The organism is Vibrio stylophorae (assembly GCF_921293875.1).
GTDB classification, from domain to species: Bacteria; Pseudomonadota; Gammaproteobacteria; order Enterobacterales; family Vibrionaceae; genus Vibrio_A; species Vibrio_A stylophorae.
Genome location: NZ_CAKLDI010000001.1, coordinates 2,650,119 through 2,875,824 on the forward strand (window position 1 = coordinate 2,650,119; position 225,706 = coordinate 2,875,824).

Consider the following 225,706-nt stretch of genomic DNA (forward strand, 5'->3'; position numbering starts at 1 on the left):
CCTGCGCGTCCGCAAGGCGCATCACGCACCTTTGTTGCTGTGACAGCGCTGCTAATTGGCGTCTTTATTTTTGGTCTGATCAACCTATCCGGTGATGATTCAGCCCCGCAACCGCAGCCAAAACCCGAGAAAATCGTGGTCACTCAGCCAGTACAAAAACCCAAACCTGTGGCTGAGAAAAAACCGTTACCCCCTAAGCCTGAAGAGACTTGGAGCTATATTGAAGAGCTTGAAAATAAAGAAGTAACGGTTGAAGCGAAAAAGGTGAACAACAAGCCAAAGCAACCTTATCTGATGCAGTGCGGTGCCTATAAAACCTTGGCGCAAGCTGAAGAGCGTAAAGCGATGATCGCCTTTCAAGGCTTAACCAGTCGCATTCACCATGAAGGCAGCTGGTATAAAGTAGTGTTAGGGCCTTACCCACAAAAACGCCAAGCCGAAAGTGATCGCCATAAACTGCAGCGCAATAAAATCGAACCTTGCGCCATTTGGTTCTGGAATATCGATTAATTTTGCTATATTTCCCATCAACAGCAGGCTCCGCCTGCTGTTTTTTTATGCCATCGATCACGTATCCCTGTTTTTTCTCCTTGAAAATTTCACCATCCACCCCCACCTTTTCAAAAACAGCGCATGCTGAAACCGAACAAAGAGGTCTACTGTGACTACAATCGTCTCTGTCCGCCGCGACAATAAAGTGGTGATCGCTGGTGATGGCCAAGTATCTATGGGTAATACCGTGATGAAAGGCAACGCCAAAAAAGTACGTCGTCTCTACCACGGCAAAGTTCTGGCTGGTTTTGCTGGCGGCACAGCAGATGCTTTTACTCTATTTGAGCGCTTTGAAAGCAAACTAGAAATGCACCAAGGCCATCTCACCAAGGCGGCGGTTGAACTCGCCAAAGATTGGCGCACCGATCGCAACCTACGTCGCTTAGAAGCCCTACTGGCTGTCGCCGATGAAAGTGCATCTTTGATTATTACGGGTAACGGTGACGTGGTTCAGCCGGAGCACGATCTCATTGCCATTGGCTCTGGCGGCAACTATGCACAAGCCGCAGCACTGGCATTGTTGGAAAACACTGAGCTTGATGCCGAAGTCATCGCGAAAAAAGCACTGACCATCGCGGGTGATATCTGTGTATTCACCAACCAATTCCACACCATCGAAACTCTTGAGATTAAGTAGGACATTGCCATGACTGCGATGACACCGCGCGAAATCGCGCACGAACTCAACCGTCACATTATCGGCCAAGATCAAGCTAAGCGTGCAGTAGCTATTGCCCTGCGTAACCGCTGGCGCCGTATGCAGCTCGCCGAAGAGATGCGCGCTGAAGTGACACCAAAGAACATTTTAATGATTGGCCCAACGGGTGTGGGTAAAACTGAAATTGCCCGTCGTCTTGCCAAACTTGCCAACGCGCCATTTATCAAAGTGGAAGCGACCAAATTTACCGAAGTGGGCTATGTCGGTAAGGAAGTGGAAACCATTATTCGCGATCTCACCGATGCTGCGATGAAACTAGTCCGCCAGCAAGAGATGGACAAAGTTCAAATTCGCGCTGCAGAGCTTGCCGAAGAACGTATTTTGGATGCCCTTTTGCCACCAGCACGTGATGCTTGGGGTCAAAATGAGCAAAGCGATAGCCAAAGCAACACCCGGCAGGTGTTCCGCAAAAAACTACGTGAAGGTCAGCTCAACGACAAAGAGATTGAAATTGAACTTGCCGCGCCGCAAATGGGCGTTGAAATCATGGCACCTCCAGGCATGGAAGACATGACCAACCAGCTACAAAGCATGTTCCAAAATCTATCGGGCAACACCAGCAAAAAGCGCAAGATGAAAGTTAAAGATGCGCTTAAACAAGCCACCGAAGAGGAAGCGGCAAAACTGGTCAATCAAGAAGAGCTCAAAACCAAAGTGATCGACTCTGTTGAGAACAACGGCATTGTGTTTATCGATGAGATTGACAAGATCTGTAAGCGCGGTGAAGTGTCTGGTCCTGATGTGTCACGCGAAGGCGTACAGCGCGATCTACTGCCATTGGTGGAAGGTTGTACTGTATCGACCAAACACGGCATGGTGAAAACTGACCATATCCTATTTATCGCCTCTGGTGCATTCCAAGTGGCGAAACCATCGGACCTGATTCCTGAGCTTCAAGGCCGTCTACCGATTCGCGTTGAGCTGCAAGCACTTAGTGCAGATGATTTCAAACGCATTCTAAAAGAGCCAAACGCCTCTTTGACTGAGCAGTACAAAGCACTGATGGCCACTGAAGGGATGAAGATTGAATTCACTGAAGATGGTATTGAGCAGCTTGCCAACGCCGCATGGCAAGTGAATGAGCGCACTGAAAACATTGGCGCGCGCCGTCTACACACAGTGATGGAACGCTTGATGGATGAGGTGTCTTACGATGCTTCTGAGCGTGAGGGTGAAATCTTAGTGATTGACGCTGCTTACGTGAACAAACAATTGGGTGAGCTGGTACAAGACGAAGATCTCAGCCGCTTTATTCTATAAGCACCCCATTGCAGATAACGGCGACTCAGGTCGCCGTTTTTTATGTTAGTGTTTCGCCCGCGAGACAACGAATTTGCCAGCGCGCGGTAAGCAAGGAATAATAGCCACCTCACTGTTGTCTGGAGCTGTTATGACTCAGCCACGCTCTTCGGCCATTTGGCTTGATGCGATTCGTCCGAAAACACTTCCCCTTGCGCTTGCATCCATTATCACCGGAAGTGCCATTGCTGCTTGGCAGCAAACCTTTAGCTGGACCGTCAGTATCCTGACCCTAGTCACCGCCATGTTGTTACAGATTTTGTCCAATCTTGCCAACGACTACGGCGATGCCATTCAAGGGACGGACAACGCGCAACGTCTTGGCCCTATTCGCGGTATTCAGCAAGGACATATCAGCTTAAAAGCAATGCGCAATGCGCTCATTGTCACCGTATTGCTGACTTGCCTCTCTGGCCTCACCCTAATCTTTCATGCCTGCGCTCACCTAAGCGACATCATGAGCTTTATTGGCCTTGGCGCACTCGCCATTTTTGCCGCCATTACCTATACCGTCGGCAACAAACCCTATGGCTATATGGGTCTGGGTGATATTTCCGTGCTTATTTTCTTTGGTTGGCTTGGCGTGGCTGGCACCTATTATTTGCATGTAGGCACGCTATCGAGCCAAATTTTACTGCCCGCCACCGCCTGTGGTTTATTGGCTGTCGCCGTGCTCAATATCAACAACCTGCGCGATATTGATAACGATCGCGCCTGCGGTAAAAACACCCTTGCGGTACGTTTTGGGCCGCGCTGGGGCCGCATCTATCATCTGGTTTTACTCAGCACCGCAATGCTCTGCTTTATCGCCTTTGCGCTGCTTTCCCATGCGCATTGGACGGGTTACCTATTTTTAGCCGCATTGCCGCTCATTGTTCATCACGGCCTTGCTGTTTGGCGCGCACCTAATGGCCAAGCGCTGCGTCCGATGATGGGCACCATCGTCAAATGCGCCCTGTTAACCAACGCCCTATTCGCGCTGGGGCTAATCATCAAGATCTAAATCAAATGCTAGGCAAAAGAAACCCTAAACTGCCTAGTGGATCATTGTAATCAGCGCTTTGTTGTTTATACTTTCTTCAATATTTGTCGGCAGTTATGCCGCGTTTCGACTAAAGAAGTGAGCCTCATGGAATACAATACATCAGAACTGTGCGATCTATTTATCGACCAAGTGGATGTGGTAGAGCCAATGTTCAGCAGCTATGGTGGCCGCAGCAGCTTTGCGGGCCAAATCACCACAGTGAAATGCTTTGAAGATAGCGGCGTTATTACAGAAACCATCGACCAAGAAGGTAGCGGTCGCGTGCTACTGATCGATGCCGGTGGTTCACTTCGCCGCGCTGTCGTTGATGCGGTGATTGCGCAAACCGCAGCAGATAATGGCTGGGAAGGTATTGTGGTCTACGGCTGTGTGCGCGATGTCGATGAGATTGATAGCCTTGATATCGGCATTCAAGCCATCGCTTCTATTCCAGTTGGCGCAGCGCAAGAGAGCATTGGTGAAGTCGATGTACCCGTCAACTTTGGTGGCGTGACCTTCTTCCCTGAAGATTACCTCTATGCCGATAGCACAGGCGTTATTTTGTCATCTGAACCACTAGAGCTTGATGACGAATACGACGAAGATGAAGAAGAAGTCGAATCAGCAGACTTCGACGAGCAGGCTTAATTCTCCTGCCAACAAACAATAAAAAACGGAGCATCAGGCTCCGTTTTTTTATCGCAAGAAAATGGATTACTCCACTTCTTCCATTTTACCAAGTAGCGCACGAACGCGGTTTTGCCATGCATCGTGATCTTGACGCATACGCTCGTTCTCTTCCGCCATCATCGCTTTGTCTTGCTCAAGCTGAGTCGAGTTTTGAGTCAGTGCTTGGTTCTGTTCTTTAAGCTCTTCAATTTCCATCTGCAGAAGCGAAATGGTATCAACCGCCATCTGAACTTTTTGTTCCAGTTTTTCGAGTACATCGATAGACATTGATTTCACCTTAGTTACGGGCGCAGCGCGCAAAAAATTTGTATCTGTCTCTATTCTAACCAGCTCACGCACGAACAACAGCAAAAGATCAGCATTCCAGCAATCAATTGCGCAGGGAATAAGCAGTCTTCACCGAACCCTGACATTTCAGTGGTTAAAATCACCAGTTCCGATTTCATTATTAGCTGCTCAACCTAGTTGCCAGTCAACAAATAAAATAATGCGATGCGCCATGGCAACCGTTTGCTTAACCATGATAAGATTGCGCCGATTTTTTATCCCCACCCGCAGACAACTGCACAACCTGAGCAAATTCTGGAGTAGAAATGAGAGGCGAACTGGCAATTGAGTTTTCCCGTGTGACTGAAGCTGCCGCCCTAGCAGGCTATAAGTGGCTTGGCCGTGGTGACAAAAACGCAGCGGATGATGCTGCGGTGCGTGCGATGCGCATTATGCTCAATCAGACCGAAATCAGCGGTGAAATCGTCATTGGTGAAGGCGAAATCGATGAAGCGCCGATGCTCTACATTGGTGAGCGTGTGGGGAAAGGCGGTGACTGGGTTGATATCGCTGTTGACCCAATCGAAGGTACACGCATGACGGCCATGGGCCAATCCAACGCACTGGCTGTATTAGCTGTGGGTGAAAAAGACACCTTCTTGCGTGCCCCTGATATGTACATGGAAAAGATCTGTGTTGGCCCTGGCGCCAAAGGCAGCATTGACCTCAACCTATCACTTGCAGATAACCTTACTCATGTCGCCAAAGCACTGGGCAAAACCCTTGAAAACCTCACCGTAATCACTTTGGCAAAACCGCGTCATGACCAAGCCATTGCTGAAATGCAAAAACTGGGTGTGCGTGTTTTTGCAATTCCAGACGGTGACGTTGCGGCATCAATCCTGACCTGTATGCCTGATAGTGAAGTCGATGTACTTTACGGCATTGGCGGCGCGCCAGAAGGCGTGGTATCAGCCGCGGTGATCCGTGCGCTTGATGGCGACATGCAAGGCCGCTTGATTCCACGTCATGAAGTAAAAGGCGATACCCCAGAAAACCGCACCATTGGTGAAGAAGAGATTGCACGCTGCCATAAAGAAGGCATCGAAACCAATGCCGTTCTTCGTCTTGAAGAGATGGCTAAAAATGACAACGTGATCTTCTCAGCAACTGGTATCACCAAAGGTGATTTGCTTGAAGGGATCCACCGTCAAGGCAATGTGGCCACGTCTGAAACCTTGCTGATTCGTGGTAAGTCACGCACCATTCGCCGCATTCGCTCAACTCACTATCTTGATCGTAAAGATGAAGCAGTGAAGAAGATTATTCTTTAATCCTCTATCAATTTTTTCAAAAGCCTGCACCATGCAGGCTTTTTTATTGCATTTTTCTCGTGCCATTTATCGCATGCTAGGTTTCATCAGCGGATTTAGTGAAGCAATTGCTTTCTAAATTCACTTCGCCATAATAAAGAAAAGACCAACCGCGGATACGGCATGAAAACACCTGAGAAAATCCTGCACAGCTTAAAACGAGATGGCGACCAAACCGCACAGCAATTAGGCGAGCGATATGCCATGACTGCCATGGGCGCACGGCAACATCTACAAAAGCTGGTTCATCAAGGATTAGTCGAAGGTTACGATGTCAAAGTAGCGGTAGGTCGACCGCAACGCCGTTGGCGGCTCACGGCTAAAAGTCATGAGCAGTTTGATAATCGCCATGGCGACCTGAGCATTCAACTACTCAGCGCAGTGCAAGAGCATTTTGGCTCTGATGGCCTAGAACGGGTGATCCACAGCCGTGAACAGCAAACCCTTGCCCGCTATCGCCAACTTTTAGATTTGTCACAGCCGCTGCATGATCTACTTATCGCGATCGCTAAAATCCGCAGCGATGAAGGGTATATGGCACATGTTGAGTCGCATCCACAGCAAGGTTATTTGCTGATTGAGCGCCACTGCCCACTGCTTGATGCCGCCCAGCATTGTCAGCAGCTCTGCCGCTCAGAACTCTCTTTGCTTGAACAGCTGCTTAGCCCGCTCTATCAGGTTCATCGCGAAAGCCTCATCAGCCAAGGTCAACGCGTCTGCTGTTACCATATCCACACAAACTAAAAACTCAGCATCAACTGACATATCAACGCGCCTATCTCCGCATTTAACTGTCTCAGCATTTAAGCAGCAAGATCCCCCATCTCATCTAGGATTGAATCAAAGCCTAAATGAGTACAATCGATGACTGCATTGCCCCCTTTTGATCAACTGATGCGTCTTGCCGAGCAGCAGCCAAAAGCGCTCGATGCACTTCGCTACCAGCTTAGCCAAGAACTCATCGCGCAAGCCCCAAAAGAGCGTCAGCCACAGCTTCATGCACATTACAGTCATATCAATCGGCTGATTGGTCTGGGTAAAAATCCACATCATGTCAATGTGCTGCTAAGCCGAGAATTGCACAAGCAAGTGCACCGGTTACAACGCGCACTCAAGGGCGAGTTATCAGGGGCAAACAACGCCAATCATCACCCTGCTGAAGTGATCCCACTGGCTCGCCAATACCGCTAATTCATCCTCGCCTTTTTGCACCATGGGCCAGTTGATTTCATCCAAACGCTTCACAATTATTCATGAAAAGAGATCAACCCATTCATTCATGATTTAAGACAGTTCAATGGCGCGCAAAAACTGTTATATTCTTACCAGTTTAATTAATTAACTTACCAAATGCGGAGATAATACTATGCGCCAACCTGTTGTGATGGGTAACTGGAAGCTAAACGGTAGCAAGGAAATGGTAGCAAGCCTAATCAAAGGTCTTGATGCAGAGCTAAATGGCGTTAGCGGTGTAACCGTTGCGATTGCACCTCCACACCTATACCTAGACCTTGCTGAGCAAGTACTAGACAAAGCAGCAAACAAAATCGTGCTAGGCGCACAAAACGTTGATCTTAAAGACAGCGGCGCGTTCACTGGTGACGTATCTCCAGTAATGCTAAAAGATTTTGGTGCAACTCACATCATCATCGGTCACTCAGAGCGTCGTGAATACCACAACGAATCTGACGAGTACGTTGCTGAGAAATTCGCAGTACTAAAAGCACACGGCCTTGTTCCTGTTCTTTGCATCGGCGAAACCGAAGCACAAAACGAAGCTGGCGAAACTGAAGCAGTTTGTGCACGTCAAATCGACGCGGTTATCAAAACTCAAGGCGTTGAAGCGCTAGACGGCGCGATCATCGCTTACGAACCAATTTGGGCGATCGGTACTGGTAAAGCTGCAACTGCAGAAGATGCACAACGCATCCACGCTTCTATCCGCGCACACATCGCGAAAGAAAGCGCAGACGTTGCAGAGAAAGTAATCATCCAGTACGGCGGTAGCGTGAAGCCTGAGAACGCAGCTTCTTACTTCGCACAGCCAGACATCGATGGCGCGCTAGTTGGCGGTGCATCTCTTGACGCAGTAAGCTTTGCAGCAATCGCGAAAGCAGCAGCAGAAGCAAACGCGTAATTGATTCAGCGTTAAGCAAAGAATCGAAAAAGGTCGACCGAGGTCGGCCTTTTTATTTGCCTAAATATCAATGTTCACCTGTTCCTATTTTTTTCGAAAACATCTATGTGTTCGGCGCCATGCTCCCTACTCGATTTCATTCAAACCTCATGCGCGAGCCAATATCAGGGCAATAAAAAAACCGCGCTTTGAAGCGCGGTTTTCAATGTCATTTCAGCTATCGTGAAATTAGAACAACTCGTCAGCAACCTTGAATAGGTCTGCGCGAGATGGGCGTTCCATTTTCTCGATACACTCGATGATATCGTGGTGAACCAATTGCTCGTTCACGATACCCACACAACGACCACCTTCACCCTCAAGAAGTAGGTGAACCGCATAGTTACCCATGCGAGAAGCCAATACACGGTCAAACGCAGTTGGACGACCACCACGTTGAATGTGGCCCAATACAGTGGCGCGAGTTTCACGCCCGGTTGCCGCTTCGATCTCTTTCGCAAGTTGGTTGGCATCCATCATCAGCTCAGTCAGCGCGATGATTGCGTGCTTTTTACCTTTGGCAATACCGTCTTGTAGTTTGGCGATCAACTGATCTTTATCCAAACCAGTTTCAGGGGTGATGATGTACTCACAGCCACCTGCAATTGCTGACATCAGAGTCAGGTCACCACAGTGACGGCCCATCACTTCAACGATAGAGATACGTTGGTGTGAAGATGAAGTGTCACGTAGACGGTCAATCGCATCAATAACGGTGTTCATTGCTGTCAAGTAACCGATGGTGTAATCCGTACCTGCGATATCATTATCGATGGTGCCTGGAAGACCGATACATGGGTAACCCATTTCAGTCAGTTTCTTGGCGCCCATGTAAGAGCCGTCGCCACCAATCACAACCAAAGCTTCAATGCCGTGCTTCTTCAGGTTCTCGATCGCTTTTTCACGAACTTTTTCGTCGCGGAATTCAGGGAAACGCGCAGAACCAAGGAAGGTACCGCCTTTGTTGATCACATCAGACACGCTTGAACGATCAAGCTGCACAATGCGGTCTTCATAAAGGCCAAGATAGCCGTCATAAATACCAAAAACTTCTAGACCTTCAGATAGTGCTGTACGTACAACACCACGAACGGCTGCGTTCATACCAGGTGCGTCGCCGCCACTAGTCAAAACACCAATCTTCTTAATCATGGTCACCCTCTGCTTGGGAAATTTTAAACATCAACTCAAGGCGCACGAGGAGGCTTCCACTCTGGCTCGGCACGCCGTAATTTTGTTACTTATGTTGTCTATTTACAACAACCAGTGAATGCTTTGTTGACCTACGTCAGCTTGTCATCCGCTGAAAAATCAAACTTTTGCTCTCGCTCGTTATGCAGTACCGACAAGGGGTCAAGATGAATCAATACATCAGCGGCAGGGAATTGCTCTAAGATCGCATCCTCTACCTGATCCGCCACTGTATGTGCATCAATCAGTGACAATTCATCGTCCAATTCAATATGCAATTGAATAAAACGAATCTCACCCGCCTGTCGTGTTCTTAGCTGATGTGCGCCGCAAACTTGAGGCACCGCCAATGCTCGCTGGTATATCAGTTTACATTCATCTTCAGGCAATTGACGGTCGAGCAGGGATTGAACTGCCTGCTGCGCCATTTTACCCGCACTGACTAAGATATACACGCCAATTAGCACGGCAAACACAGGGTCAGCCCACCACCAGCCCCACCAACTGAGCGCTAAAGCCACTAAAATTGCGCCATTCATTAGTAGATCGCTTTGATAGTGTAGTGCGTCAGCCGCAATGGCTTGGCTTTGTGTTTGTCGAACCACATAACGCTGAAAAGAGAGCAAGGCTAAGGTGACAAGGATGGCCACAAAGGAGATTCCAACCCCTAACTCAGGCGATTGAATATCCTGCGGACGGAAAAATCGCTCCACCCCATTGAGCACCAAAAAGCATGCAGAACCGCTGATAAACGCCGCCTGAGCCAAAGCGGCCAAAGATTCCGCTTTACCATGACCAAACCGATGCTCTTCATCGGCTGGTTGTAGCGCATATCGCACCACCAGCATATTGGTGAGCGATGCCAGCAAATCCAATGCGGAATCCACGAGTGACGCCAACATACTGACTGATTCGGTATACCACCAAACCACCAGCTTACTGGTCAACAACAAGCTTGCGACTATCGTTGCCGCTAAAGCTGCCCACTGTACTAACTGTTGATAGCGTGAGGACATTGCTCAATCTCCTCTCTTTTATTCAGTGCGCCAGTATAACGGCTTTCCCTGCGAAATTTGAGTAAATCGGTAAAAATTGCTTCACCTTACAGCCTCGATTGAACAAAATTGTGAACAAAGCACGGATCTTGATTCGCGACAAAAAAAAACCGATGCAAATGCATCGGTTTATGACCAAGTTCCATCAGGACTTAACGATGATGACGCTTACCCTGACAGTTATTCATGCGTTCTTGACGTGCTTCTTGCCACTTTGCTTTTTGCTCTGGGGTAAGAATGCTTAGCATCTCATGTTGACGCTTGGCATGAGCCACACGCTTTTCAACTTGCGCATTGACTTGGCTGGTTGCCAATTCACGTACCGCGTTCTCATCAAAACTATCCGCGAGCACAAGTTGCTGCATTTGCTGATGATGCGCTTGACGTTCAGCTTGATGCGCTTGGTGGTGCGCTTGCATATCCGCTTTATTTTGTTCACGCAGTGTTTTCAGCTGCGCTTGCTGATCAGCAGTCAGATCAAGTTGTTTCCAGACTGCGCGATGACCTTCACCACAAGCGCCTTTACCATGGCGACCATGACCTTCAGCGAACACAGTAAAACTTGCAGCACCCACACATAGGGCCAAAACGAGGTGACTTGCTTTCATTTGAGTTTACTCTTGGATTGTTGAACACCCTTTCAGCATAAGCGCCACAAGGTAAAACAGCGCCAAGAGATGTAAAACAACGTAAAGTTTGTCATGCTTAAGCGCAGAAGTAGCGACAATATAAAGCGCACTCAGGGGGATTGTTCCATGCATCACATCTTATTGGTCGACGACGATCAAGAGCTCACTTCGCTCTTGGCCGATTTATTAGCCTTAGAAAATTTTAGCGTCACCATATGTAACGATGGAGAAGCGGGTTTAGCGCACGCGATAAGCACGCCGCCAGACCTTATTTTACTTGATGTGATGATGCCCAAGCTCAATGGCATCGAAATGCTGCGACGCCTGCGCGAACAAAGTGACACGCCAGTGATCATGCTCACCGCTAAAGGCGAAGAGATTGACCGCGTGCTAGGCCTAGAGCTGGGTGCCGATGATTACCTTCCCAAACCCTTTAGTGATCGCGAATTGCTCGCTCGCATGCGTGCGATTTTACGCCGCAGTCAATCTCAAAACGCTGGCGCGCAGCAATCGGCAAATCCAGGTGACATGATTTGTCATGCTGATTTACAACTCTTTCCACGCCAACAAGAGGCACAGTGCCAACAGCAAACCTTAGATCTCACCAGTACGGAGTTTGCACTACTCGGCTATTTGATTGCCCACGCCGGGCAAGTGGTCAGCAAAGAGGCTTTAAGTTTGGATGTACTGGGTAAGCGACTGGCCCCCTTTGATCGCGCAGTGGATATGCACCTTTCCAATCTACGGAAAAAATTGCCACCAAGGTTCGATAGCAAACCACGAGTGAAAACCCTACGTGGCCGCGGCTATTTGTGGGTCGACTAAAATGCGCTGGCTTTTAAATAGTCTCTACGGCCGTATCTTTGCCCTGTTTTGGCTGACCTTGGCTTTGGTGGTGGCGGCAGTGCTTTGGCTGCCCAAATTAGACCCGCGCCAACAGCACGACATTCCTGAAAAATATCTCCAACGTGTGGCGAATCTAAGCCAAGAGCTCTCGACGCTGATTCAAGATAACAGCCTGAGCCAACGCAATCTGCGTCGAAAATTCCGCAACCTCGAAGACCAGCGCCATGCCCGCTTTTACCTGCTCGATGCTCAAGGTAATTTAAAGTTTAATCGTCATCATCGCCAGCCAAGGCCACTGCGAAACTTCGTCAGTATCTCAGATGACCTGCAAGCGCCTAAGCGTAAACTCTATGGTGATTGGCAGCTATCTGGCCCCTTTCTAGTTCAGGATAAAAACCAGAATTATCATCTATATATTGGTCAACCGAGCCGCAAACCGCCGCCATTTTTCTTACAGATTCTCGACCGACCGCTGCAATTTTTATTGCTGACATTAGCCATTAGTACACCATTTTTGTTGTGGCTCTCTTGGGCGCTCAGCCAACCTGCACGCCGTTTACAGCAAGCCGCAACTCGGGTCGCGCACGGACAATTTACGCCTGACCCGTCTTTAGAGCGCGGCAGTCGTGAATTCGCGCAAACCGGACACAGCTTTAACCAAATGGTGCAATCACTGGCGCAAATGCAGCAAAACCAGCAGCGCTTATTGTCCAACATTTCTCATGAATTGCGCTCCCCCCTAACACGCCTACGAATGGCCAATGCCATTGCCGAGCGCAAGCAGGGTGAAAGTAAGGAATCCACCCGAATAGCCCTTGAGGCAGATCGCCTTGAGGCGATGATTGCTGCATTGCTGACCCTTTCTCGCGAGCAGCTCGATGATCTGCACAATCGACAATCCCTCGTCATTGACCAGCTTTGGCTGCCCATTTTGCAAGATGCGCAATTTGAGGCTGAGCAGCGCGGTAAAACCCTGCGCTATGCTGAATTACCGCAGCAATACTTGCTGGGCCATGCGAATCAACTGATGAGCGCACTTGAAAACGTGATTCGCAATGCCATTAAGTACGCCGAGACATCCATTGATATCACCATGGCCTGCGATGAAAAACAGCTGACCATCACCGTCAGTGACGATGGTCCTGGCGTTCCCAACGAGCAGCTTCAAGATATTTTCCGCCCTTTTTATCGCGTTTCCGATGCGCGTGACCGTGATTCAGGTGGCACTGGTTTAGGTCTAGCGATTAGCGCGCAAGCGGTGCATCAGCACAATGGTCAAATTGAGGCGATGGAAAATGCGCAAGGTGGACTCAGCGTACGTATCACCCTGCCATTTGCAGCTTGCTCTCCTGACATCAAGCAGTGACAATAACGCAGCTTTGAAAGGAGAATGCTGTGTTTGAAATTGCCCTTTATGAACCCGAAATTGCGCCCAATACCGGGAATATCATTCGTCTATGTGCTAACTGCGGCGCAAAGCTGCATTTGATTGAACCGCTTGGTTTTGATCTAGAAGAGAAAAAAGTACGCCGCGCCGGCTTGGATTATCATGATCTCGCCTTGGTCACGCGTCATGCCAACTTTGAGGCATTTTTACAAGCCACCCAAGGTCAACGTCTCTTTGCCTGCACCACCAAGACCACGGGTTATCATGTAGAAGCGCAATTTCAAGCTGGTGACATTTTATTGTTCGGCCCTGAAACACGCGGCCTACCTGCCGATTTAATTGCCAGCCTGCCGATGGAGCAGCGCGTTAAAATTCCTATGGTGCCCAATAGCCGCAGTCTCAACCTCTCCAATGCGGTGGCCATCATCGCCTATGAAGCTTGGCGTCAACTGGGCTTTGGCGGCAGCATTCGCTAGCCACGCTATCGCATCGCAACTCATCAAGAACAAAAAAGGCGCTCGAAGCGCCTTTTTGATTGTTTTGCTTGTCTCAAACTAATGACTAAGCGATCGCTTTTTCTTGCAGCTCCGTAATGGCTCGCGCTAGCTTGCCAATGGCTTGCTCAATTTCAGCAGGGGTAATAATCAGTGGCGGCGTAAAACGCAGTACATTTTTGCCCGCAACCAGCATCAGCAACCCTTGCTGCGCAGCGGCGGCCATAATTTCACCGGCGCGCCCTTGCCACTGTTGGTTGAGCTCAGCACCCACTAACAAACCTTGCCCACGCACCGTTTGAAATAGATGGTATTGCTCATTGAGCTGATTGAGCGCTTGTACCAATGCGGCGCCCGATAGCTGCACCTTAGCAAGAAAACTTGGCTCACTGACCACATCGACCACCGCATTTGCCACCGCACAGGCCAATGGATTCCCGCCATAGGTCGAACCATGAGTACCTGGCGTAAAGTGCTTCGCACAGCTTTCTGTGGTGAGCATCGCGGCAATAGGAAAACCGCCGCCCAAGGATTTCGCGCTGGTCAAAATATCAGGGATCACGCCAGTGGCTTGATAGGCATAAAAATGCCCCGTACGCCCAACACCCGTTTGCACTTCATCAACAATTAGCAGTGCGTTGTGGCGATCGCATAGCTCACGTAATCCTTTCAGGAAGTTCAGATCCACAGGGATCACACCGCCTTCCCCTTGAATCAGCTCAACCACCACGGCGCAGGTGCGTGATGACATCGCCGCACTGACTGCCGCTAAATCGTTATAGGGAAGATGACGGATCTCTTGCGGTTTTGGTCCAAAACCATCGGAGTAACAGGCTTGACCGCCTACCGACACAGTAAAAAAGGTACGGCCATGAAAGCCTTGTTTAAACGCGATAATCTCGCTTTTCTCAGGACCATAAAGATTAACCGCAGCGCGACGTGCGAGCTTAAATGCGGCCTCATTGGCCTCAGCGCCTGAGTTACAAAAAAATACGCGATCAGCAAAACTATGGGCTTTGAGTTTGCCAGCCAGTGCCAACGCTGGCTCATTGGTCATAATATTGCTGACATGCCACAAACGTTGACTCTGCTGAGCAATAGCATCCACCAGCACTGGATGACAGTGACCCAAACAGTTCACCGCAATGCCACCGGCCAAATCCAGATATGCGTGACCCGCCTGATCCCATAAGGTACACCCTTCGCCGCGCACAGGCACCATGGCCATTGGCGCATAACAAGGAACCATATCCTGATCAAAGTGCTCACGTGTCACTTGGCTCATACCACACCATCCTTAGTGAATATTTATTCTTAAATAATGAAATTAAATTTATTATGACGAGGCAATCCTTCACCCGTCAAGCGCTGCTTAAATAATTCGCCGATTATTTTTCCAGCATTAGTTATCGCGCTAAAAAGTTCTGCAGCAATTGGTGTCCGCCTTGGGACAAAATACTTTCTGGATGAAACTGCACGCCAATTAATGGCAATTGTCGATGTGCAATACCCATGATTGCCTCAAATTCCCCCTCAGGCGTTTCACTCCATGCGGTCATTTCAAAACAATCTGGCAAACTTTCAGGCGCGACCACCAGTGAGTGATAGCGGGTGACGGTCAGTGGATTCGGTAAATTTTCAAAGCCGCCACAGCCTAGATGACGAATCGCCGAAGTTTTACCATGCATCACCTGTGGTGCTCGCACCACTTGCGCGCCAAAACTTTGCGCCATGGCTTGATGACCTAAACAAACACCCAAAATGGGCAATTGATTGGCAAAGTGATGAATGGCTGCCAGTGATATCCCAGCTTCATTCGGGGTACAAGGGCCAGGGGAGATCACTAAATGACTGGGCTTTTTCGCAGCAATGCCGGCAATATCAATGGCGTCGTTACGCACCACTTCCACTTGGCAGTCCAGTTCGCAAAAGTACTGATAAAGGTTGTAGGTGAAAGAATCGTAGTTATCAATCAGCAAAATCATAGCCAGTGCCTATCGCTCAAAACCGCAGCAGAATATCACAATCACCCATAAAAAAACGGCCCAAGTCAGGCCGTTTTATTCGCTAATATTGAATCCGACTTAGCGAGGGCGAGCCACAAAACCAACCGCTTGATACACTTTTTCAAGTGTCAGCTGCGCTCGTACTGAGGCTTTTTCTGCGCCCTGCTTCATCACTTGATCAAGGTAAGCACGATCTGCGCGAATACGTTGGTATTCTGCTTGAATTGGTTCAAGCATCGACACCAAAGCTTCACCGACATCTTTCTTAAATGGACCGTACATCTCAACGCTTTGGTATTTGGCTTCAATTTCAGCAAAGCTCATACCAGTTGCGGCAGAATAGAGTCCCATCAAGTTAGAAATACCGGCTTTATTTTCCACATCGTGGGCAATACGTGGCGGCGTCTCAGTGTCAGTTTGCGCTTTATTGATCTTTTTAAGGATCGATTTTGGCTCTTCCAACAAGGTGATCACGTTCTTACGGTTATCGTCAGACTTAGACATCTTCTTGGTCGCATCCTGAAGACTCATCACACGTGCATTGACGGTTGGAATATAAGGCTCAGGAATCGTGAAAATTGGATTTTCAGGCGAATAGATATTGTTAAAGCGGGTCGCGATATCGCGCGCCAACTCTAGGTGCTGTTTCTGGTCATTACCTACAGGCACTTGGTGCGCACCATAAATCAAAATATCTGCCGCCATCAGCACAGGATAGCCGAACAGGCCTGCATTGACGTCATTGGCGTAACGAGCAGATTTGTCTTTAAACTGAGTCATACGACTGAGCTCACCCATTTGGGTATAGCAGTTGAGCACCCAACCCAATTGCGCATGCTCAGGCACATGAGACTGAACAAATAGCGTGCTTTTTTGCGGATCGACACCCACTGCAAGACAGATAGACAATGCATCCAGTGTGGCTTCATACAATGCTTTCGGATCTTGACGAACCGTAATGGCATGCAGATCAACGACGCAATATTGGCAGTCATAATCATTCTGCATCTGTTCCCACTGACGAAGAGCACCCAGGTAGTTCCCGATACTCAATTCACCCGAAGGTTGAACACCACTCAATACAATGGGTTTGCTCATGCTCTCTCTATCCTTTTTTCTAGAATACGTACTACTTAACAAGTATGCCGATACTCTACTCTGATTCGGTAACCTTGAAAATATCCAACAGTGCGGAAAAATCGTCAAAAACCCAATTTGGCTGGCTATCTGCGATATTTACCCCATGATTGTAACCATAGGTTAAACCAACACTGGCGCAGCCTGCAGCTTGCGCGGCCAAAATATCATTTTTTGAGTCGCCCACCATCAGCATTTGCTCTGGCTTTAATTGGTAATGATTTAACAGCCAATTTAGCGGTGCAGGATCGGGTTTGCGCTGAGGCAGAAAATCGCCCCCCAGCACTTGCTCAAATAGATGTGAAATTTTTGCCTTGGCAAGCACTTCAGGCACAAAGTGTGACGGTTTATTGGTCACCACTGCCAATTTAAAGCCAAGAGTTTTCAGCAAAGTCAGGGTTTCTACCACGCCGGCAAAACAAGCGGTCAGGCTGTGATTGCTTTTGCCATAGGCAGCATCAAAATCAGCACGTACTTTAGCTTGCAGCGCAGGATCAATATTCGGATCAACCGTCATCGATTGACTCAATCCACGCGCAACCAAAACATCGGCACCATTTCCCACCCAGTGACTGGCTTGCTCATAACTCGCCCCAGGAAGTTGGTTATCCAACAGTGCTTGATTCAGCGCAGCAGCAAGATCAGGCAAACTATCAACCAGGGTGCCATCTAAATCAAAGGCAATCAGACGAATATCTTGCAACATTAGTTCGCCACCTTGGCAAGCTCAGCGCGCATCTCATCAATCACATCTTTATAGTTTGGTTGGCTGAAAATAGCAGAGCCCGCCACAAACATATCCGCGCCGGCTGCGGCGATTTCGGCGATATTATCCACCTTCACACCACCATCAATTTCAAGACGAATATCACGGCCAGAGGCATCGATCATTTTGCGCACCGCACGCAGTTTATCCAGCGTGTTGGCAATAAATGACTGACCACCAAAACCTGGGTTCACCGACATCAGTAAAATCATATCGACTTTGTCCATGATGTATTCCAAGTGACTCAGCGGCGTTGCTGGGTTAAGCACCACACCAGCTTGGCAGCCATGCTCTTTAATTAATTGCAGCGTGCGATCCACATGCTCAGAGGCTTCGATATGGAAGGTAATCATGCTGGCGCCCGCTTTGGCAAAATCGGGAATGATGCGATCGACAGGTTTCACCATGAGATGCACATCAATCGGCGCGGTAATGCCGTAGTCACGCAGCGCTTTACACACAGGCGCACCAAAGGTGAGGTTTGGCACATAGTGATTATCCATGACATCGAAGTGAACCACATCGGCACCAGCGTCGAGCACAGCTTGAACATCTTCGCCCAGACGGGCGAAGTCTGCAGAAAGAATTGAAGGGGCAATTAGAAAAGGTTTCATCGGGCAGTCTCAGCTCACAAAATTGGCGCAATTGTACCCGAATTTATCACTAAAAGGCTAACGAGCTCATTTATGGTTGTGATTTCGCAACAGATTCTTGCGTAAATAGTGCCAACAACTCATCGACCTTATTACGACCAGCACCATTACGACTGATGGTTCGTTTAACCTGCACCACAGACCATGTCGCGCCATGATATAAGCGACGTGTATGCGTGGTATCGTGGTTTGAAATGAGCACCGGAATCGCCCGCTCGCGAGCAATCGCCTCCGCTTCATTGGCTAGCGCAGCTTGATCGTCGAGGGTAAAACCACCACCGCTATAGCTGGTAAAATTCGCTGTTGTCGATAACGGCGCATAAGGTGGATCGCAGTAGATCACTGAATCATCGGGTGCTTTAGCAAAGCTCTCGACATAACCTTGGCAGAAAAATTCCGCTTTTTGTGCCTTTTCAGCAAATAGATAGAGCTCTTTTTCCGGAAAATAAGGCTTCTTATAGGAACCAAAGGGCACGTTAAATCCGCCCTTTTTGTTGTAACGGCACAAACCGTTAAAACCATGGCGGTTCATATAAAGAAACATCACAGCGCGATCGAATTTATTGCTGGTCGCATTAAACTCTTTGCGAATCCCTAGATAGGTTTCTTTATCATTGTATTTTGCGGTAAATAGCTTACGTACCTCAGCGATATAGCGCTCAGGATTGGCTTTTAGCAGCTGATACAAATGAATCAGATCTGGATTGATATCCGATAGCAAATAGCGGTCAAAATCGCTATTGAGAAAAACCGAGCCAGCACCGACAAAAGGCTCAACCAGCGTGCTTGCTTGCGGCAAATGGCGGTGGATATCCTCCACAAGACCATATTTACCGCCGGCCCACTTCAGAAAGGCACGATGTTTCTTCGTCATCTTGTTTTTACCGCTGGCTGTTTAAAAGGGCGGGGATTGTACCGCATTTTTTTCGCTATCTCAGGGTTAATTGCCAGAATTAATTTCCGCATGAATCTGACGATAGGATTTTACCCATGGTTCCAATGATTTAAGATCATCAGGTAAAGCCATCTCCGCACGTCTCGCCGCGCTGACCGATGCAAAATCACCATAAACCAATAAGTACCAAGGTTGGTCACCACGCATCGAGCGATAGCCAATTAAATCCAAATCTGTCAGTTGCGGATGTTTGGCAAGAAATGCATTCATTTCCGCTTCTGTTTTAATCGCGGCAAATTGCAATGCATAGTGTTGCGCTGGACGCGCAAGTAACTTGGATGCATTCAGTAATGGATGGGGCTTCGCCGACTCAGTTGCTGCTACGACAGTTTCAGTTTGGGCATTTGCTTTAGGCTGCGCTTGTGTTTCTGTTTCTACTTTAGCTTCAGTTTGCGGTTTCACTTCAGCCTGCACTGCTGACTTCACAACTGGCTTAGCTGAGGCACCTTCAACCGCCGCTTGTGGCATCTGCTCAGGTGTTGCGTCGGTTGCTTGTGCGATAACTTTGGCAACCTCTGTAACCTCTTCAGATACGGCTTTCGCTGCCGTATCAACAGCAGGTTTCTCCTTGGCCTCATGTTTCTCTGTCTGCTGAGGCTGCGTTTGTGCAACGTCAGACACAGCGGCTTTATCCTGTGTTTTTAATGCAACATCATCACTTTTTAAATCAGAATTAACCTTGGCTGCAACGTTGTTAATTTGTGTCGCAACCTCTTTGATTTCATCTGCGTTTTGAGCGCCAATGACTTGGCCTGCCACAAGATTATCAACCACTTCAGATGGCACCACGACGCGTTGAGAGGGTTCATCTTTACGCCCAACAGTCAGGCCATCTTGACGAATCTCATCCGCTTTAAAATTATCTTCTGCTGGCGGGCTGTTCGGTTGTTTTTCTTGCGCTTTTTCTGGCCGCGCCGGGATTTCAGCGGCGCTTTCAACCACAGTCTTAACATCAACCGGAGCTGGTTTTGCATCATCGCTACTAGGAATAAACCACCAAACAGCGCCTGCGCTCACTAGGGTCAGCAGCAAAATAAGTAAACTCAGCGGTGAAAACGCTCTTTTTTTCTCTTCCACTTCAGCTGGCGTTTTTTGCGCCATTAAAGCCAATAACGCGCCCGGCCAAGGTGCAATTTGTTTGATACTTTGCTGCATCTGTCGACGAGCATTGGCATTCATCGCATAGCGCGCTTTCAGCATGTCGCTAAAGAGCTCTACTTCAGTGTCATTTAAGGGGGAAATATCAATATCCACCGGTGAGACACCTTGACCATGACTGAGCTGGCGCAATGCATTATTCAAAGATTTAGGTTGGCTAAAGAGCAACACATTAATTTGCCAAGCTTCTTGCTGCTGCGCGCGCATCACCACAGCCCAAAGCTCAGCGAGAATTTCAGCTGAAAGAAGATCCGCATCATCGACTAGCAGCACCAATCGACAGGGACGCTCGCCTTGCATACGCTCAAAGCTGTCGATAAGTGGATCATCTTCATTAAAGAGCGGCTCAGAAAAGAGTTGTTTGAGGAGCATCACCCGTTGCTGCGCCGCTGATTGATTGGCATAACAAGCCAACAAGGCTTGATTGGCATCATCACACCACTGTGCTAAAAACTGTTCGGCCAGCCATGTTTTCCCTGCGCCTTGAGGCCCAGTCACATGAATAAAGTTCGAGCCAAAACGAGTCAAAAACTGCAATCTTGAAAGCAGTTGTGTTTGACTATCTAACTCTAAAGCCAATGGGTGTGACATAGTGTTCTACTCTGTTCGGCAGCGCTCAATCACCTGCGCCAAAATCGTTTGATCAACATCTGAGATAACCTCGGCCGCGCCTGTACCTCGCGGTAACACGAAGCGAAGCTTACCTGAGAGCACTTTTTTATCACGCATCATATGGGTAATAAAGTGCTCAAAAGTCATCTCTGCTGGAATTGTTATGGGTAGTTTCGCTAAACGCACCAGTGCAATCGTGCGTGCCACGTCCTGCTCATCAACCATATTCAGCAATTTAGCCGTGCGTGCGGCTAGCACCATACCAGCAGCCACCGCTTCGCCATGTAGCCATACGCCATAGCCCATTTGTGCCTCAATGGCATGACCAAAGGTATGACCTAAATTCAGCAAAGCGCGGCAGCCAGATTCACGTTCATCTTTGGCGACAACATTCGCTTTAATTTGACAGCAACGTTGAATCACCTGACGAACCACAGATTCATCCAATGCACATAGCGCGGGCATATTGACCTCAAGCCAAGCAAAAAATTCAGCATCATCAATAATGCCGTACTTAATGACCTCCGCAATACCCGCTGATAACTCGCGCGCAGGTAAGGTATGCAAGGTTTGGGTATCAATCACCACCAATTTAGGCTGGTAAAAGGCACCGATCATATTTTTGCCAAGCGGATGATTCACCGCAGTCTTACCGCCAACTGAGGAGTCGACCTGTGATAAAAGCGTGGTGGGCACCTGAATAAAATCAACACCGCGGTGATAGCTAGCAGCAGCAAAGCCCACTAAATCACCAATCACCCCGCCACCTAAGGCAACAATTTTCACATCACGGCTATAACTGCGCTCAAGCAAAAAAGTCATGATTCGCTCAAACTGCGCCAGCGATTTATTCTGCTCACCATCAGGGAGCACCAATAACTCGACATGCGGCGTGATCTCTTTGAGGGTATGAGTAAGGGCTTGTTGATAAAGCGGTGCGACCACATCATTACTAATGATCACCACTTTTTGATGGGGTTTAATTTGTTCAGAAAAGAGCGCCGAGTTGCTCAACAACTCGGCGCCAATGCATATGGAGTAACTGCGTTCTGCTAACTCAACCTGAATCCTTTCCACGATTGAACTCCTTGTAAAATAAGCTGAAGATTAACGCTCTTCCAATAGACTAATGATTTGATTCGCGACTACTTTAGCGCTTTGATCATCAGTACGTACAACGTAGTCTGCAATCTCTTCATAAAGTGGGTTACGCTCTTCTGCGAGCTCTTCGAGCACTTCACGTGGGGTATCCGTCTGAAGCAATGGGCGTTTTTTATCTCGCTGAGTGCGAGCCAACTGCTTTTCGATTGTGGTTTCTAGGTAGATCACAATGCCACGTGCCGATAGACGGTTACGGTTTTCTTTACTCTTCACTGAGCCACCGCCAGTGGCCAGTACGATGCCTTGTTCCAAAGTTAGATCATTGATCACTTTTTCTTCACGGACACGAAAACCAGCCTCGCCTTCTACATCAAAGACCCAGCTAATATCAGCACCAGTACGCTCTTCAATAACGGTATCGGAGTCGAAAAACTCCATGTGAAGTTGTTGTGCTAGCTGACGACCAATTGTGCTTTTACCAGCACCCATTGGACCAACTAGAAAGATATTTCGTTTCTCAGCCATCTTCAGCCATATTTACGCAATAACGATAAACCTTGCCATGGGCTGCAAAAATGTCACTTTGCCCTGGCGCCTTTTTCCTCACACTGTCGTGATAAGACGCGAAATTATCTCAGCTGTTGCCATGACATTCAATAGCCAAAAAAAAAGCGCTCTTTCGAGCGCTTTTTTCAAACACTTATTGCGTCACAATCTTCGGTGTAATGAAGATCAACAACTCACTCTTAGTTACCATCTCAGAGGTGTAACGGAATGCCGCACCAATGATTGGAATGTCGCCAAAGAATGGTACTTTCTCTGCTGTATTCTCAGTGGTCATCTTATAAATCCCACCTAGAACAATGGTTTCGCCATTATTCACTAGCACCTGCGTTTTCAAGCGCTGAGTGCGAATTGATGGCGCTGAAACCTCTTTAGTCACCACTTCACCCACTTCATCTTGGGTGATTTCAAGATCAAGTACTAAACGATCATCTTCAGTGATCTGAGGTGTAACACCGAGACTTAACACAGCCTTTTTGAAAGCAATCGTTGCAGCACCACTGGATGAGCTTTCCAAATATGGCACCTCAGTACCCTGCTCAATATAAGCCGTGCTTTTGTTTGTGGTCATCAAACGAGGACTTGCAATAATTTCTGCTCGGTTTTCTGATTGTAGCGCCGATAGCTCTAAATCGAGCAAAATATCATCGCCTAAACCTGCAAATTGAAAGGCGAATTGCGCCGCACGATCTGCTGTAGCCCCCATATTCACATTTAAGGTATCTTTGATATCGATATCGTTCTTCATCCCTAAATTTAGTGGATGATTACTATAATTCATCTCACTTAGGTGCTCGATTGACCCCCCAGTATGCATATCACTACCAACTGTTGTAGATCCCCATCGAACACCAATTTCCATCGCATCGGTTTCATTCATAGTAACGATACGAGCCTCAATCAGAACCTGTTTTACAGGAATATCCAAAAGTTCTACAACTTGACGGATCGAAGCCATATTCGACTTAATTTCTTTGATAATCAGAGAATTTGTTCGCAAATCAACCGATACACTCCCTCGTTCGGTCAAAAAAGCCACCTGCCCCTCCTCTTCGGGAGCTAGCATTCCGGCTACCTCCTCTGCTTTGGCAAAATCAAGACGAATAATTGCTGAATCTAAAGGTGCCAGTTCCTCTTTTTTACGGTCAGCAGCCAAAGCATCTTGATCTTGCGCATCAAATTCAGATTCAGGTGCAATCAACATAATATTGCCTTTAATGCGACGTTCTAGGCCTCGTAACTGCAAAATAACATCCAACGCCTCTTGCCAAGGCACTGAATTTAACTGAAGAGTGACACTACCCTGAACAGAATCAGCAACAACCAAATTAAAATTGTTATAATCGGCAATCAACTGAAGCACACTACGCACTGGAATATTTTGAAAATTTAAAGTGATCGGCTTATTGTTTTTAATACCTGCACGATTATTTTTAGCTAACTGCCGAACCTGCATCGCTTTGCGTTCGACCGTTACTGACAAACGTTCGCCCTCTTGCTTATATGAGTAACTAAATTCACCTTTATTAATTAACTCAATACGAACGCCTTCACTTGAACGAAAGGTCTCAATAGCAGTAACTGGCGTTTGATGCTCACTCACATCCATCACGTAAATCAATTTTTCACTGATTTTACCTCCTGGAATGTTAACAATAATTGTACCTTGTTTACGCGTGAACTTTGCAACCGCCTTATTTGTACTCATATCAATATGCAACACACCAACATCGGGCTTTATCTGTTCAAAATTTAAACCCAGAACAGTAGGCTTTCCATTGATTTCATGTTCAGAGCCACTTAATTCTTCATTTTCGGCTGGTGTTGCCACAGGCGCTTCCGCATTCAATGCTGCTGCAAGCGCTGCTGCTTGCGCTTCCGCATCACCTTGCCCTGCATAAATCGGTGCAGACACCACCATCAGCATCAAGCTGAAGGATAGTGAAAGTTTCTGAATATTTTTAAACACAATACGTCCCATCCCTTACCCTTGTGTAACTTCTGCTTGTGGCAATGCCATTGTAATTTTTCGTGGTTTCCAGCAACCAAAGCCATCAGCCACTTTTTCATTGACTTCAATTTGCAGCTCATCAATAGCGCTCACGCGACCATAATTTGAGCCAATATACTCACCCACACTAACAGATAATACTTGACCATCAGGTGTTGCCACCAAAGCCCAAAGCTCAGAACCCAATGGATCCGTTAGAATACCTTGTAATGACATAGTCTCAATTGCAAAACGCTGCAATGGAGAACTCGAATCTCCAAGCTGTGGTTGCCAGCAATCATTGCCTCGCCCGGCCAACGACGCTCTAAATTCAGGTGACGGGAGCTTGAACGGAGATCGCAACAAACTTCCCTTATAAACTAGGGCTTTATAAGGTGGCACTCGAGGAATCGGTTGCACTTTTTTACGCGCAACTTTGTAAATTTCTTGGAATTTAGGTTCTAATGGTTCAGGACGAGCCAAACATCCTGACAATATAATTGTGCTTACGCCAACTAACACAAGGCGGCTAAACATTCTATTTTTCATGTCCCACCTCATTAAAACGGTAATATGCTGCATTAACCTGGAACCGTAGTTGCTCGTTATCCATATTGATGCGAGTTAGTGTGAAATCATTCAAACTCACGACACGAGACAAATCTGCAATCCCTGCTGAGAATATACCAACCTGATTATATTCACCTTCTAACTGCATATTTAGAGGGTACATGGTATACCAGCGCTCAATGCTTGGTTCAGACCAACTCATATTGTTGATTTTGAGATTACTTTGCACACCGACATTATCAATGCTAGCTAAAATTGCAGATAAATCATCACTACCCGGCAACTGCAACATTAGCTCTTCATAATTTTCCTCAAGCTGTTTCACATTCTCTTTCACGCTGCGGAGCTCAGCAGCTTGTAGAGCCTTAGAGCGTAAGCTACGCAAATTAGCATCTTCTTTATCCATTGCTGCTTGAATTTCAAGATAGGTATCTTTAAGGAAAAAATGATACGCACCTAGCACACTCAACACGGTAACAATCATGACCACAATCAACTGATAGGCAATTGGCCAGTAAGGGATTTCATTAATATCCATATTAACGCGCTGCATCATCCCCCTCCTGCGTCAATAAATGTTGCAACTCTGCAATTGATTTGAGTTGGAAAGCCACTTGGAACTCATTTAAAGGTAAATTATCCACACCTTCTGTTGCTTGAACCGTACTAATCGTCACACCAGTAATATATGGTGATTCTTCCAGTTGCTTCAAAAAAGTTGACAAACGAGCTTTTGAATCTGCAACACCTGTAATCCCTACCGATTGAGCCTGGAACTGAATCGATTTCATATAAACGCCAGCAGGCACCACTTCAGGAAGCAAATTCATCATCACCGTGACGCGATTACGACCATTTTGTAACTCGCTCACAATGCGAATTTTTTGCTGTAATTCTTCTCGCTTCTTGCGTAATTCACTCAATTTAGACAACAAACTATTTTGCTTATCAATTTCGACTTGAACTTTGTCAACTCGTGCATTTTGTTTGCTTAACTCTGAACCAAGGAAAAAGTGAGAACCCGCAACAGTCAAGGCGCTAATCACAAGGCCGATACCCAGCATCGCCATAAAGCGTTTTTTATGCTTTTCGCGCTTGGCTTCACGCCAAGGCATTAAGTTAATATCAAGCATTTGCCTTTGCCCCCCTTAATGCCAACCCAGTTGCAAGTACAAAGCGTGCACCTGTGAGTGATTGGCTCTTGAGCGGAAACTGGCCATGTGAAAGGTCTTTCAATGGATCAAAGGTTTCAACGGGTAGATTGAGCAATTCGGACAATTTTTGCTCAATATCTCGTAACATGGCACCGCCACCATACAGGGCAATCCCCTGCACCGCAGGTACTGCCGATGATGACTGATACAAGGCCAATTCACGGCGAATTTGTTCCACTAGACCATCGAGGTAATCGTTGTACTGCTCTTGGTCAAAGCCCATTTCATAGTCGTCTGACTCAAGCATTGCGCCTGACAGTGAAAAGCCATTAAGACCATAGGTAAGCTGGCGGTTATAGAAAGCACTAATACTACTCAGAATATTAATACTAATACGGCTATTACCGAGATCGACAGTCGCCCAGTCTGGTCGGCGCTCATTATATTTAATAAAGCGCGTCAAACGCTCAATCACATTACTTTGTACATCGATAATAACTGGCTCTAAACCAGCATTTTCACTGGCTTCAATCAAGCTATCGATAATATTTCTGCGCGTCGCAAATACACGATAGGTCATCGTATTTTCTTGATGCGAAGCTTCTTTATAGTCCAGCGCTAATTGCTCATCAGAAAGCGCGGTGGTATTCACCACATTCTGACGTAGAGAGAAATCAACCTCCTGATCATCTAAGTCATCTTCCAAAGAAAACAACTTATTAATCACCACACTGTCCGGCAAGGCGAAAAGCACTTTCGTCGCACCACTAGGGAGGCGTTTTTTCAATTGCGATAATGCGGATGTAAGTTGAGGAACGTTTGCAACATGTTGATCATCAATGATTTTCGCTGAGAGCGTAATCTCTTCACAACCAATTAACTCCAGCTCCTTGCTGTTGGCGTTTGCAACCACAGCTTGAAGTGAGTATGTTCCGATATCGATCCCCACAATGGGAGGGGCACTAAACATGTCCGATCTGCCTTCTGAAATTTTTACGTAAGAATTACAAAGTAATTTGGAGAAATTAAGTTATTATTTGGCAAGGAATATTTATACTATTGCCACCATCGTTTGAAACGAAATAACCGTCGCGAATCAGGAAATCTCAGGTGAAGTTCATAAAGCGCTTTTTACTTTTTGCAGTTTTTTGCATGATTCTTGGACTCGGAACAATTTTTGGCTTTTATTTGTATCTAAAACCAGAACTCCCCGACGTCGCCACAATCAAAGATGTACAATTGCAAACTCCCCTTCAAATTTTGAGTGCCGACGGCAAATTGATCGCCCAATTTGGTGACAAACGCCGTAACCCTCTGACTTTGGATCAAATCCCGCAGCAGATGATCGATGCCTTCATCGCTACTGAAGATAGTCGCTTCTATGACCACCCAGGGATCGACCCCATTGGTATTACCCGTGCCGCGCTTGTTGTGCTCAAATCAGGTCATGCCAAAGAGGGTGCAAGTACCATCACTCAGCAACTTGCGCGTAACTACTTCCTATCCAGCGATAAGAAGCTCATGCGTAAGATCAAAGAGATGTATATCGCGATTCACTTAGAGCAACTCCTGACCAAACAAGAGATCCTTGAGCTTTACCTCAACAAGATCTATCTCGGCCAACGAGCCTATGGTGTGGGTGCAGCCGCGCAAGTGTATTTTAGTAAGCAGATTCAAGATTTGACGTTAAGTGAAATCGCTATTATCGCGGGCCTTCCAAAAGCGCCATCGACTATGAACCCGATCTATTCCATTGATCGTGCGACCACGCGTCGTAATGTGGTATTGGGTCGCATGCTCGCTGAAGGCTATATCACCCAAGCGCAATTTGACGCTGCCGTAGCAGAGCCAATCGTCTCACGCTACCACGGTGCCGATATCGAATTGAACTCACCATATGCAGCAGAGATGGCTCGCCTATGGGCCATCGAGCAATATGGTGAAGATGTTCAATCATCAGGCTACCGTGTATTCACCACCATCAACTCGACTTACCAAGAAGCAGCCAACACAGCAACTGTTGATGCGGTCATTGCCTATGATCTTCGCCATGGCTATCGCGGCGCTGCCGCTGAAGCTTGGACCGAAGAAGAGCCAGCATGGGATCAGGCGAAGATTGCGAAATATGTGGCTAAGCAACCAAGCTACGGCATTCTTAAACCTGCCGTCGTGCTTTCAGTTGATAAAAAATCAGCGACCATTCAAATGGATCACAACGCTATCGTTGAGATTCCATGGGATGGTATGAAGTGGGCCCGCCGCTATGTCAGCGCCTACTCACAACGCAATCCGCCGACCAAGGCCAGCCAAATCCTGACTGCAGGTGAGCTGATTTATGTTCGCAAATATGAAGATATCTGGTTCCTATCTCAGGTTCCTGCGGTACAAACAGCCTTCGTATCAATCAACCCAATGGATGGCGGTATCACCTCATTGGTCGGTGGTTTTAATTTCCATCACAACCAATTTAACCGCGCTACCATGTCGGTTCGCCAAGTGGGCTCTAGCATCAAGCCATTTATCTACGCCGCAGCGCTTGATAATGGCATGACCTTAGCCACCATCGTCAACGATGCGCCAATTAGTGCTTGGGATGAGAGCATGGGTGTCGCTTGGCGTCCAACCAACTCACCAAATGTCTATGATGGCCCAACACGCTTCCGTATCGGTCTTGCGCGTTCAAAGAACGTAATGGCGGTGCGTGTACTGCGTCACACGGGTCTTGATAAAACCGTTGAATACCTCAAAAACTTCGGTTTCAACGATAAGAACCTACCAAAACAAGAAGCCATTGCCCTCGGTGCGGGTAGCTTAACGCCACTTGAGCTCGCTCAAGGCTATGCGGTATTTGCGAACGGCGGTTTCTACGTGAAGCCATACCTCATCGCGCGTGTTGAAGACCCATTTGGTAAAGAGATTTACCAAGCCAACCCAAGTCGCGTTTGTAAGTCAAAATGTGCCAAAACCAATGCTGAAGGCGAAGTAATTAATTACGCACCGCGTGTAATTAGTGAAAAAGTAGCCTTCTTGACCCGTGAAATGCTCATCAGCAATATCTGGGGCGGTAAAGGTTGGAAAGGGACAGGCTGGCGTGCAAAAGTACTCAATCGTAAAGATATCGGCGGTAAAACCGGTACCACCAACGATGTGAAAGATGCTTGGTATGCAGGTTTTGGACCTGGCATTGCTGCTGTCGCTTGGGTGGGCTTTGATGACAACAACAAAGAGCTTGGCTTTGCGCGTGACAACAACAACATTCGCAAAGAGAAGTACTACACCGCAGGTGGTGAAGGTGGCGGTAAAACAGCCATTCCTATCTGGATCGACTTTATGAAGGTCGCCCTTGCTGACGTACCAAAGAAAAATAAGATCGTACCTTATGGTATTACCCGTGTTCGCATTGACCGAGCAACAGGTAAGTTGTCAGATGCACAAGATGGCAGCAGCATCCTTGAGTACTTTATCAGTGGTACCCAACCTACGGTAAGTGTCTCAGAAACAGGCTCTGGCGGTATTTACGGCGGCGATAGCGCAACCGATAGTATCTTCTAAGCCTCTTGCTGATTATCCAAATAAAAACGCGCTCATTGAGCGCGTTTTTTTATTTCAGCAATCTATGCCTATCAGCAAATCACAAGTGAGGTTAAACCAAAGGTTGAATCGTCTCGCTAATCACTTTTGCCAGCGCTTCAAAACGAGCGCGTAGCGGCGAGCCAGGGCGGTATGCCAAGGTCACATGACGACAAGGAGAAACACCTCTGGCTTTGAGATACACCACATGGTCATTACATTTATCTTGAAGTACCGCCAAGCTTGGCAATAAGGTAATGCCACTTTCTGCTGCCACCATATTGCGCAGAGTTTCTAAACTCGTGGCTTTAAATTGCGGATCCTCTTTGGCGCCCGCCGCAAAGCAAAAACCCATAGCTTGATCGCGCAAGCAATGCCCATCGCCCAGCATCAGCAAAGTCTGGCCATTGAGCTGCTCTAGCACATAGTGATCATCCTTAGCCCAAGGATGCGAGAGCGGTACCGCCAAATGCATCGGCTCTTCATAAAGAGAGATCTCTTTAAACGGCTCTGTTTCTTTGACTGACGCCAGAATCAAGCAATCAAGCTGTCCCTCTTCAAGCTTCTCCACCAATTTATGAGTTTGTGCTTCATGCAGATACAAATTGAGCTCAGGAAAACGCTCACGCAACATGGGAACAATCCAAGGCAACAGATAAGGTCCAACCGTAGGAATAAATCCAATATGAATCGGACCTGCCAATGTGTCATGTTGGCCAGAAGCCATTTCTGTCAGGACTTTAATTTCCAGTAGGATTTTTTGCGCCTGCCCCACCAACTCCATGCCGGCATCAGTGAATAAAACCTTGCGGCTAGTTCTCTCGAGCAATACCACACCTAGCTCTGTTTCCAACTTTTTAATTTGGCCGCTGAGTGTCGGTTGACTCACAAAGCAAGCTTCTGCTGCTTTTCGAAAGTGTCGATGTTCGGCTAAAGCTACCAGGTATTCTAAATCGCGAATGTTCATTGCATGGCTCTATCGGTAAAATCTATCACTACTATAGCAAGTAACGATTATGCCTATCAAAGAGAATTCGCAATACTAAGTCCATCAAAACAACAGTGTTTTTCGATGTACAAAACAACTGATTGGAAGACCACGGGTCAAAACCGAATTTACTTTCTCACGGAGATCAGATTATGAGCATCAAAGAAGGCCAAGCAGTACCTCAGGTTACCTTCCCAACTCGCCAAGGCGATCAATGGGTTAACGTGAGCACTGATGAACTATTTAAAAACAAAACAGTGATCGTATTTAGCCTGCCAGGCGCATTCACCCCGACTTGTTCATCAAGCCACCTGCCACGCTATAACGAATTGTTCCCAGTATTTAAAGAACACGGCGTTGACAGCATTCTTTGTGTCTCTGTGAATGACACCTTTGTGATGAATGCTTGGAAAGCCGATCAAGAAGCGGACAACATCACCTTTATTCCTGATGGTAATGGCGAATTTACTGATGGCATGGGTATGTTGGTTGAGAAAAACGACCTTGGTTTTGGTAAGCGTTCATGGCGTTACAGCATGCTAGTGAAAGACGGCATTGTTGAGAAAATCTTTAGCGAGCCAAATGAGCCAGGCGACCCATTCAAGGTTTCTGATGCCGACACCATGCTGAAATACATTGCACCTGAGTATCAAGTGCAAGAGTCAATCACCGTATTTACTAAGCCTGGCTGCCCATTCTGTGCTAAAGCAAAACAAGCATTGATTGATAAAGGCTTGCAATACGAAGAAGTGGTTCTAGGCAAAGATGCCACCACAGTGAGCCTACGCGCTGTTAGCGGTCGCAGCACCGTGCCTCAAGTGTTTATCGGCGGTAAACACATCGGCGGTAGCGAAGAGCTTGAAGCCTACCTCGGCTAATCACTTTTAAGGCGGGGCAACCCGCCTTTTTTGTGTCCAAATTTTGAAAGATTGAAAAGAGAATAAGAACGATGAAACAACGAAACGTCGATGTTGCCGTCATCGGTGGCGGTACTGCAGGTCTTGGCGCTTATCGCGCAGCAAAAGCTTATACAGATAGCGTCGTGATGATCGAAGGCGGCCCTTATGGCACCACCTGCGCGCGTGTTGGCTGTATGCCCTCTAAATTGCTTATTGCTGCGGCTGAAAGCGTCCATCAAATCGAAAAAGCACCAGGCTTTGGGATTCACCCGCAAGGGGAAATCCTAATCAATGGTCGTGAAGTGATGGATCGCGTAAAGCGCGAACGTGACCGTTTCGTTGGTTTTGTACTTGAAGGTGTCGATGAAATTGCCGCTGAAGACAAAATCCAAGGCTATGCCAAATTTATCGATGATCACACCCTACAAGTGGATGATCACACCACCATTCAAGCAAAACGTATCGTTATCGCCACAGGCTCACGTCCTGCCTACCCTGGTGTATGGAACGAACTTGGCGATCGTCTTATCGTCAATGATGATCTCTTTGAATGGGATGATTTACCTCAATCTGTTGCGGTATTTGGCCCAGGTGTGATTGGTCTTGAATTGGGTCAATCACTCCACCGTCTAGGTGTTGATGTGAAAATGTTTGGCTTAGGTGGTCAAGTGGGTCCTCTTACTGATCCACAAGTGATGGCCTATGCACGCGACACTTTTGCCAGCGAATTCTATCTAGATGCTGATGTAAAAGTTGAACGCATGGAGCGCAAAGGTGATGTTGTTGAAATTGACTTCATCAACCATGATGGCGTACTTGAAACCTTTACCGCAGAGTACGTCCTTGCCGCCACAGGTCGTCGACCAAATGTCGATAACATTGGCCTTGAGCACACCTCGCTTGCGCTTGATGCGCGCGGCGTACCAACGGCAGACCAATACACACTGCAAACTTCAGTACCGCATATTTTTATTGCGGGCGATGCTAGCAACCAAATCCCACTGCTACATGAAGCGGCAGACCAAGCCCGTATTGCGGGTGACAACGCAGGTCGTTTCCCTGATATTCGCGCAGGACTTCGTCGCTCAGCAATTTCAGCTGTCTTCTCTGACCCACAAATTGCCATGGTTGGTGAAACCTATCAGCAAATCAGTCAGCGTCTTGGTACTTGTGGCTGCTTTGCAATTGGTGAAGTGTCTTTTGAAAACCAAGGCCGCTCACGTGTCATGCTTCGTAACAAAGGCATGCTGCATGTTTACGCTGAACAAGGCACAGGTCGCTTCCTTGGCGCAGAGATGATGGGACCCAATGCAGAGCATCTTGCACACTTGCTTGCATGGGCGCACCAAAATCAAATGACCATTTCGCAAATGCTAGATATGCCTTTCTATCACCCAGTGATTGAAGAAGGTGTGCGTACCGCGCTACGTGATGTAAACGCTAAACTGAACCTTGGTCCTGAGATGATTAAACACTGTCTCGATTGTGGCCCAGGCTGTTAATCAGCTTTCTATCACCACTAAAAAAGCCGAGGTTTCTACCTCGGCTTTTTAGTGCCTGCGTAAAACTCGCCATGCGACTGAATCACAATAACCCAAACCTAGCTGATAAGCCTGAACTGTCGTTTGCTCATTCGAGCAGTGCACATTGATTCTCTACATATGTCTTGCATAGGAGCAAACCATAAATCGCAGGCAAAAAAATACCAGCCCTTAGGCTGGTATTTTCCAATCATCGAGATCGACGATTATGCTTCAGCAACAACGCTTACTTTCGCAGTTGCGAAAACGTCAGAGTGAAGTTGTAGAGAGATTTCGAACTCACCTACATTACGTAGCGCGCCTTCTGGAAGACGAACTTCGCTTTTCACTACTTTAACGCCAGCTGTAGTGATTGCATCAGCGATATCACGAGTACCGATAGAACCAAATAGTTTACCTTCGTCACCCGCTTTAGAAGCGATTACAACAGCTTCAAGAGCTTCAACTTGCTCTGCACGTGCTTGTGCAGCTACAAGTGCTTCAGCAACTTTAGCTTCTAGCTCTGCACGACGTGCGTCGAACATTGCTACGTTGTCTTTGGTAGCCATAACTGCTTTACCTTGTGGGATCAAGAAGTTACGTGCGTAGCCAGCTTTAACAGTTACTTGGTCGCCTAGGCTGCCAAGGTTTGCGATTTTATCAAGCAGAATAACTTGCATTACCTTATCCTCTTTAACTTTTGTTAAGACTTACCAATTACTGATGTTTGTCAGTGTATGGAAGTAGAGCTAGGTAACGAGCACGCTTAATAGCGCGAGCTAGTTGACGCTGATATTTAGCGCGAGTACCTGTGATACGGCTAGGTACGATTTTACCTGCTTCAGTAATGTAGTTTTTAAGAGTTGCTACATCTTTGTAATCGATCTCGTTCACGCCTTCTGCAGTGAAACGGCAGAATTTGCGACGACGGAAGAAACGTGCCATGGGCTTATCTCCTGAACTATAAACTTTCAATGTGCTCGGCATGCAAGACTAACATGGGCAACCCCTGGTTGGTCTTATGTTGTGAAACGAATCCCACAACACGAATGCTTTTACCGATGACTAAATTTTCTGTGAACGCATGTGACGCAGCACCGCTATACACCACTGGCATTCGACAATAGGCTTGTCGACTCAATCCAGCTTCCTGTTGATTAGAGCGATGCTCTAACCAAAATTTACAGTGCTGAATACCTGCGGGGCTTTGGTGTCGAATGGGGCCTTTGACGAGTGTCCCGTCAAGAACCATTCGATTGGTCACAATAACTTACTCAGCTGCTTCTTGAGCTGCTGATTCAGTTGCGCGATCTTCACGCTTTGCGTAACGCTCTTCTTTAGCCTTCATCATTGGAGATGGCTCAGTGATAGCGCCTTTAGTACGCATGATCATGTTGCGGATAACCGCATCATTGAAGCGGAAGTTAGTTTCCAACTCGTCGATCACTGCTTGCTCAGATTCAACGTTCATAAGAACGTAGTGAGCTTTGTGAAGTTTGTTGATTGGGTAAGTCAATTGACGACGGCCCCAATCTTCTAGACGGTGGATTTGGCCACCTGCATCTTTGATAGCACCGGTGTAACGCTCGATCATGCCAGCAACTTGCTCGCTTTGATCTGGGTGCACCATGAATACGATTTCGTAATGACGCATTTGTTGCTCCTTACGGATTAATCAGCTTCCGACCATGGGCCCTAGTCAGCCACTGGAAGCAAGGAACGGAAAATAGATGACTAGGAATTAAGGACGCGAAATAGTACAGAATTACACCGTTTGACGCAATCCATTTTTACTGCTTTCACAAATAAAAATGCGTCCACCTAAGTGGACGCATTTGCTGTTCTGCCGCGCTTCACCAAGCGTTTTACTATGCGCTACGACGCTGACGAACCACTTCAAATAAACAGATACCCGTAGCCACAGAAACGTTCAAACTTGAAACGCTACCGGCCATAGGAATGCTGATCAATTCATCACAAGTCTCACGAGTGAGGCGACGCATCCCCTCGCCCTCTGCGCCCATGACAATCGCCATAGGACCCGTCAATTTGGCTTGATAGATATCATGGGTGGCTTCACCCGCTGTACCCACAAACCAAATGCCTTTTTCTTGCATCTCACGCATGGTCCGCGCCAAATTGGTCACGCGAACCAAGGGCACGGTTTCCGCTGCGCCGCAAGCCACTTTGCTAGCTGTGGCATTAAGCTGAGCGGAGCGATCTTTTGGCACAATCACCGCAGTCACACCCGCCGCATCAGCATTACGCAAGCAAGCACCGAGGTTATGTGGATCAGTGACGCCATCCAGCACTAAAAACAGTGGTTGCTCAGCTTTGCTCAGCAGCGCATCTAAATCATGCTCATTAAACTGCTTGGCTGGTTTAACACGCGCCAAAATACCCTGGTGTGAGGCACCTTTGGCTTTGTCATCCAGCGTTTTGCGGCCCACTTGCACTATGGTAATACCGTATTGCTGCAGCTGATTTAAAATCGGCAGTAGACGCTCATCTTGACGACCTTTGAGCACCATCACTTCGATGATGCGCGCCGGATCAGTGCCAAGTACTGCGTTGATGGCATGAATGCCATAGATCATTTGATTACTCATGGTTCAACCGTATTTCGTTATTGCTGGCGAGCACGCGCATTGGATTTTTTCTTCTTGGCCTTTTTCTTACGCGCTTTCTCAGCCTTGGTTTTCTGTTTTGCCGGATTGGCTTTCTTCTTTGCCGGCGCTTTGGTGGCTTCAACTTCAGGCTCTGAGCGACGACGTGGCGCTTTCTTCGCGCTCACTTTCATCTCAGCACTTGCCTGACCACGCTTGGTTTTATCCTTGGCTGTTTTGCCTTTGCCGCGCACTTTACGCGTACTGCTGACTAATTCAAAGTCAATTTTACGATCGTTCAAATTCACCGAAAGCACTTTGACTGTCACCGTATCACCCAAGCGATAAACCTGACCACCACTCTCACCGACCAAGCGTTGGCCGACCATATCAAAACGGTAATAGTCATTATCCAAGTTAGAAATATGCACTAAACCATCGATGTGTAATTCATTGAGGCGGACAAAGAAACCAAAGCCTGTAACATTGGCGATCACCCCTTCCAGCTCTTCACCAATGTGATCCTGCATGTACTCACATTTGAGCCAATCAGCCACATCACGGGTTGCATCATCAGCACGGCGCTCAGTCATAGAGCACTGCTCACCCAACACATCCATCTCGTCAAAGCCGTAATGATAACCACCGGTTGGCGTCCAACGATCTTGGTTTTGCCCTTGCTCTTTAGCCAGTAGGTATTTAATCGCTCGGTGCAAGAGCAAATCTGGGTAGCGGCGAATTGGCGAGGTAAAGTGCGCATATTGCTTCAGCGCCAAACCAAAGTGACCGACGTTATCCGCCTGATAAATCGCTTGCTTCATCGAGCGTAGTAGCATGGTTTGAATCAGTTCACGATCATCACGACCCTGAATCAAATGTGCCAACGCAGCATAATCTCGCGGAGATGGCTCTAAGCCGCCAGATAGTGGCAAGCCAAGCTCACCCAAAAAGTCGCGGAAAGCCACGAGGCGCTCTTCACCAGGGGCTTCATGCACACGATAGAGCGCAGGCTCTTTGAGTTTTTCGACAAAACGAGCCGACGCAATATTGGCTGCAATCATGCACTCTTCAATAATCTTATGCGCATCATTACGAACTGCAGGCACAATGCGTTCAATTTTACGCTCAGCGTTAAAGATAAATTGCGTTTCAACGGTTTCAAACTCAATGGCACCGCGCGCTTCACGGGCTTCCTTGAGTACTTGATACATCGCATTGAGCTCTTCAAGATGCGGCACTAGTGGCGCATAACGCTCACGTAATTCTTCATCTCCCTCAAGGATTTTGGCCACCTTGGTATAAGTCAAACGGGCATGTGAATTCATCACCGCTTCATAATGGCGATAGCCCGAAAGCTTGCCGCTATCGGAGATGGTCATTTCACAAACCATACACAGGCGATCCACCTGTGGGTTCAATGAACAAAGGCCATTGGACAGAACTTCAGGTAGCATCGGGATAACTTGCGATGGGAAATACACTGAGTTACCACGCGCAATGGCTTCTTTATCAAGCGCAGTACCAGGGCGCACGTAATAGCTCACATCTGCAATGGCTACCCATAGACGCCAGCCGCCGCCTTTTTTCTTTTCACAGAATACGGCGTCATCGAAATCTCGGGCATCTTCGCCATCAATGGTCACCAAAGGTAGCTCGCGCAAATCGACGCGACCTTTCTTCGCCTCTTCAGGCACTTCTTCGGTTAAATCTTTGACCTGCTTTTCAACCGCTTCTGGCCAAGTATGTGGAATATCATGAGTGCGCAGAGCGATATCAATCTCCATGCCAGGTGCCATATTCTCACCGAGCACTTCCACCACACGACCGACGGCATTGTATTGACGATTACCACGCTGGGTAATTTCTACCACGACCACATGGCCCATACGCGCGCCATTACGCTGATCTTGCGGAATCACAATATCTTGCGAAATACGACTATCATCGGGTACCACATAACCCATACCATCTTCGATAAAGAAGCGACCGACTAACTCGTTTTTACGCTCTTCGAGAATACGCACCACGCGCGCCTCTGTACGGCCACGCTTGCTATTGCTTGGAATCGGCTGTGCGAGTACATAATCACCATGCAGCACTTGGCGCATTTGATGTGCCGGTAACAGAATATCGTCTTCTTTTTTACCTGATTCTGGACGAAGAAAACCATGACCATCGCGGTGACCAATCACATAGCCTTTCACCAGATCCATACGTTCAGGCAAGGCATAACATTGACGGCGGGTAAAGATCAGCTGTCCATCGCGCTCCATGGCACGCAAACGGCGACGTAAGCCTTCATATTGCTCATCGCCCGCCAATTGTAAGTAAGCAAATAATTGGTCGCGGCTGACGGGCGCATTGTGCTCTGCCACCGCTTGAAGTAAGGCATCGCGATCAGGAATCGGGTGCTCATAGCTGTTGTTATCTGTATTTGAATTATTTTCGCCCTGAGACATAGTGTGTTTCCTTGCGGCTACGCGCATTTGCGCTGAAGAATAGTTAAATTGTAGGGACTTGGGATGGCAAAAGATACTACCTGACGCACGCAATTTGGCTTGCTACAAGGCAACAGAAAAGCAATTAAGTGATTTGTGAGACGTAAGCAATGAGCACTGCAAGCACAGCACTCATTGCCTATTGAGAACTTGATATATAGTGCTATTTTTCTTTTGATTCAGTGTGTTGACGGAAATATTGCCAAGCATCCACACGGGTACCGTCAGCCAGATGACAAAATCCAACAACCCCAGTATCGGTATTTTCGGTCTGATATTGTCCGCCTTGGTCCAGACAAAATGTTGCCGCTGGATTGGCTAGATTGGCATTAGAACTGTCTTGCGGTTTGTTTTTTGCGTCACAACCCACGAGCAACATGATAAAACAGAAAGGAAGTAAAACTCGCATTCGGCACCCTCTTTCATCGATATGGTACCACCAGCATAGCTTAATTTAACTATTACCAATAGGTATCACGCTTTTTCGCTCGCGCCACAATATTGGCAGGCATTCGCCGCTCAAGCCCATTACGAAGCATGGCAATTTGTCGATGCGTCTTTCGATCATCGGTCACGGTATGATACAACCAACGATAAGCATCTTCATAATCGAGCGGGCTACCCACGTCATCCAGCAAGAGTTGCGCCAATAAAATACGGGCTTTGACACTCCCTAAAGATGCCGCTTCACGCAGATAAGGAATCGCACGTTCACGGTCCTTTTGCACCAAAGTGCCATGCGCGTAATAACGACCCAACTGCTCTAGTGCATCGGGCAGACCTTGCTGCGCAGCCAATTCAATATAGTAAAGGCCCTGCTCAACATCACGATCTACGCACACACCCCAAGTCAGCATGTCGCCCCAAAGAAATTGATAAGCTGGATAATCCACACGTAAAGCACGCGCCTGAATATCTTGCACCAACTGGCAGTCATCCGCTTTCACCTGCTTTAAATGCGCATTGGTGGCGAATTGTCTGAGCAATTGGTCTTCGCTATAGATTTCAACAGCAGGCCCCACCTCGGTTAAGGCGTGCGCTGTGGTCGAAAACAGCATGGCAAATATTAAGGTTCGAAGCTTCATCAGTTTCTCTCTTACGCTATGTAAAAGGTTATCGTCCGATGACGGCGAATCTTTAATGTTTTCCCATGAATTTTGGCAATAAAAAAGCCAGCGCTTGGCTGGCTTTTCTCAATCATTATTTGGCAAATGGATGCACTTTAATGATGGTCTCGTTACGGTCAGGACCGGTCGAGATAATATCAACTGGAATACCAGTCAACTCTTCAATGCGCTTGATATAATCCAATGCTGCTTGTGGCAATGCATCGATAGTTTTCGCACCGAAAGTCGTCTCACTCCAACCAGGCATGGTTTCGTAGATTGGGGTGATGTGATCATAGGCATCAGCAGCCATTGGTGATACATCAACCACAGTACCGTCAGCAAGCTGGTAACCAGTACAGATCTTCAGCTCTTTCAAACCATCAAGAACGTCAAGCTTGGTCAAGCAGAAACCAGAGATTGAGTTGATTTGAACTGCGCGACGCAGTGCAACTGCATCGAACCAACCACAGCGGCGTTTACGACCAGTGGTTGCACCAAACTCATGACCCACTGTACCTAGGTGATTCCCAACTTCATCTTCAAGTTCAGTTGGGAATGGACCTGCGCCAACGCGAGTACAGTATGCTTTTACGATACCTAGAATATAACCAAGGTGACGTGGACCAAAACCTGAACCTGCAGCAACGCCACCCGCAGTGGTGTTTGAAGAGGTTACATATGGATAGGTACCATGGTCGATATCAAGAAGTGTGCCTTGCGCGCCTTCAAACATGATTTTCTCGTCCGCTTTATGCGCAGCATCAAGCTCGCTAGTCACGTCGATAATCATTGAAGTTAGCAAATCAGCTTGGCTCATCACTTGCTCTAGAACTTCGTCATAGCTAACTGGTTCAGCTTTGTAGAAATGCTCTAGTTGGAAGTTATGAAGTTCCATTACTTCTTTTAGCTTGGCTGCAAATGCTTCACGGTCAAGTAGGTCACCAACACGAAGACCGCGGCGAGCCACTTTATCTTCATAGGCAGGACCGATACCACGACCTGTGGTGCCGATTGCTTTTTTGCCACGTGCTTTTTCACGCGCTGCATCTAGTGCTACGTGATAAGGCAGAATTAGAGGACATGCTTCAGAAAGGAACAAACGCTCACGAACTGGTACACCACGTGCTTCAAGCTCGCTCATCTCTTTGATCAGCGCGTCTGGAGAAAGTACAACACCATTACCAATGATGCATTTTACATTTTCACGAAGAATACCGGATGGAATCAAATGAAGTACGGTTTTTTCACCGTCAATGACTAGCGTATGACCTGCATTGTGACCGCCTTGATAGCGAACCACATATTTTGCATCTTCAGTTAGAAGATCGACGATCTTCCCTTTACCTTCGTCACCCCACTGGGTGCCCAAAACGACTACGTTGTTACCCATCTTCCCAAAGTCAGTTAGTAGTTAAAAATGGATTCTAGCACCGATCGTCTTTAGAAGGCAGCCATTTTTTAATCAACATTATTTTTGGCTGCTATTTCATTTGGTTACAGTGAAGTATTTTCTCTGCACCACTTTTGTTAAACGCTCCCTGCTGGCCCGCACCACATTAAAAGCAGCCAACCAAGCAGCATCAGCAGTAAGGATCCCATTCGAATTTTCGACGCCGGTAGTTGAATGAACTGTAATAGCAGCATCTGCCATTTTCGCGGGGCAAGCGCAGGTAGTAAGGTTTCAATAATCACAACCGTAGCCAACACACAAAGCCAAAACTGCATCCCCTATTCCTTTTGATATAAAAAAAGACAAGGCCAACGCCTTGTCTTTTTCAATGAGTAAAATCGCTTACTTGCCTTGACTGTCTTTCATATAACGGAAGAAGTCCGTTTCACCATCAAGTACCAGTACATCGCTCTTGTTGTTAAAGCTCGCCTCGTAGGCTTGAAGTGAGCGCAAGAATTCGAAGAAATCGGTATCTTGTGTATAAGCATTGGCATAGATTTCAGCTGCTGTCGCATCTGCTTGACCACGAATAGTACGAGCGTCACGGTCAGCTTTGGCCATAATGGTTGCCACTTCAAGGTCGGCTGCAGCCGTGATCTCCTCAGCTAGCTTCTTACCGGTTGCGCGGTGGAAAGCCGCCACACTTTGACGCTCTGCACGCATACGCTTGTAGATCGATTCGTTAATCTGATCAGGCAAGTTAATACGCTTCACACGCAAGTCAACAACGCGAATACCAAGATCGTCTAAGGCACTTTGACGTAAACCTTTAAATGCATCAGGGTTGGCTTTGAGCATGGTTTCTTTCTCTTCAGGTGTGAGACCTGAAGGATCAATCCCGTCCAACACATTTTGCATTACTTGTTCACGTTTTTCAGAAACGATCTCTTTAATCGTTAAACCACCGATCTGAGCACGCAAGCTGTTTGAAAGTTTTACCATCAAAATGCGCTGTGCTTGGGCAAAATTGCCGCCCGTTGCAAGGTAGAACTTACCAAAGTTTTCGATTTTCCACTTCACGTAAGAATCGATGATCACGTCTTTTTTCTCGACGGTCACAAAACGGTCCGCCTGATCATCCATGGTTTGAATACGTGCATCCATGGTGCGAACAGTATCGATAAACGGCAGTTTAAAGTGCAAGCCAGGCTCATAGAGCACATCTTGGTTTTGATCGTTTTTCAAGATCTTACCAAAACGAATCACAAAGCTGCGTTGGCCTTCTTGAACAGTAAACATTGAAGAAAGCAGAACCGCCACCAGCACTACCACCAAAGGTAGAAGTAACTTACGCATATTAATATCTCCTTGGCTGCGTTGACGTGCTTTGCTGCACCTGAGTTACCGGTGCTGGACTCGTGTGATGTACCGATGGCGTCGGTTTAGGCAACACACCATGTTGCGGTTTCACCGCTGTGTGTTGTTCTTGCTTCATCATCTGATCCAGAGGCATATACAGCAGATTACCTGACGCTTTCGCATCAATCAGCACCTTGCTGGTACGCGCATAAATACGTTCCATGGTTTCAAGGTAAAGACGCTCGCGAGTAACTTCTGGCGCTTGACGATATTCAGGCAACAGCTTCACGAAGCGCTGCACATCACCTTGGGCACCATTCACAATGCGTTCTGCATAGGCATCCGCTTCACGACGAACACGCTCTGCCGTACCTTCAGCTTCAGGTACCACCTTGTTACGGTAAGCTTTTGCTAAGTCTTGGACTTGCTGCTCATCTTCACGTGCTTTAATCGCATCATCAAAGGCTTCTTGAACTTCTGCCGGTGGGCGCGCTGCTTCAAAACTCACATCAATGATTTCTAAGCCCATGTTATATGGCTTGATAATGTCATTGATGGTAATCAGCGTATTATCACGAATCTTTTGACGCTCTTTGGTAATGATATCGTCCATGGTGTTATCACCAATCACCGCACGCAACGCTGAATCGGTTGCTTGGCGCAAGCTATCATCAGCATTGGTCACGTTGTACAAGTAATCACGCGGGGTCACTACTTTGTATTGAACGGTCATGCCAATCACCACGACGTTTTCATCTTTAGTCAGCATCAGCTCACTTGGACGTACACGTTGCTGGTTGGCAGGTCCCACATGCAGCGAACGAATCTCACTGATGTTGACCTTAGTCACATCATCAATCCATAACGGACGCCAGTTTAGACCCGGCATCACTGTCTCTTTATAGGCACCAAAACGTGTAACTACACCACGCTCAGCTTCACCAACGGTATAGAAACCGAAGAGGCCCCATACCACCAATGCAACACCGAACAGTGCAGCGATTCCGCCCATTCCAGCACCGCCAGATTGACGACCACCACGTTTGTTGCCACCACCGAACAAACCACCAAATTTACGGCTGAGATTACTGAAAAACTCATCTAAATCTGGTGGACCCTGATCGCGGCCACCACGGTTATTTTTCCACGGATCCTTGCCGGGATCGTTATTATTGTTTCCGGGCTCATTCCACGCCATTAGCTAACTCCATCAATATGATATGACGACTCAAAATAACTCTAGCAGTCTAATGAGACAGGATAAAGCTATTCAGTTCTGCGTCTTCTCGTTTCACCAATCGCTGCCAATCAGCTTCGGCCAAACGGACTTCCAGCAGCAGGCTGCCGTCGGGTTCAAACTCTTCTCGTACAATACAATCGAGCTGACACAGACGACTACGGACACGACCGCACGCCGCCGGTGGAATACGCAACTGATAATGCACCATGTTCTGGCGCAATCGCTGCGATAGCGCATCAAACAGTAGTGAAATGCCATCCCCTGTTAGAGCCGAAACCCAAACAGTGCGCGCAACCCCTTCATCGTCATAGTCGACACGAGGCTCACCCTGCTCTAATGCATCAATTTTATTCATCACCAATAAGGTCGGAATCTCATTGGCTTCAATCTCTTCAAGAACCACATTGACCGCATCAATGTTTTCACGAAAACGCTCATCACTGGCATCAATCACATGCAGTAGTAAGGTTGCTTCTCGCGTTTCTTGAAGCGTTGCTTTAAACGCCGCCACCAAATCATGGGGCAAATGACGAATAAAGCCTACGGTATCAGCCAGCACCGAGGTGCCAACATCGGCCACTTCAATACGACGCAAGGTCGGATCCAGCGTCGCAAAAAGTTGGTCCGCGGCATACACGCCAGCTTCCGTAATTCGGTTAAAGAGGGTGGATTTACCTGCGTTGGTATAACCAACGAGAGAGATGGTTGGAATCTCAGCACGATTTCGCGCACGGCGCCCCTGCTCGCGTTGCTTCGCCACACGATCAAGTCGACGTAAAATCGCTTTGATTCGTTCGCGGAGCAATCGACGGTCCGTTTCCAACTGGGTTTCCCCTGGGCCACGCAGACCAATCCCACCTTTTTGTCGCTCAAGGTGCGTCCAACCGCGAATCAAGCGGGTCGACAGATGACGTAACTGAGCCAGTTCAACCTGCAATTTACCCTCATGGGTACGTGCACGCTGAGCAAAAATATCTAAAATCAATCCAATGCGGTCAACGACTCGGCATTGAAATAGGCGTTCTAAATTGCGTTCTTGTGCGGGCGAAAGCGCATGGTTGAAGATAACAATATCGGCTTCGAAGCGCCTTACTGCATCTGCAATCTCTTGCGCTTTGCCTTCACCAACAAAATACTTGGGATGAGGCGACTGACGGTTACCCGTCACCATGGCTAAATTGCTAACGCCGGCTGAATCCACCAGCATCGCGAACTCATCACGATCGTCGCCATCATCTTGTTGTTGGTTGAAGTTGATATGAACAAGAATCGCTTGTTCACCTGCTTCGTAACGGTCAAACAAGCAATCAACTCCTGTGTATTATTCTTCAGTTTTATCTTGGCTACGATCGCCAGTCGCTGGACGATCACCATTAGTGTGGTGGTTGACCGGACGTGCTGGAACAACAGTAGAAATTGCATGCTTATACACCATTTGGCTCACGGTGTTTTTCAGCAGAATGACGAATTGATCAAAAGACTCTACTTGTCCTTGAAGCTTAATACCGTTTACCAAATAGATTGAAACGGGAATACGCTCACGACGAAGCGCGTTCAAAAATGGGTCTTGTAAAGATTGCCCCTTAGCCATGTTCTTTTTCCTTATTTATTTGTAGTTGTTGTTCACAAGCAAGAATAAAGTCATACGTCCCGCCCAGCAGTATACAAGTTTGATCGGTCACTGACTGAGTGAGTTTGTGATCATTTGTAACGCTTGGGCTTCATCAGCGCTGTCCAACCAAGTCAAATTATCCCAGCTACGAAGCCAAGTAATTTGCCGTTTAGCAAGCTGACGGGTGGCGCAAATACCTTTGTAAATTGCTTCATCACGTGAACACTCCCCCGCAAGGTAGTCCCACATTTGGCGATAACCCACACAACGAATCGATGGAAGATCGGGGTGTAGATCACCGCGCTGAAACAGCGCCCGTACTTCTTGCTCAAAACCCGCTGCCATCATCTGCTGAAAACGAAGTTCAATCCGATGGTGCAGCACAGCCCTATCCTGTGGCGCGATAGCAAATTGCTTCACGTTATAAGGTAGAGGCTCTCCTTGCGTTGCAGTGAGCTCAGTTAAAGTTTTACCTGAAATACGGAAAACTTCCAATGCTCTCGATAATCGTTGCGGATCATTTGGGTGAATCCGTGCAGCAGATACCGGATCGATCACCTTGAGCTCATCATGCAATACCTGCCATCCATGTTCACTGGCTTGGCGTTCGATTTCCGCTCGTACCTCAGCATCCGCTGCGGGTAGGGGCGAAAGTCCCTGCAATAATGCCTTGAAATACAACATTGTACCACCCACCAACAGAGGAATTTTTCCCTCTGCGACAATGGTCGCCATCTGCGCTAAGGCATCACCTCGAAAATCGGCGGCTGAATAACTTTGCGCCGGATCGAGAATATCAATTAATCGATGTGGTGCCGCGGCTTGCTCTGCCGCATCCGGCTTTGCGGTACCAATATCCATACCGCGATAAATCAGTGCCGAATCGACACTAATAATCTCAACAGGAAGGCGTTTTCTCAATTCAATCGCTAGACCTGTTTTACCTGAAGCCGTTGGCCCCATTAAAAAAATCGCGGTGGGTAAATTATGCGTCATGTTCAAAAAATCGAATCAATGCTTGTTCATCAATGCTATGCAAAAAAGCGGCAGATTGCTGACTTAATTGTCGGTGCCAGCGCTGCTCAAGATCGCTCAGTAGCGACACCACTTGCGCCATATTGGCAGGCATTGGCACAGCTAATTGCTGAACAAGATGTTGTAAAATAGTCTGACTTGTCGCCTCATCTAAGACCGATGAATGCGATGCAAGTTCCGTGAGTAATCGGGGTAGCCAGTGCTCAATCGGATGGTGGCGAAGCGGTTGGCATACCGTTTGTACGATCACTTGTTTGCTTTGGCATTCTAAACCGATACCAAATTGTGCCAACCAGGATAAATTGCGCTGCGCGCTTTCAACTTGAGCTTGAGTTAAAGACAAACTCATTGGAATCAGAAGCGGCTGTGGTTTTAACCCCTGCGCAAGACCATGATAAAGCTCAGCCAAAATCGCCCATTGCTGCGCTCTTTGGCTATTCATCAAATGCCAATGACTTTGGCTGCGCAATAAGACGCGCCCCTCAGCTAAAATCGCTACCGGCTCTCCCAATGGGGCATCATGCGCGATATGTGCCTGACCGCTGATAGCGCGCCTTTCTTGATGCGCTGTTGCGCTTGTCTCAACTAATGCTGCGACTTCATGTTCACGCACTGCTGTGTGCGGCGGTGTAGAAAAAAGCTGCTGATACAGCGCGCTCACCACTTGGTTTGAAGTCCCCGCCGGATGCTTTGCACCTTCGAATCCCGCGCTCTTAACCGAGCCTGAAGATGACATCGAACGACTTGCCTGATAGGAAGATGCCGACTCTCGCACCTGAGGCGATTGCGCAGTTTGTGACGTCTTGGTCTCAGATGCCTTGTGCACAAATACCTGGGACGCAGATGCTTTAGGCGCAAAGACGCTTGCCGCTTGATGCGGATAATAAGGCTGTTCTGGTTGATCCTGCTTGGGTAACAAATCCAAAGGTTGCGCTTGGCTTTTCACCTCTCGCAACGCTTCAAAGACGGCTTGGAAAATAAAATCATGCACCAAGCGCGCTTGATGAAAACGCACTTCATGTTTGGCTGGATGCACATTGACGTCGACATCATGCGGCGATAACTCAATAAACAATACATAGCAGGGATACTGCTCGGCATTGAGTAAACCATCATAGGCTTGGCGAATGGCATGATTAATGACTTTGTCACGCATCATTCGACCATTCACATAGCAGTACTGCACATCAGGCTGAGCGCGCGCAATATTAGGCTCACCAACCCAACCATGAATGCTGAGCTCCGCTTGTTGCCAGCTGAGTTGCAACGCTTGCTCAGCAAAGGCTTGGCCGCAAATCGCAGCCAATCGTCGCCGCTGCATCACTTCATTGTTGGCCGCGCGATACTGCCGTACGGATTTGCCATTGTGCGACAGCGTAAATGTCACCTGCTCGCGACTTAAAGCAATGCGCTTGAGCAGCTCATCAATATGCTGAAACTCAGTTTTATCAGTTCGTAGAAATTTGCGGCGCGCTGGCGTATTGAAGAAAAGATCGGCCACTTCCACAGTACTACCCACAGGGTGCGCAGCTGGTAATAAGCGCACCGCCATATCACGCCCTTCAGCAATGGCAGACCAAGCTTCCGATTGATGCGCAGGGCGAGAAGTTAGCGTTAAGCGAGAAACCGAGCTGACCGAGGCCAAAGCCTCACCACGAAAACCGAGGCTGGTGATCGCCTCTAAATCATCAAGATGGTGGATTTTTGAGGTCGCATGGCGACTGAGCGCCAGCTCCAATTCATCTTTTTCAATACCGCAGCCATTGTCACGAATGCGAATCAGCTGGCTACCGCCCTTTTCGATATCGATATCGATACGTGTCGCGCCCGCATCAAGGCTATTTTCAACTAGCTCTTTAACCACAGAGGCGGGTCGCTCGACCACTTCCCCTGCGGCAATTTGGTTAGCCAGTCGCGCTGGCAATATACGAATCGGCATTTTAGTGACTTGGAATAATTAAAACCTGACCCACATACAGGGTATCACGTTTTAATCGATTCGCTTTTTTTAGCGCTTGCATGGAAACGCCATAGTGATCAGCAATACCAGACAAATGCTCACCGCTTTTCACTTTGTGCTTCACTGATTTGCTGGCTGGTACGGCAATTTTCAATTTTTGACCAATCGCCAATTCATCAGATTTCAAGCGATTCAAAGAACGAATACTGGCAACAGAAACGCCATATTTTTCAGCAATTTTACCAAGAAACTCACCGCGCCCTACCACATGAACTACAGTGCGTGTTGCTATGGATGTCGATGCTTTCTGCTGCGTCGATGGCGGCGTAATCAATCGCGCTGATGGAATCTGCAGCACCTGACCAACGCGAAGCTGGCTTGATTTAAGCTTATTGGCAGATTTAATCGACGCCACAGAGGTACCATATTTTTCAGCAATCACTGACAGTGATTCACCAGATTTCACCTTATGCTTTCTCGGCTTACTTGACGCGAAACGCGTACCTTCCGGTGGGTAATCTCGAAAATAGCTCAGCACCCCTTGATAGATGGCATTAGCCAGCTTCTCTTGGTGGCTATTTTGAAACAGAAGCTTCTCTTCACCCGGGTTTGAGATAAAGCCGGTTTCCACCAAAACCGATGGAATATCTGGTGACTTGAGTACCGCCAAACTGGCGTATTCAGGTTTGCGCTTATGCAGCACCGTCACCTTGCTCATATTTTTCAAAATACGCAGCGCGACCTCATTGCCCTCTTTGGTGGAGTTAGCAAATTTCAAATCAAGCAAGGTTCGGTTGAGGTTCAAATCTTCAGTGTTTTGCGCAATGACATCGCCACCACCGAGTAGCTCAGATTGCTTTTCATGATCCTCAATCCAGCGACCAATTTCACTGTTTGCACGACGTGTTGATAGCACCCAAACCGAACCACCTCGTGGCTGTGGCGAACGAAAACCATCAGCATGAATAGAGATCAACATATGGGCTTTTTTCTGACGAGCAATTTCAGTACGACGGTTTAAATCCACGTAGTAATCACCACGGCGCGTCAGTACGGCTTCCATACCCGGCGTTGCATTAATTTTGGCCGCCAAACGTCGCGCAATCGCCAGCGTTGCATGCTTTTCATATTTACGTTTTGGACCAATGGCTCCCGGATCTTCACCGCCATGGCCGGCATCAATCGCCACAATGATATTGGCCATCCCCTGCGGCACTTTCGCGGCTACTGCGGTATTAGCGCTGTCTTTTTGATCACTAGCCGCCACCGCGCCGCCATGGGGTAAATCCACCACTAAGCGATGACCATAGTGACCATCAGGCGTTGGTGCGAGCGGAAAAACATTGGCCAAGGTGCCCTTTTTCAACTCAAACACCAAGCGCAGCGTGCCCTTTTCTGGCGCACCACTGGTGCGAATCTTGGTTAAGATCGGACTATTGGTGACCGTCATCGGCAGCTTCGACTTTAGACTGGTGTCGTGCAAATCCACCACCAATCGATCCGGCTTCACCAATGGGAAATAGCTATAACTGACCTTTTGGTCGAGATCGATGACTACACGCGTTTTATTTGGATCTGGCCAAACACGCGCACCTTTAAATTCAGTAGCTTGCGCTACACCATAAAACAAAGACAAACAGAGCAATAACCAAGATTGCCAACGACCCAACTTAATCAAAGCGACCCCAACTGTGCGAGAATTTGTTGTCCATATTCACTAGCAGCGTCAATGCGAGCTTGGCGCTGCTCACCATCATAATGAAGATGAATAATCAAATCAGGGTTTGGTAATAACCCCTCTCCCTTTTGCGGCCATTCAACCAAACAAAGGGCATCCTCAGAGAAGTAATCACGAATTCCCATAAATTCCAACTCTTCAGGATCAGCAAGTCGATATAGATCAAAGTGATAAACCTGCCAGCGGCCTAAATCATAGGGTTCAACCAAAGTGTAAGTCGGACTTTTCACCGCCCCGGAATGGCCCAATGACTGCACAAAACCACGACTTAAGGTTGTTTTCCCAGCGCCTAAATCCCCGAGCAAATGGATTGTGGTTTGTTGCTGACACAAACTCGCCAATTTTGCGCCAAGTGCTTGTGTTGCCACATCATCAACGAGCTGACATTGGAAGGTTTGGCTGTTCATTCTTTTCTCTTTCTTTTTTGGTCATCGATTTTGCCGCGAATATTAGCAAACTTTTCAGCAAACAGCGCCTATTTAGTAGTCATCCACAGCGAGTTTCCACCTAGCTTGTGATAGACTAATCAAGTCTGTTTACTGTCTTGTGTCATCCCATGCCATCATCCATTCCAAGTATCGATTACACCGCCCTGGCCGAAAAAATTAAAGGCTGGGGAAAGGAACTTGGGCTCGATCAAGTGGGTATCTGCGACGTTGATTTAAGTGCCCATGAACCACAGCTACTGCGTATGATTGAGCAAGGTTATTTTGGTGAAATGGATTGGATGGCACGCCATGGCACCTTACGCGCCCGACCCGATGAGCTTTTACCTGGTGCAGTGCGCGTCATTAGCGCGCGGTTAAACTACTTACCACCACAAGCAGGGTTTGCAGATAACCTCAACAATCCGCATCGCGCCTATATCAGTCGCTACGCATTGGGACGTGACTATCATAAATTAATGCGCAATCTGCTCAAGAAATTGGGCCAACGAATCGAGCAAGAAATTGGTGAATTTACTCATCGTCCTTTCGTCGACTCTGCGCCGATCTTAGAAAGACCGCTGGCACAAAAAGCCGGATTAGGTTGGACCGGTAAACACTCACTGATTCTCAATGAAAATGCGGGCTCTTGGTTTTTTCTTGGCGAGCTACTGATTAGTTTGCCACTCCCCGTGGATACACCTCATCAAGGCAGCTGCGGCAATTGTGTGGCGTGCATGACCAGCTGCCCAACCCAAGCCATAGTGGAACCTTTTACTGTGGATGCCAGACGCTGCATCTCCTATCTCACCATTGAATTTGATGGGGTCATTCCTGAAGCCTTTCGCCGCGCCATGGGCAATCGCATCTATGGCTGTGATGACTGCCAGTTGGTGTGTCCGCACAATCGCCAAGCGCCACTCACCGAACAAAAAGATTTTCATCGCCGCGAAGCCCTGCAAACCGATGAGCTTTTAGCGCTATTCCTCTGGACTGAAGCTGAGTTTATGCGCCACTTTGAAGGCAGCGCCATTCGTCGCATTGGTCATTTACAATGGCTACGCAATCTCAGCATCGCCATGGGCAATGCCCCTTACCACCCTGATTACACGTCAGCCCTTGAAAGTCGACGTGGTCTCAGTGATGTATTAGATACCCACCTCGACTGGGCAATCAACGAGCAGCAAAGTAAACAGCTTGATGCCGACACCCCACTCAATCGACAAACGCAACGATTAATTCGCATAGTCGAAAAAGGCCTGCCACGCGATGCTTGATCTTTGATCCCTATCTCATATTTTCGATGTGAATAACCATCGAACATCGTTCGATTTCGATCAAAAAAAACGCACAAATCAAAGCTATCCACATCATCATGTGAATAATGCGTCGATAACCATAAAATAACGGGAATAGGCTGTGTTTAAGCTGAGTATATTTGGTGTAAAGCCTGTTATTTTGGCTTTTTCACTCAGCCAGCTTTACATTAGGATAATGTGGATAAATTGAACACATTCTGTGCATGAAGTGATTTTGCACATAGTTACCCACAGAAATACGTAAAATGATCCACATCAAGTGGATTGTGTATAACTCTGTGATTATAAAAAAATGTTCTAAATGCTGATAAGTTCATAACTCATCATGATTTGACCGCAAAAACAGACAAACACACCGCCTTATTTACCGGAGTAAATAAAGCGTCAATCACATGATTGTAAAGGGAAGAAATTGGAGCGACACACGAGGTTCGAACTCGTGACCTCAACCTTGGCAAGGTTGCGCTCTACCAACTGAGCTAGTGTCGCATTCTGAATTGTGTCAAAGAGCGGAAGTCGTGTACCCACGAGTTCAAAATTTGGAGCGACACACGAGGTTCGAACTCGTGACCTCAACCTTGGCAAGGTTGCGCTCTACCAACTGAGCTAGTGTCGCATTTGTCTTGAAGCATGTTGACTTAAGACGAAGCCTTTCGGCGCGAATGCAGCAAAACCACATTCAAAAGAAATTGGAGCGACACACGAGGTTCGAACTCGTGACCTCAACCTTGGCAAGGTTGCGCTCTACCAACTGAGCTAGTGTCGCAAGTGTCATAAAGACAGTGCCTTTCGGCAGCCAGCAGCCGAAGCTACTGAAATCAAATTTGGAGCGACACACGAGGTTCGAACTCGTGACCTCAACCTTGGCAAGGTTGCGCTCTACCAACTGAGCTAGTGTCGCAAGCGTCATAAAGACAGTGCCTTTCGGCAGCCAGCAGCCGAAGCTACTGAAATCAAATTTGGAGCGACACACGAGGTTCGAACTCGTGACCTCAACCTTGGCAAGGTTGCGCTCTACCAACTGAGCTAGTGTCGCATCTAGAGCGGTCAAAACAATAAAGCTTTCCTCTCTACGGGCTGCGAATTATACGAGGAAATTATTCCGATGCAAGCCTTTCAATAAAAAAAATTCACGCTTTCGTTTGATCGCTCAAGGAAGCATCAAAGGTTAATAAAATGTTCGCGGTAGTAGGCCAATTCAGCGATGGATTCTCGAATATCATCCAATGCCAAATGACTGCCCTGCTTTTTAAAGCCTGGCAAAATCTCTGGCTTCCAACGACGCGCTAACTCTTTTAGGGTCGACACATCTAAATAACGATAGTGGAAATATTGCTCCAAGAGCGGCATATGGCGATATAAAAAACGGCGATCTTGGCCGATGCTATTACCGCAAATAGGCGATGCACCTTTCGGTACCCACTGCTCCAAAAAAGCAATGGTTTGTGCGACAGCTTGCGCCTCTGTGATGGTGCTTGCTTGCACGCGCGCCACCAAACCACTATTGGTATGCGTGGTGGTACACCAATCATCCATTTTATCTAGTTCTTCTTGCGGCTGATGAATGGCGATCACTGGACCTTCAGCCAAAATATTCAGCTGCGCATCAGTGACGATGGTCGCCATCTCAATAATCTTGTGCTGCTCTGGGTCTAGACCAGTCATTTCCAGATCGATCCAAATGAGGTTTTGTTCGCTTCGCACCATTCTGCTGCCTATTTATCGAAGAAAAGAGGTATCATACTAAGCTAAAGATGATCGCCAACCAAGAGTTGCACCACGTGGCAAAAAAGAAAAAATTGACCAAAGGCCAACTGCGCCGTGTTCGCTCCAATCAAAATCGACGATTAGAAGAGCGCGACGAATCCCAGCAATGGGATGAATCCTTGTTGGGCACAGCCCAAGAGGGACTTGTGATCTCTCGCTTTGGTCAGCATGCCGATATTGAAGATGCCGATGGCGTCATCCACCGCTGTAACCTGCGTCGAAGTATTGAAAGCTTGGTCAGTGGCGACCGTGTGGTTTGGCGTCCAGGCGCCGAAGCCCTCGCAGGCATTACCGGTATCGTAGAAGCCGTGCACCCACGCCAATCTGTACTCACCCGTCCAGATTACTATGATGGCGTAAAACCTGTGGCAGCCAATATCGACAATATCATTATTGTTTCTGCGGTATTGCCAGAGCTGTCTTTTAATATCATCGACCGCTATTTAGTGGCCTGTGAACAGCTGCATATCACACCAATTATTGTGCTCAACAAAATTGACCTACTCAGCGACGAAGAGCGCAGCTTCTTTGATCAGCAATTTGAGCTCTATCGCCAGTTGGGTTACCAAGTCTATTTTGTTAGCCGTAATAGCGGCGAAGGCGTTGAAGCCTTTGAGGCGCTACTGAAAGATAAAATCACCATTTTTGTCGGCCAATCAGGGGTCGGTAAGTCCAGCTTAGTCAATGTACTCTTGCCAGAAGTGAACGCTGAAGAAGGCGCGGTTTCTGAAAACTCAGGGCTGGGCCAGCACACCACTACAGCGGCGCGTCTTTACCATTTAAGCCATGGTGGCTCGCTGATTGACTCTCCCGGAATTCGTGAATTCGGCCTTTGGCATTTAGAGCCAGAGCAAGTGACCGAAAGCTTTATTGAGTTTCGTGATTATCTTGGCGGCTGTAAATTCCGTGACTGCAAACACTTAGATGATCCGGGCTGCGTGATTCGTGAAGCGCTTGAGCGGGGTGATATCGATTCACGTCGATTTGACAGTTACCACCGTATTCTTGATAGCATGCTGGAAAATAAAGCCAATCGTCAGTTCTCAAAGAACAAACAGAATTAATTGGGCATTGCCCGCATCAACAGGTAGGACACCGTGTTAGATAAAATCAAAATCGCTTTTCAATATTGTTTACCAAAACGCTTGGTCACTGAGCTGATGGGCAAATTCGCCAGCGCCAAAGCGGGCGGCATGACCACCGCATTTATTCGTTGGTTTATCAAACAATATCGCATTGATATGAGCGAAGCTGTGATTGAAGAACCAACTCAATTTGAGACCTTCAATGACTTTTTCACCCGTGAGCTCAAACCGGGTCTGCGCACTTTTAGCGATGATGCACAAGAGATTGGCCACCCTGCCGACGCGCGCGTAAGCCAGCTTGGAGCCATTGAGCAAGGTCAACTCATTCAAGCCAAGGGCCATAGCTACAGCGCCCTTACTCTATTGGGTGGTGATTACCGTTTGGCAGATACCTTTGCTGATGGCCAATTTGCCACGCTTTATTTATCACCAAGTGATTATCACCGCGTACATATGCCAATGGCAGGTACCCTACGCCAAATGATCTATGTACCGGGCGATCTATTCTCGGTAAACCCACTGACCGCTGAAAACGTGCCTGACCTATTTGCGCGTAACGAGCGCGTGGTCTGTATTTTTGATACCGCCATTGGTCCTATGGCGCAGGTTTTAGTAGGCGCAACGATTGTCGGTAGCATTGAAACCGTTTGGGCTGGCACCATCACCCCACAACGTCGCCCGACCATCCATAAGTGGGATTACCCTGCCGCCGGTGAAGAGGGTGCGATTACCCTTGAAAAAGGTCAGGAAATGGGCCGCTTTAAACTAGGCTCAACGGTAATCAACCTCTTTCCAAAAGACACCATTAGCTTTGATGAGAGCTTGGCACCTGGCATTAAAACCAGCCTAGGCACCCCTTACGCGCGCATTCAAACAAACTAACGCGCACAATTTGCAGCGCAATGGTCGCTGTGAAGTAATGCACAGACTGACAAACGGCTTCCTTAGAAGCCGTTTTTTAATCACAAATTTAACGCAATTCAAAACATTTCATAACCAACTCTCGTATTCTGGTGGCAATTGATTCACATGAGTGAGCCATCATGCCAACCTTATCTGTGTCGCAACTGCTTCGCTTGGGGGTCGCCTTTGGCCTGCCCCTGTTGGTTCTTTTACTGCCCCGTGAACTGATTCCACTGGATGAGCTCACCACGGTGCAACATCGACTGCTGGCGATTTTCCTACTCGCAGCCCTGCTTTGGGTACTCGAACCCATTCCTGTTTTTGCCACTTCCATTTTGATTATCTGCCTTGAGCTGGTGATGATTTCCGATCAAGGACTGAGCCTTCTCACCCATGACACCAGCGCCGCTGATTTTGGCGTGCTGCTGCATTACAAAGATATTTGTAACGCTTTCTCATCGCCCATCATTATTCTGTTCATGGGGGGTTTTGCGCTGGCCATTTCTGCCTCCAAATATGAATTGGACAACAACCTTGCCCGCGTTTTGCTCAAACCCTTTGGCCGTCAACCGAAATTTATTATGTTGGGGCTGATGCTGATCACCGCGGTGTTCTCAATGTTTATGTCCAACACCGCCACCACAGTGATGATGTTGGCGCTACTCACGCCCATTGTCGCCGCCGCGCCCAAGGGTGATTTAGGCATTAAAGCGCTGGTACTGTGCATTCCCATCGCCGCCAATACCGGTGGCATTGGTACCCCCATTGGCACGCCGCCCAACGCCATCGCACTGCAATATTTAACCGGTGATAACCGCATCGACTTTCTCACATGGATGAGCATGGGCATCCCCTTTGTGGTGATCCAACTAAGCATCGCGTGGCTAGTGCTACAGAAACTCTTTCCATCACAGGAAAAGGAGATGAAGTTAAAACTTGATGGCACCTTTCAAACTGGCTGGCGCGCTATGGTGGTTTACGCCACATTTGCCATCACCATTTTGCTGTGGATGACCACCAAGCTACATGGCATGAACTCCTATGTGGTGTCATTAATTCCACTAACGGTGTTCACCATGACTGGCATCATGGGTAAAAACGAGCTCAAGCTGATTAACTGGGATGTATTGTGGTTGGTTGCTGGCGGGATCGCGATTGGTATTGGTCTTGAAAATACAGGCTTAGCCCTGACCTTGGCCCATGCCATCGATTACAACACCCTTACCCCATTTGCAGTGATTGTATCGCTCTCCATGGTTTGCTGGCTGATGGCTAACTTTATGTCCAATACCGCCACCGCTAACTTATTGATGCCCATCGCAGCAGCGATCGCCACTTCCATGGATAGCTTGGTGGCCTACGGCGGCATGCAAGGCTTACTGGTGGTGGTCGCCTTCTCGGCATCCTTAGGCATGATTTTGCCAGTATCCACGCCACCAAACTCTTTGGCTTACTCGACAGGCCTTGTAGAGAGCAAAGATATGGCCAAAACTGGCGTAATTTTAGGCATCACTGGCTTGGCAATTGTCTATATTGCGCTGCCTTTACTGACCTAAGCCACAAACAAAATATACGCAGTTGATAATGATTTGCATTTATGGGTTGTTTTCGCTTAAAGTAATTGAGCGGTCAGACACCTTAAAAGCCTTAAGACTGATTGTATTTTGATATATCTCCCCGAAAAAAAAGCGCCGTTGTTTGGCGCTTTTTCTCGTTTCACCTTTTTCTCATTCACTTAGGCGCGATGCAGCGGAAAACTCAGCACCTGATCAATATGCTCAGCACCAAGCGCTAGCATCACCAAGCGATCAATCCCCAGCGCCACACCCGCGCAATCCGGCATACCCGCAGCAAGCGCCGCAATCAGCTGATGATCAATCACCTGCGCTGGTAAGCCCATGGCTTCACGCTGCACATTGTCAGCTTCAAAGCGGGCAAGCTGCTCCTTGGCATCAGTCAGCTCATGGAAACCATTGGCCAGCTCAATCCCTTTAAAATAAACCTCAAAGCGATCAGCCACGCGCGGATCATCGGCATTCAGTTTAGCCAGCGCCGCTTGTGAGGCCGGAAAATCATAGACAAACACCGGTACACTTTGGCCAATTTTCGCCTCAATCACGCAAGAAAATAGCAGTTGTAACACCCCATCGCGATCCAGCTGCAATGCCACATCAGCCAAGTCATGCTGCGCCGCGCAAGCTTGCAATTCTTGCAATGAAGCCTCCAGCGGACAAATCCCACACACATTTAAAAACGCCTGTTGGTAGGTTAAACGTGTTGGCGCTTCGCAAGCCAAAATCAGTTGCAACAGTTGCGCCATCTCATCCATCAATTGGTGGTGATCAAATCCCACCCGATACCACTCCAACATGGTGAACTCAGCATTATGGTGACGGCCGCCCTCTTCATTGCGAAACACCTTAGAGAGCTGATAAATACAGCCAGAGCCCGCAGCCAACAAACGCTTCATATGAAATTCAGGACTGGTCATTAAATTAAGCGGCGCACCTTTGGCATAACCCGGCCCATAAAAGGTGGTGGCAAAGGTGTGCAGATGCACATCCGTCACCCCAGCATGACTTAAAGTCGGCGTTTCCACCGCCAGCACATTGCGCTTGGCGAAAAAGTCACGAATGCTTGCCATCACAACGGCGCGCTTACGTAAATTGTCAATGGACGCCGTCGGTTGCCAAGTCATTTGGCTTTGTGAATCAGCCACAAAATCAGTCATTGCTATTCCTCCAGTACGAGAATGCTGCGCTTATTATTTGCCACGCAATTTTGCCGTCAGTGTACTCAGTTTCCCCATGGGTACAAGCGCCGCAAAAGCGGTTACTCAGCACGATATGCGCATAAAAATGCAGTGATCCAGCTCACAAGCCGAGTCGAAATCATGGTCTTAGACACGTTTTCACATTTAAATCCGCGCCAATATCAAGGTTTATTGATCACCATTTCATTACAATTTTGTGCAGGCTTTTAAGGTGTTGATTGCGCTTAGCGCACATCATCAAATACTTCTCTGACCGTGGAGGATACTGTGCAAACGATAACCACAGATATCGCTGTCATCGGCGCCGGTGGTGCAGGCTTACGAGCTGCCATTGCCGCTGCCGAGGCCAATCCTGATTTGAACATCGCACTGATCTCTAAAGTTTACCCAATGCGCTCACATACTGTGGCCGCAGAAGGTGGCTCGGCTGCTGTGATTAAAGAGGAAGACAGCTTAGATAACCACTTTAACGATACTGTTGGCGGCGGCGACTGGCTCTGTGAACAGGACGTGGTGGAATACTTTGTTGAAAATGCAACGCGCGAGATGACCCAACTTGAACAATGGGGTTGTCCATGGAGTCGTAAAGAAAGCGGTGAAGTCAACGTCCGTCGATTTGGCGGCATGAAAGTCGAGCGCACTTGGTTTGCGGCCGACAAGACCGGTTTCCACATGTTGCACACCCTCTTTCAAACCTCGATCAAATATCAGCAAATTCAGCGCTTTGACGAATATTTCGTGGTTGACCTCGTGGTCGTTGATAACGAAGTACAAGGCCTGATCGCCATTCATATGTCGGAAGGCGAGCTGGTTTGCTTCAAGGCCAAATCTGTCATTTTGGCAACGGGCGGCGCTGGTCGTGTCTATCACTGCAATACCAACGGCGGCATTGTTACCGGTGATGGTATGGCCATGGCTTATCGTCACGGTGTGCCACTGCGTGATATGGAATTTGTTCAATATCACCCAACCGGCTTGCCTGGCACAGGTATCTTGATGACCGAAGGTTGTCGTGGTGAAGGCGGTATCATCGTCAACAAAGATGGCTATCGCTACCTACAAGACTATGGCATGGGCCCTGAAACCCCAATCGGTCAGCCTAAAAACAAATATATGGAGCTCGGCCCACGCGACAAAGTATCGCAAGCATTCTGGCATGAGCAACAAAAGGGCAACACCATCAAGCACCCACTGGGTGATGTGGTACACCTTGACCTACGCCATTTAGGCGAAGCCTATCTACATGAGCGCTTGCCGTTTATTTGTGAGCTTGCCAAGGCTTACGTCAACGTCGACCCAGCCAAAGAGCCGATTCCAATTCGCCCAACCGTGCACTACACCATGGGCGGTATTGAGACCAACAACAAAAACGAAACCCGCATCAAGGGTCTGTTCGCGGTTGGTGAATGTTCTTCTGTCGGCCTCCATGGTGCCAACCGTCTTGGCTCAAATTCACTGGCAGAACTTGTGGTCTTTGGCCGCGTTGCGGGTGAAGGCGCAGCAGCGCGCGCAGCAGAGTTCCAAAGCTTTGATACCAAAGCGATTCGCGCACAAGCTAAAGAAGTACAAAAACGCATCGACGAGCTACTTGCACAAGAAGGCGATGAGAACTGGGCGACGATTCGCACCGAAATGGGTCAAACCATGGAAGCGGGCTGCGGCATTTATCGCCAAGAAGATCTAATGCAAGCCACCATCAAGAAGCTCACTGAGCTGAAAAAACGCTATAAACAAATCAGCATCAAGGACAAGGGCAAGGTATTTAATACCGACCTACTCTACGCCATTGAAGTGGGTTATAGCTTGGATATCGCTGAAGCCATGGCGCACTCTGCGATTCAACGTCGCGAGTCTCGCGGTGCGCACCAACGTTTAGACGATGGCTGCACCGAGCGTGATGACAACAACTTCTTGAAGCACACCTTGGCTTACTACAACGCCAAGGGCGCACCAAAGATTGACTATAGCGATGTCACCATCACCAAATCGCAGCCCAAAGCGCGTTTGTATGGTGCCGAAGCGGAAGCTGCAGAAAAAGCAGCCAAGCAAACGGAGGAGCAAGCCTAATGTCTGGTACACGTATTCAGAAAGTATCGATTCTGCGTTACGACCCAGAGCGTGATGCTGAACCCTACATGCAAACCTTTGAAGTCCCTTTTGATGACACCATGTCGGTACTCGACGCATTAGGTTACATCAAGGATAACTTGGATAAAGATCTGGCCTATCGCTGGTCTTGTCGTATGGCCATTTGTGGCTCTTGCGGCATGATGGTGGACAATGTGCCAAAGCTGGCTTGTAAAACCTTCCTGCGTGACTATCCAAAAGGGCTCACCATTGAACCTTTGGCTAACTTTGCCATTGAGAAAGATTTGATTGTGGATATGACGCCATTTATTGAGCGTCTAGAAGCAATCAAGCCTTACATTATCGGTAACGATCGCAAACCAGAGGATGGTCCAAACAACCAAACCCCTGAGCAGATGGCGCGCTACAAGCAGTTCTCTGCTTGTATCAACTGCGGTCTTTGCTATGCGGCATGTCCGCAGTTTGGCCTCAACCCTGATTTCTTAGGCCCTGCCGCCCTCACCCTTGCCCACCGCTATAACCTTGATAGCCGTGACAATGGTAGTGCTGAGCGCATGAAGTTGATCAATGGCGATAACGGCGCTTGGGGTTGTACCTTTGTGGGTTACTGCTCTGAAGTGTGTCCAAAACATGTGGACCCAGCTTCTGCGGTCAACCAAGGCAAGATTGAATCATCGAAAGATTTTCTCATTGCCATGATCAAACCCCAGCCACAGGAGGCCTAAAGATGAGTCATCGTAAGCCTTATGTTCGCACCATGAACCGCACTTGGTGGAAAGGTCATCCTTTCTATCGTTTCTACATGCTGCGTGAAGCCACCGTACTACCACTGATCTTTTTTACCCTGTTCCTGACTTTTGGTTTAGGTTCATTGGTTAAAGGTCCGGTCGCTTGGCAACATTGGTTGGAATTTATGGCCAATCCAGTAGTGGTTGCGATCAACATCGTAGCGCTACTAGGTAGCCTATTTCACGCGCAAACCTTTTTCTCCATGATGCCGCAAGTGATGCCGATTCGAATCAAAGGCAAAACCTTGGATACGCGTATCATTGTACTCGCTCAGTGGGTTGCCGTTGCGGCTATCTCATTGGTCGTACTACTGATTGTTTAAGGAGATAGACATGATTAACCAAAATCCTCGTCGCTCCGACGAACCCATTTGGTGGGGACTCTTTGGCGCTGGCGGCACATGGTTTGCCATGATCACCCCAGTCACCATTTTGGTCTTAGGGATCCTCATTCCTTTCGGTGTGATTGATAAAATCAGCTACAAAGAAGCAGCAACTTTTGCCACCAGCTTTATTGGCGCGCTTTTTGTCATTGGCACATTGGCACTACCGATGTGGCATGCGATGCACCGACTTCACCACGGTATGCATGATCTCAAGATCCATAGCGGTGTGCTGGGTAAAGTGATCTGCTATGGCATTGCAGCGCTTATCTCTGCCTTGGCGATTATTTTTATCTTTATGATCTAATCCGCCATCTATGCATGCAGAAGATGCACGCAAAAGCTGTGTTCAAAAAAGGCTTGGCATTGCTAAGCCTTTTTATTGAATCAATCACTGAGCCGCACGCCTCACCAGAAAGCCACGCACTGCGTGGCTTTTTTTGTTGCTTCTAGCGTGCATTGCAACACCCTGTGATAAATCCAGCAAAACCATCAAGCTATCTCTCTAAGCTTCGGAACTCGCTGTAAGATAAATAAAATTTAAGTCAATCGACTGTTCAATCAGGGAGAAAATGGATGAAATGCCCAGCGTGTAGCCATCAAATGAGTCATGTCGAAGTCGGAGGCGTTGAGGTCGATGTCTGCCGTGGCGGCTGTGGTGGCATCTGGTTTGATACCTATGAATTTAAAAAATTTGATGAGCCTCATGAGGAAGCCGGAACCAGCTTACTGAACATTGAAGTGAATCCTGAAATAAAAGTGGATCACAGCGCTCGTCGTCACTGCCCTAAATGTGAAAATCAGCCACTGCATCGTCATTTCTATAGCATGAAGCGTGAAGTTGAAATTGATGATTGCGTACGTTGTGCAGGTGTTTTCCTTGATACTGGTGAACTCAACATCATCCGCGGTATGTACAACACAGAAGAAGAAAAGCGTGAGGCAAATGTCGAGGCGATCAATGAAATGTTCAACGAAGATGTCATGAACATGAACGCCAAGCATCAAGAGAACCGTGAAAAAGCACAGCGCTTTGCCAACATGGTTCGCTTCCTTTGCCCATCAGCCTATATCGAAGGCAAACAAAAATGGGGCGCTTTCTAAGTTAAGCCCCCATTTCGGCAAATAGCCCACAACTAGAAAGGCGCGACTCTTTCAACGAGTCGCGCCTTTTTCTATCTTGACAGCTTATTTTGCGTCATGTGTTGCTTGATATGCTGCAACACAGCTTTGGAAAATATTGGATGTGCCACAAGCCTGAATCTCTTGTTGAGAATATTCAGAAACCGCTGCTGCTGTTGTTTTTGCAGGTTCAGCTTGTACACCAGTTGCAAACAAACCAAACGCCATCATCATTGCTACGAATACTTTTTTCATCATCATTTCTCCAACTGAAGCAGCATCTCTTTTGAATACTGCAATTCTCGTTTGAGGCGATACTACTGAACTCGTCTCGTTTTGATGGGTTCATCATAGGTTCGCCGCACTGAACAGAAACTGAACAATGTGACTAGAATCACATACAGAAGAAAAACAATGAAACAGAACGGCATTCTTTTATCGATAGCCGCACAAAATAAGTAAGCCCAATATGATTATTGGTTTTCAAATAATTCAAGGGGCTTAAGAGAAAGTAAAAAACAGGACATTTCGTCCTGTTTTTTACTTTGCTAACCACGATAAGATCAGCCGTAATTTATTCGAGGCAGAAGGTTTGATATTGAATCCCTTCCATCTCCACATGGCCAGATTCAATCTGCGTTTCAGCTGAACGCTTCTTCAATAAAAATCCATGTGCATGATAGGTGTCAATCCATTGGCTGACGTCCCCATCTTTGCCATCTAAGCGCTTATGTTGCTCTCGATTTTTATCATCAAAACGAACGGTCAGCGTGCCATAGGGTTCATTGTTTTGATCAAAATAGACCATCTCAAGGACGCGTCCTTTCTCATCTCGTTTGTTCACACGCATATTCATCAAGGATGTATTATTCGACAATAGCTCAATGGACTCGAGGTAACCTTGGTCATTGTGATGGTAGATCTCTTGGCTTGCACCAAACTCTGTTTTTTGGGCTAAAAATCCCCCGAGATGTTGTTGATCGCGAATAAAATCTGCGTCATTGGCGTAATGCAGCCGCATCGACTGCCAATTTTCACATTCACTCGCACAATATTCCATCGTCAACGTATGCGTTTGTGAATCATAATGATGACGGCGCTGATTGTGCGTTTCACTCTCATTGTCCACCCAAACGTATTAACTGGGATAGGTTAAACACTGGCTTGCTTCATCGGTATTTTTACAAGCCGGTAAAAGCGCAAGAAGCGAGATTGCACCCACAAATTTCAGGCGCAATCCTATTTGGTTAGCGTGTATCATCCTTGACCTCACGTTCATTAAAATGGGTTATTTCATACAAAAAATTTGTGTTTGTACTGAACCAGGTTTTAAGCGCTCAGTCAGTCGATTGGCATTGAGATCATAAAATTCAGAAACCAGATTTAACTCGTTTTTCACTGTCAGCCACTTACTTGCTGGCATATTGGGAAGGGTAAACTCGCGAAACTCTTTGTTGCCCTCAAAACGAATCAACATCTGCCAATTATCCACAGGGTTAAATAGTTGCGTCACACGGCCTTGCTGATCATAGGCTTTGACTTCAAGCTTAGTTTCGGTGTCTTCCTGATAGGATTGAATGGCAATGGCTCGTCCTTGCTCATCATGCTGATATTCTTCTAAATAGCCATTTTGCTCGAATTTTTTCGCCAATAGCTTTCCAGGTAGCAATTGATCAGCAATAAAATCCTGATCATTGGCATAGACAAGTTCAGTGCGCTGCCAATCACTATCCTCACCACAATCCTTGGAACAAATTGTGGTGATTAGGGTATGTTTTTTCGAATCGTAGGTAACACGGTGGGTCTTGGTATCAAAAATTTCACCATCTGAATCAAGACGTTCGATGGTATAAACCGATGCATAGGTTAAACAACCCTCTGATGTCTCTTCGCTCTGGCATCCCACCAATAACAGGGATGATAAGCCAAGACAGGTTGCAAGCTTCATATGAGTTCCTTTATTCATCGCGACATCCTTACGGGTTAAGGGCTGAAGCTATCGCATAAATAACTTATAAATCAAATATTAAACACGTTTTTCTGACCCGCTCAGCAATCTTAGCAAATACCCATCAGTGATCGACCAACGTCATCCTTTTCTCTACTGCATGTCACAACCTTTACTCAAAAAGAACTCAGTTAAATTTTGAAACAACGCGTAAATAGCGAACTTACTAATTTATAAATTACACGGCCCGTGTGAATAAATGTGCATGGCTAAAAATAAGAGTTGAAAAAACAACAGTCTGTTTTAAATTTAAAATTTAAGAGGGTTATTATCATGAGAAAAATAATTGGGTTTATCACAATCATTTTATCTTTAATTACATTGCTAATCGTCATCTCAAGCTTTCTTAACACAAGCAGCAATATATATGGAGTAAGCTATAAGGATTACATTAAATATATTTATAGAATTTTTGTGGGCTCAATGGCTACTATTTCATCTCTTGCAATATTTATTACACTTACATTGCTTGCCAAGCCTCAAGCTAGTCACTCAGTAATATCATCGACCTCAAATCAGCCTGAAAAAGAATCGCCACAACCAAATAACCCAGATAAAAATACAGCTGATGACTTTGAATTGTCATTTAACGAAGGAATTAACAAAGAAATATCCAAACAACAATTGAAACGAGACGAAGGATAGCTACATATGTTTATCTTTATTATATGGATCATATTTGCCGTAGTTGTGGGCGCGATTGCAAAAGGGAAAGGGCTATCTGGTATCGGATTTTTTCTACTATCGATTCTATTGTCGCCATTAATTGGGCTGATTGTTGCATTGGTTATTCCAGCCAATAAACAGAGCTGTTCGTAACAAAATGGACATGTAATTAATCATCATATTATATGTAGAGATACGCACAGAATACATGCAAGCCTAACAACATGTGTGTCTCTTTTAATCACAATAGAGAGCTGGCAAAATGAAAAAAGATTACGAAAGCCTCATTATTCGCGGCACAATGCTCACCATTGCTATCGCATTTCTAATATATCTAGGATTAAACCTTTGGGAGATAGCATATCACGATGACACCCTTTCCAATCGTGAATGGGGTTATTCATCTTATGCTGAAAATGGCATTTCACTATGGCAGTGGCTCGAAATGCTCCAGGCAACTCTATTATTCTCAATGCTTTCTGTTTTGGCTATAAAACCAAGCTCAATCCAACATCATCAAGTATTTTTAGCCATTTCAATCGGTCTTATTATAAGTATATCTATCACAACCTATAACACCTACGAATTTCTAATCAACATTACAAAGATGAATCCAAGAGAACAAAGGTGGATAGCAAATGCATTTATTAACAGTACATGCATAGACTTCCTGATATATGCACTTATCATCTATCGTGGTCAACTATTCAAACAGCACCAGCGTTTTTTTGGTAAAAAAGTAGCAACCCCAGTTGATGCCTAAATAAAACGAACAATAGATAGAAAAAGCCACAACTGTGGCTTTCTCTATTTTGCCTCATCACAAATTTCATTCAGGCCCTGCTGCTATCTTTCGTCATCATTGGCTAACATGTGTCATGTAAATCACAGTCCACGGCTTTTAATATATCTGTTTTTGCAGATAAGAGCTTTTGACCTATGGCGTTCCAAAAGCTCAAAATACTGCACACAACCAATAATTTCATATCAATTTTCATTAAAAATAATGTGTTAGCGCAAAGTTATCCGCTTTATCAAAGCATACCGATTGCGCAGAATCGGCCATCCCACTTACTCTGTAAACGGATCAGATGATGGAAGCTGTGAGGGTTCGGTGATGGAAAGTAAAGGGTTCACGCTCATTGAGCTGGTGATCGGGATCCTATTGGTTGCCATTTTAAGTGTAACCGCAATCCCTAAGTTTCTGAGCATGCAGAAAGATGCGCGTATTGCGGTGCTTTATCAGGCAAAAGGTGCCATCGCGACAGCGAATCAACAGCTCTATGCCAAGGCGATTATTCAATCGCAAGATAAAATCGACAGCACTCGCCTGAATATCGACCTTGACCATGATGGTATCAAAGATGTCGCAGGCTACTTTGGTTTGATCAAATACGTGAATCCAGCACGCGAACTTGCTGGCTTAGATCCACGATTAAATATACGCAAGGGCAACATCAATAACCCCGATGCGCCCTATTTTTGGATTGGCTTTACCGATCGCCCTTCAAGCACCCAACATCAGTGCTATGTCGCAATCTATTACCCACCTGCGGCCGGTGGTGAAGTGCGCTACAAAATGTTTAGTGATGATTGCTAATATCGACGGCTAGATAAGTCCTAATATTTAACTCTTACCTTCTGCAAGTTTGTAAAAATCACCACAGAATGTTTTTTGGCTCTCTTTGCTCTCAGCCAAAAACTGTCCACTTAGCGCATTGATATGTATCGCGAACACTTTACTTTCTTGCTCTGGCCAATGCTCAATATCGGCGTAATGCGGCGCAAATTGCTCCCATGAATCACCAATCACCTGCGCTCTTTGTTGATCGCCCATATCCAAATACAGAGACTGACACAAGCTATGGGCACTATACAAAATCGCCAGCTCTTTCATCTTGTCACTTTGTTGCGTGACCTGTGATGCAAATGCCGAAGAAGCCGTCGCCACGCTCAAAATCAATCCTGCAATCCATCCTGTTTTCATTGAACCTCCAAGCTCTATTTATTGATGCTTGTTGGTAAATTTAGGCACCTTCGGGGCAATTCACTGCCTCATCCCTGCAACATCGAGGCAGTTTGCAATTCAATAGATGTTTTGGACCATGCCAAGCCTCACATCGGTGATAACTTGAAATTACAATCACCACAGCTATTGCCGATGGTTAGCCACGACAAAAAAGCCGCTTTCGCGGCTTATAAAAATAGTTCATCACCCTATCCACTACGGGTAATTATGGCGCGGCATTCATTCCCAGCGCCTCGCGCATCACATGGTAGATATAGTGCTGTTCCACCACGCCTTGGAACAACCAAGCTTTAGGGCCACTGGCTAAAATCGCCACATCCTCACCTGAGTGCGTTTCTGATGCTGCCAGTGGGACCAGTGCTTGCTGCAAATAATCCAATTGCTGCACCTGCTGCTCATTGAGCTTGCTTCGTTCACCCGCTTGCGCGCCTGGGCCATTGCCGTAGGCAAGCGTGGTGTAAGGTTTGCCGTCATCACCCAAATTCAGTTTGCCCTGCTTTTTCGACAAGCCCAAAATCGGGTTACCGCGATCAGCGTAGCCATTGGCGATTAGAGTATGCGCATGGTCAGCGGTGACGATAATCAGGGTTTCTTGTGGATTGGTCATGGCAAGCGCCTGCGCTATCGCCGCGTCAAAAGCCAAGGTGTCCTGCAACGCACGGGCAGCATTGCCGGCATGGTGCGCATGGTCAATGCGCCCCGCTTCCACCATCAGCACATAACCTTGCTGATCGCGTGAAAGCATCTCAACCGCAAGTTTTGTCATTTCAGCAAGCGATGGCTCTTTGCTTGAATCGCGATCCGCTTCGTACTGCATATGGCTTGGTTCAAACAACCCCAGAACTCGCTCAGGTAGATTCTTCGAGACCGCATCAAAACCAGCCTTATTCCATACATACTCACCCTGAGGATAACGCTGCTGCCACTGGGCAATCAGATCTTGGCCATCTTTGCGTTTCCCTTTTTTATCCGCATATTCAGGGTCGTTTTGACTATTAAGCATCAACTCTCGACGCCCGCCACCCAAAACCACCTCAAGGCCATTGCCCCAATCAAAATCCACCAGCTGCTGAGCGATATCCACACAGCCCTGTTTTTTGGCAATTGGTGTCATTGCAGCATCATTTTCCCAGCCGCGATCAGCGCTATGTGCATAGGCCGTGGCCGGTGTTGCGTGGGTAATGCGCGCGGTGCTCACAACACCAATGGCGCGTCCTTGCTGGGCGGCACTTTCAAACAAAGTTTCCACTTGGTTACCCTTGAGGGTATTACAAAAACCCCGCTGCACTTTGTCGTTACCGCTAATCACCCCTGCTTTGGTTTTTACCCCTGCGACCATGGCCGTCGCGGTACCCGCTGAATCCGGGGTTTGCATATCGGTATTGTAGGTTTTAGAAAGCGCTACATGGGGTAAGCTTTCCAGCACCAAGCTGTGCTCTTCACCTGTCATGCCCTGCTGCTGACCTTGATAGATACGCGCTGCTGTTAAGGTGCCTACGCTCATCCCATCACCGATAAATAGGATGATATTTTTTGCGGGTTTATCGATGGGACGTTTTGCTTTGGCCGCAGCAAGTGCTTGCTGACCGCTTTGATACCAACTGTCTTTGACCTGCGGTAATGCCGCTTGAGATAAATTGGCATTATTTGGCATAGTTGCCGCTGTTGCACAGACCAGCGCACTGGATGTCATCAGCATAGTTGCTAAACCGATGCGTTTCATTGCTCACTCCTTTGTTATGATTGCGCTCAGCTTGGCCAAAAAAAATGACACCGAAGTGACAGGTACTTCGGTGTCATGAACAATTCATCATGTGACAGTTGCGTGACTATCAATCCCGCTTAAAGAGCACGAGATGATTCGGCTATCGTCAATCTCACGCCATCAATCTCAGGCAACGTGATGGCGGCTGATCAGCATCTCCTGATCCAGCACAATCTCCAAGGCCACTTCATCACAAGCATGTTGACGTGGGCAGCGATCGCAATCTTTCATCACTTTTTCTGGCAGCAATGCTTTTGAGGTAGCGCAGAATCCCTGCTTCATAAAGAATTCAGGCACTCGCGTCAGCACAAACACTCGGCTAATCGCCATTTGACTGGCTTTGCGCAGCATATGCTGCACCAATGCCGCGCCTTGCCCTTGATTTTGCCAGCCGGCTTCCACACCCAAAGAGCGAATTTCGGCTAGGCCAGAGTCATAGACATAAAGTGAGGCACAGCCCGTCACTTCACCATGCTGCTCGGTGACCGCAAATGAGCCCACATCGCGCACCAATTCATTGCGGTTGCGTGGTAGGTTTTCACCTAAGTTCGCCCAGTAAGAAACCATGCCCTCAATGGCATCCAAGTCGGTGAGACGAGCCGCGCGAATTTTCACCTGAGGTGAGTAACGCGCTTCCAAACGTTTCTCCGCTTGCTCGATAGCATAGGCCACTTGATGTGGTGCGACGCCACCTTTTGCCGAGCGTTTTTGCAGGCAAGACTCAATGGTCAAAATTGGATAGACATCATTCTCAATGACGCTTGAGAAGGCTTTGAGTTCAGCCAGAGATAACTCTTCCAAAGCGCAACCTTTGGCAATAGCACCAACCACAGCGACACCAACAATATGGTGCGCTTCACGGAATGGAATACCCTTGGCAACCAAGTAATCCGCCAGCTCTGTGGCATTGGCGTAGCCTTGCATCGCCGCTTCTAAGGCGCGCTCTTTGTTGATTTGAATGCCATCAAAGCACAACGCCGCCATCTCGATACAATCATGCCAAGTATCCAAAGCGTCAAATAGACCCTCTTTGTCTTCCTGCATATCTTTGTTGTAAGCCAATGGCAGAGCTTTCACCGTCATCATCATGCCCGCCAATGAACCATAGACTCGGCCACATTTACCGCGAATCAGCTCTAAGGCATCTGGGTTTTTCTTTTGTGGCATCAAGGATGAGCCAGAGGTGACGGTGTCAGACAACTCAATAAAGTTCGACTCACCGCTGTTGTAGAAGATCATATCTTCTGCAAGACGCGAAAGGTGAATCATGGAAAGCGAGGCAACGGACATCAGCTCCATCACATGGTCGCGATCAGATACGGAATCCAAGCTGTTGCGCGTTGCGCGAGCAAAGCCTAGGCTGTGCGCCAAGGCTTCGCGGTCGATCGGGTAAGCGGTGCCCGCAAGCGCACCTGAACCCAATGGACAGGTATCGAGACGCTCCAGCGCATCTTGCAAACGCGAGTAATCACGCTCAAACATCTCGACATAAGCTAAACACCAGTGCGCAAAGGTTACTGGCTGCGCACGTTGCAAGTGGGTGTAACCCGGAAGAACCGTGGCTTGATGTTCTGAAGCCACACGTACCAATTGAGATTGCAGCGTATCCAAGGTCAGCAGCAATTGCTGACCTTGCTGACGACACCACAATTTGAGATCCGTCGCGACCTGATCATTACGCGAGCGACCGGTATGTAATTTCTTACCCAAATCGCCGACGCGGTTGATCAACTGCTGCTCGACCCAACTATGAATATCTTCGGCATCGGATTGGAGAATCTGTTCAGGATCCTCCATCACCGCCAATTTGATTTCATTGAGGGCAAGTTCAAGCCGCTGCTGCTCATCCTCACTTAGCACATTGACTTGGCATAGGGCCTTGGACCATGCAATTGAACCGACAATATCTTGCTCGGCCAATCGGTAGTCAAACCGAAGCGAATCATTAAACTGCTTAAACCGCGTATCTGCTGCTTGACTAAACCGTCCACCCCATAACGCCATGGTGATTCTCCTTGTTACTCAACTTGCTCAGTGCTGGTGTTATTTATTTGTTTTTTTCGTTTAGTGCGCGAATACGACTTGCCAATGAGTACAGGCGAATGAAGCCTTCCGCGTGGCTGTGATCGTACACCTCATCCTCGCCAAAGGTAGCGAACTCTTCGCTGTACAGGCTATTGGTTGAGCGTTTTTGGACGGCGGTCACTTGGCCCTTGTAAAGTTTCAGCACAACATCACCGGTCACGCCCTGTGCCAATGAATCTGCTGCGGCCAAAATTGACTGGCAAAGTGGTGTAAACCAACGGCCATCGTAAACAAGGTGAGAAGCTTTAAGACCCAACTCTTCGCGGAACATAAAGGACTCTTTGTCCAATACCAACTGCTCAACCGCGCGCAGTGCTTCCATGATGATGGTGCCCCCTGGGGTTTCATAGCAGCCGCGAGACTTCATGCCCACCAAACGGTTCTCAACGATGTCGATACGACCTACGCCATGTTTGGCACCTTTGTCGTTCAAGGTTTTCAGCACTTGGTATGGGCTCATGGCAACGCCATCCACAGAGATCACGCGACCATTTTCAACGCCCAATGTCACCAACTCGCTTTGATCCGGCGCTTGCTCTGGATCTGTGGTCCATACCCAGCAAAGCTCGTTCGGTTGGTTCCAAGTATTTTCAAGCACGCCACCTTCAGTGGAGATGTGCCATGCGTTAGCATCACGTGAATAGATTTTCTCTAGGCTCGCAGTACATGGAATCTGACGCTCAGCCAGATAATCAAGTAGCGCTTCACGGCTACGTAGATTCCACTCACGCCATGGCGCAATCACTTTCAAGTTTGGCGCAATGGCAGCAAAAGCACCTTCAAAGCGCACTTGGTCGTTACCCTTACCAGTACAGCCGTGACATAGCGCATCAGCGCCAAGTTTTAGCGCCAACTCAGCTTGTGCTTTAGCGATAATCGGACGTGCCATTGAAGTACCCAGCAGGTATTTGCCTTCATAAAGGGCACCTGTGGTGAGCGTTGGGTAGATGTAATCTGCCACCATCTCTTCTTTCAAATCTTCGATATAGCAAGCAGATGCGCCTGAGGCGATCGCTTTGGCTTCAATGCCTTCCAGCTCAGCTTCACCTTGGCCGACATCGGCGACAAAGGCGATTACTTCGCAATCATAGTTTTCCTTCAACCATGGAATAATGGCTGAGGTATCCAAACCACCTGAATAAGCTAGAACCACTTTATTAATCTTGCTCATTGTTTTTTCTCCTTGGCGGGCGCCTGATTACTGAGCAGTCGCCGATACTGAAATTTGTTCCATCATGTGTGTTTTTGCTGGTGAAAATTGTGTGCCAATGGCCTCACCTGCAAACAGTGCATTCAGTTTTTGAGCATCGCGCCAACTGGCGATCTCAATGGTCTTTCCTAAGGCGTTGGCCGCTTCAAATGCCGCTTCCACCTTGACGATCATGCCGTCAGTAATGACGCCATCATCGATCATCTGTTGTGCTTTCTCTTCGGTCAGGTGACTTTGCAATACGCCTTGGCCATCCAATACCCCAGGGACATCGGATAAAAACACCAAATCAGCTTGAATCGCTGCGGCAACCGCCACCGCGGCTTGATCACCATTGACATTCATCAGCTGACCTTGGTCATCGAGGCCAATACAACTGATGATGGGCAATACGTTTTGCGCTAAAAGCGCATGCAGCAAGGTGCCATCACCTGCTTTGGCATCACCCACGGCGCCGAGCGCAGGATCCATTTGGCTAATGTGACACAAGCCACCATCAGCCAAACTCATGCCAATGGAAGGAACCGCCGCACGTACCGCTTCGCCTTGCAGCAGCTTATTGGCGGTACCCGCTAGGGCGCCCGCCATATAAGGCACTTGCTCAAAAGGGGTGACGCGCAGACCGTTGCGCTTTTGGGTGGTAAAGCCAAGCTTAGCGCTCAGCTCATCGACCAGATAACCACCGCCATGCACGAGCACTAAAGGGCGATTCCCTTCACTGCGATAGCTGGCAATGGTTTGAAATAACTGACTCAGCAACGCGGTATCTGCAAGCACCGCGCCGCCCAATTTCATCACTAAAGGAGTGCTCATCCTTGCACCTCACTTACAACTGAATTAACCCAAAAGGGCGGTGGTCATGGCAAAGCCAAAACGAATATTCAAGCACTGCATCGCTTGGCTTGAGGCACCTTTGAGCAGGTTATCAATGGCTGATGACAAAATGATATGTTGGCCTTTGACCTGCCAGCCAATATCGCAAAATGGCGTTTGTTGCACATTTTGTAGCTTGGCCATGCCTTCAACCAAACGCACTAAAGGCTGCATTTGATAAGCATCAGCCATTACAGCATTCACTTGCTCAAGGGTCACGTTATGTGCCAACTTGGCAGTAATGGTGGCTAAAATGCCGCGCTTAAAATTGCCCAGATGCGGGGTGAAAATCACTTCGGTCACCAGATGCTCAGCGATCTCTGGTTGGTGACGATGGGTAAAAACACCATAAGGATGTAGGCTGACTTCGCAAAAGCTATTGGTCATGCTGGCTTTACGACCCGCACCAGAAACACCACTCACGGCGTTAATCACAGGCCATTGCGCTAAATCCAGTAAGCCACCTTCAATCAAAGGCTTGAGTGCTAATTGCGAGGCCGTTGGGTAACAACCCGGCACCGCGATCAGCTGCGCTTTGGCGATCGCATCGCTATTCCATTCAGCCAAGCCATAGGCTGCTTGTGCCAACCAGTCTTGATGCTGGTGTTTAAAACCATAAAACTCATCGTAAAAACCACCGCGCTGTACGCGGTAAGCACCTGATAGATCAAACACCACACAATTGGCAGCAAGGAAAATCGGCGCCAAGTCATGGCTTACTTCATGGACGGTGGCCAAAAATACCACATCAGCATCCGCTGCAACTGCGGCTGGATCTGTCAGGGGTAATACCGGCGCATCCACTTGACCAAGCAAGGTACCGTGCAATGCACTCATCGCTTTGCCGGCATCTTGACTGCCCGCAGACACATATAAACCATCTAATGAAAGGTGTGGGTGGCGTTTAACCATTAATGCCAGTTCGGCACCTGTGTAACCGCTCGCACCAATAATCACAGTTGATAAAGTGATTCCGTCCATGAATTTCTCTCGTATTCCGTTATGCTGGGGTGTGAATGTGGATTCAGTCAGGTATGCTGCCTAATCAGGCGTCTGAACAATCCAAGGGCAAGCCATCGGCCAATGCTGATTAGCATCGTCGAAGGGAATGAATAGTTATGATGGCTTGGTGATGCATCGAATGTCCCTATCGCTTTTCCGCTAGCTTTCCGCTAAATACGCAGACAATTCAAATTTTCCTTTTATTGAAAAGCGGTCTGTGTATTATTATTCACTAAAAATGCATTTGTATGTTTACTTATTCACCTTCGTCTGTCAACAGGAATGACAACAAAAAATCAGGGATGGTATAAAAATGAAGTTACCGCAATTTACCCAGCTCTACAGCCAGTTGATTGGCACCGCATCCATCAGCGCCACCGAGTCCAGTTGGGACCAAAGTAATCAGCAAGTGATCGCGCTTTTAGCCAGTTGGCTCAGCGATCAAAACTTTCAGTGCCAAATTGATGAAGTTGCGCCGGGTAAATTTAATCTACTGGCCAAACGTGGCGAAGGCGATGGTGGCCTGATGCTTTCTGGCCACTCAGATACCGTGCCCTTTGATGCTGGCCGTTGGGACACTGACCCTTTTACGCTCACCGATAAAGATCAGCGTTTTTATGGCTTAGGTACCGCCGATATGAAGGGATTTTTTGCCTTTATTGTTGAGGCGCTGAAATCCTTTGAAGGCCAAGCATTTCAAAAACCTCTCTATATACTGGCCACCTGCGATGAAGAAACCTCCATGGCTGGCGCGCGTTACTTTGTTGAACATCAACCCGTCAAACCTGATTTCTGTGTGATTGGCGAGCCCACCGACTTAGTGCCGATTTTTGCCCACAAGGGACACCTCTCCACCGCCATTCGCATCACCGGTAAATCAGGGCACTCCTCCAACCCAGCCTTGGGCGTCAATGCGCTGGAGATTATGAATGAAGTGCTCACCGTGCTGCTGGCGGCTAAGCAAACGCTGCAGCAAAAATTTAATCACCCCGGTTTTACCATTCCACAACCGACCTTGAACCTCGGTCATATTCACGGCGGCGATAGCTCCAATCGCATCTGTGGCTGCTGCGAATTGCACTATGATATTCGTCCACTACCAGGGTTAAGCCTTGCGGCACTCGATGAGATCATTGAGCAAGCCTTAGCACCCGTCAAAGCGCGCTGGCCTGGCCGTATCGAAGCTTTTGCCCTACATGAGCCCATTCCGGGTTACGAGTTTTCTGGCGACCCAAGCTATCTTCAACAACTCGCAGAAATCAGCGGACAAACGCCCACCAGCGTCAACTACTGCACCGAAGCAGCCTTTTTACAAGAAAGTTGTCCCACCTTGGTGCTTGGCCCCGGATCCATCGACCAAGCGCATCAGCCCAATGAGTTTATCGAGCAGCGCTATATCGCACCGACGATTCATCTTATTAGCCAGTTGATTCAGCGTTTTTGTTGCTAAATATGTGCGCCGCCAAACCTTGTTTTGGCGGCAAAATCACCCTAACCCCTTCAAAATGACGGTGAAAGTTACTTTCACTGATATTCAGGATTCCTGATAAAAATCAAATATCGCTCACTTTTTTCTGCATTTTTGCGAACGGAATTGACCTTTTAGCGTGAATTTAGCTACATTGTATTTCCGCCTCAGTGACGAGGTTGTAATTAATTTACGGGATGGAGATGTTATGAACGAAAAATATGCGGCGCTGCGTGGCAATATCAAAATGCTCGGCCGCCTGTTGGGTTCCACCATTAAAGCTGCACATGGAGAGGCTCTCTTCAACAAGATTGAAGATATTCGTCGCCTTTCTAAGTCCGTTCGTGACGGTAATGTAGATGATCGCGCCAAAATGATTGAAGAGCTGGAAAACCTGCCAGACGATCAACTACTCCCAGTCGCTCGCGCTTTCAATCAGTTCCTCAATCTGACCAATATTGCTGAGCAATACCACACCATCTCTCGCCACTGCAACGAAACCAGCTGCAGCCCAGATCCACTTGACGATTTGATGAATAAGCTTGAGCAACATGCCATCGATGATGCGGCATTTGAACAAGCGGTTGCTGAATTGGATATCGACTTGGTACTGACTGCGCATCCAACTGAGATTGCCCGTCGCACCACGATCCACAAGCTGGTTCAGGTCAACAAATGTTTGACCAAACTTGATTCTGGCTCGCTGTCTGAAAAAGAACACGAGCGCACCGAAGCACGTCTTGAGCAGTTGATTGCCCAAGGCTGGCACACTGACGTGATTCGTCAAAACCGCCCAACCCCAATCGATGAAGCCAAATGGGGCTTTGCGGTGGTTGAAAACTCACTTTGGCAAGCGGTGCCTGAGTTCCTGCGCGAACTTGATGTGATGATGCAAAAACGTCTAGGTAAACGCCTACCCATTGATGCTGCGCCAGTGCGCTTTGCATCTTGGATGGGTGGTGACCGTGACGGTAACCCATTTGTCACCCATAAGGTAACCCGCGAAGTGATGCTGCTTTCTCGCTGGAAAGCGGCAGACCTTTACTTAGGTGATATTCAACAATTGGTCAGTGAGCTGTCTGTTGTTGAGTGTAATGACACCCTGCGCAAACTAGTTGGCCCAGAAGCCCACGAACCATACCGCGCAGTACTCAAAGATCTACGTGCCAAACTGAAAAACACCCTGGAATACCTAGGTGCACTACTTAATGGCCAACGCGTAACTGAGCCTGAAGACATCATTACTGATGTTGACCAGCTTTGGACACCGCTTCTCACCTGTTATGAATCACTACACGAGTGTGGCATGGCGATCATCGCCGATGGCCTACTACTCGACGTGCTTCGTCGTATTCGCAGCTTTGGCGTGCACTTGGTGAAATTGGATATTCGCCAAGAAAGTACTCGCCACTCAGATGTATTGTCTGAGCTTACCCGCTACTTGGGTCTTGGTGATTACGATCACTGGAGCGAGCAAGACAAAGTGGCCTTCTTGGTCAAAGAGCTTTCGTCAAAACGCCCACTGCTGCCTGCTGACTGGCAGCCAAGCGCAGAAGTGCAGGAAGTGCTCGATACTTGCCGCACCATCGCGCTGCACCCACGTGAAGCCATTGGCGCCTATGTCATCTCCATGGCGCGCACCGCATCAGACGTGCTTGCCGTGCATTTGATTCTCAAAGAGTGTGGCTACCGCCATCGCATGGATGTGTGCCCACTGTTTGAAACCCTTGAAGATTTGAACAACGCAGAAGCAGTGATCCAACAGCTATTTAGCATCGATTGGTATCGCGGCTTTATCCAAAACTTCCAAATGGTGATGATCGGTTACTCCGACTCAGCCAAAGATGCTGGCGTGATGTCAGCGGGTTGGGCGCAGTACCATGCCATGGAATCTTTGGTCAAAATCTGTGACCAAGCAGGCGTTGAGCTGACACTATTCCACGGTCGTGGCGGCACCATTGGCCGTGGCGGTGCACCCGCCCATGCAGCGCTACTGTCTCAGCCTCCAGGCAGCTTGAAAGGCGGCCTACGTGTGACTGAACAAGGTGAGATGATTCGCTTTAAACTGGGCTTGCCGGATGTGGCAATCAACAGTTTGGCGCTCTACACCAGTGCGATTTTGGAAGCGAACTTGCTCCCACCACCAGAGCCAAAACAAGAGTGGCGCGAAGTGATGGATGTGCTATCTGAGATCTCTTGTGAAGCATATCGCCGCGTGGTGCGTGAAGAGCCAGACTTTGTGCCTTATTTCCGCTCCACAACGCCTGAAATGGAATTGGGTAAATTGCCACTGGGCTCCCGCCCAGCCAAGCGTAATCCAAATGGCGGCGTAGAAAGTTTGCGTGCGATTCCATGGATTTTTGCTTGGAGCCAAAACCGCCTACTGGTGCCAGCATGGCTCGGTGCTGGTGAAGCGCTGCAATATGCCATCGATAAAGGCCACCAAGCGCTACTCGAAGAGATGTGCCGTGAATGGCCATTCTTCTCCACGCGCTTAGGCATGCTTGAGATGGTGTACACCAAGGCTAATAAGCCATTGTCTGCACACTATGATAAAAAGCTAGTTGACCCATCACTGTGGGCGCTGGGTGATCGCCTCCGCGAACAATTGGACAAGGATATCAAAGCGGTACTAACCATTGATAACAATGACCATTTGATGGAGCAAGACCCATGGGGTGCTGAGTCTATTCGCGTGCGTAACACCTATGTGGAGCCACTAAACTTGCTACAAGCGGAGCTACTCTATCGTACCCGCAGTGCAGAAGTGGACAGCGAAGAACATGAGGCCGCCTTGATGGTCACCATCGCTGGGATTGCCACTGGTCTTCGTAATACCGGCTGATTTGCAATCAAGCAAAGCTGCTTTGCAAGCAACAAAACGCCAGCAATCGCTGGCGTTTTTTTATGGCATTTTTTGCTAGTTGAATCGGCGAAAATTAGTAGTAAGAGTGATCACCAGGCGCATGCTCAGTCATATCACGCACGCCACTCAACTCTTCAGGGAACTGATTCAATAGCTCTTTTTCGATGCCTTCTTTCAAAGTGACATCAACCATTGAACAACCATTACAGCCACCGCCGAATTGCAGAATGGCAACGCCATCTTCAGTGATCTCAACGAGACCCACAAAACCGCCATGGCCGGCAAGCTGTGGGTTGATTTGTGATTGAATCACATACTCCACACGCTCAATCAAAGGCGCATCATCCGCAACTTTGCGCATCTTGGCATTCGGTGCTTTCAAGGTGAGCTGAGAGCCCATTTTATCAGTCACATAATCCACTTCTGCATCTTCAAGAAATGGCAGGCTGGTTTGATCAACAAAAGCAGAAAAACCATTGTATTCAAACTCAGTGTCCGCAGGCTCCACACCTTCTGGTGGGCAGTAAGAGACACCGCACTCTGCGTTTTGCGTGCCAGGATTGACCACAAACACACGAATGTTCGTTCCTTCGGGCTGCTTTTCTAGCAGAGTGCGAAAATGCGCTTGCGCGGCTTCAGAAATATTTAGATTCGACACGACAAATACCTGACTGTTTTAGTATGGTTTTAGTTTACGCTGATTTTTTCGCAAAATCATCCATGGCGTTCATTTGCATCATACGTCATTTTAGCGCCCAGTCGAATCACTGGGTGGTGGCGTTCTTGCCACTGCATACACAGAAATTTGCGTGGCCCCATGTCGGCGCAATAATTTGGCAAGCTCACTAACCGTCGTGCCCGTCGTGACAATATCATCCACAATACCAATGTGGGCCTTGGGCACCGCGCCTTTGAGCTGATAGGCCTGCTTTAAATTTCGCCGCCGCGATTGCGCATTGAGCTGGTGCTGAGTGGCGGTGTAGCGGCAACATCGAATCCCTTGCCATAGCGGAATCTGCCAGCGGTCACTGAGCTGCCAAGCTAAATGCGTGCTTTGATTAAAGCCGCGCAACCAACGCTTTTTCCAATGCATGGGCACCGGCATCAACCAATCAGGTCGCTCACTTGGCACTGGAATTGATGCACTGAGCGGCTGCGCCAACCAAAAGCGCCGTTCAAACTTATATTGCGCCAATAGGCTCGCCCAGATCCCATGATACTCCCCAGCCACGGTCATCCGCTGCCAAATCGGCGGCCGCTTTAAACAGCCACCGCACAAATTGAGTCCGCCCTTTATCTGATCCACGGGCAGCGGTAATGCACAGCCCATGCAACGCGAACGCTGAGCCAACAAAGGTTGGCAATGGCCGCATAGCACAGTAGATAGAATGGGCATCGATGATGGCGCTGTCTTGACTGGCACGGATATGGGCAACCGACAAAATAAGCAGCTTTGCCCAGTATGTGCATTTATCCATCGGGTTATTCGCGCTAGACTCATGACCACCTCCATTGTGTTCAAGGAAGAGTATAGATGGCTCAGTCCAACCCTCGCCCCGCCCTCGTTTTAATTCATGGCTGGGGACTTGATAGCCAAGTCTGGCGTCCACTCCTGCCCTTACTTGAATCGCACTTCGATGTGCAATGCCTTGATTTACCGGGCTATGGCCAGCACCAGCAAGTTTCTGCTGATAATTTACTCGATTTGGCATCACACTTGCTTAAATTATCACCGTCTGCCGCATATTGGCTCGGTTGGTCGCTCGGTGGCTTGGTCGCCACCCAAGCGGCTTTACTTGAGCCCACGCGCTGTTTGGGCCTCATTACAGTAGCCCATTCACCGCGTTTTACGGCAAACGATGACTGGCAAGGGGTTGCCCCAAGTATTTTGGCGCAATTTATTGCAGATCTTGAGCACAATCCATCCGCCACCTTGGCGCGCTTTGTGGGTCTACAAGCCCTCGGCAGCCTAACGGCAAGGCAAGATGTAAAGCAACTCAGGGCTGCAATTCAGAATCAGACCATGCCTGATCATCAAGCGCTTACTCTTGGTTTAGAACTGCTTGCCCGCTGCGATCTCCGTAGCCAGCTGGCGCAGCTTCAACCACCATGGCTTCGCCTTTATGGTCAGCATGATACGCTGGTTCCCGCTTGCTCTGTGGTGGCCACAGATCAACTCGCGCCACAATCGCAACGGCAAGTGTTTGCCCATGCCTCCCATGCGCCTTTTATTAGTGAGGCGGAGGCATTCGTCAAACAGCTGAAGCAGTTTGTGAACGAGTAATCATTGCCACCCGTTTGTTGTGAACGATGACTTAAGTTTGCCGATCTTTGGTCGATAGCATATTTAGGTCACCTTCTAAACTTGGAGGCCCAATGACCATTCATGGAGTTGGACAAAATTACGCAATGTATGCAAAACCGTTCTCACCTAGGCAAAAACCTATGGTACAAAGCGACGCGCAAACCAATGCGAATCCTGCGCTCATGGCTAAATCGCCGATAAGCGCAAAGCAACAACCAACGGAACAACAAACAGCAGCCGGTGAGAAACCCAATAATCTCGAGTCATTTACCTATGGCGCGCTTGGGATGGATCACCCAGAAGACGTGAAAAAGAATAACGACGAGTACTACACCGCAGGGCAATTTTTATCTGCCGCGGCAACCGTCGGCGGTATTCTTTTAATGGTGGTATAACCGTCTTTTGTTGTGGCATGGCTCATTGGAGTCATGCCATAGGCTGATGGTGGGAGATCACATCAGCATGCTTTTATCACCTAGCAGTATTAATGTGCCGGTTTTAACCCCGACCATTAATCCGCCAACGGAACAGGCCGCGCGGGACAATCGCACACGCGAGAAAATTGTGCCACCAGCCGAGCTGGCAAAAAGCAAATCGGACAGCGCTGTGACTCTAAAAGAGAAGCAACGTAAGCGCCAAGGATGGGATCCCAGCGAGCATCCTGAATATGAACAGGAGCCAGTCATTGACGAGCGCTCCGGTGTGCCCAATCCCTATGAAAAAGATCATGCCCTTGCTCTGCTGCAAACCCTACTGACCAGCGGCTTTTGCGACTGCCAAGATGGCGGCTACTGCATGACCTACAAATTCCCAATCAAACTGCTTGAAGCCATTGATCGAGGCAACGTCATGGCCCAGCGCCGCGTGGTTATCGATCATCATTACAACTATTCCACCAGCCCAAATGTTGAAAGCAAAATGCTGATGATTCTCTAGATTCACTGACTAATGCTGGTATTCACGCAATAAAAAAGAGCCCATGGGCTCTTTTTTATTGGTTTCCATATGCAATGAATCATTCAATCCAAACTATCGCTTGCGCTGGTTAGCCTTGGCAAACGCATCGGCAAAGGCACCTTGCAGTGGCGATGACGATGGCGCGCGCGATTGATGACTACGCTGCCCTTGCGGATTGGCAACGCGGCGCTCGCGATCACTTCGTCCTGATTCGCTACGTGCTGATGGCGCCGTTTTTTCAGGTGCTTGCCCAGCTTCATCACCCATACGCATCGACAACGCAATGCGGCGGCGTGGCACATCCACTTCCATCACTTTCACTTTGACGATTTGTCCGGTTTTCACCACTTCACGCGGATCTTTGACAAAGGTGTCACTGAGCGCCGAGATATGTACCAAACCATCTTGGTGTACGCCGATATCCACAAAAGCGCCAAAATGGGTCACATTGGTCACCACCCCTTCAAGCACCATATTGAGTTTGAGATCAGTGATTTCATGTACCGCATCATCAAACTGCGCCGTGGTAAAGGCCGGACGTGGATCGCGCCCAGGCTTATCCAGTTCACTGATAATATCCAATACCGTTGGGCGGCCAAAAGCCTCGCTGGTGTAGTCATCGGCATTGAGCGCTTTGAGCACCGAGCTATTACCAATCAAGGCGCCCACATCAAGCTGAGTTTTATCGGCAATCGCAGTCACCACGCTATAGGCTTCTGGGTGCACTGCAGAGGCATCCAGCGGGTTCTTGCCCTGCATCACACGTAAGAATCCAGCACATTGTTCAAAGGCTTTTGGCCCCAAACGTGGCACTTTTTTCAGAGTGCTGCGCGAGTTAAAGGTGCCATTTTCATCGCGATAGGCCACGATATTGCTAGCAATGGTGGCATTCAAACCCGCCACGCGCGTAAGCAATGCAGCCGAAGCACTGTTTACATCGACGCCCACTTTGTTCACGCAGTCTTCAATCACGGCATCCAAACGCTGCGCCAACTGACTTTGGCTGACATCATGCTGATATTGACCAACACCAATGGCTTTAGGCTCGATTTTCACCAGCTCGGCCAATGGGTCTTGCAGGCGGCGAGCAATCGACACCGCCCCTCGCAGCGACACATCCAAGTTTGGAAACTCTTTGGCTGCCAGTTCAGACGCGGAATAAACCGATGCGCCCGCTTCACTGACCATCACTTTTTGCGCTTTATGGCCGCTATTTTTCAGTAACTGCGCAACAAAAGCGTCAGTTTCACGCGACGCCGTGCCATTACCAATGGCAATCAATTCCACCTGATAACGCTCAAGCAAAGCCGCGATAGTTTTTGCTGATTGGGCGAGCTGTTTTTGTGGCTGATGCGGATAGATGGTATCGGTCGCCAATAGCTTGCCAGTGCCGTCAACCACGGCAACTTTCACCCCAGTGCGCAAACCCGGATCAAGACCCATAGTGGTTTTTAGCCCCGCAGGCGCTGCCATCAGCAAATCGCCAAGGTTGTCTGCAAAGACATCAATGGCCCCCGCTTCTGCTTGGTCGCGCAAACGGCTCATCAGCTCAGTTTCTAAATGGGTAAAGAGCTTCACGCGCCATGCAAAAGTCACCACCTGTGCGCGCCAGCGATCGGCTGGTTGTCCAGCTAGGCGCATCTCACAGTGTTCGAGAATCATCTGCTCGCAAGGGTGGCGCTCGCTGTCAAAATCCACCACCAAGTTCAAGGTCAGCACATTTTCATTACGACCACGCAGCATCGCTAAAGCGCGGTGCGATGGCACACTGTGCCAAGCTTCTTGATGCTCAAAGTAATCTTTAAACTTAGCACCGCTTTGCTCCGCACCTTCCACCACACTGGCTTTGAGCTGCGCATTCTGCTCGAGATAACGACGTAATTTGGCAATCAGTGACGCATCTTCTGCCAGCTGCTCCATCACAATGGCGCGCGCGCCATCTAACGCCGCTTTGCTATCAGCAAATCCCAATTCAGCATTGAGATAAGCTTGCGCTTCTTGCTCAGGATCCAACGCAGGGTTTTGCCAAAGCGCATCGGCCAATGGTTGCAACCCTGCCTCAATGGCCATTTGTCCCTTGGTGCGACGTTTCGGTTTATATGGCAAATAAAGGTCTTCAAGCTCAGTCTTACTGCTAGCCATGGCAATGGCTTTGGCCAAAGCATCGGTCATCTTGCCCTGCTCAGTAATGGAAGCGATGATCACTGCACGGCGATCATGAAATTCACGCAGGTAAGTCAGACGGCTCGCCAGCGTTCGTAGCTGAGTATCATCTAAACCGCCCGTGACCTCTTTCCGGTAACGCGCGATAAAAGGCACCGTATTACCTTGATCAAGTAGCGCAATGGTGGCATCAATTTGGCGCGCATGAACCGACAGCTCCTGCGCAATTTGTTGGGAAATAGAAGTTTGCATAGAGCCTATTTTCATCCTGCAATGTAAGTCTTGTGCAATGGCGCGAGTATACGTTGCCTTCATCATGGAGAAAGTCATTCAAAAGTCAATTTTGGCGGGGGTCACAGAACATCGCAGTTGGCGGCGATTCAAGCACAGGAAACTCGACAAAATTCACCACCTCTTGTACCGTGAAAGCAGTCAACATAGCTGCTACTTATTGCATGAAAACCAACCTCATCACTCGCGAAGGCTATAACCAACTAGCGGCGGAACATGACCACTTATGGTTTGAAAAACGCCCAGAAATCACCAAGATTGTCACTTGGGCTGCCAGCCTTGGCGATCGCTCTGAAAACGCTGATTACACCTTTAATAAACGCCTGCTGCGACAAATTGATCGCCGCGTTCGCTACCTGCGTAAACGCCTTCCTGAGCTCACCGTGGTCGATCCCCATCCAGATCAAGAAGGCAAAGTGTTTTTTGGCGCTTGGGTGGAGATTGAAAATGACGCCGGTGATATTCGCCAGTTTCGCATTGTCGGCCCCGATGAAATCTATGGCCGCAATGATTACATCTCCATTGATGCGCCCATGGCGCGTGCGCTAATGAAAAAAGAGATGGATGAGGAATTTGTGGTGCGCACGCCAGAAGGCAACCGCGAATGGTGGGTCAACCACATATCCTACCAAGTGGGTGGCGACAACCCATTTGCTGTAAATCCCAGCGCAGAATAAGCCCATATCAAGGACATAATCGGTAACAAAATTGACCATGCAACGGACTCGGCGCAGGGTATAGTAAAGCCTGATCATGGATTGGAGAGAGACTCATGACGCAAGCACAAGAAAATCATAAAATTTTAGTCGTCGATGACGATATGCGTCTGCGCAGCTTGCTTGAACGCTACCTATCAGAGCAAGGATTCCAAGTTCGCAGCGTCGCCAACGCCGAACAAATGGATCGCCTATTGGGCCGCGAAACCTTTCATTTAATGGTGCTGGATCTGATGCTACCCGGTGAGGATGGCCTATCCATTTGCCGTCGTCTGCGCCATGCAGGCAACATGCTGCCCATTCTTATGCTCACCGCCAAGGGCGATGAGATTGACCGTATTGTGGGTCTTGAAGTGGGCGCTGATGATTACCTGCCCAAGCCCTTTAATCCACGCGAACTACTCGCCCGCATTCGCGCCGTACTACGCCGCCAAGTGGTGGAAGCCCCCGGCGCACCAAGCGCGCAAAGTAAAGTGGTGAGCTTTGGTGAATTTAGCCTTGATCTCGGCACCCGCGAAATGTTCCACCAAGGTGAGCCGATGCCACTCACCTCAGGTGAGTTTGCGGTGCTAAAAGCACTAGTCACCAATGCAAAAGAGCCATTGTCACGCGACAAGCTGATGAATATGGCTCGCGGCCGAGAATACTCCGCCATGGAGCGCTCCATCGACGTGCAAATTTCTCGTCTGCGCCGCATGATTGAAGAAGACCCAAGCCGCCCGCGTTATATTCAAACGGTTTGGGGATTGGGCTATGTCTTTGTCCCTGATGGTGAGAGCGCCTAATGCATCTATCGCCGCGCAGCACCTTTGCGCGCACCTTAATTTTGCTGGCTTTTCTGCTGATCAGTAGTCAGCTTCTTTCCTACTTGGCGATGTTTCGCTTTGCCCTGTTGCCCAGCCTTAAGCAATTTAATCAGATCATCGCCTATGAAGTGCAACTGATGCAGGCTGATGATTTCGGCGTCGACGAGCAGGGGCAAATCATCTCCATTGCACCGCAAACACGCCGCGCACTACTCGAGAAACTCGGCATCACCCTACACAGTGAAAGTGAACATCTGGCCCACCAGCAAGCGGGTGGTGAGGATCACCAGCGCTTTCAAGATGCCACCGCCATTGATTATCTGAGTCATTCCATGGCCGAGCAGCTTGGTGCGCCAACCGAGGTGCGCCTATCCCTGCATAATGGCACCTATGAACTATGGCTAAAAAGTGATGCCCTGCCCGGTTATTGGATGCAGGTACCACTATCGCAAATCACCGAAAACGACTTCTTTCCACTGTTTCGCTATAGCCTGTTTATCGCGCTGATTATTATCGCTGGCGGTTGGGCCTTTATTCGTTGGCAAAACCGTCCTCTTGTCGCTCTAGAAAAAGCCGCGCAGCAAGTGGGTCGCGGTGAACACCCGGATCCACTGCCGCTACGCGGCGCATCAGAAATTCGCGCAGTAACCCTCGCCTTTAACCAAATGGCCAAGGGGATAAAAAAACTCGACCAAGACCGCGCACTGCTGCTGTCTGGGGTCAGCCATGATCTACGCACCCCACTGACCCGTATTCGCCTTGCCACGGAGATGATGGGGCTGGAAGATGATTATCTTGCCGATAGCATCATTAAGGATACCGAGGAGTGCAACGAGATTATCAGCCAGTTTAGTGATTATCTGCGTGCCACCAGCTCCCTTGAGCATACCCATTTTTCACTCAATCAACTGCTCAATGAAATTGCCCATTCAGAAGCCAACTACGGCGCGCAATTTGATTTGCAGCTGGCCGATTTTGAGCAAACTTGTTACGGCAATCAGGTGGCGATTCGACGGGCGATTACCAACTTGGTGACCAATGCCATTCGCTATGGTGGTGGCTGGATTCGCTTAAGCTCGGGTATTTCAGCCGATCGCAAATCCATGTGGTTTACCGTTGAAGATGATGGTCCTGGAATCCCCAATGAGTTGCAAGAGCATTTGATGCAACCTTTTACCCGCGGCGATCAAGCGCGCGGCAGTCAAGGCAGTGGTTTAGGGCTCGCCATCGTGCAGCGCATAGTTGAGCAGCACCGCGGTGACATTCATCTCGCCAATCGCAGTGAAGGTGGTTTATTTGTACAGGTACGCTTACCTGTGAAATTGGAAAAGCCAGAACCGAGCAAAGCAGAAAACACCTCCGTGTTAAAACGTCGTTAAGGCTTTACAGAGCAATAAATGCCATAAAAAAACGCGCCCTTGAGCGCGTTTTTATCATTCAATCAAAAAGCCTAAATACCATCACCCGCCATAAAGGTGTGGTAAGGGTCATTAAAATCTTGGTCCATCTCAAGCGATGGTTTTTCACAGCAAGGGCGACCGATAATTTTCGCTGGTACGCCTGCCACTGTGGTATGTGGTGGTACCGCTTGTAGCACCACGGAACCAGAGCCAATCTTAGCCCCCTTACCCACTTCAATATTACCCAGCACTTTCGCACCTGCCCCAATCATCACCCCTTCACGAATTTTCGGGTGACGATCGCCGCCTTCTTTGCCCGTACCGCCCAAGGTGACGCCTTGCAAAATGGAGACATCATCTTCCACCACCGCCGTTTCACCAATCACCACCCCTGTAGCATGGTCAAACATAATCCCGCGGCCAATGCGCGCCGCTGGGTGGACATCCACCTGACAGCTCACCGAGATTTGGTTTTGCAGATACACCGCCAATGCCGCGCGCCCTTGGTGCCACAAATAGTTGGCAACACGGTAGCCTTGCAGTGCATGAAAACCTTTGAGGTATAAAAGCGGTACCGCATACATCGCCACCGCAGGATCGCGCGTGACCACAGCTGAAATATCTGCCGCGGCATCTTCCACCAAGCTTGGGCGATTACGAAAAGCCTCTTCGACCACCTCGCGCACCGCCATCGCTGGCATAGAAACCGTCGCAAGCTTATTGGCTAGAATGTAGCTCAGCGCCATCGCCAAATTATCATGCTTAATAATGGTGGCATGATAAAAACTCGCAAGCATCGGCTCTTGCTCGGCTTGTTCTCGCGCTTCTTGAGTAATGGCTTGCCACACTTGGGCTTGCAGCGACGCTGACATTCAGGCTTCCTTTGGTGTGAATTTGTTCTTTGCTTCACACTTTAACTTGCTGGTAAAAAAAAACAACGCGATTCAGAGACTGAACCACGTTGTTACATTCGGTGCATACGCTAAATTTAGCTCAGTTCATTTTTCTTTTCACGAGCTAACAAATCTTGCGCAGCTTGACGCGCATCTTTGCCTTGGTAAAGCACCTGGTAGATCTGCTCAACAATCGGCATCTCGACGCCATGACGCTCAGCCAAATGCCAAACCTCTTGGGTGTTACGATAACCTTCAACCACCTGACCAATTTCTGCCTGCGCAGTATCCACATCTTTGCCTTGACCAAGGGCCATGCCAAAGCGGCGGTTACGTGATTGGTTGTCAGTACAAGTCAGGACCAAGTCGCCAAGACCAGCCATCCCCATAAAAGTTTCATGTTTTGCGCCCAATGCCGCGCCAAGGCGAGACATTTCAACCAGACCTCGAGTGATCAACGCAGTGCGCGCATTGGCACCAAAGCCGATGCCATCAGACATCCCAGCGCCAATAGCAATCACGTTTTTCACCGCGCCACCCAATTGCAGGCCAACAAAATCATTGTTGCTGTAGACACGGAAGCTCTTGCTGCAATGCACGAATTCCTGCAGATCCTGCATAAATTGGGCATCGGTTGAAGCCAATGAGATTGCCGTTGGCATCCCCACCGCAAGCTCCATCGCAAAGGTTGGGCCAGACATCACCGCTAGCGGTATTTCATGGCCTAACACATCGTAGGCTACATCCTGTAGCAAGCGTCCAGTATTGGGTTCAAGACCTTTGGTCGCCCAACATACACGTGCATCTGCACGAAGATGGGGCTTGAGTTGATTAAGCACTAAACCAAACACATGGCTTGGTACTACGACCAACACATCACGGCTCGCGGCCATGGCGGTTGCGAGATCAGGCTCAACAATCAATGACTCAGGAAAAGGAACACCAGGTAAAAACTCTTGGTTACAGCGGTCAGCTTGTAGGCGAGCCATATGGTCCGCCTCATGCCCCCAAATCATCACTTTGGCGCCATTACGGGCCAAAGCAATCGCGAGAGAGGTGCCGTAAGAGCCGGCACCCACCACTGTGATGGCAACATTACTGCCACAGGTGCAATTATTCATTAGGCTTGTGCTTCTTCTTGCGCTTGTTTTGCTGCTTGTTGTTGCATGAAGTTCATGAACAAAGCATCAAAGTTCACTGGCGCAAGGTTCAATTGTGGGAAAGAACCTTTGTTCACCAAGCTTGCAACGGTTTCACGTGCATATGGGAACAAAATATTTGGACAGAATGCACCCAAGCAGTGCGCGAGTTGTTGTGGTTCCATTTTCGCAGTGAAGATACCCGCTTGTTGTACTTCACATAGGAATGCAGTGTCGCCGTCGTTTTTCACAGTCACAGTCACACGCAATACCACTTCATAGACATCTTCGCCCAACTCACGGCTTTGGCTATCAAGATCGAGATTCATCTCAGGTTTCCACTCTTTTTGGAAAACCTCAGGAGAGTTTGGCGCCTCAAATGACACGTCTTTTAGATACACGCGTTGAATTTGAAATGGAGTTTGTGGCGCTTCTTGGGTTGCTGCTTCAGCCATGGGTACATTCCTTCATCTGTTAAACTGCCCTTGCGGACATCAAACGCTGACCATCCGTCAGCCAAAATCGATTTGTTTTGAACTTACTTTTTACCCTGAACTAGCGGCATATTGGCTTCACGCCATGAGGCTAGGCCATTTTTCAAAACAAAAACTTGCTCGTAGTTCGCTTTGGTCAAATCTTCAGCGCTTTTCACCGCTGCCATACCGCTGCTGCACACAAGGATAATGGGGGTCTGCTTGTATTTTTCAAGTAAGGTGTTCTTACCTTGCTGGATTTCACTTGGCAAAACTTGGATCGCGTTCGCAATATGGCCTTGACGGAACTCATCACGCGTACGTAGATCGAACACCACTGCATCATGGCGGTTGATCAGCTGCGACAAACCGTTGTGATCAACGAAATGGTATTTCGCCATCTTCATCTTAATGGTGGTGTGAATCAGGGCTACGAAAATACCCAACCACGCCATGCACCAAACCGGATGCGCTTGAAAGAATGAAATATAGTCTTGCATTGTTATTTCTCGCGTAGATAACCATCGCCTAAAAAGGAGTCTGAGTATACCCTGCCATACTGGCAAGTACAGTGTGCATTTGCGATTCCGCTAGCACGCTCACGAGGGCAGTGACCTTGATCACACCCATCTTCGTCCCCACCTATTATACCAATAGCAAATATTCAATTTCATTCATGTTGCAGCAGTGATATGAATAAAGTGAACAACATCAAGGCGAAAGCAGCGCGATTTTGTTTGATCTTTGCCTACAGTTTTACCACCAACCTGTAGTAAAATTACGCTAATTTAACGCTTTCGATTTTAATTTATCTTACGAGAGGACAGGTTATGTCGGCGAAAAAACCACTTGCTTTGGTGATCCTAGATGGTTGGGGTTACCGCCAAGATGCCGCGAACAACGCCGTTGCAAACGCGAAAACACCGGTACTAGACAGCCTAATGGTTGATGGTAAAAACACCCTGATTTCTGCATCAGGCATGGACGTTGGTCTACCAGATGGCCAAATGGGTAACTCAGAAGTCGGTCACACCAACATCGGTGCAGGTCGCGTGGTTTATCAAGACCTGACTCGTATCGACAAAGCGATCCTAGACGGCGAATTCCAAACCAATGAAGTGATTGCAAAAGCAATGGACAGCGCTGTAGCCGCTGGTAAAGCAGTTCACATCATGGGTCTGATGTCTCCTGGTGGCGTACACAGCCATGAAAACCACATCGCAGCCGCTGTTGAAATGGCAGCCGCACGTGGCGCGGAAAAAATCTACCTACACTGCTTCCTTGATGGTCGTGACACCCCACCACGTAGCGCCAAAGCATCACTTGAGCGTTTCGATGCACTCTTTGCAAAATTAGGCAAAGGCCGCACCGCATCTTTGATCGGTCGTTACTATGCAATGGACCGTGACAACAACTGGGATCGCGTACAAAAAGCCTATGAGCTATTAACTGAAGCGAAGGCTGAGTTCACCTTTGATAGCGCTGTTGAAGGCCTAGAAGCTGCATATGCTCGCGACGAGAACGACGAGTTCGTGAAAGCAACTGAACTTCGCACTGCAGATCAAGAAAGTGCAGCAATGCAAGATGGCGACGCAGTTCTATTCATGAACTTCCGTGCTGACCGTGCGCGTCAAATCACTCGCACCTTCTTGCCTGAGTTTGATGGTTTTGCTCGTAACGTATTCCCAGCATTGAACTTCGTGATGCTGACTGAGTACGCCGCTGACATCAACCTACCTGCAGCATTCGTTGCTGAAAATCTAACCAACACCTTGGGTGAGTGGTTGGCGAAACAAGGCAAAACGCAGCTTCGCATCTCTGAAACAGAGAAATATGCGCACGTGACCTTCTTCTTCAACGGTGGCGTTGAAGATGAGTTCAACGGTGAAGAGCGTTCATTGGTTGCATCACCAAAAGTAGCGACCTATGACCTACAACCAGAAATGAGCTCTGGCGAACTAACCGACAAACTGGTTGCTGCGATTGAAAGCTGCAACTACGACATGATCATCTGTAACTATCCAAACGGCGACATGGTTGGCCACACTGGCGTTTACGATGCTGCGGTTCAAGCTTGTGAAGCGGTTGACCACTGTATCGGTCGCGTTGTTGAAGCGATCAACAAAGTACACGGTCAGCTTCTGATCACTGCCGACCACGGTAACGCAGAGATGATGATCAACCCTGAAACTGGCGGCGTGCACACTGCGCACACCAACTTGCCTGTTCCATTGATCTACGTCGGTGACAAAAACTTGGCACTGAAAGAAGGCGGTAAGCTTTCTGATTTGGCGCCAACCATGCTTTCTCTCGCGGATATGGAAATTCCTGCAGAGATGACTGGTAAGGCTCTGTTTGATCTGAAATAATCTTTCCCCATGCGGGTGATGAATTGTTTTAGACAACGAATTAGCGCCAGCGCATTATGCGCTGGCGTTTTGTTATGCCTGCAATTTATCACGCCCCAAGCCAAGGCAAGCCAGCTCGATGGTCTGCAACAAGAGATCAAGCGACAAGAAAGCCTGGTTGGCACACAGAAAAAATCCTTAGCCTCACTGGAAGCCGACCTCAAAAAACATGAAGTCAGTATGAGCCAATCGGCCAAGGCGATTCGTCAGGCAGAGCAAGATATTCGCGTGCTCAACCAATCGATGAATCAACTCGAACAACAGCTTGATGAGCTAGAAGTCTCATTGAGCGACCAAAAACGCCTATTGGCCGAACTCCTCAATGCCCGTTATCGCAATGGCCACGACAGCCAAATTAAGCGTCTTTTAAAACAGCAAGATTTAGCAGAGCTTGATCGCATGTCGGTCTATGCCGAACTATTGGGGCAAGCTCGCCAACAAGTGATCGAGGACTTGGCACAAACCACCCAAAGTCTTGAACACAAACGTGCCGAGCTTGCTGAGAAACGAGCGAGTCACCAAGCAACATTGAATCAGCGACAACACCAACGTCGTAACTTTGATAATGAGCAGCGCAAACGCAAACTCACCTTGGCCAAAATGCGCGAAACCGTCAAAGATAGCGACAGCTATCTTGAGCAGTTACGCTCCAGTGAAAATGCGCTGAAAGCGCAGCTATCGGCCGCTGCAAAACACGCCCAGAAAAACCAAGTACGCATGGATGGCTTGGCGCGCTATCGCAAAAAGCTCAACTGGCCGATCAAAGGTCGATTACTGCATGCCTATGGTGAACAGCAAACCAGCCAACAACGCTGGAAAGGTTTGGTGATTGCCGGTAAAGCAGGCAGTGAAGTCAAAGCGATTCGCGGTGGTAAGGTGGTCTTTGCTGACTGGCTACGCGGCTATGGTTTAGTGCTGGTGCTTGACCACGGTAAAGGCGATATGAGCCTTTATGGCTACAACCAAAGTTTGCTGAAAAATACTGGCGATTTAGTCAAAACTGGCGAAGCTGTGGCACTAGTTGGCGATAGTGGCGGCCAAGAGCGTCCAAGCCTCTATTTTGAAATTCGCCGCCACGGCAACACCGTGGATCCTATCGCTTGGCTCAAACGTCGTTAAACGCCCTCGAACCCAATCTCGATCACGATTTTCCCGCAATACATTGAAATACATCGCCATTACTTATATAAACCCAAAAATATGGGCATTTAATATAAGAATTATCAATAGTGGAATTTTCAATGAAACGCGCACTTTCTTTCTCGCTTGTCGGTGCAATGACGCTCGTTGCAACCAGTTCTCAAGCCGCCATTGGTTATGATAGCCGCAGTATGGCGATGGGTGGTACTGGCGTTGCATCAGCAAGCTATCTTACCGCTGCCTTCTATAACCCAGCACAGCTAACCAATTACGATGACAGCGATGATGTCGGCCTGCTCTTTCCAAGTGTTGGCCTAAGTGCGTCTGATCAAAACGACTTACTCAATAAACTAGATACTTTCCAAGACATCGATAAAGAGTACACGCCGGGTCACAAGGATGAGTGGGATGCGGCGCTAAAAGCACTCGATAATTCCACTGTCGCTGTAAACCTTAATGTGGGTATGGCTATCGCCATTCCAAACCAATATCTAAGTACCGCATTGTTTGTCCAAAACCAAACCAATGTCTTTGCACAAACGCATATTGATAGCCGTGACTTTGGCGCGGGTTTTACGCCTGTGGCAAATCAGATGAACTCAACGGTTCGTGGCCTTGCCGGCGGTACTTTAGATATTGGTCTAGCCATGGGTAAAGCTTTTGACGTGAAAGATCACCACTTCTCTGTGGGTATCACGCCAAAAATGCAGACCCTTTATATGATCAACTACGGTGGGACACCTGCTGATTTTGAAATCGATGATTTTGATTACGACAAAAACGGCAATGACAAGAGCACCTTTAACCTTGATTTAGGTGCAAGCTACCAAGCGACAGATAGCATCACCATCGCGCTTGCGGGCCGTAACTTGATCAAGCAATCCATCGAGAACAACCTAGATGGCGATGCCACCTATGTGGTTGAACCAAAATTCACCTTAGGTGCAAGCTATGACATCAGCTGGCTGCAGTTGAACCTTGATGTGGATCTAAACGAAACCAAGTACTTTGAGCAGATCGATTACAGCACCCAATATGTTCGCCTCGGTGCTGAGCTCAACGCTTGGGATTGGGCGCAGCTTCGCGCAGGTTACGCTGCGAGCCTAACCGATGCAGGCAGCATGCTCACAGCTGGTATTGGCCTGCACCCATTTGGTGCCTTTGGTATTGATTTGGCGGGGCAATATAGTACAGATAACGGCTATGGCGCATCTGCGCAACTCATCTTTACTTTCTAAGTTCTGATTTAGGACAGATTACAAGCCACAAAAAAGCCGCATTTTTATGCGGCTTTTTTATTGTGCAAATCGCGTGATCAATCCCAGTTCAAAATCACTTTGCCTGATTGACCCGAGCGCATCACATCAAAACCCGCTTGGAAATCATCAATCGCATAGTGATGGGTAATAATCGGGCTAATATCTAAACCTGATTGCAGCAAGCTGGCCATTTTGTACCAAGTTTCAAACATCTCACGGCCATAAATTCCTTTGATGATCAGCCCCTTAAAAATGACCTGATTCCAATCAATGCCCATATCAGATGGTGGAATGCCAAGTAGCGCAACCTTACCGCCATGATTCATGTTACTTAGCATGCTATTAAATGCAGAAGGTACACCTGACATCTCAAGACCCACATCAAAGCCTTCAGTCATTCCCAGCTCGGTCATCACATCTTTTAGATCGGTATTGGCCACATTCACCGCGCGGGTCACACCCATTTGGCGCGCTAGATCCAAACGGTACTCATTGACATCGGTGATCACCACATGGCGTGCGCCAACATGACGTGCCACCGCCGCAGCCATAATACCAATGGGGCCTGCACCAGTAATCAGTACATCTTCACCGACTAAATCAAAAGACAGCGCAGTGTGCACTGCATTACCAAATGGGTCGAAAATCGAAGCAAGATCATCACTGATACCTTCAGGAATCTTAAAGGCATTAAAGGCGGGAATAACCAGATACTCGGCAAAAGCACCTTCGCGATTCACACCCACACCCACGGTATTACGGCATAAATGCGTACGACCTGCGCGGCAGTTACGACAATGCCCACAGGTGATATGACCTTCGCCAGAGACGCGATCGCCAATAGCAAAACCGCGCACCTCTTGGCCCATAGCCACCACTTCACCGACATATTCATGACCCACAACCATGGGAACAGGAATGGTACGCTGCGACCACTCATCCCAGTTGTAGATGTGCACATCGGTGCCGCAAATGGCTGTTTTACGAATTTTAATCAGCAGATCGTTGTGACCCAAAGTTGGCTCATCCACTTCGGTCAGCCAAATCCCCGGTTCCGCTTTCAGTTTGGCAAGGGCTTTCATACTCATGCAATCACCCCAAGCTCTTTACCCACAGCAATAAAGGCATCAATCGCAAAGTCGAGTTGCACCATAGTATGCGCAGCAGACATTTGCGTGCGAATACGCGCTTGCTCGCGTGGCACCACTGGGAACGAGAAACCAACAACATAAATACCGCGTTTAAGCATGCGATCAGCAAACTCAGCCGCTAATTTCGCATCACCTAGCATCACCGGAATAATCGCGTGATCGGCACCTGCAAGCTGAAATCCAGCGTCACTCATACGGCGGCGGAAATGCGCTGCATTGCGCCATAGGTTATCGCGCAGCTCACCACTTTCAGCAAGCAGGTCAATCACTCGGGTTGAAGCCGCCACAATGGCTGGCGCCAGTGAGTTGGAGAAAAGATAAGGGCGTGAGCGCTGGCGAAGCCAATCAATGACAGCCTTTTTCCCTGAGGTATAACCGCCAGAAGCGCCGCCCATGGCTTTGCCTAAAGTACCCGTAATAATATCGATGCGATCCATTACATCATGATGCTCGTGAGTACCACGACCATTGGCGCCCATAAAGCCCACGGCGTGAGAGTCATCGACCATCACCAGCGCGTTATATTTATCAGCTAAATCACAAATAGCAGGTAGATTTGCAACCACCCCATCCATAGAGAACACGCCATCAGTAACAATCAATTTGTGGCGCACACCTGCAGCATCAGCCGCTTGCAACTGCACTTCCAAATCAGCCATATCATTATTAGCATAACGATAACGCTGCGCTTTACATAGACGCACACCATCAATAATCGAGGCGTGGTTCAATGCGTCCGAAATAATCGCATCTTCACCATCAAGCAGGGTTTCAAAAAGACCTGTGTTGGCATCGAAACAAGATGAGTAAAGAATGGTGTCTTCCATACCCAAAAAGCTTGAGATTTTTTGCTCAAGATTCAGGTGCGCATCCTGCGTACCACAGATAAAACGAACCGATGCCATACCAAAACCATGGCTGTCCATACCTGCTTTTGCAGCAGCTATCAGCGCCGGATGATTGGCTAAGCCCAAGTAGTTATTGGCACAAAAATTAAGAACTTGCTGCTCACCAACGGCAACTTGTGCTTGTTGAGCAGAGGTAATGGTGCGCTCTGATTTATACAAACCATCGGCTTTGACTTGCGCGAGCTGTTGCTCGAGCTGTTGATAAAATGCGGCAGACATTGCGTACTCCAAAGACGCAGTGATTTAGCATAATTTTTGCACATATTCTCACTGCGTGGCGTGTTATATGGTAGAAAGCCGCATTTTAAGGAGCTTTTGCTTTGGGTGTCGATATGACAACGAAGCCTTATTGATCCTGATCTCGGTATTTTTGTTCTAGCTGAGCAATATAGCGACGTCCCGCATCTGTCGCGATAGGTCGAATGACCCCAAGTTGATGTTTTACACCGGCGGAGATCACCGCTTTATCAATACTGCCACCACATTGCGCGCTGTGATAGCTGATCCAACTTGACGCAACAATCTTCAAAGTCGCAACAAAATCATCTACATCATCATTACGCAGCTCAATCAAACCTTCAGCACGCGCAGACTCGACCAAGGCGGTAATTTGCGTTGAGAGTGTGCGTTGAGTTTGCGCGTAATCTTGCTGCATTTGCTCATTACGACTCAAAATATCAGGCAAGTTGGCGTAGAAAAAACGGTAGCGCCACATCAGCATAAACAACGCATCAAAATAGTCAGACATGTGTGCCACGGTACTGGCCTGGCTGTCCTGCGGCGAAAAGTGGCTAAGAAGATCGTCACTGTATTGGCGTAGAATTGCCGCCAAAATCTGTTCTTTGTTGCGAAAGTGATAATAGAGATTACCAGGGCTCATATTGAGCTCAGCGGCAATGTGGTTAGTGGTAATGGCACGCTCTCCGCGTGCATTCATCAATTGAAGCGCGGCATCCAAAATGCGCTGTTTGGTACTCATGACGATTGGCATCCCGTAAAATTGAATCGTCAGTTTATCATGAAATTTCACCGCCTCCGCCAGTTCTTCTATCCCTATATATGGCACGCAATCATCACTATTCTGATAGCAAAGTTACTGGTCAAAATATGGTTTGCCTGACGCTTCAATGCTATAGTCGCAGCAACGCATTTTCTGGCGAATAGGTAGAAGTATGATTATTGTCACTGGTGGCGCCGGCATGATCGGCAGCAACTTGGTTAAAGCGCTGAACGAGCAAGGCTTCAACGATATTTTAGTGGTCGACAACCTAAAAGATGGCACCAAGTTTGCCAACTTAGTGGACCTCGACATCACCGACTATATGGACAAAGAAGATTTTCTGGTTCAAATCATGTCTGGTGAAGAGTTCGGCCCAATTGAAGCGGTTTTCCACCAAGGTGCTTGCTCTGCAACCACTGAGTGGGATGGCAAATACATGATGCACAACAACTATGAGTACTCAAAAGAGTTGCTGCATTACTGCCTTGAGCGCGAAATTCCATTCCTATACGCATCATCTGCTGCGACCTACGGTGGCCGCGACCATGACTTTATTGAAGAGCGTCCCTATGAAGGTGCACTAAATGTCTATGGTTACTCTAAACAGCAGTTTGATAATTATGTTCGCCGCCTATGGCTTGATGCCGAAGCGCATGGTGAAAAACTATCGCCAATTACAGGTTTTCGTTACTTCAACGTCTATGGCCCACGCGAACAACACAAAGGCAGCATGGCCTCTGTCGCGTTTCACTTGAATGGTCAAATTCTTAAAGGCGAAAATCCAAAACTGTTTGAAGGCAGCGATACCTTTAAGCGTGATTTCGTTTATGTCGGTGACGTATGCAAAATGAACCTTTGGTTCTGGCAACACGGCGTTTCAGGCATCTTTAACTGTGGTACAGGCAATGCCGAACCGTTCCGCGAAGTCGCCAACGCCGTGATCAAATTCCATGGCAAAGGTGAAGTGGAAGAGATTCCATTCCCAGAGCACCTAAAAGGTCGTTACCAAGCCTTCACTCAGGCTGATTTAACGAAAGTGCGCGCCGCAGGTTACAGCGAAAGCTTCAAGTCCGTTGCTGAAGGTGTTGCGGAATATATGGCGATCATCAACAAATAAGATAATGGAGGAGCCATGCTCCTCCCCTTTTCTATGCATTCCAATCCAGACTCAAAACTTTTTAATCCCACCTTTGAATGGCGATTTTTACAGCCCAAATTTTGGGGCGTATGGCTGGCGATTCCACTCGGTGTATTGATATCCCTAACGCCATTGGCTTTTCGCCGCTGGCTCGCTGGGAAAATAGCCAATCGCTTGGTTAATCTCAACAACCTAGCTAAACGTCGCGCCATGGTGAATATTGAACTTTGCTTTCCGGAAAAAACGGAAGCGCAAAGAAAAGAGCTGCTGCGTCAAAGCTATCATGTCGCTTGTGCCATGGCGCTGAGCTTTTGCGCGCTTTGGATTCGCTCACGCAAACATCTTGATCGCATCACCCATATTGAAGGTGAGCAACACTTGATGCCACTTTTAGAGCGAGGTGAGAAGATCATCTTGCTGGTACCACACACTTGGCCCATTGATATTCCTGCGATCTATTTTGCCAGCAAAGGCTACCCGATGTTGGCAATGATTCGTCCGCAGAAAAACCCAATGGCTGATTGGCTGATGCATCGTCAGCGTATGCAGTATGGTGGCCGTATATTTCCACGTGATGCGGGGATTAAGCCGTTTATTCGCTCTATCAAAGAGGGTTACATGGCTTATTACTTACCGGATGAAGATCATGGCCCAGCGCAAAGTGAGTTTGTGCCTTTTTTTGCCACTGAAAAAGCAACTTTAAAAGGCTTTGGTAAACTAGCCCGCCTTTCAGGCGCCACAGTCGTGCCATTGATGCCAGGTTATGATTTGCAAAGCGGTCAATTTACCATGCGCATCGACCCGCCCTTCACAGATTTTCCAACGGGCGACGAGCATAATGATGCACAGCGCATGGCCAAACAAATTGAAACCTTTATTAGCGATGCACCAGAGCAATATATGTGGATTTTGAATATTCTGCGCAGTGCGCCGGATGGTTCCATTCGCTATTAGCATAACGCCGTAATATGCGGCGTTATGTACACTAATCGGAAAAATACTTGTTCATCATAGTTCCGATTTCTTTCGCAGGATTCCCCCCTAAGATCACTTCGGCAGGATAAGAGGAAACCACATGAGCACCTGCAGAAACAACGGAGTTATCGCCAAGAGCAACCCCTTTCATCACTGTCGCTTTTGCACCAACCCACACTCGATTACCAATGTTAATGCTACGATTTTCATTTAATCGAGAGCCATTCTCGTCCATGATTGGGTGAAAATCCGTATCCATAAACAATGTGTTCCATGAAACCAAGCAACCTTGACCAAAGGTAATTTCACGCGCACATACAATAGATGATTCACCACTAAAATTACACCGTTCACCAAAGCTCAACTTGCCAGAAACATACAAGCGGCAACCCGTACCAATCTTAACTCTATTACCAAAACTAACCTGTGCGTTCTTTTTTAAAGACCAGATAAACCGTGAATATCGATTATCAGCAATTTGAACCTGACCAAATCCAAGTCGAATTTTTCCAAATTTAGCATCTGCAGGAATTGATACCCGCCCCCCTAACTTGTCAAATTTTGTACGGTGACAGACTAAAATTGGCATTCTGATTGCCATTAAAAATGGTAAATAATAAAAATTAAAAAATAAAGATTTAGGAACACACCGAAGATAATAATAAAACTTACACACAGTTATTCTCAACAAAATAAACCTGTAACACTAGTTGTAATAATATACTCATACTATTTGTGATATACAAACAAATAGACGTTGACCAAATCGAAAATTAAACCCAATCTATTTGAATTCCCCTCTTCCTAACATTACAATTCGAAGGTTATCTAGAGAAAATTCATACCAGTTTCGGTGCCTCGAATCAAAGACGCATCACGCAAGGAGTCGTTATCCGTGAAAATTTTGGTTATTGGTCCATCATGGGTCGGCGATATGGTGATGTCGCAGAGCCTCTACCGTGAGCTCAAACGCCTTCATCCAAATGCACAAATTGATGTAATGGCTCCAGGCTGGTGTAAACCCATTTTGGCACGCATGCCTGAAGTCAATCAGGCGATTGAGATGCCACTAGGCCATGGCGCTTTTGATCTTAAAACTCGCTACCAACTAGGTAAATCGCTACGCCAACAAGGCTATAGCCAAGCTTATGTGTTACCTAACTCAGCGAAATCTGCATTGATCCCATGGTTTGCCAACATCCCAACTCGTACTGGCTGGAAAGGAGAAATGCGCTACGGTTTGCTCAATGATTTACGACCAAATCGTAAGGTCTTTCAATATATGGTTGAGCGCTATGTCGCCTTGGCGCATTCAAAAGATACCATGCTTGCAACCGTACACCTTGAAACATGCTTAACCCCGCTGCTCACAAGCACGACAGAGCAGCAGCAACAAGCCATGCAAGCACATCAACTAAGTGATGAGCGTCCAACATTAGGACTTTGCCCTGGCGCTGAGTTTGGCCCAGCAAAACGCTGGCCTGAACAGCACTATGCCGCGGTGGCGCGCGATGCAATCGAGCATGGCAAGCAAGTGTGGCTATTTGGCTCAGCCAAAGATCGCCCCGTATGCGATGCGATTCGCAATCAACTCACACCTGAGCAGCAGACCCATTGCGTTAATTTAGCCGGTCAAACCAGCCTTATTGAAGCCGTTGACCTCATTGCGCATTGTGAACAAGTAGTGAGTAATGATTCAGGCTTGATGCATGTTGCCGCTGCTGTGGGCTGTCAGCTTGTTGGCGTTTATGGTTCAAGCTCACCCAAATATACACCGCCACTGGCAAAAGAGTTCGCCATGGTACATACCGATATTGAATGCCGCCCTTGTTTCAAACGCGAATGCCCCTACGGTCATTTAAAGTGTCTGACTGAACTTGAACCGCAGCGCGTGATTGAATCACTGAAAAAATTGGCAGAAAAAGCATGATTCGCTTTTTATATACCCTGCTACTCAGCCTGATTAGCCCAATCTTATTATTTGGGCTGTATCGCAAGCGGCCGAATAAACCCGCCATCGGTCCACGCTGGGTCGAGCATTTTGGCAACGTCAAAGCGTGCACTGAGAATCATCAAAAGCCTATTTGGTTGCATACGGTCTCTGTGGGCGAAGCTATTGCTGCAAAGCCTTTAATGATTGAGCTACTAAAACAATATCCGACGCGCCACCTATTGGTCACCACCACCACCACCACGGGCGCTGCAGAAATCGCAAAAATTCAACAGCAGCTTCAAAAGCAAAGCGAAGACCAAGCACAACGGCTCCATCACCGTTACGCACCTTTGGATTTTCCTTTTGCGGTGAAGCGCTTTTTATCACGCATCAACCCAAGCTCGCTGCTAATCATGGAAACGGAGCTGTGGCCAAATCTTTTGACGCTCACAGCAAAAAAAGAGATCCCAATTACCATTCTCAATGCGCGCTTATCTGAAAAATCTTGTCGCAACTACGGCAAAATCAAGCCGCTTTTTAAACTCATCGCCAAACAGATCAGCCAGATTCTTTGCCAATCACAAGCGGATGCTGATCGCTTTGCGCGTCTTGGCGTAGCAACAGAAAAACTGCATGTCACGGGCTCCATCAAGTTCGATATTCAAATTTCAGATGAGACTAAAGCCGCAGGGAAAGCACTGCGCCAACAATTAGGACTAACGCGTCCAATTTGGATTGCCGCGAGCACACACAAAGGTGAAGATGAACAAGTGCTTGAAGCGCATCGGCAGGTACTTGAAGCGCACCCCAATGCACTGCTCATTTTAGTCCCGCGCCACCCTGAACGTTTTGATGATGTATTCACGCTTTGTCAGCAGCAGAACTTCCACATCATTCGTCGCACAGGCAGTGAAACTGTCAACGAGCAAACTCAAGTTTATCTTGGTGATACCATGGGAGAAATGCTCACTCTAATCGGTGCAGCCGATGTCTGTTTTATGGGCGGCAGCTTGTTAGGTGATAAAGTAGGCGGCCATAATGTACTCGAACCTGCGGCGCTTGGCGTGCCAGTGATCACAGGGCCTAGTTATTTTAATTTTCAGTTCATTATAGATGAAATGAAAAAAAACAATCGTATTACTTTAATAAACAACGACTCCGATTTGTCTGCTGCTATTTCAGAAATAGTCAACAATAAAAAACAGAACATTGTAAAAGCAGATTTCACTCGTTTTACACATACTAAAATAAGCTCTGTATCTATCAGCATAAAGCACTTAGTCAATTATCTATGAAAGTCATAATATTAAACCTGCCTCGCTCTATTGAAAGGCGAGAACGTATGATTAAGTTAATAAATAATCGTATTAACGTCGAGTTTTTCCCTGCAATTGATGCAGCTGAGAGCGATTTTCTATACAAAGAAAGGAGCCAACCGGAAATCACAAAAAAAAGATTTGGGTATGTACTTTTGGACAGTGAAATCGCATGTTTCTCAACTCATATTACAGCATGGGAAAAATGTGCCCAACTAAATAAGCCTATAATCGTCTTGGAAGATAATTGTGAAATTGATGACGTTTTTTTTGATTCATTTAGTCGAATAATTAAACTTGCATCAGAATATGATTATATTAAGCTTGCAGCGACCAGACCCAGAAAATTTAAAATAATAAAAGAAATTTTTGACGGTTATTACATTGGTAAATATAATTCTCGTTGTTGTGGTACAATTGGATACATCATTACACCTAGAGCCGCAAAAAAATTTATTGATGCATCAAAGCATATTGTTGAACCTGTTGATGATTTTATGGAAAAAACATACAAGCATGGCATTCACACCTATTGTATAAAACCAAATTTATTACATCGCGCTGCCGTGCCATCTACAATTGGAACAATGCGGAAGAATAAATCTAGCATTTCCTTTATTGATAAAATCTGTATTGAAATATTCAGACTATACGAACAATATAAAAGCCGAAGGCAGTAATAAATGAGCAAACATATTTTAGCATTGTTACCAATTGGTACTCACAGTCCAAACATAGAACTGACAATTTGCTTTATTAATGAAAAAATACAACAAGGGTATAATTTAACTATCTTGACCTGTTCAGGTGATGGGGACGCTTGTTTATATAACCCTCTCGGCTTACCTTCTACTTGCCGAAGATGTAAAAAAAGAACCCAAGATGCACTTAGCCATATCAAAGGTGATTTCACACTTAAATTCACACAAAAACAAAATGAGTTCGCATTTGATTATCAATCGATAGAAGATCTTAAGTCACTCAAGCATTTAAATTGTCATGTAGGATATTCTGCATTATCTACATACGCCACATTAACTAGAAGTGCAGACATAAACTTCCAGAACGCAAAGACAAGAAAAATAATCAACCTGTATCTTCAAACAGCCTCCCGATTAGCTGAATCTACATTTAACATCATTAACAACTACAACATTGATGAATTTGTTTTATTTAACTCAAGATTAAATACATATCGTTCTTTTTTCGATTTAGCCATCGAAACAGGTAAAGCAACATCTGTTCTTGAGTTTGTTGCATCACAAAAGAAAGCTATAATATTCAAAAACGCGATGCCACATAGCATTGAATACAACTCGCTATTAATTCAAGAGTTATATAAAAACATCGGTCACTTAGAAACCATAACTCGTGGGCATGATTTTTTTGAACGCAGACTTAACTCTCAATTTAGTAATGAAGAATCATACACTAAGCATCAAGATACAAATACACTCCCAATTGAATTCAATGCTAATAATAAAAATATATCTATATTTAATAGCTCGGAAGACGAGTTTATGGCTATTGGCGGCAGCTGGGAAGATAATCGTCTATTTAAAACTCAATATGAAGGTCTCAAATTCATATCTGAATATGCTAAGGATCATTCAACTGTTTTTTTCCTTAGAATCCACCCGAACTTAAATAACACACAGGCATCTTACTTAGAAAAACTATCATCATTGTCTCATGACAAATTTATAGTCATTCCAGCCGATAGCCCCATATCCACGTACACCCTCATGTTGAAGTCTGATGCTGTAATCACATTTGGAAGCAGCATTGGGATAGAGGCAACATATTGGGACAAACCATCAATCCTATTAGGAAACTGCTTTTACCGCCACTTAGGAGTGACCCATACACCAAATAGCATTGAGAAATTAACAAAACTGCTTGATATAACCCCAGCACCGATTAATAACAAATTAGGCTGTTTAAAAATGGCGAGTCACATGATCAATCCAGATGTTAACGTCTGCGGCTACTCCTTTGATGGGAAAAATGCTTTCGTTGATGGTAAATTATTAAAGAGAAAAAAACACCTATTTCAAAAGATAGAATCGAAATATACCAAATGGTACACAAGGGAATTGAGATAGTAATACCCTCTTTAAAGTGCATACGCTTTTAAACACAATCCAAAGCGTATGCATTAGCATGGAGTTTATATTATTTTAGTTGATGAAATTCAGAACCAGATATATTTCAACAAAAAACTAATCCATTTTAACACATGAGATTTCGCTATTATAACACCAATATTAAACACACAATTCAATATACCGAAATCCATATATGAAATTAAATCGTCTATAAGTAATACCTTTCGTATCTCCCCATGAAAAACAAAAACTAGAGTTATTTACCATTGCGATAAGTGTACATATCTAACACTTATACCAAAAATAAATTCACTACTATATTCCATAAAGCAGAAACTATATGATTTCATAAATCACATAAGTTGTTCACTTTATTAGCGGGTAAGTTCTTGATGAAAACATAGAGAAACTTAATAAGTTTACACGAAAAACACCCTCTAAAAAAACACTCAAGGTGTCACCTCCATCAATCTCATATTAAATAAAAAGTATACGAAACTTGCAATTTAGAACATCACATCACCAATCCAATAAACCACTACAACAATTGCTTTTCAAAATAGGGCTTCATTTATCTATAAATGCTTTTCCAAGTTATATAATAATATTAACTGGCACACATGCTGAAACATCAAAAGAACGCTATCGAATAGCATGCCCTATACTAAGCACAATATTTAAATTACTCCCCTATGGTTAATATCAGAGGGTGTTGTAAGAACTCTCCGTTCAACTCTAAGAAAAATGTGAAAATTTCAATGGCGTACCGAACTTTAAATCTTGGGTAGCTTTAGAACCTAAGACAAAATCAAGATATTTAGGTAAAATACCATTACCAGGGCGGATTGAGCGCACATGCTCAGATGTAAACACTTCACCTTGCTTAATATCCTTCACTACGTACAAAGAGCGACGGTGACACTTAGTTTGTAATTCTGCCTCAGTGCTAATAAAGTTTGGCTCACCGAATGCTTCAAATGCCATGTTACAATTCGTAACCAATGCCTTTAGTTCTTCTTTCTCTAACGAGAATGCAGAATCAACACCACCATCAGCACGAGCTAATGTGAAGTGTTTTTCGATAACGCATGCGCCAAGAGCTACAGCAGCAACAGATACGCCAATGTCCATGGTATGATCTGATAAACCAACTTCAACACCAAAGGCTTCTCGCATTACCGCAATGGTCGAAATATTAGCTTGTGAGGCTGGCGTTGGGTAACCGCTCGTACAATGCAGTAATACAATGTCTTCTGCTCCGGCGGCTTTTGCTGCTGCAACCGCTTCTTCAATCTCACCTAAGTTAGCATTACCTGTAGACATAATGATTGGCTTGCCTGTCGCTGCGACTTTGCGAATAAGCGGTAAATCGATCAACTCAAAAGACGCAATTTTATAAGCAGGTGCACCAAGTTCTTCTAGAAAATCCACGGCAGTTGGATCAAATGGAGAACTAAAAATCGTGATTCCTACTTTTTTAGCTTCATCAAACAGAGTCTTGTGCCACTCCCAAGGCGTATGTGCTTGTTCGTACAAGTCATACAGTTTTGCCCCATCCCATAAACCACCACGAATCATGAACTCTTCGCTATCATGATTTATCGTGATGGTATCAGCAGTATATGTTTGTAACTTAACAGCATCAGCGCCAGCTTCTTTTGCCGCTTTAATCAATTCAATTGCGCGATTGATATCACCGTTATGGTTACCTGACATCTCCGCAATAATATATGGCTTATAGCCTTTACCAATTTCTCGAGTTGCAATTTTCATTTTATATCTCTATTTGCTAGTCAGGTATGTGTCTATTTTTTCCAGTGAATCCAAAGCAGGAAGATCTGATGCCGAAACACTCACTTCAAATTCTTTTTCCACTTCCATAATGAAAAGTAGGTGTTTAAATGAATCCCACTCTTCACACTCGGCCATAGAAAGTTGCTCAAAAGGACAATTTGTCTCCGAAACAACATTTTTGTAAATAGACAACAATTTATCTCTTATTGCACTGCTTGGCTTCTGCATAACCATGTTAGAGTCATGAACAATAGAGTTGAAACCTTTAGGATAAGCCTCTAAGAGCTCAAACAAACCATGCACAGGGTGACTTAACATCACGATTTCTCGTCCATCAAAAGCGAAACTCGCCTGAGAAGCTACGATTTCTTTAGCACCGAACTTTTGTATCGCTATCTGTTTTGCCGCGGTAAGATCTTGAACAGCAAAGCAATGGTAAGCATTACCTACCTGACTAAAAATCCCTTTGATTGGTGATGAGTCATCCGCTGAAGATAAAATCTTTATTACACCCATCCCATTCAGATCCACAAATGCGTAGTAGATGCCTTGTGATAGATCGTCTCCCGGCCCTCTTAATAAACGAGCACCTGGAATTGACAAATAGTCTGTTAGTGCAGCGTTTAGGTCTGATGTTATCACCGCAAAGTGATCAACATTGAGCACACCTAAAGCTGAATACATTGCATTCATACTTTCTCTCTATGCATTCCAGTGTATTCTCATAATATTGGACATATCTGGTGAAGTTTGAGTATTTAGATCAAATAACCAGTGATTCCCCTCACCTTGAGAAAAGAGATTATCTTTATACAAGTCCTTTACAGGCAGATTTTTGGCGCTGGCGATATAGCGCCCCACAACCAATCCAACACCTGATTTTTGAGCTTGATATACTAACTGCCCAAGTAATGCTTTTTCAATATCACGCCCCATCACTCGACAAGACATAACAAAGTTGTCAATCACCCACCGGTTTGGTTTGCAAATGATCACTAAAGCAGCGACACCTTCATATTCGTCAGAATATTTATCCTTGGAACGAACGTGCAGAACTCTATATTCTTTCAATGCCATCCAACGCTGCAATTGTTCTTTCGTGTAGCGTGTCGTGGTTGTATTAAATTGATTGGTTTTGTTAAACAACTGAAAAGTACGCTCAAAATTGTCGTTAGACAACGCTTCAATACAAACATCCATATCTAGACTTCGAAGGAAATCGCTGCGATCCGTAAAACTTGTCTGAGCTTTTTGAATATCCACTCGTTTTTTGTATAGCTCGGCACGTCGCTTGTCCGACTCATTAACTTGGCTGACGAAAAGCTCAGGTAAGTGACAAATAAACTGATACCACTCAGCTGGATCATCAGGTAGTTCAGGAACAAACACACCAGGAACATTTCTTCGAACTTCTTCCCTTTCTGCAGGGTTATCATCAATAAAACACAATGATTGCACACCAAGGTTTAGTTCTTGTGCTAACTCTTTAATGTTTTGCGATTTAGGATTCCAGTTAATTCGATGACTAACAAAATCGTCATTTCTTAAACGCATTTCTGGATGAGTAGCAATCGCATCTAACGCTATCTCTTGTGTATTCTTACTGCAAATTGTGAGCAATATGCCTCGTTGTTTTAATGAGTAGAATAGCGCTTGAAGCTCTTTGTATATGTTACCTGGATAATCCCCACCCAATGCAATACCATCTTTACCATCATCGCCAATAATACCTTTCCAAAGTGTATTGTCTAAGTCTAAGACTAAAGCTCTAGCAGACAGCGAATGAGAGGCTAAAATCACACCAATAATGCTCTGACTATACGCTTGCAAGAATTGAGCAGAAAACGGAGCTCGAGCCACATACCAATACTTATTTGAAAAAGATTGGCCTGTACGATGCATTACGGCTGAATACGGTAAAATTTCAATCAGATTTTCAGCTCGTAATTGATAAAGCGTTTCATTCCATTGTTGGATTATCTGATCGATTTTCGAACCTTCCAATTGTTCTTCAATGGAAGAAGGAAAACCTTTTTGAATCGCAAAATCTGCCACATAAACTCGATTTCCACGCATAGCTATCTGTCGAATAAATGACAGATAAGCCGCAATACGAGCTTCGACGTTTAGTAATGACTCTTCCGTGGGTAACGTATAGATATCAGCAAAGAAATCTTCGATACGTTCCAAGAAAATGTAACATGACGAAGGTGTATTTAGTTCAACACGGGCTTTGTCAAGCAAGTCAACTTGATAACGAGCAAAATCAATTTGCTTAATTTGATAGGGAAATTGTGAATATGCCTTAACTTGCTTACGCAGACTCTCAGTCAGAAAATCCGTATTATGTGATGCAAATAAATACAATCCTGCCCGCAAATCCGCTTTATTTTCTGCCCAAACATATTTAATAAAACGCACATTTCGACTACTTTCTACGACGCCTTCCGGAGCTGCACATTCAATAAAGCCAAATTTTTTATGTAGTAGCCAAACAGCTTCGTTTTCCGCAACGACATCACCATACAACTCATATAGACCTAAAACTCGCCCAGCATAGTCAATAACCGCTTTTTCGGCTTCAATCCACACTTGAGTCTTTTGATTTGGGCGTAATGATGCATTATCGAGGTAAAAGCCCCACCAAGCAGTTTTCTTTTCTGCATCAATTCGATTAAAGATGATAACGCCAACTGGAGTATTAGAATCTTGTAAGATCAAAACTCTACGGTCAGAAGATGCAAGCGTTTTATTCCACCAAACTAAATGTTCATCTTCAGATATAACATGACCCGTCAGCATCACTTTACGAACATCAGGATGATTGCGCCAATTACGCACCATCCACTTGTCGTTATCGTCAGCGAGCCGTAAACTAAAATTGGTCATAAATTGAAATCTCTTCTAACTGCCTCACAACTCGCTCACAACCTAATCCATCAACCAGTTGAGAACATTGTTCTGATTGCTTAATCAAAGGCTGAACATTCATGAGCAACTGCCGATATGCATTTTCATAATCATCAGGTGTCAATTGCCCATTTGATCCGAGATAGCTATGACCATTGATTTCATTGAGATCTTCTGCAAGTTGTATTTGATTATGAGCAACCGAACATACTAGGCCAGGAAGCGCTAAAACACATCGTTCCCAAGTCGTTGCACCAACCGCACCGACGTATAAATATGAGGCCGCAAAATAGTCCATCATATTACTAACCTGAATATACAAGGACACTCTGTCGGCATTAATGTCACAAAAGTCTTGCAGTTGCTCTTTATTGGGATTGTTGCTCCCGATAATGACATCAAAATGGTCAGTGCTTTCAACACGCAATAGCCCTTGCAACGCCTTCATGGTTTCATTGGCAATATCAATACCACCAAAAAACAAAACCACCCTACCTTGTTCTAATCTGTGTTGATAAGGAGATAAATGAGATCGAGTCAGACTAAACTCATCTCTGAGTAAAGCGTATTGAGGGCCACATAACCGTGTTGCTGAGCTCAATAAGAGATCGTCATATCGACTTTCCCCTAAACGATAGTAGTTTTGATCCAACAATAGATCGACGCAATGTTCTCTATCAGCCAAATCATCGACTTGCATTGCAAAGCGATAGGTGCCCTTCAATCCGATTTGATATTGTTTTTCGATTGCATAGTGATCGATAATTAGCCAGTCAAACTTCGATTCCGCTCTGTCTGATAAAAATTCGATTAATGCATTTCGGCTTTGATCTATTTCTGACAGATAGTCAACCTCTAGCCAAGAACCATGATTACAATGTGTATTTGAGCACTCTACGTGGTCATCAGGAACTGCTAGCTCAATAACAGGGAAATCTTCACGAACAAAGGCAATAAGATTTCCTTTTAACTTACGACAGACAAATACAACCTCATGCCCTTTTCGCTTTAGCTGTTTTGCTAAGGTCAGCATACGAAAGGTATGACCCGTTCCCACTTTGAGAGACGCATCGACTCGAATCGCAATTAACACTTAAACCTGTCCTGATAGAACTTTAGATAACAACAAAGCGTATTCCCAATCCTCTGGAGTATCTAAATCAACTACTCGTTTTCTTGATATTGGATATGCAATCGCCTTGTTAGAAAACATAGGAATCCCGGCTCGATACGCCTCAGGTTTACCCCAATAAAACTGACCGACATCATGATAGCCAGGCTCTAAATCTTGAGATCGCGTATTAAAATGCTCAGGCTGAAACATTTCCACTCGCCCATTCACAAGCTTTACGCCTCGCTGAATAGGGAACGGAAATTCACATACTGGAAAACAATACTCAGCCGAAGGATTATCGATTAGTGATTGATATGTTGCTTTAATGTCACTCACGTCAATAAAAGGGGCGGTTGCATAGATACAACACAAGTATTCAATTTCCTGCGCTTGCTCTGCAAACCAATCTATCGCATGCAGCAAAACGTCTGCTGTTGTCGCATAATCGTCCGACACATTTTCAGGGCGAAGAAATGGCACCTGAGCACCGTATTGCCTCGCCACCTCTGCGATCTCCTGATCGTCAGTAGAGACAATCACCTGATCAAAACAACCTGATTGTAAGGCCGCCTCAATCGAGTAAGCAATTATCGGTTTACCATTAAAATCTTTGATGTTTTTTCGTGGTATCCGCTTACTACCACCTCGAGCTGGAATAATTGCGATTTTCATTAGCACCCCTGCAAAATTTCAGTAAGCACCTGAACAACTGTATCTTGCTGCTCATCTGTCATTGCATGAAACATCGGCAATGAAATAGCTTCGCGATAATACTGCTCTGACTCAGGAAAATCGCCTACTGTAAAGCCCATTTTTTGGTAATAAGGTTGAGTATGAACCGGAATATAGTGAAGATTTACACCGATTCCTTTCTCTCGAAGACTATCAAATACTTGCTTGTGAGTTAGATCTATCTTGTCTAACTGAAGGCGGATAACATATAGATGAAGCCCTGAATAAGTATTTTTGAGCTGATATGGCAATACGATTGGTAGTAATTTCAGCCGCTGATTATAACGTTCCGCAAGGCGATGGCGAGCCGTAACAAAGCTCTCTAAACGCTTCATCTGAGAAACACCAAGTACAGCTTGAAGCTCGGTCATACGGTAGTTAAAGCCCAAATCAATCTGTTGATAATACCAACCACCGTGGCTTTCACCTTCCATTTGTTCAGAATCTCGAGTGATGCCATGACTACGCAATAAAGCCATTTTATCAGCCAATTCTTTTTGATTCGTCATGACAGCGCCGCCTTCTGCTGTCGTGACAATTTTAACTGGGTGGAAGCTAAATACTGTAATGTCTGAGTATTCGCAATTACCTATCGATAAACCATGATATTTACCGCCAATCGCATGAGATGCATCTTCTACGATTTTAAAACCATACTCTTGCGCTAGCTTGTGAATAGCTTGCATATCACAAGGCTGGCCGCAAAAGTGTACAGGCACCACGACTTTAGGAAGAGTGCCATTCGCTTTAGCTTGAACTAGTTTCTCTTCCAATTTTTTCGGGCACATATTATAAGTCGCAGAATCGATATCAACGAAATCAACCTGCGCACCGCAGTACAAACCGCAGTTAGCTGACGCAACAAAGGTAATTGGTGTCGTCCAGAGCCAATCACCTTTCCCTAACCCCAGCGCAAGACAAGCAATATGTAATGCTGAAGTTGCACTATTCACAGCTAACGCATAACGCGCACCAGTCTGATCTATAAGCGCTTGCTCAAATGCTGGCACTTGAGGCCCTTGAGTCAGAAAATCCGACTTCAAAACATCAACAACACTATCAATATCTTGCTGATTTATATCTTGCTTACCGTAAGGAATCACAACCATTCTCACACTACAAAGTTTGGATCAACGTGCGCTTTAATTAGCTCGCGTAGGCCTTCAACACTTTCCCACTCTGTGTTGGTACCAGAGTTATATTTAAAGCCAAACGGTACTTTCTGTGCTTTATGGTGCTCTAAGTATTCTTGCTCTGTGTATGTGAACGATACCGAAGGCAAAATCGCGTAATACTTACCCAAATCAATTGTATTCAACGAGTCTGTATCAGTGATCATCTCTTCATGAAGTTTTTCACCAGGACGAATGCCAACCACTTTGATTTCACATTCAGGGGCAACGGCTGCTGCAATATCTAAAATCTTATAAGATGGGATTTTCGGTATGAAAATTTCACCACCAAGATGATTTTCTAGTGCGTACATCACCATATTTACACCATCTTGCAGTGAAATATTAAAGCGAGTCATATCCTCATGAGTAATAGGAAGCACGCCTTCCTTACGCTTTGCTAGGAAGAATGGAATCACGGATCCTCGAGAGCCCATCACGTTTCCATAACGCACAACACTAAAACGAATATCTTTTGAACCTTTGATATTGTTTGCTGCTGTAAATAATTTGTCAGATGCTAATTTCGTTGCTCCGTACAGGTTGATTGGCGCACACGCTTTATCCGTAGATAATGCAACAACATTTTGTACCCCACACTGAAGCGCAGCCTGAATGACATTTTCTGCACCCGTAATATTGGTTCGAATACACTCGGTTGGATTGTATTCGGCAGTATCAACCTGCTTAATTGCTGCCGCATGAATAATGACATCCACACCTTCACAAGCTTGAACCATACGATCACGATCTCGAACATCACCGATAAAGAAGCGAAGCTGAGGGAAAGTCCTCTGAGGATATTGCTGCTTTAGCTCAAACTGCTTTAGCTCATCTCGAGAGAATATGATAATTTTTTTAACCTCAGGATAACGAGCCAAAATAGTTTTCACAAATTGCTTACCGAAAGAGCCTGTACCACCGGTAATTAACACCGATTTGTTATTTAACATAGAGTTACAATCCAATATATCAAGCATTACGCAACGCAACGCTAATTTCGTTCAGTATACTCACAATCAAATACAATTGTGAGTCCTTGAGTCTCAGGTACCATTTCACAGCAAAATACAACTCACCACACCTTTCTAGTGAGAACAAACACCTTAATGGTTATACCGACTAATCACTTCCATCGCTTGTTTGAGGTAGTCGTAATTGAGTTGAGTATCATTGGGATGGTTAGTGCTATCTAAATTTTGATAGCCACCCGCGTTATTAACTTCAACAATGCCATCCTCACTGATCACCGCGTAGCCGCTGTAATTTGAGCTCATGATCCAAGGGCGCGCTTTTACTTGAGCTGGGTCAAGCAAATCAAGGCCATTGGTGTAATCACGCATAGGCGATGTTGCACCTAAATAGTGATGCAATAATGTTGCGCTCACATCTTCATGGCTGGTGCGTGCATCAGCGGCATTCCATGGGTTTGCCTGACCGGCTTCTGGTGTAATTCCTGCACCAACAAGCACAAATGGAACATGAACCTGCGCGTCGGTAAAGTTACCGTTGTGCCCCCAGAAGTTCAGACCATTGTCGTTCATCTCTTGGCTGTGATCACCTGTAATAACCACCAGCGTGTGATCGAGCTCGCCAGAGGCCTTCAGTGCATCAATCACCTCTGCTATGAGGCTATCGGTAAAGTGAACACTGGTGCGATAACGGTTTTTCATCAAGGTCGCATCAAAATCATTATCCAACTCAAGGTAATTCACGCTATCGACCATAGGCTCAAAGCGGTGAGCATAGTCACTTGGGAAGGCGTAACCATGTGGTGAATCGTAAAACAAGAAGCTAAAGCTTGGTTGATTCACATTGCGGTGTTTAAACCAATTGAGCCAATCTGCGGTAATTTCACGATCACAAGCGACATTGCCTTTACAATCGCGGCGCGTTTTTAAATTTGGAAGATTGGCAAATACAGTGCGATTAAACTCTGGTTTTTCCAACTGCGCCGCAGCAAAGACACCAATTTGATAATCCAACGCCTGCAGGCGATCCATCAATACCGGTGCAGTTTGGTTACTTAGCGCAGCATGCCAGTAGGTTCCCGGAACGCCATAGAACAAACCAAAAATACCGGTACGAGTCGCATTACCGGTAGAAGTATGGCGGTCAAACACCATCCCTTGTTTAGCAAAAGCAGCCATATTTGGTGCATCCACTTCATTTAAAGTGTCGTAACGCCAAGAGTCCACCACAATAAACACGATATTGGGTGGTGTGACGGCTTTAAACTGCACAGGGTTCAGTGGATAGGCAAAATCGCTTTTAGTCGATACCGTCATAGCGCGCTGTTTGGCTAAAGCCTCTTCATCCATCCAACCGTGTTTTTTCATAAAGCTTGAAGCCGTTGCAGGATAGAAAAGCGGTAAATAACGGGTCACATTGGTAATCGGCTGATAAGCATTGGCCGCCGCCCAAATATGCACTGCATTGGTTGCCAATAAAGCTAGAAAAATCACCAGCACAGATTTACGACCAATACGCTTTTGCATCACTTTCGGTTCACGACCAAGATAGCAATATAACCAAGCTTGTCCTGCGAGGAGCAGTACAACACCGCCGATTACGGTGATCCAAGTAATGAGCGGGAAAGACACAATCTGGCCCGCTAGGATCATCTCCAGCACCATTGCATTGATGTGGAAGCGATATTGCGCGAAAACAAAGGTATCAATGACCAAGGTTGCCAATGCCACACTGCCCACAACAGCCATGATGGGTAAACGCCAACTTAGGCGCGGTAGTAACACCACTGGTAGCGTTAGTAGCCCCACAAGCCCGCAAATTAAGCTCATTTGACCGATGACAGCGGCCACAATATAGGCCAAAGTCGCAGCATCAGGCGTAGCGGGCAAATAGCCAAAATAGCGAACAGAGATCAGCATCGCCAAAATCGAGTTCACTAAAATAAACCAACCATGCTGGTGTAAACGTTGTCGAAGCGTTGTGGTCATGACCACGCAATCCTCTCTAGTTAAGCGAAAAAGTTAAACGCACAGCGTTTGTGAATGTAGTCAGTCAATCACGACTGGTGATAACCCCTAAGCAATGCTTGCCAATCGTCAAGTTGCCAGTGGATTTGTCGTTTTTTTTTGCTCCTTGATAAAGGAGCGCTGCAGCCGAGCAAGGTTATCCGCTTTCCAGCCCTCACCTTGCTTTGAACCGCATTTATCAAAATCAATCAGCCATAATCGCCCCGACTGATCCTGTAAAATATTGTGGATATTTAAATCCGTATGGCAAATCCCAGCATCGTGCAACTGACGCACAAGGCGGCCAATTTGCTGGTAAACCTCAGGAGTAAGCGGCTGCGCCTGCAAAGTTGCTACCAGATCTTGTGCACCTTCAATACGCTCAACCAAGATATCAGCACGATAAAATACACCGCAACGCTGCACCCGCGCTGCAACAGGTCTTGGCACCGGAATATTGAGTGCGCGAAGCTGCGCTAACAGCGCAAACTCCTGATAGCAGCGTGTCTGCTGCCAACCATGGAACAGATATTGATCGCGCACCAATTTACCAAATAATCCACCGCGATAATAATGGCGCAGCGCCATGGGCAACTGCCCCTGAACAAACCAGGTCGTTCCTCGTCCCTTTGCGCTTCCTAAAACCGCTTGTTTTTGTTGCCAATAGGCAATATCAAACAGCCCTTCCAGTGCCGCTTCATCGCTGGATAGGAGAGATGGATCATGCCAAATTACAGTTTGATTGAGACGTGTCTCAACGATATTTGCACTAGTCATGGCTTATTTTGTCCCCCACCCTAAAATTGGTCGGCTTATTTTACAAGCTGTTAGCCAAACTGCATAATTTAGCGCAGATTCAATTTCAAAGGCCAACCTATGCCGGCTCTGTTTCAACACGCACCTCAATCCCTGTGCCTTCTTCGCCTCTCTGCGATCGGCGATGTTTGCCATGCAGTCGCCATGGTTCAAGCCATTCAGCGACAGTGGCCTAGCACGCAAATCACCTGGGTCATTGGAAAAGTGGAAGCGCCACTCATCGCACCTTTGCCGGGTATTCGTTTGGTGGTCTTTGATAAAAAAGCAGGATTAAAAGGGATGCGTTCCGTATGGGCTGCGCTCAAAGGTCAGCACTTTGATGCCCTCATCCATATGCAACTGGCACTGCGCGCAAGCGTTCTATCCATGGGAATTAAAGCAAAGTATCGTCTTGGTTTTAATCGTGAACGCGCTAAAGAAGGACAATGGCTATTCACCAATCGCAAAATTGAAGACACTGAGTCCAAACATGTGGTGGATAGCTTTATGGCCTTTGCCAAAGCGCTGGGTGTAAGCGATACAAACCCGCAATGGCAGATGCCAATTAGTGATGAGGAACAAGCCTTTGCCAAAAGTAAGCTTGGCACGCAACCGACCCTACTGATTGCGCCTGCGGCGAGTAAAGATGAGCGAAACTGGCTACCTGAGCGCTATGCACAAGTTGCCGATTTTGCACATCAACAAGGATTGCAAATCGCCATTTGTGGCGGCCCAAGTGAGCGCGAAAAAGCACTGGCGCAACAAATCATCAGCGCAATGCAATATGATGCCCTCAACCTTGTTGGGCAAACCAGTTTACGCCAACTGCTTGCACTCATTGCGCAAGCACATGTGGTGTTAGCACCCGATTCAGGCCCTGCGCATATGGCGACCACCCAAGGGACACCCGTCATTGGGCTTTATGGCCACAGCAATCCAAAACGTACTGGGCCCTACTCGGCTCAACAATGGCTGGTTAGCGTCTATGCGCAGCATGTTGAAGCGCAGCATCAAAAACCATTGGAAGCTTTACCATGGAGCACGCGCGTCAAGGGTGCACATATCATGCAAGATATTAGCGTTGATGCCGTCACTGAAAAGCTCAGCGATATTTTAAACATTCATCCTATTCATCCTACCCACGCTTAAAGGGCAATTTCATGAATCAAACACCCAGCCTAAGCCAAACACAGAAACAGCGTCCTACTCTTGCTGTTGCGCTGATCGTGAAAAACGAAGCAGCCAATCTAAACGCTTGCCTTGCCTCTGTCGCGGAATGGGTCGATGAAATCGTGATCCTCGATTCTGGCAGCACCGATGACACCGCGCAGATCGCAGCGCAATATCAAGCCAAGTTTTTCGTCAATGCCCAGTGGCCAGGTTTTGGTCCACAGCGCCGTCTTGCACAAGGTTATGTGGAAAGTGATTACGTACTCTGGCTCGATGCCGATGAGCGCATCACACCAGAGCTTAAAGAGAACATTTTATCCGCAGTAAGTGCAGACCAGCCTAACACCCTATATAAAATCAATCGTCTAACTTGGGTCTTTGGTCGTTATATTCGCCACTGTGGATGGTATCCAGATAAAGTGGTTCGCCTCTATCGCACCAAAGAAGCGCAATATGACGATGCGCTGGTTCATGAGAAAGTTGAAATGCCGGCAGGCGCCACTGTGGTCGAGCTACAAGGCGATGCCATCCACTATACCTATAACGATCTGCACCACTATCTCGTGAAATCTGCAGGTTATGCCAAAGCATGGGCAGACCAGCGTCAAGCGCGCGGGAAAACAAGCAGTCTCAGCCAAGGTATCCTTCATGCCATCTCTTGCTTTGTGAAGATGTATATCGTCAAAGCGGGATTTTTAGATGGCCGCCAAGGTCTACTACTGTCTATTTTGTCTGCCCATTCCACTTTTATTAAATATGCAGACCTATGGATTCGCACGAAGGCTGCCAAATGCCCTGAATAATCCAACTTAAAAAGGCAACATGTTTGAAGCAAAAAGCCACGCAATTGCGTGGCTTTTCGTTTTTATTTGCTTACTCATCTTGCGGTATTTTATCCGCAACCTGTGAGCGCAAATAGTAATCCTGCAGTTTGCGATACTCAGCGGCCCAAGTACTGTTTGGATTGTGTCGTGCCTGCGTCTGGTTATAGAAGGTCATGCCCTGCCACGGATAGAGATATTCCGGCAGATTATTGTCATAAACGCCATCCTCAGTCACAGTGCGTGTCGCGTTATAACCAATGTTATCCACACCATTAATCGACAAGAGGTCATCGCCCCCCAAGCTCACGTAATCGGCATCAGATAAGCTCACATTGTAAAGCGTTGGGAAGATATCGCGATGTGAGCCGATACGCTTATTGTCATAGCCATAGGCTCGACTCGCGAGAATCGGTTTGGGCACGTACAAATAAAACGGCACGCCCATGGCGATGGCTTGCTCAGTTGGTGTGCGAATCGCTAAATACCGAACGCGATGGTCACCAGATGCGGCAATCACTGTTCGATTAGCCAATGGCGATGCTTTTATCCGCGCAATAAATTGGCCCAACATATCATTGGCATACTGATAGGTCAGTAGCAAATTCGCCGCATCATCTTTCATTGGCCCGAGCAGCGTTTGGATTCGCGGCGTGACCTCTACAGGCTTAGCTTGATAGTTATCCGGCAAATGATAAGGCGGATGGTTGGTAATGGTCAGAATAAAAATAAAGGTTGGTTTGGTCGCTTCCGCGAGCACCTTTTCTGCCATGCGATAACCATATTCATCAGGCAAACCCCAGGTATCGAGATGCGCCGCAGCCTCAGGGAAGGCTTTAATAATCGCCTTATCATCAATCATGCGATCAAAACCCTGCAGCGGCAGGTAATTATCCAAATTACGCCAATGCGCATCGCCCACAGTAATATACACAGTTTCATAGCCCGCCTTTTTATAAGGCAGCACCGCAGAACTGGCCAAGGGTACATGTTTGGCAACCGAATGACTGAGCGTGGGTACATTGCTGTGAAACAACATCATCGCCATGCTATCAATGGTCGCCGAGGCGCCCGCAACAAAACGTTGGAACACAAAATCCGACTCAAACGCAGGGCGCAGTGCACGCAGCAAATCCGTCTTCTGCGGGTCATCTTCCAACATCATGCTGGTGCCCATGCCTTCCATCAGCGCAAAGACAACATGCGGCTGGTTCTTTTCTAAGTAGGCGTTCGCTGGCGTTTGATATTCTGGTGTTGGTTGACCAAGCACCTTCTCCATTTGTGCGGTGACTTCTGCGTCACTGATCGGCTCAAACTCCCCCTGTTTTTGATAATCAATCGTTGCCCAACCCAAAGCCACCAACGCATTGGGTGTGGTTTTATTGATCACAGGATAATCAGAGACTTTCACCTGATCGCGCTCTTTGGGCTCACTTAAAATCGCAGCCTGCGCAAGACCAATATAGATGGTAATGACCGCCAAACTTAAGATTGAGTGCCACCAACGACCACTACCCGTTGGCTCACCAAGCGGCCTGCGCCCCACCAACCAACGGCTGGCAAATAGGCTGATCAATATGCTCGCACCAATCATGCGAAAGAGAGGAAAATCCTCCATGGCGCTAGACATAATGGCTTCGGTGTCATCATCAAATACACCAAATAAAAACAGATCGTAGTGATTGCCATAGCTGGTGTAATACAAGTAATTACCAATCGATGCTAAGACGATCAAAAAGAAAATGAACTTGGCATAAACCGGTTCAAAACGATAAAAACGAGGAAAGTGTTGAGGTCGCCACAACGCAAAACCCAAACCTATGAGTAGCATGGGCAAAAACATAAAGGCTGCGGTTTTCAGATCAAACAAGACGCCAACTAAGGAACTGCGAAGAAAATCCATGCCTCGCCCCGCCAAAATGTCGGCATCGACAATGGCTGCGAAGAAAAGAATGCGACTAACAAACAAAATCAGGACGGCTGCGATGATTTGTCGCAACAGAGTTTGATTAAGCTGACGAATATAATGCTGAATTAACATAGCAAATCACTTATTGATCGATGACAACCTCAAAATTGAGCAAGAATAGTGTGAGGTAATGACTGCTAATGTTCTGCACTGCGTATCATGTGCCACTAGCAGTGCGATCTATTTGATTTTTATAAAAATGGTACGCAAGCGAATGAAAAATTTTATCACTTCAATGCATCAGCAGCAAATCCATGCGCCAATTGAGTGAGCACCTTATCAATATCAATTAAAGCCATATTGGCTTGGTCGGCCCCTTGAACATCTTGTGGTGGCGTAAATGCCAAATGGCGCTCCGTTGTATTTAAAGGACGCCAACGCAAAGGCGTAGAGGAGCGCTTACTTGGGAAAAACCCCACTGTCGGTACATTTAATGCAGCCGCCATATGCAAAGGTCCAGTGGATCCCGCGACAAACAGTGCCGCGCATGCTAAAGAGCGGCCAAAATCAACCAAACCATCGTTTTTCGCATAGATAACCGCAGAATATTGCATCAGCTCAGCAAGCTCTGTTGCTTGCACTTCCTCGCCTGGACCGGCGGTGATCACCACCTGCGCTTGTGGCTGCTGTTCTAAAAGACCATCTAACAACTGCGCATATTGCTGCATCGATAGGTTATTGGCTGAACCGCCTGTACCTGCATGCACCATAATCCATGGACGCTCGCTGTCTAATGTCAGCATCTGCGCCAATTTTTTCCGCTGCTCTTGCAACTCACTCACGGTGAATTGCCAATAGGGTGCCTGCGGCTCCACAACGGTTCGCCCCTGATCTTGAACAAAGCGACGAATCAGATCGAGGTTATATTCAAATTCAGGTTTTTCCGAGCGAGAACGACGCTGAACAACTCGTTTGTTGTAGGCCAGCTGCGCTAATTTCGTTGCTGGCGCAAGGCGGTATGGAATGCCCGCGCGCCAGATCAATTTGGCGTTATAACCGGTGGAGAAAATGCTAATCACCGCATCGAACTGCGCATCGCGAATGCTTGTTTTGAGTGCATGTATTGCACTTTTTTCCGCGTTTTTAGTCGGATCGAGCAATACGTGATCAATCCATGGGCAAGCTTGTGCCAGTGCTTGCGTATAACCAGGCACAAGAGCGGTGACTTCAAGCTCAGGCATCGATTGTTTCAACATCGCGAAAGCTGGCCATGCCAACATAAAATCGCCAATTTTGTCGTTTCGAATAACCAGAACTTTTTTCATAGGTGGCCGCGCCTTAGCAATCAACTGAATTGAAATTTCTGGCCCTTATGATACCCGATTCAAGGATAAAACTAAGCCTAGAAGAGACAAAATTTGCTATGATGCCGGCAGTTCAATCAGCGAGAGTTTGTTATGACCACGGTGATCTATCCCGGTACATTTGATCCCCTCACTAAGGGCCATGAAGATATTATTGCGCGTGCGGCTCGTCTTTTTGATCGCGTAATTGTGGCCATAGCGGCTAATCCAACCAAGCAGCCTTTTTTTGATTTGCAACAACGCACTGAGCTTGCGCAAAGCGTGCTCGCCCATCATCAAAATGTTGAGGTGTTAGGCTTTTCTGGACTGCTGGTTGATTTGGCCAAGGCGCACGGCGCAACCGTATTAATTCGAGGATTACGCACCGTCACTGATTTTGAATATGAGTTTCAGCTTGCGAGCGTCAATCGCCATCTCTATCCCGAGCTTGAGAGCATCTTTTTAACGCCAGCAGAGCAATACAACTTCCTTTCCTCAACCATCGTCAAAGAAGTGGCCATTCATGGCGGCGATATTCGCGATTTTGTCTCGCCCATCATCGCCACTGAGATGCTAAAAAAAATCGCGGCGCGCATTTAAAATTAATCTGCTAATTTTTCACTGCTCTTTTTGGCCGCTGCACACTCGCACCACGGCCAATGGCGTAATAGTAAAAGCCGCGATGCTGCATGCGCTGCGGCTCATATAGATTACGTCCATCCACCAGCACAGGATGCTTGAGCGCAACAAGCATGCGCTCAAAATCCGGCGCCCAAAACTCTTTCCATTCAGTACAGATCACCAAGGCATCGGCGCCATTCAAGGTCGCATATTTATCATCACAATATTGAATGCCTTGCTGCTGCCCAAAATAGCGCTGGGTATTGTCCATTGCTTTGGGGTCATACACTTGCACCCGCGCCTGCTGCGCACAAAGCCCTTGAATCAGATCAATACTTGGCGCATCACGAATGTCATCGGTATTGGGCTTAAAGGCCAATCCCCACACTGCGATGGTTTTGCCTGACAGCGTCGAAAAATGACGTTGCAGGTGGTGCAGCAGTTTTTGCTTTTGCGCGCAGTTCGTCGCATGAACTGCATTGAGAATATTGGTGGGTACGTGATGCGCCGCGCCGCTATGTGACAGCGCTTGCACATCCTTGGGAAAACAAGATCCGCCATAGCCGCAACCCGGATATATAAACTGATAACCAATGCGTGGATCAGAGCCAATCCCATGGCGAACTGACTCCACATCCGCGCCCAATTGCTCCGCTAAGTTGGCAATTTCATTCATAAAGGAGATTTTAGTTGCCAGCATGCAGTTAGCCGCATACTTACTAAGCTCGGCTGAGCGCCGATCCATCAGCAAAATTTTATCTCGCGTTCGGTTAAATGCAGCGTACAACTCGCGCATCTGCTGCTCTGCATAATGGCTATCTGTACCGATAATAATGCGATCAGGTTTAGCGCAGTCATTAAGCGCCGAGCCCTCTTTTAAAAACTCAGGATTAGAAACCACGGCAATAGTGAGACTTTGCTGACGGGCGGTTAGTTGCTGCTCAATGATCTGCTGAACTTGATCGCCCGTCCCTACAGGAACTGTCGATTTAATCACCACGACGGCATCTGAAGTCAGCTGCTCACCAATATTTTTTGCCGCTGCAAGTACATAGGTAAGATCCGCTTGGCCATCTTCTGCTGTCGGTGTCCCAACTGCGATAAATAGCACCTGAGCAAAGCGAATCCCTGCACCCAAGTCGGTAGAAAAAGTCAGTCGCTTATCCCGTAAATTACGGACTAACAAGGCTTCAAGGCCGGGCTCGTAAATCGTCACTTGCCCTTGCCGCAATCGCTCAATTTTATGCGCATCAATATCAACGCAATGGACATCATGGCCGCTATCAGCCAAGCACACCGCTTGCACCAGCCCGACATAACCAACGCCAAAAACCGTTACACGCATATCAATCTCCCTATTCGCTCAATATCGCAAGCGCACTTCAACAACCGCTCTATAAGCCTAGTTATCTTTTGCTATTTCGTTGCTTTTCTGAGAGTTACAAATAGGAAAATCGCATGATGCCAAAATGACAGCTTAGCGATGATTCAATGAAAAAGATGAATTAATTAAGATGCTTAGAATGAGAACAAGAAAAGCCAATAAGTCAGCTAGCGTTGGCAATGCGCGCAATAGCTGGTCATTCGCCCAGCGATTTTCACCCCTTTCAAGGGTGCGCCGCATTGCACGCAGGGCTTACCCATACGGCCGTAAACTTGCAATGTTTGTGCAAAATAGCCCGGCTTACCATCAGCCTGTAAAAAGTCTTTTAAGGTGGTGCCACCTTGCGCAATCGCGGTGCTGAGAACAGATTTAATTGATGCGACTAAAGCGCTCACTCTTGCAGCGCTAATACGTCCACCAGCGCGCTGAGGATGAATACCCGCCATAAACAGTGCTTCATTGGCGTAGATGTTACCAACGCCAACCACCACAGCGTTATCCATCAGCAGTTGTTTGATAGCTGTCTGCTTGCCTTTAATTTTTTGCTGCAAGTAATCGGCATTGAAATCATCAGTTAAAGGCTCTGGGCCGACTTTGGCAAAGACCGAATGAATTTGCCCAGCGGGCTGCCATAACCAAGCACCAAAACGGCGTGGGTCGTTATAACGCAAGCGCGTACCATTGCACAGCACCAAGTCGATATGATCGTGTTTTTGTGCAGGCGCTGGCTGCTCAAGTATCCGCAAATTACCCGACATTCCAAGATGGATGATAATGCTACCTTGCGCCGTATCGAGCAGCAGATATTTTGCACGTCGGCGAACCCCAGTGATCTCAACATCAGCAAGCGTATAAAGCTCAGCAGCCACCGGCCAACGTAATTTGTCTTGGCGAATCTCGATGGATTGAATGGTTTGCCCTTCAAGATAAGGTGCAATCCCCATGCGGGTCACTTCAACTTCTGGTAACTCAGGCATGATGGCTCCTTACTTATCAGTCGTTCAGCAATCCTTCAATGCGATGCGTCGCCTTAAGAATCGCTGCTGACTTCAGTTGTCGTTTCAACGGGAAAGGGGAAAAGATAATCAGTGGCAACGGAAACTGCGAGCCATTTCCCTTCACAGGTTTGCATCAGCCAGAAGTTACCAAAATCAAAATAGGTTAAGCGAACAGGATCAGCCTGCTCTTTTTTCACCGTCAAGGTGGCAGGCATCGGCGCGCGTTCCATCAACTGCTGTACTTGCTCTGCATTCACCGCAGTTCCGGTAAGACTTAACCAACGGTTTGCCAATGTTGCTGGCGCGACAGTCAATTTCACATCGCTGGCCCAATCGCCCTCTTGAATACTCAAGTGGAACTGATTGGTGGTCAGGCTTTTCACACCGGCGGGATCGCCAATTAAATCCAAATAGGGCGATTTGAGCGGCGCATCTTGTTCTGTCGTTTCAGGCTCTTGCTGAGCGCTCATCAACAAGCGGTCCAAGGGTTGGCGATAGATCAGTTGAATCACCCCAAGAAAAACCACAATCAGAATAATAAACGCGCTGTTCCATTGTCGCCGAGTTAAATGTTTCATCACCGCTCCTTTAGGCAAGCCCTCAGCCTAGCAGATTTTAGGCAATAAAAAACCCAGCATAGAGCTGGGCTTTTATAGAAACCGGAATCAATTACTTGATTTTTGCTTCTTTGTACATAACGTGTTGGCGAACAACAGGATCGTATTTTTTGATCTCCATTTTGCCAGGCATGTTACGCTTGTTTTTATCAGTCGTGTAGAAGTGACCAGTGCCAGCAGATGAAACTAGCTTGATCTTCTCGCGAATACCTTTAGCCATGACTTATCTCCTTACACTCGCTCACCGCGGGCACGAAGTTCGTTAAGAACAACTTCGATACCTTTTTTATCGATGATGCGCATACCTTTAGTAGATACACGTAGTTTAACAAAGCGTTTTTCGCTTTCTACCCAGAAACGATGAGTTTGCAGGTTCGGCAGAAAACGACGCTTGGTGGCATTATTTGCGTGCGAGCGGTTGTTACCCACTGTAGGACGCTTGCCAGTTACTTGGCATACTCGTGACATTACTGTCTTCTCCAAATCGTTTCAGCTCGATATCAACCCTGGCTGCAGACTCTAAAGACACCGACCACGTCGGCAGCACAACCAAGGCTATCAAAGGCCGCGCATTATACTAACTCCGATGCCATTGCTCAAGTCCCGAGCAGATCCTTTCTAAACTTTTTTGATCCTTTCAGGCGTGGCGGGCATCCAGCCTTGCTCTGCGAAGGACAATACCGCGCCTTCTCCCACAATAAAATGGTCTAAAACACGAATTTCTACCCACGCAAGGGCCTCCACTAACAATTTTGTTAGCTGATGATCGGCGCGACTGGGGTCAGTATGACCTGAAGGATGATTATGTGCCAGCATCACCGCAGCCGCATGATGATCCAAAGCGCGCTTGACCACTTCGCGTGGATACACGCTAGCCGCATTTAAAGTGCCTTCAAATAACATCTCACTGGCAATCAGTTGATGTTGTTGATTTAAAAAAAGCACCCAAAAGGCTTCGCGATGGCGGCCGCGCAGCACACTGGCAACATAAGTTTTCGATTGCTCAGCGCAGGTCAGAGCATCGCCCTTCTCTAGCGACTCGTACAAATAGCGTTTGGTCATCTCCATCGCAGCCTGTAACTGCACAAATTTTGCCTGCCCCATCCCCTTGATTTGGCAAAACTCAGACTCACTAGCGGTCAATAGTCCCTGCAAGGAACCAAAGTGAGTGAGTAGATACTCCGATAGCGCCACAGCGTTCATGCCTGGCACCCCAACACGCAAAAAAATCGCCAATAATTCTGCATCAGAAAGCGCTTGTGGCCCGCGTTGCAACAGCTTTTCGCGCGGTCTTGAGTCTTTGGGTAATTGAAGAATTTTAACCATGGCTTTTCATCCTGAAATAGCGCTTAAAAGCGAGGTAAGCAATCACTTGCATTCCACTAAAAGTAGTCAAGACAAAGACCATTTGTGGTAGAGTGTGCCGATATTTATGGCAGTCATTGATGGAACAAAAGAGCAATGAGCTTAGCGAATCGTAAAATTTTGCTGGGGATCAGCGGCGGTATTGCCGCCTATAAGTGCGCCGAACTCACCCGTCGGCTCAAAGAGCGCGGCGCCGAAGTGCGCATTGTGATGACCGCGGCTGCCAAAGAGTTTATCACCCCACTCACCCTACAAGCGGTGAGCGGCCATCCAGTCAGCGATAGCCTATTTGATCCAGCGGCAGAAGCCTCCATGGGTCATATTGAATTGGCCAAATGGGCGGACTTAGTGCTCGTTGCACCAGCCACCGCTGATTTAATCGCGCGTATGAGCGCTGGCATGGGTAACGATCTACTCTCGACACTGTGTCTTGCCACCAGCGCACCTATTGCCGTGGCGCCAGCAATGAACCAGCAGATGTATCAACATATTGCGACACAGGCCAATATTGCGACCCTCGCAGCCCGTGGCGCGATGATCTGGGGTCCAGATAGTGGTGAGCAAGCCTGCGGCGATGTCGGCCCGGGGCGCATGCTAGACCCCATGGGTTTAGTGCATCACTGTGAACAATTCTTTGCAGCCATCCTTACACAGAAGACCCTCTCTCACCTTAAGATTGCGATTACCGCAGGACCTACTCGCGAGGCGCTGGATCCTGTGCGATTTATCAGTAACCACAGCTCCGGCAAGATGGGCTTTGCTATTGCCAAAGCTGCCGCGGCGCTTGGTGCGCAAGTCACTCTGATTAGCGGTCCTGTCAATCTAGCCACACCAACGGGTGTCACACGCATTGATGTGGAAAGTGCCGAGCAAATGGCACAAGCCGCACTGAATACTGCCAGCACCCAGCATATTTTCATTGGCTGTGCTGCGGTCGCGGACTATCGCGCTCAGCAAATTGCCGAGCAGAAAATGAAAAAACAAAGCGGTGAGGAGACACTGACCCTCACCCTAGTGAAAAACCCAGATATTATCGCCACTGTTGCTGCGCTCTCGCAAAATCGCCCCTTTACCGTGGGCTTTGCTGCAGAAACCGAGCAAGTGGCAAAGTACGCACAGGACAAACTGCAGCGTAAAAATCTTGATCTCATTTGCGCCAACGATGTGTCGTCAAAAGAACAAGGTTTTAACAGCGACCAAAATGCACTTCACCTCTATTGGCAAGGCGGCGACAAAGCACTGCCCCTTTGTCATAAAGAACAATTAGCCCAACAACTGATCACCGAAATTGTAGCGAGATACCATGAAAGCCATTGATCTTAAAATCCTTGACCCACGTGTCGGCACCGAATTCCCTCTACCAGCATACGCCACCGAGGGCTCTGCAGGTCTAGACCTTCGTGCTTGTATCGATGCACCGCTGACCGTGGCTCCGGGCGAAACACATCTCATCCCAACAGGAATAGCCATTCATATTGGCGATCCAAGCCTTGCTGCAACCATTTTGCCGCGTTCTGGGTTGGGCCATAAACACGGCATAGTGCTCGGTAACTTGGTGGGTTTGATTGATTCAGATTATCAAGGTCAGTTGATGGTTTCTGTATGGAACCGCGGCGACACCACATTCACCATGGAGCCAGGCGAGCGTATTGCACAATTGGTGATCCTGCCTGTAGTTCAAGCGCAATTTAATATTGTTGATGACTTTGCCCAAAGCGATCGCGGTGAAGGCGGCTTTGGCCACTCTGGCCGCAGCTAAGTCAAATAGAATAATCGCTTTGTGACAGCGGTGTTCAGTTTGGCTGACACCGCTGAATTGACTGTGAGTTCACACTCACTCACAAACAGTATTGAGCATCAAAATTCAATCGCTACAATAGCTTGAGTTTGGCGCAAGAATCTTTCAAACCGCCCTGTGAAATCATGAATAGGAAAGACACGCATGACAGCGACGAAAAAAAATCGACGCGATGAAATTCTGCAAGCCCTAGCGCAAATGCTGGAGTCCCGCGAAGGCAGTCAGCGCATCACCACTGCAAAGCTCGCAGCACAAGTGGGTGTCTCTGAGGCGGCGCTTTATCGCCACTTCCCTAGCAAAGCACGCATGTTTGAAGGTTTAATTGAGTTTATTGAAGATGCGCTGATCACTCGAATCAACCGCATTATCGATGAAGAAAAAGACACCCTGACCCGCCTGCGCCTGATCATTCAGTTGCTGCTCGCCTTTGCTGAGCGCAACCCAGGCTTGTGCCGCATCATGACAGGTCACGCTCTGATGTTTGAACAAGAGCGTTTGCAATCTCGCATCAACCAATTGTTTGAACGCATTGAGATGCAGCTTCGCCAAGTCATTCGCGAGCGTAAACTGCGTGAAGGCAAAGAGTTCCCTGTGGGAGATAACGTGCTAGCAGCGCAGCTTTTAGGGCAAGTTGAAGGTAGTTTGAGCCGTTTTGTTCGCTCTGATTTCAAATATTCGCCTACCGATCACTTTAGTGATTACTGGCAATTGCTCAGTGCTCAGCTGCAATAACCCGCCACATTTTAATATCAGTCGATTATAAAAAAGCGCCTCTCCTTTCTATATAGGTAGGCGCTTTTTTTGTACTCAGTTTTTGGGTACTGAGCCGCTTAGTGCTTCAGTGACTTATGCCACGCCATATTGCGCGCGGTAGGCTTTCACCGCTTCAAGATGCTCAGCTTGGTCGCCTTGCTCTTCAAGGTAGGTGATTAAATCAGTCAAAGAAACAATAGAGATCACTTTGCAATCAAAGTCGCGTTCCACTTCTTGAATCGCCGAGAGCTCACCCTTACCTTTTTCTTGGCGATCAATCGCCACCAAAACACCCGCCAAGTCCGCTTGGTTGGCTGCAATAATTGCCATGGACTCACGAATTGCAGTACCAGCCGTGATCACATCATCCACCAGCATCACACGGCCTTTTAGCTCACTGCCCACCAAGTTACCACCTTCGCCATGATCTTTGGCTTCTTTGCGGTTAAAGCAATATGGCACATCGGTGTCATGATGCTCAGCAAGCGCAACGACCGTGGTGGTGGCAATTGGAATGCCCTTATATGCTGGACCAAAAACCAAATCGTAATCCACACCAGAGTCAGCTAAGGCTGCCGCGTAAAAGCGCCCCAATTTTGCCAAATCACGGCCAGTGTTAAACAAACCCGCATTAAAGAAGTATGGGCTCTGACGACCAGATTTTAAGGTGAACTCACCAAACTTAAGCACCTGCTTCTCCAGGGCAAATTCAATAAACTGGCGCTGATAGCCTTTCATACTCACTCCTTTACAACTTTCAGTATTCAATGGTTTTTTGTTAAAAAAAGAGCGACTCAAAAGCCGCTCAATTCAATCAATTAGTCAATGCCGCTTTCTGCGCGGTCACAATGGCCTCAATGCCACCCTTGGCCAGCGACAATAATGTCAGCAGCTCTTCATGCGTAAATGGCTGACCTTCTGCGGTGCCTTGCACTTCAATCATGCGGCCATCTTCAGTCATCACCACATTCATGTCCGTTTCAGCTGCCGAGTCTTCTACATATTCCAAATCACAGCGCGCTTCACCATCCACAATACCCACAGAAACGGCGGCAATCATCATGGTCATTGGGTTTTCAGCCAGTTTGCCTTCAGCCACCAATTTATTGAGGGCATCTGCCAGTGCCACACAAGCACCTGAAATAGACGCCGTACGCGTACCGCCATCGGCTTGAATCACATCACAGTCAACAGTGATGGTGTAATCGCCCAATTTTGTCAGATCGACCGCAGCGCGAAGACTACGCGCAATCAGACGTTGAATCTCCATGGTACGACCGCCCTGCTTGCCATTGGCCGCTTCACGTCGGTTACGGGTATGGGTTGCACGTGGCAACATGCCATATTCGGCGGTGATCCAGCCTTGACCTTGACCACGAAGAAAACGAGGCACACCCTCTTCAATTGAAGCGGTACAAATCACCTTAGTATTACCAAACTCAACCAACACAGAGCCTTCTGCATAGGCAGTAAAGTCGCGGGTAAAGCGAATCGGGCGAACGTGCTGCGGATCTCTTTCATTAGGACGCATGGTCATGTCTCTTTCACTGGCTCAAATTAACTGGCGATTATAGTCACATCTCGGTGCTAAAGCACGAAAAAGGCGCACGAAAAAAGGTGTGTTTTCATACACCTTCTCATGCAATATTCAGCTTAAAGAACCGCAACTTCAGCGCTGCTATGGCAACGATACGCGCCGCCCATCAGGGTGACTGAACTTAAAAAGCCAAAGGGTTGGTAAAGATAGAGGGTATCGCCCCCCTTTTCGGCAACCTTAATGCGCATTTCATTGACCGCGCCCCACACCATATCGCGGTCTGCATGCAACCAATAATCATAGAAGTGACCTTCAGAGCCGATCACCATCCCTAAGTTTTCACAGCCGGCGATGGCCTGACTATGATCCCAATACACTTTGACTTTTTCTGATTCTGGCGTTGGAAAGGTGACACAACCAGCCAAGGAAAGCGTGGCAAAGATTGCACTGAAAAAACGCAAAACTGATTTCATATCGTTTACTACATAGACAAAAACGGCGCGAATTCTAGCCGTAAAGTGCGTTCAACGCACTCTAAATTATCTACTTTTGCTCAGCCTATCATTTCTGTCATTGCACTCTTATAATCAAGCCGTTACCGCATCAGAAACTGAAGTGATAGATACTGATGCGCCAATCATAATTCAAATAGATAGAGAGCATCTGATGATTTACAGCATGACCGCCTATGCCCGCCAAGAAATTAAAGCGGATTGGGGCACCGCCGTATGGGAAATTCGCAGCGTTAACCAACGCTACCTTGAAACCTACTTCCGCCTACCAGAGCAATTTCGCAGTCTAGAGCCCGTGCTTCGCGAGCGTTTTCGCAAAGGCCTGGCGCGCGGTAAAGTCGAATGCATGTTACGCTTTGAAGCCAACAATGCGGCGAAAGGCGAGCTAAGCATCAACAAAGATCTCGCCGCGCAAGTGATCCATGCCGCCAATGAGGTCATGGAACTCACTGGCGAAACCAGCCGTATTAATCCATTCCAGGTGATGCAATGGCCGGGTGTCATGGAAACGCCAGAGCAAGATTTAGATAGCATTAACCAAACCCTACTGGCTGGCTTTGATGAAGCGCTCAAAGAGTTTATCGCCGCTCGTGGCCGTGAAGGCGACAATATGAAAGCATTGATTGAGCAGCGTCTTGATGCGATTCAAGTGGAAGCAGCTAAAGTCCGCGCGCATATGCCAACCGTCGTGAACTGGCAGCGCGAACGTATTTTGGCTCGCTTTGAAGAAGCCAAAATCGATTTAGACGCCACGCGCGTTGAGCAAGAGCTCATTTTGCTCGCGCAAAAAATGGATGTAGCAGAAGAGCTCGATCGCCTCGACTCACATGTCAAAGAAACCTACGCCACCTTGAAAAAAGGCGGTGCCTGTGGCCGTCGCCTTGATTTTATGATGCAAGAATTCAACCGTGAATCAAACACGCTGGCTTCAAAATCAATCAACACTGAAGTGACAGCCTCTGCAGTGGAACTGAAGGTTCTGATTGAGCAAATGCGCGAGCAAATTCAAAACATCGAGTAAGCCTTTCTCGCCGAATAAATAAAACCGCCACAAGGGCGGTTTTTTGTTACACAGGAAAGTACAAAACCTGATGTAGCTTGCACCCATGAGATAAAATCAATAAAGTGCATTTTAAATACAACTATTATCTGAGCGCTCTTATGACAACCACAACTGACTCCATTCACGGCCATGACTTAATCCATTATGTCGCCGAGCACCAACCCACAGAATCTGCGCTCATCGCGCACTTTATGGCGCAGTACGGTGACACACTACGCTTTCATACCTGCAGCCAACAAAATATCACGATCGAAGAGTTACTGACTTTTCTGAAAAAGCGGAAAAAAATCGTCGAACATGGCGGTGTACTTCAAGTGAATGCTGAGCGTCTTTGCCAGCATTAGCATCATAAAGACAAAAAGCGCTCAATGAGCGCTTTTTGTCCAGCATGGTCAACATTATTTTTTTACTGCGTCACCACGACCACTACCAATAACTGTCATCAAGATATAGTGAAAGTAGTTTTTCAACGTCATGGTTTCAATCATCTGTCTATCAGTATTAGCCAAAAGCTCAGGCGTGGACATATCAATATTTTGTACCTGTGCCAATCCTGTAATACCCGGTAAAACATCATAGATACCTTGCGCTTGACGAGCCTCTATCAATTCTTCTTGGTTGAAAAGGTTGGGTCTTGGCCCCACCAAACTCATCTCACCTTTGAGCACATTAATCAATTGAGGCAACTCATCTAACTTCGTTTTACGCAGAAAAGAGCCCAGTTTAGTAATCGACGTGCTGCTTGATAAATGACTGGCAACAGACTCAGTATCCTTTTGCATGGTTCTAAATTTCACTAAACGAAAGGGCTTTTGGTTTTTGCCGACACGTGTTTGCACAAATACAGGTGACCCCGTATCGAATAAGCCAATGACAACCACAATCAGCATTACTGGCCATAAAAATAAAAGGCCGAATAGTGCGGCGAAAAAATCAATCATGCGAAACATCGGAAACCTCTGGTTGCTCAGATAAAAACGACATCGCCTGTGCCATCGTATACGGCGCTCGCCATCTTAATACATCATATAAATTTGAAGAATCGACTTCTAAATTACCCAATAGCTGCTCAGCCAATGCCGGCTTTCCTATCAATTTTGCTCCGAATTTCATTATGCTGAGTGGTATTGGTATTTGCCATACGCGCTTACCCAAGCCGCGAGCGATCGCATTTGTAAACTCACGAGTTGAAACAGCCTCACCCTCAGATGCCAAAAATATCTGCCCTGCAGCTTTTGGTGCGCACGCGCAAGTCATCAATAAATGGCATAGATTTTGTACTGAGATAAAGTGGCGACGATTACAAACACGACCAAACGGTAAGATCGGTAACTTGCTCACCAATTTTGCTAGCAAACCAAAATTACCTGGTGCACAGGGACCATAGACCAAGGTAGGACGAACGATCACTATTTCAATTCCAGCATGCATACCAAGCTCAACCAATTTTAATTCAGCATCATACTTTGACTGAGCATACTGATTATGTGGGGAGGGTTTTGAATTTATAGAGAATGCCGTTAAGTCTGTGCGTTGACCATTAACACCAATTGAACTCACAAACACAAACCGCTGAACACCTGCTTTCGCAGCTTGCTGTGCTAATGCGAGCGTTCCATCCACATTTACTCTTTGATAGTCTTCTTGGGTATATGTGGATGCATGAGCAAGACCAGCCAAATGAATGACAGTATCAATACCATTAAAGGCACCATCCCAAATTGTCAAACCACTTAAACTATTGATTTGAAAATTATCCAAACATGGACTTTGCTCTCTGGTGCGAACAACGCACCGAGAGACTGGGTACCTTTGTACAAAATGTCGACCAACAAAACCAGTTGCGCCCGTCAATAAAATTTTTTTCTCTGAAGGAAAAATTGAATTACCGTCTGACATTTTAAGATTAGATTTATATGTCCTGATATAATTTGTGATTATAAATTTTAGACTCTATTGCCATATTATAATCATTCACATTGTCTACTTCATAGCTAACTATAGGATATGCAATCAATGGGAATTTTTGAATTTGTTTATAAACGGATTCGCCCTCCATAACGAGGTATGAAGTATCAATGTGACAGATATTTGCCCACTCATAATTAGTTGCACTCTTTCGATTAAAGCCCAATACATTCATATGCAAATCCGTTTTAACATATACTGCATCATCAGTCTTAGCCTTTGTAACACCAATTATTGATCTGTCAGATTTATTACAATTATCAATAAATTCAGCAAATGATTCAGGACAAAAGATAATGTCCGCATCTACATATAAGCACTTACCTTTTATCCCAAAAGAACCCAGATAATAACTTGTTAGAGTGGATGTAGTTCTATACGCAGGATTTCTTACAATAATTGCATCCGACCTAATTGACTTGACAAGAGGTATAACTAAATGCTCTTCAAAACCTACAACGATACGTACGTCTTTGATACTCTCAACCAATTTTAATAAATATGATATTAAGGGTTTACCTCCAATCTCTAACAAACATTTTGGCTTTCCAAGTCCAAGCCTAGAGCCTAAGCCAGCAGCGGCAATCACAACATGTTCAATACTCGACATAGCGCCCTCTCATCATATACAATATAATCTGAAACATTAATCAAACTCGCATGTGGCTCATGTACTAAGCCACATGAAATATTTACATCTGACGATTCAAACATTGGGATATCATTATATCCATCGCCAATGGATATAATCCTAGAGTTAGGATATTTACATCTCAAATCATTAATTGGATCACTTTTATGCATAATATATTCAACACTTGCTAATACATTATCGTTCGCTAAAGCAATTGATGAATAAAGTCCACACCCAATTTTCTCATGTATCAACCTAACCCAGACATCCAAATTCCCTGTGACAATATAACATACATCCGGACGAGATTTAATAAATTCAACCACACCATCAAATAATGGAACGCTTGCAACAATTTTCTGTACTGTAGTGATAGGAATACTACGTAAAATAGCACAGCGTAATCTCATTGAATCCTCGAAAGGGATAACACCATCCATAGTTAGTCTTGTCAAAACATTAAATTCATGCATCAAATCAACTTCAGTTGCAATCAGGGGAAGCAGCTCTGTTGTTGTAATAGTGCCATCCAAATCAAAGCAAAAAATATCATTCATACTCTTTCCAAAATAATATAACGCTGAGATGTATCCTTCCTATTGTTCAGTTCAAGTGGATACAGCCATTCATCCTTGTGAATCTTAAAACCAGAACTAATAAGGGGCGAAAGAAAACCTTTTATTTCATCAACTGTACGATATATTGCGCTATATTTTGCCTGTAGTTCGTCTGACCAATAATCATTCAAGGTTAATCGCTCCAATAAAGCCATTGGCTCTCTTATATAAATCAACGAACCATTTTCATATAAACAATCGTTAACCCTGGAAAGAAACAACTCTAAAGATGAGTCATTTAAATATAAAAACACGCCTGAAATAATTAGGTGTGAGAATTTATCTCGCTCATCAATAGAATCTAATGTTATATGTTCTGCAGCCATGACACTAAATCTTACATTAGAGCGACCTTTGAATTCATCACGAGCAATATTTATCAAAGACTGAGAAAAATCTACGCCGTGATATTCCCCACCATTATCAACTAGGAGCTTGCACCATCGCCCAACACCACAGCCCACATCAAGATATCTTGATGTTTCAGAGAGTTTCAGCAAAGGTAATACTAATTCTTTTTCATATGCATCCCTGATTATTGCAAGCTCAGGTGTTTTATCTTGATACATAGTAATATTTAATAAGTTATCTGATCTATTTTTGGCTCTACACTCAAAAAAATCATGCGTATGCAATAAATCAATATCAAGCTTATGCCCGTAAATCCTAGATTTGCTCATAAATACCCTTATTAGAATTTAGTTTACATCCTTAAGTTAATCTAATTTATAAAACGACTTAATAATTCGAGATATTTCGACACCTGTACCGTTTGTTGGCAAATAGAGCTCTTCATGAATCCGTTTAAATCTAATCTCTAATTTACTATCATTACCATTTAATAAATTTGTGACACACGACTCTAATTCCACACCATCAGACACCACATACAATGAATCCAAAAAATTAACAGAGTCATTTAGTCCAGGTCCTAGCAAATTGTTTAAATATATAATAGGCTTTCCTAATGGGAGATATTCCAAAAGAAAAGACCCCGCATCCGCTAATAATAAATCTGATTCATGGAATAATTCCACATATGAATCATCAGGTTCTGAGAGAGTCACATTATCAAGCTGTTTAATTTTGTTCAAAACAAAATCAAATTTATCCTTGACCTTACCTCCCATCATATTGATACGCGTATAAAATAATGGATGCGGACGGATAACAAGTTTAAAACAAAATTCCTCGGCCAGTTCAATTATTTTCTCATAAAATATATGAAAAGTTGACCACCCTCCATCTTCAATTGAAAAATGCGGAGTCCATAAAACGGTCTTAATATCTCTATTCAGAATGTTTTCACGTGTTACACCCCGACAGTCCAATTGATCAAATTTCGGGTGTCCAGTAACATAAACGTGATCGTTACCTTTACTACAGTATTTGTTATAACATGATTTGTGTAATTCGCTACGCACAAAAATCCATGTAGCTAAATTATGACAGTCTAAATCATATTGCCAACGCAAATTATCGTTGCCACCGCCACTATCTAGTCCGTATGGGATATAGGCAATTCTAGCCCCAGACCTAGCAACTAGAGACGGATAGATATTCTTTGGTAAAGTTGAATCATAAGGTGTCTGGTAAAAAACAACATCTGCAGAATAAATAATATCTAATTCTTTTTCACAAAACTTATTATATGGTATATTATTAGTATCTAAAAAAGATGTTGCTGCAACATTATCTACAATATCTTCATCATGATAAAACGGACTAACTAATAGTTTTACATCAAAGCAATCATCCGCCAACATTACTTCATAGACACTTTTAAAACTATTCCACAACGAAACTTGTTGGAAAACATATATTACGGATATTTTCTTTGAGAAGTATCTAATGTTGTTTCTTCTAAGCTCATCAACAACTCTTAAATTTTCTTTTTGGATCACTGCAATCAAACACTCAAGGTTTTCAATCTTTGCATCCGTCTCATTAAAACGCTGATGTTCAGCTCGAAGAAGTTTTCTTTTCACTTTGCTTAATATTTTTCTTATATGCATGTTTTACTCCCTAAATCCGACTCTTTCGATTAAGTACAATGTAAAAAAACTTCAATAGCCTAAAAAACCATTTACGAGATGAAAAAAATTTGAATCCCACCTTTTTAAATGCAAGTAAACTACTTCTAACGTCACCATTATTCATATGTGATAATAAATCATCATAAAGTGCTGTTGACGCAAATTCATCCGTGAATTTTTTATAACCATATTTTGACGAAACAATTGTCGCAGCTAACACACGCTCATCAGCAAATGTATTCAAATCAGTAATACTTGTTCCATGCTTTCTATATAACACTAAAACTTCAGGTATGTATACGACTCCACCTGACAATACCAATTCAACTGTAAACAGATAATCATTGATATACTTCAATCTATTATCATACTTAATTTTTTCGACTCCAGAACGGCGTATACATAATGTAGGTGTTGGTATTAATGATTCTGAAATAATTTCACCAACTTGCGTTGACGCGCGGAAAAAAAAATTAAAATGATTGATTATTTTTTTTCTGGTCTTACTATCAAACCATTCCATATTGGAATAAGAAACTAATACTTCTGGTTTACTTGATAATGAATCCACTTGTCGCTTAATTTTATTACGACACATGATATCATCACCAGCAAATGGAACAACATATGCAACATCATTATCCTGAAGTGCTTTATCAATAAGCAAGTTGTAATTATCAGCCACTCCTAGATTATTTGCATTGCGATTCAGATATACATTTATGATTTTGTGGTTTAAAACAAAATCAGATAAGACATCAAATGAGTCATCCGTTGAACAATCATCGGACACATACACAACCAAATTAGAGTAATTTTGTTCTAGAATAGATTGTATACATTCTATAATGTAATCCCTATGATTATAACAACCAACAATAACAGCAACCTTAGGTATTTCAGTTATTATTTTATCGAGCATCTTGATAGTTCTACCAACGTCTTAAATTTCTGATTTTCATTAATTAACTCATCAAAACTACCGACACCCGTTATTGTGCCATTATCAAAAACGATTAATTTATCTGCTTTAGCTAGAGTAGATAATCTATGCGCAACCATGACAATAGTGCGTTGACCTTTTAACCCTGCAATAACATTAGTAATGTCAAATTCGGTTTTAGTATCAAGTGCCGAAGTAGCCTCATCAAATAATATTATTTCTCTATTTAAATACAAAGCACGAGCTATTATTATTCTCTGCCGTTGTCCACCAGATACATTTTTTCCATTCTCACCCAGATGATAATTTAACCCACGTTCACAAACAAGATCATAAAGGCCAGCCATTTCTAATACATTAATAACTTCTTTATCATCAATATCTTCACTTGCAGCACCAAATGCTACATTCTCTCGAATACTACCGGTCAAAATGAATGGCGATTGACTTACATAACTCACATTATTTCTAATACCTTTATAATCAGTATAATTGACTTCTATACCGTCAACATAAATTTTACCAGACTCGATAGGTAATAGACCCGCTAGCAAATCTGCAAAAGTCGTTTTACCAGCGCCAGAGGCACCAACAATACCAACAAATTCGCCTTGGTTGATTGTGATATTAACATTGTTAATGCCTACATTTTTTTTTCCTTTGTAAGAAAAACAGACATTTGCCATTTTAATTTCCCTTCCGAATTCCAGTCTGTTTTTCGCACTATCATTTACCCCATTCAACGAATTAAACTCATTAATTATTGTTTCTACTGCATTACTGGATGATTTTATTTGCGAATAACAATAGAGCAATCGATTTAACATTGGTGCTAATCGAATTGCTATTGCAGATAATAGTGTAATGCTAACTATACCATCAGCTGGATTAGGCGATGTTAGTAAAATATAACTTATAAAAATAACTATTCCAAACATCAAAATTGCCTCACTCAAATATACAGGTATATATTGAATAAGCATATTTGTTTTATCAATTTCACTAACTTTGTAATTTGAATTATGATATTTTTTTAAAAAAACTGATTCTTTACCTGTTAGCTTAGTATCTTTTATTCCAGCCAAAGATGAACTAAGGATTGATATGTTTTCTTGACTCGCAATCACATACTTGTCATTAACATCTTTTGCTACACGCCTAATAACCCTCATCTGTGACCACAGCAAAATACCAACCACCCCGCCCGACACTAGAGAAATAACCGAGTACTTGATCATTAAAATAATTAAGAGAGACACACATACAATAGAATTTGATACGAACATTATACACTGTATCAAATAGGAGTTAACAACACGACTAACTACCGCAGTAAGGTTATTGATTATGCTTGCTGAACTCTTGGACAAATGATAAGTCAACGGAGCATTAACATACTCCTCCATTAACCGATTACAAATATCAATCCGCCAGTCTCTTACCATATCAAATTGAAATTTTTGCTGTAACAACATATACATATTTTTTGCTATAAATGACATCCCAACACATATTGCGATCAGCACAACAAAATGACGTGGCTCAGAAAATCCAAAGAAATTATAAACTATAGATACATATTCATTCTGAACCACAAAACTCGGATTCATGGCTACTGCAATTAAAGGATACAGCAATGCTATCCCCACAACCTCTAGTGAGGCAGAAATAACGGCAGAAAATAGCACAAACAGTATTCTCAATTTAAATTGAACCCCATGCCTTTTTACAAAAACAAAAAACAGGTTGAACATCTTATTTTTTTTCCATCATATTTTTTATCATATGATAATCTACATTCACTCCAATTAACATCATCATTTTGTAAATCGAACTCCAAAATCGTCTTGGCACAGCTGACGCCAATAACATAATAGATTGGTTAAAAATAACCGTACCTCTACTCAGGAAATCTTCGCGAGATAATATATTCAGACTACCAGACCCAACATTAATCAAATCAATACCGATGGCGGATTCAATTTCTAAAAAACGATGACTCCAGCGACCTTTATCTTCTATGCATTTTTGCGAACCCACTATAATATCATTACGATATTCAACATCAGCTATTAATTTTTTTGCTAAGTTATATGCCTCAGCTGGTGATTTATACATAGGGATATCAACATACCCTTTCGTGAAATTTACTAATCCAGGATTGTAGCTTGATAACAAGCACCCATTGGATGCCATTATATCCATTATTCGCCAAGGAAATCCGTCAATAGCTTGCGCGTGCGATATACTTAGACAAACTTTACTTTTATTATAAATACCCTGATTATGCGCAAGGCTATAAACATCTTTTCTCTTATACGAAAGAGCCAGGTATGGTGTAAAATCAGACACATCAAGCCAATCTTTACCACCAAATAAAGACAACCCTAAATCCTCCATCAGATTTAGAGTTAAAATTCTATTTTGAGCACTTTTAATCATCCCAAACTCACTTGGCTTTATATATTCAAGAATGCTCTCCAAACCCTGCCCAATTAAATATGATTCACTATCTAAGTAAAAATCATTAGCTATTTTTTTTATTGCCGATCTTACTTTATCAGAATCATCAGAAAGCAATAATGATTTTAGACCTGACGGACCTCTAAAGTTGCTACCAATAAAGCTTATATTATATTCATAATCTAATTTTTTTGCTTGGACCGCTGTTCCAGAGTTAATCATATATATATTTGAATCAGCCACACCTGTTGATATCAACTGTTCTCTTGTATTACTTGACAAACAAAAATAAGAATAACGATTGGGATTGTATTTTATCCCATCTTTATCATTGAAATATGTAAATGAATCAGCTTCCCAAATCACTATCGGACATTCAACAAGAGAATCCAAAAATGATGGCTTAACATTATTAAATGAAATGACAAGATTTGGATTAAATTCAAATATCCTATCTTTCAATTCATTTTTATCAATATATGATGACTCAATGTTTTCAGAATTCCAAGATTTCATAAGAAATTCCGCACCATTATACACCATTACGTCATTACCATTTTCAATCAATTCTTTAATCAGCCCCTCATAATAACAGACCAACCTGAAGTGATTATCGATGAATAAATGCGATGAAAAACACAATAATATTCTAGCCATAAATTCACTTAGTAAATGAGTTCACTGAGGCTATTACATGTTCGATTTCCTTATCAGTCATTACTGGACTAATAGGCAAACTTAAAACTGTTTCATGTAATAATTCAGTCACTGGAAGGTTTTTATCATTAAATACTTCGTATGCTTTTTGTTTGTGTGGTGGGATTGGATAATGAACTAACGTTGAAACCCCACAATAATTTAAATGCTTAATCAATAGATCTCTATAGTCTGTTTTAATTACATATAAATGCCAAACGTGTTCCTTAACATTGTTATTTAATGGCAATTTAATCAAGTTATTATTTATCTCGCACCCATAACGATATGCAATATGCTGACGACGTGATATTTCACGTGGTAAATATTTCAATTTAACAGATAGCATGGCAGCTTGAATCTCATCTAGACGACTATTTATACCTAGATAATCATTTTTATATTTAGCATGTGAACCATAATTACCCAGAGATCTAATTATGTTGGACAAGCCATTATCATTAGTAATTACCATACCTGCATCGCCAAGTGCTCCAAGATTTTTCCCTGGATAGAAGCTAAATGCTGCAGCATCCCCCCAGCAACCTGCTTTGACATTATTAATTTCAGCCCCGTGCGCTTGAGCGCAATCCTCTAAAACTAACAAATTATATTTTTTGGCCACCTCCATAATTGAAGGCATATTAGAAATATGCCCATATAGATGGACAGGTAAAATAACTTTTGTTCGACTTGTGATGTAAGTGGCTATTGTTTCCGCTGATAAATTGAATGTATCTGGATCCGGCTCAACAAAAACTGGAATCAAATTATTTGATGTAATCGCTAATATTGATGCTATATAGGTGTTTGCTTGTACTATAACTTCATCACCACTTGATATTAAACCCATTTCTTTCCATGCGCGAAGGACTAATGTTAAAGCATCTAGACCATTTGCAACACCTATACCATACTTTACACCACAATAATCCGAGAATTCTTTTTCAAATTTTTTTAGCTCCTTACCACAGATATACCAACCAGAGTCAATCACACGACCAACCGCATCTTTCAACTCACTTGAATATATTTCATTAATTTTTTTTAAATTTAAGAAATCAACTATTTTCATTTTACACCAATAATGCGATTATATTTCTTACGAACTATTGACAACTGTTCTTTAGAAATAGAAAAATAATAATTTTCAGAGTCTTCAGCTATTTTTTTTGCGCCAAATTTTTCGTGAAATCGAATTACTTTCTCGTTATCTTTTCTTACATCAAAATGTGATTCTACAAAACCTAAACAATCAAAACCAAACTGATAAACAAGAAGCGCGGCTTCTAAAGCAGCTGTTTTAGTTTTATTTTCATTTAATATCCAACTACCCCAGCAAAACGATTTATCATTAAAATCATATACTCTAACAGTTCCACATGGTTTTAAATCAGGAGTTTCAATTATGAAATAGAACTGTTCGCCACGACCCTCACTCTCTTTATAGCGCTTAATCCACTCCTCTTGCTCAGATACACCGCCATTAACATAAGATAAAAACTTATTGTAACGACTATCACATCTCAAAGTATAAATAAAAGAAGCATCATCTACTTCAACCAACCTTAGTTGAATTGTTTTTGATTTTAATTCCTGCATGCTAAAAACTCCTCGTAATTTCTTATGTAATCATCCTCAGAAAAATACTCGCTTGCAATAACACACAATACGCAATCATTACTAAAATCATGCATCTCTCGCCATATAAATGAATCAATTAGCAATCCTTTAGTTGGGTCATCAAGAATTAATTCCTCTCTAACTGAACCATCATCTAAAACAAAGCGACATGATCCTTTTAATGCAATTACAATTTGCTTTAATTTCTTATGAGCATGCATTCCTCTTGGAAAAAGTCCACTATTTTCGAAGAGATAATATACTCTACGAATTTCAAATGGGATATTTTTCTGTGATTCTAATGAAACTAAACGCCCTCTTTCATCATTAAAAGATTCAAACTCAATAATATTAATTAGTTTCATTTTTTTCCCTTACTAAAGACAGCAAATATTTACCATATCCATTTTTATCCATAGATTTTGCAATACAAACAATCTGTTCATCTTTTAACCAATCATTTCGCCATGCAATCTCTTCTAAACAGGCAATTTTCAAACCTTGAATATTTTGCAATGTTTGCACAAACGATGATGCTTCATGCAAACTTTCGTGCGTTCCAGTATCTAACCATGCAAAACCACGACCCAAAAGCTCTACATTCAATGACCCATCCTTCAAATACATTTCATTCAGGGTTGTTATTTCTAGTTCACCACGTGCTGATGGCTTTATTTTTTTAGCCAAATTTACGACACGATTATCATAAAAATAGAGCCCAGTGACGGCATAGTTTGACTTAGGATGCTCAGGCTTCTCTTCCAATGAAATTGCTCTCATATTTTCATCGAACTCGACAACGCCAAAACGCTCAGGATCTTTTACTTGATAACCAAATACCGTGGCCCCCTCTCGTTGTGAAGCGGCTTTCTTTAAAGTGTCGCTAAATGACTGCCCATAAAAAATGTTATCGCCCAACACCAAGCACACACTGTCGTCACCAATAAAACTTTCACCAATAATAAATGCTTGTGCCAGACCATCTGGACTTGGCTGAACTGCATACTCCAGATGAATCCCAATGTCGTGCCCATCTCCTAGCAAACGCTTAAAACTCTCGCTATCTTCTGGTGTTGTGATAATCAAAATATCCCGAATGCCAGCAAGCATTAGAGTAGACAAGGGATAATAAATCATTGGTTTATCATAAATAGGAAGAAGCTGCTTAGATATACCGCGAGTGATGGGGTAAAGACGGGAGCCAGAGCCTCCAGCTAAAATAATACCTTTCATTTTCAATGCCTCCACAATGTAGATGTACTTACAACCTACAATTAATTTTGACCTAGACGCTCGCGGCTATAGGAGCCATCCAAAACTCGAGACCACCAATCTTTATTATCCAAATACCACTGAACTGTCTTACGAATACCCGATTCAAAAGTTTCTTCGGGCTTCCACCCAAGCTCACACTCAATTTTTGATGCATCAATCGCATAACGGACATCGTGCCCCGGCCTGTCTTTTACGTAGGTAATGAGATCTTGATAGCGCACTATGCCCTTTGGCTTGTTTGGTGCTAGCTCTTCGAGCAGCGCACAAATAGTTTTCACCACTTCAACATTCGCCTTTTCATTGTGACCACCGATGTTATAGGTCTCACCAATTACACCTTCGGTCGCTACTTTGTAAAGAGCACGAGCATGGTCTTCCACAAACAGCCAATCTCTGATTTGCATGCCATCGCCGTATACAGGTAATGCTTTGCCATCCAAAGCATTCAAAATCATCAGCGGAATCAGCTTTTCAGGGAAATGATAAGGACCGTAGTTATTCGAACAGTTAGTCACGACTGTTGGCAAACCGTAGGTACGGTGCCAAGCTCGAACCAGGTGATCACTTGATGCTTTTGATGCAGAATAAGGGCTTGATGGTTCGTACGACGTTTTCTCTGTGAACAAATCAGTCGTATCTTTAAGGTCACCGTACACCTCATCTGTAGAGATATGATGAAAACGAAAATCGGCCTTTTTATCACCTTCCAGCGAATGCCAATATTGTCGCGCTACTTCAAGTAAATTATAAGTACCTACTATATTAGTTTCGATAAACGCAGCAGGACCATCAATCGAACGGTCAACATGTGACTCTGCAGCTAAGTGCATTACTACATTCGGCTGATGTATCTCAAATACACGTTTTAACTCTTCACCATCACAGACATCAACTTGCTCAAATGCATAGCGCGGATTATCAGAAACCGTTAGCAGAGACTCGAGATTTCCGGCATAAGTAAGCTTATCTACATTCACTACAGTATCTGTTGTTCGATGAATAATATGCCTCACGACCGCTGAACCAATAAAGCCAGCCCCACCTGTTACTAAAATTTTCATTTACACTTACATACCTTTTAAACATGCTACCGCCCTTAGGGCGTATGCCCAATGCCGCAGCCTCCGAAATTTAATTTACACAAATACCAAATGACTAGCTCATGAAAACAGCTCTTGATTTTCTATGGAAAATTCAATTTTTCTATCTAAAATCTCCATCAGTATGATAGAGCGACGCTCACCATCTTTTTCTTTATAAATCACATAACAGCCACTGAAAGGGCCTGAACAAATTTGTATTTTTCCCCATATGATGCGACTGGAACAATGTATCCATCGAGCTGTTTTGCACGAAGCTCAGTCATCAGTAAATCAGGCATTTTGACCTTGCCGCACAAAATCAACGACACCGCGAGTAGAGCGTATCGAGGTGTAAGCAATTTTATTCGGATCAAACAATACAAAGAGGTAACACGGGAAAAGAGGTTCTAGTCGTTGAATGCAGCGTCCTTTGCTGATTTTTTCAACCTTAATTTGGGGATAAAAACAACGCCCCCCTTGACGCTCAAGATTTAGAACAGCTCGCTTCTGCTCCCCTTGCTTACAATAATCAAGATGCCAAGATGTCATTACTAACTAATCACCATGCAATATGATTGTTTTTGATTTGTTAAATGATTGTTCATACCCCCTCCATAAGAAAGATCTATAGGATACAAGATTCGGTTCGTGCTATCGATGCGCGAGAGCACAATTTATCTGAGCGATATCACAATGTTCTACCATAGTTCCCATCCCCTCTGTAGAAATACTTTTGATAGATAGAACAATTATCACACGAAAAAAATACAAAACTGAATAATTACTGATAACCTCATTCTCTACTTGCTTGATACTAAAAATACCAATCATAAGGTTATCAATGAACGAATTCGACAAAATGCGGGCGGGACACAGTTACGATCCCAAAGCGCCTGAAGTCTTAGCTGTCAGCCAGCAAGCGCGTGAGCTGATGGCTCAGCTCAATCACAACCCTCATGCAGATGGTGGCATGCTCTGTCGTGCGCTATTTGATCAATTTGGTGAAGCGAGCTACGTCACGCCACCTTTTTACTGTGAATTTGGTAAAACGGTATCCATTGGTCAATCCACCTTTCTCAATATGGGGGTGACCATGCTGGATAATGCAGAAATCCATATCGGCAATAATGTACTCATTGGTCCCAATGCCCAGCTCTACACACCGAGTCATCCGCTGGATTATCGTCAGCGTCGAAATTGGGTCACGATTTGTAAGCCCATCATTATTGAAGATGATGTGTGGATAGGTGGCCAAGCGGTGATCTGCCAAGGCGTCACCATCGGTGCGCGCTCTGTCGTTGCAGCCAACGCCACTGTGACCAAGGATGTGCCACCCGATACCCTAGTGGCCGGCTCTCCCGCAAAAATTATTCGCCACTTAACTGAAAATGAGTCGCGTGAAGACATAAAACGCGATGATTAGAGTAGTAAAAAAGCGCTGAAATCAGCGCTTTTTTAATGATGCAGGGATGTATACAGCTATTTGGTCAGCACATCGGCATGGATACACTGTGAGCTCCAGCGCGCGGCGTCCATATAGCACTGCGCAGCCGCTTCTTTATTGATCCCTAGCTTTTCGTCATACATGGTCACCACGTCCCAATCGCCATGACTATAGGATTCAGCCAAATCTAGCAGCTCACCCAACAAACCTTGATGTTTCAAGATAGCATCCACCACAGATTGCTCTAGTGGCAGCATCTCAATGAGCGCTTCTAGGGGACGATCAAACAAACTATCGAGCATAGAGAACAAACCGACAATAAAGGCTTTGTCCATGGTGTCTTTGTCAGCAATTCGCTGCGCTAACAGTTCACACATACGCGCGCGCTCAAGCGATAACACATAAAGCGCCACAGGCTTATCAAAGGATGCATGGGCCATCACCACCAAAGAAACAAATCGGCGAAGATTGCTTTCACCCAGATAGATCACAGCTTGCTTAAACTTGGTGATTGGCGTTTCAAAGTTGGCCATATTATTCACAAAGCGCAGCAGCTGATAAGAGAGCGGCACATCCTGCATGATGATCTTTTCGATGCGATCAAAATTAATATCTTCGCGGCTCACCTCTTGCAGCAGTTGCACTGCGGTCAACTGAGCTGGCTCGACGCCACGCTTTTTGATCATCTCTGGACGGCGGAAAAAATAACCTTGGAAAAAATGAAATCCAGCGTCCTTGGCCATTTCAAACTGCGCTTGGGTTTCCACCTTCTCCGCTAAAAATTTCACCTTGAGCTGCTGGTTGTCTTTTACATAGGCAATGGCTTCAGGCAATGGCGTTTTCACCAAATCGATTTTCAAAATGTGCACATAGGGAATAAAACGCTGCCATTCCGGTGATGGCTGGAAATCATCTAGCGCCAGCACATAACCCTTTTTGTGCATAAACTTCACCGCTTCAAACAGCTCGTCATCTGGCGTGCAGTGCTCCAGAATCTCCACCACCAATTTCTCTTTTGGCAGTAAGGTCGGCACTAGGTTGACCAAGCTTTCATAAGGGAAGTTCACGAAACTACGCAGACCATCACTGATTTGCGCGTTATCGATATTGAGGAAGTTATCCACCACCAAACGGCTCGTTGCACGATGGGCATCGAGTTGTGGAAAGACATTGTGCGGGCTATCGCGAAACAGTAATTCATAACCCACGGTTTGGCTTTGGCGATTTAAAATCGGTTGCCGAGCAACATAACTATACATGACGACACATTAATAACATTGATAATGACATCAACACGATATGCCTTGAACGCCCTCGCAACAAGCCCTATCGCAAGGTAAAGTGACACTTTACGCACTTTCCCAGCGCATCCCTGCAATTTTTAGGCCGATTCAGTGCGCGCGAATTAGGTCCGCGCCTGTGCGAGCAAAACACCGCAACCCACAAACAAAGAGCCAAATAGACGATTCAATCGCTGCATCACTCGGGCACTCTTTAAGTAGCGACTCAGCTTGGCAGCCAGAGTGATGTAAAACAGCATCACGCAGGCATCCACCAAGACGGTAGTCACGCCAAGAATCAACAACTGCGGGGCCTGAGCGGCTTCTGGTCGCAAAAATTGAGGAAATAACGCAACCAAGAACACCACGGTTTTCGGGTTCGTCAGATTCACCACCAAGGCTTGGCGAAACAGTTGCCCAGCACTCACCTGAGCTCGCAGTGTCAGTTTGCTCGTGTCGCTGCTTTGTCGCCACTGCATCACCCCGAGCCACAATAAATACGCGACACCTAACCACTTAATCACAGTAAATGCTGTTGCTGATTGCGCAACAAGCGTGCCCAGGCCCACACCCGCCAGAATAATGTGCACCGATAACCCCAGCTGAAGCCCAGCGACTGATGCCAAGGAACGACGAAATCCGTAGTTCAAACCATTGGCCATGGAATTCACCGCCCCCGAGCCGGGTGACAAACTAAATAGGATGGCGGTGACTAAATAACCAAACCACAGCTCTAACGTCATGATTCATCAATCCTTATACATCATTCTCTTTTTGCAAAAAGCAGGGATACGTTAACATAGGCAATTCGCACAACCTTTGAGGCTGAGCGATAATCATCATAATAAAGAGACAGCTATGAGTCAGGCAGACGATGCTAGACTGCTGTCCAATATTCAAGAGAGCCCTCATCATGCCCAGTTTTGCTTCTGCTGTCGCAGCCACAGATCAAACCTACGCGAACTTTTTACAGTCGCAAGTTTCACCTTGGTGGCAACAAGTAGCGCAATCGACATTTAGCGGACGCAAAGACAAAAAAATTGCCTATTGCCATGCCAAGGGCGGTCATCGCCGAGTGATTATTGTGGTCAGCGGCCGCATCGAAAGCATGCTCAAATATCAACCACTTCTATTTGAACTATTTCAGCAAGGTTTTGATATTGTGGCCTTAGACCACCGTGGCCAAGGCCTTTCCGAGCGCCTCACTCACGATCCTATCATTGGCCATATCGACCAATTCAATTACTTTATTGATGATCTCAATAGCCTGTATGAGCAAGTCATCGCCCCCATGGGCTATGCGCAACACTATATGCTGGCGCACTCCATGGGCGGCACCATTGCTAGCCGCTTCGTTCAGCGTTATCCCCACAAAGTGGATCGTCTGGCACTCTGTGCGCCTATGCTGGGCGTTCAGCTGCCGCCAGCGCTAAAAATTTTTGCGCCGGTTGTCGCCCGTTGTCTTGATCTCTTTCAGCGTCAGCCACACTACGCCTTTGGTCAGGGGCCTTATTGCAATAAACCTTTTGCAGAAAACAAACTGACCCATGATGAGATTCGCTATCACGCCTTTCGCAATCAATACGAGCTGCACCCACAAATTAAGTTAGGCGGACCGAGTAACCGCTGGGTTTGGCAATCACTGCGCGCCTGCCATCAATGCTTTTGTGGCGCGCGCAAACATCGCACACCTACCCTACTACTACAAGCCGAGCTCGAACAGATTGTCGATAACCATAGCCAAGCGCGTTTTAACCAACTGATCAACCGACGTGGCGGCAATTGCAAGCTACATGTAGTTACTGGCGCGAAACATGAGATTTTATTTGAACAAGATGAGATTAGAAATCAGGCGATTGATCTGATTTTGCAACATTTTAAGGCGCCCAATTGAGCGCCTTAAAATGAGTAAAGAAATGATGTTGCGATGAGCCTAGACGAGATAACCAAAGATCAAATGTGCCATCAAGACAATCACAGGCAAGGTCACCAATGTGCGCAGAATAAAGATCACAAACAGCTCAAACACATTCACTGGAATCTTACTGCCGAGCATCAATGCACCAATCTCTGACATATAGATCAGCTGAGTCACAGAAAGCGCCGCAATCACAAAACGCGTCATATCGCTTTCAATGGTTGATGCCAAAATCGCAGGCACAAACATATCAGCAAAACCAATCATAATGGTCTTTGACGCTGCTTGCGCTTCTGGCAGATGCAAGGCTTCAAGCAGGGGTACAAAAGGCATACCCAACCAATCAAATACTGGTGTGTATTCAGCAATCATCAGAGCGATAGTACCCACAGCCATCACAATCGGCAGCACGCCAAACACCATATCTAAAGCGTTATGTAAGCCGCCCTGTGCAACACGCGTTAAGCTGGTGACTTCTGCCGCTTTATTCAAGCCACGATCAAGACCCACGCGCCACATGGACTCGCCAGCGTTAACATCCTCTTCGTGACCCGTTGGCACGCGGCCATCAATATAGCACTGACGTTTACGGCTCAGCGGAGGCAAGCGCGGTACGACAATCGCCGCGATCACACCGGCAAAACACACGGTGAGGTAGAAGTGCAAAAATAGCTCGCTCAGTTTCACCGTCGATAACACCACAAAACAGAAGGTGATCGAAACCGCTGAGAAGGTGGTACCAATAATCGCAGCTTCACGCTCCGTATATTGGCCCGCTTGATATTGCTTACTGGTCAGCAACACACCCACACTACCATCACCCAACCAAGAGGCGATACAGTTCACTGAGGCACTGCCCGGCAAGCCAAAGACGGGACGCATCAACTTAGTAAATAGCGTGCCAAAAAGCTCCAACAAACCAAAATTCAACAACAGAGGCAACAGCAAACCTGCCAAGGTAAAGACCGCCAACAATAGCGGCAACAGGTCATTGAGCACTAAGCCCCCCGTGCCACCGCTATAAATCATCTCAGTACCCCATTTGCGATAGGTCATCACGATGAAGATGGCACCCAAAATGCGAGTACAAAGCCATACTGGGGTCACCTCAAACAAACTAGCAAAGAAATGACAACGCAGTTTTTGACCCGTTTTCCAGCGATACAGGCTATAAAGCGTACTTAATATCGCACTCGCAACCACAATGACGGTCACGGCCAAAGGAAGATGTAAGGCAAAAGTAGCCTTTAGCCATTTCGCTAATGCAGCAATAGGAATGGTGACACCATCCGCCTGCTGAATTGGCACCATAAAGAGAAAAACCCCCATCAAAGAAGGGAGCAAAAAAAGAAGCCAGTGGCGCAAGCTGTGGCGCGTCGCTGTTTCAGTTTGCTGCATCGTGTATATCCTAAAGGGCAAGCAATGACGGTGTGAATCCAATTGCACGCAGAACAATCAAAAATAGGCCGCACAGGATACTGATCTTATATTCCAAAAGGAATAGATAATCACAAAATATAATGCGCTATTATTCTCAATTTTAAGTTCATTATTTTATATATTTGATTTTATTAGAATTTACACTCTAATAATGCATATTCCATGTATATAAAATAAACAGCAAATGCATAGCTGTGCAAAATCATCTGTGCCATATCTGAAACTTGCAGTAAATGCCTAAAATCTAAGCTCAATCTGGGCAATGAGATTGAAAAATATCCAACTTCAGATACACTCAGCATCAAACTCAGATGACTTTGGAGTATCACATGAGAATGATGTCACTATTGGCTTGTACCTTGCTGCTTGCAGGTTGTGCCAAAAGCATCGACGAACGCGCCGATGAGTATATGGATGTAAGTTTCGAGCTTTGCGGCATGAAAGTTCAAAGCTACTCACACAGCGACGATGGTAAAATTCGCATTCTTTGTGAAAATGACAGCTACTTCCTAGTCAAAGACCAAGATACCCTTCGCTATATGCAAGAGCTCAACGGTGCCTACTGTAAAGGCAAAGGCTTTGCCGCATTCCAAGAGCGCAGCAACTACTTCACCTTTAGTTGTAACGGCGGCGCTAATTTCAACATTCCCAAAAATTAAGCCACAAAGTAGCGAACCACTCTCAAAACGCGCCCTACTTGGCGCGTTTTTATTGGCATTCCAGAACAAAGAAAATAATCTAACCGCATGATTTAAATGGATATAAATTATGCACACTGAAACATTTCTCGGCACAATCTTGCTACTTGTCAATGCCCTTAGCATTGACGCTCAACCCACAGGTATTCCCCAACAAAAATGCGCTATCGAGCGTGAACAACCCGCTGATGGCTCAAACCAAATCATGCGTGGCACCCTGAGCATAAATGTCGACGCTGGCACAGCAACACTCACACTCTGCGCCGCTCAAGATGCCATTGCCCTAGAAATTGACCCAGGCACCATTGCCTTTTTAATGGAACATACCGCTAGCCCTGAGTTTTATATCGAAACCGATGTGGCCTACCATGCACCCGATTATTATTTAAGTGAAATCTCCTACGCCTCAACCGAGATCGACCCTTGTAACCAGCCAACTTGGCGCATCAATGGCACTGAGCCATTCTGGCAACTGACTTATCAAGACGGATGGCAATTTGATTTAATGGGCGAGATCACCCCAATGCAGGTAGAACGTATTGAGCAGAGCACCGGCCACCAGCTTTTTGTCGGTAACAACGGTAATCGCATTCACCTCAATCAGGGTGACTGCAGTGATGGTATGTCAGATTCGATTTTTACTTGGCAAGCAGAAGTGGTGGTTGATGGTCAAACCTATAAAGGCTGCGCCATTTTGCCTGTCGATATGCCGCTGCCTGAGAAGTAATTTTCACAGGTGAGCATTGGCATGAATCAAGCAACGGCATGATGAATGTGATTTGCAGCAAAGGCAGGGAGACACTATCCTGCCTTTTTCTCCGCTTATTTGTTACGATAAAAGTGCCGATGTCGACTTGCCCTCAATGCCATTTTGAAAAGCTCTACTGCTATTGTGCCGCCATACCAAGGCTCAATAGCCAAGGGCAATTTAGTCTGCTCTATCATGATAGTGAATATGGCAAGTTAACCAATACTGGCCGCCTAGTACTGCAAAGCCTAAAGCAGCATAGCCAAGATTATGTCTGGCAACGCAAGGTGCCGAATCCCGCCCTGCTAAAAAAACTAGCCGATACCAGCTTACAAAGTTACCTGCTTTTCCCCGCAGATGAAGCGCAACCAGCACATACGCAGTTCATCAATGCGCTGCCACCACACTTTGTGATTCTGGATGCCACTTGGCAGCAAGCACGCAAAATGGTCAATCGCAGTCCTTATCTACAGCAACTGCCGCGACTTGCGCTCTCGCCTCAGCAGTTATCGCAATATCAATTGCGCCGCAATCAACCTCAAGGCCATTTGTGTACCGTTGAAGTTGTCGCTGCGCTGTGCGAGCAATTAGCTGAGCCCCACAACGCTGCCCAGCTCAAGCAGTTGCTTCGCCATTTTATGCATCATTATCAGGCGATGCGCGATCACCAGCCCCTTTAATCAGCGGCCAGCACTTACGCACAGATAAAAACCCAGGCAATAAAAAAACCGAAGCATTACGCCTCGGTTTTTTTATTGCGATTAAGAGACTGGATCTATGCAACGCGCTTGGTTGGGCACGCCATCCAGTAATACTGATTACCGTTAAAGCCAAAATCACGCACCACATCCAGCTTGAGCTTGCGAGAATGCGCGGCAAATGAGCGCGGGTTTTTATGGTTCACAAAGGTGATCAACACATCAAAGCGTTGGCTCATATGCGCCAATGCAAAATCAAACATCTGCTCCAACACGCCATGGCCGCGCACTGATTTATGCACACAGACAGGGCCATATTGATAAGAGTTGTCACAGTTCACCGCAATCTCACCATAAGGCGTTTCCGGCAGCAGACTGATCATATGTTGGAACATCGGCCAAGCTGACCAAAACTGCCAAGATGCCGCCATCACATAGCCCACCAGCTCGCCATCATGAAACGCAAGAATCAAACCTTGCTCCTGAATCAGAGCAGTCAGTTCTTCGACGCTAAAATTGGTGGTCACAAAACCATCAGCGCGATCTTCCTCGGCAATGGTATCCACTTGATAACAGCGGTGCAGCGCCAAGACTGCATCGATATCTTCAATATCCGCAAGGCGAACATTCACTTTTACTTGAGGCTTTTCCAACTGTGTCATGCCAGCTTCCTTTTGACTGCTTATTCTTTTACTCGAGGCTTTATAGCGCCTCCAATTTGGCAAACTGCGTCACCAACCATTTGATGCCTTCGCCATTAAAGGCCACCTGAACCCGACTTTGCGGACCACTACCTTCAAAGTTGATAATGGTACCTTCACCAAAAATGGGGTGCTTCACTCGCTGCCCAAGATTGAATCCGGTTTCATTAAAACGCGCGACGGTTTCAGTTTGACTAAAACGTCCCGCCTGCTGCGGACGCGTGACTTGCGCGCGAACACGCACCTCTTGCAAACACTCTTCTGGCAGCTCTTTAATAAAACGCGATGGCTTGTGGAACATATCTTTACCGTAAACACGGCGCATTTCCGCGTAGCAAAGATATAATTTCTCCATAGCACGCGTCATGCCAACGTAGCAAAGACGACGCTCTTCCTCAAGACGCCCAGCCTCTTCAGTGGACTGCAAGCTTGGGAACATGCCTTCTTCCACGCCGACCATAAAGACTACGGGGAATTCCAAACCTTTGGCACTATGCAACGTCATCAATTGCACCGCATCACTAAACTCATCGGCCTGTCCTTCGCCCGCTTCCAAGGCAGCATGCGACAAAAATGCTGAGAGCGGAGTCATATTCTCCGCCTCCTCCGGCACCTCAAACTGACGCGTGGCGGTAACCAGCTCTTCCAAGTTATCAATGCGCGCCTGCGCTTTTTCGCCTTTTTCCTGCTCGTACATCAGGCGCAAACCTGAATCACGAATCACGCGGTCGGTTTGTTCAAATAGCGCTAAATCTCGGCCGCTATCTTCTAGGGCATCAATGAGCTCAAGAAAACGCGCCAGTGCATTGGCCGCGCGACCCGCCAAACCTTTTTCAGCCACCAGCTGACGCGATGCTTCCCACATGGTGGTACCGCGATCACGAGCGGTATGACGTACGGTCTCTAGGGTGCGATCACCCAAGCCACGCGCAGGTGTATTGACCACCCGCTCAAAAGCCGCATCGTCATTGCGATTGGCGATCAGGCGTAAGTAAGCCAAGCTATCTTTGATCTCTTGGCGTTCAAAAAAGCGCATGCCACCATAAATTCGATAAGGCAAACTCGCCTGAATCAATGCCTCTTCAAGCAAACGTGATTGAGCATTATTGCGATATAAAATGGCGCAGTCATTAAGTGAGTTGCCCTGCTCAAACCACTGTTTGATTTTGCCCACCACAAAGCGCGCTTCGTCTAAATCGTTAAAGCCCGAATAGAGCGAAATCTTTTCGCCATCACTGCCATCGGTCCACAGCTCTTTACCCATACGCTCCGCATTATTGGCAATCAAGGTATTGGCCGCTTGCAAAATATTACCGGTGGAGCGGTAGTTTTGCTCAAGGCGGATCGTCGTCGCACCTTGGAATTCATTGAGAAAGCGCTGAATGTTTTCAATCCGCGCTCCGCGCCAGCCATAAATTGATTGGTCATCATCGCCAACAATCATCACTGTGGTATTGGGGCCTGCCATCAAGCGCAGCCAAGCATATTGAATGTTGTTGGTGTCTTGAAATTCGTCGACCAAGATATGGCGAAAACGGTTTTGATAATGCTCGCGAATCGCTTTGTGATCGCGTAATAGCTCCTGCGCGCGCAGGAGTAGCTCAGCAAAGTCAACCAAACCCGCGCGATCGCAGGCTTCTTGATAGGCTTGATACACTTTGAGCCAAGTTTTCGCAGTATTGTCGTGGTACACCTCGACATGCTGCGGACGCAAACCTTCATCTTTCTTGGCATTGATAAACCAAGCAGCTTGGCGCGCAGGCCAATGCTTTTCATCTAGGTTTTGCGCTTTAATGATGCGACGTAATAGGCGCTGCTGATCTTCACTATCCAAAATTTGAAAATCTTCGGGTAGCTTGGCATCGAGATGATGCGCTCGCAAAATACGGTGACATAGGCCATGGAAAGTACCATTCCACATTCCCGCCATGGAGCCCCCCATTAAGGACTCAATACGCCCACGCATCTCAGCGGCCGCTTTGTTGGTAAAGGTCACCGACATAATCGCGTGCGGCGAAGCATGCTCAATTTGCATTAACCAGGCAATGCGATGCACCAACACCCGCGTCTTACCACTACCGGCGCCGGCCAGAACTAGATGGTGCCCCAATGGCGCCGCCACCGCCTCACGTTGGCGATCATTTAAGCTGTCGAGAAGATAAGAAACGTCCATTGAAATCGTGCACTGGTTATTTATACATAACCGCCAGTATATCAGCTCTTTTTTCGAGGCGGCACGACGCAATCGCAAAAAAAGAACACTTTTTCTGCAACACCACCTCGGCACCCCGCAATTTTTGGCTAGTCTTTAGCATACGCACCCCATAAAGGCGCGCCCGCTCAGCGCAATCACCTCGGGGGCGAGGCCAAATTGGCCGCATAGCCATAACTTCAAGAGGAACATCAGGATGAAAAAGACCAATCTAGCACTCGCAACTGCCGTGACCGGCCTGCTTGCCCTTGGTGGCACCGCATTGACCGCAAATACCGCGGCCGCTGCTGAAGGAAAAGAAAAGTGCTACGGCGTGGTAAAAGCCGGCAAAAATGACTGTGCGACTAAAACCAGCTCTTGTGCTGGAACCTCAACGGTTGATAGTCAAGGTGACGCCTTTGTCGTAGTCCCCAAGGGCCTGTGTGAGCGCCTTAGCGGTGGCAGCCTAGAGCCGCATCCAGAGAAGAAATAAGCGAGATGCGCCTGACGCCCAAGGATGTGGGCATAGGACTTCGCGCCCCACATCTTCAGCACGTCCTCACCACGCGACCTCCCGTCGCGTGGTTTGAGGTTCATAGCGAAAACTATTTTGGTGGCTATAACGCGCAACGTGAGATGCTGCAACAAATCGCCAAAGACTACCCCATTAGCTGTCACGGCATCGGTCTCTCACTGGGCTCAAGCGATGCGATCAATACCAAGCATCTGGCGCAGCTTCGCCACCTTGTCGATTTGATTAATCCGGTCTTTGTTTCCGATCATCTCAGTTGGAGCAGCATTGATGGCGAATACTTCAATGACCTACTGCCTATTCCCTATACCCTAGAGGCGCTCGCGATCATCAGCGATAACATTGCACAAGTCCAAGATACTCTGGGGCGCCCGCTGCTGATTGAAAACCCATCGAGTTATCTTGCCTTTAGCCATTCACAAATGCCGGAATGGGAATTTCTAATGCAGCTTCAGTCGCGAACACAATGCCGACTCCTACTTGATCTCAATAACGTCCATGTCAGCGCCTTTAACCACCAATTTGATGTTAGCGACTATCTGAGCAATATCGACCCACAGGTGGTTGATGAGATTCATCTCGCTGGATTTTGCAAAAAAGAACTCGAACAAGGCGAAATTTGGATTGATACCCATAGTCGCCCCGTCAGTGATGAGGTGTGGGTGCTCTATCAACAATGGATCAACCAACACGGCCCATGCCCAACGCTGATTGAGTGGGATATGGAGATTCCAGCATTTGCCGTGTTAGAACAGGAAGTGCAGCGCGCAAAATCGCATATCGCGGAGATGTGCCTATGAGCCAACCACCGAGCCTGCGCGAGCTACAACGTCAATTTGCACGTAGCCAACATTATCAAAGCCACCAACTCAATGACTGGATTCAAAGTCAGTCTTTTTCTGCCGATGACAAACTTCAGCTCTATCGCAATAACTACATTATCAGCCTACAAGATGTCCTCGCAGCTACTTATCCCTGCACGCAAGCTTTAATTGGCGAAGCCGGCTTTGCCAGTGTCGGACGACATCATATTTTACATCACCCACTTCAAGTTGGAGATGTCAGTGACTACGGTGAGGGCATGGCTGCGACCATCGCTAGTCTGCCAAATCTCGTTGAACAAGCGCCCTACCTAGTCGATATGGCGACCTTAGAATGGAAGATTGATTGCTGCAATCGCAGCTCCCCCCACGATGCAAGACTACATCAGCGTGCGATGCACCGTTTTGCACAGTGGCAATGGCCAGATATTCAGTTGCATCCCAATCGCTCCATTCAAACCTTAGTGAGTGAATTTGCCGTGGTGGATCTATGGCAAGCCATTCGCGAGCAAACCCCCGTTGAGCAAGTCAACCTAGCGCAAGGGCAGTCTGTCGCACTGCTCCATCGCCAAGATGGCATTCATTTTTTACCCCTATCCAATCCAGCACGGCTACTCATTGAAGCCTGCCAACGCGGTACCTCGCTTGGCAATATTGATGCCGCACTTTGTCTTGATGGTTTAGCTGAGTGTATGAAGCTGGGCTTATTTAGTGATCTCACATTGCAATATAAGGACCATTCCCATGCGAACCCTCCTTCATAGCTATGACCGTTTGGTACAAACCAGCCAAGCCCTATTGCAACCAGTGGTGTTATTGCTGGCCCGATTGTGGGTAGCCTGGGCTTTTTTCCAGTCGGGGCTGCTGAAATACAACAGCTGGGATAGCACCCTCTACCTCTTTGAGTTTGAGTATCAAGTACCGCTGTTTCCTTGGCTTTGGGCTGCTTATCTGGGTACTGCTGTCGAGTTAATTGTGCCAGTATTTCTCGCACTAGGTTTACTCACAAGACCCATGGCTTTGCTTTTATTTGTATTTAATATCATGGCGGTGGTGTCTTACCCAACGCTCTGGGCTGGCGGATTTTATGACCACAAATTCTGGGGAATGATGCTACTCATTAACATTGTTTGGGGCGCGGGTGCGTGCTCGGTGGATCGGATTTTGACCCAGCACCTTACGCTTTTTGCGCGAAGTTAAATGCATTCAATGAAAATATAAAAATAGAAAAGAGCGCATTAGCGCTCTTTTTTACTGCTTGATTCAGATTCTCGAGCACCGCGTTTGCGCGCACGCGGATGCGCCTGATCATACACTTTGGCCAAATGGTCAAAATCCAAATGGGTATAGATTTGTGTGGTGGAAAGATTGGCGTGCCCCAGCAGCTCTTGCACCGCTCGAAGATCGCCACTGGACTCTAGCATGTGCGTGGCATAGGAGTGACGCAATTTATGCGGATTGATATGACTATGAAGGCTCTGTTTTTGCCCCCATTCCGCCATCCGCTTTTGCACATTACGCTGGGAAATGCGCTGACCGCGCGATGATACAAATAAAGCACTTTCATCTGCAGCAGCAAATTGACCGCGAATCTTCAGCCAATTTTTTAACCAAATCACTGCTTCACCACTAATCGGACAAAGGCGCTGCTTGCTGCCCTTACCCAATACCCGCACTTCACCGGCATGAAAACTCACCGATTTCAGATCAAGGCCGGTGAGCTCAGATAAACGCAAACCAGCGCCGTACATCAGCTCCATCATAGCTCTGTCGCGAATCGACAAAGGCTCATCATCCGTCACATTGAGTAGCTGATTGACCTCATCAACATCGAGGTTTTTCGGCAGTGGTTTATCCGCCTTGGGCGCACTCACCCCTTTGGCAGGATTAGCGCTGAGCTGATTTTGTCGAATCAAATAATCTAAAAAACTGCGCAGCGCTGAAAGCTGAGTACGAATGCTGGCAGGTTTTAAACCATGTCGCTTACTCTGCGTCGCCAGTAAGCGCACATGATTAGGTTCAATCTGCTGCCAACTGGTGATGCCTAAAGAGACAAAATAGCGCGCCATATGCTGTAATTGGCGCTGATAATTTTGCACTGTGTGGGCACTTAGGGCGCGTTCACCCACTTGATAATGAGCGAATTGGTCCAGCCATTTTTCAAGCGAGCGAGGAATGGGTGCCAGCTCATTATTGCCAGTGTCAGTACCAGATTCAGTCACGACAGATGCCTAGCTGCTGCATCTGGGTTAATTGACAACTCACTTGCTCACCGAGCTGGGTAATAAACAGCGTATCCATTTGCGGCTGAAAGTGCGCGCCATCGGCACTGGCAAAAGCCAATACACCAAGCTCGCCACGATCGCCCAACTGAATCAAAGCCACAGAGCCAAATTCAGAGAATTGCTCAAACAATTGCTCCGCTTCCACTTTACGAATACGACCCAGATAAATGGGTCCCTGCATAAAGCGCGCTTTCACCACTGGGGCAAAACGTTCACGATCCAGCTGATGCTGTGGTCTTTGCTGATCATAAAGTCGCAAAGTCACAGATAAATTCAGCTGCTGCGCCAAGGTTTTTAAAATCAGATCAATGGCACCCAAATCGCGACACTGATGCAATTGATGTTGGGTTTGATAAAACAGATTGGCCAGCCTTTCATTGCGCTTAGCCATCTCCATCAACAGGGTGATCTCCTCTTCCAGCGCTTCATTACGCTGACGTAGGCGATTGAGCTGTAGCTCCACCAAAGAGACCGAACCCCGCTCTTGATGAGGAATTCGAAGTTCACGCGCCAAAGGCTCATGGCGCATGAAAAAGTCAGGATTATCGCGTAGGTACTGCGCCACCGTTGCATCGCACAGCGCTGGCGCATCACACTCTAAATCATGGCTCATAGGGAGATTTGACCATCATAAACATGCTCTGCTGGCCCCGTCATATACAAGGGTGCAGAACCACCTTGCCAGCGAATTAACAACTCACCGCCTGGCAAAGACACTTTCACTTTATGATCAAGCAATCCCTGTTTGATCCCGACGGCAACTGCTGCACAGGCGCCGCTACCACAAGCTTGTGTTTCGCCAGTGCCACGCTCATACACACGCAGACGAATAGCTTGACGCGATACCACCTGCATAAAACCAGCATTGACGCGTTCAGGAAAACGCTCGTGCGATTCAACCAATGGGCCAAAACCAGCCACATCCGCTTTATCGACGTCATCCACCACAGTCACACAATGGGGATTACCCATGCTCACCGCGCCACAAAACAGGGTGCCAAGCTCGGTGCGTAGCAAATAGGTGTTCTCCTGCTGATTGGCAGAGAATGGAATTTTAACCGGCTCAAAAATCGGCGTACCCATATCGACCATCACCTGCGTATCACTTTCGATATGCAGCATCATCTTACCCGACTTGGTACTGACCGAGATTTCATGTTTGTTGGTCAAACCTTTAATCTTCACAAAGCGAGCAAAGCAACGCGCGCCATTACCGCACTGTGCCACTTCACTGCCATCTGGATTAAAGATGCGATAGTGAAAATCAGTTTCCGGATCGTAGGGTGGCTCCACCAGCAGTAACTGGTCAAAGCCGACCCCAGTATTCCGGTCCGCTAAACGACGAATGCAGTCCGCCGAGAAAAATACATTTTGGGTCACGCCATCGACGACCATAAAGTCATTGCCGAGCCCATGCATTTTAGAAAAGTGAACGTGCATACCTATCCCTATTCGATGATATGTTCGTGCTGCCAGAGTTCAGCCAATTGCTCGCGGCGACGGACCACATGGACCTGTTCACCATCGACCATTAACTCCGCAGGACGGCAACGCGTATTATAGTTAGACGCCATGCTAAAGCCGTAAGCACCAGCTGAGCGCACCGCCAAGCGATCACCTTCAGCAATCACTAATGGGCGATCTTTACCAAGAAAATCACTGGACTCGCACACTGGGCCCACGATGTCATAGAGCATCGGCTCACCTTGACGCGCAACCACTGGGGTGATTTTTTGCCATGCCTGATAAAGCGCAGGACGCATCAAATCATTCATTGCCGCATCAACAATGGCAAAATTCTTATCTGGCGTTGGTTTGAGATACTCAACCGTGGTCACCATAATGCCTGCATTGGCAGCAATCGCACGGCCTGGCTCAAAAATCAGTTCCAGCGCCAACTGCGGATAGTTGGCTAAACGCGCCAACAAAGCGCTGGCATATTCTGATGGTTGCGGCGGGGTTTCATCGGCATAAGTCACACCAAGACCGCCACCCACATCAAGATGGGTCAAGACGATACCTTGCACTTTAAGCTCAGCGATCAAATCCAACAGGCGATCGGCGGCATCAATAAAAGGCGCCATCTCAGTTAACTGAGAGCCGATATGGCAATCCATTCCCGTGACTTTGAGGTGCGGTAGCTCATTGGCGCGGCGATAAACATCCACGGCGCGATCGTAACTAATGCCAAATTTGTTTTCACGCATCCCGGTTGAGATATAGGGATGGGTTTTGGCATCGACATCAGGATTAATACGAAGAGATACAGGCGCGATAAGATTCATACTCGCTGCCACAGCATTTAAACGCTCGAGTTCAGGCTCAGACTCGACGTTAAAACACTTGATCCCTAATTCAAGGGCGCGGCGCATTTCCGCTTCCGTTTTACCCACACCAGAGAACAGCACCTTAGATGGATCGCCACCGGCGGCAATCACACGCTCCAACTCACCCTGTGACACAATATCAAAACCAGAGCCAAGCTTGGCAAGCACACTCAACACACCAAGGTTGGAGTTTGCTTTGACGGCATAACAGATCAAATGAGGATGGTTGGCAACCGCTTGGTCAAAAGCATGCCAATGGCGCTCTAACGTGGCACGAGAATAGATATAAAGGGGGGTTCCATAGGTATCAGCCAATTGCTCGACGGGCACGCTTTCTGCCCATAGCTGACCCTGTTGCTCAGTAAAATAATCCAATGTCGCGTTTCCCTATCGCTTAACTTATCACTCAGGTTGGGTTTGTTGAACGTCATCAGCCGGATGATAAAGCGGACCAGTTTGTCCACATCCCGCAACCGCCAACACAGTCAGCAGCATCGCCGCCTTCAGTACTTTTGCCATCATGATGTCCATGATTTATTCAAGAAAGGCTTTATAATCGCACTAGCAGAATGTGAGCACAATAGGAATGGACCAATGAATGAAAGCAAATTCCACGAGTTAGCCGATGCCGCCATGCTGGCCATTGAGCAAGCCATCGATGATGCGGGTGCCGACATCGATTACGAAACTACGGGCAATGTGATGACCCTTGAATTTGAAAACCGCAGCCAGATTATTATCAACCGCCAAGAGCCAATGCGTGAGATTTGGCTGGCCAGTCAATCCGGTGGTTACCATTTCCAATACCAAGAGAATCGATGGATCTGCAGCCGGAGCGGTGAAGAGCTGATGACGCTCGTGAAACGTGAATGTGAAAAGCACGCCGAAGAAACCATTGATTGGGCATAATCGCTCACTGTTGGCTTAACCAACAAAAACCAAAAATGCGCTCATTGAGCGCATTTTTTATCTCATTGAACCATGGATGCTAGTGCGTCAGCACACGAACCACAGGTACACCTGAGAGCGATGCGGCTTCAGCAGAAGGCAATAACGCCTCATTAGCGGTGCAATGACAACGGCGATAACACTGAACAATCAGCTGACCATTCACGTCTCGAACTAAATCATAAAACTGTGGCAAGTTAAAATTACCCGATGCCTGTGCCAAATCCTGCGATGAGGTATAGAAGTGGTTCACTTGATTGACCATCTCATCTTTATTGGTGTGACACTGGTGATAGACCTCGGCGTCATTAGCTTCATCGAGAATATAGATGTTGTAGCACTGGTCAGCGCCCGATACCGCTTCAAAGAAAAACTGCACCAAACCTTCACTGGCGTTGGCATCTACCACCTCTGGCACCTGATGGTGTTCATCACGCGTCCATTGAATCGAGCCTTTATTCACCTTACTGGTTGAGATATGGCGATAGAAATCCACCGAGTTCTCAAGCTTTTGAATCGTCACACCTCGACGCTCAAAGAACATGCCGTAGGTCTTATTGGCCAAGCGAATCGCCTTAAAGGTGCGGTTTTTCTCAAACTCATCCACCGGCTTCAGGCGCATCTCAATACATTCAGCCAAAAGCTGGTATACACGGTTACGAATTAAGCCGCGTAGCTGCTGGCTATAGCAGAACACATCGACAGAGTGCGGTGGCAAAGCATCTTGGTGCATTTTACCCAGCACGGTTTTCAGCGCATCCAACATCGCATTGGGACCACTGAAATTCAAAGTTCGCACCTCATTCCAAGAGTTGCGATAAATCAGATCCACACTACCAACTAAACAATGTTCGCCGTGTTCGCCATAACTGAAAATATCCACATGACGCTGATCTTCACGACTTGTTTTCAGTTTGAGATGCTTCGTTGGGTCCTGCTCGATATTCACAAACAGCGCCAACTGACGAATTTCACAAGGGCTAGACAGCGCCTGCAAGCTTGGCTTGTCTGTGCGAATAGAGAAGGTATTACGAATATCACTCACCAACTGGTACAGCTTGTCGATATCCACATCCGCTTGGCGAACCACAGTATCTAGATGCGTTGAATCAGTGAGCAAGCCATTAAAAAAGGCCCACGCAATCAACTTGCTCAGATAACGGTTATGTTCAAGCGGCGCCCGGCCAATAATCTCATGCGGCACCAAGGCCTGCTTATAAAGATACCAGCCAGCACTGGTGCTATGACCTTTCGGCACCTGAATCAAGGTCAGATTGGGCTCGTACAGATCCGGTGATAACTGCGGATTGAGCAGCGTCACTTTACCCGGCAACACCTCAAAAGTGGCATACAGCTTGCGCGCCAGAATACTAATATCTTCAGGACTGACGCTTGAGGTAATGTTGTTGCGACGCGCAAAACGAATCAAATTACGGTAGCTGAGCATCAAAGCATCGAGCAGCTCGTTATGCGCGACTTTGACCTGCTCAACTTTCCAATCACGACGGTGGTCTAACTCAAAAATTTGCGTCTCAGTCCAGCCCCACTCTTGGGTGAGGCCTTGCAAGACTTCTCGGCGCCAAGGCATGGAGCCTAACTTGGCATTTTGGCTAAGTTTTTCGTGTGTTTTGAGATAGAAGCAGCGACGCACCAAATCCAAACGACGTTGGTCATTAATCATCGAAAGATAGCGCGTCACCTTATCCAGCATGAGGTAGTAAGCGTCATGTCGGTAGTCGCCAGCGGAGCTGGTCATCCAACGTTGCTTGGCTTCAATACTCAACAACTGGATATTGGGATATTCCCAAGAATAGGCCTCAAGAAGAAGAGCCTTGAGTACCGATTTATAAGGTGAGTCGATACTCTTGTAGAGCTGCCATAGGCTTGAGCCAAAATATTCCGCCGCAGGAATCGTTGGCACACCACCAAAATCAACCCACTCATCGCGGTTGATCACCCCGTCATCGCACAGGCGCTGCACATAGGCATCATATTGATGCTCATGCTCGACGGGAATCACCCGCCATAACAAACGACGCCCCGCCATTTTCACAGCAGAGCGATAGAATTCATCTAAGAGTAAGAAGTGCTGCGTCGAGCCGCAGTTATCCCCAGTGAGACTTTCAAAACGCTGCTGACGAAAACGACTTTCATCAACCACAAAGAAGTTGACCTCTAACCCCTTCTCCATGGCCCAAGCACTAATCAGCCCACTTTTACGCTCAAGTGCTTGGCGAGCTTCCATTGGGAAGCTTGGTGCGACACAAATCCAGATATCAAAATCACTGGTGAGACTTTGCCCCATGGAAGCAGAACTCCCCATGGAATAAAGCGCCAAAATATCAGGCGAGTGTACAGATTGCAGGGCAGGCAATCCCATGGATTGCAAATCTTGAACAAGCTCATCGCTAGCTTGGTATTGATCAATACCAAAGGGGATGGCACCGTCACAGTAACCGGGAAGTGCAGGGTGATGGTAATGCAATAAGGCAGGCACAAGCTCGATCACTTGCTGTTGCTTAGCAGAAAGCAACTCAAGCGCTCGACACATTCGCAATGCGTTATGCGCATCTAGCTGACGAATAAGGGAGGAAAGATAAGTCTGCAAGATACTCTTCCACGATAACAGGCCACAGCGCCTACGTTGTTTTTATCGGTCAATCTCACCGCTGATAAAAACGTGATCAATCTAACACTTTATACCTGACGGGTAAAGAAATCTGACGAAAAAACCACCAACAACGTCTGGCTATTCATCTGTACACCTGCGCAAAAATGCCCACCTACTCTAACCATTATTCTTATAATTTCTAGGGTTTTTACTGTCATTTCAACAAACTGTGAATATCATCACTCACCTAAAGTAGGCCAATTTTGCTTCGCTGTCGCAGTTCAAAAAAAGCCGTAAACGAGCATTTTTAAGCAACCAGTGATAGGATGAAAAGAACCAATCAGCCAATCAAAATAACTATGACTCAAGCCACGCTTCGTATTGCCACACGTCAAAGCCCGCTCGCGCTTTGGCAGGCGAATTTTGTCAAAGACGCACTCGAAAAAACACATCCAAATTTACAAGTAGAGCTCGTCACCTTTGTCACCAAAGGCGATGTACTACTTGATACGCCGCTCGCGAAAATTGGTGGTAAGGGCTTGTTTGTCAAAGAGCTCGAACAAGCACTACTCGATGGCCGCGCCGATCTCGCGGTTCACTCAATGAAAGATGTACCCGTTGAATTTCCGCAAGGCCTTGGCTTAACCACCATTTGTGCGCGCGGTGAACCAACCGATGCTTTCGTTTCTAATCAATATGACAACCTCGATGCCCTGCCTCAAGGCGCTGTGGTTGGTACATCCAGCCTACGTCGCCAATGCCAGTTAATGGCCATGCGCCCCGACCTTGAGATCAAAACCCTGCGCGGTAACGTTGGCACCCGTCTGAGTAAGCTTGATGCTGGTGAATATGATGCCATCATCCTCGCCAGTGCAGGATTGATTCGCTTGGGTCTTGAATCACGCATTCGCGCAATGTTAACCCCCGAAACAATGCTACCTGCTGTGGGCCAAGGGGTGATGGGCATTGAGTGCCGTCTTGATGATCAACAAACCATTGCGCTTCTAGAGCCACTCAACCATGATGAAACAGCGATTCGAGTCAGCGCAGAACGCGCAATGAATGCACGACTCAATGGCGGCTGCCAAGTGCCTATCGGTAGTTATGCCGAGCTCGACGGCGATGAAGTTTGGCTTCGCGCTTTTGTTGGTGAGCCAAATGGCAGCATCATTCACCAAGTCGAAGGCCGCGCATCGCATGCGCAAGCGACACAATTGGGTGAACAATTGGCAGATGAATTGCTTGAAATGGGTGCTGGAGAGATCCTTCGCCGCCTCTACGAGCAAGCATGAGTATTCTGATCACTCGACCTGAACCCAATGCCAGCGCAATTTGCCAAGCGCTGGCACAATTCAATATCGATGCCATCGCCGCACCCCTGCTTCAACTCTCTCCCTGCGAAAATCTGCACCAGCTCAGTCAAGCCATTCAGCACAGCGACATCCTTATTGCAGTCAGCGAACATGCAGTGCACAGCGTTGATCTCAGCCTTCAGCGATTACAGGTGCACTGGCCTTCACAAATTCAATATTTTGCTATCGGTGACAAAAGCCAAAAAACGCTACACAACTGCTGTCAAAGACCTGTGCTTTGTCCTACAGTGGGGGTCACAAGTGAAGCCCTGCTTGAGCGGAAAGAGTTGAAAAATATAGCAGGCAAACAAATACTTATTATCAGAGGCCCCAGCGGTCGCGATCTATTGTATGAGCAGCTCAGTGCACGTGGTGCTACGGTCCAATATTACCAAGCATATCAGCGTCATTATCTGCCCATTTCGTCGCAACAATGGCAACACTGGCAGAGTATCATCTCTCATTTAGTCATCACCAGTGGCGACATGCTGAACTATCTCTATCAACAATGTCCAAAATCAGCGCAAAACTGGCTCACTGACCGTACCCTATGGGTACCCAGTGAACGCATCAGTGAAATAGCAAAAGCGATTGGTTTTAATCGAATTCAAGTCGTGTCGCGCGCAGACAATGCAACATTAATCGCGGCACTAAGACAAGCGAAACAGGATGGGACGCTGTGATGAAACAACCAAACACAGATAAACAAAAAGCGAAGACGCAAAAGAGCGAAAACCCTGAATCAGGCGCTACGGAAAAAAATCCGCAGGCTGCAGCCGAAAAGCCAAGCCAAGACAAACCGGCAACTGAAAAGAAAAGCTCCCCCCATAACTCAGGGGCATCCGCGAGCAGCAAAAAAGCACCGCGTGAGCGTAGCCAACCAGCCAAGCAAAGGCTCGCATGGGTTGCCATTGCGCTCACCCTAGGCTTGGCCGCAACCATCTATTGGCATGGCCACCAACAGGTTCAAACTTGGCAACAACAAAACCAAGCACTGATTGGGCAAATTGATAGCTTAAAAGCGAGCCTCTCTGAACAAGCGAAGCAAAATATCAGCGCACTCAACCAAGCCAAAGAAAATACCGATATTTTGATCGCCCAGCAGCAGCAATCAATTGAAGCGCTGCAGCGTGCCATTCAAGAACAGCAAGGTCGTCGCCCCAATGACTGGCTCATTGCTGAAGCGCACTATTTAGTAAATCTTGCCGGTAAAAAACTATGGCTTGAAGATGATCCTGCAACCGCAGCGCAGCTTCTGTTTGCCGCAGATGCACGAATTGCTGAGCTCAATGACCCAAGCGTTACCCCAATTCGCCAAAAGCTGGCCAACGACATCGCTCAACTCAAAGCCATTCCAAGTATTGACCGCACTGGTATCGTCATGCAGTTAACCAGTTTGCAAAGAGAAGTCGCGAATCTACCTTTGCCAGAACACGTGATGGCCAGTGAAGCAGAAGCGAAGCTCGCGAATCCATCAGCCTCAGTCAAAGATTGGAAGAGTAACCTTGCACTTAGCCTCAAACGCTTTGGCAAAGAGATCATCAGCTATCAACGTATCGATCAAGATCAAGCTCCACTGCTGTCGCCAAAACAACGCTTCTTCTTGCAAGAAAACTTAAAGCAGCAGTTTGCCATTGCGAGCCAAGCAACACTTGAGCAAAACCAAGCGCTTTACGAAGATTCACTGAGTACAGCAAAATCATGGATCTCGGACTTCTTCGCAGCTCAAACGCCACAAGCAAAAGCAATGATTGCGAGCATCGAATCACTGCAACTGCAGAAAATCAGTGCTGATTATCCGCAACAGCTACAAGCGCAAGTAGCCATTGATGATTTGGTGCGCCAACGTTTGGATGCGAGCGTGATGCCAACACAACCGGCCGCAATCACCGCGCCAGCAAAACTCGTTCCAGCGCAAAAATCAACAGAACAGCCCAATACATCCGGTGCACCTGAACAAAACGAAGCACCTTCGACAGCCACTGAGGAGCCATCAGCATGAAGAAAATTCTATTGCTGATCGCCATCGCCATTGGCGGTTTAATTGTTGGTCCTTTCTTACCTGGCAACCAAGGCTTAGTTTTGGTTCGCTTAGGGCCACATCAAATTGCAACCAGCGTTGTCAGTCTGGTGTTGTTGCTACTGCTACTTTATGCGCTCTTACAGTTGGTCGGTTTTATTCTTCGCCCCATCTTTGCTGCGCGTGGCTGGCACAGTAAACATCAGCAAAATAAAGCGCTACAACAAACCCATGATGGTATGTTGCACTACCTATCTGGAGAATGGCGACTGGCGGAAAAACGTCTGCGTCAAAGCGCAAAACGTAGCGTCAATGCTGAACTCAACTATCTTTTAGCCGCTAAAGCATCGCAGAAACTGGGTCACGGCCAACAAGCACAGAACTACCTCAAGCTAGCCAAGGCTTGTCGTTCAGAAAAAGATTTAGCTACCACGCTCGTCGAATTGGATCTGCTAATTGAGCAGCAACAATTTGAGAAAGCACGTGAGGTGATGAAACCACTTCTCGCTGAATATGGTGATAATCCACGCCTTGTTGAACAGCAACGCATCATCTATCAAGCGCTACAAGAATGGTCATCATTGGCAGCCCTGCCTGAACCACAAATGGCTCAGCTACCAGCGCCACAAGCAAAGATTAGCGCTTGTATTGCATCGCTTGAAGAAGCAAAAAATCAGGGACATGACGCATTGCTTCAATGCTGGCATCGTTTTGATAAGACGACGCGCCGCGATCTTGAGCTTACAGTACATTACCTCACTGCATTGATTGAACTGAAATGCCCAGAGGATGCGGTGGCACTCCTCAAACGTCGGCTAAAGTCCAATCAAAATGAGCTGATCCCTTATTGTGCAAACGTGAAATCGGCAACGCACTACGAGGCCATGATCAAATTGATGAAACAAGCACTACGCCATGATGGCCGCAATGCTGATGCACATCTCGCCTTAGGCCGACTCTATGCACAGCAAAAACAATGGCCCGAAGCACAGGCTAGTTTTGAACAAGCGGTATCTTATCGTGGTCAGCCGCAAGACTATCGTTTCCTTGCACTGTGTCTCGAAGCACAAGGCAAGCTTGACGATGCGGGTAAAGTCGCACGCCAAGCACTCCACGCTTAATATTTCCTATCTATTTCAGGCGAGCCAAGTGCTCGCCTTTTTTGTCTCAACCATATGAGCGCATCACAATTTTTCACAAGCTGAGGGATTACTTAGCTAGGCTTTATGCAGGATTGAACGTTTGAAGGTGCGTCATATGTTGGCTCTCATCAATCGGGTAGGTAAAGCGCTTGAACCCTTTATGTTAATGATGGGATTGGTCAGCCCGCTTGCAACCCTACCTCAACTATATAAGCTCTATATCAGCCACAGCGAACATGCCGTAGGCTTATCAATGACAACCTGGATTCTTTACACCGTTATCGCACTTCTTTGGACTATTTACGGCTTATACCATCGCAATCCAACCATCTGGATTGGTAACTGTTTTGGTTTTTTAATGGATAGCGCGATGATTCTGGGGATCTATATTCATACCCCGTAAATTTATATCGCAAAAAGCAAGGTGCGCATGGATTGAAATAGGACATGAACGCGCCCGTATCTATACAAAGGGTGAGATACAAAGAAAGAGAAGACAGTGCAAAAGCAAAGGGAACACAGATAAACGAAAACATTCAGACGTAAAAAAGCCCAAGTCTTTCGACTTGGGCTTAGTATAAGTGGCGGAGCGGACGGGACTCGAACCCGCGACCCCCGGCGTGACAGGCCGGTATTCTAACCAACTGAACTACCGCTCCACTCAAGCAGATGCGGTGCATCAGCTTAAATTTGAAGCCTGGCGGTGACCTACTCTCACATGGGGAAGCCCCACACTACCATCGGCGCAGCTGCGTTTCACTTCTGAGTTCGGCATGGAATCAGGTGGGTCCACAGCGCTATGGCCGCCAAGCAAATTTGTTAAATCTGGAAAGCTTTATTCGACTAGTTCTTGCTTCGTTCTCAACACAATCAAGCTTGTGTACGTAAAACCCTCTTGGGTGTTGTATGGTTAAGCCTCACGGGCGATTAGTACAGGTTAGCTCAACGTCTCACAACGCTTACACACCCTGCCTATCAACGTTCTAGTCTCGAACAACCCTTTAGGAGACTTAAAGTCTCAGGGAAGACTCATCTTGAGGCTCGCTTCCCGCTTAGATGCTTTCAGCGGTTATCGATTCCGAACTTAGCTACCGGGCAATGCCACTGGCGTGACAACCCGAACACCAGAGGTTCGTCCACTCCGGTCCTCTCGTACTAGGAGCAGCCCCTCTCAATCTTCCAACGCCCACGGCAGATAGGGACCGAACTGTCTCACGACGTTCTAAACCCAGCTCGCGTACCACTTTAAATGGCGAACAGCCATACCCTTGGGACCGACTTCAGCCCCAGGATGTGATGAGCCGACATCGAGGTGCCAAACACCGCCGTCGATATGAACTCTTGGGCGGTATCAGCCTGTTATCCCCGGAGTACCTTTTATCCGTTGAGCGATGGCCCTTCCATTCAGAACCACCGGATCACTATGACCTGCTTTCGCACCTGCTCGAACCGTCATTCTCGCAGTCAAGCGGGCTTATGCCATTACACTAACCTCACGATGTCCGACCGTGATTAGCCCACCTTCGTGCTCCTCCGTTACTCTTTGGGAGGAGACCGCCCCAGTCAAACTACCCACCAGGCACTGTCCTCACCCCAGATAATGGGGCCAAGTTAGAACATCAAACATACAAGGGTGGTATTTCAAGGTCGGCTCCACAGAAACTAGCGTCTCTGCTTCAAAGCCTCCCACCTATCCTACACATGTAGGCTCAATGTTCAGTGCCAAGCTGTAGTAAAGGTTCACGGGGTCTTTCCGTCTAGCCGCGGGTACACTGCATCTTCACAGCGATTTCAATTTCACTGAGTCTCGGGTGGAGACAGCGTGGCCATCATTACGCCATTCGTGCAGGTCGGAACTTACCCGACAAGGAATTTCGCTACCTTAGGACCGTTATAGTTACGGCCGCCGTTTACCGGGGCTTCGATCAAGAGCTTCGAGTTACCTCTAACCCCATCAATTAACCTTCCGGCACCGGGCAGGCGTCACACCGTATACGTCTTCTTTCGAATTTGCACAGTGCTGTGTTTTTAATAAACAGTTGCAGCCACCTGGTATCTGCGACTCTCAGCAGCTCCATCCGCAAGGGACTTCACCATCAAGAGCGTACCTTCTCCCGAAGTTACGGTACCATTTTGCCTAGTTCCTTCACCCGAGTTCTCTCAAGCGCCTTGGTATTCTCTACCCGACCACCTGTGTCGGTTTGGGGTACGGTTCCTGATAACCTGAAGCTTAGAGGCTTTTCCTGGAAGCATGGCATCAATGACTTCACCACCGTAGTGGCTTCGACATCAGGTCTCAGTCTTAAGTGTCCGGATTTGCCTAAACACTCAACCTACACCCTTGAACCAGGACAACCGTCGCCTGGCCCACCTAGCCTTCTCCGTCCCCCCATCGCAGTTATCAGCAGTACGGGAATATTAACCCGTTTCCCATCGACTACGCTTTTCAGCCTCGCCTTAGGGGCCGACTCACCCTGCCCCGATTAACGTTGGACAGGAACCCTTGGTCTTCCGGCGAGGGAGTTTTTCACTCCCTTTGTCGTTACTCATGTCAGCATTCGCACTTCTGATACCTCCAGCAAACTTCTCAGTTCACCTTCAACAGCTTACAGAACGCTCCCCTACCCAATATACTAAAGTACATTGCCGCAGCTTCGGTGTATTGCTTAGCCCCGTTACATCTTCCGCGCAGGCCGACTCGACCAGTGAGCTATTACGCTTTCTTTAAATGATGGCTGCTTCTAAGCCAACATCCTGGCTGTCTGAGCCTTCCCACATCGTTTCCCACTTAGCAATACTTTGGGACCTTAGCTGGCGGTCTGGGTTGTTTCCCTCTCCACGACGGACGTTAGCACCCGCCGTGTGTCTCCCGGATAGTACTTACTGGTATTCGGAGTTTGCAAAGGGTTGGTAAGTCGGGATGACCCCCTAGCCTTAACAGTGCTCTACCCCCAGTAGTATTCGTCCGAGGCGCTACCTAAATAGCTTTCGGGGAGAACCAGCTATCTCCGAGTTTGATTGGCCTTTCACCCCTAGCCACAAGTCATCCGCTAATTTTTCAACATTAGTCGGTTCGGTCCTCCAGTTGATGTTACTCAACCTTCAACCTGCCCATGGCTAGATCACTCGGTTTCGGGTCTATATCCAGAGACTAAACGCGCAGTTAACACTCGCTTTCGCTACGGCTCCCCTAATCGGTTAACCTCGCCACTGAATATAAGTCGCTGACCCATTATACAAAAGGTACGCAGTCACACCACGAAGGTGCTCCCACTGCTTGTACGTATACGGTTTCAGGTTCTATTTCACTCCCCTCACAGGGGTTCTTTTCGCCTTTCCCTCACGGTACTGGTTCACTATCGGTCAATCAGGAGTATTTAGCCTTGGAGGATGGTCCCCCCATATTCAGACAGGATACCACGTGTCCCGTCCTACTCGATTTCATCTAAAGTGCACTTTCAGCTACGGGGCTATCACCCTGTATCGCCGTCCTTTCCAGGAACGTTCGCTTAGCACACTAAAAACTTAAGGGCTGGTCCGATTTCGCTCGCCGCTACTTTCGGAATCTCGGTTGATTTCTTTTCCTCGGGGTACTTAGATGTTTCAGTTCTCCCGGTTCGCCTCTTACAGCTATGTATTCACTGTAAGATACTTGCTTATGCAAGTGGGTTTCCCCATTCGGAAATCCATGAGTAGTAATGACTCTTACCGTCTCCTCATGGCTTATCGCAGGTTAGTACGTCCTTCATCGCCTCTGATTGCCAAGGCATCCACCGTATACGCTTAGTCACTTAACCATACAACCCGAAGAGGGCTATATGAACAGTCACCAAGATTTCTAGTTTTCGCCGTACTCAAGACACTTGATTGTGTTTTTGAGAACTCGTTTATTCATATGGGTATATGAATAAACATTTTTAGTTATTCAATTGAACTTACATTCAAATGAATTTACTAGTCAGCTTTCCAAATTTTTAAAGAGCAATGTGTTTTTCTCTTACGAGATAAGCACTTTCTAATATCTCTCGGCGTCGAAAATTCCGACTCAACAATTAAATCGCTGAATCTTCATCACTGAAAACCATTAGAGAGTGGTGGGCGATACCGGGCTCGAACCAGTGACCCCCTCCTTGTAAGGGAGGTGCTCTCCCAACTGAGCTAATCGCCCACTGTAGTCCATCTAGCTAAGAAGAGTAGATGGTGGGTCGTGCAGGATTCGAACCTGCGACCAATTGATTAAAAGTCAACTGCTCTACCAACTGAGCTAACGACCCATAGTGGCGTCCCGTAGGGGAGTCGAACCCCTGTTACCGCCGTGAAAGGGCGGTGTCCTAGGCCTCTAGACGAACGGGACACTTGGGATGTTTTGTTTACACAAAACGTCTCTTTATCTTTATAACCAAATCAATCTGTGTGGACACTTGTCAGTAGTCTTTAGGTAAGGAGGTGATCCAGCCCCAGGTTCCCCTAGGGCTACCTTGTTACGACTTCACCCCAGTCATGAACCACAAAGTGGTGAGCGTCCTCCCGAAGGTTAAACTACCCACTTCTTTTGCAGCCCACTCCCATGGTGTGACGGGCGGTGTGTACAAGGCCCGGGAACGTATTCACCGTGGCATTCTGATCCACGATTACTAGCGATTCCGACTTCATGGAGTCGAGTTGCAGACTCCAATCCGGACTACGACGTACTTTTTGGGATTCGCTTACCATCGCTGGTTCGCCGCCCTCTGTATACGCCATTGTAGCACGTGTGTAGCCCTACTCGTAAGGGCCATGATGACTTGACGTCGTCCCCACCTTCCTCCGGTTTATCACCGGCAGTCTCCCTGGAGTTCCCACCATTACGTGCTGGCAAACAAGGATAAGGGTTGCGCTCGTTGCGGGACTTAACCCAACATTTCACAACACGAGCTGACGACAGCCATGCAGCACCTGTCTCATAGTTCCCGAAGGCACCAAAGCATCTCTGCTAAGTTCTATGGATGTCAAGAGTAGGTAAGGTTCTTCGCGTTGCATCGAATTAAACCACATGCTCCACCGCTTGTGCGGGCCCCCGTCAATTCATTTGAGTTTTAATCTTGCGACCGTACTCCCCAGGCGGTCTACTTAACGCGTTAGCTCCGAAAGCCACTCCTCAAGGGAACAACCTCCAAGTAGACATCGTTTACGGCGTGGACTACCAGGGTATCTAATCCTGTTTGCTACCCACGCTTTCGCATCTGAGCGTCAGTCTTTGTCCAGGGGGCCGCCTTCGCCACCGGTATTCCTTCAGATCTCTACGCATTTCACCGCTACACCTGAAATTCTACCCCCCTCTACAAGACTCTAGATGACCAGTTCCAAATGCTATTCCCAGGTTAAGCCCGGGGCTTTCACATCTGGCTTAATCATCCGCCTGCATGCGCTTTACGCCCAGTAATTCCGATTAACGCTCGCACCCTCCGTATTACCGCGGCTGCTGGCACGGAGTTAGCCGGTGCTTCTTCTGCAGCTAACGTCAAATGATAAGAGTATTAATCTTACCACCTTCCTCACTGCTGAAAGTGCTTTACAACCCGAAGGCCTTCTTCACACACGCGGCATGGCTGCATCAGGCTTGCGCCCATTGTGCAATATTCCCCACTGCTGCCTCCCGTAGGAGTCTGGACCGTGTCTCAGTTCCAGTGTGGCTGATCATCCTCTCAGACCAGCTAGGGATCGTCGCCTTGGTGAGCCTTTACCTCACCAACTAGCTAATCCCACCTAGGCGTATCCAGTAGCACAAGGCCCGAAGGTCCCCTGCTTTGCTCCAAAGAGATTATGCGGTATTAGCCATCGTTTCCAATGGTTATCCCCCTCTACTGGGCAACTTCCTAGGCATTACTCACCCGTCCGCCGCTCGCCGCCCATAAACACACCCGAAGGATTGTTTATGTCGCTGCCGCTCGACTTGCATGTGTTAGGCCTGCCGCCAGCGTTCAATCTGAGCCATGATCAAACTCTTCAATTAAAAGTTTTTTTGGTCTTTCGACCGACTCAATGAATACTGATTACATTACTATCGTAATGTGAATTGACTGTGCCAAATCTTTCGATTTGTTTGGTCACTCAGTTCATTGATTTAAATCTTTCGACTATCAATAACGAGTGCCCACACAGATTGATTGGTTACATTGTTAAAGAGCGTTGACTCAGCAGCTTCGCTGCTTTGTCAGGGAGGCGTATCTTACGCTTTCCTAACTTGAAGTCAAGAAGAAATTTTCAATTTATTTTCGAGTCATTCTCGAAATCAAAAACATCTTGTTGACTTCGCTTTTTAGTGACTCAAGTCACTCTCAAGCGAGGCGGCCATTCTACTGAGAAGAAAGTCAGTGTCAAACACTTTTTTGAATTTTCTTTTCCAGCTTCAAGCCTTACTGGCTCTGGCTTCGTGCTTTGTTTGCGTCCGCCGTGTCAGTGGGGTCGCATTATAGGGCGACGATTTTCTTTGACAACCCTTTTTGTGAAAAAAATCACTTTTTTTCGTTGTTCGGCGATTATTTACTCAAAGGTGGTCATTTTTGAATGTTTAACGGACAACTTCGGGCAAATTCAGCCACTTTTTGCCAATCGGTGTAGACCAAGCTTTTACTTGTATCGGTTTCACCACCAGTAATCTTCATAATCAGCTGAATCATCATGCGATCGAACCAACGATAACTCGGATAATCTAAAGCACCGGCAAAGACCCCCATATAAGCGGGTTGCCATGGCGAACGCTTTAAAAAGGTGCGCACATAGGGACTAGTCTCTGGCGTATTACGATTTGCCTTTCGCGCAGTGAGATTCACGCAAAAGAAAGCGGCATTGGCTTGCGCAAGCGCCGTTTGGTTTTGCGCAACGAATTGATAGAAGGCTTTGCTTAAATGCCCATAACGAATCGACGCGCCAATGATGACTCTTTTATAGCCACTGAAATCCATTGCTCCTCGTTCATGCACATTCATAATCTCGCAAGGCTCTGCCAATGTCTCTTCTATATAGTGCATGATTTTCACGGTGTGGCCATCGGTGCTGGAGTACAGCAGTAGATTACGCTCGCTCACGTTAATTTCTCCAGAAAGTTGGTGTCAGTAATACCAACAAGGTAAATATTTCCAAACGGCCAAAGAGCATGGCAATAATCAGCACCCATTTGGCACCAGCATTGACCTCACCAAAGTGCACGGCCACTTCACCCAAACCTGGTCCAAGGTTATTGAGCGTTGCCGCCACCGCAGAAAAAGCAGTGAGCTCATCAATACCCGTGGCGATCAAGCCTAGCATACAGACCACAAAGACCAAGGCATAAGCCGCAAAAAATCCCCATACCGCATCAACTACTCGTTGTGGCAAGGCGCGATTGGCAATCTTGATGGTATAAACCGCTCTTGGGTGAATCAGACGTTTTAACTCACGCTGCCCTTGCAACATTAAGAGCAAAATACGAATCACCTTCATACCGCCGCCCGTTGATCCCGCGCAACCACCAATAAAAGCAGAGAACATCAAAAGCACTGGCAAAAAGAGCGGCCATTCGGAAAAACCTGTGGTGGTAAAGCCCGCGGTGGTTGAAATCGACACGGTTTGAAACAGCGCTTGATCAAAGGCTTCAGTCCAAGTGTCATAACCTTGGTGATAAGCCAGTAAACCAAAAGTCACCAACAGGAGTAATAGCTGGAACCCCATAAAGGTGCGAAACTCAGGATCACGCCAGTAAAAATGTAGATTTAATCCTCGGGTAGAAAATGCCGCAAAATGCAGTGCGAAGTTACAGGCTGAGATCAACAGGAATACCACGGTAATCATATTGATTGTGGGGCTATTAAAGTGCCCCATGGATGCGTCATAGGTAGAGAAACCACCAATCGCCACTGTGGAAAAGCTATGGCAAATCGCATCAAAGGCCGACATCCCTGCAAACCAAAAGGCCAGTGCACACAGGATCGTCAAGGTTAAATAGATATACCACAACACCTTGGCTGTCTCAGCGATACGCGGCGTCATCTTACTGTCTTTGACTGGGCCTGGAATTTCAGCGCGATAGAGCTGCATGCCACCAATGCCCAAGACAGGCAAAATGGCGACCGCCAGTACAATGATCCCCATCCCGCCATACCATTGCAGCACTTGTCGATAAAACAAAATCGCTTTGGGGAGGCTTTCAAGATCGGTCAACACCGTGGCACCTGTGGTGGTTAAACCGGAGAAGGATTCAAAAAAAGCATCGGTGACTGAGATATCAGGATTCGGTGACAACAAAAAAGGCAGTGAACCTGCGCTGCCCAGCACCGTCCAAAACAACACGACAATCAGAAAGCCCTCACGCGCTTTCAGTTCTCGTTTGTGATAGCGATTGGGAAACCACAGCATGCCACCGAGGATCAGTAGCACAACAAAGGTCGTCACAAAGGGAACGCCCGCACCATCGCGATAGATAAATGCCACCAACGCGGGTACCAGCATAGTCAGGCTAAATAACGCCAATAACAGGCCAACAATACGAATAATGGAGCGTATTTGCATGGTCGTTTCTTTTTTCCTTTTGACGTTAATTAGGGGTTATTTTCTTGAGCTTGATACAGCCATGGCTTTGGTCAAATAAACAGCTAGCAAAGGTATCGAAATCACGCACATCCACCAGCCATTCAAAATGAATCTGTTCACCGTAATCAGCAACTACAGTCTCTGCTTGGTAAGCTTGCGCCCACTTTTCCACTAGGCTCAATTGTGAATATTGGCAATCACAGGCGACTTGAATCAGCGGTTTTTTTAATTCAGTTTGCAGCGCAGCAAGTGCTGCCTGCACGCCACCACCGTAGGCTTTCACCAGGCCACCTGTACCCAAACGAATACCGCCATAATATCGTGTGACCACCGCACTAACCTCGCCGACACCGCTGCCACTCAACTGACCCAGCATGGGTTTCCCTGCGGTGCCCGATGGCTCACCATCGTCACTACAGCCCCATTGCATCGAGTCCGTTGGCTTTCCTGCAACAAAAGCCCAACAATTATGACGAGCATCGTGGTGTTTTGCTTTGATTTCAGCAATAAATGCGCGCGCAGCATCAATCCCGGGCGTATGCGCCAAGTAAGTAATGAAACGACTCTTTTTAATCTCTTCCTCAACCACACAAAGTGCGGTTGGAATGGGATAGGCTTGTTCGGCCATTTCATCCTCATGATTGGTTGATTTAATGCTAATTAGCGGCAAAAGTGCGCTAAGTTTCGAATTCTCCCATCCTTACTGCGCTAGCGCAATTATTCCGCCCTTACATTGCAATAATCACAAATGCGACTCACACTTTCTTAACAAGCTAAGCCAATGTCAGGGAAGGAGAAAGCGATGGGCTACATTTCCGAAACCATTGTTGTCAGGGAGCATGAGGATGCCATTGCTGAGCTTTGCTTTTGCGCACCCAGTCATGTCAATGTCCTCAGTCTAGATACCCTAGGTTATCTAGAGCAGGCAGTTGATTACCTACAAGCCCAGCCTCACCTCAAAGCGCTCATTCTGACCAGCGATAAACCCAGTTTTATCGTCGGCGCGAATATTCATGAGTTTCTTAATCTATTTTCCGGTCCTAGCGAGCATCTCAAGCTGTGGCTTAATCGTGCCAATCACGTGTTTAACAACCTATCCGCCCTGCCCTTTCCCACCATTGTGGCTATCGATGGTCATGCCCTTGGTGGCGGCTGCGAACTAGCGCTTGCCTGTGATTTTCGCATTGCCACACCGCGCGCTAATATTGGTTTACCTGAAACCAAACTGGGGATTATTCCCGGCTTCGGCGGCACGGTACGGCTACCACGGGTGATTGGCCTTGATAGTGCCATGGCACTCATCACCCAGGGTAAAACACTGCGAGCAACACAAGCGCTGGAGCAAGGTTTGATTGATGCCATCGTGGCGCCAGAGCAATTATTTTCCAGCGCCTGCAAACTTGCCCATAGCGCAATGACACTCGATCTCGACTGGCAGCAACGTCGCACAGAAAAAGCAGCACCACTGCCACTAAGCCAAGTGGAACTCACACTTTCAGAGCAATGCGCAAAATCCATTACGCTACAACAATCTGGTGGTCACTATCCTGCGCCTATGGCTGCAATTCAAAGCTTGATTCAAGGCGCTCCTTGCAATGCCGATGAGGCGCTGGCCATTGAAACCCAAATCTTTGCGCATTTGGTCGACAGCGACAGTACTCGCGCTTTGGTTGGTCTATTCCTCGCTGATCAGGTGATCAAACAGCAAGCCAAGCAATATGGTAAAACAGAAGCGCCTGAGCGTGTTGGTGTTCTAGGTGCTGGCATTATGGGCGGTGGCATTAGTTACCAAGCGGCACTAACTGGCAGTCATGTGGTGATGAAAGATATCGCGCAGCCTGCGCTTGACCATGGTATGAATGAAGCCAGCAAACGACTCACCCAACTAAGTCAACGTGGCCGAATTAATGCGCAGCAGCTCAGTGATACCCTCACCCGCATTCAACCCACCCTCAGCGAACAACCACTGGCCGATCGCCAACTGGTGATTGAAGCTGTGGTGGAAAATGCAGAGGTCAAAGCAAAGGTGCTGAGCCAACTTGAACAACAAGTAGATGCGCACACGATTTTAGCCTCCAACACCTCGACCATCGCTATTGACCAACTTGCTCAATCCTTACAACGACCTGAAAATTTCTGCGGCATGCACTTTTTTAACCCTGTCCATCGCATGCCATTAGTGGAGGTGATTCGCGGCCGACAAACCAGTGATAAAGCAATCGCGCAAGTCGTGGCGCTAGCGCAAAAGATGAAGAAAACCGCCATTGTGGTCGGTGACTGTCCCGGATTTTTCGTCAATCGCGTGCTCTTCCCCTACTTCCTTGCCTTTGATCTCCTGCTCGCACAGGGAGAGCCTTTGGAAAAAATTGATCGCATGATGAGCCAAAGCTTCGGCTGGCCCATGGGACCAGGTTTATTACTTGATGTGATTGGTTTAGATACCGCCCACCATGCTATGCAAGTGATGGCTGCGGGATACCCAGAGCGTATGCAAGGACGCGAAAACAACTTCATTAGCCAACTGCATCAGGCTCAGTGCTGGGGCCAGAAGAATGAACAAGGCTTCTATCGCTATCATCTGGATAAGCGCGGGCGCAGGCAACAGCAGATCAATCCGCAATTCCAGCAATGGTTCGGCGCACCTCAAGATCAGCTCTCCACCCAGCAGGTGATGCTGCGCATGATGGCCCCACTACTCAACGAAGTGGTGCGCTGCTTAGCTGAAGGGATCATCGACAGTCCAGAAGCAGCAGATATGGCGCTGGTCTACGGCTTAGGGTTTCCACCATTTCGCGGCGGCCCCTGTCGCTATCTCGACAGCATTGGTATTGCCCATTATCTCGAGCAAATCGCACCGCTTGAAGCGATCTCGCCACTCTATCAAGCACCACAAAAACTGCATGAGATGGCCGCTCAACAAACAGGTTTCTATCCCCTGACACAGGAGGTGGCTTATGCATGAAGTGGTGATTGTTGATTGTCTTCGTACGCCCATGGGCCGCTCAAAAGAAGGCGCTTTTCGACATGTACGTGCAGAATCACTCGCAGCTGATCTCATGCGCGCCATGATGGCTCGCCACCCTGAACTTAGTGATAACGCATTAAGCGATATTTACTGGGGCTGCGTCCAGCAAACGCGTGAGCAAGGTTTCAATATCGCGCGCAATGCGGCGCTACTTGCCGGTATCGCCAATACTGTCCCTGCCGTCACCGTCAACAGGCTTTGTGGCTCGGCGATGCAAGCGGTACATGATGCCAGTCGCGCTATTATGGTGGGTGATGCGCAGTGCTGCCTGGCCGGTGGCGTTGAACATATGGGGCATGTTGCCATGACTGATGGTATCGATTTTCACCCTCAGCTCAGTCGCCACCTGTCACAGGCCTCGCTGCAGATGGGACTTACCGCCGAAATGCTGGCGAGAATTCATGGCATTACACGCCAAGAGCAAGACGCCTTTGCCCTGCGCTCACATCAACTTGCCCATGCTGCGCAGCAGCGCGGCGAGTTTGCCGAAGTGATCGCCCCACGCGAAGGACATGATGCGGACGGCAATCTCTATCAAGTTCATGATGATGAGGTAATTCGTGCCGATGCGACCTTAGAACAGCTCAGCGCCCTTAAACCTGTATTTGATCCTGCCAATGGCACGGTGACCGCTGGTAATGCCTCAGCCCTGTCCGATGGCGCGGCAACCTTAATGCTGGCCAGCCGCCCCTTTGCTGAAAGTATGGGACTGCCCATTCGCGCAGCCGTTCGTGCAATGACAGTCACCGGCTGCGATCCAGCCATTATGGGTTATGGTCCAGTCCCTGCCACTCAGCAGTTACTGAAAAAAATGCATCTCAAAATGCGAGATATTGATGTGATTGAGCTCAATGAAGCCTTTGCCGCGCAAGCCATTCCCTGCGTTCGTGAGCTTGGATTGGCTGACCAGATCGATGATAAGGTGAATCTTCAAGGCGGCGCCATTGCGCTGGGTCATCCACTGGGTTGCTCCGGTGCCCGTATTCTGACCAACCTAGTACAAAACCTTGAGCTTAAAGATGGTGCCATGGGCATTGCCACTATGTGTATTGGTCTGGGTCAGGGCATCGCTACGCTGATTGAGCGTCTCGATTAAACACCCAGATAACAAGCAATAAAAAAGCCAGCATCAATGCTGGCTTTCTTTTCACACCTTAAATCTAAAATAGGCAGGGTTAGATTTCATCACCTACAGCCAGTTTTAGCTTTTTCAATGCGTTTTTCTCAAGCTGACGAATACGCTCTGCTGATACTTGGTAGTGATCCGCCAAATCTTGCAAAGTGGCTTTTGGATCATCCAACCAACGGGCGCGAATAATATGTTGGCTACGCTCATCCAGTGATGACAAGGCACGAGAGAGTTTATCCGTGGCGTGGTTTTCCCAGTTATCCGCTTCAATATTGGCTGCAAGATCGGAGCTTTTATCTTCAAGATAAAGCACGGGCGCGGCGATCATATCACCGCTGTCATCTTCCACTGGCATATCAAAGCCAGCATCTTGCGCCGATAGACGTGCTTCCATCTCACGCACATCTTTCACATCAACACCTAGCTCGCTGGCAACCATATTGACTTCAGCATCGCTAAACCAGCCAAGGCGTTGTTTATTTTTACGTAGATTGAAGAACAATTTACGCTGCGCTTTGGTCGTCGCCACTTTGACGATACGCCAGTTACGCAAAACATATTCATGAATTTCAGCTTTGATCCAGTGCACGGCAAAAGAGACCAAACGCACCCCTACTTCAGGGTTAAAACGTTTCACCGCCTTCATCAGGCCGATGTTGCCCTCTTGTACCAAGTCATTGAGTGGCAGGCCATAGCCTGAATAGCCACGAGCAATATGCACAACAAAACGCAGGTGTGAGAGGATCAGCTGTTTTGCTGCCTCGATGTCACCATGGTAATGGAGACGTTCAGCCAGCTCGCGCTCCTGCTCAGCCGTGAGCATGTCAAACTTGCTCACCTTCTGTAGATAGCTATCAATACTATCTTTTGGAACTAAAGCCATCGAATACATCTCAGTGCTCATTGATTCTCCTCAAAGGACATTCGGTCGATGATCAAAATCTAGCCTGTCATTATGAACGCAAACTGAAGCAAAGTTCAATCTATCGCTGCAATTTTATACCGGCTCAATTTCACGCAGATGACGATTAGATGCCATCTTCGCCGCTAGCCACCCCATAATGGTGGCCACCATTAAGAGTAGTCCGGTCTCATCTAGGTTCAGTCCGATTAGCGAAAAGTTGCCATCATAGAGCGATGCCAAATGCGCCACCGCGCCATCGAGCAAAATAATTGCAATGGCGGTAAAGACCCAAGCAGTAGCGGCTGAAAGCAAACCGAACCATACACCGGTATAAAGATAAGGCCGCAAAATAAAGCTATCTGTGGCCCCCACCAGCTTCATCACTTGAATTTCTTCTTTATGGCTAAGCACTTGCAAACGCAGGGTGTTACCAATCACCAAGAACACCGCAGCAAGCATGATCACCACAAAGACAATCACCAAGCGCTCGGCCAAAGACTTAATCGCGGTAAGTCGCTGTAGCCAATCACTATCGAGGCGTACCTCATCCACCAGCACCTGCTCGCCAAGCTTTGCTGCTAAGGCTTGCGCCTTGCCATTTTGCTGCCACTCTGGTTTTGGCAAAATGATAAATACACCTGGCAGCGGGTTCTCTTGTAGCAAGGTCACCGACTCTTCAAAACCAACGTAATCGCGAAACTGACGTAAGCCCTCATCAGGTGACACGTAATCGATGCTTTCAATCTCCGGCCACATCGATAGCTCTTGCTGCAGATTTTCAATGCGCTCAGGCATGGCGTTTTTCAGCAAATAAGCACTGAGCTGCGTGGGATGTTTCCAGCCAGAAGCCACCGAGGAGATATTCTTAGCCACCAAATAGAAAGTGGTCGGCAAAGTTAGCGCCAGCGCCAACACTAAAATCGTCAGTAGGCTACCCAGCGGACGTTGGCGAATATCATCAAAAGCTTGCTTGGCATGAATTTGATGCTGCGCAAAAAAGCCAACGCGCGCTGGCGCTTTTGCTTTGGCGGTACGCTTAGAACGCGCCATGAGTCACCTCACGTAAGTGGCCTTGTTGCAGATCAAAATGGCGGTGCTGATGTTGCCCGATCAAGGTTTGATCATGGGTGGCAATTAACACAGTCACGCCAGCTGCATTAAACTCTTCAAACAAAGACATAATTTGTCGCGACAACGCCGCATCCAAGTTACCGGTCGGTTCGTCCGCAAGTAATAACATGGGGCGATTGACAATCGCACGGGCAATCCCCACACGCTGCTGCTCACCACCGGAAAGCTGCATCGGCAAGCATTTGGTTTTATCCAATAAACCCACCTTATCCAGCGCGGCCATCACTCGTTTATTGGTTTCATGCTCTGGCATACCCTCAACGCGCAATGGCATCGCCACGTTTTCATAAACCGTGCGATTAAGCAGCAATTTATGATCTTGGAAAATCACGCCGATACGACGACGTAAAAAAGGAATGTGCTTATTGGGAATCCGTGTAATGTCGTGGCCATTAAAGCGAATCGCGCCATCGGACGGGCGTTCAATGGCGCAAATAAGTTTCAACAGGGTACTTTTCCCTGCACCTGAGTGTCCGGTTAAAAAAGCAATGTCCTTCGGCGGCAGATGAAAATCCACCTTTTGCAGCGCTTGGCGACCGCCGCGATAAGCCTTGCTGACCTGTTGAAACTCAATCACTCGCTACTCCTCGCGACTAAATAGTGCCTCGATAAAATCGTTGGCATCAAATGGGCGCAAATCATCAATACCTTCACCAATGCCGATAAAGCGAATTGGAATTGCAAACTGATCTGCGAGCGCAAAAATCACCCCACCTTTGGCAGTACCGTCCAATTTGGTCAAGGTAATGCCAGTCACAGGCGCCACTTCGCTAAATAGCTTGGTTTGGCTAATCGCATTTTGACCCGTGCTAGCATCAATGGTCAGCATAATTTCATGCGGCGCACTGTCATCTAATTTCTTCATTACTCTAACGATTTTGCGCAGCTCTTCCATCAAATTCGATTTGTTTTGCAAGCGGCCTGCGGTATCTGCAATCACCACATCAATGTTGCGTGCTTTTGCAGCTTGAATCGCATCGAAAATCACGGAGGCGCTATCAGCACCAGTATGCTGTGCAACCACAGGAACGTCGTTACGCTCACCCCAAACTTGCAACTGCTCAACCGCCGCTGCGCGGAAGGTATCACCAGCGGCCAACATCACTGATTTACCTTCACTTTGGAATTTCTTCGCCAGCTTACCAATGGTGGTGGTTTTACCCACGCCATTGACGCCAACCATCAAAATGACATAAGGCTTGTGTGCTTCGATTTGCAGTGGCGCATCCACGCGATTGAGCATGCCGGCCATTTCATCTTTCAGCAGGCCATACAGTGCTTCTGCGTTTTTGAGCTGACCACGACTGGCTTTATCCGTCAGGGTATTGATGATTTTTTGTGTGGTATCCATGCCCACATCGGCAATGAGTAGCTGCTCTTCTAGCTCTTCATAGAGATCGTCATCAATCTGCTTGCCTTTAAATAGGCTAAAGAAACCCGAGCCAATATTGCTGCGTGTTTTACTCAAACCACGACGAAGACGAGCAAAGAAACCCGCTTTCTTTTCAGCTGGCGCTTCTTCGACAACAGAAGCAACTTCAACGCTCTCTTCAGCGGCAACAGTTGCGTTTACAGCCTCAGTTTCTACTACAGCAACCTCTTCCTCTGCAGTAACAGCTTCTTCGACTTCCTGCGTCTCTTCGACTACTGCTTCTGTTGTAACGTCAGTACTTGATTCAGCGACCTCCGCGGCCGGTTCAATTTCTTCAAGGATGACTGGCGTGTCTTCAAGCGGCTCAGACTCAAGCGCCTGCGCTTCGCAGCTTTCAACCTCAGCTTGTTCCGCAACATCTTCGCTCGCGACCACTTCAACTGATTCAGTCATCGTCACTTCAGCAATCACTTCAGGCTCAGCAGCTTCAGGCGCTTGTGCTTCAACTTGCGCAGCCGCATGGTCAATGACCGCATCATGAGTCTCTGGTACTACGTCAGCCTCAGCTTTTACGTCGTGTTCAGTTTCTGCTTGGTTTTCGGCTTGCTCTTCAGCTTTACCTTCGATTTCAACTTCCGCAGCAACAGCATCAGACTCAACGACAGCTTGCGCTTCGGGCTGCGCAAGCTCAGCATTCACATCAACATTGTCTTCCGCTTTGAGTTCAGCATGGGTATCAGCCGCGTGGTCTTGCTCTGCAATCACATCTTGCGCAGTCTCAACCTCTTGCGCCGCAGTCACTTCTGGAGAAAGAATTTCAGGAGATAGCGCCTCAGGAGCTTGAGATTCAATACTTGACGTGACGTCATCGGTCACAGATGAGGCATCATTTTCTACCTCATTCACTGCTTGTTCAGTGCTTGCTGTTTCTTCCTGCTCTTTCTTTCCGAAGCCGAACCAAGAAAATAACCCGCGTTTCTTCTTTTCTGCCATTGGCAAACCCTAACCTTTGGTTGATACAATAATGACGCACAATTGGTTTATGGTATCACTTTCTCTACGGGCAAAAAATTCTATGGCGCCACGTCCTCGACATATTTCTCGCAGTGCGCCTCGCGCTGCATCACAAAAACCCACTGGGCAGATTCGAATTATCGCCGGACAGTGGCGTGGCCGTAAGCTACCAGTGCATGATGCACAAGGGTTGCGTCCCACCACAGACCGAGTCAAAGAGACGCTATTTAACTGGTTGATGCAGAAAGTGCGCGGCGCCCGTTGTTTGGATCTCTTTGCCGGTAGCGGTGGTTTGGGATTTGAAGCGCTGTCTCGCTATGCCAGTGAAGTGGACTTTGTTGAGAAGGAGTCGCTCGCGGCTAACCAACTCAAACAAAACCTCGCTAGTTTGAAGTGTGAACAAGGACGCGTGCACCACACTGATGCGCTGCAATTTTTGCAGCAACCCGCAAAACCTTATGATCTGGTGTTTCTTGACCCACCTTTTCACCAAAATCTACTGGCTGATGCCTTGGCTTTGTTGCAACAATCGGGTTGGCTTCATGAGGGGAGCTGGATCTATATCGAAACCGAACGCGATTTAGCCCTCACACTTCCGGCACATTGGCACTGTCATCGCGATAAAACGGCAGGCCAAGTCCATTATCGACTTTATCAATGCGAGCAGAAAAATGACGACGTTCTTTAATTGGCTAGCCAAGCTGGGTATGTTGGCGGTTTGGGGATTGTGGAGTTATAACTGGTTTGTTCCACTTGAGGGGCTAGCCAGTGCCATTCTTACGGGTATGGGCTTTCTCGTACTAGTCTTGCATCTACTTCAAGTGGCGCTAGCAGCCAGCGCAGTGAAAGCGATGAAACAGCAGATGACCGCTTGGGATAAGCTCAATGTACTACTGTTTGGTACTTTTGGTTTAATCGATATTCGCCGCAAGTACCTGCAAATGCCTAATGACAACAGCGTCAAAGCACCTTAAGTCAAAGTGCCTAAATTGCGCGTACATCTCCCCATTCTCTGGGCATAAAAAAATCCGCTATCACAGCGGATTTTTTGTATTCATTCTAATCAAACATGCCAGTGGCACATTAGATCATTCGCTCCGCTGCATAGGCTTGAAGCTCAGCTTGGCTGATTTCACCCATCAATACATCATCGATGTAAAGATGCATCATCTCACCCACACGTACGCCGTGAACTTTTTGCGTCACCCCATCTTCATAGGTGACTTGCATGCTAATGGCGTTATCTTCCACTGATAGCCATTGGGCTGATTTCACCTGTGGTGCATCGATTTTTGCCAATGGTGGGCGGGTTAAATCGCTGTCCACTTTTGAGTTTACTTTGAAAATGGCGCCAACAGGCTGATCCACAACCGCAGGTGATTTACCTGTGATGATGTTTTTACCAGTCCAAAACTCAATGGTGTTAAACAGGAAAAGATCGACTGTCGCAGCAGCACTGTAGACAGGTGACAACAACATAAACAAACCTGCACGTGCATAGCGGTTATCCACCACACTCAAGTTTGCTTTGGTCACTAGCTGGCTTAGACCCATTTGGCCCATACAGCCAGTCAGTAGCGTTGTTGCCAATGCAGCGGCAACCAATGATTTACGCATCGCTTTATACTCCTCGAAAAAAAGCGGCGCGATTATATAGTGGCGAAAAAAAATGCATATCAAAAAATCGTTAAGGTGACGATTTTTATGATTCTCTAAGCAACTGCGGATGCAACAACAGATTCGATACAGTCAACCCTGAAACTGTCGCACTTTTGGCCAAAGCTGCGTAGAATGCGCAGCCGATTCATGGGGAGTAAAACAATGCAACAGCAACAAGTGATCATCATTGGTGCCGGCGCGGCAGGCTTGATGTGCGCAGCAACCGCAGGTTATCGCGGCAAACAAGTCCTAGTGCTGGATAACGCTAAACAAGCCGGACGCAAAGTGCTGATCAGTGGCGGCGGTCGTTGCAACTTCACCAACCATGATGTGAGCGCGCACAACTATCTCTGTGCTAATCCTCATTTCACCAAAAGTGCGCTGGCGCGTTTTTCTAACCGTGATTTTATTGAATTGGTTGAGCGCCATGGCATCGATTACGAAACCCGTGATCATGGCCAACTGTTTTGCTTGGATAGCGCCAAGGATATCGTCAATCTGCTGCTCACCGAGTGTGAGTGGGCTGGCGCGCAAATTCAGCTGCGCACCGAAATTCTCAGCATTACTAAACATCCTGAGCAAGGGTTTGTCGTAACCACCAGCAATGGTGACTATCACTGTGAACAACTGGTGATCGCCACGGGTGGTTTATCCATGCCCAAACTGGGCGCGACGCCTCTGGGTTATCGTATTGCCGAACAATTTGGTATGGCGCTTTGCCCAACACGCGCAGGTCTTGTGCCCTTTACCCTACATGATCATGATAAAGAGCAGCTCGCAGCACTGTCAGGCATTGCGGTGCACAGTCGCATTACACCTGCGCAGGGACCAAGCTTTGAAGAGAACCTGCTATTTACCCATCGCGGCCTATCTGGTCCTGCGATTTTACAAGTTTCCTCTTACTGGCAAGCCGGCCAAGCCATTAGCGTTGACCTCTATCCACAGGGTGATATTGAAACTGCACTCAAAGCAATGGCAGAAAAACATGGCAACCTAAGCGTCAAAAACGCCCTCTCTCGCTGCCTGCCAAAACGTTTAATCGAAGCTCTCGTCTCAGCACACGCATGGCGCGAATTCAGCTTAAAGCAGATGCAGCATGCCGACTGGGATGCACTCAAAGCGCAGATTCATCAATGGCAAGTCAGCCCCAATGGTACAGAGGGCTATCGCACCGCGGAAGTCACTCTGGGCGGCGTGGATACCGATGGTTTGTCTTCTAAAACCATGGAAAGTAAAACCGTACCGGGTCTGTACTTTGTTGGCGAGGTAATGGATGTCACCGGCTGGCTCGGCGGTTATAACTTCCAATGGGCTTGGAGCTCAGGGTATTGCTGCGGCTTAAGCCTTTAGGGTTGTGTTGAGACAATAAAGATTGCCCGTAAGCAATAAAGTTAGCGCCTTTCATCGAAATAAAAAATGAGCGACTCAGTCGCTCATTTTTTTATCACGTCACTTGAATATTTATAGCTGTGAATGTGCGTTGAGCGGTGCCCAATCAAATAGCAAGTAAGCATCATGGACCCCTTGCAAGAACATCTGAGTGCCGATCACAGTCAAAATTAATCCCATTAAACGAGAGATCACCGAGACCAAATCCGGCCCCAGAATCGCCATCAAACGTTTACCTGATAAAAAGCAAAGAAGCGTGATCACGCAAAGCACCGCAAAGGCAATCAAGGTGGTAATGATATGACCCACACCGCCAGCCGCAGAGAAGTTCATCGCTGTGGCAATGGTGCCGGGGCCGGCCAAAATTGGAATCGCTAGAGGTGAAATCGCCAAATGACTGGCGTCGCTCTCTTGCTCGTTGGCTTGATGCAACTGCGAACTACCACCTTGCAACATGTGATAACCGATCAGCGCCACCAGCACACCACCCGCTAAACGCAGCGCAGGTAAGGTAATACCAAAGAGATGAAACAAGCCCTTACCAATCAAGCTAAAGACCGCAATGATAAGAAACGCACTCAAAATGGCCTGAAATGCCACCTTGCGCTGAGTGGCAGCCGCTAGACTACCGGTCAAACCCACGAAAACTGCGGTATTGGCGATGGGATTCATCACCGCAAAGAACCCCATAAATGCGGTCACTGCAGTGGTTATAAGATCGCTCATTCTTCCCCCTAAAAATGCGTCTCAAATTGAGTTAAAGTATAGAAATAGAACAGATTGACGTATGGTCTTATCTATCTGAATCATCTTTTATAAACCATACGCTGTTATCTTACCGCGTTTTGCTCGTCACGCGCGCTTTCACTTCCATTGAATAAGGACAGTCAGAATGCAGTTGGTTGTCGATACCCATACCCACACCTATGCCAGTGGCCATGCTTACAGCACCTTGCTTGAAAATGCACAGGCAGCAACCGAGCAAGGTCTACAACTCTTTTGCACCACAGATCACGCAGGATCCATGCCTGGCGCGCCCTATTATTGGTTCTTCATTAACCAACGGGTGATTCCGCGCAAACTGCATGGGGTTGGGGTGCTTCGCGGGGTTGAGGCCAATCTACTTAATGTGCAAGGCGACATCGATATACCGCTCGAGGTCGATCCGCACTTAGATTGGGTAATCGCCAGCTTTCATGAGCCGGTGTTTCGCCCACAGTCAGCCAAGGAACATACCGAAGCACTACTTCGTGTCATTGAGTCAGGCCGCGTCGATGCACTGGGGCATTTAGGGAACCCCAATTTTGATTTCGATTTTGCGGAAGTGGTGAGCTGCGCCAAAGCGCATCACGTGGCGATTGAGATCAATAACAGTTCATTAAAAGGCATTAGCCGCGTCGGCAGCCAAAGCCGCTGCCGCGCGATCGCGGAAGAAGTGATTCGCCAAGGCGGCCTCCTGACCACAGGCACAGATGCGCATTTTTGTACCGACATTGGTCAATTTGCGCCAACGCAAACGCTATTGTCTGAGCTCAATGTGGAGACTCAGCAAGTGATCACCCACAGCGTGCCGCAATTTCTTCACTTTTTAAATCAGCGCGGTCACCACGCCTGCGCTGATGAATTTGCCGCACGCTTTGATTTGTAATCTTGAGTGAAAGCGAAAGTTCAACACTAAAAACAACAAAGCCCGCAATTGCGGGCTTTGCTTTATTCTGCGGCGTCAGTAACAGCCTTAGTTTAGTGCGCCATGTGCTCGAAGCAGCGCTTCAATCTGGTTGGCAAACTCAGCATAGCCATCCGCATTCAGGTGAATCATGTCCGATTTATATTCACGCTGATAAAGCAGATCCCCTAGCATGCTCGGTGCATAAACCAGATCATATCGCTCAGCGAGTGCATCATAGAGCGGCGCGGTTTTCGACATCAATTTCTTCTCAGGTACCCCAATGAGCACCACTGGCACCAACTGCGCCTGTGCGTATTCAATCATCGCCGCTAGATTTTGCTCGGTCTGCGCCGCAGATTGTTGTCGCAAAATATCATTACCACCCATCAATAAAATCACCAATTGTGGCTGCGCTTGCTCAAAATTTTGCGCAAAACGTGCGAGCCCCTGCGCGGTGGTTTCACCAGAGACGCCGGCCGCCACCACATTGAGCCCAGTATTGCGCGCCAACACAGCGGGATAGCTTTGCTCAGCTGATGCGCCCACACCGGCAGTTAAACTATCGCCAAAAGCCAACACGGTATCACCCGCCAATAAAGGGTTTAAACGCGGCTGCGGTTCACTACAACCAAGCAATCCAGTGAAAACAAAAATCAGGGGAATCCAATAACGCATCAGCATGACTCATCACAATCCAAGATAAGTGTCATCAAAACATGAATTGGTTGATGAATCATGAGCCAAGAAAAGCTTGTGTGAGATGAAAGGAAAAAAGAGATGAAATGAACGTTTGTTAGAATGCAAAAAAGCCCGCTCAAAGAGCGGGCTTTTTCTGAATTTGGTCGGTGAAGAGGGATTCGAACCCCCGACCCTCTGGTCCCAAACCAGATGCGCTACCAAACTGCGCTATTCACCGAAATGGGGTGGCTAACGAGACTCGAACTCGCGACAACTGGAATCACAATCCAGGGCTCTACCAACTGAGCTATAGCCACCATAATTTTTCTACCGGAGTTTTGGCGCGCCCGAAAGGATTCGAACCTTCGACCTTTGGCTCCGGAGGCCAACGCTCTATCCAACTGAGCTACGGGCGCTTTGCCCTGTCGGCGGATGGGGATATTACGGATATCGCCCCCCCGCGTCTAGTCTTTTTTTCGATTTTTTTTGCAAAAACCTTTCGCTTGCTGCGTTTTTCATCACCTCGCAGAAAAAATCAGCGAAATGAGCAAATCCCCGCCGAGTGAATATACTCAAAGAAGGGTTCCAGCAGAGAACACAGTAAGCCTACTGAGGATCACAGGGAAGTACAAGTGACTATGACAAAGAGATACGGAAAGACTCACACATCAAACAGATTTTTGATACAAGCGCTTTTGGCGATCACAGGTTTGTGTATGGTGCCCTCGGCGCAAACACAAACCGCGCAAGATGCCGATCTAATTGAACGAATTCGCCCCATCGGCCAAATTTATGTCGCGGGTGAAGTGGAATTAGTGACCGCCGCACCTGAGGTGATTCCCACCACAGGACTAGAAGTCTATGAACAGTTTTGTGGTGCTTGTCATCAGGCGGGCATTGCGGGCGCCCCTATGATTGGCGATCAAGCCGCCTGGGCCCCTCGACTCGCCAAGGGAAAAGAGACACTCTACCAACATGCCATTGGCGGCTTTAATGCAATGCCAGCCAAGGGCGGCTGCAACAATTGTGATGATGCTTTGATTGTAGAGGCGGTGGACCACCTATTGGCGGCCCTTCCCTAAATTTAAAGCGAATACTTAGTCTTTTTTAAACATGGCGCGCAGGTTGGCAATGTGCGCCTTTCCTTTTTCCATGCGCTCTTCTTGAGTTTGCTGCGGTTTTTTACGCTGCCAGTCGAGATCGTCTTGGGGAAGCTCCTCCAAAAAACGACTCGGTGTGGGCTTAATCAATTCACCATATTGGCGACGCTCACGGCAAAGGGTAAAGGTCAACTCACGCTGCGCACGGGTGATCCCCACATAAGCGAGGCGACGCTCCTCTTCAACATTCTCTTCATCAATGCTGGTTTGGTGCGGCAAAATACCCTCTTCCATCCCGACCAAATAGACAAAGGGGAATTCCAAACCCTTGGATGCATGTAGCGTCATCAGTTGCACCTGATCGCTGTCATCTTCATCCTCACCGCGTTCCATCATATCGCGTAGCGTGAGGCGCTGGACCACTTCCTTCAGCGTTTTCACCTCTTGGTCATAGTTATCACCTTCCAGGTCTGCGGTGATCCAACTATAGAGATCTGAGACGTTTTTCATCCGCATCTCAGCAGCCTTAGGGCTTGATGAGGTTTCGTAAAGCCAATCTTCATAGTTGATATCGCGTACCAACTGACGCACAGCGGCAACACTATCACCGCGCTCAAGCTGATCGGCCAATTCCACCACCCAGCGCGTAAAACGGCGTAAAGACTCTAAACCGCGACCAGATAGGTGCTGCTCTAATCCCAGCTCAAAGCTGGCTTCAAACAAGCTCTTTTGTCGCATGTTGGCGTAGGTGCCGAGTTTTTCTAAGGTCACCGGACCAATTTCACGACGCGGTGTATTCACAATACGCAAAAAGGCATTGTCATCGTCATGGTTGGTCAGCACCCGTAGGTACGCCATGATGTCTTTGATTTCAGCGCGCGAGAAAAACGAAGTACCGCCAGTGATCTTGTAGGGAATACGGTTTTGCGTCAGGGCTTTCTCAAACAGCCGAGACTGGTGATTACCACGATACAAAATGGCGTAGTCTCGATAATTGGTTTTGCGCATAAAACGATGCGCAATCATCTCACCCACCACGCGCTCCGCTTCGTCTTCCTCATCCTTGGTTTGCATCACTTTAAGCATTTCACCATCAGGCAAGGCTGAGAACAGGGTTTTCTCAAACACGTGCGGGTTATTAGCAATCAAAATGTTGGCGCTGCGCAAAATACGCGAGGTAGAACGGTAGTTCTGTTCAAGCTTAATCACTTTCAGCGCAGGGAAATCTTGCTGCAATAACACCAAGTTTTGTGGACGCGCACCACGCCAAGAGTAGATCGACTGGTCATCATCACCAACCACGGTAAATCGAGCACGCTCACCCACCAGTAAACGCACCAATTCATATTGGCTGGTGTTGGTGTCTTGGTACTCATCCACAAGTAAATAGCGAATTCGATTTTGCCAGCGCTCACGCACCTCTTGATTGGTTTTCAGCAAAATCACCGGCATCAAAATAAGATCATCAAAATCCAGAGCGTTATAAGCTTTCATCTGACGCTGATATGCGTCATACAAAAATGCAAAGAGTTGAGCTTGCTCGCCTTGTGCCTGCGCTTTTGCTTGCTGCGGCGTCAACATATCGTTCTTCCAATTGGAGATATGTGAAATCAGTTGGCTCAGTAAGTCTTTATCCCCTTGCAGCTGCTTTTCGGTCAGCTCTTTTAACAATGCAAGCTGGTCTTGATCGTCAAATAGAGAGAAGTTGGCCTTTAATCCCAGCAGTTTATGTTCACGACGAATGATGTTGAGACCTAGGGTATGAAAGGTGGAGACCACCAAGCCGCGGCTCTCTTTACGGCCAAGGGTTTGGCCGACACGCTCTTTCATCTCGCGCGCGGCTTTATTGGTAAAGGTGACCGCTGCAATATGACGCGGCAACATGCCACACTGCTGCACCAAATAAGCGATTTTATTGGTGATTACTCGGGTTTTACCTGAGCCTGCACCAGCCAGCACCAAACAGGGACCACTGACATATTTTACCGCTTCATTTTGGGCTGGATTCAGTTGCATTGACGCGCCTTCTTTCGCTAATGGATGATGATTTAAAACCGCAGCATTGTAACGCGGTGCCCTGATTTGTCCATTTCCCAGCCATCCCATCCATACTCATAGATCTGAGTCAGTCCGCTTAGATGCAAGGAGGTCAAAGGATGATTGAAATCATCTCAGCATAATTCATCTTGGATAAGCTGGAGCCAACTCGCAATATCACCCAGCACGACAGCTAGGAGTATCACGACAAAAGATCGCACTCTTGCTGTTATCAATATTCTCATTCGATTGCGCTTCGCGACGATTATCGCAAAGGCGAATCTACATCAAAGCGAGTCACCCACGACCCTTTTTATTCCGCGATGAATTACCTACAATGCTTAACAAATATAATTCATGGGCCTTGTGCCCCACCATGAGGAATTTGCCCATGTTTGACCCGAAAAAATTGGAACAAATCGCCAAACAGATTCACGAGTCGATGCCACAACCCGTCAAAGAGCTGGGTAAAGATGTGGAGCAAAAGGTGCGCCAGGTCATTCAAAACCAACTTGGCAAACTAGATATGGTCAACCGCGAAGAGTTTGATGTGCAAACTCAGGTGCTCTTACGTACCCGCCAAAAACTCAATGACCTAGAGAAAAAGCTCGCAGAACTTGAAAGTAAATTAGTGGATAAAGCCTAAGCATCTTAACTAGCTGCTAATAGATACAAACTACGAACAACAACAAACCGTTCAATCAGCGTGTAAAAATGAAAAAGCCCCAAACAAAGTTCGGGGCTTTTTGCATTCAAAGCAGCGTGATTAATCACCAACAGCGATGCGTTTCATGTCTGTCATATAACCGCGAAGTTCTTCGCCGATATATTCAACTGGGTGATTACGGATCACTTCGTTCACGTGAATCAAAGTTGCGTTGTCCACTTGGTTTGATGCATTGCCCAAACCTTTACCAATCACATCGGTACCAACTTTTGGCATAAATTGATCGCGAAGCAGCGGTGTTGCAACATTAGCGAATAGGTAGTTACCGTATTCAGCTGTATCAGAGATCACCACGTTCATTTCATAGAGACGCTTACGCGCAATGGTGTTGGCGATCAATGGAAGCTCGTGAAGTGATTCATAGTAAGCTGACTCATCAATGATGCCAGATGCAGTCATCGCTTCAAATGCAAGCTCAACCCCTGCGCGAACCATAGCAACCATCAAAATACCGTTATCAAAGTACTCTTGCTCGCTGATCTTCGCATCAGTCACAGGATAGTTTTCAAAGGCAGTTTCGCCAGTTTCTTTGCGCCAGTTCAGTAGGTTCACATCATCATTGGCCCAGTCAGCCATCATGGTGCTTGAGAACTCACCAACAATGATGTCATCCATATGCTTGTTATAGAGCGGACGCATCAACTCTTTCAACTCTTCAGAAAGTTCAAATGCTTTGACTTTTGCAGGGTTAGAAAGGCGATCCATCATATGAGTGATACCACCAAACTTCAGCGCTTCAGTAATGGTTTCCCAGCCGTATTGCAGCAATTTACCTGCGTAACCAGCATCAATGCCTTCTGCAACCATCTTCTCAAAGCAAACAATTGAACCAGCTTGAAGCATGCCACATAGAATGGTTTGTTCGCCCATCAGGTCAGATTTTACTTCTGCAACAAATGAAGACTCAAGACAACCAGCACGATGACCACCTGTTGCAGCCGCCCATGCTTTGGCGATATCCCAACCTTCACCTTTTGGATCGTTTTCTGGGTGAACTGCAATCAGTGTTGGTACGCCAAAACCACGCTTATACTCTTCGCGCACTTCAGTACCTGGACACTTAGGTGCAACCATCACAACCGTGATGTCTTTACGAATCTGCATGCCTTCTTCAACAATGTTGAAGCCATGGGAATAACCCAAAGCGGCACCTTGCTTCATCAATGGCATAACGGTTTCAACGACATTGGTGTGTTGCTTATCAGGTGTTAGGTTCACAACAAGGTCTGCTTGTGGAATCAAGGTTTCGTAGCTACCTACTTCAAAACCATTGTCTTTGGCGTTTTTAAATGATTGACGCTGCTCATCAATCGCAGCTTGGCGAAGCGCATAGGCCACATCCAAGCCAGAATCACGCATGTTCAAACCTTGGTTCAAACCTTGCGCGCCACAACCAACGATCACCACTTTTTTACCTTTTAGGTAATCAGCTTCTGTCGCAAATTCGCCGCGATCCATAAAACGACAACGACCCAATTGGTCCAACTGCTGACGCAAGTTCAATGTATTGAAATAGTTAGCCATGATTTACTCCATGTAGTTCAGGCGGGCGGTATGCCCATTGCGATCATCCTAATCCAGCGCTAAGATTGCGGAAAGTGAAATATAAACAAGATATAGATGCATTAATCGCAATTATGAATATCAAAACACTGCAACTGTTTCTGCATCTATGTGATAGCCGAAACTTCGGACAAACCGCGCAGCAGATGCACACCAGTCCATCCGCGTTAAGTCGAATTATTCAACGATTGGAAGCGGATATTGGCCAAAGCCTGTTCTTACGTGATAACCGCAAAGTCCTGCTGACAGCTGCAGGTAAGCAGTTACTTCCTCACGCACAACGGATTGTTCAGGAATGGCAACAAGCCAAACTCAATCTGGAACAAAGTAAGGATTTACTGACTGGTGAGCTCTCGCTGTTCTGTTCAGTCACCGCCAGTTATAGTCATTTACCTCAGCTACTAAATAGTTTTCGGCAGCTTCATCCACAGATTGAAATTAAGCTCAGCACAGGCGATCCAGCGCAAGCCATTGAAGTCATACAACATGATCAGGCTGATATTGCGATTGCAGCAAAGCCCGCGCATTTACCAGAACCATTGGCATTTACTCAAATTGGCCAGATTCCGCTATCAGTGATTATTCCTGCAGGTACCTGTGGGTTTAGTGAGCACTTACAGTTGGGACAAATTGACTGGCAGCAAGTGCCGTTTATTGTGCCGGAAAGTGGCACCGCTCGTGAGCGAGCCAATGATTGGTTCCAGCAACAAAATATTCAACCCAATATCTATGCACAGATCGCAGGACATGAAGCGATTGTCAGTATGGTTGCGCTAGGCTTTGGTGTTGGGATTGCGCCCGATGTGGTGATTCAAAACAGCCCTATGAAACAGCACGTACAACGTGTAAGCGGAGAGGAAATCCCGCCCTTTGAACTGGGCCTTTGCTGCAAGAAGAGTCGCTTGAAGAATCCTCGATTAAACGCTTTTTGGCATCTCTTTGCCAGTCAGTCTGAACTATAGAACAGATATAAAAAAGGCCGCATGCGCGGCCTTTTTTATAACTTTTGTTCGTATCAATCGTACTTAATTCAAGAGTGCACGTTAAATCTTAAAAAATTGAAGACGAAAAAAAGCCCTTCACTTTCGTGAAGGGCTTTTTCGAATTTGAAGCCTGGCGGTGACCTACTCTCACATGGGGAAGCCCCACACTACCATCGGCGCAGCTGCGTTTCACTTCTGAGTTCGGCATGGAATCAGGTGGGTCCACAGCGCTATGGCCGCCAAGCAAATTTGTTAAATCTGGAAAGCTTTATTCGACTAGTTCTTGCTTCGTTCTCAACACAATCAAGCTTGTGTACGTAAAACCCTCTTGGGTGTTGTATGGTTAAGCCTCACGGGCGATTAGTACAGGTTAGCTCAACGTCTCACAACGCTTACACACCCTGCCTATCAACGTTCTAGTCTCGAACAACCCTTTAGGAGACTTAAAGTCTCAGGGAAGACTCATCTTGAGGCTCGCTTCCCGCTTAGATGCTTTCAGCGGTTATCGATTCCGAACTTAGCTACCGGGCAATGCCACTGGCGTGACAACCCGAACACCAGAGGTTCGTCCACTCCGGTCCTCTCGTACTAGGAGCAGCCCCTCTCAATCTTCCAACGCCCACGGCAGATAGGGACCGAACTGTCTCACGACGTTCTAAACCCAGCTCGCGTACCACTTTAAATGGCGAACAGCCATACCCTTGGGACCGACTTCAGCCCCAGGATGTGATGAGCCGACATCGAGGTGCCAAACACCGCCGTCGATATGAACTCTTGGGCGGTATCAGCCTGTTATCCCCGGAGTACCTTTTATCCGTTGAGCGATGGCCCTTCCATTCAGAACCACCGGATCACTATGACCTGCTTTCGCACCTGCTCGAACCGTCATTCTCGCAGTCAAGCGGGCTTATGCCATTACACTAACCTCACGATGTCCGACCGTGATTAGCCCACCTTCGTGCTCCTCCGTTACTCTTTGGGAGGAGACCGCCCCAGTCAAACTACCCACCAGGCACTGTCCTCACCCCAGATAATGGGGCCAAGTTAGAACATCAAACATACAAGGGTGGTATTTCAAGGTCGGCTCCACAGAAACTAGCGTCTCTGCTTCAAAGCCTCCCACCTATCCTACACATGTAGGCTCAATGTTCAGTGCCAAGCTGTAGTAAAGGTTCACGGGGTCTTTCCGTCTAGCCGCGGGTACACTGCATCTTCACAGCGATTTCAATTTCACTGAGTCTCGGGTGGAGACAGCGTGGCCATCATTACGCCATTCGTGCAGGTCGGAACTTACCCGACAAGGAATTTCGCTACCTTAGGACCGTTATAGTTACGGCCGCCGTTTACCGGGGCTTCGATCAAGAGCTTCGAGTTACCTCTAACCCCATCAATTAACCTTCCGGCACCGGGCAGGCGTCACACCGTATACGTCTTCTTTCGAATTTGCACAGTGCTGTGTTTTTAATAAACAGTTGCAGCCACCTGGTATCTGCGACTCTCAGCAGCTCCATCCGCAAGGGATTTCACCATCAAGAGCGTACCTTCTCCCGAAGTTACGGTACCATTTTGCCTAGTTCCTTCACCCGAGTTCTCTCAAGCGCCTTGGTATTCTCTACCCGACCACCTGTGTCGGTTTGGGGTACGGTTCCTGATAACCTGAAGCTTAGAGGCTTTTCCTGGAAGCATGGCATCAATGACTTCACCACCGTAGTGGCTTCGACATCAGGTCTCAGTCTTAAGTGTCCGGATTTGCCTAAACACTCAACCTACACCCTTGAACCAGGACAACCGTCGCCTGGCCCACCTAGCCTTCTCCGTCCCCCCATCGCAGTTATCAGCAGTACGGGAATATTAACCCGTTTCCCATCGACTACGCTTTTCAGCCTCGCCTTAGGGGCCGACTCACCCTGCCCCGATTAACGTTGGACAGGAACCCTTGGTCTTCCGGCGAGGGAGTTTTTCACTCCCTTTGTCGTTACTCATGTCAGCATTCGCACTTCTGATACCTCCAGCAAACTTCTCAGTTCACCTTCAACAGCTTACAGAACGCTCCCCTACCCAATATACTAAAGTACATTGCCGCAGCTTCGGTGTATTGCTTAGCCCCGTTACATCTTCCGCGCAGGCCGACTCGACCAGTGAGCTATTACGCTTTCTTTAAATGATGGCTGCTTCTAAGCCAACATCCTGGCTGTCTGAGCCTTCCCACATCGTTTCCCACTTAGCAATACTTTGGGACCTTAGCTGGCGGTCTGGGTTGTTTCCCTCTCCACGACGGACGTTAGCACCCGCCGTGTGTCTCCCGGATAGTACTTACTGGTATTCGGAGTTTGCAAAGGGTTGGTAAGTCGGGATGACCCCCTAGCCTTAACAGTGCTCTACCCCCAGTAGTATTCGTCCGAGGCGCTACCTAAATAGCTTTCGGGGAGAACCAGCTATCTCCGAGTTTGATTGGCCTTTCACCCCTAGCCACAAGTCATCCGCTAATTTTTCAACATTAGTCGGTTCGGTCCTCCAGTTGATGTTACTCAACCTTCAACCTGCCCATGGCTAGATCACTCGGTTTCGGGTCTATATCCAGAGACTAAACGCGCAGTTAACACTCGCTTTCGCTACGGCTCCCCTAATCGGTTAACCTCGCCACTGAATATAAGTCGCTGACCCATTATACAAAAGGTACGCAGTCACACCACGAAGGTGCTCCCACTGCTTGTACGTATACGGTTTCAGGTTCTATTTCACTCCCCTCACAGGGGTTCTTTTCGCCTTTCCCTCACGGTACTGGTTCACTATCGGTCAATCAGGAGTATTTAGCCTTGGAGGATGGTCCCCCCATATTCAGACAGGATACCACGTGTCCCGTCCTACTCGATTTCATCTAAAGTGCACTTTCAGCTACGGGGCTATCACCCTGTATCGCCGTCCTTTCCAGGAACGTTCGCTTAGCACACTAAAAACTTAAGGGCTGGTCCGATTTCGCTCGCCGCTACTTTCGGAATCTCGGTTGATTTCTTTTCCTCGGGGTACTTAGATGTTTCAGTTCTCCCGGTTCGCCTCTTACAGCTATGTATTCACTGTAAGATACTTGCTTATGCAAGTGGGTTTCCCCATTCGGAAATCCATGAGTAGTAATGACTCTTACCGTCTCCTCATGGCTTATCGCAGGTTAGTACGTCCTTCATCGCCTCTGATTGCCAAGGCATCCACCGTATACGCTTAGTCACTTAACCATACAACCCGAAGAGGGCTATATGAACAGTCACCAAGATTTCTAGTTTTCGCCGTACTCAAGACACTTGATTGTGTTTTTGAGAACTCGTTTATTCATATGGGTATATGAATAAACATTTTTAGTTATTCATTGAACTTACATTCAAATGAATTTACTAGTCAGCTTTCCAAATTTTTAAAGAGCATGTGTTTCTTTCGAAACCATTTTTAAAAGCACTTAAGCAAATGCGTTTAAAGATGGTGGAGCTATGCGGGATCGAACCGCAGACCTCTTGAATGCAAATCAAGCGCTCTCCCAGCTGAGCTATAGCCCCTTAAACTTATAACCAAATCAATCTGTGTGGACACTTGTCAGTAGTCTTTAGGTAAGGAGGTGATCCAGCCCCAGGTTCCCCTAGGGCTACCTTGTTACGACTTCACCCCAGTCATGAACCACAAAGTGGTGAGCGTCCTCCCGAAGGTTAAACTACCCACTTCTTTTGCAGCCCACTCCCATGGTGTGACGGGCGGTGTGTACAAGGCCCGGGAACGTATTCACCGTGGCATTCTGATCCACGATTACTAGCGATTCCGACTTCATGGAGTCGAGTTGCAGACTCCAATCCGGACTACGACGTACTTTTTGGGATTCGCTTACCATCGCTGGTTCGCCGCCCTCTGTATACGCCATTGTAGCACGTGTGTAGCCCTACTCGTAAGGGCCATGATGACTTGACGTCGTCCCCACCTTCCTCCGGTTTATCACCGGCAGTCTCCCTGGAGTTCCCACCATTACGTGCTGGCAAACAAGGATAAGGGTTGCGCTCGTTGCGGGACTTAACCCAACATTTCACAACACGAGCTGACGACAGCCATGCAGCACCTGTCTCATAGTTCCCGAAGGCACCAAAGCATCTCTGCTAAGTTCTATGGATGTCAAGAGTAGGTAAGGTTCTTCGCGTTGCATCGAATTAAACCACATGCTCCACCGCTTGTGCGGGCCCCCGTCAATTCATTTGAGTTTTAATCTTGCGACCGTACTCCCCAGGCGGTCTACTTAACGCGTTAGCTCCGAAAGCCACTCCTCAAGGGAACAACCTCCAAGTAGACATCGTTTACGGCGTGGACTACCAGGGTATCTAATCCTGTTTGCTACCCACGCTTTCGCATCTGAGCGTCAGTCTTTGTCCAGGGGGCCGCCTTCGCCACCGGTATTCCTTCAGATCTCTACGCATTTCACCGCTACACCTGAAATTCTACCCCCCTCTACAAGACTCTAGATGACCAGTTCCAAATGCTATTCCCAGGTTAAGCCCGGGGCTTTCACATCTGGCTTAATCATCCGCCTGCATGCGCTTTACGCCCAGTAATTCCGATTAACGCTCGCACCCTCCGTATTACCGCGGCTGCTGGCACGGAGTTAGCCGGTGCTTCTTCTGCAGCTAACGTCAAATGATAAGAGTATTAATCTTACCACCTTCCTCACTGCTGAAAGTGCTTTACAACCCGAAGGCCTTCTTCACACACGCGGCATGGCTGCATCAGGCTTGCGCCCATTGTGCAATATTCCCCACTGCTGCCTCCCGTAGGAGTCTGGACCGTGTCTCAGTTCCAGTGTGGCTGATCATCCTCTCAGACCAGCTAGGGATCGTCGCCTTGGTGAGCCTTTACCTCACCAACTAGCTAATCCCACCTAGGCGTATCCAGTAGCACAAGGCCCGAAGGTCCCCTGCTTTGCTCCAAAGAGATTATGCGGTATTAGCCATCGTTTCCAATGGTTATCCCCCTCTACTGGGCAACTTCCTAGGCATTACTCACCCGTCCGCCGCTCGCCGCCCATAAACGCACCCGAAGGATTGTTTATGTCGCTGCCGCTCGACTTGCATGTGTTAGGCCTGCCGCCAGCGTTCAATCTGAGCCATGATCAAACTCTTCAATTAAAAGTTTTTTTGGTCTTTCGACCGACTCAATGAATACTGATTACATTACTATCGTAATGTGAATTGACTGTGCCAAATCTTTCGATTTGTTTGGTCACTCAGTTCATTGATTTAAATCTTTCGACTATCAATAACGAGTGCCCACACAGATTGATTGGTTACATTGTTAAAGAGCGTTGACTCAGCAGCTTTGCTGCTTGGTCAGGGCTGTGAATCTTACCAGCCATCTTTCGAGAGTCAAGCGAAAGTTTAACTTTCTTTTTCCTCTCAACACCGCGCTGTTGTTGCCGTTGCGCCGTGTCAGTGAGGTCGCATTATAGGGCGCTTTGATCGGCGTGCAACCCTTTTTTTGTGATTTTGATCTGTTTGGTTAAAATACCAACAACCCGTGCTTTTTTAGGCCAATTTCTGCTGATTCCAGCGGCATTCACCCTAATATTGCACCTTGCATCATTACTCTTTGACGCTACCATGAGCGCCAGCAACTTAAATATTTACTGTGATTAAAATGAAAAATGCAGATCATTTCCTGGCAGCAGAGGGATTACGTTGTCCAGAGCCCGTTATGATGGTGAGAAAAACCATTCGTAAGATGAACGATGGCGAGACTTTGTTGATTACCGCGGATGACCCATCAACGACACGCGACATTCCCAGCTTTTGTCGCTTTATGGATCACACCTTGCTTGAGTCGCAAACGGAAAACCTGCCCTTTCACTATTTAATCCAGAAAGGACAAGTAAGCGCATAGCGCAACCATCTTAATCTATCGTCTTTTCTATATTGCTATATAGAGGGAAGAAAAAAGGCAGGGAATACTCCCTGCCTTTTGTTTATTCATTGCCCTGTGGTTTTAGTCGCGAAGGTACTCATCATTTTGGACATTTTCCACTTGCCGCAATTCACTTTGAATTCTCTTGATTTGCTTATGGAGATCGTTGAGGTCTTTTTTCATTGGAATGATGTGCTGAACACGAATCCAAGCTTCCACTGTTAAGCCTGTCATAATGATCGCACCGACCACCATGGGCAACCATAAATCAGTGAGCACCATACCCAGTAGGTTCAACACTAAAGCAAAGGTAAATAGATAGCTTTGTTTGCGAGGGGAGATCCCCATATAACGTGTCAACATAAGCGCGCCCTCCGGTTCCACTTACATCTTAAAAATAGCATGTGCTTTATGACAGTTATGTGTCATCCATCGGGTGATTTGGCCTTTATTGCAAAAGCTTGATCGACTCGATATATCTGAGCTGTTTATCTAACTTGCTTTGCTTCTTGCTTTTGTCCTTTAAGACGAATTAATTCCTTCCCCCTATCCTTACGCATGCAATCCATACTTCCTGGTTAAAAGAGCAACATTAGCGCTACTCGCCTGCGCCACATCAGGGTATACTTGTTCGTTATTTTTTCTTTATTTCAACAGATCGCGCGAAGCAGACTATGCAAAAATTCGATATCAAAACCTTTCAAGGGATGATCCTCGCGCTGCAGGATTATTGGGCCCAACAGGGTTGCACCATTGTTCAACCATTGGATATGGAAGTGGGAGCAGGTACATCACACCCGATGACTTGTCTTCGTGCGCTTGGTCCAGAGCCAATCGCTACCGCTTATGTTCAGCCATCTAGACGCCCAACTGACGGCCGTTATGGTGAGAACCCTAACCGTCTGCAGCACTACTACCAGTTCCAAGTGATCATCAAGCCGTCACCTGACAATATTCAGGAGCTTTATCTTGGCTCTTTGCAAGCGCTTGGTATCGACCCAACTGTGCATGACATTCGCTTTGTTGAAGATAACTGGGAAAACCCAACCTTGGGTGCCTGGGGTCTTGGCTGGGAAGTTTGGCTCAACGGTATGGAAGTCACTCAGTTCACCTACTTCCAACAAGTAGGCGGCCTTGAATGTAAACCAGTTACTGGTGAGATCACTTACGGTATCGAACGTCTTGCAATGTACATTCAAGGTGTCGACTCAGTTTATGACTTGGTATGGACAGATGGCCCACTGGGTAAAGTGACCTATGGTGATATCTTCCATCAAAACGAAGTGGAGCAATCCACCTACAACTTTGAACACGCTGATGTTGACTTCCTATTCACCTTCTTTGATCAGTGTGAAAAAGAGTGTTTGCATCTTCTTGAGCTTGAGAAGCCCCTACCGCTTCCAGCTTATGAGCGCATTCTAAAAGCAGCACATGCATTCAACCTATTGGATGCACGTAAAGCAATCTCCGTGACTGAGCGTCAACGTTTCATCCTTCGTATTCGCAATCTGACCAAGTCAGTTGCTGAAGCGTACTACGCATCTCGTGAAGCACTTGGCTTCCCAATGCTTAAAAAGGGTGAGGAGAAATAGAATGGCGAAAGAATTTCTAATTGAGCTAGGTACTGAAGAGTTACCACCAACGCAACTTCGCACCCTAGCGGAAGCATTTGCTGCGAACTTTGAAACTGAACTAAACGCAGCCGATCTCGCGCATGACGGTATCACCTGGTATGCAGCGCCACGTCGCCTTGCACTCAAAGTCGCAAACCTTGCTGAAAACCAACCGGACAAGATCGTTGAAAAACGCGGTCCTGCTATCGCTTCAGCATTTGATGCCGAAGGTAACCCAACCAAAGCCGCTGAAGGCTGGGCTCGTGGTAATGGTATTACCGTTGCACAAGCAGAGCGCTTGGTCACAGATAAAGGTGAATGGCTGCTATTTAAACAAGAAGTGAAGGGTCAAGAGACCAAAGCACTTGTTGTTGAACTAGCCGCAAAAGCACTGGCGAACCTACCGATTGCCAAGCCAATGCGTTGGGGTGATAAAGAAACCCAATTTATTCGTCCAGTGAAAACCCTCACGCTATTGATGGGTGATGAGCTTATTGCTGGTGAAATCCTTGGCGTCCAATCTGATCGCATCATTCGTGGTCACCGTTTTATGGGCGAAGCATCATTCACGATTGACTCTGCCAGCCAATACCCTGCGATTCTTGAAGAGCGCGGTAAGGTGATGGCCGACTACGAAGCACGTAAAGCGATCATCATTGCGGATGCACAAAAAGCAGCAGCTGCGGTTGGCGGTATTGCAGATCTAGATGATGACCTCGTTGAAGAAGTCACCTCATTGGTTGAATGGCCAGTAGTCCTGACTGCGAAATTTGAAGAGAAGTTCCTTAAGGTGCCAGCTGAAGCTTTGGTCTACACCATGAAAGGTGACCAAAAGTACTTCCCTGTTTATGACGAGAACAAGAAGCTACTCCCGAACTTTATCTTCGTTTCAAACATCGAGTCTAAAGAACCACATCATGTAATTGAAGGTAACGAGAAGGTTGTACGCCCTCGCCTAGCTGATGCTGAGTTCTTCTTTAATACTGACCGCAAACGTCCTTTGATTGATCGTCTTGCTGAGCTCGACAAAGCCGTATTCCAACAACAATTGGGTACCATCAAAGATAAGACTGATCGCATCACAGAACTTGCTGGCTATATCGCTGAGCAAATTGGTGCGAACGTTGAGCAATCAAAACGTGCAGGCCTTTTGGCAAAATGTGACTTGATGACCTCAATGGTCTTTGAGTTCACTGATACCCAAGGCGTGATGGGGATGCACTATGCGCGTCACGATGGCGAAGATGAAGCGGTAGCTGTTGCACTAAACGAGCAATATATGCCTCGTTTCGCTGGTGATTCATTACCAGCTGATGGTGTTTCTGCTGCGGTAGCGATGGCCGATAAACTCGATACTATCGTCGGTATTTTTGGCATTGGCCAAGCACCAAAAGGCTCAGATCCATTTGCCCTACGTCGTGCCTCTTTGGGTGTGCTTCGTATTATTGTGGAATATGGTTACAACCTTGATTTGGTTGATCTCGTTGCGAAAGCAAAATCACTCTTTGGTGATCGCCTGACCAATGCCAATGTTGAGCAAGATGTTATTGAGTTTATGCTTGGTCGTTTCCGCGCTTGGTATCAGGATGAAGGCTTTAGCGTCGACATCATTCAAGCCGTTCTTGCGCGTCATCCAACCAAACCTGCTGATTTTGATCAGCGCGTGAAGGCGGTTTCACACTTCCGTGATTTGGATGCAGCAGAAGCACTTGCTGCAGCGAATAAGCGTGTGGGTAACATCCTTGCGAAGGTTGAAGGCGAACTCAATACCGAGATTCAAGATCAGCTTCTTCAAGAAGCATCTGAGAAGACACTTGCGGCTGAAGTACGTCGCCTACAAGCAGCGCTAGCACCTGCTATTGCTGAAGGTAACTACCAACTCGCATTAAGCGAATTGGCTGCACTACGCGAGCCTGTAGATAGCTTCTTTGATAATGTAATGGTGATGGCTGATGATGAAGCGCTCAAACAGAACCGTTTGGCACTCCTCTTTGCACTTCGCCAATTGTTCCTTGAGATTGCAGATATCTCTTTATTACAAAAGTAATAACAGCAAAAGTTGCAAGCGAACATTTAAATCTAGCCCACCGCTCGGTGGGCTTTTTTATCCCTTTGATTATTTCATCATTTACTTTTGATTTTGCCCTTTTGCTGCCATCAATTTTTCTTCATTTGTGGTAGTTTATTGCGCACTGTCGATCGTTTGGATTTCTGTCATGAAGACTCGCCTCATTCCGCTGTTTGTTATCTGTAGCGGATTAAGCGCTTGCCAATTACTTTCTGAGCACGCGCAACCGACCCACCTCTATTCAGAGCACGACACCATGCCATTGATGGCTGATCCGTCGGGATGGTTTCACGTGAAACCATTGGCGCTTCATCAGAATTTCTACCTTTCAGGTCAAACCCCTTTTTGCCCAAGCGAAAACGCTGAACCACTTCGTGTTGGTCAACCCATTACGCTACAAAGCTGTGATAAGGCAAGCATGATTGCCGTGACTTTTGATTCACAAAATCCACACCGCTTAAAACTTGAATCGAATAATGGTCAGTGGCAATTGCAAATGGAAGATGAACGCAATGTACCGCATAGCGATCAGCTTGAGTTTGCAGAGATGCAAATGGTGACCATTGGAGAATCCGAAGCGGTAACCGATCAAACCGCAGCCATCGTCGAGCAGCCAAGTAACATCAATCAAGGCTGCGCCATTCCATCGAGTGGCCCTGTTACGGTCGATGTCAGTGGTCAGTTTATGGATGGCACACAGGTTCGCGATTACTACAGCGGCAAAATTGAAACGGTACGCAACGGCAAGGTCACCTTTACGCCAGAAACCTATAGCGGTGGTTTATTACTACTTGTTGCTGTCAACGCTAGCCAAGCCGTTGCCAGTGAAACCTTACAAAGTACCTATACGGTTCATCTCGATCGCTTCTACAATGGCGACCAAGAAAATGATTTCTCCTATGGTCGTCAAAATTCAGCGCAAAATCCCAATAGTTTTATGGGCGGCGACTTAGCTGGTTTAACTCAAAAACTGGATTACCTCGCAGAGCTTGGTGTCACCACCATAGCGATTCAAGCGCCCTTTGAACAAGTGCATGGCTGGCTACCGATCAAGCAGCAACCATTCCCCACCTATCCCATCGACGGTAAGCAAGTATTAGATTTCACAACGCTTGATGCCAACTATGGACAAGCACAAGATCTGCGAAATCTAATCGCCTTAGCGCATGGCCTAAATATGAAGGTGGTGTTTGATGTGGATCTAAGCCATGTTGGTCAAGCGACAGCTTTGGATATGGCGCAATATGGCTTTGGCGCACTTGAACATCCAACGCATAACGACCCAAGTCTTTGGACAAAACAAGCATTGGCTGCCTTTGAACTCAACCCAGATTCGGCACAATGGCAACATTGGTGGGGACCTTGGATTGAGCGTATCGATTCACCCGAACTTCGCTTGAAGCAAAACCCAAAAGTAACGCTTCCTGAGTTTTTCGCTCGCAAACCTGACAGTAAAGTCACGGCCATAGAGAACGCAAAGCTAGTGGATTATCTTGCCCAGTGGCTTGCCTACTGGCCAAAAGAGTTTGGTATTGATGGCATGCGTCTACAGGCAAATCTCACAGCTGAGCAAACGCAGCAAATTCAAAAAGCGACATCACAAGCACTGCAAGGCTGGAAGTCACAATATATTTTCCAGAGCGCTAACACCACCCCATTTGAATTAGCAATCAACAGTGCTGCCATCCCAGCCGCTTCAATCGACCCAAGCTGTATTAACCAAATCGATGGCTACTACCAAGCCGGCAATCAAAATAAATCCGCGGTCGAGCATTTCGATAGCAGCCAGCTGAACCTGAGCAATATTCAAGAGCGAGATCAAGCGACTTGGTTGCTACTCACCAACCGTCCGATTTCTATCAGTTATGGCAGTGAGTTAAACCGCCAAGCAGATCAGCGCGCTGATGCTTTTTATCCCGCACTGAGTCCTATGCCGTGGCAAAAAAATAACACTCAACTGCAATTGCACTGGCAAAAATTACTGCAATTTCGTCGCCAGTTCCCAGTACTTGTGACTGGCGATCATCAGCTTGTGCAAGCATCACCCTACTACGCGTTTGTTCGAGAGAATAACAAACAAAAGGTGATGGTCGTATTCGCGCCTCGATAATTTAGTATCTCTATTCTAAAGCGGCTTCGGCCGCTTTTTTGTTTCACGTGAAACTCAAAACACCAATCGACCTAAATCAAAGTGCTGGATTTGTTTCATGTGAAACACTCTGAAAAACACGCTGCTATCTTTACTTTGTTCTATAAAAAGGTATGTTGTTGGGAATAAAATTTGAACAACACAGACCAAGTACAGTGAGTAAAATGGATTTTTCAAACTTTGGTAAACGATTCACGTGTGATTCTGGAATCACACAGTTAATGGATGATTTAAATGATGGCCTGCAAAATCCAGACGCCATTATGCTCGGTGGTGGAAATCCAGCGCAAATCCCACAAGCGCTGACTCAGTTTGAAGCTGAATTAAGCCAACTCTTAAGCAACGGCAAGTTACTTCATAGTCTGACCAATTATGATGGCCCGCAGGGCAAAGATGTTTTTGTCAGCGCATTGGCTCAAATGTTTCATCGAGATTTTGGCTGGCCGATCAGCAAAGAAAATATCGCCCTCACCAATGGTAGCCAATCCTCTTTCTTCTACCTCTTCAACCTGCTTGCAGGTGAATGTCAGAACCAACATAAAAAAGTACTGCTACCTTTAGCACCTGAGTATATTGGCTATGCCGATACCGGGCTAAGCGATGAGATGTTTATCTCAGTCAAACCAAAAATCGACATGCTTAGCGATGGTCAATTTAAATATCATATCGATTTTGACGCATTAGAAATTAGTGATGATATTGGTTTAATTTGTGTTTCTCGCCCCACCAACCCAACTGGTAATGTGCTTACTGATCTAGAAATTGAAAAGCTCGATCAACTCGCGCGCGCCCATCAAATTCCATTACTTATTGATAATGCCTACGGCCTGCCATTTCCAAATATCGTCTTTACCGATGCTAAACCGCACTGGAATGACAACACGATTTTATGCCTGAGCTTATCGAAACTGGGTTTACCCGGCTCACGTTGTGGTATTGTGATTGCCCAGCCTGAAATTATTCGCGCACTCGCCAATCTAAACGGAATCACCAATTTAGCACCAGGTAGCGTGGGACCCGCCATCGCCACACAAATGATTGAGCAAAATCGTCTGCAATCTTTGTGCGATGACGTCATCACCCCCTATTACCAAGCCAAAAGCCAAGCAACGATTGCACTCATTCGTCAGCATCTGGACTCAGAACAAGTGCTGATACATAAATCTGAGGGCGCGATTTTTCTTTGGCTATGGTTCCCTCACCTGCCAATTAGCAGCGTTGAATTTTACCGCCGATTAAAAGCCCGGGGTGTCTTGGTGGTGCCTGGCGAGCATTTCTTTATTGGCCTTCAAGATCAAAACTGGCCCCATGCGAAGCAATGTTTGCGTCTGAACTATGTGCAAGCCGATGACAAAATGGCAAAAGGGATTGCGATTATCGCAGAAGTTTACCAACAGCTATTGAACGAATCAGCTCACTAATCTGTTTCACGTGAAACAAAAAAGCGCTCTATTGAGCGCTTTTTTATTCTTTGGGTTCAGTCGTATTACTTGTTCTCAAGTACTCGGTTCTGACCAATAGCAATATTGCGTGGTTTACTCTCTTCAGGAATCTCACGATCAAGGTCAATGTGTAGTAAACCATTTTCCATATCAGCAGCGGTCACCTTCACGTGATCAGCTAATTGAAACTTACGCTCAAAATCACGCTCTGCAATACCTTGGTAGAGGTACTGTTTCTCTTCATTTTGTGACTTTTTCAACCCTGTAACTTTTAAAATATTCTCAGTTTGGGTGAGTGTTAGTTGCTCTGGTGAAAAACCAGCCACAGCCATAGTGATGCGATAACTGTGCTCACCTGTCTGCTCAATATTATATGGAGGGTAACTGCCGTTGCCTGCACTGCTGGTTTGCTCAAGCTGATTAAAGATGCGATCAAAACCAATGGCTGAACGGTATAGTGGAGAAAAATCGATAGTACGCATATTGCTATCCTCATTTAAAGCGATAGATAAAATAGTGCTCCCTGTCGGCGAGCGTTTGCTAACCCAATCGGCATTAGCTTCACCTTAGATCTATGGCCCAAATTTTACTTTTCAACACCACCAGCAAAAAAATTATCGAAATAAAATTTATCGCATTGAAATTTAAGTAATAAAAAAGCGCTCCTTGGAGCGCTTTGAGGCTTAATCAAAATGATTAGATATCAAGGTTGGCCACTTTTAGGGCGTTCTCTTCGATGAACTGACGACGCGGTTCAACCTGATCACCCATTAATGTGGTAAACAATTCATCAGCGGCAACCGCATCAGAAATGGTGACTTGCATCATACGACGGCTCATTGGATCCATGGTGGTTTCCCAAAGCTGCTCTGGGTTCATCTCACCAAGACCTTTATAGCGCTGCTTCTGCAGGCCACGGTTAGAGTCTTTAATCAGCCATGCCAATGCTTCATCAAAACGACGAACCGGTTGCTGACGTGCGCCACGTTGGACGAAGGCGCCCTCTTCTAGCAAACCATCTAAGGCTTCATAGAGACTCGCTAGCTTGCCGTATTCTTTACCAACAAAGAAATCAGCAGGTAGTGCATAGCGATAATCAACACCATGAGTACGAACCAACAGAACAGGCTGACAAACGCCGTTTTCACGTTCGATTTCGTAATCGTAATGGCTTTCACCAGATTGACGAGACATCAACATCTCAACCACAGCATTCATCCAATCATCCAATGCGGCTTCGTTGCTCAGCATCTCTTGGGTCACACGTGGCGATTCACTCAACACCTGTAGGAAAGAGCGAGGCAAACGACGCGACAGACGATCAATCAACTTCATACATTCGTGATATAGACGAACCAACTCTTCCAAAGCTAAACCAGACATCGCTGGTGCTTCAGGGTTAGCATAAAGTGATGCGTTCTCAAGCGCGATACTGATCTCGTATTGCTGCATGGCTTCATCATCTTTGATGTATTGCTCTTGCTTACCTTTAGCCACGCGGTAAAGCGGTGGCTGCGCAATATACACATAGCCACGCTCGATCAACTCAGGCATTTGACGATAGAAGAAGGTCAACAGCAAAGTACGAATGTGCGAGCCGTCGACGTCAGCATCGGTCATGATGATGATGTTGTGATAACGTAGCTTATCTGGGTTGTATTCATCGCGGCCGATACCACAACCAAGTGCAGTAATCAGCGTGGCCACTTCTTGTGAAGAAAGCATCTTGTCAAAGCGTGCTTTCTCAACGTTTAGAATCTTACCTTTGAGCGGCAAAATCGCTTGGTTCTTACGGTTACGGCCCTGTTTTGCAGAACCACCCGCAGAATCACCCTCCACAATATAGAGTTCAGAAAGCGCAGGATCTTTTTCCTGGCAATCTGCAAGTTTGCCTGGCAAGCCAGCCAAATCAAGCGCACCTTTGCGGCGGGTCATTTCACGTGCTTTACGTGCCGCTTCACGGGCACGAGCAGCATCAATAATCTTGTTACACACGGTGCGTGCGTCATTCGGGTTTTCAAGCAAGAACTCGCTCAGCTTCTCACCCATGACAGATTCAACAGCCGCTTTCACCTCACTTGAAACAAGCTTGTCTTTGGTTTGGCTTGAGAATTTAGGATCTGGCACTTTCACAGAAACCACAGCGGTCAAACCTTCACGCGCATCATCACCAGAGGTCGCCGTGTTGGTTTTCGCCTTCTTCATCACCCCTTCTTTTTCCATGAAGTTGTTCAGCGTACGAGTCAACGCACCACGGAAACCAGCAAGGTGCGTACCACCATCACGCTGTGGGATGTTGTTGGTAAAGCAGTAGATGTTCTCTTGGAAACCGTCGTTCCACTGCATCGCGATTTCGACGCTGATGCCATCTTCACGCTCGTGGTCAAAATGGAACACTTGCTGATGAATCGGGGTTTTGTTGCGGTTCAAGTGCTCAACAAAAGCGCGAATACCACCTTCATATTTGAAGTGATCTTGCTTACCTTCACCGCGCTCATCAGAAAGCTTGATCGACACACCAGAGTTTAGGAATGACAGCTCACGAAGACGCTTAGCTAGAATCTCATATTGAAATTCAATATTGGTAAAGGTCGCAGCACTTGGCCAGAAACGAATCATGGTACCGGTGCGATCGGTATCACCTGTAACTGCCAAAGGCGCCTGAGGCTCACCATGATGATAGGTTTGTTGGTGAATATGGCCACCACGATAAATGGTCAACTCAACCTTCTCAGACAGCGCATTCACAACGGAGACACCTACCCCGTGCAAACCACCGGAAACTTTGTAAGAGTTATCGTCAAACTTACCACCAGCATGTAGCACCGTCATGATTACTTCGGCTGCAGAAACACCCTCTTCTGGGTGCATTTCAGTCGGAATACCACGACCATCATCGCTCACTGACACTGAGTAGTCGTCATGAATAGTGATAACGATGTCATTACAGTGACCGGCGAGCGCCTCATCGATCGAGTTATCCACCACCTCAAACACCATGTGGTGCAAGCCAGTACCATCGTCGGTGTCACCGATATACATACCAGGACGTTTACGAACGGCATCTAGGCCTTTGAGTACTTTAATACTCGATGAATCATAGTTATTTGACATTGAGTTACTCTCACTTGTTATTGCTGACTGATCTCGCCCTGTTTCACATGAAACACGACTGGTTGCTCGATCATCATTTCAGACACCTGATCGGCACTGATACAACTAATGAACACTTGCGCCCTTGTCTCGGCGAGCTGTTGTGCCAATAAACCTCGTTTTTCGGCATCCAACTCAGAAGCAAAATCATCAATCAAATAGATACACTGCTTACCTGTGGTCTGTGTGAGATCCTGTCCCTGCGCTAAGCGCAATGCACACACCAAAAGTTTCAGTTGCCCACGTGATAACACATCTTCCACTGGTGTCCCGTTAATCCTCAGCCTTAAATCGGCTTTATGCGGTCCCACCGTGGTATAACCAAATTGGCTATCACGTTGAAAGTTTTGTTCCAGCACAGTCTGTAAAGGGGTGTCGGCATCCCAGCCTCGACTGTATTTTAGCTGGCACTGATACTCGGGAAGAAAGGCTTGGCAAAGCGTTTCAACGCGAGGTAAAAGCTGTTCAATATAACCCTGTCTTAGCGCGCTAACCTGCTCACTGAGGCGAGATAACTCGGCATCCCACACGGCTAAGGGTTGATATGTTCGCACTGTTTTGAGCAATGCGTTGCGCTGCTTGGTGATACGTTTCACCCGCCGCCACAACTCAAAAAACTGCGGTTCCTGATGGAATACACCCCAATCAATATAAGCACGACGATACTTGGGACCACCGGCGAGCAGGGTAAACCCTTCCGGTGTGATCAATTGAATAGGTAATACATTGGCCAGTTGTGCCAAGGTTTGCTGCTTTTCACCACCCAGTTTCACTTCACTTTGGCCATCACGGCCCTTTGCAAGGCCCAAAGGCAGTTTGCTGTTGTGTTGGTCTAACACTTGACCAAACAACACCAACTTCGCTTGCTGGTGACGAATCACGCGGTTGGTTAGCTGACTGCGAAAAGAGCGACCATGTCCAAGGAAGAAAATTGCTTCCAATAAACTGGTTTTACCGCTGCCATTGTCCCCGACCAAAATATTCATGTGCGAAGAGAAAGACAGGTCGCAATGTTCAATATTGCGAAAGTCAGTCACGACAAGACGATCTAAAGCCATATTGTTCTTGTTCTCGCTCTATTTCTGGCCATGGCATCATCAATTGATATCGTCATTTTCAGGGCTTGGCAGGCGCCTGTTTCAGCTTCAAATTTTACTGCGCCGAAGCTTACCAATTCTACACAAAAGGCGGTTATGAAACCACCTTGGATTGCCCTTTGCAGGCAGGAAATGGGGTCGAAAAAGCCAACTAGGTCACAGCATTTCACCAAGTTGATCGGACATAAAAAAAGCGCTCATATTTGAGCGCTTTTTTGACAAAAATTTAAGCGAAAATCCGCTTACAGGCGAATTGGCATCACCACATAAAGGGCTGCACCATCCTGAACATTTTCCACCAAAGCACTGGCATTGGCATCAGACAAACTCATCTGTACCTGATCGCATTTGAGCGTATTAAGTACATCAAGCAAATAACTGACGTTAAAACCAATCTCAAGCTCACCACCTTGGTAGCTCACATCCAAGTTTTCTTCCGCTTCTTCCTGCTCTGGGTTGTTGGCCGTAATGCGCAACTGATTATCCGCCAAGTTCAAACGAACACCGCGGAACTTCTCATTCGACAAGATAGCCGCACGAGAAAACGCCTGACGCAATTGATCGCAGCTTGCAATCAAGGTTTTGTTGGTACTCTGAGGCAGAACGCGACGATAGTCAGGGAAACGGCCATCAACCAGTTTTGAAGTAAACACATAGTTGTTCACCTCAGCACGTAAATTGGCGTTACCAATTTGAATGGTGACCAAATCATCTGGGCTATCAAGTAGCTTAGCTAGCTCCATTACCCCTTTGCGCGGCACAATCACTTGATGCTCACCGCACTCATCCAACAGTTGCTGCGTGCACACCGCCATCCGGTGACCATCCGTCGCAACCGCTTTCAGGGTTTGACCCGCAATATCAAATAGCATGCCGTTCAAGTAGTAACGCACATCCTGATTGGCCATGGAGAACTGCGTGCTATCAATCAAATGACGCAGTTGAGACTGCGGTAGACTGAACTGCACTTCGGTTTGCCAGCTATCGATATTTGGAAAATCAGCCGCAGGCAAAGTCGCCAATGAATAGCGGCTACGGCCTGATCGCAAAATTAAGCGGTCATGATCGAGCGTCACATCAATAGGCGCACTATCAGGCAGGCCACGGCAAATATCTAAAAATTTACGCGCCGGAACGGTAATTTCACCTTCACTGATTTGACCTTCAAGGGCAATTTTTGCCACCAATTCAACTTCAAGGTCAGTGCCGGTGAGATATAGCCAACCTTCACGAACCTGCATCAGCAAGTTGCCGAGAATCGGTAGTGATGGACGCCCACCCAAGCCACTACAGACTTGTTGCAGCGGTTTAATCAAACGATCACGCGTTAAGCTAAATTGCATCATTATGACGATAGAATCCGAATTAGGTTGGAGTAGTCTTCTTTAATATCGTGGCTCTCTTCGCGCAGTTGCTCAATCTTGCGACAAGCATGCAGCACCGTTGTGTGGTCACGACCACCAAAGGCATCGCCAATTTCTGGCAAGCTATGGTTGGTTAACTCTTTGGCCAAGGCCATCGCCATTTGACGAGGGCGCGCCACCGAGCGAGAGCGACGTTTCGATAGCAAATCTGCCATCTTAATTTTGTAGTATTCCGCCACCGTTTTTTGAATATTATCGATGGTGACTAGTTTTTCTTGCAGTGCGAGCAGGTCACGTAATGCCTCACGCACAAAATCTATGGTAATCGCACGCCCAGTAAAATTGGCATTTGCGATCACACGGTTTAACGCCCCTTCTAACTCGCGCACATTGGAGCGCAGGCGCTTGGCAATAAAGAACGCTACTTCATCCGGTAAGCGGATAGCGTGATCCTCTGCTTTTTTCATCAGGATCGCGACACGGGTTTCCAACTCTGGCGGCTCAATAGCAACGGTTAAACCCCAACCAAATCGTGATTTCAGACGATCTTCAACACCGCTGATCTCCTTTGGATAGCGATCAGACGTCAAAATGATCTGTTGGTTCCCTTCAAGCAAGGCGTTAAAGGTATGGAAGAACTCTTCTTGCGAGCGCTCTTTATTGGCAAAAAATTGAATATCATCGATCAGCAAAGCATCAACACTACGGTAATAACGTTTGAAATCTTCAATGGCGTTATTTTGTAGCGCTTTCACCATATCTTGCACAAACCGTTCAGAATGCATGTAGACCACGCAAGCGTCTGGTTTTCTGGCAATAATCGCATTACCTACCGCATGTAATAGGTGCGTTTTACCCAGGCCAGTACCGCCATATAAAAAGAGCGGGTTATAGGCCGCACCAGGGTTATCTGACACCTGACGGGCTGCGGCAAGAGCAAGCTGGTTCGATTTACCTTCAACAAAATTCGTAAATTTATGTTTCGGGTTAACGTTTGATCGATGATTGATCTCAGGACGCGGCGCTTCACTTTGCGGTGACCACTGCGGGCTCACCGGCTGCTGACGCGAACTCGGATTTGGATTGATACTCACTTTTGGCGGCATGGTTGATTCAACCACTGCCCGCTGTACCGGACGACTGCCCACTTCAAAGCGCAGTACCGGCATATCTGGACCGCAAAATTCTTGAAGTAATGAATTGATTTGGTTGAGATATTTATCTCGAACCCAATCCAATACAAAACGATTTGGGGCAAAAAGCGTAAGCTGACGATCGTTCAACTCTGCCTGCAGCGGCCGCACCCACATACTAAACTCAGTTGCGGGCAGTTGCTCTTGAAGACGCGCTAGGCACTGTAACCAAAGCGAAGAGGACACATCAGGCTCCATGAGATCGATGAAAAAGGGCAGCAATTTTATACTGGTCCTAGGCAGATCGCCAGCGATAAGATCCCAGATCCCGTGGATTAGATCGAAGTTATACACATCATCGCAGTGTTTTTTCGTGGATCATCACATTTTTTACGCTGGTTACTCACAATCTTCACCCAAATTTAAGCACAGTGTGATCAAAAACACAGCGAAGCGGCTAAATTTGTGACAGTGAAAGGAGATCGCGGTGGATCCTTGCACAACGAAAAGAAGCAGGTATAATTCTGCGCCCAGTGTGAGACCTCGCAAGGTTTATTGACTCAGGTCATTAAGCCGATTACAATTCCGCCTCTTTTTTCGAGGTGAAGCGAATTCTCGCGCACTTAGTAAAAAGAATACTGATCAGTATATATAGGTAATTATCATGAAACGTACCTTTCAACCATCAGTTCTAAAGCGCAAGCGTAACCACGGTTTCCGTGCACGCATGGCGACTCAGAACGGTCGTAAGATCCTAGCCGCTCGTCGTGCTAAAGGTCGTAAAAAGCTATCTGCGTAATCATCACTCTGGTGAATACATTAGCTTTCAGTCGGGAGTTACGTTTGTTAACTCCCGAACACTTTCAAAATGTCTTCCAGCGTGCCAAACGTGCTGGTAGCCCTCATTTAACCATTCTTTCCCGCGCTAACGACCTTGGACATCCTCGTTTAGGTCTTGCTGTCCCTAAAAAACAAATCCGTTTTGCTGTCGATCGCAACCGCTTTAAACGCATTGTTCGCGAGAGTTTTCGGCACCACCAGCATCAACTTGGTCATTTTGACTTCGTCGTCATTGCTAAAAAAAGCGCCAGTGAATTGTCTAATGATGAGCTCTATCACGTCCTGGAGAAATTATGGCAACGTCTCTCTCGCCCCTCGCGTGGTTAGCCACTAAACTAATCCGCTTCTATCAGCTGGTGATCAGCCCGCTTATCGGCCCGCGTTGTCGTTTTACTCCAAGTTGTTCCCAATACGCTATAGAAGCCATTAAAATTCACGGTGTAATAAAAGGCGGTTGGTTAACAATCAAACGTCTATTAAAATGCCACCCTTTAAATGATGGTGGTTACGACCCAGTTCCACCTCATCAGCATACAAACAGAGATCAATAAGATGGATTCCCAACGCAATATTCTGTTGATTGCCTTGCTCGCTGTGACCTTTTTGCTCTATCAAAAGTGGGAAGCGTTCACCAATCCAGTAGCACCGGCAGTCGAAGCGGCATCTGTAGCCAAATCAGGCACCAGTGAGTTCCCTGACTCCAGCCTAGCAACAGATGGTGTCAGCACAGCTGACCCGCAACAGGGCCAACTGATTCATGTGAAATCTGATGTGCTTGAATTGACCATCAACACTGATGGCGGTGACATTGTTGAGAGCCAACTGCTCAAATACACCAAATCACTTGATTCTAATCAGCCAATGGAGCTTTTGAACGAAAGCAAAGGCGAAGACTTTGTTGCACAAAGCCGCCTACAAGGTCCTCAAGGCGCAGACTCAGTGACCAAAACCGCAGTTTACTCTGTCGATGGCACTGACTTTGTGATGGCTGAAGGTCAAGACCAGCTTGTTGTACCAATGACTTACAGCAAAAACGGCATCACCTATCAAAAACGCTTCATCTTGGATCGTGATAGCTATGCGGTGAAAGTTGAATATGTCGTAAGCAACAACACAGATAAAGAAGCTGCAGTTCAGCTATTCACCCAACTTCGTCGTACTGCGACGGATACCGGCGGTAGCTTGACCATGCCAACATACCGTGGCGGCGCGTTCTCATCACAAGATGACAACTACAAAAAATACAGCTTTGACGATATGGAAGATCGTAACCTCGACATCCGCACTGACCGCGGCTGGGTTGCGATGATTCAACACTACTTCACCACCGCTTGGATTCCAGGCAAAGATATGACCGGTGAAAAAGTGATCTACTCTCGCTTCCGTGATGACAAAGGCTACCTTGGCATGGAAATGCCAGTAACCACCATCGCACCTGATAGCAAAGCCACGCTTGATGCGACTTTGTGGGTTGGTCCTAAACTACAAAACCAAATGTCAGCGACTGCGAAGTACCTTGATCTCACCGCAGACTACGGTTGGCTTTGGTTCTTGGCAAAACCACTTTACTGGTTGCTGAACCTCATCCAAAGCGTTGTGGGTAACTGGGGTGTTGCGATCATCGTATTGACCATCATTGTGCGTGGTGCGATGTACAAGCTCACCAAAGCGCAGTACACCTCAATGGCGAAAATGCGTATGCTGCAGCCTAAACTGCAAGAGATGCGTGAGCGCTTTGGCGATGACCGTCAACGCATGAGCCAAGCGATGATGGAACTGTACAAGAAAGAGAAAGTAAACCCACTGGGTGGTTGTTTGCCGATTCTTCTACAGATGCCTATTTTCATCGCATTATATTGGACCCTTATGGAGTCTGTTGAACTACGTCATGCTCCATTCTTTGGCTGGATTCATGACCTATCAGCGCAAGACCCATACTATATTCTGCCGATCCTCATGGGTATCTCCATGTTTATCATTCAGAAGATGAGTCCAAGCACCATCACAGATCCAATGCAGCAGAAGATCATGACGTTTATGCCTGTGATTTTCACTGGCTTCTTCCTGTTCTTCCCATCAGGCTTGGTACTGTACTGGTTGATGTCAAACATCATGACCTTGACCCAGCAAACCATTATCTATCGTCAACTTGAGAAGCAAGGGTTACATACCCGCTAAACTCAGTTGATGAGCATTCAATGAAACAAGGCGGCCATGGTGTCGCCTTTTTTTACGCCGCTTTTTTGCGCCATACCGAGTTTGAGTTACACTCCCCACATACTTCACAAAGAACAATCACTATGACTGATACCATCGTCGCCCAAGCCACAGCACCAGGCCGTGGCGGTGTGGCCATAATTCGCGTTTCCGGACCTAAAGCGACCGAAGTGGGCTCGCTCATCACGGGTAAAACGCTTCGTCCACGCTACGCAGAATACAGCACCTTCCATGAGGTGAACGGCAACCCATTGGATGAAGGGATCGCTATCTACTTTAAAGCACCCCATTCCTTCACTGGTGAAGACGTGGTGGAATTTCAAGGTCATGGTGGCCCTGTGGTCTGTGACCTGCTCATTCGAGCCATCAGCGAGCTTCCAGGCGTGCGTCTCGCGCGTCCCGGTGAATTCTCAGAGCGTGCCTTTTTAAATGACAAAATGGATCTGGCACAAGCTGAAGCCATTGCCGATTTGATTGATGCCAGTTCAGAACAAGCGGCGCGCTCCGCGCTAAAATCACTGCAAGGCGCCTTTTCACTGGCCGTCAATGGGCTGGTGGAATCCCTCACCCAACTGCGCATCTATGTCGAAGCTGCGATTGATTTTCCAGAAGAAGAGATCGACTTTCTTTCCGATGGCAAAATTGAACGCGATCTCAATGCCGTCATTGATGAGCTGGGCCGTGTTCAGCAACAAGCCAATCAAGGCGCGATTATGCGTGAAGGGATGAAAGTGGTCATCGCTGGTCGTCCAAACGCCGGTAAATCAAGCTTACTCAACGCCCTTTCAGGCAAAGAAAGCGCCATCGTTACCGATATCGCAGGTACCACTCGCGACGTACTACGTGAACATATTCATATCGATGGCATGCCTTTGCATATCATTGATACCGCCGGTCTGCGTGAAGCTAGTGATGAGGTCGAGCGCATTGGTATTGAGCGCGCTTGGCAAGAAATTACCGAAGCAGACCGAATTTTGCTGATGGTGGATAGCACCACCACAGCATCGACAGATCCTCAGGATATTTGGCCGGAATTTATGGATCGTCTACCTGCTAATGCGGGCGTTACCGTGGTGCGCAATAAAGCCGATCTCACCCATGAAGAATTGGGTATTTGTCACGCTACCGAACCCACATTGATTCGTCTTTCAGCCAGAACTGGCGAAGGTGTGGATGCGCTGCGCCAGCATTTAAAAGCATGCATGGGCTTTTCCGGAACCACCGAAGGTGGCTTTAGCGCCCGTCGTCGTCACATCGATGCATTAAATCAAGCCTCACATCACCTTGAAACAGGCCGTGAGCAGCTTATGGGCTTTATGGCTGGTGAAATCCTTGCTGAAGAGCTTCGACTCGCTCAGCAAGCGCTGACAGAGATTACAGGCGAATTTAGCTCCGACGATCTACTGGGTCGTATATTTACCTCATTCTGTATTGGGAAATAACACAAACGCCAGCATTCAAGCTGGCGTTTTTATATGCGCAAATAAGGAACAAAACATGTCTGAGATTCAAGTGCTCACAGGCAGCACCCTAGGCGGCACCGAATACCTTGGCGAACATATTGCCGATCAGCTTGCCGCTGCAGGCTTTGCACAAACCATTCATTTCCAAGCCGATCTGGATCAATTACCGACTCAAGGTCCTTGGATCCTTGCCTGCTCAACCCATGGTGCGGGTGATTACCCAGAAAGCATTCAATCCTTTGTGGCACAACTTGAAAGCAGCCAACCCGATTTAAGCCAAGTGCATATGGCGCTGGTGGCTGTGGGTGATCGCAGCTATGACACTTTCTGCCAAGCGGGTAAAAACCTTGAAAAACTACTGCAATCATTGGGTGCAAAGCTGATTTATCCCCGCCTTGAAATCGATGTGAGCCACAATCCTGACTTAGAAGAACAAGCCGATGAATGGCTTCCAGGGCTCATTGAACAACTCAAAACGGTCAAATAATAAGCAAACGAACAACTTTTTCTTGTGGATAACTAATAGATCAAACCGTGATCAAACGTTAGTTATCCCTTGAATAAGATCTACACCCCACCTGTACTGTGGATAAACAGCCATTTTGATCCCATGTTTTACGCCCTTAGATCCCAACCCATCCCCATGATCTGATCCTTCCTAAAACCATGATCAATAGGATCATTCGGCACTTACTCACAGCCTCAGTGGATCCTAATAAAAGATCCAATAGAAGATCTCTTTAAATAGATCTTTATATATTTTAAAGGCTTTCAACTCTGATTTGATCTTCGCTTCGCTTGCACGGTTAAACGGGGTAGAATGGCGACCGCGCCAGCAAAGCGCACAAATAAACCTCATGATTTGCCTAAGGCCTTACCATGTTTTACCAAGAAAATTTCGATGTGATCGTCATTGGCGGCGGTCATGCAGGCACTGAAGCCGCACTCGCCTCGGCGCGTATGGGACAGCGGACCGTTTTGCTTACGCATAATATTGATACGCTTGGACAAATGTCCTGTAACCCTGCCATCGGTGGCATTGGTAAAGGGCATTTAGTCAAAGAGGTGGATGCACTTGGTGGTGCAATGGCTCTGGCCATTGATCACGGTGGGATCCAATTTCGAACCCTAAATGCCTCAAAAGGCCCTGCGGTTCGAGCGACTCGAGCACAAGCCGATCGCCAGCTATATCGTGCAGCGATTCGCCACATGCTGGAAAACCAGCCTAATTTAATGTTGTTCCAACAACCCGTGGATGACTTGATCCTTGAAGGGGATCGCGTGGTTGGTGCCATAACCCAAATGGGACTTAAATTCCGTGCGAAAGCTGTGGTTCTGACCGCAGGTACTTTCCTTGGTGGCCGCATTCACATTGGTCTTGAGAACTACTCAGGTGGTCGCGCTGGCGATCAACCAGCGATTACCTTGGCACAACGTTTACGTG

The 225,706-nt window shown here is 47.0% G+C and carries 211 protein-coding genes, 13 tRNA genes, 6 rRNA genes and 1 pseudogene (1 of these 231 running past the window's edge); 89 read left to right on the forward strand and 142 right to left on the reverse strand.

The genetic code is table 11. From position 1 onward, the window contains the following. From L9P36_RS12365 to rraA, 5 genes are all read left to right on the forward strand, one after another. Positions 1–510, forward strand: the 3' portion of a protein-coding gene (locus L9P36_RS12365) for an SPOR domain-containing protein (RefSeq protein WP_237467407.1). The gene continues 63 nt to the left of window position 1, outside the view; the window shows 510 of its 573 coding nt (coding positions 64–573); the start codon falls outside the window, past its left edge; it ends in the stop codon at positions 508–510. A gap of 151 nt (positions 511–661) precedes the next feature. Beyond that, positions 662–1,189 carry an ATP-dependent protease subunit HslV gene (hslV, locus tag L9P36_RS12370; protein ID WP_237467410.1) on the forward strand — a complete coding sequence of 176 codons (528 nt, stop codon included), beginning with the start codon at positions 662–664 and terminating at the stop codon, positions 1,187–1,189. A 9-nt stretch (positions 1,190–1,198) separates the two neighbouring features. Further along, positions 1,199–2,530 (forward strand): ATP-dependent protease ATPase subunit HslU, encoded by a 1,332-nt coding sequence (hslU, locus tag L9P36_RS12375; RefSeq protein ID WP_237467412.1) that lies wholly within the window; start codon positions 1,199–1,201, stop codon positions 2,528–2,530. Between the two features lie 130 nt (positions 2,531–2,660). Continuing rightward, entirely contained in the window at positions 2,661–3,572 is a 912-nt protein-coding gene (locus L9P36_RS12380; protein WP_237467415.1) for a 1,4-dihydroxy-2-naphthoate polyprenyltransferase, read from the forward strand. Between the two features lie 126 nt (positions 3,573–3,698). Next, complete coding sequence (gene rraA, locus L9P36_RS12385; protein ID WP_237467417.1) at positions 3,699–4,241, forward strand: ribonuclease E activity regulator RraA; 543 nt, start codon at positions 3,699–3,701, stop codon at positions 4,239–4,241. 66 nt (positions 4,242–4,307) lie between these two features. Here the strand turns inward: rraA and zapB are convergent, their stop codons facing one another. Next, positions 4,308–4,550, reverse strand: a complete 243-nt coding sequence (gene zapB / locus L9P36_RS12390) for a cell division protein ZapB (RefSeq protein WP_237467419.1) — start codon at positions 4,548–4,550, stop codon at positions 4,308–4,310. 326 nt (positions 4,551–4,876) lie between these two features. On the opposite strand from zapB, the gene glpX reads away from it, so the two are divergent. The 4 genes from glpX (at position 4,877) to tpiA (ending at position 8,060) form a co-directional block, all read left to right on the forward strand. Next, positions 4,877–5,884, forward strand: coding sequence for a class II fructose-bisphosphatase (glpX, locus tag L9P36_RS12395; protein ID WP_237467429.1), 1,008 nt, complete (start codon positions 4,877–4,879; stop codon positions 5,882–5,884). A 162-nt stretch (positions 5,885–6,046) separates the two neighbouring features. Further along, positions 6,047–6,667, forward strand: a complete 621-nt coding sequence (locus tag L9P36_RS12400) for a helix-turn-helix transcriptional regulator (protein WP_237467431.1) — start codon at positions 6,047–6,049, stop codon at positions 6,665–6,667. A gap of 120 nt (positions 6,668–6,787) precedes the next feature. Further along, positions 6,788–7,114 (forward strand): DUF3135 domain-containing protein, encoded by a 327-nt coding sequence (locus L9P36_RS12405; RefSeq protein ID WP_237467434.1) that lies wholly within the window; start codon positions 6,788–6,790, stop codon positions 7,112–7,114. Between the two features lie 175 nt (positions 7,115–7,289). Then, the gene (tpiA, locus tag L9P36_RS12410) at positions 7,290–8,060 is read left to right on the forward strand and encodes a triose-phosphate isomerase (RefSeq protein ID WP_237467435.1); all 771 of its coding nucleotides are present in this window, start codon (positions 7,290–7,292) and stop codon (positions 8,058–8,060) included. A gap of 228 nt (positions 8,061–8,288) precedes the next feature. On the opposite strand, the gene pfkA is transcribed toward tpiA, so the two are convergent. The 3 genes from pfkA to L9P36_RS12425 all read right to left on the reverse strand — a co-directional run bounded on the left by pfkA (position 8,289) and on the right by L9P36_RS12425 (position 10,953). After that, positions 8,289–9,251, reverse strand: a complete 963-nt coding sequence (gene pfkA, locus L9P36_RS12415) for a 6-phosphofructokinase (RefSeq protein WP_237467437.1) — start codon at positions 9,249–9,251, stop codon at positions 8,289–8,291. Between the two features lie 131 nt (positions 9,252–9,382). After that, positions 9,383–10,306: a CDF family cation-efflux transporter FieF gene (gene fieF / locus L9P36_RS12420; RefSeq protein ID WP_237467439.1), complete on the reverse strand. Its 924-nt coding sequence runs from the start codon at positions 10,304–10,306 to the stop codon at positions 9,383–9,385. A gap of 191 nt (positions 10,307–10,497) precedes the next feature. Next, positions 10,498–10,953 carry a CpxP family protein gene (locus L9P36_RS12425; RefSeq protein ID WP_237467441.1) on the reverse strand — a complete coding sequence of 152 codons (456 nt, stop codon included), beginning with the start codon at positions 10,951–10,953 and terminating at the stop codon, positions 10,498–10,500. Between the two features lie 147 nt (positions 10,954–11,100). On the opposite strand from L9P36_RS12425, the gene L9P36_RS12430 reads away from it, so the two are divergent. From L9P36_RS12430 to trmL, 3 genes are read left to right on the forward strand one after another with little or no spacing between them, the layout of a single operon-like run. After that, on the forward strand, positions 11,101–11,799 hold the full coding sequence (locus L9P36_RS12430; protein WP_237467443.1) for a response regulator: 699 nt from the start codon (positions 11,101–11,103) through the stop codon (positions 11,797–11,799). A gap of 1 nt (position 11,800) precedes the next feature. Then, positions 11,801–13,186 (forward strand): envelope stress sensor histidine kinase CpxA, encoded by a 1,386-nt coding sequence (gene cpxA / locus L9P36_RS12435; RefSeq protein ID WP_237467445.1) that lies wholly within the window; start codon positions 11,801–11,803, stop codon positions 13,184–13,186. Positions 13,187–13,215: 29 nt separating this feature from the next. Next, entirely contained in the window at positions 13,216–13,683 is a 468-nt protein-coding gene (gene trmL, locus L9P36_RS12440; protein ID WP_237467447.1) for a tRNA (uridine(34)/cytosine(34)/5-carboxymethylaminomethyluridine(34)-2'-O)-methyltransferase TrmL, read from the forward strand. 85 nt (positions 13,684–13,768) lie between these two features. Here trmL and L9P36_RS12445 read toward each other — a convergent pair whose 3' ends face one another. The 14 genes from L9P36_RS12445 to pilM form a co-directional block, all read right to left on the reverse strand. Then, the gene (locus tag L9P36_RS12445) at positions 13,769–14,986 is read right to left on the reverse strand and encodes an acetylornithine/succinyldiaminopimelate transaminase (RefSeq protein WP_237467450.1); all 1,218 of its coding nucleotides are present in this window, start codon (positions 14,984–14,986) and stop codon (positions 13,769–13,771) included. A gap of 121 nt (positions 14,987–15,107) precedes the next feature. Next, positions 15,108–15,686 carry an anthranilate synthase component II gene (locus L9P36_RS12450; protein WP_237467451.1) on the reverse strand — a complete coding sequence of 193 codons (579 nt, stop codon included), beginning with the start codon at positions 15,684–15,686 and terminating at the stop codon, positions 15,108–15,110. Positions 15,687–15,785: 99 nt separating this feature from the next. Beyond that, on the reverse strand, positions 15,786–16,805 hold the full coding sequence (trpS, locus tag L9P36_RS12455; protein WP_237467453.1) for a tryptophan--tRNA ligase: 1,020 nt from the start codon (positions 16,803–16,805) through the stop codon (positions 15,786–15,788). Positions 16,806–16,860: 55 nt separating this feature from the next. Beyond that, entirely contained in the window at positions 16,861–17,550 is a 690-nt protein-coding gene (locus tag L9P36_RS12460; RefSeq protein WP_237467455.1) for a phosphoglycolate phosphatase, read from the reverse strand. Continuing rightward, entirely contained in the window at positions 17,550–18,224 is a 675-nt protein-coding gene (gene rpe, locus L9P36_RS12465; protein WP_237467457.1) for a ribulose-phosphate 3-epimerase, read from the reverse strand. The genes L9P36_RS12460 and rpe overlap by 1 nt, the downstream gene beginning before the upstream one ends. A gap of 70 nt (positions 18,225–18,294) precedes the next feature. Beyond that, positions 18,295–19,137, reverse strand: a complete 843-nt coding sequence (locus L9P36_RS12470) for a Dam family site-specific DNA-(adenine-N6)-methyltransferase (protein ID WP_237467465.1) — start codon at positions 19,135–19,137, stop codon at positions 18,295–18,297. A 66-nt stretch (positions 19,138–19,203) separates the two neighbouring features. Continuing rightward, positions 19,204–20,967 carry an AAA family ATPase gene (locus L9P36_RS12475; RefSeq protein ID WP_237467466.1) on the reverse strand — a complete coding sequence of 588 codons (1,764 nt, stop codon included), beginning with the start codon at positions 20,965–20,967 and terminating at the stop codon, positions 19,204–19,206. 6 nt (positions 20,968–20,973) lie between these two features. After that, entirely contained in the window at positions 20,974–22,065 is a 1,092-nt protein-coding gene (aroB, locus tag L9P36_RS12480) for a 3-dehydroquinate synthase (protein WP_237467467.1), read from the reverse strand. Between the two features lie 30 nt (positions 22,066–22,095). After that, a complete protein-coding gene (aroK, locus tag L9P36_RS12485) occupies positions 22,096–22,614 on the reverse strand; it encodes a shikimate kinase AroK (protein ID WP_237467468.1) in 519 nt (172 codons plus the stop codon). Between the two features lie 175 nt (positions 22,615–22,789). Beyond that, positions 22,790–24,634: a type IV pilus secretin PilQ gene (locus L9P36_RS12490; protein ID WP_237467476.1), complete on the reverse strand. Its 1,845-nt coding sequence runs from the start codon at positions 24,632–24,634 to the stop codon at positions 22,790–22,792. Positions 24,635–24,637: 3 nt separating this feature from the next. Next, a complete protein-coding gene (locus tag L9P36_RS12495; RefSeq protein ID WP_237467478.1) occupies positions 24,638–25,192 on the reverse strand; it encodes a pilus assembly protein PilP in 555 nt (184 codons plus the stop codon). Next, positions 25,182–25,769 carry a type IV pilus inner membrane component PilO gene (locus L9P36_RS12500; protein WP_237467479.1) on the reverse strand — a complete coding sequence of 196 codons (588 nt, stop codon included), beginning with the start codon at positions 25,767–25,769 and terminating at the stop codon, positions 25,182–25,184. The genes L9P36_RS12495 and L9P36_RS12500 overlap by 11 nt, the downstream gene beginning before the upstream one ends. Next, a complete protein-coding gene (locus L9P36_RS12505; RefSeq protein ID WP_237467487.1) occupies positions 25,753–26,346 on the reverse strand; it encodes a PilN domain-containing protein in 594 nt (197 codons plus the stop codon). Before L9P36_RS12505 ends, L9P36_RS12500 begins: the two co-directional genes overlap by 17 nt. Next, positions 26,339–27,337: a type IV pilus biogenesis protein PilM gene (pilM, locus tag L9P36_RS12510; protein ID WP_237467489.1), complete on the reverse strand. Its 999-nt coding sequence runs from the start codon at positions 27,335–27,337 to the stop codon at positions 26,339–26,341. Before pilM ends, L9P36_RS12505 begins: the two co-directional genes overlap by 8 nt. A 140-nt stretch (positions 27,338–27,477) precedes the next feature. Here pilM and L9P36_RS12515 point away from each other — a divergent pair, with 140 nt between their 5' ends. Then, complete coding sequence (locus L9P36_RS12515) at positions 27,478–29,919, forward strand: penicillin-binding protein 1A (RefSeq protein WP_237467492.1); 2,442 nt, start codon at positions 27,478–27,480, stop codon at positions 29,917–29,919. A gap of 91 nt (positions 29,920–30,010) precedes the next feature. Here L9P36_RS12515 and oxyR read toward each other — a convergent pair whose 3' ends face one another. After that, the gene (oxyR, locus tag L9P36_RS12520) at positions 30,011–30,904 is read right to left on the reverse strand and encodes a DNA-binding transcriptional regulator OxyR (protein ID WP_237467493.1); all 894 of its coding nucleotides are present in this window, start codon (positions 30,902–30,904) and stop codon (positions 30,011–30,013) included. Positions 30,905–31,074: 170 nt separating this feature from the next. Here oxyR and L9P36_RS12525 point away from each other — a divergent pair, with 170 nt between their 5' ends. Next, positions 31,075–31,803, forward strand: a complete 729-nt coding sequence (locus L9P36_RS12525; protein WP_237467928.1) for a redoxin family protein — start codon at positions 31,075–31,077, stop codon at positions 31,801–31,803. 71 nt (positions 31,804–31,874) lie between these two features. Beyond that, the gene (locus L9P36_RS12530; RefSeq protein WP_237467495.1) at positions 31,875–33,326 is read left to right on the forward strand and encodes a dihydrolipoyl dehydrogenase; all 1,452 of its coding nucleotides are present in this window, start codon (positions 31,875–31,877) and stop codon (positions 33,324–33,326) included. Between the two features lie 245 nt (positions 33,327–33,571). On the opposite strand, the gene rplI is transcribed toward L9P36_RS12530, so the two are convergent. From rplI to tsaE, 18 genes are all read right to left on the reverse strand, one after another. Continuing rightward, positions 33,572–34,024 carry a 50S ribosomal protein L9 gene (gene rplI / locus L9P36_RS12535; RefSeq protein ID WP_237467497.1) on the reverse strand — a complete coding sequence of 151 codons (453 nt, stop codon included), beginning with the start codon at positions 34,022–34,024 and terminating at the stop codon, positions 33,572–33,574. 37 nt (positions 34,025–34,061) lie between these two features. Continuing rightward, positions 34,062–34,289, reverse strand: coding sequence for a 30S ribosomal protein S18 (gene rpsR / locus L9P36_RS12540; protein ID WP_237467499.1), 228 nt, complete (start codon positions 34,287–34,289; stop codon positions 34,062–34,064). Between the two features lie 16 nt (positions 34,290–34,305). Beyond that, complete coding sequence (gene priB, locus L9P36_RS12545) at positions 34,306–34,608, reverse strand: primosomal replication protein N (RefSeq protein WP_237467501.1); 303 nt, start codon at positions 34,606–34,608, stop codon at positions 34,306–34,308. A 6-nt stretch (positions 34,609–34,614) separates the two neighbouring features. Next, positions 34,615–34,998 carry a 30S ribosomal protein S6 gene (gene rpsF, locus L9P36_RS12550; RefSeq protein ID WP_237467503.1) on the reverse strand — a complete coding sequence of 128 codons (384 nt, stop codon included), beginning with the start codon at positions 34,996–34,998 and terminating at the stop codon, positions 34,615–34,617. Positions 34,999–35,212: 214 nt separating this feature from the next. After that, positions 35,213–35,953 (reverse strand): 23S rRNA (guanosine(2251)-2'-O)-methyltransferase RlmB, encoded by a 741-nt coding sequence (gene rlmB, locus L9P36_RS12555; RefSeq protein ID WP_237467505.1) that lies wholly within the window; start codon positions 35,951–35,953, stop codon positions 35,213–35,215. 17 nt (positions 35,954–35,970) lie between these two features. After that, a complete protein-coding gene (gene rnr, locus L9P36_RS12560) occupies positions 35,971–38,409 on the reverse strand; it encodes a ribonuclease R (RefSeq protein ID WP_237467507.1) in 2,439 nt (812 codons plus the stop codon). A gap of 202 nt (positions 38,410–38,611) precedes the next feature. Continuing rightward, positions 38,612–38,857, reverse strand: coding sequence for a putative hemolysin (locus tag L9P36_RS12565; RefSeq protein ID WP_237467508.1), 246 nt, complete (start codon positions 38,855–38,857; stop codon positions 38,612–38,614). Positions 38,858–38,909: 52 nt separating this feature from the next. Further along, entirely contained in the window at positions 38,910–39,533 is a 624-nt protein-coding gene (motX, locus tag L9P36_RS12570; RefSeq protein WP_237467510.1) for a flagellar protein MotX, read from the reverse strand. Between the two features lie 115 nt (positions 39,534–39,648). Next, positions 39,649–40,947 (reverse strand): adenylosuccinate synthase, encoded by a 1,299-nt coding sequence (locus L9P36_RS12575; RefSeq protein WP_237467511.1) that lies wholly within the window; start codon positions 40,945–40,947, stop codon positions 39,649–39,651. A gap of 137 nt (positions 40,948–41,084) precedes the next feature. Further along, positions 41,085–41,282 carry a DUF2065 family protein gene (locus tag L9P36_RS12580; RefSeq protein WP_237467513.1) on the reverse strand — a complete coding sequence of 66 codons (198 nt, stop codon included), beginning with the start codon at positions 41,280–41,282 and terminating at the stop codon, positions 41,085–41,087. Positions 41,283–41,349: 67 nt separating this feature from the next. After that, positions 41,350–42,303: a protease modulator HflC gene (gene hflC, locus L9P36_RS12585; protein WP_237467515.1), complete on the reverse strand. Its 954-nt coding sequence runs from the start codon at positions 42,301–42,303 to the stop codon at positions 41,350–41,352. 1 nt (position 42,304) lies between these two features. Beyond that, positions 42,305–43,504, reverse strand: coding sequence for an FtsH protease activity modulator HflK (gene hflK / locus L9P36_RS12590; RefSeq protein ID WP_237467516.1), 1,200 nt, complete (start codon positions 43,502–43,504; stop codon positions 42,305–42,307). 49 nt (positions 43,505–43,553) lie between these two features. Then, a complete protein-coding gene (gene hflX / locus L9P36_RS12595; RefSeq protein ID WP_237467518.1) occupies positions 43,554–44,849 on the reverse strand; it encodes a ribosome rescue GTPase HflX in 1,296 nt (431 codons plus the stop codon). A gap of 18 nt (positions 44,850–44,867) precedes the next feature. Next, positions 44,868–45,137: an RNA chaperone Hfq gene (gene hfq, locus L9P36_RS12600; protein ID WP_237467520.1), complete on the reverse strand. Its 270-nt coding sequence runs from the start codon at positions 45,135–45,137 to the stop codon at positions 44,868–44,870. Positions 45,138–45,224: 87 nt separating this feature from the next. Further along, the gene (gene miaA, locus L9P36_RS12605; protein WP_237467522.1) at positions 45,225–46,154 is read right to left on the reverse strand and encodes a tRNA (adenosine(37)-N6)-dimethylallyltransferase MiaA; all 930 of its coding nucleotides are present in this window, start codon (positions 46,152–46,154) and stop codon (positions 45,225–45,227) included. Continuing rightward, a complete protein-coding gene (gene mutL, locus L9P36_RS12610) occupies positions 46,144–48,132 on the reverse strand; it encodes a DNA mismatch repair endonuclease MutL (RefSeq protein WP_237467524.1) in 1,989 nt (662 codons plus the stop codon). Before mutL ends, miaA begins: the two co-directional genes overlap by 11 nt. A 1-nt stretch (position 48,133) precedes the next feature. Next, positions 48,134–49,822 (reverse strand): LysM peptidoglycan-binding domain-containing protein, encoded by a 1,689-nt coding sequence (locus tag L9P36_RS12615; protein ID WP_237467929.1) that lies wholly within the window; start codon positions 49,820–49,822, stop codon positions 48,134–48,136. A gap of 5 nt (positions 49,823–49,827) precedes the next feature. Then, entirely contained in the window at positions 49,828–50,298 is a 471-nt protein-coding gene (tsaE, locus tag L9P36_RS12620; RefSeq protein WP_237467534.1) for a tRNA (adenosine(37)-N6)-threonylcarbamoyltransferase complex ATPase subunit type 1 TsaE, read from the reverse strand. 170 nt (positions 50,299–50,468) lie between these two features. On the opposite strand from tsaE, the gene queG reads away from it, so the two are divergent. Continuing rightward, positions 50,469–51,593: a tRNA epoxyqueuosine(34) reductase QueG gene (gene queG / locus L9P36_RS12625; RefSeq protein ID WP_237467930.1), complete on the forward strand. Its 1,125-nt coding sequence runs from the start codon at positions 50,469–50,471 to the stop codon at positions 51,591–51,593. A gap of 455 nt (positions 51,594–52,048) precedes the next feature. Here queG and L9P36_RS12630 read toward each other — a convergent pair. From L9P36_RS12630 to orn, 6 genes are all read right to left on the reverse strand, one after another. Continuing rightward, positions 52,049–52,124 (reverse strand) — tRNA-Gly (locus L9P36_RS12630). Positions 52,125–52,175: 51 nt separating this feature from the next. Next, positions 52,176–52,251, reverse strand: a tRNA-Gly gene (locus L9P36_RS12635). Between the two features lie 74 nt (positions 52,252–52,325). Further along, a tRNA-Gly gene (locus tag L9P36_RS12640) sits at positions 52,326–52,401 on the reverse strand. Between the two features lie 59 nt (positions 52,402–52,460). After that, positions 52,461–52,536 (reverse strand) — tRNA-Gly (locus L9P36_RS12645). A 59-nt stretch (positions 52,537–52,595) separates the two neighbouring features. Continuing rightward, positions 52,596–52,671, reverse strand: a tRNA-Gly gene (locus L9P36_RS12650). Between the two features lie 125 nt (positions 52,672–52,796). Further along, positions 52,797–53,342 carry an oligoribonuclease gene (orn, locus tag L9P36_RS12655; protein ID WP_237467543.1) on the reverse strand — a complete coding sequence of 182 codons (546 nt, stop codon included), beginning with the start codon at positions 53,340–53,342 and terminating at the stop codon, positions 52,797–52,799. Positions 53,343–53,416: 74 nt separating this feature from the next. Here orn and rsgA point away from each other — a divergent pair, with 74 nt between their 5' ends. The 3 genes from rsgA to L9P36_RS12670 all read left to right on the forward strand — a co-directional run bounded on the left by rsgA (position 53,417) and on the right by L9P36_RS12670 (position 56,946). Then, positions 53,417–54,466, forward strand: coding sequence for a small ribosomal subunit biogenesis GTPase RsgA (gene rsgA, locus L9P36_RS12660; protein ID WP_237467545.1), 1,050 nt, complete (start codon positions 53,417–53,419; stop codon positions 54,464–54,466). 33 nt (positions 54,467–54,499) lie between these two features. Further along, positions 54,500–55,369, forward strand: a complete 870-nt coding sequence (gene asd, locus L9P36_RS12665; protein WP_494338353.1) for an archaetidylserine decarboxylase — start codon at positions 54,500–54,502, stop codon at positions 55,367–55,369. 161 nt (positions 55,370–55,530) lie between these two features. Beyond that, positions 55,531–56,946, forward strand: a complete 1,416-nt coding sequence (locus L9P36_RS12670; RefSeq protein WP_237467547.1) for an SLC13 family permease — start codon at positions 55,531–55,533, stop codon at positions 56,944–56,946. 179 nt (positions 56,947–57,125) lie between these two features. Here L9P36_RS12670 and epmA read toward each other — a convergent pair whose 3' ends face one another. Then, positions 57,126–58,121: an elongation factor P--(R)-beta-lysine ligase gene (epmA, locus tag L9P36_RS12675; RefSeq protein ID WP_435532747.1), complete on the reverse strand. Its 996-nt coding sequence runs from the start codon at positions 58,119–58,121 to the stop codon at positions 57,126–57,128. A gap of 309 nt (positions 58,122–58,430) precedes the next feature. On the opposite strand from epmA, the gene frdA reads away from it, so the two are divergent. From frdA to L9P36_RS12700, 5 genes are all read left to right on the forward strand, one after another. Then, complete coding sequence (gene frdA, locus L9P36_RS12680) at positions 58,431–60,230, forward strand: fumarate reductase (quinol) flavoprotein subunit (RefSeq protein WP_237467548.1); 1,800 nt, start codon at positions 58,431–58,433, stop codon at positions 60,228–60,230. Then, on the forward strand, positions 60,230–60,976 hold the full coding sequence (locus tag L9P36_RS12685) for a succinate dehydrogenase/fumarate reductase iron-sulfur subunit (protein WP_237467549.1): 747 nt from the start codon (positions 60,230–60,232) through the stop codon (positions 60,974–60,976). Before frdA ends, L9P36_RS12685 begins: the two co-directional genes overlap by 1 nt. A 2-nt stretch (positions 60,977–60,978) precedes the next feature. Continuing rightward, positions 60,979–61,362, forward strand: coding sequence for a fumarate reductase subunit FrdC (gene frdC, locus L9P36_RS12690; protein ID WP_237467550.1), 384 nt, complete (start codon positions 60,979–60,981; stop codon positions 61,360–61,362). Positions 61,363–61,372: 10 nt separating this feature from the next. Continuing rightward, positions 61,373–61,729, forward strand: a complete 357-nt coding sequence (frdD, locus tag L9P36_RS12695; RefSeq protein WP_237467551.1) for a fumarate reductase subunit FrdD — start codon at positions 61,373–61,375, stop codon at positions 61,727–61,729. A gap of 269 nt (positions 61,730–61,998) precedes the next feature. Then, the gene (locus tag L9P36_RS12700) at positions 61,999–62,526 is read left to right on the forward strand and encodes a TFIIB-type zinc ribbon-containing protein (RefSeq protein WP_237467552.1); all 528 of its coding nucleotides are present in this window, start codon (positions 61,999–62,001) and stop codon (positions 62,524–62,526) included. An 84-nt stretch (positions 62,527–62,610) separates the two neighbouring features. On the opposite strand, the gene L9P36_RS12705 is transcribed toward L9P36_RS12700, so the two are convergent. The 3 genes from L9P36_RS12705 to L9P36_RS12715 form a co-directional block, all read right to left on the reverse strand. Continuing rightward, positions 62,611–62,802, reverse strand: coding sequence for a hypothetical protein (locus L9P36_RS12705; protein ID WP_237467554.1), 192 nt, complete (start codon positions 62,800–62,802; stop codon positions 62,611–62,613). Between the two features lie 316 nt (positions 62,803–63,118). Further along, the gene (locus L9P36_RS12710) at positions 63,119–63,565 is read right to left on the reverse strand and encodes a hypothetical protein (protein ID WP_237467562.1); all 447 of its coding nucleotides are present in this window, start codon (positions 63,563–63,565) and stop codon (positions 63,119–63,121) included. A gap of 267 nt (positions 63,566–63,832) precedes the next feature. Then, the gene (locus L9P36_RS12715) at positions 63,833–64,510 is read right to left on the reverse strand and encodes a hypothetical protein (protein ID WP_237467564.1); all 678 of its coding nucleotides are present in this window, start codon (positions 64,508–64,510) and stop codon (positions 63,833–63,835) included. Positions 64,511–64,825: 315 nt separating this feature from the next. On the opposite strand from L9P36_RS12715, the gene L9P36_RS12720 reads away from it, so the two are divergent. The 4 genes from L9P36_RS12720 (at position 64,826) to L9P36_RS12735 (ending at position 66,818) form a co-directional block, all read left to right on the forward strand. Next, positions 64,826–65,197: a hypothetical protein gene (locus L9P36_RS12720; RefSeq protein ID WP_237467565.1), complete on the forward strand. Its 372-nt coding sequence runs from the start codon at positions 64,826–64,828 to the stop codon at positions 65,195–65,197. A 6-nt stretch (positions 65,198–65,203) separates the two neighbouring features. Next, positions 65,204–65,371 carry a hypothetical protein gene (locus L9P36_RS12725; RefSeq protein WP_237467567.1) on the forward strand — a complete coding sequence of 56 codons (168 nt, stop codon included), beginning with the start codon at positions 65,204–65,206 and terminating at the stop codon, positions 65,369–65,371. Positions 65,372–65,480: 109 nt separating this feature from the next. Next, positions 65,481–65,981 (forward strand): hypothetical protein, encoded by a 501-nt coding sequence (locus L9P36_RS12730; RefSeq protein WP_237467569.1) that lies wholly within the window; start codon positions 65,481–65,483, stop codon positions 65,979–65,981. 351 nt (positions 65,982–66,332) lie between these two features. Next, complete coding sequence (locus L9P36_RS12735; RefSeq protein WP_237467571.1) at positions 66,333–66,818, forward strand: type II secretion system protein; 486 nt, start codon at positions 66,333–66,335, stop codon at positions 66,816–66,818. A 27-nt stretch (positions 66,819–66,845) separates the two neighbouring features. Here L9P36_RS12735 and L9P36_RS12740 read toward each other — a convergent pair whose 3' ends face one another. From L9P36_RS12740 to argC, 6 genes are all read right to left on the reverse strand, one after another. Next, positions 66,846–67,205, reverse strand: coding sequence for a hypothetical protein (locus tag L9P36_RS12740; protein ID WP_237467573.1), 360 nt, complete (start codon positions 67,203–67,205; stop codon positions 66,846–66,848). Positions 67,206–67,452: 247 nt separating this feature from the next. After that, positions 67,453–68,970: an alkaline phosphatase family protein gene (locus L9P36_RS12745; RefSeq protein ID WP_237467575.1), complete on the reverse strand. Its 1,518-nt coding sequence runs from the start codon at positions 68,968–68,970 to the stop codon at positions 67,453–67,455. A 168-nt stretch (positions 68,971–69,138) separates the two neighbouring features. After that, positions 69,139–71,016, reverse strand: a complete 1,878-nt coding sequence (gene argH / locus L9P36_RS12750) for an argininosuccinate lyase (RefSeq protein WP_237467577.1) — start codon at positions 71,014–71,016, stop codon at positions 69,139–69,141. A gap of 43 nt (positions 71,017–71,059) precedes the next feature. Further along, positions 71,060–72,268: an argininosuccinate synthase gene (locus tag L9P36_RS12755; RefSeq protein WP_237467586.1), complete on the reverse strand. Its 1,209-nt coding sequence runs from the start codon at positions 72,266–72,268 to the stop codon at positions 71,060–71,062. A gap of 27 nt (positions 72,269–72,295) precedes the next feature. Next, positions 72,296–73,120 carry an acetylglutamate kinase gene (argB, locus tag L9P36_RS12760; protein WP_237467588.1) on the reverse strand — a complete coding sequence of 275 codons (825 nt, stop codon included), beginning with the start codon at positions 73,118–73,120 and terminating at the stop codon, positions 72,296–72,298. 24 nt (positions 73,121–73,144) lie between these two features. After that, entirely contained in the window at positions 73,145–74,161 is a 1,017-nt protein-coding gene (gene argC, locus L9P36_RS12765) for an N-acetyl-gamma-glutamyl-phosphate reductase (protein WP_237467590.1), read from the reverse strand. 334 nt (positions 74,162–74,495) lie between these two features. On the opposite strand from argC, the gene argE reads away from it, so the two are divergent. Together argE and ppc are read left to right on the forward strand one after the other, a co-directional pair. Then, the gene (argE, locus tag L9P36_RS12770; protein ID WP_237467592.1) at positions 74,496–75,632 is read left to right on the forward strand and encodes an acetylornithine deacetylase; all 1,137 of its coding nucleotides are present in this window, start codon (positions 74,496–74,498) and stop codon (positions 75,630–75,632) included. Positions 75,633–75,858: 226 nt separating this feature from the next. Continuing rightward, entirely contained in the window at positions 75,859–78,495 is a 2,637-nt protein-coding gene (ppc, locus tag L9P36_RS12775; protein ID WP_237467602.1) for a phosphoenolpyruvate carboxylase, read from the forward strand. Between the two features lie 94 nt (positions 78,496–78,589). Here the strand turns inward: ppc and nfuA are convergent, their stop codons facing one another. Both nfuA and L9P36_RS12785 read right to left on the reverse strand, forming a co-directional pair. Continuing rightward, on the reverse strand, positions 78,590–79,174 hold the full coding sequence (nfuA, locus tag L9P36_RS12780) for a Fe-S biogenesis protein NfuA (protein WP_237467603.1): 585 nt from the start codon (positions 79,172–79,174) through the stop codon (positions 78,590–78,592). Positions 79,175–79,264: 90 nt separating this feature from the next. Further along, positions 79,265–79,912 carry a ComF family protein gene (locus tag L9P36_RS12785; RefSeq protein ID WP_237467605.1) on the reverse strand — a complete coding sequence of 216 codons (648 nt, stop codon included), beginning with the start codon at positions 79,910–79,912 and terminating at the stop codon, positions 79,265–79,267. Between the two features lie 138 nt (positions 79,913–80,050). On the opposite strand from L9P36_RS12785, the gene bioH reads away from it, so the two are divergent. The 3 genes from bioH to L9P36_RS12800 all read left to right on the forward strand — a co-directional run bounded on the left by bioH (position 80,051) and on the right by L9P36_RS12800 (position 81,757). Next, positions 80,051–80,800, forward strand: a complete 750-nt coding sequence (gene bioH / locus L9P36_RS12790) for a pimeloyl-ACP methyl ester esterase BioH (RefSeq protein ID WP_237467607.1) — start codon at positions 80,051–80,053, stop codon at positions 80,798–80,800. A 92-nt stretch (positions 80,801–80,892) separates the two neighbouring features. Next, complete coding sequence (locus L9P36_RS12795; protein WP_237467940.1) at positions 80,893–81,216, forward strand: hypothetical protein; 324 nt, start codon at positions 80,893–80,895, stop codon at positions 81,214–81,216. 67 nt (positions 81,217–81,283) lie between these two features. After that, positions 81,284–81,757 (forward strand): ATP-dependent Lon protease, encoded by a 474-nt coding sequence (locus L9P36_RS12800; RefSeq protein WP_237467609.1) that lies wholly within the window; start codon positions 81,284–81,286, stop codon positions 81,755–81,757. Between the two features lie 93 nt (positions 81,758–81,850). Here L9P36_RS12800 and L9P36_RS12805 read toward each other — a convergent pair whose 3' ends face one another. Next, entirely contained in the window at positions 81,851–84,193 is a 2,343-nt protein-coding gene (locus L9P36_RS12805) for a Tex family protein (RefSeq protein ID WP_237467613.1), read from the reverse strand. Between the two features lie 203 nt (positions 84,194–84,396). On the opposite strand from L9P36_RS12805, the gene greB reads away from it, so the two are divergent. The 3 genes from greB to envZ all read left to right on the forward strand — a co-directional run bounded on the left by greB (position 84,397) and on the right by envZ (position 87,133). Beyond that, a complete protein-coding gene (gene greB / locus L9P36_RS12810; RefSeq protein ID WP_237467615.1) occupies positions 84,397–84,909 on the forward strand; it encodes a transcription elongation factor GreB in 513 nt (170 codons plus the stop codon). Positions 84,910–85,004: 95 nt separating this feature from the next. Then, positions 85,005–85,733 carry an osmolarity response regulator transcription factor OmpR gene (gene ompR / locus L9P36_RS12815; protein ID WP_237467623.1) on the forward strand — a complete coding sequence of 243 codons (729 nt, stop codon included), beginning with the start codon at positions 85,005–85,007 and terminating at the stop codon, positions 85,731–85,733. Then, a complete protein-coding gene (gene envZ, locus L9P36_RS12820; protein ID WP_237467625.1) occupies positions 85,733–87,133 on the forward strand; it encodes a two-component system sensor histidine kinase EnvZ in 1,401 nt (466 codons plus the stop codon). Before ompR ends, envZ begins: the two co-directional genes overlap by 1 nt. Before the next feature lie 71 nt (positions 87,134–87,204). On the opposite strand, the gene cysE is transcribed toward envZ, so the two are convergent. From cysE to L9P36_RS12840, 4 genes are all read right to left on the reverse strand, one after another. Continuing rightward, positions 87,205–88,026 (reverse strand): serine O-acetyltransferase, encoded by an 822-nt coding sequence (cysE, locus tag L9P36_RS12825; RefSeq protein ID WP_237467626.1) that lies wholly within the window; start codon positions 88,024–88,026, stop codon positions 87,205–87,207. 116 nt (positions 88,027–88,142) lie between these two features. After that, entirely contained in the window at positions 88,143–89,168 is a 1,026-nt protein-coding gene (gene gpsA, locus L9P36_RS12830; RefSeq protein WP_237467628.1) for an NAD(P)H-dependent glycerol-3-phosphate dehydrogenase, read from the reverse strand. Next, positions 89,168–89,641 carry a protein-export chaperone SecB gene (gene secB, locus L9P36_RS12835; protein WP_237467629.1) on the reverse strand — a complete coding sequence of 158 codons (474 nt, stop codon included), beginning with the start codon at positions 89,639–89,641 and terminating at the stop codon, positions 89,168–89,170. The genes gpsA and secB overlap by 1 nt, the downstream gene beginning before the upstream one ends. 83 nt (positions 89,642–89,724) lie before the next feature. Further along, the gene (locus L9P36_RS12840; RefSeq protein ID WP_237467631.1) at positions 89,725–90,159 is read right to left on the reverse strand and encodes a rhodanese-like domain-containing protein; all 435 of its coding nucleotides are present in this window, start codon (positions 90,157–90,159) and stop codon (positions 89,725–89,727) included. 330 nt (positions 90,160–90,489) lie between these two features. Between L9P36_RS12840 and gpmM the strand changes: the two genes are divergently transcribed. The 3 genes from gpmM (at position 90,490) to L9P36_RS12855 (ending at position 94,445) form a co-directional block, all read left to right on the forward strand. After that, positions 90,490–92,028, forward strand: coding sequence for a 2,3-bisphosphoglycerate-independent phosphoglycerate mutase (gene gpmM, locus L9P36_RS12845; protein WP_237467641.1), 1,539 nt, complete (start codon positions 90,490–90,492; stop codon positions 92,026–92,028). A gap of 18 nt (positions 92,029–92,046) precedes the next feature. After that, positions 92,047–93,186 carry a peptidoglycan DD-metalloendopeptidase family protein gene (locus tag L9P36_RS12850; protein ID WP_237467643.1) on the forward strand — a complete coding sequence of 380 codons (1,140 nt, stop codon included), beginning with the start codon at positions 92,047–92,049 and terminating at the stop codon, positions 93,184–93,186. A 122-nt stretch (positions 93,187–93,308) separates the two neighbouring features. Next, positions 93,309–94,445: a conjugal transfer protein TraF gene (locus tag L9P36_RS12855; RefSeq protein WP_237467645.1), complete on the forward strand. Its 1,137-nt coding sequence runs from the start codon at positions 93,309–93,311 to the stop codon at positions 94,443–94,445. A 77-nt stretch (positions 94,446–94,522) separates the two neighbouring features. On the opposite strand, the gene tdh is transcribed toward L9P36_RS12855, so the two are convergent. From tdh to L9P36_RS12870, 3 genes are all read right to left on the reverse strand, one after another. Further along, positions 94,523–95,554, reverse strand: a complete 1,032-nt coding sequence (tdh, locus tag L9P36_RS12860; RefSeq protein ID WP_237467647.1) for an L-threonine 3-dehydrogenase — start codon at positions 95,552–95,554, stop codon at positions 94,523–94,525. Continuing rightward, positions 95,551–96,744 (reverse strand): glycine C-acetyltransferase, encoded by a 1,194-nt coding sequence (locus L9P36_RS12865; RefSeq protein ID WP_237467649.1) that lies wholly within the window; start codon positions 96,742–96,744, stop codon positions 95,551–95,553. The genes tdh and L9P36_RS12865 overlap by 4 nt, the downstream gene beginning before the upstream one ends. A gap of 127 nt (positions 96,745–96,871) precedes the next feature. Next, positions 96,872–97,504, reverse strand: a complete 633-nt coding sequence (locus L9P36_RS12870) for a TetR/AcrR family transcriptional regulator (protein ID WP_237467650.1) — start codon at positions 97,502–97,504, stop codon at positions 96,872–96,874. A 193-nt stretch (positions 97,505–97,697) separates the two neighbouring features. Between L9P36_RS12870 and rfaD the strand changes: the two genes are divergently transcribed. Continuing rightward, a complete protein-coding gene (gene rfaD / locus L9P36_RS12875) occupies positions 97,698–98,642 on the forward strand; it encodes an ADP-glyceromanno-heptose 6-epimerase (RefSeq protein WP_237467652.1) in 945 nt (314 codons plus the stop codon). A gap of 15 nt (positions 98,643–98,657) precedes the next feature. Continuing rightward, positions 98,658–99,617: a lauroyl-Kdo(2)-lipid IV(A) myristoyltransferase gene (gene lpxM / locus L9P36_RS12880; RefSeq protein ID WP_237467654.1), complete on the forward strand. Its 960-nt coding sequence runs from the start codon at positions 98,658–98,660 to the stop codon at positions 99,615–99,617. 31 nt (positions 99,618–99,648) lie between these two features. Here lpxM and L9P36_RS12885 read toward each other — a convergent pair whose 3' ends face one another. Continuing rightward, positions 99,649–100,227, reverse strand: a complete 579-nt coding sequence (locus L9P36_RS12885; protein ID WP_237467656.1) for an acyltransferase — start codon at positions 100,225–100,227, stop codon at positions 99,649–99,651. A gap of 306 nt (positions 100,228–100,533) precedes the next feature. Between L9P36_RS12885 and waaF the strand changes: the two genes are divergently transcribed. The 4 genes from waaF to L9P36_RS12905 are packed head-to-tail and all read left to right on the forward strand — an operon-like array spanning position 100,534 to position 104,992. Continuing rightward, positions 100,534–101,568, forward strand: coding sequence for a lipopolysaccharide heptosyltransferase II (waaF, locus tag L9P36_RS12890; RefSeq protein ID WP_237467665.1), 1,035 nt, complete (start codon positions 100,534–100,536; stop codon positions 101,566–101,568). Beyond that, positions 101,565–102,866: a lipid IV(A) 3-deoxy-D-manno-octulosonic acid transferase gene (gene waaA / locus L9P36_RS12895; protein WP_237467667.1), complete on the forward strand. Its 1,302-nt coding sequence runs from the start codon at positions 101,565–101,567 to the stop codon at positions 102,864–102,866. The genes waaF and waaA overlap by 4 nt, the downstream gene beginning before the upstream one ends. Further along, positions 102,863–103,567 carry a glycosyltransferase family 25 protein gene (locus tag L9P36_RS12900; RefSeq protein ID WP_290368699.1) on the forward strand — a complete coding sequence of 235 codons (705 nt, stop codon included), beginning with the start codon at positions 102,863–102,865 and terminating at the stop codon, positions 103,565–103,567. Before waaA ends, L9P36_RS12900 begins: the two co-directional genes overlap by 4 nt. A gap of 3 nt (positions 103,568–103,570) precedes the next feature. After that, positions 103,571–104,992: a capsular polysaccharide export protein, LipB/KpsS family gene (locus tag L9P36_RS12905; protein WP_237467674.1), complete on the forward strand. Its 1,422-nt coding sequence runs from the start codon at positions 103,571–103,573 to the stop codon at positions 104,990–104,992. A 738-nt stretch (positions 104,993–105,730) separates the two neighbouring features. Here the strand turns inward: L9P36_RS12905 and pseI are convergent. The 9 genes and pseudogenes from pseI to L9P36_RS12950 all read right to left on the reverse strand — a co-directional run bounded on the left by pseI (position 105,731) and on the right by L9P36_RS12950 (position 116,472). After that, positions 105,731–106,768 carry a pseudaminic acid synthase gene (pseI, locus tag L9P36_RS12910; protein ID WP_237467676.1) on the reverse strand — a complete coding sequence of 346 codons (1,038 nt, stop codon included), beginning with the start codon at positions 106,766–106,768 and terminating at the stop codon, positions 105,731–105,733. A gap of 9 nt (positions 106,769–106,777) precedes the next feature. Further along, a complete protein-coding gene (locus tag L9P36_RS12915; protein ID WP_237467678.1) occupies positions 106,778–107,482 on the reverse strand; it encodes a hypothetical protein in 705 nt (234 codons plus the stop codon). 9 nt (positions 107,483–107,491) lie between these two features. Continuing rightward, positions 107,492–109,678 carry a UDP-4-amino-4,6-dideoxy-N-acetyl-beta-L-altrosamine N-acetyltransferase gene (pseH, locus tag L9P36_RS12920; RefSeq protein WP_237467679.1) on the reverse strand — a complete coding sequence of 729 codons (2,187 nt, stop codon included), beginning with the start codon at positions 109,676–109,678 and terminating at the stop codon, positions 107,492–107,494. Beyond that, positions 109,665–110,792, reverse strand: a complete 1,128-nt coding sequence (gene pseG, locus L9P36_RS12925; RefSeq protein WP_237467681.1) for a UDP-2,4-diacetamido-2,4,6-trideoxy-beta-L-altropyranose hydrolase — start codon at positions 110,790–110,792, stop codon at positions 109,665–109,667. Before pseG ends, pseH begins: the two co-directional genes overlap by 14 nt. Then, positions 110,793–111,485: a pseudaminic acid cytidylyltransferase gene (pseF, locus tag L9P36_RS12930; protein WP_237467683.1), complete on the reverse strand. Its 693-nt coding sequence runs from the start codon at positions 111,483–111,485 to the stop codon at positions 110,793–110,795. Next, positions 111,485–112,654, reverse strand: a complete 1,170-nt coding sequence (gene pseC, locus L9P36_RS12935; protein WP_435532748.1) for a UDP-4-amino-4,6-dideoxy-N-acetyl-beta-L-altrosamine transaminase — start codon at positions 112,652–112,654, stop codon at positions 111,485–111,487. The genes pseF and pseC overlap by 1 nt, the downstream gene beginning before the upstream one ends. 2 nt (positions 112,655–112,656) lie before the next feature. After that, positions 112,657–113,670 carry a UDP-N-acetylglucosamine 4,6-dehydratase (inverting) gene (gene pseB / locus L9P36_RS12940; RefSeq protein WP_237467687.1) on the reverse strand — a complete coding sequence of 338 codons (1,014 nt, stop codon included), beginning with the start codon at positions 113,668–113,670 and terminating at the stop codon, positions 112,657–112,659. Positions 113,671–113,823: 153 nt separating this feature from the next. Continuing rightward, positions 113,824–115,677, reverse strand: a complete 1,854-nt coding sequence (locus tag L9P36_RS12945; protein ID WP_237467689.1) for a DUF3413 domain-containing protein — start codon at positions 115,675–115,677, stop codon at positions 113,824–113,826. A gap of 68 nt (positions 115,678–115,745) precedes the next feature. Then, positions 115,746–116,472: pseudogene (locus tag L9P36_RS12950) on the reverse strand (3-deoxy-D-manno-octulosonic acid kinase). A 99-nt stretch (positions 116,473–116,571) separates the two neighbouring features. On the opposite strand from L9P36_RS12950, the gene L9P36_RS12955 reads away from it, so the two are divergent. After that, positions 116,572–117,639, forward strand: coding sequence for a glycosyltransferase family 9 protein (locus L9P36_RS12955; protein ID WP_237467691.1), 1,068 nt, complete (start codon positions 116,572–116,574; stop codon positions 117,637–117,639). A gap of 11 nt (positions 117,640–117,650) precedes the next feature. Then, positions 117,651–118,463 (forward strand): glycosyltransferase family 2 protein, encoded by an 813-nt coding sequence (locus L9P36_RS12960; protein WP_237467692.1) that lies wholly within the window; start codon positions 117,651–117,653, stop codon positions 118,461–118,463. 70 nt (positions 118,464–118,533) lie between these two features. Here the strand turns inward: L9P36_RS12960 and L9P36_RS12965 are convergent, their stop codons facing one another. Both L9P36_RS12965 and L9P36_RS12970 read right to left on the reverse strand, forming a co-directional pair. After that, positions 118,534–120,522, reverse strand: a complete 1,989-nt coding sequence (locus tag L9P36_RS12965) for an LTA synthase family protein (protein ID WP_237467694.1) — start codon at positions 120,520–120,522, stop codon at positions 118,534–118,536. A 155-nt stretch (positions 120,523–120,677) separates the two neighbouring features. Beyond that, the gene (locus L9P36_RS12970) at positions 120,678–121,715 is read right to left on the reverse strand and encodes a glycosyltransferase family 9 protein (protein ID WP_237467696.1); all 1,038 of its coding nucleotides are present in this window, start codon (positions 121,713–121,715) and stop codon (positions 120,678–120,680) included. A 132-nt stretch (positions 121,716–121,847) separates the two neighbouring features. Between L9P36_RS12970 and coaD the strand changes: the two genes are divergently transcribed. After that, positions 121,848–122,333 (forward strand): pantetheine-phosphate adenylyltransferase, encoded by a 486-nt coding sequence (coaD, locus tag L9P36_RS12975; RefSeq protein WP_237467700.1) that lies wholly within the window; start codon positions 121,848–121,850, stop codon positions 122,331–122,333. Positions 122,334–122,343: 10 nt separating this feature from the next. Here the strand turns inward: coaD and L9P36_RS12980 are convergent, their stop codons facing one another. From L9P36_RS12980 to radC, 6 genes are all read right to left on the reverse strand, one after another. Continuing rightward, positions 122,344–123,699 (reverse strand): UDP-glucose dehydrogenase family protein, encoded by a 1,356-nt coding sequence (locus L9P36_RS12980; protein ID WP_237467702.1) that lies wholly within the window; start codon positions 123,697–123,699, stop codon positions 122,344–122,346. Positions 123,700–123,905: 206 nt separating this feature from the next. After that, a complete protein-coding gene (gene mutM, locus L9P36_RS12985; RefSeq protein ID WP_237467704.1) occupies positions 123,906–124,715 on the reverse strand; it encodes a bifunctional DNA-formamidopyrimidine glycosylase/DNA-(apurinic or apyrimidinic site) lyase in 810 nt (269 codons plus the stop codon). Positions 124,716–124,768: 53 nt separating this feature from the next. After that, the gene (locus L9P36_RS12990; RefSeq protein ID WP_237467705.1) at positions 124,769–125,314 is read right to left on the reverse strand and encodes a hypothetical protein; all 546 of its coding nucleotides are present in this window, start codon (positions 125,312–125,314) and stop codon (positions 124,769–124,771) included. 91 nt (positions 125,315–125,405) lie between these two features. Continuing rightward, positions 125,406–125,573 (reverse strand): 50S ribosomal protein L33, encoded by a 168-nt coding sequence (rpmG, locus tag L9P36_RS12995; protein WP_237467707.1) that lies wholly within the window; start codon positions 125,571–125,573, stop codon positions 125,406–125,408. Positions 125,574–125,584: 11 nt separating this feature from the next. After that, positions 125,585–125,821, reverse strand: a complete 237-nt coding sequence (rpmB, locus tag L9P36_RS13000) for a 50S ribosomal protein L28 (protein ID WP_237467709.1) — start codon at positions 125,819–125,821, stop codon at positions 125,585–125,587. 150 nt (positions 125,822–125,971) lie between these two features. Then, the gene (gene radC / locus L9P36_RS13005) at positions 125,972–126,679 is read right to left on the reverse strand and encodes a RadC family protein (RefSeq protein ID WP_237467711.1); all 708 of its coding nucleotides are present in this window, start codon (positions 126,677–126,679) and stop codon (positions 125,972–125,974) included. Positions 126,680–126,814: 135 nt separating this feature from the next. Between radC and coaBC the strand changes: the two genes are divergently transcribed. From coaBC to slmA, 3 genes are all read left to right on the forward strand, one after another. Next, the gene (coaBC, locus tag L9P36_RS13010) at positions 126,815–128,035 is read left to right on the forward strand and encodes a bifunctional phosphopantothenoylcysteine decarboxylase/phosphopantothenate--cysteine ligase CoaBC (RefSeq protein ID WP_237467713.1); all 1,221 of its coding nucleotides are present in this window, start codon (positions 126,815–126,817) and stop codon (positions 128,033–128,035) included. Beyond that, positions 128,022–128,477 carry a dUTP diphosphatase gene (dut, locus tag L9P36_RS13015; RefSeq protein ID WP_237467715.1) on the forward strand — a complete coding sequence of 152 codons (456 nt, stop codon included), beginning with the start codon at positions 128,022–128,024 and terminating at the stop codon, positions 128,475–128,477. The genes coaBC and dut overlap by 14 nt, the downstream gene beginning before the upstream one ends. A 183-nt stretch (positions 128,478–128,660) precedes the next feature. Beyond that, positions 128,661–129,248, forward strand: a complete 588-nt coding sequence (gene slmA / locus L9P36_RS13020; protein WP_237467725.1) for a nucleoid occlusion factor SlmA — start codon at positions 128,661–128,663, stop codon at positions 129,246–129,248. Positions 129,249–129,362: 114 nt separating this feature from the next. On the opposite strand, the gene pyrE is transcribed toward slmA, so the two are convergent. The 3 genes from pyrE to L9P36_RS13035 form a co-directional block, all read right to left on the reverse strand. Next, positions 129,363–130,007 (reverse strand): orotate phosphoribosyltransferase, encoded by a 645-nt coding sequence (gene pyrE / locus L9P36_RS13025; protein WP_237467726.1) that lies wholly within the window; start codon positions 130,005–130,007, stop codon positions 129,363–129,365. 76 nt (positions 130,008–130,083) lie between these two features. After that, positions 130,084–130,800 (reverse strand): ribonuclease PH, encoded by a 717-nt coding sequence (rph, locus tag L9P36_RS13030; RefSeq protein ID WP_237467727.1) that lies wholly within the window; start codon positions 130,798–130,800, stop codon positions 130,084–130,086. 122 nt (positions 130,801–130,922) lie between these two features. Continuing rightward, entirely contained in the window at positions 130,923–131,279 is a 357-nt protein-coding gene (locus L9P36_RS13035) for a DUF4156 domain-containing protein (RefSeq protein ID WP_237467728.1), read from the reverse strand. A 193-nt stretch (positions 131,280–131,472) separates the two neighbouring features. Between L9P36_RS13035 and L9P36_RS13040 the strand changes: the two genes are divergently transcribed. After that, positions 131,473–132,339, forward strand: a complete 867-nt coding sequence (locus L9P36_RS13040) for a YicC/YloC family endoribonuclease (RefSeq protein ID WP_237467729.1) — start codon at positions 131,473–131,475, stop codon at positions 132,337–132,339. Between the two features lie 140 nt (positions 132,340–132,479). After that, the gene (locus tag L9P36_RS13045; RefSeq protein WP_237467730.1) at positions 132,480–132,725 is read left to right on the forward strand and encodes a YecH family metal-binding protein; all 246 of its coding nucleotides are present in this window, start codon (positions 132,480–132,482) and stop codon (positions 132,723–132,725) included. Between the two features lie 54 nt (positions 132,726–132,779). Here L9P36_RS13045 and L9P36_RS13050 read toward each other — a convergent pair whose 3' ends face one another. From L9P36_RS13050 to L9P36_RS13120, 15 genes are all read right to left on the reverse strand, one after another. Further along, positions 132,780–133,331 (reverse strand): sugar transferase, encoded by a 552-nt coding sequence (locus L9P36_RS13050; protein ID WP_237467731.1) that lies wholly within the window; start codon positions 133,329–133,331, stop codon positions 132,780–132,782. Next, positions 133,315–134,280, reverse strand: coding sequence for an NAD-dependent epimerase/dehydratase family protein (locus L9P36_RS13055; protein WP_237467732.1), 966 nt, complete (start codon positions 134,278–134,280; stop codon positions 133,315–133,317). Before L9P36_RS13055 ends, L9P36_RS13050 begins: the two co-directional genes overlap by 17 nt. Before the next feature lie 13 nt (positions 134,281–134,293). After that, on the reverse strand, positions 134,294–134,959 hold the full coding sequence (locus L9P36_RS13060) for an NTP transferase domain-containing protein (protein WP_237467733.1): 666 nt from the start codon (positions 134,957–134,959) through the stop codon (positions 134,294–134,296). Continuing rightward, positions 134,935–135,540 (reverse strand): HAD-IB family phosphatase, encoded by a 606-nt coding sequence (locus tag L9P36_RS13065; RefSeq protein ID WP_237467734.1) that lies wholly within the window; start codon positions 135,538–135,540, stop codon positions 134,935–134,937. The genes L9P36_RS13060 and L9P36_RS13065 overlap by 25 nt, the downstream gene beginning before the upstream one ends. Next, a complete protein-coding gene (locus L9P36_RS13070; protein WP_237467735.1) occupies positions 135,537–136,280 on the reverse strand; it encodes a class I SAM-dependent methyltransferase in 744 nt (247 codons plus the stop codon). Before L9P36_RS13070 ends, L9P36_RS13065 begins: the two co-directional genes overlap by 4 nt. 36 nt (positions 136,281–136,316) lie before the next feature. Further along, a complete protein-coding gene (locus L9P36_RS13075) occupies positions 136,317–137,615 on the reverse strand; it encodes a CDP-glycerol glycerophosphotransferase family protein (RefSeq protein ID WP_237467736.1) in 1,299 nt (432 codons plus the stop codon). 10 nt (positions 137,616–137,625) lie between these two features. Continuing rightward, positions 137,626–138,558, reverse strand: a complete 933-nt coding sequence (locus L9P36_RS13080; protein ID WP_237467737.1) for a glycosyltransferase — start codon at positions 138,556–138,558, stop codon at positions 137,626–137,628. Then, positions 138,543–140,333 carry an ABC transporter ATP-binding protein gene (locus L9P36_RS13085; RefSeq protein WP_237467738.1) on the reverse strand — a complete coding sequence of 597 codons (1,791 nt, stop codon included), beginning with the start codon at positions 140,331–140,333 and terminating at the stop codon, positions 138,543–138,545. Before L9P36_RS13085 ends, L9P36_RS13080 begins: the two co-directional genes overlap by 16 nt. Position 140,334: 1 nt before the next feature. Next, positions 140,335–141,699 (reverse strand): glycosyltransferase family protein, encoded by a 1,365-nt coding sequence (locus L9P36_RS13090; protein WP_237467739.1) that lies wholly within the window; start codon positions 141,697–141,699, stop codon positions 140,335–140,337. Between the two features lie 4 nt (positions 141,700–141,703). Next, on the reverse strand, positions 141,704–142,807 hold the full coding sequence (locus L9P36_RS13095) for a DegT/DnrJ/EryC1/StrS family aminotransferase (protein WP_237467933.1): 1,104 nt from the start codon (positions 142,805–142,807) through the stop codon (positions 141,704–141,706). A gap of 2 nt (positions 142,808–142,809) precedes the next feature. Further along, on the reverse strand, positions 142,810–143,340 hold the full coding sequence (locus tag L9P36_RS13100) for a GNAT family N-acetyltransferase (protein ID WP_237467740.1): 531 nt from the start codon (positions 143,338–143,340) through the stop codon (positions 142,810–142,812). Then, entirely contained in the window at positions 143,328–143,726 is a 399-nt protein-coding gene (locus L9P36_RS13105; RefSeq protein WP_237467741.1) for a sugar 3,4-ketoisomerase, read from the reverse strand. The genes L9P36_RS13100 and L9P36_RS13105 overlap by 13 nt, the downstream gene beginning before the upstream one ends. Beyond that, complete coding sequence (gene rfbA, locus L9P36_RS13110; RefSeq protein ID WP_237467742.1) at positions 143,713–144,594, reverse strand: glucose-1-phosphate thymidylyltransferase RfbA; 882 nt, start codon at positions 144,592–144,594, stop codon at positions 143,713–143,715. The genes L9P36_RS13105 and rfbA overlap by 14 nt, the downstream gene beginning before the upstream one ends. Before the next feature lie 41 nt (positions 144,595–144,635). After that, positions 144,636–145,697 (reverse strand): dTDP-glucose 4,6-dehydratase, encoded by a 1,062-nt coding sequence (gene rfbB / locus L9P36_RS13115; protein ID WP_237467743.1) that lies wholly within the window; start codon positions 145,695–145,697, stop codon positions 144,636–144,638. A gap of 312 nt (positions 145,698–146,009) precedes the next feature. Then, a complete protein-coding gene (locus L9P36_RS13120; RefSeq protein ID WP_237467744.1) occupies positions 146,010–146,267 on the reverse strand; it encodes a transcription termination/antitermination NusG family protein in 258 nt (85 codons plus the stop codon). A 292-nt stretch (positions 146,268–146,559) separates the two neighbouring features. Between L9P36_RS13120 and L9P36_RS13125 the strand changes: the two genes are divergently transcribed. After that, positions 146,560–147,141 carry a sugar O-acetyltransferase gene (locus tag L9P36_RS13125; RefSeq protein WP_237467745.1) on the forward strand — a complete coding sequence of 194 codons (582 nt, stop codon included), beginning with the start codon at positions 146,560–146,562 and terminating at the stop codon, positions 147,139–147,141. A 56-nt stretch (positions 147,142–147,197) separates the two neighbouring features. On the opposite strand, the gene L9P36_RS13130 is transcribed toward L9P36_RS13125, so the two are convergent. Together L9P36_RS13130 and rhtB are read right to left on the reverse strand one after the other, a co-directional pair. After that, positions 147,198–148,421 carry an EAL and HDOD domain-containing protein gene (locus tag L9P36_RS13130; RefSeq protein ID WP_237467746.1) on the reverse strand — a complete coding sequence of 408 codons (1,224 nt, stop codon included), beginning with the start codon at positions 148,419–148,421 and terminating at the stop codon, positions 147,198–147,200. Positions 148,422–148,567: 146 nt separating this feature from the next. After that, positions 148,568–149,185 (reverse strand): homoserine/homoserine lactone efflux protein, encoded by a 618-nt coding sequence (gene rhtB, locus L9P36_RS13135; RefSeq protein WP_237467747.1) that lies wholly within the window; start codon positions 149,183–149,185, stop codon positions 148,568–148,570. 170 nt (positions 149,186–149,355) lie between these two features. Here rhtB and L9P36_RS13140 point away from each other — a divergent pair, with 170 nt between their 5' ends. Beyond that, positions 149,356–150,336: an alpha/beta fold hydrolase gene (locus L9P36_RS13140; protein WP_237467748.1), complete on the forward strand. Its 981-nt coding sequence runs from the start codon at positions 149,356–149,358 to the stop codon at positions 150,334–150,336. 39 nt (positions 150,337–150,375) lie between these two features. On the opposite strand, the gene L9P36_RS13145 is transcribed toward L9P36_RS13140, so the two are convergent. Further along, positions 150,376–151,758 (reverse strand): YjiH family protein, encoded by a 1,383-nt coding sequence (locus L9P36_RS13145; RefSeq protein ID WP_237467749.1) that lies wholly within the window; start codon positions 151,756–151,758, stop codon positions 150,376–150,378. Positions 151,759–152,129: 371 nt separating this feature from the next. On the opposite strand from L9P36_RS13145, the gene L9P36_RS13150 reads away from it, so the two are divergent. From L9P36_RS13150 to L9P36_RS13160, 3 genes are all read left to right on the forward strand, one after another. Continuing rightward, positions 152,130–152,459 (forward strand): hypothetical protein, encoded by a 330-nt coding sequence (locus L9P36_RS13150; protein ID WP_237467750.1) that lies wholly within the window; start codon positions 152,130–152,132, stop codon positions 152,457–152,459. Between the two features lie 109 nt (positions 152,460–152,568). Further along, on the forward strand, positions 152,569–153,225 hold the full coding sequence (locus L9P36_RS13155) for a COG3650 family protein (protein WP_237467751.1): 657 nt from the start codon (positions 152,569–152,571) through the stop codon (positions 153,223–153,225). Between the two features lie 119 nt (positions 153,226–153,344). After that, a complete protein-coding gene (locus L9P36_RS13160) occupies positions 153,345–153,926 on the forward strand; it encodes a tRNA-uridine aminocarboxypropyltransferase (RefSeq protein ID WP_237467752.1) in 582 nt (193 codons plus the stop codon). A gap of 95 nt (positions 153,927–154,021) precedes the next feature. Here the strand turns inward: L9P36_RS13160 and L9P36_RS13165 are convergent, their stop codons facing one another. Beyond that, entirely contained in the window at positions 154,022–154,606 is a 585-nt protein-coding gene (locus tag L9P36_RS13165) for a GNAT family N-acetyltransferase (RefSeq protein WP_237467753.1), read from the reverse strand. 40 nt (positions 154,607–154,646) lie between these two features. Further along, positions 154,647–156,818 carry a DNA helicase II gene (gene uvrD, locus L9P36_RS13170; RefSeq protein WP_237467754.1) on the reverse strand — a complete coding sequence of 724 codons (2,172 nt, stop codon included), beginning with the start codon at positions 156,816–156,818 and terminating at the stop codon, positions 154,647–154,649. A 235-nt stretch (positions 156,819–157,053) separates the two neighbouring features. Here uvrD and L9P36_RS13175 point away from each other — a divergent pair, with 235 nt between their 5' ends. Genes L9P36_RS13175 through L9P36_RS13190 form a run of 4 tightly spaced genes read left to right on the forward strand, consistent with a single transcriptional unit; the run spans position 157,054 to position 159,389 of the window. Further along, positions 157,054–157,329 carry a BufA1 family periplasmic bufferin-type metallophore gene (locus L9P36_RS13175; RefSeq protein WP_237467755.1) on the forward strand — a complete coding sequence of 92 codons (276 nt, stop codon included), beginning with the start codon at positions 157,054–157,056 and terminating at the stop codon, positions 157,327–157,329. A 5-nt stretch (positions 157,330–157,334) separates the two neighbouring features. Beyond that, positions 157,335–158,168 (forward strand): MNIO family bufferin maturase, encoded by an 834-nt coding sequence (gene bufB, locus L9P36_RS13180; RefSeq protein ID WP_237467756.1) that lies wholly within the window; start codon positions 157,335–157,337, stop codon positions 158,166–158,168. Then, positions 158,165–158,953, forward strand: a complete 789-nt coding sequence (locus L9P36_RS13185) for an HvfC/BufC N-terminal domain-containing protein (RefSeq protein WP_237467757.1) — start codon at positions 158,165–158,167, stop codon at positions 158,951–158,953. Before bufB ends, L9P36_RS13185 begins: the two co-directional genes overlap by 4 nt. Next, positions 158,934–159,389, forward strand: a complete 456-nt coding sequence (locus tag L9P36_RS13190; RefSeq protein ID WP_237467758.1) for a DoxX family protein — start codon at positions 158,934–158,936, stop codon at positions 159,387–159,389. Before L9P36_RS13185 ends, L9P36_RS13190 begins: the two co-directional genes overlap by 20 nt. A gap of 38 nt (positions 159,390–159,427) precedes the next feature. On the opposite strand, the gene xerC is transcribed toward L9P36_RS13190, so the two are convergent. The 5 genes from xerC to lptM are packed head-to-tail and all read right to left on the reverse strand — an operon-like array spanning position 159,428 to position 163,320. Beyond that, positions 159,428–160,411, reverse strand: a complete 984-nt coding sequence (gene xerC / locus L9P36_RS13195; RefSeq protein WP_290368700.1) for a tyrosine recombinase XerC — start codon at positions 160,409–160,411, stop codon at positions 159,428–159,430. Beyond that, positions 160,404–161,087: a DUF484 family protein gene (locus tag L9P36_RS13200; protein WP_237467759.1), complete on the reverse strand. Its 684-nt coding sequence runs from the start codon at positions 161,085–161,087 to the stop codon at positions 160,404–160,406. The genes xerC and L9P36_RS13200 overlap by 8 nt, the downstream gene beginning before the upstream one ends. Further along, a complete protein-coding gene (gene dapF, locus L9P36_RS13205) occupies positions 161,084–161,914 on the reverse strand; it encodes a diaminopimelate epimerase (RefSeq protein ID WP_237467760.1) in 831 nt (276 codons plus the stop codon). The genes L9P36_RS13200 and dapF overlap by 4 nt, the downstream gene beginning before the upstream one ends. A gap of 8 nt (positions 161,915–161,922) precedes the next feature. Beyond that, entirely contained in the window at positions 161,923–163,176 is a 1,254-nt protein-coding gene (gene lysA, locus L9P36_RS13210; protein WP_237467761.1) for a diaminopimelate decarboxylase, read from the reverse strand. Positions 163,177–163,203: 27 nt separating this feature from the next. Next, positions 163,204–163,320, reverse strand: a complete 117-nt coding sequence (gene lptM / locus L9P36_RS13215; RefSeq protein WP_237467762.1) for an LPS translocon maturation chaperone LptM — start codon at positions 163,318–163,320, stop codon at positions 163,204–163,206. 75 nt (positions 163,321–163,395) lie between these two features. On the opposite strand from lptM, the gene cyaY reads away from it, so the two are divergent. Then, the gene (gene cyaY, locus L9P36_RS13220; RefSeq protein WP_237467763.1) at positions 163,396–163,710 is read left to right on the forward strand and encodes an iron donor protein CyaY; all 315 of its coding nucleotides are present in this window, start codon (positions 163,396–163,398) and stop codon (positions 163,708–163,710) included. Positions 163,711–163,789: 79 nt separating this feature from the next. Here cyaY and L9P36_RS13225 read toward each other — a convergent pair whose 3' ends face one another. Further along, on the reverse strand, positions 163,790–166,357 hold the full coding sequence (locus L9P36_RS13225; RefSeq protein WP_237467764.1) for a class I adenylate cyclase: 2,568 nt from the start codon (positions 166,355–166,357) through the stop codon (positions 163,790–163,792). Positions 166,358–166,719: 362 nt separating this feature from the next. Between L9P36_RS13225 and hemC the strand changes: the two genes are divergently transcribed. The 5 genes from hemC (at position 166,720) to L9P36_RS13250 (ending at position 171,277) form a co-directional block, all read left to right on the forward strand. After that, positions 166,720–167,652: a hydroxymethylbilane synthase gene (gene hemC / locus L9P36_RS13230; protein ID WP_237467765.1), complete on the forward strand. Its 933-nt coding sequence runs from the start codon at positions 166,720–166,722 to the stop codon at positions 167,650–167,652. Then, complete coding sequence (locus L9P36_RS13235; protein ID WP_237467766.1) at positions 167,649–168,395, forward strand: uroporphyrinogen-III synthase; 747 nt, start codon at positions 167,649–167,651, stop codon at positions 168,393–168,395. The genes hemC and L9P36_RS13235 overlap by 4 nt, the downstream gene beginning before the upstream one ends. Then, the gene (locus L9P36_RS13240; protein ID WP_237467767.1) at positions 168,395–169,714 is read left to right on the forward strand and encodes a uroporphyrinogen-III C-methyltransferase; all 1,320 of its coding nucleotides are present in this window, start codon (positions 168,395–168,397) and stop codon (positions 169,712–169,714) included. Before L9P36_RS13235 ends, L9P36_RS13240 begins: the two co-directional genes overlap by 1 nt. After that, entirely contained in the window at positions 169,711–170,853 is a 1,143-nt protein-coding gene (locus L9P36_RS13245) for a heme biosynthesis protein HemY (protein ID WP_237467768.1), read from the forward strand. Before L9P36_RS13240 ends, L9P36_RS13245 begins: the two co-directional genes overlap by 4 nt. Before the next feature lie 139 nt (positions 170,854–170,992). Continuing rightward, positions 170,993–171,277: a SemiSWEET transporter gene (locus tag L9P36_RS13250; RefSeq protein ID WP_237467935.1), complete on the forward strand. Its 285-nt coding sequence runs from the start codon at positions 170,993–170,995 to the stop codon at positions 171,275–171,277. Positions 171,278–171,456: 179 nt separating this feature from the next. Here the strand turns inward: L9P36_RS13250 and L9P36_RS13255 are convergent. The 10 genes from L9P36_RS13255 to L9P36_RS13300 all read right to left on the reverse strand — a co-directional run bounded on the left by L9P36_RS13255 (position 171,457) and on the right by L9P36_RS13300 (position 180,049). Further along, positions 171,457–171,533, reverse strand: a tRNA-Asp gene (locus tag L9P36_RS13255). Between the two features lie 36 nt (positions 171,534–171,569). Next, positions 171,570–171,685, reverse strand: a 5S ribosomal RNA gene (gene rrf / locus L9P36_RS13260). 95 nt (positions 171,686–171,780) lie between these two features. Continuing rightward, a 23S ribosomal RNA gene (locus tag L9P36_RS13265) occupies positions 171,781–174,671 on the reverse strand. Positions 174,672–174,966: 295 nt separating this feature from the next. After that, positions 174,967–175,042, reverse strand: a tRNA-Val gene (locus tag L9P36_RS13270). Between the two features lie 30 nt (positions 175,043–175,072). Then, positions 175,073–175,148: transfer RNA gene (locus tag L9P36_RS13275), tRNA-Lys, on the reverse strand. Positions 175,149–175,152: 4 nt separating this feature from the next. Next, positions 175,153–175,228, reverse strand: a tRNA-Glu gene (locus L9P36_RS13280). 85 nt (positions 175,229–175,313) lie between these two features. After that, a 16S ribosomal RNA gene (locus L9P36_RS13285) occupies positions 175,314–176,866 on the reverse strand. The 16S, 23S and 5S rRNA genes sit together here with 4 tRNA genes alongside, the layout of an rRNA operon. Before the next feature lie 544 nt (positions 176,867–177,410). Continuing rightward, positions 177,411–177,941 carry a menaquinone-dependent protoporphyrinogen IX dehydrogenase gene (gene hemG, locus L9P36_RS13290; RefSeq protein WP_290368701.1) on the reverse strand — a complete coding sequence of 177 codons (531 nt, stop codon included), beginning with the start codon at positions 177,939–177,941 and terminating at the stop codon, positions 177,411–177,413. A 1-nt stretch (position 177,942) separates the two neighbouring features. Further along, positions 177,943–179,400, reverse strand: a complete 1,458-nt coding sequence (locus L9P36_RS13295; protein ID WP_237467769.1) for a TrkH family potassium uptake protein — start codon at positions 179,398–179,400, stop codon at positions 177,943–177,945. Positions 179,401–179,425: 25 nt separating this feature from the next. Next, positions 179,426–180,049 (reverse strand): YigZ family protein, encoded by a 624-nt coding sequence (locus tag L9P36_RS13300; protein ID WP_237467770.1) that lies wholly within the window; start codon positions 180,047–180,049, stop codon positions 179,426–179,428. A 174-nt stretch (positions 180,050–180,223) separates the two neighbouring features. On the opposite strand from L9P36_RS13300, the gene fadB reads away from it, so the two are divergent. Together fadB and fadA are read left to right on the forward strand one after the other, a co-directional pair. Beyond that, positions 180,224–182,383 carry a fatty acid oxidation complex subunit alpha FadB gene (gene fadB, locus L9P36_RS13305; protein ID WP_237467771.1) on the forward strand — a complete coding sequence of 720 codons (2,160 nt, stop codon included), beginning with the start codon at positions 180,224–180,226 and terminating at the stop codon, positions 182,381–182,383. Further along, the gene (gene fadA, locus L9P36_RS13310; protein WP_237467772.1) at positions 182,376–183,542 is read left to right on the forward strand and encodes an acetyl-CoA C-acyltransferase FadA; all 1,167 of its coding nucleotides are present in this window, start codon (positions 182,376–182,378) and stop codon (positions 183,540–183,542) included. The genes fadB and fadA overlap by 8 nt, the downstream gene beginning before the upstream one ends. A 79-nt stretch (positions 183,543–183,621) precedes the next feature. Here fadA and rpoH read toward each other — a convergent pair whose 3' ends face one another. The 4 genes from rpoH to ftsY all read right to left on the reverse strand — a co-directional run bounded on the left by rpoH (position 183,622) and on the right by ftsY (position 187,435). Continuing rightward, on the reverse strand, positions 183,622–184,479 hold the full coding sequence (gene rpoH / locus L9P36_RS13315) for an RNA polymerase sigma factor RpoH (RefSeq protein ID WP_237467773.1): 858 nt from the start codon (positions 184,477–184,479) through the stop codon (positions 183,622–183,624). Between the two features lie 93 nt (positions 184,480–184,572). After that, positions 184,573–185,529, reverse strand: coding sequence for a permease-like cell division protein FtsX (gene ftsX / locus L9P36_RS13320; RefSeq protein WP_237467774.1), 957 nt, complete (start codon positions 185,527–185,529; stop codon positions 184,573–184,575). Continuing rightward, a complete protein-coding gene (ftsE, locus tag L9P36_RS13325; RefSeq protein ID WP_237467775.1) occupies positions 185,516–186,187 on the reverse strand; it encodes a cell division ATP-binding protein FtsE in 672 nt (223 codons plus the stop codon). The genes ftsX and ftsE overlap by 14 nt, the downstream gene beginning before the upstream one ends. Positions 186,188–186,190: 3 nt before the next feature. Then, positions 186,191–187,435 (reverse strand): signal recognition particle-docking protein FtsY, encoded by a 1,245-nt coding sequence (gene ftsY / locus L9P36_RS13330; RefSeq protein WP_237467937.1) that lies wholly within the window; start codon positions 187,433–187,435, stop codon positions 186,191–186,193. 622 nt (positions 187,436–188,057) lie between these two features. Between ftsY and rsmD the strand changes: the two genes are divergently transcribed. Together rsmD and L9P36_RS13340 are read left to right on the forward strand one after the other, a co-directional pair. Beyond that, positions 188,058–188,684, forward strand: coding sequence for a 16S rRNA (guanine(966)-N(2))-methyltransferase RsmD (gene rsmD / locus L9P36_RS13335; RefSeq protein WP_237467776.1), 627 nt, complete (start codon positions 188,058–188,060; stop codon positions 188,682–188,684). Next, positions 188,668–188,970 (forward strand): DUF1145 domain-containing protein, encoded by a 303-nt coding sequence (locus L9P36_RS13340; protein WP_237467777.1) that lies wholly within the window; start codon positions 188,668–188,670, stop codon positions 188,968–188,970. The genes rsmD and L9P36_RS13340 overlap by 17 nt, the downstream gene beginning before the upstream one ends. Before the next feature lie 109 nt (positions 188,971–189,079). Here the strand turns inward: L9P36_RS13340 and L9P36_RS13345 are convergent, their stop codons facing one another. Continuing rightward, positions 189,080–189,613, reverse strand: a complete 534-nt coding sequence (locus tag L9P36_RS13345) for a DUF3332 family protein (protein WP_237467778.1) — start codon at positions 189,611–189,613, stop codon at positions 189,080–189,082. A 204-nt stretch (positions 189,614–189,817) separates the two neighbouring features. On the opposite strand from L9P36_RS13345, the gene L9P36_RS13350 reads away from it, so the two are divergent. Beyond that, positions 189,818–191,005 carry a BaiN/RdsA family NAD(P)/FAD-dependent oxidoreductase gene (locus L9P36_RS13350; RefSeq protein ID WP_237467779.1) on the forward strand — a complete coding sequence of 396 codons (1,188 nt, stop codon included), beginning with the start codon at positions 189,818–189,820 and terminating at the stop codon, positions 191,003–191,005. A 111-nt stretch (positions 191,006–191,116) separates the two neighbouring features. Here L9P36_RS13350 and L9P36_RS13355 read toward each other — a convergent pair whose 3' ends face one another. Beyond that, positions 191,117–191,770: a MarC family protein gene (locus L9P36_RS13355; RefSeq protein ID WP_237467780.1), complete on the reverse strand. Its 654-nt coding sequence runs from the start codon at positions 191,768–191,770 to the stop codon at positions 191,117–191,119. A gap of 166 nt (positions 191,771–191,936) precedes the next feature. Here L9P36_RS13355 and L9P36_RS13360 point away from each other — a divergent pair, with 166 nt between their 5' ends. After that, entirely contained in the window at positions 191,937–192,692 is a 756-nt protein-coding gene (locus L9P36_RS13360) for a phosphatase (protein ID WP_237467781.1), read from the forward strand. Between the two features lie 87 nt (positions 192,693–192,779). On the opposite strand, the gene L9P36_RS13365 is transcribed toward L9P36_RS13360, so the two are convergent. The 4 genes from L9P36_RS13365 to L9P36_RS13380 form a co-directional block, all read right to left on the reverse strand. Further along, positions 192,780–193,388: a GDSL-type esterase/lipase family protein gene (locus L9P36_RS13365; RefSeq protein ID WP_237467782.1), complete on the reverse strand. Its 609-nt coding sequence runs from the start codon at positions 193,386–193,388 to the stop codon at positions 192,780–192,782. A 164-nt stretch (positions 193,389–193,552) separates the two neighbouring features. Next, positions 193,553–193,629: transfer RNA gene (locus tag L9P36_RS13370), tRNA-Pro, on the reverse strand. Positions 193,630–193,632: 3 nt separating this feature from the next. Further along, positions 193,633–193,708, reverse strand: a tRNA-His gene (locus tag L9P36_RS13375). Between the two features lie 22 nt (positions 193,709–193,730). Next, positions 193,731–193,807: transfer RNA gene (locus tag L9P36_RS13380), tRNA-Arg, on the reverse strand. A 222-nt stretch (positions 193,808–194,029) separates the two neighbouring features. On the opposite strand from L9P36_RS13380, the gene L9P36_RS13385 reads away from it, so the two are divergent. Further along, positions 194,030–194,473 carry a c-type cytochrome gene (locus tag L9P36_RS13385; RefSeq protein ID WP_237467783.1) on the forward strand — a complete coding sequence of 148 codons (444 nt, stop codon included), beginning with the start codon at positions 194,030–194,032 and terminating at the stop codon, positions 194,471–194,473. Positions 194,474–194,488: 15 nt separating this feature from the next. Here L9P36_RS13385 and rep read toward each other — a convergent pair whose 3' ends face one another. Next, positions 194,489–196,507 (reverse strand): DNA helicase Rep, encoded by a 2,019-nt coding sequence (gene rep, locus L9P36_RS13390; RefSeq protein ID WP_237467784.1) that lies wholly within the window; start codon positions 196,505–196,507, stop codon positions 194,489–194,491. A 412-nt stretch (positions 196,508–196,919) separates the two neighbouring features. Between rep and ubiK the strand changes: the two genes are divergently transcribed. After that, a complete protein-coding gene (gene ubiK, locus L9P36_RS13395) occupies positions 196,920–197,174 on the forward strand; it encodes a ubiquinone biosynthesis accessory factor UbiK (protein ID WP_237467785.1) in 255 nt (84 codons plus the stop codon). A gap of 120 nt (positions 197,175–197,294) precedes the next feature. On the opposite strand, the gene ilvC is transcribed toward ubiK, so the two are convergent. Then, entirely contained in the window at positions 197,295–198,779 is a 1,485-nt protein-coding gene (ilvC, locus tag L9P36_RS13400; RefSeq protein ID WP_237467786.1) for a ketol-acid reductoisomerase, read from the reverse strand. Between the two features lie 113 nt (positions 198,780–198,892). Here ilvC and ilvY point away from each other — a divergent pair, with 113 nt between their 5' ends. After that, a complete protein-coding gene (gene ilvY / locus L9P36_RS13405) occupies positions 198,893–199,780 on the forward strand; it encodes an HTH-type transcriptional activator IlvY (protein ID WP_237467938.1) in 888 nt (295 codons plus the stop codon). Between the two features lie 149 nt (positions 199,781–199,929). Here the strand turns inward: ilvY and rrf (L9P36_RS13410) are convergent. The 4 genes from rrf (L9P36_RS13410) to L9P36_RS13425 form a co-directional block, all read right to left on the reverse strand. After that, positions 199,930–200,045 (reverse strand): 5S ribosomal RNA (rrf, locus tag L9P36_RS13410). A 95-nt stretch (positions 200,046–200,140) separates the two neighbouring features. Continuing rightward, positions 200,141–203,031 (reverse strand): 23S ribosomal RNA (locus L9P36_RS13415). 239 nt (positions 203,032–203,270) lie between these two features. Further along, positions 203,271–203,346: transfer RNA gene (locus L9P36_RS13420), tRNA-Ala, on the reverse strand. A 52-nt stretch (positions 203,347–203,398) separates the two neighbouring features. Continuing rightward, positions 203,399–204,951, reverse strand: a 16S ribosomal RNA gene (locus tag L9P36_RS13425). A gap of 508 nt (positions 204,952–205,459) precedes the next feature. Between L9P36_RS13425 and tusA the strand changes: the two genes are divergently transcribed. Beyond that, positions 205,460–205,702, forward strand: a complete 243-nt coding sequence (gene tusA, locus L9P36_RS13430; RefSeq protein WP_237467787.1) for a sulfurtransferase TusA — start codon at positions 205,460–205,462, stop codon at positions 205,700–205,702. Positions 205,703–205,804: 102 nt separating this feature from the next. On the opposite strand, the gene L9P36_RS13435 is transcribed toward tusA, so the two are convergent. After that, positions 205,805–206,086 carry a hypothetical protein gene (locus L9P36_RS13435; protein ID WP_237467788.1) on the reverse strand — a complete coding sequence of 94 codons (282 nt, stop codon included), beginning with the start codon at positions 206,084–206,086 and terminating at the stop codon, positions 205,805–205,807. 311 nt (positions 206,087–206,397) lie between these two features. Here L9P36_RS13435 and glyQ point away from each other — a divergent pair, with 311 nt between their 5' ends. The 4 genes from glyQ to L9P36_RS13455 all read left to right on the forward strand — a co-directional run bounded on the left by glyQ (position 206,398) and on the right by L9P36_RS13455 (position 212,974). After that, the gene (gene glyQ, locus L9P36_RS13440; RefSeq protein ID WP_237467789.1) at positions 206,398–207,315 is read left to right on the forward strand and encodes a glycine--tRNA ligase subunit alpha; all 918 of its coding nucleotides are present in this window, start codon (positions 206,398–206,400) and stop codon (positions 207,313–207,315) included. 1 nt (position 207,316) lies between these two features. Beyond that, entirely contained in the window at positions 207,317–209,383 is a 2,067-nt protein-coding gene (gene glyS, locus L9P36_RS13445) for a glycine--tRNA ligase subunit beta (protein ID WP_237467790.1), read from the forward strand. Between the two features lie 169 nt (positions 209,384–209,552). After that, positions 209,553–211,514: an alpha-amylase family glycosyl hydrolase gene (locus L9P36_RS13450; protein WP_237467791.1), complete on the forward strand. Its 1,962-nt coding sequence runs from the start codon at positions 209,553–209,555 to the stop codon at positions 211,512–211,514. A gap of 203 nt (positions 211,515–211,717) precedes the next feature. Beyond that, complete coding sequence (locus L9P36_RS13455; protein WP_237467792.1) at positions 211,718–212,974, forward strand: valine--pyruvate transaminase; 1,257 nt, start codon at positions 211,718–211,720, stop codon at positions 212,972–212,974. A gap of 65 nt (positions 212,975–213,039) precedes the next feature. Here the strand turns inward: L9P36_RS13455 and L9P36_RS13460 are convergent, their stop codons facing one another. From L9P36_RS13460 to dnaA, 5 genes are all read right to left on the reverse strand, one after another. Next, positions 213,040–213,477, reverse strand: coding sequence for an Hsp20 family protein (locus tag L9P36_RS13460; RefSeq protein ID WP_237467793.1), 438 nt, complete (start codon positions 213,475–213,477; stop codon positions 213,040–213,042). Between the two features lie 214 nt (positions 213,478–213,691). Then, complete coding sequence (gene gyrB, locus L9P36_RS13465; RefSeq protein WP_237467794.1) at positions 213,692–216,109, reverse strand: DNA topoisomerase (ATP-hydrolyzing) subunit B; 2,418 nt, start codon at positions 216,107–216,109, stop codon at positions 213,692–213,694. Positions 216,110–216,126: 17 nt separating this feature from the next. Continuing rightward, on the reverse strand, positions 216,127–217,206 hold the full coding sequence (gene recF / locus L9P36_RS13470) for a DNA replication/repair protein RecF (protein WP_237467795.1): 1,080 nt from the start codon (positions 217,204–217,206) through the stop codon (positions 216,127–216,129). Positions 217,207–217,487: 281 nt separating this feature from the next. Continuing rightward, positions 217,488–218,588 (reverse strand): DNA polymerase III subunit beta, encoded by a 1,101-nt coding sequence (dnaN, locus tag L9P36_RS13475; protein WP_237467939.1) that lies wholly within the window; start codon positions 218,586–218,588, stop codon positions 217,488–217,490. A gap of 2 nt (positions 218,589–218,590) precedes the next feature. Continuing rightward, positions 218,591–219,988 carry a chromosomal replication initiator protein DnaA gene (dnaA, locus tag L9P36_RS13480; protein WP_237467796.1) on the reverse strand — a complete coding sequence of 466 codons (1,398 nt, stop codon included), beginning with the start codon at positions 219,986–219,988 and terminating at the stop codon, positions 218,591–218,593. Between the two features lie 418 nt (positions 219,989–220,406). Between dnaA and rpmH the strand changes: the two genes are divergently transcribed. From rpmH to L9P36_RS13515, 7 genes are all read left to right on the forward strand, one after another. Further along, a complete protein-coding gene (gene rpmH, locus L9P36_RS13485) occupies positions 220,407–220,541 on the forward strand; it encodes a 50S ribosomal protein L34 (protein ID WP_237467797.1) in 135 nt (44 codons plus the stop codon). Between the two features lie 11 nt (positions 220,542–220,552). Beyond that, positions 220,553–220,909: a ribonuclease P protein component gene (gene rnpA, locus L9P36_RS13490; RefSeq protein ID WP_237467798.1), complete on the forward strand. Its 357-nt coding sequence runs from the start codon at positions 220,553–220,555 to the stop codon at positions 220,907–220,909. Continuing rightward, positions 220,876–221,133 (forward strand): membrane protein insertion efficiency factor YidD, encoded by a 258-nt coding sequence (gene yidD, locus L9P36_RS13495; RefSeq protein WP_237467799.1) that lies wholly within the window; start codon positions 220,876–220,878, stop codon positions 221,131–221,133. The genes rnpA and yidD overlap by 34 nt, the downstream gene beginning before the upstream one ends. A gap of 1 nt (position 221,134) precedes the next feature. Beyond that, positions 221,135–222,760 carry a membrane protein insertase YidC gene (gene yidC / locus L9P36_RS13500; RefSeq protein ID WP_237467800.1) on the forward strand — a complete coding sequence of 542 codons (1,626 nt, stop codon included), beginning with the start codon at positions 221,135–221,137 and terminating at the stop codon, positions 222,758–222,760. A gap of 122 nt (positions 222,761–222,882) precedes the next feature. After that, a complete protein-coding gene (gene mnmE / locus L9P36_RS13505) occupies positions 222,883–224,241 on the forward strand; it encodes a tRNA uridine-5-carboxymethylaminomethyl(34) synthesis GTPase MnmE (RefSeq protein ID WP_237467801.1) in 1,359 nt (452 codons plus the stop codon). 55 nt (positions 224,242–224,296) lie between these two features. Then, positions 224,297–224,749, forward strand: coding sequence for an FMN-binding protein MioC (gene mioC, locus L9P36_RS13510; RefSeq protein WP_237467802.1), 453 nt, complete (start codon positions 224,297–224,299; stop codon positions 224,747–224,749). A gap of 392 nt (positions 224,750–225,141) precedes the next feature. Next, positions 225,142–225,706: FAD-dependent oxidoreductase (locus L9P36_RS13515; protein WP_237467803.1), on the forward strand; the 565-nt coding region annotated here is incomplete at its 3' end.

Excerpts from the sequence above, each read along its gene's own strand:
- hslU (WP_237467412.1), top strand. The coding sequence starts at position 1,199 with ATGACTGCGATGACACCGCGCGAAATCGCGCACGAACTCAACCGTCAC.
- L9P36_RS12380 (WP_237467415.1), top strand. The coding sequence starts at position 2,661 with ATGACTCAGCCACGCTCTTCGGCCATTTGGCTTGATGCGATTCGTCCG.
- rraA (WP_237467417.1), top strand. The coding sequence starts at position 3,699 with ATGGAATACAATACATCAGAACTGTGCGATCTATTTATCGACCAAGTG.
- zapB (WP_237467419.1), bottom strand. The coding sequence starts at position 4,550 with ATGTCTATCGATGTACTCGAAAAACTGGAACAAAAAGTTCAGATGGCG.
- glpX (WP_237467429.1), top strand. The coding sequence starts at position 4,877 with ATGAGAGGCGAACTGGCAATTGAGTTTTCCCGTGTGACTGAAGCTGCC.
- L9P36_RS12400 (WP_237467431.1), top strand. The coding sequence starts at position 6,047 with ATGAAAACACCTGAGAAAATCCTGCACAGCTTAAAACGAGATGGCGAC.
- L9P36_RS12405 (WP_237467434.1), top strand. The coding sequence starts at position 6,788 with ATGACTGCATTGCCCCCTTTTGATCAACTGATGCGTCTTGCCGAGCAG.
- tpiA (WP_237467435.1), top strand. The coding sequence starts at position 7,290 with ATGCGCCAACCTGTTGTGATGGGTAACTGGAAGCTAAACGGTAGCAAG.
- pfkA (WP_237467437.1), bottom strand. The coding sequence starts at position 9,251 with ATGATTAAGAAGATTGGTGTTTTGACTAGTGGCGGCGACGCACCTGGT.
- fieF (WP_237467439.1), bottom strand. The coding sequence starts at position 10,306 with ATGTCCTCACGCTATCAACAGTTAGTACAGTGGGCAGCTTTAGCGGCA.
- L9P36_RS12425 (WP_237467441.1), bottom strand. The coding sequence starts at position 10,953 with ATGAAAGCAAGTCACCTCGTTTTGGCCCTATGTGTGGGTGCTGCAAGT.
- L9P36_RS12430 (WP_237467443.1), top strand. The coding sequence starts at position 11,101 with ATGCATCACATCTTATTGGTCGACGACGATCAAGAGCTCACTTCGCTC.
- cpxA (WP_237467445.1), top strand. The coding sequence starts at position 11,801 with ATGCGCTGGCTTTTAAATAGTCTCTACGGCCGTATCTTTGCCCTGTTT.
- L9P36_RS12445 (WP_237467450.1), bottom strand. The coding sequence starts at position 14,986 with ATGAGCCAAGTGACACGTGAGCACTTTGATCAGGATATGGTTCCTTGT.
- L9P36_RS12450 (WP_237467451.1), bottom strand. The coding sequence starts at position 15,686 with ATGATTTTGCTGATTGATAACTACGATTCTTTCACCTACAACCTTTAT.
- trpS (WP_237467453.1), bottom strand. The coding sequence starts at position 16,805 with ATGAGCAAACCCATTGTATTGAGTGGTGTTCAACCTTCGGGTGAATTG.
- L9P36_RS12460 (WP_237467455.1), bottom strand. The coding sequence starts at position 17,550 with ATGTTGCAAGATATTCGTCTGATTGCCTTTGATTTAGATGGCACCCTG.
- rpe (WP_237467457.1), bottom strand. The coding sequence starts at position 18,224 with ATGAAACCTTTTCTAATTGCCCCTTCAATTCTTTCTGCAGACTTCGCC.
- L9P36_RS12470 (WP_237467465.1), bottom strand. The coding sequence starts at position 19,137 with ATGACGAAGAAACATCGTGCCTTTCTGAAGTGGGCCGGCGGTAAATAT.
- L9P36_RS12475 (WP_237467466.1), bottom strand. The coding sequence starts at position 20,967 with ATGTCACACCCATTGGCTTTAGAGTTAGATAGTCAAACACAACTGCTT.
- aroK (WP_237467468.1), bottom strand. The coding sequence starts at position 22,614 with ATGGCTGAGAAACGAAATATCTTTCTAGTTGGTCCAATGGGTGCTGGT.
- L9P36_RS12490 (WP_237467476.1), bottom strand. The coding sequence starts at position 24,634 with ATGGGACGTATTGTGTTTAAAAATATTCAGAAACTTTCACTATCCTTC.
- L9P36_RS12495 (WP_237467478.1), bottom strand. The coding sequence starts at position 25,192 with ATGAAAAATAGAATGTTTAGCCGCCTTGTGTTAGTTGGCGTAAGCACA.
- L9P36_RS12500 (WP_237467479.1), bottom strand. The coding sequence starts at position 25,769 with ATGATGCAGCGCGTTAATATGGATATTAATGAAATCCCTTACTGGCCA.
- L9P36_RS12505 (WP_237467487.1), bottom strand. The coding sequence starts at position 26,346 with ATGCTTGATATTAACTTAATGCCTTGGCGTGAAGCCAAGCGCGAAAAG.
- pilM (WP_237467489.1), bottom strand. The coding sequence starts at position 27,337 with ATGTTTAGTGCCCCTCCCATTGTGGGGATCGATATCGGAACATACTCA.
- oxyR (WP_237467493.1), bottom strand. The coding sequence starts at position 30,904 with ATGAACATTCGCGATTTAGAATACCTGGTAGCTTTAGCCGAACATCGA.
- L9P36_RS12530 (WP_237467495.1), top strand. The coding sequence starts at position 31,875 with ATGAAACAACGAAACGTCGATGTTGCCGTCATCGGTGGCGGTACTGCA.
- rplI (WP_237467497.1), bottom strand. The coding sequence starts at position 34,024 with ATGCAAGTTATTCTGCTTGATAAAATCGCAAACCTTGGCAGCCTAGGC.
- rpsR (WP_237467499.1), bottom strand. The coding sequence starts at position 34,289 with ATGGCACGTTTCTTCCGTCGTCGCAAATTCTGCCGTTTCACTGCAGAA.
- rpsF (WP_237467503.1), bottom strand. The coding sequence starts at position 34,998 with ATGCGTCATTACGAAATCGTATTCATGGTGCACCCAGATCAAAGCGAG.
- rlmB (WP_237467505.1), bottom strand. The coding sequence starts at position 35,953 with ATGAGTAATCAAATGATCTATGGCATTCATGCCATCAACGCAGTACTT.
- rnr (WP_237467507.1), bottom strand. The coding sequence starts at position 38,409 with ATGTCTCAGGGCGAAAATAATTCAAATACAGATAACAACAGCTATGAG.
- L9P36_RS12565 (WP_237467508.1), bottom strand. The coding sequence starts at position 38,857 with ATGCGAGTTTTACTTCCTTTCTGTTTTATCATGTTGCTCGTGGGTTGT.
- motX (WP_237467510.1), bottom strand. The coding sequence starts at position 39,533 with ATGAAGCTTCGAACCTTAATATTTGCCATGCTGTTTTCGACCACAGCG.
- L9P36_RS12575 (WP_237467511.1), bottom strand. The coding sequence starts at position 40,947 with ATGGGTAACAACGTAGTCGTTTTGGGCACCCAGTGGGGTGACGAAGGT.
- L9P36_RS12580 (WP_237467513.1), bottom strand. The coding sequence starts at position 41,282 with ATGCAGTTTTGGCTTTGTGTGTTGGCTACGGTTGTGATTATTGAAACC.
- hflC (WP_237467515.1), bottom strand. The coding sequence starts at position 42,303 with ATGCGTAAGTTACTTCTACCTTTGGTGGTAGTGCTGGTGGCGGTTCTG.
- hflK (WP_237467516.1), bottom strand. The coding sequence starts at position 43,504 with ATGGCGTGGAATGAGCCCGGAAACAATAATAACGATCCCGGCAAGGAT.
- hfq (WP_237467520.1), bottom strand. The coding sequence starts at position 45,137 with ATGGCTAAGGGGCAATCTTTACAAGACCCATTTTTGAACGCGCTTCGT.
- miaA (WP_237467522.1), bottom strand. The coding sequence starts at position 46,154 with ATGACGCATAATTTACCCACCGCGATTTTTTTAATGGGGCCAACGGCT.
- mutL (WP_237467524.1), bottom strand. The coding sequence starts at position 48,132 with ATGCCGATTCGTATATTGCCAGCGCGACTGGCTAACCAAATTGCCGCA.
- tsaE (WP_237467534.1), bottom strand. The coding sequence starts at position 50,298 with ATGAACAGCCAAACCTTCCAATGTCAGCTCGTTGATGATGTGGCAACA.
- orn (WP_237467543.1), bottom strand. The coding sequence starts at position 53,342 with ATGGTGCGAAGCGAACAAAACCTCATTTGGATCGATCTGGAAATGACT.
- L9P36_RS12670 (WP_237467547.1), top strand. The coding sequence starts at position 55,531 with ATGCCAACCTTATCTGTGTCGCAACTGCTTCGCTTGGGGGTCGCCTTT.
- epmA (WP_435532747.1), bottom strand. The coding sequence starts at position 58,121 with ATGACTGATTTTGTGGCTGATTCACAAAGCCAAATGACTTGGCAACCG.
- L9P36_RS12685 (WP_237467549.1), top strand. The coding sequence starts at position 60,230 with ATGTCTGGTACACGTATTCAGAAAGTATCGATTCTGCGTTACGACCCA.
- frdC (WP_237467550.1), top strand. The coding sequence starts at position 60,979 with ATGAGTCATCGTAAGCCTTATGTTCGCACCATGAACCGCACTTGGTGG.
- frdD (WP_237467551.1), top strand. The coding sequence starts at position 61,373 with ATGATTAACCAAAATCCTCGTCGCTCCGACGAACCCATTTGGTGGGGA.
- L9P36_RS12700 (WP_237467552.1), top strand. The coding sequence starts at position 61,999 with ATGAAATGCCCAGCGTGTAGCCATCAAATGAGTCATGTCGAAGTCGGA.
- L9P36_RS12705 (WP_237467554.1), bottom strand. The coding sequence starts at position 62,802 with ATGATGAAAAAAGTATTCGTAGCAATGATGATGGCGTTTGGTTTGTTT.
- L9P36_RS12710 (WP_237467562.1), bottom strand. The coding sequence starts at position 63,565 with ATGCGGCTGCATTACGCCAATGACGCAGATTTTATTCGCGATCAACAA.
- L9P36_RS12715 (WP_237467564.1), bottom strand. The coding sequence starts at position 64,510 with ATGAATAAAGGAACTCATATGAAGCTTGCAACCTGTCTTGGCTTATCA.
- L9P36_RS12720 (WP_237467565.1), top strand. The coding sequence starts at position 64,826 with ATGAGAAAAATAATTGGGTTTATCACAATCATTTTATCTTTAATTACA.
- L9P36_RS12725 (WP_237467567.1), top strand. The coding sequence starts at position 65,204 with ATGTTTATCTTTATTATATGGATCATATTTGCCGTAGTTGTGGGCGCG.
- L9P36_RS12730 (WP_237467569.1), top strand. The coding sequence starts at position 65,481 with ATGAAAAAAGATTACGAAAGCCTCATTATTCGCGGCACAATGCTCACC.
- L9P36_RS12740 (WP_237467573.1), bottom strand. The coding sequence starts at position 67,205 with ATGAAAACAGGATGGATTGCAGGATTGATTTTGAGCGTGGCGACGGCT.
- L9P36_RS12745 (WP_237467575.1), bottom strand. The coding sequence starts at position 68,970 with ATGAAACGCATCGGTTTAGCAACTATGCTGATGACATCCAGTGCGCTG.
- argH (WP_237467577.1), bottom strand. The coding sequence starts at position 71,016 with ATGGCGTTATGGGGTGGACGGTTTAGTCAAGCAGCAGATACGCGGTTT.
- L9P36_RS12755 (WP_237467586.1), bottom strand. The coding sequence starts at position 72,268 with ATGAGCAAGATTAATAAAGTGGTTCTAGCTTATTCAGGTGGTTTGGAT.
- argB (WP_237467588.1), bottom strand. The coding sequence starts at position 73,120 with ATGAGCACTCCTTTAGTGATGAAATTGGGCGGCGCGGTGCTTGCAGAT.
- argC (WP_237467590.1), bottom strand. The coding sequence starts at position 74,161 with ATGGACGGAATCACTTTATCAACTGTGATTATTGGTGCGAGCGGTTAC.
- argE (WP_237467592.1), top strand. The coding sequence starts at position 74,496 with ATGAAGTTACCGCAATTTACCCAGCTCTACAGCCAGTTGATTGGCACC.
- ppc (WP_237467602.1), top strand. The coding sequence starts at position 75,859 with ATGAACGAAAAATATGCGGCGCTGCGTGGCAATATCAAAATGCTCGGC.
- L9P36_RS12785 (WP_237467605.1), bottom strand. The coding sequence starts at position 79,912 with ATGCCCATTCTATCTACTGTGCTATGCGGCCATTGCCAACCTTTGTTG.
- bioH (WP_237467607.1), top strand. The coding sequence starts at position 80,051 with ATGGCTCAGTCCAACCCTCGCCCCGCCCTCGTTTTAATTCATGGCTGG.
- L9P36_RS12795 (WP_237467940.1), top strand. The coding sequence starts at position 80,893 with ATGACCATTCATGGAGTTGGACAAAATTACGCAATGTATGCAAAACCG.
- L9P36_RS12800 (WP_237467609.1), top strand. The coding sequence starts at position 81,284 with ATGCTTTTATCACCTAGCAGTATTAATGTGCCGGTTTTAACCCCGACC.
- L9P36_RS12805 (WP_237467613.1), bottom strand. The coding sequence starts at position 84,193 with ATGCAAACTTCTATTTCCCAACAAATTGCGCAGGAGCTGTCGGTTCAT.
- greB (WP_237467615.1), top strand. The coding sequence starts at position 84,397 with ATGAAAACCAACCTCATCACTCGCGAAGGCTATAACCAACTAGCGGCG.
- ompR (WP_237467623.1), top strand. The coding sequence starts at position 85,005 with ATGACGCAAGCACAAGAAAATCATAAAATTTTAGTCGTCGATGACGAT.
- envZ (WP_237467625.1), top strand. The coding sequence starts at position 85,733 with ATGCATCTATCGCCGCGCAGCACCTTTGCGCGCACCTTAATTTTGCTG.
- cysE (WP_237467626.1), bottom strand. The coding sequence starts at position 88,026 with ATGTCAGCGTCGCTGCAAGCCCAAGTGTGGCAAGCCATTACTCAAGAA.
- gpsA (WP_237467628.1), bottom strand. The coding sequence starts at position 89,168 with ATGAATAATTGCACCTGTGGCAGTAATGTTGCCATCACAGTGGTGGGT.
- secB (WP_237467629.1), bottom strand. The coding sequence starts at position 89,641 with ATGGCTGAAGCAGCAACCCAAGAAGCGCCACAAACTCCATTTCAAATT.
- L9P36_RS12840 (WP_237467631.1), bottom strand. The coding sequence starts at position 90,159 with ATGCAAGACTATATTTCATTCTTTCAAGCGCATCCGGTTTGGTGCATG.
- gpmM (WP_237467641.1), top strand. The coding sequence starts at position 90,490 with ATGTCGGCGAAAAAACCACTTGCTTTGGTGATCCTAGATGGTTGGGGT.
- L9P36_RS12850 (WP_237467643.1), top strand. The coding sequence starts at position 92,047 with ATGAATTGTTTTAGACAACGAATTAGCGCCAGCGCATTATGCGCTGGC.
- L9P36_RS12855 (WP_237467645.1), top strand. The coding sequence starts at position 93,309 with ATGAAACGCGCACTTTCTTTCTCGCTTGTCGGTGCAATGACGCTCGTT.
- tdh (WP_237467647.1), bottom strand. The coding sequence starts at position 95,554 with ATGAGTATGAAAGCCCTTGCCAAACTGAAAGCGGAACCGGGGATTTGG.
- L9P36_RS12865 (WP_237467649.1), bottom strand. The coding sequence starts at position 96,744 with ATGTCTGCCGCATTTTATCAACAGCTCGAGCAACAGCTCGCGCAAGTC.
- L9P36_RS12870 (WP_237467650.1), bottom strand. The coding sequence starts at position 97,504 with ATGAGTACCAAACAGCGCATTTTGGATGCCGCGCTTCAATTGATGAAT.
- rfaD (WP_237467652.1), top strand. The coding sequence starts at position 97,698 with ATGATTATTGTCACTGGTGGCGCCGGCATGATCGGCAGCAACTTGGTT.
- lpxM (WP_237467654.1), top strand. The coding sequence starts at position 98,658 with ATGCTCCTCCCCTTTTCTATGCATTCCAATCCAGACTCAAAACTTTTT.
- L9P36_RS12885 (WP_237467656.1), bottom strand. The coding sequence starts at position 100,227 with ATGCCAATTTTAGTCTGTCACCGTACAAAATTTGACAAGTTAGGGGGG.
- waaA (WP_237467667.1), top strand. The coding sequence starts at position 101,565 with ATGATTCGCTTTTTATATACCCTGCTACTCAGCCTGATTAGCCCAATC.
- L9P36_RS12900 (WP_290368699.1), top strand. The coding sequence starts at position 102,863 with ATGAAAGTCATAATATTAAACCTGCCTCGCTCTATTGAAAGGCGAGAA.
- L9P36_RS12905 (WP_237467674.1), top strand. The coding sequence starts at position 103,571 with ATGAGCAAACATATTTTAGCATTGTTACCAATTGGTACTCACAGTCCA.
- pseI (WP_237467676.1), bottom strand. The coding sequence starts at position 106,768 with ATGAAAATTGCAACTCGAGAAATTGGTAAAGGCTATAAGCCATATATT.
- L9P36_RS12915 (WP_237467678.1), bottom strand. The coding sequence starts at position 107,482 with ATGAATGCAATGTATTCAGCTTTAGGTGTGCTCAATGTTGATCACTTT.
- pseH (WP_237467679.1), bottom strand. The coding sequence starts at position 109,678 with ATGACCAATTTTAGTTTACGGCTCGCTGACGATAACGACAAGTGGATG.
- pseF (WP_237467683.1), bottom strand. The coding sequence starts at position 111,485 with ATGAAAATCGCAATTATTCCAGCTCGAGGTGGTAGTAAGCGGATACCA.
- pseC (WP_435532748.1), bottom strand. The coding sequence starts at position 112,654 with ATGGTTGTGATTCCTTACGGTAAGCAAGATATAAATCAGCAAGATATT.
- pseB (WP_237467687.1), bottom strand. The coding sequence starts at position 113,670 with ATGTTAAATAACAAATCGGTGTTAATTACCGGTGGTACAGGCTCTTTC.
- L9P36_RS12945 (WP_237467689.1), bottom strand. The coding sequence starts at position 115,677 with ATGACCACAACGCTTCGACAACGTTTACACCAGCATGGTTGGTTTATT.
- L9P36_RS12955 (WP_237467691.1), top strand. The coding sequence starts at position 116,572 with ATGCCGGCTCTGTTTCAACACGCACCTCAATCCCTGTGCCTTCTTCGC.
- L9P36_RS12960 (WP_237467692.1), top strand. The coding sequence starts at position 117,651 with ATGAATCAAACACCCAGCCTAAGCCAAACACAGAAACAGCGTCCTACT.
- L9P36_RS12965 (WP_237467694.1), bottom strand. The coding sequence starts at position 120,522 with ATGTTAATTCAGCATTATATTCGTCAGCTTAATCAAACTCTGTTGCGA.
- L9P36_RS12970 (WP_237467696.1), bottom strand. The coding sequence starts at position 121,715 with ATGAAAAAAGTTCTGGTTATTCGAAACGACAAAATTGGCGATTTTATG.
- coaD (WP_237467700.1), top strand. The coding sequence starts at position 121,848 with ATGACCACGGTGATCTATCCCGGTACATTTGATCCCCTCACTAAGGGC.
- L9P36_RS12980 (WP_237467702.1), bottom strand. The coding sequence starts at position 123,699 with ATGCGTGTAACGGTTTTTGGCGTTGGTTATGTCGGGCTGGTGCAAGCG.
- mutM (WP_237467704.1), bottom strand. The coding sequence starts at position 124,715 with ATGCCTGAGTTACCAGAAGTTGAAGTGACCCGCATGGGGATTGCACCT.
- L9P36_RS12990 (WP_237467705.1), bottom strand. The coding sequence starts at position 125,314 with ATGAAACATTTAACTCGGCGACAATGGAACAGCGCGTTTATTATTCTG.
- rpmG (WP_237467707.1), bottom strand. The coding sequence starts at position 125,573 with ATGGCTAAAGGTATTCGCGAGAAGATCAAGCTAGTTTCATCTGCTGGC.
- rpmB (WP_237467709.1), bottom strand. The coding sequence starts at position 125,821 with ATGTCACGAGTATGCCAAGTAACTGGCAAGCGTCCTACAGTGGGTAAC.
- radC (WP_237467711.1), bottom strand. The coding sequence starts at position 126,679 with ATGGTTAAAATTCTTCAATTACCCAAAGACTCAAGACCGCGCGAAAAG.
- coaBC (WP_237467713.1), top strand. The coding sequence starts at position 126,815 with ATGAGCTTAGCGAATCGTAAAATTTTGCTGGGGATCAGCGGCGGTATT.
- dut (WP_237467715.1), top strand. The coding sequence starts at position 128,022 with ATGAAAGCCATTGATCTTAAAATCCTTGACCCACGTGTCGGCACCGAA.
- slmA (WP_237467725.1), top strand. The coding sequence starts at position 128,661 with ATGACAGCGACGAAAAAAAATCGACGCGATGAAATTCTGCAAGCCCTA.
- pyrE (WP_237467726.1), bottom strand. The coding sequence starts at position 130,007 with ATGAAAGGCTATCAGCGCCAGTTTATTGAATTTGCCCTGGAGAAGCAG.
- rph (WP_237467727.1), bottom strand. The coding sequence starts at position 130,800 with ATGCGTCCTAATGAAAGAGATCCGCAGCACGTTCGCCCGATTCGCTTT.
- L9P36_RS13035 (WP_237467728.1), bottom strand. The coding sequence starts at position 131,279 with ATGAAATCAGTTTTGCGTTTTTTCAGTGCAATCTTTGCCACGCTTTCC.
- L9P36_RS13040 (WP_237467729.1), top strand. The coding sequence starts at position 131,473 with ATGATTTACAGCATGACCGCCTATGCCCGCCAAGAAATTAAAGCGGAT.
- L9P36_RS13045 (WP_237467730.1), top strand. The coding sequence starts at position 132,480 with ATGACAACCACAACTGACTCCATTCACGGCCATGACTTAATCCATTAT.
- L9P36_RS13050 (WP_237467731.1), bottom strand. The coding sequence starts at position 133,331 with ATGTTTCGCATGATTGATTTTTTCGCCGCACTATTCGGCCTTTTATTT.
- L9P36_RS13055 (WP_237467732.1), bottom strand. The coding sequence starts at position 134,280 with ATGTCAGACGGTAATTCAATTTTTCCTTCAGAGAAAAAAATTTTATTG.
- L9P36_RS13060 (WP_237467733.1), bottom strand. The coding sequence starts at position 134,959 with ATGTCGAGTATTGAACATGTTGTGATTGCCGCTGCTGGCTTAGGCTCT.
- L9P36_RS13065 (WP_237467734.1), bottom strand. The coding sequence starts at position 135,540 with ATGAATGATATTTTTTGCTTTGATTTGGATGGCACTATTACAACAACA.
- L9P36_RS13070 (WP_237467735.1), bottom strand. The coding sequence starts at position 136,280 with ATGAGCAAATCTAGGATTTACGGGCATAAGCTTGATATTGATTTATTG.
- L9P36_RS13075 (WP_237467736.1), bottom strand. The coding sequence starts at position 137,615 with ATGCATATAAGAAAAATATTAAGCAAAGTGAAAAGAAAACTTCTTCGA.
- L9P36_RS13080 (WP_237467737.1), bottom strand. The coding sequence starts at position 138,558 with ATGCTCGATAAAATAATAACTGAAATACCTAAGGTTGCTGTTATTGTT.
- L9P36_RS13085 (WP_237467738.1), bottom strand. The coding sequence starts at position 140,333 with ATGTTCAACCTGTTTTTTGTTTTTGTAAAAAGGCATGGGGTTCAATTT.
- L9P36_RS13090 (WP_237467739.1), bottom strand. The coding sequence starts at position 141,699 with ATGGCTAGAATATTATTGTGTTTTTCATCGCATTTATTCATCGATAAT.
- L9P36_RS13100 (WP_237467740.1), bottom strand. The coding sequence starts at position 143,340 with ATGCAGGAATTAAAATCAAAAACAATTCAACTAAGGTTGGTTGAAGTA.
- L9P36_RS13105 (WP_237467741.1), bottom strand. The coding sequence starts at position 143,726 with ATGAAACTAATTAATATTATTGAGTTTGAATCTTTTAATGATGAAAGA.
- rfbA (WP_237467742.1), bottom strand. The coding sequence starts at position 144,594 with ATGAAAGGTATTATTTTAGCTGGAGGCTCTGGCTCCCGTCTTTACCCC.
- rfbB (WP_237467743.1), bottom strand. The coding sequence starts at position 145,697 with ATGAAAATTTTAGTAACAGGTGGGGCTGGCTTTATTGGTTCAGCGGTC.
- L9P36_RS13120 (WP_237467744.1), bottom strand. The coding sequence starts at position 146,267 with ATGACATCTTGGCATCTTGATTATTGTAAGCAAGGGGAGCAGAAGCGA.
- L9P36_RS13125 (WP_237467745.1), top strand. The coding sequence starts at position 146,560 with ATGAACGAATTCGACAAAATGCGGGCGGGACACAGTTACGATCCCAAA.
- L9P36_RS13130 (WP_237467746.1), bottom strand. The coding sequence starts at position 148,421 with ATGTATAGTTATGTTGCTCGGCAACCGATTTTAAATCGCCAAAGCCAA.
- rhtB (WP_237467747.1), bottom strand. The coding sequence starts at position 149,185 with ATGACGTTAGAGCTGTGGTTTGGTTATTTAGTCACCGCCATCCTATTT.
- L9P36_RS13140 (WP_237467748.1), top strand. The coding sequence starts at position 149,356 with ATGCCCAGTTTTGCTTCTGCTGTCGCAGCCACAGATCAAACCTACGCG.
- L9P36_RS13145 (WP_237467749.1), bottom strand. The coding sequence starts at position 151,758 with ATGCAGCAAACTGAAACAGCGACGCGCCACAGCTTGCGCCACTGGCTT.
- L9P36_RS13150 (WP_237467750.1), top strand. The coding sequence starts at position 152,130 with ATGAGAATGATGTCACTATTGGCTTGTACCTTGCTGCTTGCAGGTTGT.
- L9P36_RS13155 (WP_237467751.1), top strand. The coding sequence starts at position 152,569 with ATGCACACTGAAACATTTCTCGGCACAATCTTGCTACTTGTCAATGCC.
- L9P36_RS13160 (WP_237467752.1), top strand. The coding sequence starts at position 153,345 with ATGTCGACTTGCCCTCAATGCCATTTTGAAAAGCTCTACTGCTATTGT.
- L9P36_RS13165 (WP_237467753.1), bottom strand. The coding sequence starts at position 154,606 with ATGACACAGTTGGAAAAGCCTCAAGTAAAAGTGAATGTTCGCCTTGCG.
- uvrD (WP_237467754.1), bottom strand. The coding sequence starts at position 156,818 with ATGGACGTTTCTTATCTTCTCGACAGCTTAAATGATCGCCAACGTGAG.
- L9P36_RS13175 (WP_237467755.1), top strand. The coding sequence starts at position 157,054 with ATGAAAAAGACCAATCTAGCACTCGCAACTGCCGTGACCGGCCTGCTT.
- bufB (WP_237467756.1), top strand. The coding sequence starts at position 157,335 with ATGCGCCTGACGCCCAAGGATGTGGGCATAGGACTTCGCGCCCCACAT.
- L9P36_RS13185 (WP_237467757.1), top strand. The coding sequence starts at position 158,165 with ATGAGCCAACCACCGAGCCTGCGCGAGCTACAACGTCAATTTGCACGT.
- L9P36_RS13190 (WP_237467758.1), top strand. The coding sequence starts at position 158,934 with ATGCGAACCCTCCTTCATAGCTATGACCGTTTGGTACAAACCAGCCAA.
- L9P36_RS13200 (WP_237467759.1), bottom strand. The coding sequence starts at position 161,087 with ATGAGCCATGATTTAGAGTGTGATGCGCCAGCGCTGTGCGATGCAACG.
- dapF (WP_237467760.1), bottom strand. The coding sequence starts at position 161,914 with ATGCACGTTCACTTTTCTAAAATGCATGGGCTCGGCAATGACTTTATG.
- lptM (WP_237467762.1), bottom strand. The coding sequence starts at position 163,320 with ATGGCAAAAGTACTGAAGGCGGCGATGCTGCTGACTGTGTTGGCGGTT.
- cyaY (WP_237467763.1), top strand. The coding sequence starts at position 163,396 with ATGAATGAAAGCAAATTCCACGAGTTAGCCGATGCCGCCATGCTGGCC.
- hemC (WP_237467765.1), top strand. The coding sequence starts at position 166,720 with ATGACTCAAGCCACGCTTCGTATTGCCACACGTCAAAGCCCGCTCGCG.
- L9P36_RS13235 (WP_237467766.1), top strand. The coding sequence starts at position 167,649 with ATGAGTATTCTGATCACTCGACCTGAACCCAATGCCAGCGCAATTTGC.
- L9P36_RS13240 (WP_237467767.1), top strand. The coding sequence starts at position 168,395 with ATGAAACAACCAAACACAGATAAACAAAAAGCGAAGACGCAAAAGAGC.
- L9P36_RS13245 (WP_237467768.1), top strand. The coding sequence starts at position 169,711 with ATGAAGAAAATTCTATTGCTGATCGCCATCGCCATTGGCGGTTTAATT.
- L9P36_RS13295 (WP_237467769.1), bottom strand. The coding sequence starts at position 179,400 with ATGCAAATACGCTCCATTATTCGTATTGTTGGCCTGTTATTGGCGTTA.
- L9P36_RS13300 (WP_237467770.1), bottom strand. The coding sequence starts at position 180,049 with ATGGCCGAACAAGCCTATCCCATTCCAACCGCACTTTGTGTGGTTGAG.
- fadB (WP_237467771.1), top strand. The coding sequence starts at position 180,224 with ATGGGCTACATTTCCGAAACCATTGTTGTCAGGGAGCATGAGGATGCC.
- fadA (WP_237467772.1), top strand. The coding sequence starts at position 182,376 with ATGCATGAAGTGGTGATTGTTGATTGTCTTCGTACGCCCATGGGCCGC.
- rpoH (WP_237467773.1), bottom strand. The coding sequence starts at position 184,479 with ATGAGCACTGAGATGTATTCGATGGCTTTAGTTCCAAAAGATAGTATT.
- ftsX (WP_237467774.1), bottom strand. The coding sequence starts at position 185,529 with ATGGCGCGTTCTAAGCGTACCGCCAAAGCAAAAGCGCCAGCGCGCGTT.
- ftsY (WP_237467937.1), bottom strand. The coding sequence starts at position 187,435 with ATGACTGAATCAGTTGAAGTGGTCGCGAGCGAAGATGTTGCGGAACAA.
- rsmD (WP_237467776.1), top strand. The coding sequence starts at position 188,058 with ATGGCGCCACGTCCTCGACATATTTCTCGCAGTGCGCCTCGCGCTGCA.
- L9P36_RS13340 (WP_237467777.1), top strand. The coding sequence starts at position 188,668 with ATGACGACGTTCTTTAATTGGCTAGCCAAGCTGGGTATGTTGGCGGTT.
- L9P36_RS13345 (WP_237467778.1), bottom strand. The coding sequence starts at position 189,613 with ATGCGTAAATCATTGGTTGCCGCTGCATTGGCAACAACGCTACTGACT.
- L9P36_RS13350 (WP_237467779.1), top strand. The coding sequence starts at position 189,818 with ATGCAACAGCAACAAGTGATCATCATTGGTGCCGGCGCGGCAGGCTTG.
- L9P36_RS13355 (WP_237467780.1), bottom strand. The coding sequence starts at position 191,770 with ATGAGCGATCTTATAACCACTGCAGTGACCGCATTTATGGGGTTCTTT.
- L9P36_RS13360 (WP_237467781.1), top strand. The coding sequence starts at position 191,937 with ATGCAGTTGGTTGTCGATACCCATACCCACACCTATGCCAGTGGCCAT.
- L9P36_RS13365 (WP_237467782.1), bottom strand. The coding sequence starts at position 193,388 with ATGCGTTATTGGATTCCCCTGATTTTTGTTTTCACTGGATTGCTTGGT.
- L9P36_RS13385 (WP_237467783.1), top strand. The coding sequence starts at position 194,030 with ATGACAAAGAGATACGGAAAGACTCACACATCAAACAGATTTTTGATA.
- rep (WP_237467784.1), bottom strand. The coding sequence starts at position 196,507 with ATGCAACTGAATCCAGCCCAAAATGAAGCGGTAAAATATGTCAGTGGT.
- ubiK (WP_237467785.1), top strand. The coding sequence starts at position 196,920 with ATGTTTGACCCGAAAAAATTGGAACAAATCGCCAAACAGATTCACGAG.
- ilvC (WP_237467786.1), bottom strand. The coding sequence starts at position 198,779 with ATGGCTAACTATTTCAATACATTGAACTTGCGTCAGCAGTTGGACCAA.
- ilvY (WP_237467938.1), top strand. The coding sequence starts at position 198,893 with ATGAATATCAAAACACTGCAACTGTTTCTGCATCTATGTGATAGCCGA.
- tusA (WP_237467787.1), top strand. The coding sequence starts at position 205,460 with ATGAAAAATGCAGATCATTTCCTGGCAGCAGAGGGATTACGTTGTCCA.
- L9P36_RS13435 (WP_237467788.1), bottom strand. The coding sequence starts at position 206,086 with ATGTTGACACGTTATATGGGGATCTCCCCTCGCAAACAAAGCTATCTA.
- glyQ (WP_237467789.1), top strand. The coding sequence starts at position 206,398 with ATGCAAAAATTCGATATCAAAACCTTTCAAGGGATGATCCTCGCGCTG.
- glyS (WP_237467790.1), top strand. The coding sequence starts at position 207,317 with ATGGCGAAAGAATTTCTAATTGAGCTAGGTACTGAAGAGTTACCACCA.
- L9P36_RS13450 (WP_237467791.1), top strand. The coding sequence starts at position 209,553 with ATGAAGACTCGCCTCATTCCGCTGTTTGTTATCTGTAGCGGATTAAGC.
- L9P36_RS13455 (WP_237467792.1), top strand. The coding sequence starts at position 211,718 with ATGGATTTTTCAAACTTTGGTAAACGATTCACGTGTGATTCTGGAATC.
- L9P36_RS13460 (WP_237467793.1), bottom strand. The coding sequence starts at position 213,477 with ATGCGTACTATCGATTTTTCTCCACTATACCGTTCAGCCATTGGTTTT.
- gyrB (WP_237467794.1), bottom strand. The coding sequence starts at position 216,109 with ATGTCAAATAACTATGATTCATCGAGTATTAAAGTACTCAAAGGCCTA.
- recF (WP_237467795.1), bottom strand. The coding sequence starts at position 217,206 with ATGGCTTTAGATCGTCTTGTCGTGACTGACTTTCGCAATATTGAACAT.
- dnaN (WP_237467939.1), bottom strand. The coding sequence starts at position 218,588 with ATGCAATTTAGCTTAACGCGTGATCGTTTGATTAAACCGCTGCAACAA.
- rpmH (WP_237467797.1), top strand. The coding sequence starts at position 220,407 with ATGAAACGTACCTTTCAACCATCAGTTCTAAAGCGCAAGCGTAACCAC.
- yidD (WP_237467799.1), top strand. The coding sequence starts at position 220,876 with ATGGCAACGTCTCTCTCGCCCCTCGCGTGGTTAGCCACTAAACTAATC.
- yidC (WP_237467800.1), top strand. The coding sequence starts at position 221,135 with ATGGATTCCCAACGCAATATTCTGTTGATTGCCTTGCTCGCTGTGACC.
- mnmE (WP_237467801.1), top strand. The coding sequence starts at position 222,883 with ATGACTGATACCATCGTCGCCCAAGCCACAGCACCAGGCCGTGGCGGT.
- mioC (WP_237467802.1), top strand. The coding sequence starts at position 224,297 with ATGTCTGAGATTCAAGTGCTCACAGGCAGCACCCTAGGCGGCACCGAA.